This is a genomic window from Qipengyuania sp. BR81-2, from assembly GCF_055693895.1.
In genome coordinates, this window is the sequence record NZ_CM146344.1 from 1,402,185 (window position 1) to 1,622,378 (window position 220,194).

230 protein-coding genes, 2 tRNA genes and 5 pseudogenes (2 of these 237 running past the window's edge) are annotated in these 220,194 nt (G+C 63.0%); 130 read left to right on the forward strand and 107 right to left on the reverse strand.

All coding sequences use genetic code 11. The annotated features are described in order from the left end of the window. Together tldD and ACZ1G8_RS06940 are read right to left on the reverse strand one after the other, a co-directional pair. Positions 1-552, reverse strand: the 5' portion of a protein-coding gene (tldD, locus tag ACZ1G8_RS06935) for a metalloprotease TldD (RefSeq protein WP_472678728.1). The gene continues 876 nt to the left of window position 1, outside the view; the window shows 552 of its 1,428 coding nt (coding positions 1-552); it begins with the start codon at positions 550-552; the stop codon falls past the left edge of the window. Between the two features lie 52 nt (positions 553-604). Beyond that, the gene (locus tag ACZ1G8_RS06940) at positions 605-865 is read right to left on the reverse strand and encodes a zinc-finger domain-containing protein (protein ID WP_221427111.1); all 261 of its coding nucleotides are present in this window, start codon (positions 863-865) and stop codon (positions 605-607) included. Between the two features lie 54 nt (positions 866-919). On the opposite strand from ACZ1G8_RS06940, the gene ACZ1G8_RS06945 reads away from it, so the two are divergent. After that, positions 920-1,858 carry an ABC transporter ATP-binding protein gene (locus ACZ1G8_RS06945; RefSeq protein WP_222405587.1) on the forward strand — a complete coding sequence of 313 codons (939 nt, stop codon included), beginning with the start codon at positions 920-922 and terminating at the stop codon, positions 1,856-1,858. Positions 1,859-1,881: 23 nt separating this feature from the next. On the opposite strand, the gene ACZ1G8_RS06950 is transcribed toward ACZ1G8_RS06945, so the two are convergent. After that, positions 1,882-2,013, reverse strand: coding sequence for a hypothetical protein (locus ACZ1G8_RS06950; RefSeq protein WP_472678731.1), 132 nt, complete (start codon positions 2,011-2,013; stop codon positions 1,882-1,884). Between the two features lie 191 nt (positions 2,014-2,204). Between ACZ1G8_RS06950 and nadB the strand changes: the two genes are divergently transcribed. After that, a complete protein-coding gene (gene nadB / locus ACZ1G8_RS06955) occupies positions 2,205-3,791 on the forward strand; it encodes an L-aspartate oxidase (protein ID WP_472678733.1) in 1,587 nt (528 codons plus the stop codon). Positions 3,792-3,798: 7 nt separating this feature from the next. Here the strand turns inward: nadB and ACZ1G8_RS06960 are convergent, their stop codons facing one another. Together ACZ1G8_RS06960 and ACZ1G8_RS06965 are read right to left on the reverse strand one after the other, a co-directional pair. Next, positions 3,799-4,161, reverse strand: coding sequence for a PilZ domain-containing protein (locus ACZ1G8_RS06960; RefSeq protein ID WP_472678734.1), 363 nt, complete (start codon positions 4,159-4,161; stop codon positions 3,799-3,801). Between the two features lie 191 nt (positions 4,162-4,352). Further along, positions 4,353-4,661: a PilZ domain-containing protein gene (locus tag ACZ1G8_RS06965; RefSeq protein WP_472678736.1), complete on the reverse strand. Its 309-nt coding sequence runs from the start codon at positions 4,659-4,661 to the stop codon at positions 4,353-4,355. A 199-nt stretch (positions 4,662-4,860) separates the two neighbouring features. Between ACZ1G8_RS06965 and ACZ1G8_RS06970 the strand changes: the two genes are divergently transcribed. The 3 genes from ACZ1G8_RS06970 (at position 4,861) to ACZ1G8_RS06980 (ending at position 9,257) form a co-directional block, all read left to right on the forward strand. Continuing rightward, the gene (locus tag ACZ1G8_RS06970; protein WP_472678738.1) at positions 4,861-5,751 is read left to right on the forward strand and encodes an alpha/beta fold hydrolase; all 891 of its coding nucleotides are present in this window, start codon (positions 4,861-4,863) and stop codon (positions 5,749-5,751) included. Positions 5,752-6,120: 369 nt separating this feature from the next. Continuing rightward, complete coding sequence (locus ACZ1G8_RS06975; protein WP_472678740.1) at positions 6,121-6,627, forward strand: TonB family protein; 507 nt, start codon at positions 6,121-6,123, stop codon at positions 6,625-6,627. 593 nt (positions 6,628-7,220) lie between these two features. Then, positions 7,221-9,257 carry a ribonucleoside-diphosphate reductase subunit alpha gene (locus ACZ1G8_RS06980; RefSeq protein ID WP_472681208.1) on the forward strand — a complete coding sequence of 679 codons (2,037 nt, stop codon included), beginning with the start codon at positions 7,221-7,223 and terminating at the stop codon, positions 9,255-9,257. 85 nt (positions 9,258-9,342) lie between these two features. Here the strand turns inward: ACZ1G8_RS06980 and ACZ1G8_RS06985 are convergent, their stop codons facing one another. After that, positions 9,343-9,588, reverse strand: a complete 246-nt coding sequence (locus tag ACZ1G8_RS06985; protein WP_472678741.1) for a DUF2171 domain-containing protein — start codon at positions 9,586-9,588, stop codon at positions 9,343-9,345. Between the two features lie 299 nt (positions 9,589-9,887). Continuing rightward, positions 9,888-10,223, reverse strand: coding sequence for a hypothetical protein (locus tag ACZ1G8_RS06990; protein ID WP_472678743.1), 336 nt, complete (start codon positions 10,221-10,223; stop codon positions 9,888-9,890). 217 nt (positions 10,224-10,440) lie between these two features. Here ACZ1G8_RS06990 and ACZ1G8_RS06995 point away from each other — a divergent pair, with 217 nt between their 5' ends. Beyond that, on the forward strand, positions 10,441-11,499 hold the full coding sequence (locus tag ACZ1G8_RS06995) for a ribonucleotide-diphosphate reductase subunit beta (protein WP_472678744.1): 1,059 nt from the start codon (positions 10,441-10,443) through the stop codon (positions 11,497-11,499). A 717-nt stretch (positions 11,500-12,216) separates the two neighbouring features. Continuing rightward, complete coding sequence (locus ACZ1G8_RS07000; RefSeq protein WP_472678745.1) at positions 12,217-12,975, forward strand: hypothetical protein; 759 nt, start codon at positions 12,217-12,219, stop codon at positions 12,973-12,975. Between the two features lie 30 nt (positions 12,976-13,005). On the opposite strand, the gene ACZ1G8_RS07005 is transcribed toward ACZ1G8_RS07000, so the two are convergent. Genes ACZ1G8_RS07005 through ACZ1G8_RS07015 form a run of 3 tightly spaced genes read right to left on the reverse strand, consistent with a single transcriptional unit; the run spans position 13,006 to position 14,507 of the window. Beyond that, positions 13,006-13,515: a hypothetical protein gene (locus ACZ1G8_RS07005; protein ID WP_472678746.1), complete on the reverse strand. Its 510-nt coding sequence runs from the start codon at positions 13,513-13,515 to the stop codon at positions 13,006-13,008. Positions 13,516-13,534: 19 nt separating this feature from the next. Beyond that, positions 13,535-13,960 (reverse strand): hypothetical protein, encoded by a 426-nt coding sequence (locus tag ACZ1G8_RS07010; RefSeq protein ID WP_472678747.1) that lies wholly within the window; start codon positions 13,958-13,960, stop codon positions 13,535-13,537. A 34-nt stretch (positions 13,961-13,994) separates the two neighbouring features. Next, on the reverse strand, positions 13,995-14,507 hold the full coding sequence (locus ACZ1G8_RS07015) for a thermonuclease family protein (RefSeq protein WP_472678748.1): 513 nt from the start codon (positions 14,505-14,507) through the stop codon (positions 13,995-13,997). Between the two features lie 325 nt (positions 14,508-14,832). Here ACZ1G8_RS07015 and ACZ1G8_RS07020 point away from each other — a divergent pair, with 325 nt between their 5' ends. From ACZ1G8_RS07020 to ACZ1G8_RS07030, 3 genes are all read left to right on the forward strand, one after another. After that, positions 14,833-15,087, forward strand: coding sequence for a YdcH family protein (locus tag ACZ1G8_RS07020; RefSeq protein WP_472678749.1), 255 nt, complete (start codon positions 14,833-14,835; stop codon positions 15,085-15,087). Positions 15,088-15,171: 84 nt separating this feature from the next. Beyond that, a complete protein-coding gene (locus ACZ1G8_RS07025; protein WP_472678750.1) occupies positions 15,172-15,399 on the forward strand; it encodes a hypothetical protein in 228 nt (75 codons plus the stop codon). A gap of 82 nt (positions 15,400-15,481) precedes the next feature. Beyond that, entirely contained in the window at positions 15,482-16,399 is a 918-nt protein-coding gene (locus ACZ1G8_RS07030; RefSeq protein WP_472678751.1) for a sulfotransferase domain-containing protein, read from the forward strand. A 22-nt stretch (positions 16,400-16,421) separates the two neighbouring features. Here ACZ1G8_RS07030 and ACZ1G8_RS07035 read toward each other — a convergent pair whose 3' ends face one another. Next, positions 16,422-16,850, reverse strand: a complete 429-nt coding sequence (locus tag ACZ1G8_RS07035) for a DUF4870 family protein (protein WP_472678752.1) — start codon at positions 16,848-16,850, stop codon at positions 16,422-16,424. Positions 16,851-16,971: 121 nt separating this feature from the next. Between ACZ1G8_RS07035 and ACZ1G8_RS07040 the strand changes: the two genes are divergently transcribed. The 3 genes from ACZ1G8_RS07040 (at position 16,972) to ACZ1G8_RS07050 (ending at position 18,531) form a co-directional block, all read left to right on the forward strand. Next, the gene (locus ACZ1G8_RS07040) at positions 16,972-17,511 is read left to right on the forward strand and encodes a DUF4440 domain-containing protein (RefSeq protein ID WP_472678754.1); all 540 of its coding nucleotides are present in this window, start codon (positions 16,972-16,974) and stop codon (positions 17,509-17,511) included. A 76-nt stretch (positions 17,512-17,587) separates the two neighbouring features. After that, positions 17,588-18,046 (forward strand): hypothetical protein, encoded by a 459-nt coding sequence (locus ACZ1G8_RS07045; RefSeq protein WP_472678756.1) that lies wholly within the window; start codon positions 17,588-17,590, stop codon positions 18,044-18,046. Next, the gene (locus ACZ1G8_RS07050) at positions 18,043-18,531 is read left to right on the forward strand and encodes a DUF2314 domain-containing protein (protein ID WP_472678758.1); all 489 of its coding nucleotides are present in this window, start codon (positions 18,043-18,045) and stop codon (positions 18,529-18,531) included. The genes ACZ1G8_RS07045 and ACZ1G8_RS07050 overlap by 4 nt, the downstream gene beginning before the upstream one ends. A gap of 25 nt (positions 18,532-18,556) precedes the next feature. Here the strand turns inward: ACZ1G8_RS07050 and ACZ1G8_RS07055 are convergent, their stop codons facing one another. After that, complete coding sequence (locus ACZ1G8_RS07055; protein ID WP_472678760.1) at positions 18,557-19,174, reverse strand: hypothetical protein; 618 nt, start codon at positions 19,172-19,174, stop codon at positions 18,557-18,559. A gap of 91 nt (positions 19,175-19,265) precedes the next feature. On the opposite strand from ACZ1G8_RS07055, the gene ACZ1G8_RS07060 reads away from it, so the two are divergent. The 7 genes from ACZ1G8_RS07060 (at position 19,266) to ACZ1G8_RS07090 (ending at position 24,187) form a co-directional block, all read left to right on the forward strand. Beyond that, positions 19,266-19,559 carry a hypothetical protein gene (locus tag ACZ1G8_RS07060; protein ID WP_472678762.1) on the forward strand — a complete coding sequence of 98 codons (294 nt, stop codon included), beginning with the start codon at positions 19,266-19,268 and terminating at the stop codon, positions 19,557-19,559. A gap of 77 nt (positions 19,560-19,636) precedes the next feature. Then, entirely contained in the window at positions 19,637-20,545 is a 909-nt protein-coding gene (argB, locus tag ACZ1G8_RS07065; RefSeq protein WP_472678764.1) for an acetylglutamate kinase, read from the forward strand. Positions 20,546-20,621: 76 nt separating this feature from the next. Then, positions 20,622-20,906, forward strand: coding sequence for a YggT family protein (locus ACZ1G8_RS07070; RefSeq protein WP_315900210.1), 285 nt, complete (start codon positions 20,622-20,624; stop codon positions 20,904-20,906). Continuing rightward, positions 20,903-21,796, forward strand: coding sequence for a bifunctional methylenetetrahydrofolate dehydrogenase/methenyltetrahydrofolate cyclohydrolase FolD (gene folD, locus ACZ1G8_RS07075; protein ID WP_472678766.1), 894 nt, complete (start codon positions 20,903-20,905; stop codon positions 21,794-21,796). Before ACZ1G8_RS07070 ends, folD begins: the two co-directional genes overlap by 4 nt. Continuing rightward, positions 21,793-22,485 carry a hypothetical protein gene (locus ACZ1G8_RS07080; RefSeq protein WP_472678768.1) on the forward strand — a complete coding sequence of 231 codons (693 nt, stop codon included), beginning with the start codon at positions 21,793-21,795 and terminating at the stop codon, positions 22,483-22,485. The genes folD and ACZ1G8_RS07080 overlap by 4 nt, the downstream gene beginning before the upstream one ends. Then, complete coding sequence (locus ACZ1G8_RS07085) at positions 22,482-23,105, forward strand: MarC family protein (protein ID WP_472678770.1); 624 nt, start codon at positions 22,482-22,484, stop codon at positions 23,103-23,105. The genes ACZ1G8_RS07080 and ACZ1G8_RS07085 overlap by 4 nt, the downstream gene beginning before the upstream one ends. Positions 23,106-23,149: 44 nt before the next feature. Continuing rightward, complete coding sequence (locus tag ACZ1G8_RS07090) at positions 23,150-24,187, forward strand: serine hydrolase domain-containing protein (protein WP_472681210.1); 1,038 nt, start codon at positions 23,150-23,152, stop codon at positions 24,185-24,187. On the opposite strand, the gene ACZ1G8_RS07095 is transcribed toward ACZ1G8_RS07090, so the two are convergent. Both ACZ1G8_RS07095 and ACZ1G8_RS07100 read right to left on the reverse strand, forming a co-directional pair. Further along, complete coding sequence (locus ACZ1G8_RS07095) at positions 24,174-24,785, reverse strand: LON peptidase substrate-binding domain-containing protein (protein WP_472678771.1); 612 nt, start codon at positions 24,783-24,785, stop codon at positions 24,174-24,176. The two genes, ACZ1G8_RS07090 and ACZ1G8_RS07095, sit on opposite strands and share 14 nt — an antisense overlap. Before the next feature lie 7 nt (positions 24,786-24,792). Continuing rightward, positions 24,793-25,716: a tetratricopeptide repeat protein gene (locus ACZ1G8_RS07100; RefSeq protein WP_472681212.1), complete on the reverse strand. Its 924-nt coding sequence runs from the start codon at positions 25,714-25,716 to the stop codon at positions 24,793-24,795. 194 nt (positions 25,717-25,910) lie between these two features. Between ACZ1G8_RS07100 and ACZ1G8_RS07105 the strand changes: the two genes are divergently transcribed. Then, positions 25,911-25,985: transfer RNA gene (locus ACZ1G8_RS07105), tRNA-Gly, on the forward strand. Positions 25,986-26,102: 117 nt separating this feature from the next. After that, complete coding sequence (locus ACZ1G8_RS07110) at positions 26,103-28,277, forward strand: TonB-dependent receptor (RefSeq protein ID WP_472678772.1); 2,175 nt, start codon at positions 26,103-26,105, stop codon at positions 28,275-28,277. 58 nt (positions 28,278-28,335) lie between these two features. Here ACZ1G8_RS07110 and ACZ1G8_RS07115 read toward each other — a convergent pair whose 3' ends face one another. From ACZ1G8_RS07115 to ACZ1G8_RS07130, 4 genes are all read right to left on the reverse strand, one after another. Beyond that, positions 28,336-29,511, reverse strand: a complete 1,176-nt coding sequence (locus tag ACZ1G8_RS07115) for a saccharopine dehydrogenase family protein (RefSeq protein ID WP_472678773.1) — start codon at positions 29,509-29,511, stop codon at positions 28,336-28,338. 82 nt (positions 29,512-29,593) lie between these two features. Next, complete coding sequence (gene dcd / locus ACZ1G8_RS07120; RefSeq protein ID WP_221427078.1) at positions 29,594-30,148, reverse strand: dCTP deaminase; 555 nt, start codon at positions 30,146-30,148, stop codon at positions 29,594-29,596. Between the two features lie 72 nt (positions 30,149-30,220). After that, a complete protein-coding gene (locus tag ACZ1G8_RS07125) occupies positions 30,221-32,173 on the reverse strand; it encodes a hypothetical protein (protein WP_472678774.1) in 1,953 nt (650 codons plus the stop codon). Beyond that, positions 32,170-32,601, reverse strand: a complete 432-nt coding sequence (locus tag ACZ1G8_RS07130; protein WP_472678776.1) for a hypothetical protein — start codon at positions 32,599-32,601, stop codon at positions 32,170-32,172. Before ACZ1G8_RS07130 ends, ACZ1G8_RS07125 begins: the two co-directional genes overlap by 4 nt. Before the next feature lie 160 nt (positions 32,602-32,761). Between ACZ1G8_RS07130 and ACZ1G8_RS07135 the strand changes: the two genes are divergently transcribed. Beyond that, positions 32,762-33,952 (forward strand): glycosyltransferase family 4 protein, encoded by a 1,191-nt coding sequence (locus ACZ1G8_RS07135; protein WP_472678778.1) that lies wholly within the window; start codon positions 32,762-32,764, stop codon positions 33,950-33,952. On the opposite strand, the gene ACZ1G8_RS07140 is transcribed toward ACZ1G8_RS07135, so the two are convergent. From ACZ1G8_RS07140 to ACZ1G8_RS07175, 8 genes are all read right to left on the reverse strand, one after another. Next, on the reverse strand, positions 33,949-35,178 hold the full coding sequence (locus tag ACZ1G8_RS07140; protein ID WP_472678780.1) for a WcaI family glycosyltransferase: 1,230 nt from the start codon (positions 35,176-35,178) through the stop codon (positions 33,949-33,951). The two genes, ACZ1G8_RS07135 and ACZ1G8_RS07140, sit on opposite strands and share 4 nt — an antisense overlap. Positions 35,179-35,185: 7 nt before the next feature. Next, a complete protein-coding gene (locus ACZ1G8_RS07145; protein ID WP_472678781.1) occupies positions 35,186-35,812 on the reverse strand; it encodes a hypothetical protein in 627 nt (208 codons plus the stop codon). A gap of 72 nt (positions 35,813-35,884) precedes the next feature. Beyond that, positions 35,885-36,682 carry a DUF1295 domain-containing protein gene (locus ACZ1G8_RS07150; protein WP_472678782.1) on the reverse strand — a complete coding sequence of 266 codons (798 nt, stop codon included), beginning with the start codon at positions 36,680-36,682 and terminating at the stop codon, positions 35,885-35,887. Further along, positions 36,675-37,181, reverse strand: a complete 507-nt coding sequence (locus ACZ1G8_RS07155; protein WP_472678783.1) for a 1-acyl-sn-glycerol-3-phosphate acyltransferase — start codon at positions 37,179-37,181, stop codon at positions 36,675-36,677. Before ACZ1G8_RS07155 ends, ACZ1G8_RS07150 begins: the two co-directional genes overlap by 8 nt. Beyond that, on the reverse strand, positions 37,178-37,303 hold the full coding sequence (locus ACZ1G8_RS07160; protein WP_472678784.1) for a hypothetical protein: 126 nt from the start codon (positions 37,301-37,303) through the stop codon (positions 37,178-37,180). Before ACZ1G8_RS07160 ends, ACZ1G8_RS07155 begins: the two co-directional genes overlap by 4 nt. Positions 37,304-37,374: 71 nt before the next feature. After that, entirely contained in the window at positions 37,375-38,985 is a 1,611-nt protein-coding gene (locus ACZ1G8_RS07165; RefSeq protein WP_472678785.1) for a carboxyl transferase domain-containing protein, read from the reverse strand. Continuing rightward, complete coding sequence (locus ACZ1G8_RS07170) at positions 38,982-39,290, reverse strand: DUF1330 domain-containing protein (RefSeq protein WP_472678786.1); 309 nt, start codon at positions 39,288-39,290, stop codon at positions 38,982-38,984. Before ACZ1G8_RS07170 ends, ACZ1G8_RS07165 begins: the two co-directional genes overlap by 4 nt. After that, positions 39,290-40,459: an isovaleryl-CoA dehydrogenase gene (locus ACZ1G8_RS07175; protein ID WP_472678787.1), complete on the reverse strand. Its 1,170-nt coding sequence runs from the start codon at positions 40,457-40,459 to the stop codon at positions 39,290-39,292. The genes ACZ1G8_RS07170 and ACZ1G8_RS07175 overlap by 1 nt, the downstream gene beginning before the upstream one ends. 167 nt (positions 40,460-40,626) lie before the next feature. Between ACZ1G8_RS07175 and ACZ1G8_RS07180 the strand changes: the two genes are divergently transcribed. The 4 genes from ACZ1G8_RS07180 (at position 40,627) to ACZ1G8_RS07195 (ending at position 45,001) form a co-directional block, all read left to right on the forward strand. Then, positions 40,627-42,159 carry a PAS domain-containing protein gene (locus ACZ1G8_RS07180; RefSeq protein ID WP_472678788.1) on the forward strand — a complete coding sequence of 511 codons (1,533 nt, stop codon included), beginning with the start codon at positions 40,627-40,629 and terminating at the stop codon, positions 42,157-42,159. Positions 42,160-42,231: 72 nt separating this feature from the next. Then, a complete protein-coding gene (locus ACZ1G8_RS07185) occupies positions 42,232-42,702 on the forward strand; it encodes a hypothetical protein (protein WP_472678789.1) in 471 nt (156 codons plus the stop codon). A gap of 5 nt (positions 42,703-42,707) precedes the next feature. Continuing rightward, positions 42,708-43,466, forward strand: coding sequence for an ATP-binding cassette domain-containing protein (locus ACZ1G8_RS07190; RefSeq protein WP_472678790.1), 759 nt, complete (start codon positions 42,708-42,710; stop codon positions 43,464-43,466). Next, positions 43,463-45,001, forward strand: a complete 1,539-nt coding sequence (locus ACZ1G8_RS07195) for an ABC transporter permease/substrate-binding protein (RefSeq protein ID WP_472678791.1) — start codon at positions 43,463-43,465, stop codon at positions 44,999-45,001. The genes ACZ1G8_RS07190 and ACZ1G8_RS07195 overlap by 4 nt, the downstream gene beginning before the upstream one ends. Position 45,002: 1 nt before the next feature. Here the strand turns inward: ACZ1G8_RS07195 and ACZ1G8_RS07200 are convergent, their stop codons facing one another. From ACZ1G8_RS07200 to lgt, 3 genes are all read right to left on the reverse strand, one after another. Beyond that, the gene (locus tag ACZ1G8_RS07200) at positions 45,003-45,416 is read right to left on the reverse strand and encodes a DUF2147 domain-containing protein (protein WP_472678792.1); all 414 of its coding nucleotides are present in this window, start codon (positions 45,414-45,416) and stop codon (positions 45,003-45,005) included. Between the two features lie 63 nt (positions 45,417-45,479). Further along, positions 45,480-46,535 (reverse strand): class I SAM-dependent methyltransferase, encoded by a 1,056-nt coding sequence (locus tag ACZ1G8_RS07205; RefSeq protein ID WP_472678793.1) that lies wholly within the window; start codon positions 46,533-46,535, stop codon positions 45,480-45,482. Then, entirely contained in the window at positions 46,532-47,410 is an 879-nt protein-coding gene (gene lgt, locus ACZ1G8_RS07210) for a prolipoprotein diacylglyceryl transferase (RefSeq protein WP_472678794.1), read from the reverse strand. The genes ACZ1G8_RS07205 and lgt overlap by 4 nt, the downstream gene beginning before the upstream one ends. A gap of 178 nt (positions 47,411-47,588) precedes the next feature. Here lgt and ACZ1G8_RS07215 point away from each other — a divergent pair, with 178 nt between their 5' ends. From ACZ1G8_RS07215 to ACZ1G8_RS07225, 3 genes are all read left to right on the forward strand, one after another. Further along, positions 47,589-49,283, forward strand: coding sequence for a class I adenylate-forming enzyme family protein (locus ACZ1G8_RS07215; RefSeq protein WP_472678795.1), 1,695 nt, complete (start codon positions 47,589-47,591; stop codon positions 49,281-49,283). Next, a complete protein-coding gene (locus ACZ1G8_RS07220) occupies positions 49,280-52,039 on the forward strand; it encodes a [protein-PII] uridylyltransferase (RefSeq protein WP_472678796.1) in 2,760 nt (919 codons plus the stop codon). The genes ACZ1G8_RS07215 and ACZ1G8_RS07220 overlap by 4 nt, the downstream gene beginning before the upstream one ends. Positions 52,040-52,124: 85 nt before the next feature. Beyond that, positions 52,125-54,455, forward strand: a complete 2,331-nt coding sequence (locus ACZ1G8_RS07225; protein ID WP_472678797.1) for a TonB-dependent receptor — start codon at positions 52,125-52,127, stop codon at positions 54,453-54,455. Positions 54,456-54,554: 99 nt separating this feature from the next. On the opposite strand, the gene ACZ1G8_RS07230 is transcribed toward ACZ1G8_RS07225, so the two are convergent. Next, the gene (locus ACZ1G8_RS07230) at positions 54,555-55,220 is read right to left on the reverse strand and encodes a YggS family pyridoxal phosphate-dependent enzyme (protein ID WP_472678798.1); all 666 of its coding nucleotides are present in this window, start codon (positions 55,218-55,220) and stop codon (positions 54,555-54,557) included. Positions 55,221-55,242: 22 nt separating this feature from the next. Between ACZ1G8_RS07230 and ACZ1G8_RS07235 the strand changes: the two genes are divergently transcribed. From ACZ1G8_RS07235 to ACZ1G8_RS07255, 5 genes are all read left to right on the forward strand, one after another. Then, entirely contained in the window at positions 55,243-55,770 is a 528-nt protein-coding gene (locus tag ACZ1G8_RS07235) for a thiamine phosphate synthase (protein ID WP_472678799.1), read from the forward strand. Between the two features lie 57 nt (positions 55,771-55,827). Further along, positions 55,828-58,161 carry a DNA translocase FtsK gene (locus ACZ1G8_RS07240; protein WP_472678800.1) on the forward strand — a complete coding sequence of 778 codons (2,334 nt, stop codon included), beginning with the start codon at positions 55,828-55,830 and terminating at the stop codon, positions 58,159-58,161. Between the two features lie 9 nt (positions 58,162-58,170). Beyond that, positions 58,171-59,718: a DUF389 domain-containing protein gene (locus tag ACZ1G8_RS07245; RefSeq protein WP_472678801.1), complete on the forward strand. Its 1,548-nt coding sequence runs from the start codon at positions 58,171-58,173 to the stop codon at positions 59,716-59,718. 107 nt (positions 59,719-59,825) lie between these two features. After that, on the forward strand, positions 59,826-60,944 hold the full coding sequence (gene ald / locus ACZ1G8_RS07250; protein ID WP_472678802.1) for an alanine dehydrogenase: 1,119 nt from the start codon (positions 59,826-59,828) through the stop codon (positions 60,942-60,944). 51 nt (positions 60,945-60,995) lie between these two features. After that, a complete protein-coding gene (locus tag ACZ1G8_RS07255; RefSeq protein WP_472678803.1) occupies positions 60,996-62,777 on the forward strand; it encodes a sensor domain-containing diguanylate cyclase in 1,782 nt (593 codons plus the stop codon). Here ACZ1G8_RS07255 and ACZ1G8_RS07260 read toward each other — a convergent pair. Next, on the reverse strand, positions 62,774-63,172 hold the full coding sequence (locus ACZ1G8_RS07260; RefSeq protein WP_472678804.1) for an acyl-CoA thioesterase: 399 nt from the start codon (positions 63,170-63,172) through the stop codon (positions 62,774-62,776). The genes ACZ1G8_RS07255 and ACZ1G8_RS07260 overlap by 4 nt on opposite strands. After that, complete coding sequence (locus tag ACZ1G8_RS07265) at positions 63,169-65,229, reverse strand: S9 family peptidase (protein WP_472678805.1); 2,061 nt, start codon at positions 65,227-65,229, stop codon at positions 63,169-63,171. Before ACZ1G8_RS07265 ends, ACZ1G8_RS07260 begins: the two co-directional genes overlap by 4 nt. Before the next feature lie 237 nt (positions 65,230-65,466). Here ACZ1G8_RS07265 and ACZ1G8_RS07270 point away from each other — a divergent pair, with 237 nt between their 5' ends. The 6 genes from ACZ1G8_RS07270 (at position 65,467) to ACZ1G8_RS07295 (ending at position 71,207) form a co-directional block, all read left to right on the forward strand. Continuing rightward, positions 65,467-67,272: an aminopeptidase P family protein gene (locus ACZ1G8_RS07270; protein WP_472681214.1), complete on the forward strand. Its 1,806-nt coding sequence runs from the start codon at positions 65,467-65,469 to the stop codon at positions 67,270-67,272. Between the two features lie 75 nt (positions 67,273-67,347). Next, positions 67,348-67,743, forward strand: coding sequence for a VOC family protein (locus tag ACZ1G8_RS07275; protein ID WP_472678806.1), 396 nt, complete (start codon positions 67,348-67,350; stop codon positions 67,741-67,743). After that, positions 67,743-68,141 carry a cupin domain-containing protein gene (locus ACZ1G8_RS07280; RefSeq protein ID WP_472678807.1) on the forward strand — a complete coding sequence of 133 codons (399 nt, stop codon included), beginning with the start codon at positions 67,743-67,745 and terminating at the stop codon, positions 68,139-68,141. The genes ACZ1G8_RS07275 and ACZ1G8_RS07280 overlap by 1 nt, the downstream gene beginning before the upstream one ends. A gap of 178 nt (positions 68,142-68,319) precedes the next feature. Beyond that, entirely contained in the window at positions 68,320-69,009 is a 690-nt protein-coding gene (locus ACZ1G8_RS07285; protein ID WP_472678808.1) for a hypothetical protein, read from the forward strand. Positions 69,010-69,057: 48 nt separating this feature from the next. Beyond that, on the forward strand, positions 69,058-69,783 hold the full coding sequence (locus tag ACZ1G8_RS07290; protein ID WP_472678809.1) for a response regulator: 726 nt from the start codon (positions 69,058-69,060) through the stop codon (positions 69,781-69,783). Then, the gene (locus ACZ1G8_RS07295) at positions 69,780-71,207 is read left to right on the forward strand and encodes a sensor histidine kinase (protein ID WP_472678810.1); all 1,428 of its coding nucleotides are present in this window, start codon (positions 69,780-69,782) and stop codon (positions 71,205-71,207) included. The genes ACZ1G8_RS07290 and ACZ1G8_RS07295 overlap by 4 nt, the downstream gene beginning before the upstream one ends. On the opposite strand, the gene ACZ1G8_RS07300 is transcribed toward ACZ1G8_RS07295, so the two are convergent. Further along, positions 71,204-72,730, reverse strand: coding sequence for a helicase HerA-like domain-containing protein (locus ACZ1G8_RS07300; RefSeq protein WP_472678811.1), 1,527 nt, complete (start codon positions 72,728-72,730; stop codon positions 71,204-71,206). The two genes, ACZ1G8_RS07295 and ACZ1G8_RS07300, sit on opposite strands and share 4 nt — an antisense overlap. A 110-nt stretch (positions 72,731-72,840) precedes the next feature. Between ACZ1G8_RS07300 and pabB the strand changes: the two genes are divergently transcribed. From pabB to ACZ1G8_RS07340, 8 genes are all read left to right on the forward strand, one after another. Then, positions 72,841-74,652: an aminodeoxychorismate synthase component I gene (gene pabB / locus ACZ1G8_RS07305; RefSeq protein WP_472678812.1), complete on the forward strand. Its 1,812-nt coding sequence runs from the start codon at positions 72,841-72,843 to the stop codon at positions 74,650-74,652. After that, positions 74,649-75,305, forward strand: a complete 657-nt coding sequence (locus ACZ1G8_RS07310; protein ID WP_472678813.1) for an RluA family pseudouridine synthase — start codon at positions 74,649-74,651, stop codon at positions 75,303-75,305. Before pabB ends, ACZ1G8_RS07310 begins: the two co-directional genes overlap by 4 nt. Continuing rightward, entirely contained in the window at positions 75,298-75,702 is a 405-nt protein-coding gene (gene arfB, locus ACZ1G8_RS07315; protein WP_472678814.1) for an alternative ribosome rescue aminoacyl-tRNA hydrolase ArfB, read from the forward strand. The genes ACZ1G8_RS07310 and arfB overlap by 8 nt, the downstream gene beginning before the upstream one ends. 145 nt (positions 75,703-75,847) lie before the next feature. After that, complete coding sequence (gene rpmG / locus ACZ1G8_RS07320; protein WP_221427042.1) at positions 75,848-76,015, forward strand: 50S ribosomal protein L33; 168 nt, start codon at positions 75,848-75,850, stop codon at positions 76,013-76,015. Positions 76,016-76,103: 88 nt separating this feature from the next. Further along, complete coding sequence (locus ACZ1G8_RS07325; RefSeq protein ID WP_472678815.1) at positions 76,104-76,766, forward strand: LolA family protein; 663 nt, start codon at positions 76,104-76,106, stop codon at positions 76,764-76,766. 259 nt (positions 76,767-77,025) lie between these two features. Then, positions 77,026-77,817 carry an exodeoxyribonuclease III gene (gene xth / locus ACZ1G8_RS07330; RefSeq protein ID WP_222405531.1) on the forward strand — a complete coding sequence of 264 codons (792 nt, stop codon included), beginning with the start codon at positions 77,026-77,028 and terminating at the stop codon, positions 77,815-77,817. Between the two features lie 35 nt (positions 77,818-77,852). Continuing rightward, positions 77,853-78,875, forward strand: coding sequence for a GTP cyclohydrolase II (gene ribA / locus ACZ1G8_RS07335; RefSeq protein ID WP_472678816.1), 1,023 nt, complete (start codon positions 77,853-77,855; stop codon positions 78,873-78,875). Continuing rightward, the gene (locus ACZ1G8_RS07340; RefSeq protein WP_472678817.1) at positions 78,872-79,372 is read left to right on the forward strand and encodes a GNAT family N-acetyltransferase; all 501 of its coding nucleotides are present in this window, start codon (positions 78,872-78,874) and stop codon (positions 79,370-79,372) included. Before ribA ends, ACZ1G8_RS07340 begins: the two co-directional genes overlap by 4 nt. Here the strand turns inward: ACZ1G8_RS07340 and asd are convergent. The 6 genes from asd to recQ all read right to left on the reverse strand — a co-directional run bounded on the left by asd (position 79,351) and on the right by recQ (position 84,479). After that, positions 79,351-80,211: an archaetidylserine decarboxylase gene (gene asd, locus ACZ1G8_RS07345; protein WP_472678818.1), complete on the reverse strand. Its 861-nt coding sequence runs from the start codon at positions 80,209-80,211 to the stop codon at positions 79,351-79,353. The genes ACZ1G8_RS07340 and asd overlap by 22 nt on opposite strands. 37 nt (positions 80,212-80,248) lie before the next feature. Further along, entirely contained in the window at positions 80,249-80,509 is a 261-nt protein-coding gene (locus ACZ1G8_RS07350; protein ID WP_472678819.1) for a hypothetical protein, read from the reverse strand. A gap of 9 nt (positions 80,510-80,518) precedes the next feature. Continuing rightward, on the reverse strand, positions 80,519-81,472 hold the full coding sequence (locus ACZ1G8_RS07355; RefSeq protein ID WP_472678820.1) for an alpha/beta hydrolase: 954 nt from the start codon (positions 81,470-81,472) through the stop codon (positions 80,519-80,521). A gap of 4 nt (positions 81,473-81,476) precedes the next feature. Continuing rightward, positions 81,477-81,668: a type II toxin-antitoxin system antitoxin gene (locus ACZ1G8_RS07360; RefSeq protein WP_472678821.1), complete on the reverse strand. Its 192-nt coding sequence runs from the start codon at positions 81,666-81,668 to the stop codon at positions 81,477-81,479. A gap of 39 nt (positions 81,669-81,707) precedes the next feature. Further along, positions 81,708-82,619, reverse strand: coding sequence for an SPFH domain-containing protein (locus ACZ1G8_RS07365; protein ID WP_472678822.1), 912 nt, complete (start codon positions 82,617-82,619; stop codon positions 81,708-81,710). 72 nt (positions 82,620-82,691) lie between these two features. Then, positions 82,692-84,479: a DNA helicase RecQ gene (recQ, locus tag ACZ1G8_RS07370; protein WP_472678823.1), complete on the reverse strand. Its 1,788-nt coding sequence runs from the start codon at positions 84,477-84,479 to the stop codon at positions 82,692-82,694. A gap of 117 nt (positions 84,480-84,596) precedes the next feature. Here recQ and ACZ1G8_RS07375 point away from each other — a divergent pair, with 117 nt between their 5' ends. The 5 genes from ACZ1G8_RS07375 (at position 84,597) to ACZ1G8_RS07395 (ending at position 88,802) form a co-directional block, all read left to right on the forward strand. After that, the gene (locus tag ACZ1G8_RS07375; RefSeq protein WP_472678824.1) at positions 84,597-84,878 is read left to right on the forward strand and encodes a hypothetical protein; all 282 of its coding nucleotides are present in this window, start codon (positions 84,597-84,599) and stop codon (positions 84,876-84,878) included. Between the two features lie 91 nt (positions 84,879-84,969). Next, entirely contained in the window at positions 84,970-85,158 is a 189-nt protein-coding gene (locus ACZ1G8_RS07380) for a hypothetical protein (RefSeq protein WP_472678825.1), read from the forward strand. Between the two features lie 17 nt (positions 85,159-85,175). Beyond that, a complete protein-coding gene (locus ACZ1G8_RS07385; RefSeq protein ID WP_472681216.1) occupies positions 85,176-86,336 on the forward strand; it encodes an acyl-CoA dehydrogenase family protein in 1,161 nt (386 codons plus the stop codon). A gap of 3 nt (positions 86,337-86,339) precedes the next feature. After that, positions 86,340-87,566: a CoA transferase gene (locus ACZ1G8_RS07390; RefSeq protein ID WP_472678826.1), complete on the forward strand. Its 1,227-nt coding sequence runs from the start codon at positions 86,340-86,342 to the stop codon at positions 87,564-87,566. A 3-nt stretch (positions 87,567-87,569) separates the two neighbouring features. Further along, positions 87,570-88,802: an acetyl-CoA C-acetyltransferase gene (locus ACZ1G8_RS07395; RefSeq protein ID WP_472678827.1), complete on the forward strand. Its 1,233-nt coding sequence runs from the start codon at positions 87,570-87,572 to the stop codon at positions 88,800-88,802. On the opposite strand, the gene ppk2 is transcribed toward ACZ1G8_RS07395, so the two are convergent. Then, positions 88,799-89,533 (reverse strand): polyphosphate kinase 2, encoded by a 735-nt coding sequence (ppk2, locus tag ACZ1G8_RS07400; RefSeq protein ID WP_472681218.1) that lies wholly within the window; start codon positions 89,531-89,533, stop codon positions 88,799-88,801. The genes ACZ1G8_RS07395 and ppk2 overlap by 4 nt on opposite strands. A 95-nt stretch (positions 89,534-89,628) precedes the next feature. Here ppk2 and phhA point away from each other — a divergent pair, with 95 nt between their 5' ends. Beyond that, positions 89,629-90,570, forward strand: coding sequence for a phenylalanine 4-monooxygenase (gene phhA / locus ACZ1G8_RS07405; RefSeq protein ID WP_472678828.1), 942 nt, complete (start codon positions 89,629-89,631; stop codon positions 90,568-90,570). A gap of 67 nt (positions 90,571-90,637) precedes the next feature. On the opposite strand, the gene ACZ1G8_RS07410 is transcribed toward phhA, so the two are convergent. The 6 genes from ACZ1G8_RS07410 to ACZ1G8_RS07435 all read right to left on the reverse strand — a co-directional run bounded on the left by ACZ1G8_RS07410 (position 90,638) and on the right by ACZ1G8_RS07435 (position 96,793). Next, positions 90,638-90,883 (reverse strand): hypothetical protein, encoded by a 246-nt coding sequence (locus ACZ1G8_RS07410; protein ID WP_472678829.1) that lies wholly within the window; start codon positions 90,881-90,883, stop codon positions 90,638-90,640. Between the two features lie 162 nt (positions 90,884-91,045). Further along, positions 91,046-91,291 (reverse strand): hypothetical protein, encoded by a 246-nt coding sequence (locus ACZ1G8_RS07415; RefSeq protein ID WP_472678830.1) that lies wholly within the window; start codon positions 91,289-91,291, stop codon positions 91,046-91,048. A gap of 76 nt (positions 91,292-91,367) precedes the next feature. Next, entirely contained in the window at positions 91,368-91,622 is a 255-nt protein-coding gene (locus ACZ1G8_RS07420; RefSeq protein ID WP_472678831.1) for a GlsB/YeaQ/YmgE family stress response membrane protein, read from the reverse strand. Between the two features lie 102 nt (positions 91,623-91,724). Then, positions 91,725-92,519: an undecaprenyl-diphosphate phosphatase gene (locus ACZ1G8_RS07425; RefSeq protein WP_472678832.1), complete on the reverse strand. Its 795-nt coding sequence runs from the start codon at positions 92,517-92,519 to the stop codon at positions 91,725-91,727. A 207-nt stretch (positions 92,520-92,726) separates the two neighbouring features. Further along, positions 92,727-94,853, reverse strand: a complete 2,127-nt coding sequence (locus ACZ1G8_RS07430) for a M13 family metallopeptidase (protein WP_472678833.1) — start codon at positions 94,851-94,853, stop codon at positions 92,727-92,729. A gap of 128 nt (positions 94,854-94,981) precedes the next feature. Beyond that, on the reverse strand, positions 94,982-96,793 hold the full coding sequence (locus ACZ1G8_RS07435) for an ABC transporter transmembrane domain-containing protein (RefSeq protein ID WP_472678834.1): 1,812 nt from the start codon (positions 96,791-96,793) through the stop codon (positions 94,982-94,984). Positions 96,794-96,955: 162 nt separating this feature from the next. Between ACZ1G8_RS07435 and ACZ1G8_RS07440 the strand changes: the two genes are divergently transcribed. Both ACZ1G8_RS07440 and ACZ1G8_RS07445 read left to right on the forward strand, forming a co-directional pair. Further along, entirely contained in the window at positions 96,956-98,176 is a 1,221-nt protein-coding gene (locus ACZ1G8_RS07440; RefSeq protein ID WP_472678835.1) for a polyhydroxyalkanoate depolymerase, read from the forward strand. 124 nt (positions 98,177-98,300) lie between these two features. Next, positions 98,301-98,879, forward strand: coding sequence for a hypothetical protein (locus ACZ1G8_RS07445; protein ID WP_472678836.1), 579 nt, complete (start codon positions 98,301-98,303; stop codon positions 98,877-98,879). A gap of 24 nt (positions 98,880-98,903) precedes the next feature. On the opposite strand, the gene ACZ1G8_RS07450 is transcribed toward ACZ1G8_RS07445, so the two are convergent. Then, a complete protein-coding gene (locus ACZ1G8_RS07450; protein WP_472678837.1) occupies positions 98,904-99,887 on the reverse strand; it encodes a L,D-transpeptidase family protein in 984 nt (327 codons plus the stop codon). A gap of 160 nt (positions 99,888-100,047) precedes the next feature. Here ACZ1G8_RS07450 and ACZ1G8_RS07455 point away from each other — a divergent pair, with 160 nt between their 5' ends. Together ACZ1G8_RS07455 and ACZ1G8_RS07460 are read left to right on the forward strand one after the other, a co-directional pair. Next, complete coding sequence (locus ACZ1G8_RS07455; protein ID WP_472678838.1) at positions 100,048-100,413, forward strand: SpoIIAA family protein; 366 nt, start codon at positions 100,048-100,050, stop codon at positions 100,411-100,413. Positions 100,414-100,701: 288 nt separating this feature from the next. Then, a pseudogene (locus ACZ1G8_RS07460) lies at positions 100,702-100,770 on the forward strand (hypothetical protein); the annotation flags it as partial. A 7-nt stretch (positions 100,771-100,777) separates the two neighbouring features. Here the strand turns inward: ACZ1G8_RS07460 and fghA are convergent. Genes fghA through ACZ1G8_RS07485 form a run of 5 tightly spaced genes read right to left on the reverse strand, consistent with a single transcriptional unit; the run spans position 100,778 to position 104,118 of the window. Further along, positions 100,778-101,737 carry an S-formylglutathione hydrolase gene (fghA, locus tag ACZ1G8_RS07465; protein ID WP_472678839.1) on the reverse strand — a complete coding sequence of 320 codons (960 nt, stop codon included), beginning with the start codon at positions 101,735-101,737 and terminating at the stop codon, positions 100,778-100,780. A gap of 15 nt (positions 101,738-101,752) precedes the next feature. Further along, positions 101,753-102,265: a prolyl-tRNA synthetase associated domain-containing protein gene (locus ACZ1G8_RS07470; protein ID WP_472678840.1), complete on the reverse strand. Its 513-nt coding sequence runs from the start codon at positions 102,263-102,265 to the stop codon at positions 101,753-101,755. Then, positions 102,262-102,642, reverse strand: a complete 381-nt coding sequence (locus tag ACZ1G8_RS07475; protein ID WP_472678841.1) for a VOC family protein — start codon at positions 102,640-102,642, stop codon at positions 102,262-102,264. The genes ACZ1G8_RS07470 and ACZ1G8_RS07475 overlap by 4 nt, the downstream gene beginning before the upstream one ends. Before the next feature lie 13 nt (positions 102,643-102,655). After that, positions 102,656-103,009, reverse strand: a complete 354-nt coding sequence (locus tag ACZ1G8_RS07480) for a cupin domain-containing protein (protein ID WP_472678842.1) — start codon at positions 103,007-103,009, stop codon at positions 102,656-102,658. After that, positions 103,009-104,118 (reverse strand): S-(hydroxymethyl)glutathione dehydrogenase/class III alcohol dehydrogenase, encoded by a 1,110-nt coding sequence (locus tag ACZ1G8_RS07485; protein ID WP_472678843.1) that lies wholly within the window; start codon positions 104,116-104,118, stop codon positions 103,009-103,011. The genes ACZ1G8_RS07480 and ACZ1G8_RS07485 overlap by 1 nt, the downstream gene beginning before the upstream one ends. 95 nt (positions 104,119-104,213) lie before the next feature. On the opposite strand from ACZ1G8_RS07485, the gene ACZ1G8_RS07490 reads away from it, so the two are divergent. The 3 genes from ACZ1G8_RS07490 (at position 104,214) to ACZ1G8_RS07500 (ending at position 105,880) form a co-directional block, all read left to right on the forward strand. After that, positions 104,214-104,603, forward strand: a complete 390-nt coding sequence (locus ACZ1G8_RS07490) for a hypothetical protein (RefSeq protein WP_472678844.1) — start codon at positions 104,214-104,216, stop codon at positions 104,601-104,603. Between the two features lie 76 nt (positions 104,604-104,679). After that, positions 104,680-105,126, forward strand: a complete 447-nt coding sequence (locus tag ACZ1G8_RS07495) for a hypothetical protein (protein ID WP_472678845.1) — start codon at positions 104,680-104,682, stop codon at positions 105,124-105,126. A gap of 82 nt (positions 105,127-105,208) precedes the next feature. Beyond that, positions 105,209-105,880, forward strand: a complete 672-nt coding sequence (locus ACZ1G8_RS07500) for a glutathione S-transferase family protein (RefSeq protein ID WP_472678846.1) — start codon at positions 105,209-105,211, stop codon at positions 105,878-105,880. Between the two features lie 13 nt (positions 105,881-105,893). On the opposite strand, the gene ACZ1G8_RS07505 is transcribed toward ACZ1G8_RS07500, so the two are convergent. Continuing rightward, positions 105,894-106,307: a hypothetical protein gene (locus ACZ1G8_RS07505; RefSeq protein WP_472678847.1), complete on the reverse strand. Its 414-nt coding sequence runs from the start codon at positions 106,305-106,307 to the stop codon at positions 105,894-105,896. 6 nt (positions 106,308-106,313) lie between these two features. Then, positions 106,314-107,129 (reverse strand): bifunctional DNA-formamidopyrimidine glycosylase/DNA-(apurinic or apyrimidinic site) lyase, encoded by an 816-nt coding sequence (gene mutM / locus ACZ1G8_RS07510; RefSeq protein ID WP_472678848.1) that lies wholly within the window; start codon positions 107,127-107,129, stop codon positions 106,314-106,316. Positions 107,130-107,185: 56 nt separating this feature from the next. On the opposite strand from mutM, the gene ACZ1G8_RS07515 reads away from it, so the two are divergent. Together ACZ1G8_RS07515 and ubiB are read left to right on the forward strand one after the other, a co-directional pair. Further along, entirely contained in the window at positions 107,186-107,917 is a 732-nt protein-coding gene (locus ACZ1G8_RS07515; protein ID WP_472678849.1) for a class I SAM-dependent methyltransferase, read from the forward strand. A 3-nt stretch (positions 107,918-107,920) separates the two neighbouring features. Beyond that, positions 107,921-109,483 (forward strand): 2-polyprenylphenol 6-hydroxylase, encoded by a 1,563-nt coding sequence (gene ubiB, locus ACZ1G8_RS07520; protein ID WP_472678850.1) that lies wholly within the window; start codon positions 107,921-107,923, stop codon positions 109,481-109,483. On the opposite strand, the gene ACZ1G8_RS07525 is transcribed toward ubiB, so the two are convergent. Further along, on the reverse strand, positions 109,461-109,862 hold the full coding sequence (locus ACZ1G8_RS07525) for a hypothetical protein (protein WP_472678851.1): 402 nt from the start codon (positions 109,860-109,862) through the stop codon (positions 109,461-109,463). The two genes, ubiB and ACZ1G8_RS07525, sit on opposite strands and share 23 nt — an antisense overlap. A 149-nt stretch (positions 109,863-110,011) precedes the next feature. Between ACZ1G8_RS07525 and ACZ1G8_RS07530 the strand changes: the two genes are divergently transcribed. After that, positions 110,012-111,826, forward strand: coding sequence for a bifunctional phosphopantothenoylcysteine decarboxylase/phosphopantothenate synthase (locus tag ACZ1G8_RS07530; protein WP_472678852.1), 1,815 nt, complete (start codon positions 110,012-110,014; stop codon positions 111,824-111,826). After that, entirely contained in the window at positions 111,819-112,280 is a 462-nt protein-coding gene (gene dut, locus ACZ1G8_RS07535; protein WP_472678853.1) for a dUTP diphosphatase, read from the forward strand. Before ACZ1G8_RS07530 ends, dut begins: the two co-directional genes overlap by 8 nt. Here the strand turns inward: dut and ACZ1G8_RS07540 are convergent. Together ACZ1G8_RS07540 and ACZ1G8_RS07545 are read right to left on the reverse strand one after the other, a co-directional pair. Next, positions 112,277-112,564, reverse strand: coding sequence for a hypothetical protein (locus ACZ1G8_RS07540; protein WP_472678854.1), 288 nt, complete (start codon positions 112,562-112,564; stop codon positions 112,277-112,279). The genes dut and ACZ1G8_RS07540 overlap by 4 nt on opposite strands. 132 nt (positions 112,565-112,696) lie before the next feature. Then, the gene (locus ACZ1G8_RS07545) at positions 112,697-113,428 is read right to left on the reverse strand and encodes a DUF4136 domain-containing protein (RefSeq protein WP_472678855.1); all 732 of its coding nucleotides are present in this window, start codon (positions 113,426-113,428) and stop codon (positions 112,697-112,699) included. A 261-nt stretch (positions 113,429-113,689) separates the two neighbouring features. Between ACZ1G8_RS07545 and ACZ1G8_RS07550 the strand changes: the two genes are divergently transcribed. The 3 genes from ACZ1G8_RS07550 (at position 113,690) to ACZ1G8_RS07560 (ending at position 115,506) form a co-directional block, all read left to right on the forward strand. After that, positions 113,690-114,436, forward strand: a complete 747-nt coding sequence (locus tag ACZ1G8_RS07550) for a YebC/PmpR family DNA-binding transcriptional regulator (RefSeq protein WP_472678856.1) — start codon at positions 113,690-113,692, stop codon at positions 114,434-114,436. 120 nt (positions 114,437-114,556) lie between these two features. After that, positions 114,557-115,039, forward strand: a complete 483-nt coding sequence (gene ruvC / locus ACZ1G8_RS07555; protein ID WP_472678857.1) for a crossover junction endodeoxyribonuclease RuvC — start codon at positions 114,557-114,559, stop codon at positions 115,037-115,039. A 119-nt stretch (positions 115,040-115,158) separates the two neighbouring features. Then, the gene (locus ACZ1G8_RS07560; protein WP_472678858.1) at positions 115,159-115,506 is read left to right on the forward strand and encodes an ArsC family reductase; all 348 of its coding nucleotides are present in this window, start codon (positions 115,159-115,161) and stop codon (positions 115,504-115,506) included. On the opposite strand, the gene ACZ1G8_RS07565 is transcribed toward ACZ1G8_RS07560, so the two are convergent. Continuing rightward, the gene (locus ACZ1G8_RS07565; RefSeq protein ID WP_472678859.1) at positions 115,500-115,667 is read right to left on the reverse strand and encodes a hypothetical protein; all 168 of its coding nucleotides are present in this window, start codon (positions 115,665-115,667) and stop codon (positions 115,500-115,502) included. The genes ACZ1G8_RS07560 and ACZ1G8_RS07565 overlap by 7 nt on opposite strands. Between ACZ1G8_RS07565 and ACZ1G8_RS07570 the strand changes: the two genes are divergently transcribed. Continuing rightward, a complete protein-coding gene (locus ACZ1G8_RS07570) occupies positions 115,666-116,715 on the forward strand; it encodes a glycerophosphodiester phosphodiesterase family protein (protein ID WP_472678860.1) in 1,050 nt (349 codons plus the stop codon). The two genes, ACZ1G8_RS07565 and ACZ1G8_RS07570, sit on opposite strands and share 2 nt — an antisense overlap. Here ACZ1G8_RS07570 and ubiG read toward each other — a convergent pair. Then, on the reverse strand, positions 116,696-117,454 hold the full coding sequence (ubiG, locus tag ACZ1G8_RS07575) for a bifunctional 2-polyprenyl-6-hydroxyphenol methylase/3-demethylubiquinol 3-O-methyltransferase UbiG (protein ID WP_472678861.1): 759 nt from the start codon (positions 117,452-117,454) through the stop codon (positions 116,696-116,698). The genes ACZ1G8_RS07570 and ubiG overlap by 20 nt on opposite strands. 53 nt (positions 117,455-117,507) lie before the next feature. Between ubiG and ACZ1G8_RS07580 the strand changes: the two genes are divergently transcribed. Together ACZ1G8_RS07580 and purT are read left to right on the forward strand one after the other, a co-directional pair. Then, positions 117,508-118,788 carry an aspartate kinase gene (locus ACZ1G8_RS07580; RefSeq protein ID WP_472678862.1) on the forward strand — a complete coding sequence of 427 codons (1,281 nt, stop codon included), beginning with the start codon at positions 117,508-117,510 and terminating at the stop codon, positions 118,786-118,788. Continuing rightward, positions 118,785-119,948, forward strand: a complete 1,164-nt coding sequence (gene purT / locus ACZ1G8_RS07585; protein ID WP_472678863.1) for a formate-dependent phosphoribosylglycinamide formyltransferase — start codon at positions 118,785-118,787, stop codon at positions 119,946-119,948. Before ACZ1G8_RS07580 ends, purT begins: the two co-directional genes overlap by 4 nt. Here purT and ACZ1G8_RS07590 read toward each other — a convergent pair. Next, positions 119,945-120,478, reverse strand: a complete 534-nt coding sequence (locus tag ACZ1G8_RS07590) for a DUF2306 domain-containing protein (RefSeq protein WP_472678864.1) — start codon at positions 120,476-120,478, stop codon at positions 119,945-119,947. The two genes, purT and ACZ1G8_RS07590, sit on opposite strands and share 4 nt — an antisense overlap. Positions 120,479-120,637: 159 nt before the next feature. Here ACZ1G8_RS07590 and ACZ1G8_RS07595 point away from each other — a divergent pair, with 159 nt between their 5' ends. Further along, on the forward strand, positions 120,638-121,432 hold the full coding sequence (locus tag ACZ1G8_RS07595) for a LytTR family DNA-binding domain-containing protein (protein WP_472678865.1): 795 nt from the start codon (positions 120,638-120,640) through the stop codon (positions 121,430-121,432). Here ACZ1G8_RS07595 and ACZ1G8_RS07600 read toward each other — a convergent pair whose 3' ends face one another. Beyond that, on the reverse strand, positions 121,433-121,885 hold the full coding sequence (locus tag ACZ1G8_RS07600) for a glycine zipper 2TM domain-containing protein (protein ID WP_472678866.1): 453 nt from the start codon (positions 121,883-121,885) through the stop codon (positions 121,433-121,435). Positions 121,886-122,080: 195 nt separating this feature from the next. On the opposite strand from ACZ1G8_RS07600, the gene ACZ1G8_RS07605 reads away from it, so the two are divergent. From ACZ1G8_RS07605 to purU, 3 genes are all read left to right on the forward strand, one after another. Continuing rightward, entirely contained in the window at positions 122,081-123,097 is a 1,017-nt protein-coding gene (locus ACZ1G8_RS07605) for an NAD(P)H-dependent flavin oxidoreductase (protein WP_472678867.1), read from the forward strand. A 4-nt stretch (positions 123,098-123,101) separates the two neighbouring features. Next, positions 123,102-123,425: a hypothetical protein gene (locus tag ACZ1G8_RS07610; RefSeq protein ID WP_472678868.1), complete on the forward strand. Its 324-nt coding sequence runs from the start codon at positions 123,102-123,104 to the stop codon at positions 123,423-123,425. Positions 123,426-123,497: 72 nt separating this feature from the next. Continuing rightward, entirely contained in the window at positions 123,498-124,352 is an 855-nt protein-coding gene (purU, locus tag ACZ1G8_RS07615; RefSeq protein ID WP_472678869.1) for a formyltetrahydrofolate deformylase, read from the forward strand. On the opposite strand, the gene ACZ1G8_RS07620 is transcribed toward purU, so the two are convergent. Beyond that, positions 124,353-126,509 carry a PQQ-dependent dehydrogenase, methanol/ethanol family gene (locus ACZ1G8_RS07620; RefSeq protein WP_472678870.1) on the reverse strand — a complete coding sequence of 719 codons (2,157 nt, stop codon included), beginning with the start codon at positions 126,507-126,509 and terminating at the stop codon, positions 124,353-124,355. Between the two features lie 122 nt (positions 126,510-126,631). Here ACZ1G8_RS07620 and ACZ1G8_RS07625 point away from each other — a divergent pair, with 122 nt between their 5' ends. The 3 genes and pseudogenes from ACZ1G8_RS07625 (at position 126,632) to ACZ1G8_RS07635 (ending at position 129,065) form a co-directional block, all read left to right on the forward strand. Continuing rightward, positions 126,632-127,501, forward strand: coding sequence for a dienelactone hydrolase family protein (locus ACZ1G8_RS07625; RefSeq protein ID WP_472678871.1), 870 nt, complete (start codon positions 126,632-126,634; stop codon positions 127,499-127,501). Positions 127,502-127,648: 147 nt separating this feature from the next. After that, positions 127,649-128,622: pseudogene (locus ACZ1G8_RS07630) on the forward strand (SPFH domain-containing protein). Beyond that, positions 128,622-129,065 carry an NfeD family protein gene (locus tag ACZ1G8_RS07635; RefSeq protein ID WP_472678872.1) on the forward strand — a complete coding sequence of 148 codons (444 nt, stop codon included), beginning with the start codon at positions 128,622-128,624 and terminating at the stop codon, positions 129,063-129,065. The pseudogene ACZ1G8_RS07630 and the gene ACZ1G8_RS07635 overlap by 1 nt, the downstream one beginning before the upstream one ends. Positions 129,066-129,078: 13 nt before the next feature. On the opposite strand, the gene ACZ1G8_RS07640 is transcribed toward ACZ1G8_RS07635, so the two are convergent. Then, a complete protein-coding gene (locus ACZ1G8_RS07640) occupies positions 129,079-130,029 on the reverse strand; it encodes a complex I NDUFA9 subunit family protein (protein WP_472678873.1) in 951 nt (316 codons plus the stop codon). 168 nt (positions 130,030-130,197) lie between these two features. On the opposite strand from ACZ1G8_RS07640, the gene ACZ1G8_RS07645 reads away from it, so the two are divergent. Next, positions 130,198-130,284: transfer RNA gene (locus ACZ1G8_RS07645), tRNA-Leu, on the forward strand. Between the two features lie 135 nt (positions 130,285-130,419). On the opposite strand, the gene ACZ1G8_RS07650 is transcribed toward ACZ1G8_RS07645, so the two are convergent. Both ACZ1G8_RS07650 and ACZ1G8_RS07655 read right to left on the reverse strand, forming a co-directional pair. Beyond that, positions 130,420-131,637 carry a tyrosine-type recombinase/integrase gene (locus tag ACZ1G8_RS07650; protein WP_472678874.1) on the reverse strand — a complete coding sequence of 406 codons (1,218 nt, stop codon included), beginning with the start codon at positions 131,635-131,637 and terminating at the stop codon, positions 130,420-130,422. 14 nt (positions 131,638-131,651) lie between these two features. Continuing rightward, positions 131,652-131,822, reverse strand: coding sequence for a helix-turn-helix domain-containing protein (locus ACZ1G8_RS07655; protein WP_472678875.1), 171 nt, complete (start codon positions 131,820-131,822; stop codon positions 131,652-131,654). 130 nt (positions 131,823-131,952) lie between these two features. On the opposite strand from ACZ1G8_RS07655, the gene ACZ1G8_RS07660 reads away from it, so the two are divergent. Then, positions 131,953-132,498 (forward strand): helix-turn-helix domain-containing protein, encoded by a 546-nt coding sequence (locus ACZ1G8_RS07660; RefSeq protein WP_472678876.1) that lies wholly within the window; start codon positions 131,953-131,955, stop codon positions 132,496-132,498. 358 nt (positions 132,499-132,856) lie between these two features. After that, positions 132,857-133,114: a hypothetical protein gene (locus ACZ1G8_RS07665; protein WP_472678877.1), complete on the forward strand. Its 258-nt coding sequence runs from the start codon at positions 132,857-132,859 to the stop codon at positions 133,112-133,114. Positions 133,115-133,591: 477 nt separating this feature from the next. Here the strand turns inward: ACZ1G8_RS07665 and ACZ1G8_RS07670 are convergent, their stop codons facing one another. Next, positions 133,592-134,560: a hypothetical protein gene (locus ACZ1G8_RS07670; RefSeq protein ID WP_472678878.1), complete on the reverse strand. Its 969-nt coding sequence runs from the start codon at positions 134,558-134,560 to the stop codon at positions 133,592-133,594. A 655-nt stretch (positions 134,561-135,215) separates the two neighbouring features. Between ACZ1G8_RS07670 and ACZ1G8_RS07675 the strand changes: the two genes are divergently transcribed. From ACZ1G8_RS07675 to ACZ1G8_RS07695, 5 genes and pseudogenes are all read left to right on the forward strand, one after another. Then, the gene (locus tag ACZ1G8_RS07675) at positions 135,216-135,668 is read left to right on the forward strand and encodes a hypothetical protein (protein WP_472678879.1); all 453 of its coding nucleotides are present in this window, start codon (positions 135,216-135,218) and stop codon (positions 135,666-135,668) included. A gap of 217 nt (positions 135,669-135,885) precedes the next feature. Next, complete coding sequence (locus ACZ1G8_RS07680; RefSeq protein ID WP_472678880.1) at positions 135,886-138,654, forward strand: type I restriction endonuclease subunit R; 2,769 nt, start codon at positions 135,886-135,888, stop codon at positions 138,652-138,654. Continuing rightward, entirely contained in the window at positions 138,654-140,165 is a 1,512-nt protein-coding gene (locus ACZ1G8_RS07685) for a restriction endonuclease subunit S (RefSeq protein ID WP_472678881.1), read from the forward strand. Before ACZ1G8_RS07680 ends, ACZ1G8_RS07685 begins: the two co-directional genes overlap by 1 nt. Beyond that, positions 140,162-140,629, forward strand: a complete 468-nt coding sequence (locus tag ACZ1G8_RS07690; RefSeq protein ID WP_472678882.1) for a hypothetical protein — start codon at positions 140,162-140,164, stop codon at positions 140,627-140,629. The genes ACZ1G8_RS07685 and ACZ1G8_RS07690 overlap by 4 nt, the downstream gene beginning before the upstream one ends. 54 nt (positions 140,630-140,683) lie before the next feature. After that, positions 140,684-142,161: pseudogene (locus ACZ1G8_RS07695) on the forward strand (class I SAM-dependent DNA methyltransferase). 410 nt (positions 142,162-142,571) lie between these two features. Here ACZ1G8_RS07695 and ACZ1G8_RS07700 read toward each other — a convergent pair. The 7 genes from ACZ1G8_RS07700 to moaA form a co-directional block, all read right to left on the reverse strand. After that, complete coding sequence (locus tag ACZ1G8_RS07700) at positions 142,572-142,967, reverse strand: hypothetical protein (protein WP_472678883.1); 396 nt, start codon at positions 142,965-142,967, stop codon at positions 142,572-142,574. Between the two features lie 20 nt (positions 142,968-142,987). Then, positions 142,988-143,899 carry a DUF5655 domain-containing protein gene (locus ACZ1G8_RS07705; protein ID WP_472678884.1) on the reverse strand — a complete coding sequence of 304 codons (912 nt, stop codon included), beginning with the start codon at positions 143,897-143,899 and terminating at the stop codon, positions 142,988-142,990. A 50-nt stretch (positions 143,900-143,949) separates the two neighbouring features. Then, positions 143,950-144,147 (reverse strand): hypothetical protein, encoded by a 198-nt coding sequence (locus ACZ1G8_RS07710; protein ID WP_472678885.1) that lies wholly within the window; start codon positions 144,145-144,147, stop codon positions 143,950-143,952. A 295-nt stretch (positions 144,148-144,442) separates the two neighbouring features. Then, positions 144,443-145,288, reverse strand: coding sequence for a hypothetical protein (locus ACZ1G8_RS07715; protein ID WP_472678886.1), 846 nt, complete (start codon positions 145,286-145,288; stop codon positions 144,443-144,445). 829 nt (positions 145,289-146,117) lie between these two features. Further along, positions 146,118-146,243 (reverse strand): hypothetical protein, encoded by a 126-nt coding sequence (locus ACZ1G8_RS07720; RefSeq protein ID WP_472678887.1) that lies wholly within the window; start codon positions 146,241-146,243, stop codon positions 146,118-146,120. A gap of 157 nt (positions 146,244-146,400) precedes the next feature. Further along, on the reverse strand, positions 146,401-147,585 hold the full coding sequence (locus tag ACZ1G8_RS07725) for a molybdopterin molybdotransferase MoeA (RefSeq protein WP_472678888.1): 1,185 nt from the start codon (positions 147,583-147,585) through the stop codon (positions 146,401-146,403). 13 nt (positions 147,586-147,598) lie between these two features. Beyond that, positions 147,599-148,636 (reverse strand): GTP 3',8-cyclase MoaA, encoded by a 1,038-nt coding sequence (moaA, locus tag ACZ1G8_RS07730; RefSeq protein ID WP_472678889.1) that lies wholly within the window; start codon positions 148,634-148,636, stop codon positions 147,599-147,601. Between the two features lie 97 nt (positions 148,637-148,733). Here moaA and ACZ1G8_RS07735 point away from each other — a divergent pair, with 97 nt between their 5' ends. The 3 genes from ACZ1G8_RS07735 to ACZ1G8_RS07745 are packed head-to-tail and all read left to right on the forward strand — an operon-like array spanning position 148,734 to position 150,549. Further along, a complete protein-coding gene (locus tag ACZ1G8_RS07735; RefSeq protein ID WP_472678890.1) occupies positions 148,734-149,684 on the forward strand; it encodes an MBL fold metallo-hydrolase in 951 nt (316 codons plus the stop codon). Then, positions 149,681-150,115 (forward strand): YeeE/YedE family protein, encoded by a 435-nt coding sequence (locus ACZ1G8_RS07740; protein WP_472678891.1) that lies wholly within the window; start codon positions 149,681-149,683, stop codon positions 150,113-150,115. The genes ACZ1G8_RS07735 and ACZ1G8_RS07740 overlap by 4 nt, the downstream gene beginning before the upstream one ends. Then, complete coding sequence (locus tag ACZ1G8_RS07745; RefSeq protein WP_472678892.1) at positions 150,112-150,549, forward strand: DUF6691 family protein; 438 nt, start codon at positions 150,112-150,114, stop codon at positions 150,547-150,549. Before ACZ1G8_RS07740 ends, ACZ1G8_RS07745 begins: the two co-directional genes overlap by 4 nt. Positions 150,550-150,564: 15 nt before the next feature. Here the strand turns inward: ACZ1G8_RS07745 and ACZ1G8_RS07750 are convergent, their stop codons facing one another. Continuing rightward, positions 150,565-150,867, reverse strand: a complete 303-nt coding sequence (locus ACZ1G8_RS07750; RefSeq protein WP_261388903.1) for an ArsR/SmtB family transcription factor — start codon at positions 150,865-150,867, stop codon at positions 150,565-150,567. A 232-nt stretch (positions 150,868-151,099) separates the two neighbouring features. Here ACZ1G8_RS07750 and ACZ1G8_RS07755 point away from each other — a divergent pair, with 232 nt between their 5' ends. Genes ACZ1G8_RS07755 through ACZ1G8_RS07785 form a run of 7 tightly spaced genes read left to right on the forward strand, consistent with a single transcriptional unit; the run spans position 151,100 to position 158,524 of the window. Next, positions 151,100-152,188 carry a CaiB/BaiF CoA transferase family protein gene (locus ACZ1G8_RS07755; RefSeq protein ID WP_472678893.1) on the forward strand — a complete coding sequence of 363 codons (1,089 nt, stop codon included), beginning with the start codon at positions 151,100-151,102 and terminating at the stop codon, positions 152,186-152,188. Between the two features lie 28 nt (positions 152,189-152,216). After that, a complete protein-coding gene (locus ACZ1G8_RS07760; protein ID WP_472678894.1) occupies positions 152,217-153,635 on the forward strand; it encodes an aldehyde dehydrogenase family protein in 1,419 nt (472 codons plus the stop codon). Continuing rightward, positions 153,635-154,084 carry a MaoC family dehydratase gene (locus ACZ1G8_RS07765; protein WP_222405464.1) on the forward strand — a complete coding sequence of 150 codons (450 nt, stop codon included), beginning with the start codon at positions 153,635-153,637 and terminating at the stop codon, positions 154,082-154,084. Before ACZ1G8_RS07760 ends, ACZ1G8_RS07765 begins: the two co-directional genes overlap by 1 nt. 59 nt (positions 154,085-154,143) lie before the next feature. Continuing rightward, positions 154,144-154,815 (forward strand): exopolysaccharide biosynthesis protein, encoded by a 672-nt coding sequence (locus ACZ1G8_RS07770; RefSeq protein ID WP_472678895.1) that lies wholly within the window; start codon positions 154,144-154,146, stop codon positions 154,813-154,815. A gap of 45 nt (positions 154,816-154,860) precedes the next feature. Continuing rightward, entirely contained in the window at positions 154,861-156,786 is a 1,926-nt protein-coding gene (locus ACZ1G8_RS07775) for a DUF3604 domain-containing protein (RefSeq protein WP_472678896.1), read from the forward strand. Next, positions 156,783-157,559 carry a peptidyl-prolyl cis-trans isomerase gene (locus ACZ1G8_RS07780; protein WP_472678897.1) on the forward strand — a complete coding sequence of 259 codons (777 nt, stop codon included), beginning with the start codon at positions 156,783-156,785 and terminating at the stop codon, positions 157,557-157,559. The genes ACZ1G8_RS07775 and ACZ1G8_RS07780 overlap by 4 nt, the downstream gene beginning before the upstream one ends. Next, positions 157,556-158,524, forward strand: coding sequence for a HupE/UreJ family protein (locus ACZ1G8_RS07785; RefSeq protein WP_472678898.1), 969 nt, complete (start codon positions 157,556-157,558; stop codon positions 158,522-158,524). The genes ACZ1G8_RS07780 and ACZ1G8_RS07785 overlap by 4 nt, the downstream gene beginning before the upstream one ends. Here the strand turns inward: ACZ1G8_RS07785 and ACZ1G8_RS07790 are convergent. From ACZ1G8_RS07790 to ACZ1G8_RS07805, 4 genes are read right to left on the reverse strand one after another with little or no spacing between them, the layout of a single operon-like run. Continuing rightward, entirely contained in the window at positions 158,494-159,918 is a 1,425-nt protein-coding gene (locus tag ACZ1G8_RS07790; protein WP_472678899.1) for an efflux transporter outer membrane subunit, read from the reverse strand. The genes ACZ1G8_RS07785 and ACZ1G8_RS07790 overlap by 31 nt on opposite strands. Continuing rightward, the gene (locus ACZ1G8_RS07795) at positions 159,918-160,910 is read right to left on the reverse strand and encodes an efflux RND transporter periplasmic adaptor subunit (protein ID WP_472678900.1); all 993 of its coding nucleotides are present in this window, start codon (positions 160,908-160,910) and stop codon (positions 159,918-159,920) included. Before ACZ1G8_RS07795 ends, ACZ1G8_RS07790 begins: the two co-directional genes overlap by 1 nt. Further along, positions 160,910-161,653 (reverse strand): ABC transporter ATP-binding protein, encoded by a 744-nt coding sequence (locus ACZ1G8_RS07800; protein WP_472678901.1) that lies wholly within the window; start codon positions 161,651-161,653, stop codon positions 160,910-160,912. Before ACZ1G8_RS07800 ends, ACZ1G8_RS07795 begins: the two co-directional genes overlap by 1 nt. Next, complete coding sequence (locus ACZ1G8_RS07805) at positions 161,653-162,786, reverse strand: ABC transporter permease (protein WP_472678902.1); 1,134 nt, start codon at positions 162,784-162,786, stop codon at positions 161,653-161,655. Before ACZ1G8_RS07805 ends, ACZ1G8_RS07800 begins: the two co-directional genes overlap by 1 nt. Positions 162,787-162,883: 97 nt before the next feature. On the opposite strand from ACZ1G8_RS07805, the gene ACZ1G8_RS07810 reads away from it, so the two are divergent. Continuing rightward, the gene (locus ACZ1G8_RS07810; protein ID WP_472678903.1) at positions 162,884-163,510 is read left to right on the forward strand and encodes a TetR/AcrR family transcriptional regulator; all 627 of its coding nucleotides are present in this window, start codon (positions 162,884-162,886) and stop codon (positions 163,508-163,510) included. 87 nt (positions 163,511-163,597) lie between these two features. Then, the gene (gene ftsH, locus ACZ1G8_RS07815; RefSeq protein WP_472678904.1) at positions 163,598-165,568 is read left to right on the forward strand and encodes an ATP-dependent zinc metalloprotease FtsH; all 1,971 of its coding nucleotides are present in this window, start codon (positions 163,598-163,600) and stop codon (positions 165,566-165,568) included. A gap of 67 nt (positions 165,569-165,635) precedes the next feature. Here the strand turns inward: ftsH and ACZ1G8_RS07820 are convergent, their stop codons facing one another. Then, positions 165,636-166,817 carry a DUF3667 domain-containing protein gene (locus ACZ1G8_RS07820; RefSeq protein ID WP_472678905.1) on the reverse strand — a complete coding sequence of 394 codons (1,182 nt, stop codon included), beginning with the start codon at positions 166,815-166,817 and terminating at the stop codon, positions 165,636-165,638. A gap of 111 nt (positions 166,818-166,928) precedes the next feature. Between ACZ1G8_RS07820 and ACZ1G8_RS07825 the strand changes: the two genes are divergently transcribed. Beyond that, positions 166,929-167,711 (forward strand): sterol desaturase family protein, encoded by a 783-nt coding sequence (locus ACZ1G8_RS07825; RefSeq protein ID WP_472678906.1) that lies wholly within the window; start codon positions 166,929-166,931, stop codon positions 167,709-167,711. A gap of 68 nt (positions 167,712-167,779) precedes the next feature. Here the strand turns inward: ACZ1G8_RS07825 and rpoZ are convergent, their stop codons facing one another. Continuing rightward, positions 167,780-168,124 (reverse strand): DNA-directed RNA polymerase subunit omega, encoded by a 345-nt coding sequence (rpoZ, locus tag ACZ1G8_RS07830; RefSeq protein ID WP_222405454.1) that lies wholly within the window; start codon positions 168,122-168,124, stop codon positions 167,780-167,782. A gap of 114 nt (positions 168,125-168,238) precedes the next feature. On the opposite strand from rpoZ, the gene ACZ1G8_RS07835 reads away from it, so the two are divergent. After that, positions 168,239-169,426: a phospholipase D-like domain-containing protein gene (locus ACZ1G8_RS07835; protein WP_472678907.1), complete on the forward strand. Its 1,188-nt coding sequence runs from the start codon at positions 168,239-168,241 to the stop codon at positions 169,424-169,426. A gap of 59 nt (positions 169,427-169,485) precedes the next feature. Beyond that, complete coding sequence (locus ACZ1G8_RS07840) at positions 169,486-170,025, forward strand: hypothetical protein (RefSeq protein WP_472678908.1); 540 nt, start codon at positions 169,486-169,488, stop codon at positions 170,023-170,025. A gap of 1 nt (position 170,026) precedes the next feature. Here the strand turns inward: ACZ1G8_RS07840 and ACZ1G8_RS07845 are convergent. Beyond that, a pseudogene (locus ACZ1G8_RS07845) lies at positions 170,027-171,551 on the reverse strand (replicative DNA helicase). 135 nt (positions 171,552-171,686) lie between these two features. On the opposite strand from ACZ1G8_RS07845, the gene ACZ1G8_RS07850 reads away from it, so the two are divergent. From ACZ1G8_RS07850 to ACZ1G8_RS07870, 5 genes are all read left to right on the forward strand, one after another. Next, the gene (locus ACZ1G8_RS07850) at positions 171,687-172,190 is read left to right on the forward strand and encodes a UPF0262 family protein (protein ID WP_472678909.1); all 504 of its coding nucleotides are present in this window, start codon (positions 171,687-171,689) and stop codon (positions 172,188-172,190) included. 3 nt (positions 172,191-172,193) lie between these two features. After that, positions 172,194-172,904: a glycoside hydrolase family 25 protein gene (locus tag ACZ1G8_RS07855; RefSeq protein ID WP_472678910.1), complete on the forward strand. Its 711-nt coding sequence runs from the start codon at positions 172,194-172,196 to the stop codon at positions 172,902-172,904. 9 nt (positions 172,905-172,913) lie between these two features. After that, positions 172,914-173,318 (forward strand): cytidine deaminase, encoded by a 405-nt coding sequence (locus tag ACZ1G8_RS07860; protein ID WP_472678911.1) that lies wholly within the window; start codon positions 172,914-172,916, stop codon positions 173,316-173,318. Positions 173,319-173,383: 65 nt separating this feature from the next. Continuing rightward, on the forward strand, positions 173,384-173,557 hold the full coding sequence (locus ACZ1G8_RS07865; protein WP_472678912.1) for a hypothetical protein: 174 nt from the start codon (positions 173,384-173,386) through the stop codon (positions 173,555-173,557). Between the two features lie 41 nt (positions 173,558-173,598). Next, a complete protein-coding gene (locus tag ACZ1G8_RS07870; protein WP_472678913.1) occupies positions 173,599-174,603 on the forward strand; it encodes a S66 peptidase family protein in 1,005 nt (334 codons plus the stop codon). Positions 174,604-174,609: 6 nt separating this feature from the next. On the opposite strand, the gene ACZ1G8_RS07875 is transcribed toward ACZ1G8_RS07870, so the two are convergent. Both ACZ1G8_RS07875 and ACZ1G8_RS07880 read right to left on the reverse strand, forming a co-directional pair. After that, a complete protein-coding gene (locus ACZ1G8_RS07875; RefSeq protein WP_472678914.1) occupies positions 174,610-175,749 on the reverse strand; it encodes a M14 family metallopeptidase in 1,140 nt (379 codons plus the stop codon). Continuing rightward, positions 175,746-176,351: a DUF4136 domain-containing protein gene (locus ACZ1G8_RS07880; protein WP_472678915.1), complete on the reverse strand. Its 606-nt coding sequence runs from the start codon at positions 176,349-176,351 to the stop codon at positions 175,746-175,748. Before ACZ1G8_RS07880 ends, ACZ1G8_RS07875 begins: the two co-directional genes overlap by 4 nt. A gap of 137 nt (positions 176,352-176,488) precedes the next feature. Between ACZ1G8_RS07880 and galE the strand changes: the two genes are divergently transcribed. The 3 genes from galE to ACZ1G8_RS07895 all read left to right on the forward strand — a co-directional run bounded on the left by galE (position 176,489) and on the right by ACZ1G8_RS07895 (position 178,427). Then, the gene (gene galE / locus ACZ1G8_RS07885; RefSeq protein ID WP_472678916.1) at positions 176,489-177,502 is read left to right on the forward strand and encodes a UDP-glucose 4-epimerase GalE; all 1,014 of its coding nucleotides are present in this window, start codon (positions 176,489-176,491) and stop codon (positions 177,500-177,502) included. A 91-nt stretch (positions 177,503-177,593) separates the two neighbouring features. Further along, on the forward strand, positions 177,594-177,719 hold the full coding sequence (gene ykgO / locus ACZ1G8_RS07890; protein WP_006833921.1) for a type B 50S ribosomal protein L36: 126 nt from the start codon (positions 177,594-177,596) through the stop codon (positions 177,717-177,719). A 93-nt stretch (positions 177,720-177,812) separates the two neighbouring features. Further along, on the forward strand, positions 177,813-178,427 hold the full coding sequence (locus ACZ1G8_RS07895; protein WP_472678917.1) for an HAD family hydrolase: 615 nt from the start codon (positions 177,813-177,815) through the stop codon (positions 178,425-178,427). 85 nt (positions 178,428-178,512) lie between these two features. Here the strand turns inward: ACZ1G8_RS07895 and ACZ1G8_RS07900 are convergent, their stop codons facing one another. Beyond that, positions 178,513-178,854, reverse strand: coding sequence for a CC_3452 family protein (locus ACZ1G8_RS07900; protein WP_472678918.1), 342 nt, complete (start codon positions 178,852-178,854; stop codon positions 178,513-178,515). Between the two features lie 188 nt (positions 178,855-179,042). Between ACZ1G8_RS07900 and ACZ1G8_RS07905 the strand changes: the two genes are divergently transcribed. From ACZ1G8_RS07905 to ACZ1G8_RS07915, 3 genes are all read left to right on the forward strand, one after another. Beyond that, positions 179,043-179,597 (forward strand): winged helix-turn-helix transcriptional regulator, encoded by a 555-nt coding sequence (locus ACZ1G8_RS07905; RefSeq protein ID WP_472678919.1) that lies wholly within the window; start codon positions 179,043-179,045, stop codon positions 179,595-179,597. Positions 179,598-179,695: 98 nt separating this feature from the next. Further along, positions 179,696-179,905, forward strand: coding sequence for a hypothetical protein (locus tag ACZ1G8_RS07910; RefSeq protein WP_472678920.1), 210 nt, complete (start codon positions 179,696-179,698; stop codon positions 179,903-179,905). Between the two features lie 233 nt (positions 179,906-180,138). After that, entirely contained in the window at positions 180,139-180,489 is a 351-nt protein-coding gene (locus ACZ1G8_RS07915; protein WP_221429336.1) for a hypothetical protein, read from the forward strand. A gap of 22 nt (positions 180,490-180,511) precedes the next feature. Here the strand turns inward: ACZ1G8_RS07915 and ACZ1G8_RS07920 are convergent, their stop codons facing one another. From ACZ1G8_RS07920 to ACZ1G8_RS07930, 3 genes are all read right to left on the reverse strand, one after another. Then, complete coding sequence (locus tag ACZ1G8_RS07920; RefSeq protein WP_472678921.1) at positions 180,512-181,351, reverse strand: hypothetical protein; 840 nt, start codon at positions 181,349-181,351, stop codon at positions 180,512-180,514. Positions 181,352-181,442: 91 nt separating this feature from the next. Beyond that, on the reverse strand, positions 181,443-182,666 hold the full coding sequence (locus tag ACZ1G8_RS07925; RefSeq protein ID WP_472678922.1) for a serpin family protein: 1,224 nt from the start codon (positions 182,664-182,666) through the stop codon (positions 181,443-181,445). Positions 182,667-182,695: 29 nt separating this feature from the next. Further along, complete coding sequence (locus tag ACZ1G8_RS07930; RefSeq protein ID WP_472678923.1) at positions 182,696-184,204, reverse strand: YifB family Mg chelatase-like AAA ATPase; 1,509 nt, start codon at positions 184,202-184,204, stop codon at positions 182,696-182,698. 212 nt (positions 184,205-184,416) lie between these two features. On the opposite strand from ACZ1G8_RS07930, the gene rpmH reads away from it, so the two are divergent. From rpmH to yihA, 5 genes and pseudogenes are all read left to right on the forward strand, one after another. After that, complete coding sequence (gene rpmH / locus ACZ1G8_RS07935; RefSeq protein ID WP_006833929.1) at positions 184,417-184,551, forward strand: 50S ribosomal protein L34; 135 nt, start codon at positions 184,417-184,419, stop codon at positions 184,549-184,551. Positions 184,552-184,639: 88 nt separating this feature from the next. After that, positions 184,640-185,023 carry a ribonuclease P protein component gene (rnpA, locus tag ACZ1G8_RS07940; RefSeq protein WP_472678924.1) on the forward strand — a complete coding sequence of 128 codons (384 nt, stop codon included), beginning with the start codon at positions 184,640-184,642 and terminating at the stop codon, positions 185,021-185,023. Beyond that, positions 185,020-185,229, forward strand: a complete 210-nt coding sequence (gene yidD / locus ACZ1G8_RS07945; RefSeq protein WP_221429331.1) for a membrane protein insertion efficiency factor YidD — start codon at positions 185,020-185,022, stop codon at positions 185,227-185,229. Before rnpA ends, yidD begins: the two co-directional genes overlap by 4 nt. 70 nt (positions 185,230-185,299) lie before the next feature. Next, a pseudogene (gene yidC, locus ACZ1G8_RS07950) lies at positions 185,300-187,040 on the forward strand (membrane protein insertase YidC). Further along, the gene (yihA, locus tag ACZ1G8_RS07955; RefSeq protein WP_472678925.1) at positions 187,037-187,690 is read left to right on the forward strand and encodes a ribosome biogenesis GTP-binding protein YihA/YsxC; all 654 of its coding nucleotides are present in this window, start codon (positions 187,037-187,039) and stop codon (positions 187,688-187,690) included. Before yidC ends, yihA begins: the two are co-directional and overlap by 4 nt. 4 nt (positions 187,691-187,694) lie before the next feature. Here yihA and ACZ1G8_RS07960 read toward each other — a convergent pair whose 3' ends face one another. After that, positions 187,695-189,479 carry an SLC13 family permease gene (locus ACZ1G8_RS07960; protein WP_472678926.1) on the reverse strand — a complete coding sequence of 595 codons (1,785 nt, stop codon included), beginning with the start codon at positions 189,477-189,479 and terminating at the stop codon, positions 187,695-187,697. A 134-nt stretch (positions 189,480-189,613) separates the two neighbouring features. On the opposite strand from ACZ1G8_RS07960, the gene ACZ1G8_RS07965 reads away from it, so the two are divergent. Further along, positions 189,614-190,546 carry a TraB/GumN family protein gene (locus tag ACZ1G8_RS07965; RefSeq protein ID WP_472678927.1) on the forward strand — a complete coding sequence of 311 codons (933 nt, stop codon included), beginning with the start codon at positions 189,614-189,616 and terminating at the stop codon, positions 190,544-190,546. 18 nt (positions 190,547-190,564) lie between these two features. Here the strand turns inward: ACZ1G8_RS07965 and ACZ1G8_RS07970 are convergent, their stop codons facing one another. Both ACZ1G8_RS07970 and ACZ1G8_RS07975 read right to left on the reverse strand, forming a co-directional pair. Further along, positions 190,565-191,467: a helix-turn-helix domain-containing protein gene (locus ACZ1G8_RS07970; RefSeq protein WP_472678928.1), complete on the reverse strand. Its 903-nt coding sequence runs from the start codon at positions 191,465-191,467 to the stop codon at positions 190,565-190,567. A gap of 156 nt (positions 191,468-191,623) precedes the next feature. Then, a complete protein-coding gene (locus ACZ1G8_RS07975) occupies positions 191,624-193,075 on the reverse strand; it encodes a sulfotransferase family protein (RefSeq protein ID WP_472678929.1) in 1,452 nt (483 codons plus the stop codon). Between the two features lie 330 nt (positions 193,076-193,405). Here ACZ1G8_RS07975 and ACZ1G8_RS07980 point away from each other — a divergent pair, with 330 nt between their 5' ends. Continuing rightward, entirely contained in the window at positions 193,406-195,838 is a 2,433-nt protein-coding gene (locus ACZ1G8_RS07980) for a TonB-dependent receptor (RefSeq protein WP_472678930.1), read from the forward strand. An 80-nt stretch (positions 195,839-195,918) separates the two neighbouring features. Here ACZ1G8_RS07980 and ACZ1G8_RS07985 read toward each other — a convergent pair whose 3' ends face one another. After that, positions 195,919-196,335: a VOC family protein gene (locus ACZ1G8_RS07985; RefSeq protein WP_472678931.1), complete on the reverse strand. Its 417-nt coding sequence runs from the start codon at positions 196,333-196,335 to the stop codon at positions 195,919-195,921. Positions 196,336-196,436: 101 nt separating this feature from the next. On the opposite strand from ACZ1G8_RS07985, the gene ACZ1G8_RS07990 reads away from it, so the two are divergent. Both ACZ1G8_RS07990 and ACZ1G8_RS07995 read left to right on the forward strand, forming a co-directional pair. Then, positions 196,437-197,096 carry a glutathione S-transferase family protein gene (locus ACZ1G8_RS07990; RefSeq protein WP_244921363.1) on the forward strand — a complete coding sequence of 220 codons (660 nt, stop codon included), beginning with the start codon at positions 196,437-196,439 and terminating at the stop codon, positions 197,094-197,096. Further along, on the forward strand, positions 197,063-197,956 hold the full coding sequence (locus ACZ1G8_RS07995) for a S1/P1 nuclease (protein ID WP_472678932.1): 894 nt from the start codon (positions 197,063-197,065) through the stop codon (positions 197,954-197,956). The genes ACZ1G8_RS07990 and ACZ1G8_RS07995 overlap by 34 nt, the downstream gene beginning before the upstream one ends. Here the strand turns inward: ACZ1G8_RS07995 and ACZ1G8_RS08000 are convergent. Beyond that, a complete protein-coding gene (locus tag ACZ1G8_RS08000) occupies positions 197,953-198,420 on the reverse strand; it encodes a cupin domain-containing protein (RefSeq protein WP_472678933.1) in 468 nt (155 codons plus the stop codon). The two genes, ACZ1G8_RS07995 and ACZ1G8_RS08000, sit on opposite strands and share 4 nt — an antisense overlap. Positions 198,421-198,449: 29 nt before the next feature. Between ACZ1G8_RS08000 and dapE the strand changes: the two genes are divergently transcribed. Then, positions 198,450-199,583: a succinyl-diaminopimelate desuccinylase gene (dapE, locus tag ACZ1G8_RS08005; protein ID WP_472678934.1), complete on the forward strand. Its 1,134-nt coding sequence runs from the start codon at positions 198,450-198,452 to the stop codon at positions 199,581-199,583. Positions 199,584-199,607: 24 nt separating this feature from the next. Next, positions 199,608-200,846: a dicarboxylate/amino acid:cation symporter gene (locus tag ACZ1G8_RS08010; RefSeq protein ID WP_472678935.1), complete on the forward strand. Its 1,239-nt coding sequence runs from the start codon at positions 199,608-199,610 to the stop codon at positions 200,844-200,846. 3 nt (positions 200,847-200,849) lie between these two features. Here ACZ1G8_RS08010 and ACZ1G8_RS08015 read toward each other — a convergent pair whose 3' ends face one another. The 4 genes from ACZ1G8_RS08015 to dapB form a co-directional block, all read right to left on the reverse strand. Further along, a complete protein-coding gene (locus ACZ1G8_RS08015; RefSeq protein WP_472678936.1) occupies positions 200,850-201,611 on the reverse strand; it encodes a DUF2189 domain-containing protein in 762 nt (253 codons plus the stop codon). A 65-nt stretch (positions 201,612-201,676) separates the two neighbouring features. Further along, positions 201,677-202,327, reverse strand: coding sequence for an endonuclease III (gene nth / locus ACZ1G8_RS08020; protein WP_472678937.1), 651 nt, complete (start codon positions 202,325-202,327; stop codon positions 201,677-201,679). A gap of 10 nt (positions 202,328-202,337) precedes the next feature. After that, a complete protein-coding gene (locus tag ACZ1G8_RS08025) occupies positions 202,338-203,129 on the reverse strand; it encodes an ion transporter (protein ID WP_472678938.1) in 792 nt (263 codons plus the stop codon). A 4-nt stretch (positions 203,130-203,133) separates the two neighbouring features. Next, positions 203,134-203,862, reverse strand: a complete 729-nt coding sequence (dapB, locus tag ACZ1G8_RS08030) for a 4-hydroxy-tetrahydrodipicolinate reductase (protein WP_472678939.1) — start codon at positions 203,860-203,862, stop codon at positions 203,134-203,136. Between the two features lie 35 nt (positions 203,863-203,897). On the opposite strand from dapB, the gene ACZ1G8_RS08035 reads away from it, so the two are divergent. Next, the gene (locus ACZ1G8_RS08035) at positions 203,898-204,599 is read left to right on the forward strand and encodes an NAD-dependent deacylase (protein WP_472678940.1); all 702 of its coding nucleotides are present in this window, start codon (positions 203,898-203,900) and stop codon (positions 204,597-204,599) included. A gap of 54 nt (positions 204,600-204,653) precedes the next feature. Here the strand turns inward: ACZ1G8_RS08035 and ACZ1G8_RS08040 are convergent, their stop codons facing one another. The 8 genes from ACZ1G8_RS08040 to rpsT all read right to left on the reverse strand — a co-directional run bounded on the left by ACZ1G8_RS08040 (position 204,654) and on the right by rpsT (position 209,988). Next, the gene (locus ACZ1G8_RS08040; protein ID WP_472678941.1) at positions 204,654-204,881 is read right to left on the reverse strand and encodes a hypothetical protein; all 228 of its coding nucleotides are present in this window, start codon (positions 204,879-204,881) and stop codon (positions 204,654-204,656) included. A gap of 127 nt (positions 204,882-205,008) precedes the next feature. Next, positions 205,009-205,197 carry a hypothetical protein gene (locus ACZ1G8_RS08045; RefSeq protein WP_472678942.1) on the reverse strand — a complete coding sequence of 63 codons (189 nt, stop codon included), beginning with the start codon at positions 205,195-205,197 and terminating at the stop codon, positions 205,009-205,011. 328 nt (positions 205,198-205,525) lie between these two features. Further along, positions 205,526-205,735, reverse strand: coding sequence for a cold-shock protein (locus ACZ1G8_RS08050; RefSeq protein ID WP_221429020.1), 210 nt, complete (start codon positions 205,733-205,735; stop codon positions 205,526-205,528). A 477-nt stretch (positions 205,736-206,212) separates the two neighbouring features. Further along, positions 206,213-206,356, reverse strand: a complete 144-nt coding sequence (locus ACZ1G8_RS08055; RefSeq protein ID WP_472678943.1) for a hypothetical protein — start codon at positions 206,354-206,356, stop codon at positions 206,213-206,215. Between the two features lie 53 nt (positions 206,357-206,409). Next, positions 206,410-206,676: a translation initiation factor IF-1 gene (gene infA / locus ACZ1G8_RS08060; RefSeq protein ID WP_221429023.1), complete on the reverse strand. Its 267-nt coding sequence runs from the start codon at positions 206,674-206,676 to the stop codon at positions 206,410-206,412. Between the two features lie 256 nt (positions 206,677-206,932). Then, complete coding sequence (locus ACZ1G8_RS08065; protein WP_472678944.1) at positions 206,933-207,709, reverse strand: HesA/MoeB/ThiF family protein; 777 nt, start codon at positions 207,707-207,709, stop codon at positions 206,933-206,935. Positions 207,710-207,824: 115 nt separating this feature from the next. Then, positions 207,825-209,282, reverse strand: coding sequence for a chromosomal replication initiator protein DnaA (gene dnaA, locus ACZ1G8_RS08070; protein ID WP_472678945.1), 1,458 nt, complete (start codon positions 209,280-209,282; stop codon positions 207,825-207,827). A 445-nt stretch (positions 209,283-209,727) separates the two neighbouring features. After that, positions 209,728-209,988 (reverse strand): 30S ribosomal protein S20, encoded by a 261-nt coding sequence (gene rpsT / locus ACZ1G8_RS08075; protein ID WP_221429310.1) that lies wholly within the window; start codon positions 209,986-209,988, stop codon positions 209,728-209,730. Positions 209,989-210,207: 219 nt separating this feature from the next. Here rpsT and msrB point away from each other — a divergent pair, with 219 nt between their 5' ends. Both msrB and ACZ1G8_RS08085 read left to right on the forward strand, forming a co-directional pair. After that, entirely contained in the window at positions 210,208-210,588 is a 381-nt protein-coding gene (msrB, locus tag ACZ1G8_RS08080) for a peptide-methionine (R)-S-oxide reductase MsrB (protein WP_409996145.1), read from the forward strand. A 116-nt stretch (positions 210,589-210,704) separates the two neighbouring features. Further along, positions 210,705-212,897, forward strand: coding sequence for a transglycosylase domain-containing protein (locus tag ACZ1G8_RS08085; RefSeq protein WP_472678946.1), 2,193 nt, complete (start codon positions 210,705-210,707; stop codon positions 212,895-212,897). Positions 212,898-212,977: 80 nt separating this feature from the next. Here ACZ1G8_RS08085 and ACZ1G8_RS08090 read toward each other — a convergent pair whose 3' ends face one another. The 3 genes from ACZ1G8_RS08090 to hflK form a co-directional block, all read right to left on the reverse strand. Beyond that, entirely contained in the window at positions 212,978-214,561 is a 1,584-nt protein-coding gene (locus tag ACZ1G8_RS08090; protein WP_472678947.1) for a Do family serine endopeptidase, read from the reverse strand. 104 nt (positions 214,562-214,665) lie between these two features. Then, positions 214,666-215,499: a protease modulator HflC gene (gene hflC, locus ACZ1G8_RS08095; protein ID WP_472678948.1), complete on the reverse strand. Its 834-nt coding sequence runs from the start codon at positions 215,497-215,499 to the stop codon at positions 214,666-214,668. 1 nt (position 215,500) lies between these two features. Further along, positions 215,501-216,508: a protease modulator HflK gene (hflK, locus tag ACZ1G8_RS08100; protein WP_472678949.1), complete on the reverse strand. Its 1,008-nt coding sequence runs from the start codon at positions 216,506-216,508 to the stop codon at positions 215,501-215,503. A gap of 425 nt (positions 216,509-216,933) precedes the next feature. Here hflK and ACZ1G8_RS08105 point away from each other — a divergent pair, with 425 nt between their 5' ends. The 3 genes in view from ACZ1G8_RS08105 to hemH are tightly spaced (each overlapping or abutting the next) and all read left to right on the forward strand, a layout consistent with a single transcriptional unit that may run on beyond the window. Then, complete coding sequence (locus ACZ1G8_RS08105; RefSeq protein ID WP_472681220.1) at positions 216,934-217,704, forward strand: P-loop NTPase; 771 nt, start codon at positions 216,934-216,936, stop codon at positions 217,702-217,704. Beyond that, positions 217,683-219,983, forward strand: a complete 2,301-nt coding sequence (locus ACZ1G8_RS08110; RefSeq protein WP_472678950.1) for a xanthine dehydrogenase family protein molybdopterin-binding subunit — start codon at positions 217,683-217,685, stop codon at positions 219,981-219,983. Before ACZ1G8_RS08105 ends, ACZ1G8_RS08110 begins: the two co-directional genes overlap by 22 nt. Then, positions 219,980-220,194, forward strand: the 5' end (the start) of a protein-coding gene (gene hemH, locus ACZ1G8_RS08115) for a ferrochelatase (RefSeq protein ID WP_472678951.1). It continues 814 nt past the right edge of the window; 215 of the gene's 1,029 nt are visible here — the first part of the coding sequence; it begins with the start codon at positions 219,980-219,982; the stop codon falls past the right edge of the window. The genes ACZ1G8_RS08110 and hemH overlap by 4 nt, the downstream gene beginning before the upstream one ends.

The window sequence follows — 220,194 nt, forward strand, 5'->3', positions numbered from 1 at the left end:
ATTGAGGCGCACGAGCGGGCGGATGTCGCGCGCGGTGTAGCCATCGGGCCGCACGATCTCGACCACGCTCCAGTTGGCAAGCAAGCTGGCGGAAACCTGCGCCACGCGGGGGTCCTTCGCGCGGGCGACCGCGTCGATCTTTTCCAGCAGCGCGGCCTTTTCCTCGAAGGGCACGAGATCGAGCGGGCAGGCGTCCGTGTAGAGGTGGCGGTTCGTCCGCTCGGGCGGCGCGGCCAGCGGGCTTTGCGTCGCATCGAGCAGCTTCAGCGTCTCGCCCGCGCGCTGGATGGCGGCGGCGCTGATCTCGTTGGCGTGGGCAAAGCCGGTGGTCTCGCCCGAGACACCGCGCAGGCCGAAACCCGAATCGCGCGAATAGTCGGCGGTCTTCAGCCGGCCATCGTCGAAACCGAATGCTTCGGATGCCGTGAACTGGAGATAGAGCTCGCCGTCATCGCAGGGCGTCAGCAGCTTGCGGGTGAGCGCCTGTGCCTCTTCGGGGCTGAGCTTGTTGCCGTAAACGAGTGCGAGCGGATCGGTGATCGGTGCGGTCATGCGCCCTATGTAGGAAGGCGCGGCCTGCTTGGCGAGGCCCTAAGGACTGCGCTTACCGGTGGCCGGGATCGCCGCCTTCGGAAATATCCATGAGGGTCGACTGGTCGACGCCGTCGGCCGGGCCGCCTTCTAGGACGAAGCGACGATCGCAATAACCGCAATCGACATAGCCGTGCTCGTCGATCTGCAGGTACACCTTGGGATGACCCAGGGCGGCAGCGCGATAATTCTTGCCGGTGCGGATATCGGTCGCACCGTCGCACCACACGCGGCGCGTGGTGACCTTGGACACTTCGGGAGGAGGCAGACTCATGGAGAGCGCCGATAATGGGTTTTGTCGAACCGCTCAAGCGCCTAGGGCACTCGCATGAGCACTCCGCCAGCAATCCGGATCGACAATCTCGTCAAACGCTATGCGCCCAACGGCAAGGGTGACGAGGGCAAGCTTGCATTGAAAGGCGTGAGCTTCGACGTGCCGCAGGGCGGCGTCTTCGGACTGCTCGGTCCCAATGGCGCGGGCAAGTCGACGCTGATCAATATCCTTGCCGGCCTCGTGCGCAAGACCAGTGGCAGCGCGGAAATCTGGGGCTTCGACATCGACGAGCAGCCGCGCAATGCGAAGCGTTCGATCGGAATCGTCCCGCAAGAAATCGTCTTCGATCCCTTCTTCACGCCTTACGAGGTGCTGGAAAATGTCGGCGGCTTCTACGGCATCGGCAAGGCCGACCGCCGCAGCGAGGAACTGCTCGCCGCAGTGCATCTGGCTGACAAGCGCGATGCCTATGCCCGCACGCTGTCGGGCGGCATGAAACGCCGCCTGCTTATTGCCAAAGCCATGGTGCATTCACCGCCGATCCTCGTGCTCGACGAGCCGACAGCCGGGGTCGACGTCGAATTGCGCCGGCAGCTGTGGGAGCTGGTTCAGGAGCTCAACGCCGAGGGTGTAACGGTCGTTCTGACCACGCACTACCTCGAAGAGGCCGAGCAGCTCTGCGACCGGATCGCCATCATCAATCACGGCGAGCTCATCGCCAACAAGCCGACCCGCGAACTCGTCGGCATGGCGCGCGAGAAGATCGTCTCGGTAAGCGTCGACAAGGACCTGGGCGGTCCGATCATGGAGGAGGCCTTCCTCAAGGCCGAGGTTATCGAGCCGCGCCGGCTCGACATCACCTATGACCGCGACAAGGCAAGCGCCGGGCAGGTGCTCGCGCTCGTGCAAAGCCACGGATACGGGATCGAGGACGTCACGACGCGCGAGGCCGACCTCGAAGACGTTTTCGTGCAGTTGACCGGCGCAGGCTGAGCCGCGCCGGAACTGTCAATCGATCAAACGAAAGTGCGCGGGCCGAGCCCTGCGTCCTTTACGCGCAGCACTTCCCAGACATGCGGCTCGACCTCTTCCATCGGTGCCCTGCAGCACTTGCATTTGCCGACATGCATGCCGCCGGCCTTTCGCATATTGGTTGAATCGACCCGGTGATGCCCGAAAGCGCAGGCGAGAAGTCCCATCCTCATTTTATTTGCGACCCTTGTTTAGTCCCTGTCCCTGTCGATTCGGGCGATAGCGCGCGTTAGGGCCGCGTTAACTGCAATTTCGGCAGAATCGTTCTCTGCTTGCCGCGTGATGATTGGATCGGCATGACGCTCGCATGACAGACCACGCACACGACGTCCTCGTCATCGGATCGGGGGCCGCAGGCCTGACCGCGGCGCTCGAGCTTGCGCAGAGCAAGAAGGTGCTGGTGCTCGCCAAGGGCAAGCTGACGAGCGGATCGACCGCCTGGGCGCAGGGTGGGATCGCCGCCGTGCTCGATGCCGGCGACACCTTCGAGAATCACATCCGCGACACGATGGTAGCAGGTGCGGGTCTCAACGATCTCGAGACTGTCGAATTCGTGATCGAGCGAGCGCCCAAGGCGATCGATCGGCTGTGCGAGCTGGGCGTGCCGTTCAATCGCGATCAGGGCGATCTTCATCTCACGCGTGAGGGCGGCCATTCGCATCGCCGGATCGTCCATGTCGACGATGCGACGGGCTGGGCGGTGCAGGCGGCGCTGCTGAAGGCGGCGGAGGAAAACCCGAACATCACGCTTATGCCGCACCAGAGCTGCATCGACCTCATCACCGGACGCAACCAGAAGGAATATTCTGGCTCCGGTCGCGTATGGGGCGCTTATGCACTCGACGAGGAAACGGGCGAGGTGGTCAGCCATGTTGCGCGGGCCACGGTCCTGGCGGCTGGCGGCGCGGGGCGCGTGTACCTCTTCTCGACGGCTCCGCGCGGAGCGACGGGCGACGGCATCGCCATGGCCTGGCGCGCCGGTGCGCGCGTCTCGAACATGGAGATGATGCAATTCCACCCGACCTGCCTCTACAATCTCGAGGTCAAGAACTTCCTCATCACCGAGGCGGTTCGCGGCGAGGGCGGACGGCTGTTCAACCCGGTCACGGGCGAGCGCTACATGGAGCAATACGACAAGGAGCGCATGGAGCTTGCCCCGCGTGACATCGTGGCGCGCGCCAATGACGACCAGATCAAGCGCTACGGGCTCGACTACGTCCATCTCGACATCAGCCACCAGCCGCCAGAATTCGTGAAGCAGCATTTCCCCACGATCCACGAGAAGCTGATGGGCCTCGGGATCGACATGACCAAGGGACCGATTCCCGTCGTCCCGGCGCAGCATTATACCTGCGGCGGTGTGAAGATCGGCCTAGATGCCAAGACCGACCTGCCGGGCCTGTGGGCCGCAGGCGAATGCACCGAGAGCGGCTTGCACGGCGCCAATCGACTTGCCTCGAACTCGCTGCTCGAATGCTTCGTTTTCGGCGAAGCGGCAGCCGAGGACATCCTCGAATGCTGGGACAGGCTCGACGACCCGCCCGAGATCCTGCCCTGGGACGAGAGCCGCGTTACCGATTCCGACGAGGAAGTGGTCATCAAGCAGAACTGGACCGAGATCCGCCGCTTCATGTGGAACTATGTCGGTATCGTCCGCACCACGAAGCGGCTCGAGCGTGCAGGCAACCGAATCGATATGATGAGGCAAGAGGTCGAGGATTATTACGGCAGCTTTCGTGTCACGACCGACCTCATCGAACTACGCAACCTCCTCGATTGCGCAGGGCTGATCGTGCGCAGTGCCCTGAAGCGCGAAGAGAGCCGCGGCCTGCATTTTACGCTCGACTATCCCGATACGGAGAGTGTCGCGCGCGATACCGTCCTCGTACCCTAAGGCAAGATCAAGCCCGCTCAGAAGCTCTGAGCGAAGAAGCCTCGCGCTCGATCGCCTGGCTTAGCGGCGGAAGGCGCCGGCCGAAGCCGTCGGTGGTGGCGATGTCGCCGAGCGTCTTCATATCTGGCAAGGCGAAATAGAGCACTGCGGCGCGGCTTAGCGGCTCGCGAAACTCGACCCCCGCATGCGCGCCCGAAATCCAGCGTACCGTACCTGCAACCTCGATATCGCCCACAAGGGTCAGGCCGAGCGTCGCCCCTTCCTCGATGGCAGGATCGGCGTAGGCAAGCTTGCACCCGTGCGGGGAGAGGTCGCACAGCCGCGTCTCAGACACATTGCCAGCGAGATCGCAGACAATGCTGCCTGCCACCGGCAATCTTTCGCTTTGACGCTTTTGCATGTGCAACCCTCCGAAATGGTTCTGATGCATCTATCGAACAGGATTGAAGATTTATTGCAAAAAGCCGCCATAAGTTACTGCGACATTAACCTTTTACTTGTCTCACGCGGCAAGTTATTGGTCTTTATGGTTTTTAGAGAGGGGCGAAATATTTTTCGTTGCTAGGCGCGCCTGAGGTGCCAGTCGTCCAGCGCGTATCCGCTCACGATTCCCTTCGGTACGGGTTGGTGGAACGAGATGCCCAGCGCCTCGCCCAGTTGCCATGCGACGCGTCCGCTTGCAGGGAAGCCTGGATGCAACTGGAGCTCGCAAATCTGCCCGACGGAAACCTCGATATCACCGCATTCGACCATGCAGCCGGCCGCCGAGAGATTGCGCATCAACGCTTCGGCCTCGACGCCGGCGATGACGATCCGCACGACATCGCGCGTCGGATATCGCTCCGCCTGCCTGCGCTCTTCCAACCCCATTTCTTGCGCCCTTCCTCCCACGAGATAAAGTATATCTGCGCGCGTTCGAATGAATTGGAGATTAGCGACAATAGAAGTCTGAAATTTAATTTTCGTTTACTTAGATTGCCGGCTGCGCGGCGGCTTCGTTCCGGAGTGGACAAGCCCCGCCAACTCGTGCCTATTGAAAGCGCAAAGTGCAAACAAGGAGAGGGGCGAAATGCCGCAGGTGAAGGCCAACGGGATCGACATCCATTATGAAGAGCACGGCGATCCGGGAAATCCGGCCATGCTGCTGATCATGGGTTTCGGTGCGCAGTTGACCCTCTGGCCCGACGAACTGGTCGAGGCGCTTGCCGGCGAAGGCTTTCGCGTCATCCGCTACGACAATCGCGACATCGGGCTGAGCCACAAGTTCCACGGCGTGAAGGCACCCGGTCTCGTCAAGATGACATTGATGTCGAAGATCGGGCTGACGCCGAAGGTCCCCTATAAGCTAGCCGACATGGCGGCCGACGGCATTGGTGTGCTCGACGCTCTCGGGATCGACAAGGCGCATATCGTTGGGGCGAGCATGGGCGGGATGATCGGCCAGCACGTTGCGGCAAACTATCCCGACAGGTGCCTGAGCTACACCCAGATCTTCTCCACCACCGGCAACCCGAAGCTGCCGCCTGCGCGCAAGGAAGCGCTGCAGGCGCTGGTCACCCGTCCGAAGAGTGATGAGGAAGACGTGCTTGTGGACCATGGCGTGATGCTCGCGCGCACGATCGGTTCGCCGGGCTATCCCTCGGACGAAAAACGCTTGCGCGAACGCACGCTGACCAGCGTGCGGCGCAGCTTCTATCCCGAAGGGCCCACGCGTCACCTCTCCGCAATCGTTGCCGATGGCGACCGCCGCGAGATGCTGCGCAAGGTCGAGGTGCCGACGCTCGTGCTGCACGGTGAGGACGATCCGCTCGTTCCCTGCGAAGGCGGGCGCGAAACGGCCGAATGTATTCCGGGCGCCAGGCTGAAAACGATCCCCGGCTGGGGTCACGATCTCCCGCTCGACCTCGTTGATACGCTGGCGTCCGATATCGCGGGGCATGCCCGCATGGCGACGAACTGACGACGCCAATCGACGAGCGTTTGTGGCACTCGACGAAGGGGACGAGCAACGATCGTTGCACGCTTTGAGTCGATTGCCGAATGCGGAAATCTTTCTCTCTGCGCAGGCAATTCGCCCAAAGCCCCTCCGCACTTTTATTACAGGTTGGGGGTCCGCCATTTCAATATTGTAGGCTCACGACACATTTTCCTGCCTTATTTGACAACACCCTGTCGCGGGCGCATCAAAAATGCAGATCCTGGCGGACCCGCAGTCGGTAGGATCCGATCGACCAACGAGGTCATCGCTGAACGATAAAAATGGACTGTCGCGTTTCTAAGCGAACTTTCTGCGGCCGATCATCTCTTTGTTTTGAAAAGGATGATCACAATGTCAAAAATCTTTGCAATTTCACTCGCTACTGCTGTCAGTGCAGCTGTCCTAGCGGTCCCCGCAACATCCCAGATCGTCGTCACCCCGGCGGCTGAGGTCGACAAGATGGTGAAGAAGGTCTCTCGTGACCTCGACCGTCAGCTTGACCGCTCGGCCGACTTCCGCGGCGTTGCCGGCGGCAACGGCATCACCATCGTGCGTTTCCAGACCAATGAAGAGGGCACTCCCGAGAACCTCCGCATCTACCGCGAATCGGGTGACGGACGTCTCGACCGCGTCGCAGTGCATGCCGTCCGCAACCTGCGTACGCTCGACGAGGCACCCGCCAGCATTGCGGATGACCAGGTCTATCAGGCCAACATCATCTTCGCCGACAATGCCTGGTCGATGAAAAAGCTGAACCAACAGCTGGCTGAGGAGGAGACCACACGTATCGCCTCGAGCCCGGCTGAGCGTCTCATCCTTGCGCTTGGCAGCGTGCCCACCGGCAAGCCCGGTTCCTGAACCCGCTGCCCATCCCGACCTCCCCCGGTCGGGACCGCTCCGGCGTCGACCCTGATTCTCTGCGGGCAGGGTTCGGCGCCGGAGTTTTTGCGTCGCCCATCCGCGACCGAAACCGCGCGCGGGCAAGAAAATTGCCGACCTCGATTCGATTGATTCACAAGTCTCGCGAGCACGATTGTGCACGCAAAAATTTTTTCACTGATTCATTTTTGGGCTTGCGATCTCGCAAAGCCAGCTTGGTCCACGCGTCGCTGCGTTGCATCATGATGATACACCCCGCCATTCTGCATCTCAGAGCAGTTAAAATCGCGTTGACCCTCTTGCGCAGATTCGACGTCTGATTCAGTATCTAGTGGTCGGTTGCCTGGGGGTACCTACAAGACCTAGCGATTTCACCTTTCCTCCCCATATTGGGGTGAAGGCGGATTCGGCCCTAAGTCTGTGGAGAAAACTGGATAAGTTTTCGACCTCTCCCAAGGCTTTCGATGCTAGGCGGGGGGAGGTTCTCGCCGACTCGATACAGGCGAATTGGCGGGGGCGCAGACCTGCTCGTTCGGACGAAATTGGCGAACACACAAACGGCGGGGCTAATGATGGATTTCAAGAGCGGAGACGAAGCGGCGATGGGTCTGGATCTGGATACGCAGGACACTGTCGAAGATACCGCTCCCGCGAAGGCGAAAAAGAAGCCGGAAAAGGCAGTGGCCATGGAAAAGACAGACAAGGGCAGTGAAGAGCTCGTCGCCGAAAAGGCCGGCGAAGCGATGGCCGGTGCAATGGCGGAAGTCGCCAAGGCCGCCGCTGCGAAGGATGACAGCAAGAAGGTCCTGGATCGCCGTTTCGACGTGAAGACGGACGACAGCCGCAACGATCTGCTGACCGAGTTCGGCAAGGAAACGCTCGAAGACCGCTACCTGCTGCCCGGCGAAACCTATCAGGACCTGTTCGCGCGCGTCGCCGACTATTTCGCCGATGACGCCGAGCACGCGCAGCGCCTCTACGACTACATCTCGAAGCTGTGGTTCATGCCCGCAACGCCCGTTCTCTCGAACGGCGGCACCACGCGCGGCCTGCCGATTTCTTGCTACCTCAACTCGGTCTCGGACAGCCTCGACGGTATCGTCGGCACTTGGAACGAGAACGTGTGGCTCGCCTCGAAGGGCGGCGGCATCGGCACCTACTGGGGCAATGTCCGCGGCATCGGCGAGCCGGTCGGCCTCAACGGCAAGACCAGCGGCATCATTCCCTTCGTACGCGTGATGGACTCGCTGACGCTTGCCATCTCGCAGGGTTCGCTGCGCCGCGGCTCGGCAGCTTGCTACATCGACATCACCCACCCGGAGATCGAGGAATTCCTCGAAATCCGTAAGCCCTCGGGCGACTTCAACCGCAAGGCGCTGAACCTGCACCACGGCGTGCTGGTCACGGACGCATTCATGGAAGCGGTCCGCAACGGCGAGGAATTCGACCTCGTCAGCCCGAAAGACGGAAGCGTCCGCAAGACGGTCGACGCTCGCGGTCTCTTCCAGAAGCTGGTCGAAACACGCCTCGCCACGGGCGAGCCCTACATCGTGTTCTCGGACACGGTGAACCGCATGATGCCCAAGCATCACCGCGATCTGGGCCTCAAGGTCTCGACCTCGAACCTGTGCGCGGAAATCACCCTGCCCACCGGCATCGACCACCTCGGCAACGACCGCACTGCGGTCTGCTGCCTGTCCTCGCTCAACATCGAGAAGTGGGACGAGTGGAACGAAGACAAGCAGTTCATCGAGGACGTCATGCGCTTCCTCGACAACGTCCTGCAGGACTACATCGACCGCGCACCCGACGAGATGGCTCGCGCCAAGTACTCCGCCTCGCGTGAGCGCAGCGTCGGCCTCGGTGTGATGGGCTTCCACTCCTTCCTCCAGCAGAAGGGCATCGGCTTCGAAAGCCCGATGGCCAAGGTCTGGAACCTGAAGATGTTCAAGCACATCCAGGGCAAGGCTTCGGAAGCATCGATGATGCTCGCCAAGGAACGCGGCGCATGCCCCGACGCGGAAGAAATGGGCGCGATGGAGCGCTTCAGCTGCAAGATGGCGATCGCGCCGACCGCGTCGATCTCGATCATCTGTGGCGGCACCAGCGCCTGCATCGAGCCGATCCCGGCCAACATCTACACCCACAAGACGCTTTCGGGCAGCTTCGTGGTGAAGAACCCGTACCTCGAAAAGCTGCTCGACAAGAAGAGCAAGAACTCGACTGCGATCTGGAACTCGATCCTCGAGAAGGGCGGCAGCGTCCAGCACCTCGACTTCCTGACGCCGGAAGAGAAGGCGACGTTCAAGACCAGCTTCGAAATCGACCAGCGCTGGTTGCTCGAATTCGCAGCCGATCGCGCCCCCTATATCGACCAAGCGCAGTCGCTGAACCTCTTTATCCCGGCCGACGTCGACAAGTGGGACCTCATGATGCTGCACTTCCAGGCGTGGGAGAAGGGCATCAAGTCGCTCTACTACCTCCGCTCGAAGTCGGTGCAGCGCGCCGGTTTCGCCGGCGGCGTCGAAGCCGACAACACCGCCGACGCGGCGAAGTACGAACTCGCCGCCGAGCAGACCGATTACGAGGAATGCCTCGCCTGCCAGTAATCCGGCAGAGACAATGCAAAAGCCCCGCCCTCCGATCTGGAGAGCGGGGCTTTTTCGTGGCCGGAAGAAATCCGGCTAGACCGGCTTAGGCGTCTTCCATGACTGCCTTGTTGCCGAGACCTTCGGGAATGCGTGCGCCTTCCTTCAGGTAAATGCGGTTGTCGTCGATCTTCTCGACGTCATCCAGCGACAGGAAGTGGTGCATGTCGTCCGCGCTGTCCGACTTGGTCAGCTTGATGGCGTCGTCCTGCACTGCATCGACGGTCCCGACGTGGAGACCTTCCGAGTTGGCGACTTCCATATGTTCCTTGATGCGTAGCTTCTCAAACATGTAAAACCCTTTTGTTTTGCGTTGCTTATACCTTACCAACGGGCGGTCGAGGGTATCGGTCCACGCTTCGTCGAAGCTCATGCACGGGTTGAAGAAAGGGGTGCGGAGGACCGGCAAACCGCCTTCGGGAAGCGCTCCTTGCGACTGGGCAAGAGTTCAACCAACCGCAGCGCAGCCCTAGGCCAGACAGATTGACGCCCCGCCTTTTTACGGACGGGGCGCCGGGGTTGCGAGACTTGCCCGCAAAAGGGGAAAACCGAACAAGTCCGCTTAGCCCCGTACTGTGAAACTCGTGTGGGTCAGCTCGAGCCGAGCGGCCTGTTTGCGTCGGCCGCGGCGCGCTCGTCGGGACGCGAGGAAATTTCGCCCGGCTGCGCGGTGCCCGTCGAGGCATCGCCCTGCGCAAGCGGCTGGTCGCCGAGGCTGTCGGTCGCGATGTCCTGTTCCATCTGGCCGTCTTCGTTGCGCGCATTTCCGTAACCGCGCTGGGCCTCGCCCTGCTGCGACTGCTCTTCCTGCTGCTCGTGCTGGCGCTGGCGTTCGCTTTTCTCGATTTCATGCCAGTTGCTCATCGATTGCTCGGGCCCGGCATTCTTGTGGATCGTGCGCTGGTCTTCGGGTGCGTATTCGCCCATTTTTCAAACTCCTTTGCCCGAACAACGGGCCGGAGCGGGATCGCGTTCCACCGTTCGTCGTACGCTTCGGGCGGGTTCGGGAGTATTCCGTGCCGCGGCACCACGGGGACAAAAAAACTTATCCAGTCTTATCCCCGCCGAATCATTACCTCTTGCCTTCGATTCCGGCTTCTGATTCCCTATATGAGTCGCTGAACACAAACGCCGGAGACACAAGATGTCGTTGCTCGAAGCCAGAAAGACCTACAAGCCCTTCGAATACCCGTGGGCCTATGAATTCTGGAAACGCCAGCAACAGATCCACTGGATGCCGGAGGAAGTTCCCCTCGGCGAAGACTGCCGCGACTGGGCGCAGAAGCTTACCGAGCACGAGCGCAACCTGCTCACGCAGATCTTCCGCTTCTTCACCCAGGCCGACGTGGAAGTGCAGGATTGCTACCACGACAAGTACGGTCGCGTGTTCAAGCCGACCGAGATCAAGATGATGCTCACCGCCTTCTCCAACATGGAGACGGTGCACATCGCGGCATACAGCCACCTGCTCGACACGATCGGCATGCCGGAAAGCGAATATTCCGCCTTCCTCGATTATGAGGAAATGGCCGACAAGCACAATTACATGCAGCAGTTCGGCGTCGACAACGACGAGGACATCGCCCGCACGCTGGCCATGTTCGGCGCCTTTACGGAAGGCATGCAGCTCTTCGCCAGCTTCGCCATGCTGATGAACTTCCCGCGCTTCAACAAGATGAAGGGCATGGGCCAGATCGTCAGCTGGTCGGTGCGCGACGAGAGCCTCCACTGCGAAGGCATCATCCGCATGTTCCACGAGTTCGTGCGCGAGCGTGACTGCCTGACCAAGGCGGTCAAGGAAGACATCGTCGACATCTGCCAGAAGACGGTGCGTCTCGAAGACAACTTCATCGACCTCGCCTTCGAAATGGGCCCGGTGTCGGGCATGACGGCGAAGGACATCAAGAAGTACATCCGCTACATCGCCGACTGGCGCCTCGGCCAGCTGGGCATGCAGCCGATCTACATGATCGACGATCACCCGCTGCCCTGGCTCGCCCCGCTGCTGAACGGCGTGGAGCACGCCAACTTCTTCGAAACCCGCGCGACCGAATATTCGAAGGGCGCGACCAAGGGCGACTGGAACACCGTCTGGTCGAGCTTCGACAAGCGCCAGAGCGCCAAGGCGGCGAACGAGGAGGAAGTCGCAGACGACGGTCCGGGCCTGTTCGAAGACGGCGAAGGGGCTGTCGCGGCGGAGTGAGGCCGTACCTCGTTATTGGTGAAGTGAGAGATTTTTGGCTTCGGCTCCCGGAAATTGGACGAAGAAGAGCGAACTGTTCGCGACGATAGTTTTTGCGATCCTTGGGTGGCAGCTTACCAGCATGATTGCCGCTACTCGGGACGGGAGTGTCCTGCTCTATTCGTTGCACACGACCGTCCAATACCCGGGTGACGAGGTGACTGTTCTCTCAGTCGAGAACGCATCCCGCGATAGCGTCATAGGCGTATTTGAGTTTGCCCTGACTTGTCCCGATAGGCGACCATGCTTCCGCAACGAGGGCACCATAACTCCTTCAAAGCCTGTCGCACCTCAGGGTGTCGAACGAGATGTCAGCGGGACTGAAGTGGTCCTATCTGCAAAGCTTCCCCCTGGCAGTTACCTGTCATTTGAAATTGACCGAGTAAGCCAATCCGGTGATCTAACTATGGTCTTCAATTCACCGGATGAGGGCGATGGGGTCCGATTGCTAAAAGCAGGATCTCTTGAAGGACTCGTAGTGGCTCACTGGATGGCGATCTTGGTATTTGGAACCCTGATCGCTGCAATCATTCTGGCTATCATATTGTTTAAATAGCCAGGCCGCAGATTGGGTTTAGGTCGACTCGATCTGTGCCATTGGGCGGGTTTCTTGCTTGTTTTTATCGAAGTAGCGAGAAAATCTGGCACGATTGAGATGATTTCCATGGGAGGCTCATTATGACTGTCCGCATTTCCGTAGGCCTCAGCTTGGTTGCACTTTGGGGTATCGCTTCTCCGAGTTTTGCTCAATTTCGCGTTGATGTAAAAGAAGAGTCATCCGGCGAACCTATTCGTGCCAAGATTATGGTCGTGAACGGTGAAAGTCGACGCGTCATTGGAAGAACAGAGGGGGAGGATGGTTTTCAAAGCGAACAAGGCTGTGATGGACAACAGTTATCAGCAGAACCTGTAGCGAGATTTCTCTATGAAAAACCGCCAGAGGAGGAGAGGACGGCGGACTGCGCATCAAGCGTTGTGTTCACTTTCCGCGAGCTGGGCTTTAGTTCGGCTACCCTGGAAGTTCCCCGACTTGGGGAATTGACTGCCGAATTAGTGGATCAGCAATACGTCGATGAGATCGAACCCTATCTCGCAAATCTAGCAGCTACGGCAGATTCTAGTACAAACTCTTACGAAATCGGTTCAGCAGCAGGCGCGTTGGCGCAGCAATTGGAGCGCATCGGGTACGGAGATCAAGCAGAGCGCTACTGGGCTCTTTCAGCGCAAGCTACGCTATCTCAAATAGCTACATTGAAAGGCTTGGACGAGAATCGTGCATGGGTCGAAGGGAATGCATCTAAATTTCAATTCACGTCTGAAGCAAAAGCATTGGTTATGGATTTCCAAGCCGACGAGGGCTTGCCGATAGTCGGTGTGATCGGACCGCTTACATCGAGAGCATTGAAGGCGAAAGTCGAACAGGCCGAAGAGGACTGACAGACAAATCCTCTGATTTCTGCTCAAAACTCATACCAACCGCCGCGCCGCAGCCTCCAGAAGGTGCCGCGCGTACCAGCGGTGGGCGCCTCTCAGGCGGCTGACGATCGGGCCCTCGAATTCGCGGACGGCGGTGCCGAACCAGATGAAGGTCCGGCCCGTCTCCGGCACCGGCAGCGGGCCGTCGAGCGCTCCGTCTTCCCCGCGCGAGGACACCGCCAGCCAGCAGCAGGTCTTGTCGAGGAAATCGTGCATCAGGAGCTCGTCCTCCTCGCGCGCCTCGACTTCCCATGCGGCGAAGCCCTGTGTCCGGCCCGCGGCGAGCGCAGCGATTTCCGCATGGCCCGCGCCGCGTCCGATCAGGTGCAGCGCCATGCGCTCGGTCAGGAAGGTGCGGCTCGAGAAGAAGGCGGTGATCAGCTCGCCCAGCGAGACCTCGCCCGTCACGCTGGCGCGGAAGGCATCGCGATAACACTCCGGCCCGCGCCGCCTTGCAAGCAGGCTCTCGGGCGGAAGCTGGGGTGCGGTGACCTGCGTCATGCGAGCGGCCATAGCACGATCAATGCCCCCGCGCCTTGCCGCTTTGCGCGCGACGCTGCGCGAAGCCGAGGACCAGCCCCGGCATCAGGCCGAAACCGATCTGGCCGATCGTCCCGTAGAGTTTGGGCGCCCGCCACATCTCTGCCAGCCACTCGCCCGCCGTCTGGCCGAACAAGCCAAGGGCAAGCGCCATTTCGGCTGCGAGCAGCAAGGCGAATGCCAGCCCGCCCATTGCGAGTGCCTGCGCCAGATTCGCTATGCCGAACCGCCCGGTCAGCCACCGCGAGGTCGCGAAGCTGGCGGCGAGCATGACCGGCACTTCGATCAACACGAAGACAGCCTCGCCGAGCGCGGGCGCACCCCACAGGACGCGCAGCGTGCCGAGCGCGAAACCAAGCGCGAAGATCGCCGCCCAATAGATCAGCCCGGCACGGAGGATATTCATAGCCCGACTATGCCCGGCCACCGGTGCTTTGTCTTCAGCCATCGCCGGCGCACCAGTCCACCGCCTGCGCGCCCCAGCCGCTGCCTTCGGCGAGGCCTGCCTCGATCATGTGGTCGGCGAGTAGGTTGTTGCCCCGCCGCGCCTCGCGCAGCTCCCGGCCGTAGCGGTCGTATGGCGGCTCGCTGCCGCCGGTCCATTCGAAGCGGCCCTTCGCGAGCCAAGCGTGCAGCTGAGCGCGGGCCGCATGGGCCTTGGCGCGCTCCGCCGCGCAAGCCCCGTCGAGTTCGGGAGCGTCATATCCGGTAAGACGTACGCGGCGCTTGCCGATGGCCACGGTATCGCCGTCGATCACGCAAGGCCCGCGCCCGCGCTCCCCGCACAGGCCGAAGGTCGTGCCGACCGTGCTGAAGGGCGCCGGTGGATTGATGCGGTCGCGAAAGAGCAGTGAGGTGGCGAGCAGGGCGAGAAGCAGCACCCACCAGGCGCCGCGCCGGAATTTCCTGATCACGCTGCGGCGTGGGGACCTGAACCGTGCGTGCTTGACCATCGGGCCGCACGATAGCGTGATGCGAGCGCTCCGCAATCGCCGCTGCCGGTTTCCTACTCGCTTGAGGACCGCCAAGGTTACGCCCATGATCACGGCCCTCACCAGCACCGCGGAACAATGGGAACGAGCGCTATTGGGGCGGTGCGATTTTTCCTGCCAGGACCGTGTTCCATCTGTTCCATCCTGTAGGCGTTTGCCGCCTGCCCGGTCCAAAGCGCGCATGGGCCGCACATGCGCCAGCTCTCTGGCCGATTTGATCTGGCTCAAGGATCGGTTCCTCCAACCGCGCTAGGCCACGCTGCAACACACGAGAAAGGACACACGCATGTCGCAGCACACACCGAACGAACTGACCAAGATCTTCGAAAGAGATCGCGAGCTGGTCACGCAGCTCAAGACGCAGGATGCGCATTTCGCGCGCCTCGCCGACGAATATCACGAGGTGAACCGCCAGGTGCACCGGATCGAGGCAGAGACCGAAGCGGCGAGCGACGAGCGCTTCGAAGCGCTCAAGAAGCAGCGCCTCAAGCTGCTCGACGAGATCACCGCGATCGTCACACGGGCGCGGGCGGCGGCCTGACCGGCCCCGCTTGCATCGCCTCACTGCAGGTGCAAACCTGCGCGTCCATCGGCGGGAGTCGCCTGCCTCACAGGAGAAGTGGTCATGACCAAACTCGACATAATCGCCCGTTCCATCCTGCCGCTCGGTGCGGCGCTCGCGCTGGCTGCCTGTGGCGGCGAGGCCGAGGAGCCGACCTATGAGGCCGATGCGGAGGACCTGAGCGGCGGCGAGCTGATCGTCACCGAGGAGGATCCCGATGCGGTGCCGGTCGACACGCCCGACACGCCGATGACCCCGGTGCCGGAAGAAGGTGGTGAACCCGCCGAATAGGGCCGCGCTTCCCTCCCGACCTCCGCCTTGCTAACACTGCGCGTGCAGGGTCGACGGGTCGCGCCACGTCCGGGAGGGGCATATGGTGCTGGGAGTCGGCCGCCGCGCGCGGAACCTTGAAGAATTCGGAGCGAACATGGGCGCGCTGGCCGGGCTGACCGAGCCGGCGCCTCGGCATGCGGTCACGCCTCAGGACGGCGATGTCTACATCACCAGCTGGGCCAAGAGCGGCACCACGATGACGCAGCAGATGTTCCACCAGCTGCGCATGGTCGCCGCTACCGGCAAGACAGACATGGACTTCGACGACATCAGCCGGATGACGCCGTGGGAGGACACCGCGACGATCCTCGACATGGATATGAATGCGCCCCAGCGGGCCCATCCGCGCGGTTTCAAGAGCCACCGCGAATACGAGCGGCTGCCTGCGGGATCGCGCTATATCGTGACGCTGCGCGACCCGCACGAGACCTTCGTCTCGATGCACCGCTTTTTCGATGGCTGGCACCTCGAAAGCGGGGCGATCTCGCTCGAGGAATTCATGCCGCTTTGGCTCGGCGGTGGGCCGGGCGGCTGCGACTACTTCACTCACTTGCTGAGCTGGTACGCGCGCCGTGACGAGGACGACACGCTGCTCGTCACCTATCGCTGGGCGGCGAAGAACCAGCCCGCGATGATCCGCATGATGGCCGGTTTCCTGGGATTGGACCTGAGCGAAGAGGATGTCGCCGCCGTCGCAGCGAGCACGTCGCGCGAATTCATGCATGAGTACAAGGACCGGTTCGACGATGCGATGGTCTGCGCCGTGATGGATGAGAAGCTGGGCATTCCGGCCTCGAGCGATTCGACCAAGGTGCAGGCGGCCGGCAGCGACAAGAAGTCCGTGCCCGAAGCGATCGCCGCCGAGATCGACCGCATGTGGGCAGAGCGCGTCGAGCCGGTAACCGGCCACGCTGACTACGCTTCGCTGGCAGCGGAGATCGACGCGCGCGCGGGTTAGCCGGATTGCGCGCCAGGCTGTCCTAGAAGAGCAGGGTCTGGGGGTCCGGCATCGGCTCGCGCCGCTGGGCCTTCATGAGGCTCATCACGCTGCGCACGCCGAACCAGATCGCGATGATCGGGAACATGAGCAGCCCGATGAACACGATGCTGAGCAGCGTCGCGACGATACCTGCGAGGAATGCGTACCAGAATGTCCTGATCAGGTAGCTGTAGTGCGAGGCCATCCACTCCTCATCGTTTTCGCCCTGCCATACGTGGGCCAGAACGATGCCGATGAGACCGGTGATACCGGTCACGAAGCTGGCGAGATAGAGGATCGAGACGATGGTCGGCCGGTTGGCATCGAAGCCTTGCGAGGGCTGCGGTGGGCGGCGGCGTTCTTCGACCGGCGGCGGCTGCGTGCCCAAGCGTACGCGGTCACCTTCGAGATTGTTTCTGTCGTCGGCCATGCTGTCCCTCCCAGAAAATGCGATGACGGCGAGTGTAAGTCATTTGGGAGCAAAGGTAAAACGCAGGGCTTGACCCTTGCGATTACTGTATTATTCAAGCCATACACCAAGGGAGAGAACGATGTCCGCCTTAGCCGCAATACTGCTTGCCCAGGCCGCGCCCGCCGTGGTCGAAGTGCCTGTGCCTATGCCCGTCGGCGAGGAAATGACGGCGCGCATCGAGGCCAACGATGCAAAGCTGTTCTGGGGGTTCTTCGAAGGCTGCGATCCCGACATGGTCGCGCCGATGCTTCATGCCGACTTTCGCATGATCCACGATCTTGTCGGCTTGCCCGCATCGAGCGCGGAGGAGTTCATCGGGCAGGCGCGCAAGAATTGCGACAGCCGCAAACCGGGCCAGCCGAACGAAGGCTACAAGAACCGGCGCCTGCTGGTCCCCGGCAGCCGGACGATCGGCAAGCTCGGCGAATGGGGCGCGCTCGAAGAGGCGTATCACACCTTCCATGAATGGCGCGGCGAAGAGATCGGCTGGGTACAGACCGGTGGCGGGCGTTACCTGCATATCTGGCAATGGATGCCGGAAGAGGGGCGCTTCCGCCTGCTCGAAAGCCTGAGTCTCGATCACGGCCCCGCGCCGCAATATCCACCGGCCACCGACTAGCGTTCCTCCCCTGTATCAAAAGCTCTGGCGGGCAGGCTTCCTACCCGTTAAGCCATTGGCAACAGGGAGGACTGTCATGAAATTTCACCACGCGCTTGTCGCGTCGTTTTCGGCCATGGCGTTGGGCGGATGCGTTACCACCGTCGCGCCTCAGACCGATGCCAATACCGACTTCTATCTCGCCCGCATGCTCGCCGGGGAATCCGCTGTCAGCGGCGGCGAACTCGACAAGGCGCTGGCCGAGGCGGCGCAGCACCCGCTTGGCTCCAGGCAGAACCCCGTGCGCGCTTCGCGTCCGCAGGGTCAGCGCGCCTATCTCTCGCGCCTGCGCTGCGCCGATTTGTCGCGCCCCGAATTCACCCGCGCCGGCAATGTCGGCATGGGACCTTTCGGCAATATCGTCGACGCCTATGTCGTGACCTGTGCCGGCAGCGAACCGGCCGAACGCACGATTTACATGGACATGTACCATGCCGGCTACGTCGAGAACGAGGCTGTCGAAGGCTACGGCATCACCGGCGGGAAGCCCGAATGATGCGCCGACCCGCCTCGGCTGCACTCGCCGGAGCGCTGCTCCTCGCGCCGCTCTCGCTGGCCGCGCAGGATCAGCAGCCCGACGGCGATCCCGTAATGACGGTGCGCGACACTGACGAGCGAATGAATGCGGCGAAAGCAAAAGCGCTCGAGACGAGTGATAAATGGCTTGCGATTCTCGCCGACCCGCCCCTCGGCACGGCGAACATCACCTTCAAGTTCCCGCTCGAAGGATATGAGCATATCTGGGTCGATAATGTCGCCCGCGACGGTGCCTATCTGACCGGGCGGCTCCAGAACAATCCGCATGCGGAAGGCTGGCGTATGGGCGATCCGGTGCGCGTGCCAATCAGCGAGATCAGCGATTGGGGCTATGTGGACCCGGTTGGGAAAGCGCACGGCTTCTACACCGTTCGGGTCATGCTGGACTACATGCCTCCCGAAGAAGCAGCTGCGGTCCGCAAGTCTTACGGTTGGGACGAGTGAGCTGATCGCCCGAGACTGATCGTGCTCACCAGCCCCAGGCTGGAGGCGGCGATTCCACCGGTTCCGTCAGGTCGAATTCGACCCGGAACAGCCTGCTCGGGTCGTTCCTGCGCGTGAGCTGGTAGGCAAAGCGCGCGTTCTCGGTGCCCGCCGGGTCTACTTCCACCCGCCAGACATTGGTCAGAGAGGCATTCAGTCCCTCGCGCTCGAACAACGCGATCGAGTAGGCGTCGACAGGGAAGTCCTGTGCGCCGGCGCTTCCTGCCGTTGCGGTGTCTCCGCCATACTGCGTCACGGCATCCTCCTCGCCGTCATCGTGGCGGTGATCATGCTTGAGCCGCAGTCCTTCACCGGTTCGCGAGATGAGCCAGGTGCGCGACCTGTCCCATCCGCTGCCGTCGGCTTCCTCGACATGGAAGGCGATGGCGATGCGATCCTCATCGCAGCTCGCCCAATGTGCGACCATTGTCCGACCCGCCCAGTCCGCATCGCGCTCGTCTTCGCTGGCGAGCGCGCCTTCGTAGGCCTTGCCGCAATGGCTTTCGAGCGCTTGCCAGAAGCCGGGGGCACCCTCGGTGTCTTGCACGGTCGAGCATGCGGCAAGCAACAGGGCGAAGGAGGGCAGGAAATGTCTGATGTGCATTGGGGGACCATACACAAGCTGGCGCATTACGGAACGCTCTCGTCTCCAACCCATTGGGAATGCAACGATGTAATCAAACTGGAGACTACGCATGAACGACCCTGTACCCGATACCAAGGCCCCCGGAACCCGCTGGATGTGGGTGGGCGTGATCGTGCTGATAGCGGTGGCTTTCGTCTTCGTGCTCTTCAACACGGATGGCGACGCGGGACCGGAGACCATTCCCGATGAGGCCATCACCACCACCGAAGAGCGGTTGAACACCGATCTCGACCTTGCCGGCGATGATGAGTTGCCGCCAGTCAATGGCGCCGAGAACGACACGACCATCACGGCCGAGGGCGGTGAAGTCGAGGTCGTGACCGACCCTGAAACCGCCGAATAGGGCTGAAGCCCCTTCCGCCCGCGCTGCGGGCAAGCTAACGCCTGCGCTGTTCGAAACAGCGCGGGCGTTTCTTTTCGATGACCGAGACCACAGCCACCGACACACAGGGCGCGAGCGCCAAGGCGCAGACGCTGATCGAGGCCCTGCCCTATTTCCAGCGATATGCGGGCAAGAGCTTCGTGGTGAAATACGGTGGCAACGCGATGGGCGACGAAGACGCCGCGCGCGAATTTGCCGAGGACGTCGTGCTGCTGAAGGCGGTCGGGATCAACCCGGTCGTCGTCCATGGCGGAGGTCCGCAGATTGGGGCCATGCTCGAGAAGCTAGGTGTCGAGACCAAGTTCGTCGACGGCCTGCGCGTGACCGACAAGGCGACTGCAGAGGTCGCGGAGATGGTCCTCTCAGGTGCGATCAACAAGTCGATCGTCGGCTCGATCGCGCGGGCCGGCGGGAAGGCGGTCGGCCTTTCGGGCAAGGACGGCGGGCTGGTGACGGCACGCAAAGTCGAACGCACGACCAAGGACCCGGAAAGCAATATCGAGAAGGCGCTCGACCTCGGCTTCGTGGGCGAGCCCAGCGCAGTCGACACGACCATCATCGAGACCGCGACTGCGGCGGGCATGATCCCCGTGATCGCGCCCATCGGCAGCGATGCGGAGGGCCATACCTACAATATCAACGCCGACACCATGGCGGGCGCGCTTGCGGCGGCGCTGGGTGCGGCGCGCCTGTTGCTGCTGACCGATGTCAGCGGCGTGCTCGACAAGCAGGGCAATCTGCTCACCGACCTCACTCCAGCCGATATCGCCAAGCTGCGCGAGGACGGCACGATCAGCGGCGGGATGATACCCAAGCTCGAGACCTGCGTGAATGCAGTCGAGGCAGGCTGCGAGGCGGCGGTCGTTCTCGACGGGCGCGTGCCGCATGCGATGCTGCTCGAATTCTTCACCCAGCGCGGTGCCGGTACACTGATAAGCGCTGCTTAGGGGTGGCGGGAGCGAGCGGCCTCTTGTAGAGGCTGTGCCACCGGGATTGCCAAACAGCCAACGGGGTTCGACCTAAGTGCTCATCACCCTCTACCAGATCATCGAAATGATCACGTCCATCTTCGTGATGCTGATCATCATCCAGTTCATCATCGGCCTGCTGTTCGCGTTCAACGTGGTCGGCCGCAACGAATTCCTGATGAGCGTCTATGATGCCATCAACCGCCTGCTCGATCCGGTCCTCGGGCCCATCCGCAGGCTGATGCCCAATACCGGTGCGATCGATTTCTCGCCGCTGGTCCTGATCATCGTGCTGCAGATCATCCTGATCGTGCTGCGCAACATCATCCTCGCCGTATGACCGCAGAACGGATCGACGGGAAAGCCTTCGCCGCATTGCTGCGCGAACGCGTCGGTGCGCTCGCTTCGCAGTTCGAAGGCAAGTCGGGCCGCAAGGCAGGCCTCGCGGTGGTTCTGGTTGGCGAGGATCCTGCAAGCCAGGTCTATGTGCGGAGCAAGCACAAGGCGACTGTCGCTGCGGGCATGGAAAGCTTCGAACACCGGCTGCCCGCCGATACCTCGGAGGCCGACCTTCTCGGGCTGGTGGACCAGCTCAACAGGGACGATGCCGTGGACGGTATCCTCGTGCAGCTTCCCCTTCCGGACCATCTCGACGAGCAGGCGGTCATCGCCAGCATCAGCCCCGACAAGGATGTCGACGGTTTCCACGTCACGAATGCGGGCCGGCTCGCCGTGGGCCAGAGCGGCTTCGTGCCCTGCACCCCGCTCGGCTGCATGATGTTGCTGACCGACCGGCTGGGCGATCTCTCGGGCCTCGAAGCTGTCGTGATCGGCCGTTCGAATATCGTCGGCAAGCCGATGGCGCAGCTGCTGCTCGACGCCAACGCGACTGTCACGATCGCGCATAGCCGGACGAAGGACCTGCCCGCTGTGGTCAAGCGCGCGGACATCGTCGTTGCCGCGGTGGGCCGGGCCGAGATGGTCAAAGCCGAGTGGCTGAAGGACGGTGCGACAGTGATCGACGTCGGCATCAACCGGCTTCCCCCCGCCGAGGGCGAGGAGAAAGGCCGCCTGGTCGGCGATGTCGACTATTCTGGTGCGCAGGGAGTTGCCGGAGCGATCACGCCCGTGCCCGGAGGCGTGGGCCCGATGACCATCGCCGTGCTGCTGCGCAATACGCTGGTCGCGGCCTATCGCAATGCAGGCCTCGAGGTGCCCTCGAGCCTGTGATCACCCGTGCACTCTCGATCGTGGCTCTGGCGGCAATGCTCGCAGGCTGCGCTCAGCAGAGGTTCTCGCGCGACGCCTATGCGCGCGCGCTTTACTCCGCACCCGGTGCGGCGCAGCCCAGCCGGATCGTCGCCCGCGAAATAGAGAAGCTGCAGCGCGCGCGCGAGGTGGGCCGCAGGTCGGCGCTGTCCGCATTCGCTTCGGCCAACTCCACACTCCTTCACGGAGGCGAGCTGGCCGCAAGCTGGACGCCCAAGCTCGTCTGGATGAGCTGCGACGGGCGTTTCGCGGTCAGCGACGGCCGCTTCGAAACTGCCGATGGCGAGGTGGGTGAGTACGTCACCAGCTGGCGCCGTAATCTCTCGGGCGACTACGACTGGCTGCAGACGATGGCCGCGCTCGACGATCCGCAGCCGCCGAAGCGCCCCGAACAGCCGGCGCCGCAGCCTGGCGAGATCGTGGTCGACGGCCTCGTATCCGCCGATGGCAGGGTGGCCGATTGCAAGACACCGCCCGGCGCGCTTCCGCCTGCTGCCGACGGCATGACGGAAATGCGTTCGCGCGACCGGACGCTCGCCTGGCGCTGGAATGCCGACGGCGCCGGACGCAATTTCGAAGTCATGGCCTGGACCGCAGACGGCTGGGCCACGGTGATGGACCATAGCTGGCCCGCGCAGGAGCAAGAATGACCCAGCTTTTCCTCTCAGCTTTCATTACGCTGTTCGTGGTGATCGACCCGCCGGGGTGCGCGCCGATCTACGCCGGGCTGACCAAGGGCGCGACGCAGGCGCAGCGCCGCAACATGGCGATCCGCGCATCCTTCATCGCGGGCGTGATCCTGCTGATATTCGCCCTCTTCGGAGAGCAGTTGCTCGGCGCGCTCCACATCGACCTCGACAGCTTCCGCATCGCGGGCGGCCTCATGCTGTTCTGGATCGCCTTCGAAATGGTCTTCGAGAAGCGCACCCAACGCCGCGAGGAGCGTGCAGAGAAAGTCGCTGCCACGCCCGAGGTCGAGGACGTCTCCATCTTCCCTATGGCGATCCCGATGCTGGCCGGCCCCGGCGCGATCGCCGCGATAATGCTGCTCATGAACGAGGCGGACGATCTCACCGAGACGCTGACGGTTCTTGGTGCATTGGGGGCAGTGCTCTTGATCACCATGCTCGCGCTGATTGCAGCCGGCCCGCTGTTGCGGCTGCTCGGCGACAAGGTCGAAGCCGCGATTACCCGCGTCCTCGGCGTGCTGCTGGCAGCGCTCGCGGCGCAATATGTCATCGACGGGCTGCGCGGCTCTTTCGGGATCTAGCGCCATTCGCGCCCGGTTCACCTCGGGGCGTTAGAGTGCCGGTGATGCGCTTCTTTCCGGCTCTTGTCGCCCTGGCCTTCGCCGTCCCTTCGGCCGCGCAGCCGCTGCCGAACTACGACATGGAGGAGCTTCGCAGCGCCATTGCGAAGAAGGACCTCGGCAAGATCGCGGTCCTCGCGGCGGAACAAGGCGGGGAGCGGGTATTCCTCGAGCACTTCGACGGCGAGGATGCCGGAACGCCGATCGACATACGCTCGGCGGGCAAGTCAATCACCGCGCTCGCAGTCGGCACGGCAATTGCCGACGGCGCGCTCGCCGATACGCAAGTGAAGGTCTGGCCCTATCTCGGGCGGCCGCGCGGCGACCCCTGGGATTCGATAACGGTGGGTGACCTTCTAGGAATGTCCTCGGCGCTCGACTGCAACGACTGGGATCGCAAGTCGCCCGGGCAGGAAGAGCGCATGTATCGCACGCGAGTCTGGCGGGACTTCGCCCTCGACTTGCCGGCACGCGATTACGAACGCGACACGCGGGGCGAAGGCCCGTTCTCCTATTGCACGGCTGGCGTGTTCCTCTTGGGGCAGGTCGTCGAGAAAGCGACCGGCCAGCGCTTCGACACCTATGTTCAGCAGCGCATCTTTGACCCGCTCGGTATCGAGGGCGTAGTCTGGCGTACCTCGCGCAGCGGTGAGATCCAGTCGGGCGGCCAGCTCACTATCGGCGCCGAGGCACTTCTGAAGATCGGCCGTCTCGTGCTCGACAAGGGCCGCTGGGAGGGCGAACAACTCATTCCCGAAAGCTGGATCAGGGAGATGGTCGCGCCGCGCCACCAGCTAGGCCAGCATGTGCATTATGGAAGTCTGTGGTGGTCGACACCGCTGCGCTCGCCGCGTGGTTACGAGGGCGCTGTGATGATGAAGGGCAATGGCGGGAATATTGTCGCGCTTGTGCCCACCTATGATGCGGTGCTCGTCGTGCAAGCGGAGAACTATAATCGGAAGGATGCCGAACGGTATGCCTTCACTGCGCTCACTGCCATGCTCGGTGCGCTCAAGGCGCCCGAAGGCATCACTGCAGAGTAACGATCTCGTCCCCGTCGTCGCGCAGAGCGAAGAATTGCATCAGCTGGATCATGAGTTCGCAGCGTTCCGATAGGGTTCCGGCCTCGAGCAGCGCCTGCTTGGCCGCCGGATCGAAGGGCGCGATCTGGGCAACGCCATTGATCAGTGTCTCGTCGTCCAGCCGTTCGACCGAATCCCAGTCGACCGAATAACCCTGCATGGCGGCGAAGCGCTTGGCCTCGAACTCGAAGCCGGCGCGCTCGACGCTGGCGAGCACCTCGCCTTCGGGGTCCTCGATCAGCTCTGCCTCGACCTGGCGGAAGGTAGTGGTTACATTGAGTTCGCGCAGCACGCGGAATCGTGCCTCGCCTTCGAGGACGATATTGTAGCGGCCGTCCTCCAGCGCCTCGACATCGCCGATGCGCCCGACGCACCCGATCTCATATAGCTGAGAACCCTCGCCGTTCCGCTGCGGCTGGACCATTCCGATGAGCCGGTCCTTGGCAAGTGCGCTGCCGACGAGCTCGCGGTAGCGCGGCTCGAAGATATGCAGCGGCAGCTGCAGGCCCGGGAAAAGGATTGCACCGGGCAGAGGAAATATGGAGAGGCGCCGTGTCAAACCGTGCTTATCCGAAAAGCAGCTTCGAAAGCCGGCGCCGTGTGGTCACGACCCAGGGATCCTCAAGGCCGATGGCATTGAAGATGTCGAGCAGCTTGGTGCGCGCAGCGCCCTCGTTCCACTCGCGATCGGCTTCGATCATGGCGAGCAATTCGTCTGCGGCCGCATCGCGGTCGCCAGCGGCAAAGGCTGCTTCGGCATAGGCCAGCCGCGCATCCATGTCGGCGGGGTTTGCCTGTGCCTTCTCGCGCAGGGCAGCGAGTTCGCCGTCATCGACTTTGTTGCCCGCCAGCTCGAGTGCAGCCTTGGCGTTCTCGATCTGCGGGTCGCTTGCAAGCGCCGGGTTCGCCTCGGCCGCGGCCAGCACGCCTTTTGCTTCCTCGACCTGGTCGGCCTGCGTCAGCGCGCGGATCAGGCCCGCGTGGGCGGCGGCATTGTCGGGCGCCATTTCGGTCACCTGCGCGAACAAGCCTGCTGCACGCGCGGCATCGCCCTCGCCAAGGATTTGCTCGCCCATCGCGATATACTGTTCGACCTGCTGCGCCATCTGCGCTTCTGCACCGCCCGCATCGCCGCCTTGGATGGGCAGCTGCGAGAGGATCTGGTCGAGCGTCTGCTTCAATTGCGATTCGCTGCGGGCATTGGTCAGGTCTGCAACCGGCTGGCCCTGGAACATGGCGTAGATCGTCGGGATCGACTGCACCTGGAACTGCGCGGCGATGAACTTCTCTTGGTCGACATCGACCTTCACCAGCACCACGCCCTTGTCGGCATATTCGGCGGCGACCTTTTCAAGCAGCGGGGCGATCGCCTTGCAGGGCCCGCACCAGTCGGCATAGAAATCGAGGATGACGAGCTTGCTCATCGAGGGCTCGACGACATCCTGCTTGAATTTCTCGACTGCCTTCTGCTCGTCGATGCTCAGCCCCATGCTTGCCACGTAATATCGCCTTTCATGCGTTGGATTGTTCGCTCCCCATGTGGGCCTTCACGCGCGAATGTGAAGGGGCGGAGGTGCGCCTGCAAGGCTTGCGAAAATTTGCGCATTTTTTTGCTTGCGGGACTCACGAGGCGTTGCTAACTGCGCGCCTCCCCACCGGGCCACGCCCGGTAGAGCGCCAGTGAGCGGGCGTAGCTCAGGGGTAGAGCACAACCTTGCCAAGGTTGGGGTCGGGCGTTCGAATCGCCTCGCCCGCTCCATTTTCTCCATATCGAGAACGATCGACACACGGCCCTGCCGTGCAGTTTGTCGTGCGTATATGCAATTCGTCGCGAAAATCGTTGCGGTTGCAAAATGAAACGTTATTACGCACCGATATGTTGTATCACACCTCATCGCTTCGCCGCAGCTTTGCTGCATCGTTGTCATTGATTGCCGTGGCGGCAGCCACGCCGACACTGGCGCAGGACCAGTCCGCCGAGGAAGAGGTCGAGACGACCACCGCCGAGGATGACCTGCACAATCGCCGGATCGGCCCGGACGGTACGATCATCGTCAGCGCCGAGGGCCTGCGCCAGTTCGACCTGCTGGCAGGTACCAGCGTGATCGATGGCGAAGAGCTCGACCGGAACATGGACGGCCAGCTCGGCGAAGTGCTGACCGACCTGCCCGGCGTGACCGCCACCGGCTTCGCTCCCGGAGCATCGCGCCCGATCCTGCGCGGTTTCTCCGGCGAGCGTGTGAAGGTGCTGGTCGACGGCATCGGTGCCATCGACGTTTCGAACACTTCGGCCGACCACGCCGTCTCGATCGATCCGCTGACCGCCGAGAGCATCGAGGTCCTGCGCGGCCCGGCAGTGCTTCTCTACGGTAGCCAGGCCATCGGCGGCGCCGTCAACGTGATCGACAAGCGCATCCCGCGACGCGTCCCTGCAGAAGATTTCCACCTCGACGCGCTCGTCCGTGCCGACACCGTCTCCGACCTTCGCGAAGGCGGTGCATCGCTCGACGTGCCGCTCGGCGGCGGCTTTGTCTTCCATGTCGACGGCGTTTACCGCGAGACCGACGACCTCGAAGTGCCCGGCTTCGTCCTCTCCGACGATCTTCGTGCAGACCTTCTCGCCGATGCGGAAGAGGAAGAAGCCGAGGGTGAATTCGAGGAAGCCGAAGAGCTTCGCGAGGCAGCGAATGCGGAAGGAACGCTTTTCAATAGCGGCACCGAGACTTGGGCGGCCAATGGTGGCCTGGCCTTCTTCCAGAACGGCTCCAGCCTCGGCGTGTCCTTCGGCGTCTACGACACCTTCTATGGCGTACCCATCCTTCCCGGCGCTCACCACCATGAAGAAGGTGAAGAGGAGATCGAGGAAGAGGAAGAAGGCCCCGAGACCGTCAGCATCGGCCTGCGTCAGTACCGCGCCGATATGCGCGGCGACATCCTGCTGGGAAGCGGTTTCTTCCAGCGCCTGAAAATCCGCGCGGGCTATTCCGACTACACCCACACCGAATTCGAAGGTGACGAAGTCGGCACCGTATTCGATGTCGAGGGCATCGAGGCGCGCGCCGAGCTGGTCCAGAACCCAAACGGCGTGCTGCGCGGTTCGATCGGTACGCAGCTCTATATACGCGATTTCCAGGCCGAAGGCGCCGAAGCCTACGTAGCCCCGAACAGCACTGAACAGCTCGCGTTCTTCGCACTGCAGGAATATGGCGATGGTCCCCTCCAGCTTGAAGGCTCGCTGCGTTTCGAGACCACCGATGTCGAATCGACGCCGCTGGGCATCGAGCGCGATTTCAATGCGTTCTCCGGCGCGGTCGGTCTTGCATATGACCTGACCCCGAACTTCCGCACCGGCATCAATCTCTCGCGCGTGGCGCGCGCACCGAGTGCCGAGGAGCTGTTCTCCGAAGGCCCGCACATTGCCACCCAGCAATTCGAAATCGGCGATCCCGACCTCAGTCTCGAAAAGGCATGGGGCGTGGAGGTCTTCGCTCGCGGCAGCCTCGGCCCGGTCGACCTTTCGGTCGCCGCATACCGCCAATGGTTCGATGACTTCATCTACCTGAGCGGCACCGGCGCCGAGGAAGACGAACTACCGGTCTTCGTCTACCTGCAGGAAGACGCGACCTACACGGGCATCGAAGGCCAGCTGGCCTGGAACTTCATCGACACGGACGGGCTCGATGTGACTGCCGACCTGCGCGCATCCTACATCGATGCAGAGCTAGACAACGGCTTCAACGTGCCGCGTATCCCGCCGCTCAGCCTGCTGGGCGCGCTGGAAGCCGACACCGGCAACCTGACGCTGCGCGGCGAAGTTGAATGGTTCGACGACCAGACCGAGGTTTCGCCCTTCGAGACGGAAACCGACGGCTTCACCTTCGTCAACGCCTCGGCAATTTGGCGGCCGTTGGCCGACGATCCGACGCTGGCGGTGATCCTCAAGGCGGAGAACATCTTCGACGAGACCGGTCGTCGCCACTCGAGCTTTACGAAGGAATTCGTGCCGCTCCCGGGCCGCAACTTCAGCGTCGCAGTACGCCTTAGCCTCTGATCAGGAAGATCGGGCTGAATGATCGAGGGGAGCGCCGGGCGCTCCCCTTCTTCGTTGGTCAGTCCTCTACAGCGAAGGTGAGGTGCGCATGGTCGCGCAGGCGCTCGACCAGCGCTTCGCCGAGGAACGAGCCGGGCGTGCCCACGCCGCCCTCGGCATCGCTTTCGAGCAGCGCCATGCCGGTCTCGCCGATCATGCGGCTGGTTGAACCGTAGCCCGGATCGAACTTGCCCTTCACGCCGTATTTTATGGTCTTTCCGTCGGGCCATTCGCCCGTGAACAGTACGTCGTAGAAACCGTTTTCGCGCTCTTCCTTGGTCGGGCCCTCACCCGGCTTGGGCGGCTTGGCACCGAACGGGTTCTTCATCATCTCGACCATGGCGTTGGCTGCTGCCTTGCCTGCATCGCCGGGGCTGGTGAGGACCATCTCGTCATAGCGGAAGTCCTCGCCATAGGGGTGGCCGCGCAGGAAGTTGGTGCGATGGACGTTCTTAGTGTTGATCGGCGCCATGACGAAAGGCGCGGCCCACTTGCCGAGCGCGTCTTCATAGTGCGGCACCATGCCCGAGGGCTGCTCGGGGCCTTCGAAGCCCGGCGTCAGCGCGAAGGGATCGCGCAGGATGCCAATGATCTTCGGGTTCTTCATTGCCGCCTTCATGGTGGCGCCGAGGCTGGCTGCCGTACCGCCCGAGAACGTCCCCTGCATCGCGCGCACGCGGCCCTTCACGCGCGGCGCGGGCGATCCCTCACGCGCCACGGCTTCCTTCTGGAGCATCAGCACGCCGAGATCGAACGGGATCGAATCGAAGCCCGAAGAGAAGCAGATGCGGGCGCCGCTCGCCTTTGCGGCCTCGTGGTGCTGCTGGATCTTCTCGGCCATCCAGGCAGGTTCGCCGCACAGGTCGGCATAGTCGGTGCCCGTCTTCACGCAGGCCTCGACCAGCGCGTCGCCATAAAGCTGGTAGGGACCGACTGTCGTCAGGACGACCTTTGCGCGCTTGCACATGGCCTCAAGGCTCGCCGGGTCTTCGGCATCTGCCACGATCATTGGAGTGGTGGAGGGTGCGCCGATCTCGTCGCGAACCGCGGTCAGCTTGTCTTCGCTGCGGCCTGCCATCGCCCATTTCGGGCCGTTTGCCGCACTACCGTACTCGCGCACGAAATGCTCTGCGACGAGGCGGCCGGTGTAGCCGGTTGCGCCATAGACGATGATGTCGAATTCACGATCTGCCATTATTGCATCTCCCATTTTCAAGGGACGATGTGCGCCGAGCAGGTACGAGAGTCAAAGACGCAGCGTCAGCGCCGCATGCGGGTCAGAGCCGCGGTAGCGTGACTCCCCGCTGGCCCATGTATTTGCCGGCACGGTCGGCATAGGTCACTTCGGGGCGCTCGTTACCCTGTAGGAACAGGAACTGGCAGGCGCCTTCATTGGCATAGATCTTCGCTGGCAGCGGTGTCGTGTTCGAGAACTCGAGCGTGACGTGGCCTTCCCAGCCCGGTTCGAGCGGGGTGACGTTCACGATGATCCCGCAGCGCGCATAGGTGCTCTTGCCGAGGCAGATCACCAGCACGTCGTCCGGAATGCGGAAATACTCGACCGTGCGTGCCAGAGCGAAGCTGTTGGGTGGGATGATACAGACGTCGGTCTGCTTGTCGACGAAGCTGTTGCTGGCGAAATCCTTCGGATCGACCACTGCGCTGTCGATGTTGGTGAAGATCTTGAACTCGTCCGCCACGCGCGCGTCGTAGCCGAAGCTCGACAGGCCGTAGGAGATGTTTCCCTCGCGGCGCTGGGCCTCGGTGAAGGGTTCGATCATGCCGCGGGTCGTTGCCGCCTCGCGGATCCATTTGTCGGAGAGAATCGCCATGCGTGATTGATTCCGCATGGGCGGCCTCGCGGCAAGCGGGAGGGGCATTTAATCCCCTCCCGTGTGCGGGCCTCAGGCGTCGGAGAAGAAGGCTTCCTCTTCCCAGCGCTGCCAGTCGCGATTGTAGCTGAACTCGATCCAGTCATAGGCATTGTCGAGCACGCGCGTCTCACGCACGCCGAATGAATTCGATGCACCTTTCACGAAGCGGATCGCACCGGTTGCCCCATCCTTCACGAATCGGATGCGCTGACCGTCGACATAACCGTGGTCGGCCCCGCCCAGCGGCGTGCGGGCAAGCGTCATGTCGGCGATGATGCCGCTGGTCATTTCCACCGTCATGAACGGGGCACAGGGTAGCAGTTCGCCCGGACCGGAAAGCTGCGGCAGCTTGTACCAGCCGCGCGGCCAGAAATTGCTGGTCGGCTCGGATGCCGCATAGGTCACCCGGGGCATCGACGCCGGCGTTGCTCCGCCATGAGGCACGCCGCCACCTGCACTCGCACCGGCGACATGCAGCTCGCAGGAACGATCGATATAGCCGGTCCAGAAACAGCCGAGCCACTGGTGGCCCTGCTCCTGCGCATAACGGGTGCGATGATGCGCGATCCTGATCCGCACGTTCGAGGGTGGCAGCTTGTAGATCCCCGCAGGCGCTCCGGACACGGGTTCGGTCAGGCTGTCGACCCCGTAGAATTCAAGTGCGTGTATGCCCGTCTTGCGGTCGAGCCAGGATTCGATCGTGAGGTCGGTATCGCGAAGCGCCAGTGCCTCTCCGCCATTGAGCGAAATGCCGCAGTCGATCGTCCGGATGCTGCCGCGCACCCAGCTTGCGAAACGCAGCGAACGGATATCGCGGAACTCGCAATTCTCGAGCAGCGTGAGCGGCGGAGCGAGGGTTTCGTCACGCGTGGGATAGGCCTGCGCGAAATAGACGCCATTGGCCGAACCGCTGCCGAGCCCCATGGCGTCGCAATCGTACCAGGTGCAATTGCGATAGATCGCGCGATTCTTGGCCACGTCCTCCTGCGCCTGGAAGCAGTCGCCGAAGCTGCAATCGACCGCGAGGATCTCCGCATCGACACCGGGATTGAGCGCGCTGCCATTGCTGGTGGCGAAGCGGCAGCGTGTGAGCTCTATCCGCTCGACTGCGTCGGCCTCGCCCGCGGTGAAGAAGATCTCTCCCTTCCAGCCGATCATGTCGGTGTCGCGGCAGACGATCTCGCCGGCAAAGCAGTCCTGCAGCCACAGCGCCTTGTCGGTAATGTCCCAGCCGTCACCCGTCTGGGCATCGGCGGGCCACTCGTAAGCGCCGGTGTGCTGGCGATTGCCCTTTAAGACCAGCCGGTCGAGTTCGAGCCGGCCGATGGAGCGGTTGCCCGCGCCCGGATCGCTGACGTCGCCCTGTAGCAGGAGGCCGCCGCCGCGCCAGACAGCGAGCGTCGGGTCGCTGCCCGATGTGGCGACCAGCTGGTAATCGCTCTCCGGGTCCCCGCCATCGAGAGCACGGAAATCCAGCACGGTCCGTTCCGCCGCGCAGCCGCGAAGCGCAATCGAGGCGCGCACGACGAGCGGATGGCCGTCCTCTGCGCGCTTGTCCTCGGCGGGCGAGAGGCGCGGCGTGCAGTGGAGACGGTAGAGAGGCGCTTCGAACCGGACTTCGCTTGCGCCGACGGCATGGGCGTAGTCGATCGCGGCCTGGATCGCAGGCTGGTCGTTGATTGCACTGTCACCAGCAGCGCCGCCTTGTTCGACCGCGAACGCACCTGCCTCGGGCAGGAGGCGGAAGATGCGCCCGTTCTCGGTTTGGAAGACAAAGCGTGGGTGGGCGGCCAGCAGGGCAGCGTCACATAGCGCATCGCTGATGTATCGCGCCGCGCCCTTGCCGGGCACCGCATATCCTGTCGATTCCAGGAGCGAGACTTCGGCGGACGGAGAGCGACGGGCGAGGTCGGGGAAGAGCGCGGGAAGTCCCTGCGCGGCGCGGGTGGCGAGTCCCATTGCGGGGAGGGCGAGCGCGCTCATTGCGAAATCCTGTAGCCAAGCGTGCCCGAGGAAATTCGGCAGTCAAGCCAGAGGGATGCGTCGCTTTCGCTTTCCTCCCAAACCGGCTCGCACGCATTGGCGGTGAAACTGCCCCAGGGCGCTCCCGCAAGTGTGAGCGGTTGGAGGGTCGCGCCGCCGTCGGTCGAGCGCTTGAGCGTGACGCTGCCCTCCCAGTCGCCCGTGAGGCTGCAATAGACCGGGGTCATTGCAGCCGGGGCAAAGGGGCCTGCGATCACGTCAGTCGTGCTCTGCCCCTCGAGCGGGGCGGGCACGCTCGGCGGAGATGCGTGGACTGGAAGCGGGCGCGCATCGGCGACGAGGGCGAGATTGCCAGTACCATCGTCGAGGCCGAGCGCGAAGGCGGGCGCGAAGCCGCCGGGGGTCTGCAGGGGAACAGGCTCGCTCATATGTTTGGTTCCTTGATCTGATCGAACGAGCCAAACCGGTTAATCACGTGCCTGCGAGTAGGAAAATGCTTTTTGGACTTCGCCTGCAACGCCGCTAGAGCGTTGTGCGATGCAGGTGGCTGTCTTCCATCCCGGTACCCAGCACAGTCGCCAGACGGCTTTGGCCCTGCAGGAGCTTGGCCGGCTGGCATTCCTCGCGACCGGACTGTTCGATCACCCTGACAATTTCCTGCGACATTTCGCGCAGCGTCTCCCGCAGGGCCTGGCGCGCCAGGTCGAGGGGGAGCTTGCGCGCTTTGCCTTTGCCCGTTTGGACCCTGACAAGGTTCGCGCAATGCCGGCCTATGAACTGCCTGAACGAATTGCCGCGCGACTTGGTGCTCGCCGGCTGGCAGGAATGCTGGACACAGGTCTGAACCGGGCGTTCGGTCGGAAGTCTGCTGCGATGGCAGGGGCGGAGGGTCCGCTGGCGCTATGGGGCTACGACGGCTCATCCGCCTCGGCCTTCACCGACAAACGGACGCGCGGTTGCTACAAGATCCTCGACCGGACGACCGCGGATAGCCGGTCATGGAACCTGGAGCGCGAGCGGATTGCGGAAACCCATGGCGACTGGCTGGGTGAAGGTTCGCCCGCCTGGAGCAAGCGCCGCATCGAACGCGACGATATCGAATTCGAGGCCGCCGACACCATCGTGTGCGGCAGCCCCTTCGTGATGCAGACGATCCGCGAACATTCGCCGTTGCCTGGAGTGGCCGACAAGCTCGAACTGCTGCCCTATTGCTTCGATGCGGAGCTGTTCGCGAGCGCGAAGCCGATTGTGCCCGCAGCGAAGGGGGAACCGGTCCGTTTCCTGTTCGCCGGGCAGGTGTCCGCGCGAAAAGGTGTGCAACACCTGCTCGAGGCAATTGAATGCCTGCCCGCCAGTGATGCGCGCCTGACGCTGCTCGGTCCTGTCGCCGTTCCGGACAAGATCCTCGCGCGGTATCGTGATCGCGTCGATATCGTCGGGCCGGTCTCGCGCAGCGAAGTCCCCGCAATCATGCGGCAACATCACGCGCTGGTGTTCCCGAGCCACAACGAGGGTTCTGCGGTCGTGCTCCTCGAGGCCATGGCTTCCGGGCTAGCCATCATCCAGACCGCGGCTTCGGGGATGGGGGCCAGTATGCAAAGCGGTTTCGTCCTCGACCGCCCCTCAGCCGGTCCCGTGGAACAGGCCATGCGCAGTTTGATCGACGATCGCGAGATGCTGCAGGCGATGCGAGAAGCGGCGAAGGCGGAGGCCGCCGCGCACGACTTCAGCGCCTATCGTGCGAGCATCGATTCCCTGCTTGAGCGCAAGGGCATCTAGCCCAGCAGCCGCTCCAGACCCTCCTCGAAGCAATCGACCACCGACTCTTTCGACCAGGCCGTGCGGGCACGCTCGCGAGCGGCATCGCCCATTGTCTTGCGGTAGTCGGGATGAGCCGTCAGCGCATCAATGGCGGTAACGATCGCTGCAGGCGTTTCGGGCGGCACGACGATGCCGCTGCCGACAAGCTCTCGGGCAATGCCGGTACCCGGCCGCACGGTCGCGACAACAGGCCTGCCCGAGGCGAGCATGTTGCCGAGCTTCGAGGGGAGAACGAGATCGGCAGCGTCATGCAGCTGCGGAAGCAGATGGATGTCGGCCATGGTCAAGAGGTCGCCCATGCGCTTCTCCGGCTGGAGATCGTGGAAGATCACGTTTTGCAGCCCTTGGGCCAGTGCCTCGAGGTTCTCGCGATTGGGGCCTTCACCGCAAATGACGAAAAGCACGTCCTTGCGATCCGCCATCAATCGCGCAGCCTCTATCACCACATCGAGGCCCTGCTTGTTGGCGATATTGCCCGAATAGAGCGCAACAGTCCTGTCACCAACACCCCATGCCTCGCGGTAATGCCGGGGGTCGCCGCGGGAAATCGCATCCGAGTGATTGGCCCAATTGCGCATTTCAAGGATGCGTTCTTCGACAACGCCTTTCTCACGCAGCAGCTCGCACATCGGATGGCTGATGGTCGAAACAAGGTCCGCAGAATGCAGCATGCGGTCCTCGAAGCGCGCAGCCGCATCGGCCGTCCGGCTGCCGCGATCGATGAGCCCTGTGGCGAGCGCTGCACCGACCTCGAAGTCCTGCACATGCAGCCACAGCGGCACGCCCGCGCGGCGCGCCATGCGCAAGGCGACGGGAGCGGCGATCATGGCCGGCGCTACGGCAAATACGAGGTCCGGCTTCATCTCGCGGCGCGCCCTGCGGGCAGTGGGATAAGCGCTGCTGGCAAAACTCGCGTGATGGGCGATGCGCCGCGAACCGGTCGGGTTAGCAGGTATGTAATGGGGGCAGCGGGTAATCTTGACGCCGCCTTCGATCGAGGATTTCCACCTTCGCTTGAAACGCGGGTAGAGTTTCCATTCGGGATAGTAGGGCTGGCCCACGATAGCGCGCACTTCGTGACCCCGCGCGACCAGCGCTTCTGCGAGACCGGTGCTGTACGGCCCGATGCCGATGGGCTCGGGAGCGTAATTCAGTCCGATGAAAAGGATGCGACGGCCAGCCATCGAGCCGTCACGCCGCGTGGAGGCCCTTGGTCGATCTTGCCCCGCCGTCCGCTGCAACAAGACCGTCGAAGATCGCATCGACGATATGCGCGAGCTTGTCCTCGGTTAGCCGGTCGCCGAGCATGGCGATGCTGTAGGGCTGGAGATAGGTCGAAACGATCTGGTTGATCACCGATCGCGCGAAATCGACGTCGAGGCCCTTCAAATGTCCCTCAGCCTGCGCCTCTGCGATGATCTCGCACAGGTAGTGGTCGCCGAGGTCAATGTAGCTTTGCGCGTACTCGAAATAGCGTTCGCCCATCTCGATGTAGAGGCGGAAGGCGGCCGGATCTTCCTGGAAATTCTTCTGCAGGCGGACGAAGCGCCTTGCCACGAATTCGTACATTTTTCGGCGCGGGGGGAGATCGCTCGCCATCACCTCGTCCATGATTGCGATATAGGGCGCGAACCATTCGCCGGTGATGGCATCGAGAAGGTCGCTTTCCTCGGGAAACACGACATCGAGCCGCGAACGCGCGATCTTGAGCTCGGCAGCTAGCCGCAACCGGGTCACTTCCTCGCCGGTGCGCTCCATCAGCGCCATTGCCTCGCGCGCGAAGCGGCTGCGCATCTGATCGATTTCGTCTTCGCTCACTGGCGTTGTTTCCCTCAAGATTGGCGCCAATGTAGCCATTCACGCGGAAGGTTAAACCCCGCTGAGCCTTGATTAAGCGCTTTTCTTGGGCGGCATGGGAATGAAGGCGGAGGTGCGTTTCTTGTATTCCTCGTAGCCGGGGCGCGAATGTTTCATGCCCTTCTCGAGCAATGCCGCGCCCGACCACTTCACCAGCGTGAAGGTAAGGAAAAGCGGTCCGGCCACGGTCCACAGGGCGACTTCCCAGCTGACGCTGGCGACAACAAGCCAGATGCCCCACCAGGCACAAGCATCGCCGAAATAATTCGGGTGACGGGTATAGCGCCACAGGCCCTTGTCCATGACCTCGCCCTTGTTCGAAGGGTCCTTCTTGAACTGCGACAACTGCCAATCGCCGACCCACTCGAAGAAAATGCCCACGAAGTAGAGCGCAAGACCGGCTATGGTGAGAGCGGTCACCTGCTGCGCGGGATCGCTCGAGAGAATGCCGACCTGTGCGGGCGAGGAGACGAGAAACAGCAGAAGCGCCTGCCCGAGCCAGATCTTGGTCAGCGCGGCGAAGGCGAAACGGCCCTTCTCGCGGTCCTTCCTGAGCATGCGTTCGTAGCGCTTGTCTTCGCCTTCCGCGCGCCAGCGGCGCAGGAGATAGATGCCGAGGCGCAGGCCCCACGCGGCCGTCATGGCGAGAAGGAGATGCGCGAGGATCCCGCGCTCTTCCAATTGCACCCAGCTGGTGAAGGCCATCAGCGCCATGCCCGCACCCCAGAAGCTGTCGATGAAGGAGACGTCGTCGATCTTCACCGAGATCGCCCAAAGGACCAGCACGACCGCCACCAGCACAGCGGCATTCACAAGCAGCATCTCAACCATCGGCGCGTTCCTCCTCGATCAGCTTCCGGGCCTGCGCTTCGAGCACGTCGAAGCGGTGGTAACCCGGGAGCTTGGATTGCATGAAACGGGTGATTTCGGCGAGCGTCTCGCCATAGCTTTCTGTCGGAACGATGGGCGGGCCGAAGCCCAGCGTCATCGTGTCGTTGTTCACATAGGCAGGCACGATCGGCACGTTTGCCGCGCGGGCGATATGATAGAAGCCGGATTTCCAGCTGCCGTCGGTCGAACGTGTGCCTTCTGCGGCTATCACCAGCGCTAGGCGCTCGCGTTTGGCGAATTCTTCTGCAACCTGCTCGGTGACGTTGGCGCGCTTCCTCCGGTCGACAGATATGCCGCCCATGTCGAACATGAAGTTGCGCATCATGCCCTGGAACAGCGTGTGCTTGCCCATGAAATTGGGCTGCACGCCTTCCTCGGCGGTGGCGCCGATGAAGAAAACGAAATCCCAGTTGGAAGTATGCGGCGCACCAGCGATCACGAACTTGTCGAGATCGGGTAACCCCCCTCGATCTTCCAGCCCTTCCAGCGGTACAGCACCATGATGATGCGCCGCACGATCCGGCTCAGCAGCGACGGCTTTCGAAAATTGGCTCTGGGCATTCTCTCTCCTGCCTGCGAGGCCTAGCAGCTACGCTACGGAAAGCGAGAGGGATGCAGCGGTTTCCCGCCAATTACATGCGGAACACACCGAACTGCGGCTTCTCCGGAATGGGGGCCTCCAACGTTGCTGAGAAGGCCAAGCCGAGCACGTCGCGGGTCTGCACCGGATCGATCACGCCATCGTCCCACAGGCGCGCGGTGGCGTAATAGGGATTGCCCTCGTCCTCGTATTTCTGGCGGATCGGGGCCTTGAAAGCTTCGGCCTCTTCTTCGCTCCAGCTGTCGGCATCGCGGTGGACGGTGGCGAGGACCGATGCGGCCTGCTCGCCGCCCATCACTGAAATGCGAGCATTGGGCCAGGTGAAGAGGAAGCGCGGCGAATAGGCGCGGCCGCACATGCCGTAATTGCCAGCGCCGAAGCTGCCGCCGATGACCACGGTGACTTTCGGCACGGTCGCGGTGGCGACCGCGGTGACGAGCTTCGCGCCATGCTTGGCGATGCCTTCGGCCTCGTATTTCCCGCCGACCATGAAGCCGGAGATGTTCTGGAGGAACAGCAGCGGGATGCGGCGTTGCTGCGCGAGTTCGATGAAGTGTGCGCCCTTGCGCGCACTTTCGGAGAACAGCACGCCGTTATTGGCGAGGATCGCCACCGGCATGCCCCAGATATGCGCAAAGCCGCAGACCAGCGTGCTGCCGTAATGCTGCTTGAACTCGTGGAATTCGCTGCCATCGACGAGGCGGGCGATGATTTCCTTCACGTCGTAGGGCGCGCGCACGTCTTCGGGCACGATGGCGTAGAGGTCTTCCGCGTCGAACTTGGGCGGGCGCGGTTCCTTGAGGGCAACGTCCTGCGCCGCGCCGGTGTTCGCGCCCAGCTGGCTGACGATGTCGCGCACGATAGTGAGCGCGTGTTCGTCGTTTTCGGCCAAATGATCGACCACGCCCGACTTCTTGGCGTGGAGGTCACCGCCGCCGAGGTCTTCGGCGCTGATTTCCTCGCCCGTCGCGGCTTTCACCAGCGGAGGCCCGGCGAGGAAGATCGTGCCCTGGTTGCGCACGATGATCGTCTCGTCCGACATGGCAGGCACATAGGCGCCGCCCGCGGTGCAGCTGCCCATGACGCAGGCGATCTGCGGGATGCCCAGCGCGGACATGTTCGCCTGGTTGAAGAAGATGCGGCCGAAGTGGTCGCGGTCGGGGAAGACCTCTGCCTGGTGCGGCAGGTTCGCGCCGCCACTGTCGACGAGATAGATGCACGGCAGGCGGTTTTCCTGCGCGATTTCCTGTGCGCGTAGGTGCTTCTTCACCGTCATCGGGTAATAGGTGCCACCCTTCACGGTGGCATCGTTGCACACGATCATCACCTGCCTGCCCGAGACGCGGCCGATCCCGGCGATCATGCCCGCGCCGTTGATCTCGTCCTTGCCGTACATGCCGTTGGCGGCGAGCTGGCCTATCTCGAGGAAGGGGCTGCCTGGATCGAGCAGGCGCTCGACGCGCTCGCGCGGGAGCAGTTTGCCGCGCCCAACATGGCGTTCGCGGCTGCCTTCCGAGCCGCCGAGAGCGGCTACGGCGACGGTGGAGCGCAAGTCGGCTGCGAGCGAGGTGTTGTGCTCGAAGCGCGCCTTGGCGTCAGGTGCCTCGCGGTCGAGCGTGGATGTGAGAACGGGTGCTGTCACGAGGGCATGTCTCCGGGCTCGAGGCCTTTCACGATAATGGCTTCGGCCGTGCTGCCCGCGTCGCGGTGCTTGCCGATTTCCTGGTACTCGGGCGAAGTCAGCCAGGCGAAAAGCTGCGGCTTGGTCGGGAATTCCATCAGCACCGAGCGCGTGGCTTTCCACTCGCCGGCCACGACCTGCGGTTCTTCGTCGACGCTCAGAAGCTTGCCGTCGAACTTGTCGAAGATCTCCATGAAGCGCTCTTCGTACTTGTCGTACTCGACGCGGTCATGGATCGTCATCCGCGAGATCATGTAGACCGGCATCAGCCAGCAGCTCCGATAAGCTCGCGACCGATCAGCATGCGGCGGATCTCGTTCGTGCCCGCGCCGATATCGAGCAACTTCGCATCGCGCATGTAGCGCTCCACCGGCCAGTCGAGCGTGTAGCCTGCGCCGCCCAGCGCCTGGACGCTTTCGGCGGCCACGCGGAAAGCGTTTTCCGATGCCAGCAGGATTACACCGGCCGCGTCGAAACGCGTCGTCTGCCCTGCGTCGCACGCCTTGGCGACCGCATAGGTGTAGGCGCGGGCCGATTGGAGCGCGACATACATGTCGGCGACCTTGGCCTGCATCAGCTGGAAGGACCCGATGGGCTTGCCGAACTGCTTCCTCTCGCGAAGATAGGGGATGACCGTGTCGAGGCAGGCCTGCATCACGCCGAGCTGCAAGCCGGCAAGCACCACGCGCTCGTAATCGAGGCCGCTCATCAGCACGCCGACGCCGCCGTTTTCGGGACCCATCACGTTCTCTTCCGGCACGAAGCAATCGTCGAACACCAGCTCTGCCGTGGGCGAGCCGCGCATGCCGACCTTCTCGATCTTTTGACCGATAGAGAAGCCATCGAAATCCTTCTCGATCAGGAAGGTGGTGATGCCGCGACTGGCGGCCTCAGGTGCGGTCTTGGCATAGACCACCAGCGTGTCCGCAAAGGGCGCGTTGGTGATCCAGAACTTGGTACCGTTGAGGACATAGCCGCCGTCGACCTTCTCGGCTTTGGTGCGCATCGAGACGACGTCCGAACCGGCGCTCGCCTCGCTCATGGCAAGGCTGCCGACATGTTCGCCGCTGATCAGCTTGGGCAGGTATTTCGCCTTCTGCTCGTCATTGCCCCAGCGGGCGATCTGGTTGACGCACAGGTTGGAGTGCGCGCCGTAGGAAAGGCCGACTGAAGCGCTTGCGCGGCTGACTTCCTCAACCGCGATCACGTGTTCGAGGTAGCCGAGGCCGAGGCCGCCATCCTCTTCGGCCACAGTGATGCCGTGAAGCCCAAGCTCGCCCATGGAGGGCCACAGCTCGGCCTTGGGGAACCAGTCTTCACGGTCGACCTTCTCGGCGAGCGGGGCAATCTGTTCGTCGGCGAAGCGCGAGACGCTTTCGCGGATCATGTCGGCGCTTTCGCCGAGCTGGAAATCGAAATCGGGGGTAGCGCGCAATTCTCTCTCCTTGGGCGGGTGCGGCCCGCCAGCAAATTCTTCGCCGCGCGATAGCCGAGGTGAAGGACGCGTGCAAACGTATGAAAGCGCGCAGAGATTTGCGCTTTTGCGCAAAAGTGAAAGCCGTTGAAACTCCGTGGTTTATAGCTAAAGTGCCGGCGCAAACGATGGATATGGTAAAATCCAAGGGGTCCACTTGGCCGATCGGCGAAGGGCCCTCGCAGCAATTCTGCGGCGAGGAAGAGCGCCTCTCCGTGCTCGCGAGCTATGGCGGCGAGGAGTTGGTCGGCGATCCTGAATTGCAGGGCATTGCCGAATTTGCCGCAAAGCTTTGTTCGACACCCATGGCGATGGTCACCTTCGTCGAGAAGGACGACCAGCGCTTCCTTGCTCGCACCGGCCTCGATGCTGAAACGACGCCGCGCCGCACCAGTTTTTGCGCCCATGCCATGCTCGGGAGCGAGCCGATGGTGGTGCTCGATGCGCGCGAGGACGAACGGTTTGCGAACAACCCGCTGGTCACCGGCGAACCGAATATCCGCTTCTATGCCGGTCACCCGCTGATCTCGTCCGAAGGCGCGCCGCTAGGTGCGCTATGCGTCATCGATACCGAGCCGCGCAGCGAGGGCCTGAGCGATCTCCAGCAGGAGGGGCTCGCGATTCTTGCGCAGTCCGTGATGAGGCGGCTCGGCCAGCGGCGGCTCGGCAGGCACATCAATGCGACGCTCCAGCAGCAGGAACGCGAACTGCGCCAGTTGATCGACAGCGTGCCCGGCATCGCCTGGCGGGCGGACGACAAGGGTAACTTCTCGCACGTCAACGCGCGCTGGCAGGAGCTTACCGGCCTCGAGCCTCCGAAGAAGACAGAGGACTGGCGTCGGGCGATCCATCCTGACGACTGGGAGCGGTCGCTGGGCCTTTTTCAGGCGGCGGTAGAGCAGGGCACCCTGTTCGAGGACGAATGGCGCCTGAAGCACTCAGACGGTTCCTACCGCTGGGTCCAGTCGCGCGCGGTGCCGATCGTCGAGGAAGGCCAGCCCGTCAGCTGGTTCGGCACGGTCACCGATATCGACAAGGCGCATCGCCTGTCAGAGTCCCGCGATTTGCTGGCGCGTGAGCTCTCGCACCGCATCAAGAACATCTTCGCGGTCGTCTCCGGCCTGATCGCGATCCGCTCGCGCGGGCGCAAGGAAGTGGAAGGCTTCGCGAAGGAGCTGACCGATACGATCCGCGCGCTGGGCACGGCGCATGATTACGTGCGCCCCATGAGCGAGCGCCGCGGCGAGACGCTGTCCGGCCTGCTCACCGACCTCCTCGCGCCCTACGATCCCAAGGGCGGAGAACGGTTCACGATTACCGGGCCCGGGGTGAAGATCGGCGCACGCGCTGCCACGCCGCTGGCACTCATTTTCCACGAGCTGGCGACCAATTCGGCAAAATACGGCGCATTGTCCTGCGCCGAAGGCCACGTCACGGTGACCGTCACCGACGATTGCGAGGAAGACGGCCGGATCTGCGTGACTTGGGAAGAGCGCGCATCGCCGTGCGGCATCGATGCCAAGCAGGAAACAGAAGGGTTCGGCTCGCGCCTTTTGCGGATGGCGGTCGAAAGTCAGCTCAACGGCAGCTTCGAACGCAGCTATTCGGACGACGGCCTCGATGTCCGTATTGTGTTGCCACACAAGAGCATTGCAGACTGACGGGCCGCCGCATTGCCCCGCGGCAAATGACTGCCTAGGGTCGCTGCGAAACTTGCGGGAGGGCCCATCGCGATGCGACCTACATCCATACTGATCCTCGCCAGCCTCCTTGTGGTCGGCTGTGCTCCGGCTGCGGAGGATGAAGCGCCGCAGGAGACCTTCGAGACGCCCGATGGCAGCGGCACGGAGACTGCATCACCCACGCCTCCCGACAGTCTTTCCGGCACCGCATGGCGGGCCGATGCCGAAGATGGCGCGCGTTTCGTCACCTATCTAGACGAGGACGGAAACTACCGGGATCTGCGCAATGGCGATCCCTACCAGCAGGGCGAGTGGACCTATGCCGAAGGCGCACGCGGCATGATGCTCTGCTTCACGCCCGATGACGAGGCGGGGATCGAGACCTGCTGGGAGCCGGGCAAGCGCGAGGATGACACGATGATCGTCACCGGTCCCGAAGGGCGTCGAGTCGAGCTGACCAGCGTTTCCTATGAGCCGCCTACAGAAGATGCCGAGGCCGAAGAGGAGGCCGGCGAGCAATAAGCGCCATGCCCCAACCGATCCTGTCATTTCGCGGCGTATCGAAAGCCTACGGCACGACCCGCGCCATCGATTCGCTGGACCTAGACATCGAGGCCGGGAGCTTCGTTGCGCTGGTCGGTGCTTCGGGATCGGGCAAGTCGACACTGCTCAAGACGGTCAACCGGCTGGTCGAGCCGACCTCGGGCGAGGTCCTCTTCGAAGGCGAAGACGTCGCCGGCCTTCCGCAACCCGCGCTCCGGCGACGGATCGGCTATGTCTTCCAGTCCATCGGCCTTTTTCCGCACATGGGCGTCGCTGAGAATATCGCGATCGGCCCCCGGCTCGGCGGCGAGCGCCTTCCCGCAACGCGCATTGCCGAACTGCTCGCATGGGTCGAGCTCGATGAGAGCATGGCGGGGCGCTTGCCGGACGAGCTTTCAGGCGGCCAGCGCCAGCGGGTCGGGGTCGCACGCGCGCTCGCTGCGGAGCCGCACCTGTTGTTGATGGACGAGCCTTTCGGCGCGCTCGATCCCGTCACCCGCGACGCGCTGGGCGAACGCGTGCGCAAATTACATGACGAACTCGGCCTGACCACGGTCATGGTCACGCACGACATGGCCGAAGCCCTGTTGCTGGCCGACCGGGTGCTGGTCTTGGATGCCGGGCAGATTGTCGCCGACGAAGGGCCGGCGGCATTGCTGGCAGGCAAGGGCGGCAAGATTGCACAGGCGCTGGTCGCGGTCCCGCGCCACCAGGCCGAGCGGTTGGCGGAGCTTTCGCAATGAACGATCTGTGGGATGCACTCACAGGGCTCGGTGACCAGCTTGCCGCGCATGTGCTGCTCTCGGCTGCCGCGCTGGCGCTCGGCATCGTGGTCGCGCTCCCTCTGGCCGTTTGGGCAAGCCGCTCGGAAAGGGTCGCGCGCGCCTCGCTTGCTTTTGCCAGTCTCGTCCAGACGATCCCCGCGCTTGCGCTGCTGGCCTTGTTCTTCCCGATCCTGCTGAGCCTGCGCGCCGTCTTCGGCGAGGGGCTGCCGACGCTAGGTTTCCTGCCCGCCCTGCTGGCACTTGCGCTCTATGCGCTGCTCCCGATCCTGAGGAACGCTGTGACCGCGCAGGCCAATCTCGATCCCGGCGTGATCGAGGCGGCCGAGGGTGTCGGGATGAATTTCCGCCAGCGGCTGATGCTGGTCGACGCCCCGCTGGCCGCACCCTACATCATGGCGGGCATCCGCACGGCGGCGGTCTGGACGATCGGTGCGGCGACGCTGGCGACCACGATCGGACAGAAGAGTCTCGGCGATCCGATCTTTGCCGGACTCCAGACACAGAACTGGGTGCTGGTGCTTGCCGGTTGCATAGCAAGCGCGGGACTTGCGCTACTGGCAGATACTCTGCTCGGCGTGATCGAGCGGGGTTTCCGCGAGCGGCGCAGGGGGCTCTGGCTGGGCGGCCTTATAGCGGTCGCACTTGGCGTTGGCGCAGCGTTGTTCGCGCAGTTCGGCGGCGGGGACGATGAAGACCGCGTGGTCATCGGTGCCAAGAGTTTCTCCGAGCAATACGTCCTCGCGCGCCTTATCGGCCAGCGGCTCGAGGCGGAAGGTTTCGCTGTCGAGTATCGCGACGGGCTCGGCTCGGCAGTGGCACATAGCGCTGCGGCGAGCGGCGAGGTCGATGTCTATGTCGATTACACCGGTACGATCTGGACCAACCAGATGAAGCGCGAGGACAATCCGCCGCGCGATACGATGTATGACGAGATCGTCAGCTGGGAGACCGAAAATACCGGCATGCGTGTGCTCGGGCGGCTGGGCTTCGAGAATGCCTACGGCTTTGCCGTTCCGGTCGAAGTCTCGCGCATGCGCGGGATCGAGAGCATCGAGGATCTCGCCAATGTCGCGCCAGAACTGACCGTGGGCGGCGATCCCGAATTCTTCGAACGGCCCGAATGGATCGCGGTGCGCGACGCTTATGGTCTGCGCTTTGCCGAGCAGCGCAATTTCTCTCCGACCTTCATGTACAACGCGCTGCAGTCGGGCGAGGCCGACGTGATCGGCGCCTATACTTCCGACGGGCGGATCGAGGCGGACAACCTCTTCATCCTCGCCGACCCGCGCGGCGCGTTCCCGAACTACGATGCAGTCCTTTTGCTGAGCCCGGAAGCTTCGCGAGACGAGGCGCTGGTGGCGGCGCTCCAGCCGCTGATCGATGCGATCGACGTGGAAGCAATGCGCGAGGCGAACTACGCGGTCGATCGTGAGGAAGAGAAGCTGTCCTTCGACGAGGCTGCACGGCTCCTTGCCGAGCGCGCCGGGCTCTAGCTCAGCGGGCGCGTTTCCACGTCTGCGTCTGGCAGAACGGCCCGATGCAGCCCTTCACTTCGAGTGTCGTCGCATTGATCCGGCGTATCACCGAGCGGTAGGTTTTGCCGCTTTTCGGATCGTAGATCCGGCCGCGCCAGAGATCGTCCTCTTCGACGAAGCTGGTCAGCACCGGCATGCCGAGCAGCTTGCGCGAACGCAGTTGCGGGTCGCGGTTGTTGACGTCGCGCTGGTCGGCGCCTTGCGGAGGCAGGACGAGGAAGCGGCTGATCCGTCCGCACACGGACCTGCCGCAATCACCGATGGTGATGACCGCGTCCTTTTCCGCCGTAATCCAGCGCCCCTCGACCGGTGCCGCTGCAGCGAGCGGGGTGGCCACGAAGACGGCAGCAAGGGTGATCAGGCGTTTCATCATCTCTACCCTTCCTTCGTGCCGCAGCCATGTGGGGTTAAAGCTGTACCCCGACTTGCCTGAACCTCAGCCGAAGCCGGCACCGCGCGCGGCATGGCGCGGCGTGATTGCCATGACCTTGAACAATGCGCCCATGGCATCGACGCCGATGAGCCGGTCATGCGCGGACTTCAGTTCTGCAGCGCGTTCGGGGCTACGCTGCGCGAGTGCCTGCATCCTCATGCCGAGACCCATCGCGGTCAGCCAGTCGCCCTGTGTGGCGGTATCTACCGCGAGGCCGGCGCGTGCTGCGATCTGTGCAAGGATGCCGAAATCGACCAGCGCGGTCAGATCCATCTCGCCGGGCGCATCGAACACGCCGACTCTCTCGTGGGCGCGCACCGCCTGCAACGTTTCGCCCGGGCGGCTCTCGAGATAGCCGTAGTCGATGAACAGCGCCGCGCCGCCCTGTACGTCGATGCGGCGGGCGATTTCCTCGACGATGGCGGCTGCACCCGGACAGGTCTCGATGACCGTGCCGACGGCTTGCGCGCTAAGCTCTTCCGGGACCGCGTTTTCCATCGGGTTGGGGCCCGCACCGAAGACGAAATCCTCGCCGTCGAGAGCAACAAGCCGCTCGCGCCACCCGCGCTCGGTCATCACGAGCTGGCGGATCGGCAGCGCGTCGAGGAACTCGTTGGCGATCAGGTAGAGCGGCTGGTCCTCGGGCAGCGTGGCGATGGAATCGTGGAACAGCGCTTCGCCGAGGGCGGAGCCCTGCGCCTCGCGCAACGCCTGCGATCCCTCGACAAGATGGACCGGCGGGCGCAGGCCTTGGCTCGACATCGCCCGCAGCGCATCGCGCGCCAATGTACCGCGCCCCGGTCCGAGCTCGACATAGGCGGCATCCGGCTTGGCCGAGCGCGTCCAGATATCGGCAAACCACAGGCCGATCATTTCGCCGAACATCTGGCTGATTTCGGGCGCAGTGGTGAAGTCGCCCGCCTGCCCCAGCGGGTCGCGGCTGTCGTAATAGAGCGCGTTGCTTTCGCCCATGTAGCGCGACACGGGCATGGGCCCGTGCCGCTGGATCAGGCGCCGGAAACGGCTGGCGAGGTCGCTGGCGGCCTCGTTCCCGCTCATGCCGCTTGCGGCTTGGGTGCGGACTTGCCACCGCCCACGGGCGGACGGAGCAGCGAATAGATCACCACGATTACGCCGACGGCGATCATCGGGACCGACAGCCACTGGCCCTGGCTGAGACCGGTCTCGACCACGCGGTGCGCCAGATGCGCATCGGGCTCACGGAAGAACTCGTTGACGAAGCGGCCAACGCCCATGCCCACAGTGAAGAGCCCGACCAGCAGTCCGGCGCGGTAGCGCGCACGCGTCTGCCAGAAGAGTGCGATCAGTAGAATGCCGAGCAGCAGCCCCTCGAGGCCGGCTTGGTAAAGCTGGCTGGGGTGACGCGCGATGTCGCCGCCGCCGGGGAAGACCATCGCCCAAGCGAGGTCGCCTTCGACCGGGCGGCCATAGAGCTCGCCATTGATGAAGTTGGCGATGCGGCCGAGCATATAGGCCAACGGCACATTGACTGCGATGTAGTCGCACACGCGCAGCCAGTTGAGATTGCCGCGCCAGGCGACCCAGCTGATCGCGATCAGTACGCCGATCACCCCGCCGTGGAAGCTCATCCCGCCTTCCCACAGGCGGAACACCGCCGCGCTCTGGAAGAGTTCGGGCTGGTAGAACGCCGCATAGCCGAGCCGGCCGCCGATGATGACGCCGAGCGTGCAGTAGAAGAACAGGTCGTCCGCATGACGCTGCGCCATTGGTGCGCCGGGTGCCTTGATCATCTTTGACAGATGCCAGTAGGCCAGCAGGATGCCGAGCAGGTAGGCGAGCGAGTAATAACGCAGCTGGAAGCCGCCGATCTCGAACAGATAGGGCCTTAGGCCCAGTTCCGCCCACTGGATCGGGTCCGAAGCAGCCGCGGTCGCAGCCAGTAGTGACAGCAAGGTTTTATCCCCTTAGAGAAAGCGCGAAGGCCGCCATGCGCGACCCGTTTCGGGGCGGCTTTTGGCATAGCAGGCGTTTTGGGGAAAGCCTGTGTCGCAAATCGCTCGCGGCGATCCATTGCCGGTGCGGACTGCGGCATTTGCCCGCGCGAGACTATGGAGAGGACAAGACACGACCATGCCGACCGATCTCGACAAGGACATCCATCGTTTTACCGCCGCAGTGACTTCGCCCGGCCAGATGTTCGAGACTACCCCAATCGAACGCCGCGGCGTGGAAATGCCCGCATTCAAGAATGCGCCGCCGAGTCTCGCGCACTATTTCGCCCACTTCTGCAACGAGAAGAAGGACGAGCTCTTCCTCGTCGACGGCGACCTGCGGCTGACTTTCGGACAGGTCTATGGCGCTGCCGCCTGCGTTGCGCACGGGCTTGCGACCAAGCACGGCGTCAAGAAGGGCGACCGCGTCGGTATCGCGGCGCGCAACTCGGCCAACTGGATGATCGCCTACATGGGCACGCTGATGGCGGGTGGCTGCGCGACGCTGCTCAACGGCTGGTGGACCGGGGAGGAAATGGCCTACGGCATCAACCTGTGCGAATGCTCGCTCGTACTCGCCGACGAACAGCGCGCAGCGCGCATGGAAGGTGAGGACATCAAGGCCGAAGTCGTCGTGTTCGATCACGGGGTGCCTTCCGAAGGCCTCGCGCCGATCTGGGCAGAAGGCGACACCGCCATGAAGATGCTCGGCGAAATCGGCCCGAGCGATCTTGCTACTATCCTCTATACCTCGGGTTCTACCGGCCACCCCAAGGGTGCCTATTCGGACCATCTCGGCGTCGTCTCTGGCGTGATGAACTATGTCGCGCAGACCGCGATGATACTCGCCATGCTGACCGAGAAGGGCGAAGCGCCGACGGTCCAGCCCAGCGCGCTCGTCGCCGTGCCGCTGTTCCACGTGACCGGCGAGGTTCCGCTGTTCCTGCAAAGCTTCGCAATGGGCCGCAAGCTGGTGCTGATGCCCAAGTGGGATGCGGGCGAAGCCCTGCGTCTCCTGGCGGAAGAGAAGGTGACCTATTTCGTGGGTGTGCCGCTGATGAGCTATGAAATGGCGACGCATCCGGACAAGGACAAATACGACCTGTCGGAGTGCAAGAGCTTCGCTGCCGGCGGCTCGGCGCGCCCGCCGGAACACGTGAAAAAGATCAAGGATGCCTTCCCCGAAGGCTTCCCGCTGCTGGGTTACGGCCTCACCGAAACCAACGCAGTGGGCTGCGGCAACTTGAACGAGAACTACATGGCCAAGCCCGGCTCTACCGGCATGCCGTCAAAGCCGTTGGTCGATCTCGCCATCCTCGACGATGACGGCAACAAGCTCGCGCAGGGCGAAGTCGGCGAGGTTTGCATCCGCTCGGTGGCCAACTTCCTCGGCTACTGGAAGAACGATGAGGCGACCGCATCGGCCTATACCGATGATGCCTATTTCCGCACAGGTGACCTCGGCTATCTCGACGAGGACAACTACCTCTTCATTGTCGACCGCAAGAAGGACATCATCATCCGCGGCGGCGAGAACATCTCCTGCATCGAGGTGGAAGAGGCGATCTATGCGCATCCGGCAGTGGCCGAATGCTCGGTCTTCGGCCTGCCCGACGAACGGTTCGGCGAAGTCCCGGCAGCGGTCTACTACACCCATGAGGGCAAGGACCTAACACCGGAAGAGCTGCAGGCATTCCTTCGCGAGCACATCGCGCCCTTCAAGATCCCGGGCGTCTTGTGGAAGGCGGAGACCCAGCTGCCGCGACTTGGCACTCAAAAGGTCGACAAGCGCACCGTCAAGGCAACCTACGCCAAGGAATACGCCGCGAGTTGAGCCACGCACATATCCCTGACCAGCGCGCGATCATCGACAGGCGCAAGCTCGCCTCCGCTATCGAGGCGCTCGTCGGGGAGCATGGCGACAAGTCGCGACCGCATGTTGTTGCGGCGCTGAAGGAAGCGCTGGGTTCGGGCCGGGCCGAGATGGAACGGAGGCTCGAGGCACGGCCTTCTGCCGGCCACGCGGTGGCGGGGGGCTATTCCTTCCTCGTCGACCAACTGGTCCGGGTCATCCACGAATATGTGACACAGCATGTCTATCCCGCTGCCAATCGCAGCAGCGGGGAACGGCTCGCGGTCATGGCCGTGGGCGGATACGGGCGCAGCGAAATGGCGCCGCATTCGGATGTCGACATCGCCTTTCTTGTCGGCGAACGCCGCAATGCCTGGTGCGAACAGGTGGTCGAGGCGATGCTCTACCTGCTGTGGGACTTGGGCCTGAAGGTCGGCCATTCCACCCGCACGCTAGATGAGGCGATCCGCTTGGCGAAGGATGACCTCACGATCCGCACTGCGCTGCTCGAAGGGCGCTATGTCTGGGGCGACCGTGATCTCTACGACGAGGGCGAACGGCGCTATACGCGCGAGGTCGTGCACGGCAACGAGCGCGCATTCCTCACCCAGAAGCTTGGAGAGCGCAACGCGCGGCACAAGCGGATGGGCGACAGCCGCTACGTGGTCGAACCCAATGTGAAAGATGGCAAGGGGGGCTTGCGCGACCTCCAGACGCTATACTGGATCGGCAAGTTCATCCACCGGGTATCGAGCGCCGCCGAGCTGGTCGACACCGGCCTTATGACGCAGGTCGAATACCGCAGTTTCCGCCGCGCAGAACGCTTCCTGCTCGCGGTGCGCTGCCACATGCACATCATTACGGGGCGCGCAGAGGACCGGCTGACCTTCGACCTGCAGCGCCAGATTGCCGAACGGATGAATTTCGCCGATCGCCCGGGCAAGAGCGCGGTCGAGCGGTTCATGCAGTTCTATTTCCTGCAGGCGAAGCGCGTGGGCAGTCTCACCGGCGTTTTCCTCGCCCATATCGAGGACGACCTTGCCAAGAATGCCGCACGCCGCGGCTTCTTTGCCGGTTTCCGCCCGCGGCCGCGCGACGTGAAGGGATATCGCGTGTTCGGCGGCCGTATTGCTGCGCCCTCCGACGAGTGGTTCCAGAAGGACCCGGTCCGGCTGATCGAGATTTTCCAGGTCGCCGAAGCCGAGGAGCTGGAAATCCACCCAGAAACAATGCGCCAGGCCGATCGCGACGCCAAGCTGATCGACCAGGAGGTGCGAGAGGATCCGCGTGCCAATGCGCTCTTCCTCGATTTGCTTTGCGGACGCAACGACCCTGAGATGGTGCTGCGCTGGATGAACGAGGCGGGCGTTTTCGGCCGGTTCGTGCCCGATTTCGGCAAGGTCAACGCGCAGATGCAGTTCGACATGTACCACCACTACACGGTGGACGAGCACACGATCCGCGCGATCGGCTTGCTGAACAAGATCGAGAAGGGCGAGCTGAAGGACGACCATCCGCGCGCGACGCGGCTGATCCACAAGGTCAATTCGCGCCGCGTCGCCTATGTCGCGGCGCTGCTCCACGATATCGCCAAGGGTCGCGGCGGCGACCACTCGGTGCTCGGCGCGGAAGTAGCCGAGGAGCTATGCCCGCGCTTCGGCCTGAGCGAGAGCGAGACCGAGCTGGTATCATGGCTCGTGCTCAACCACCTGCTGATGAGCCATACTGCACAGAAGCGCGATCTCACCGATCCCAAGACGATTGAGGATTACGTTGCGCAGGTGCAGAGCGTCGAGCGCTTGCGCCATCTCGCGATCCTGACCGCAGTCGATATCCGCGCCGTGGGTCCGGGCACATGGAACAGCTGGAAGGGCCAGCTGCTCGGCGAGCTCTACGACAGTTCGTCCGAACGAATGCGCCTCGGGCACATGCGCCACGGCCGCAAGGAGAAGGTGGCGGCCAAGCGTGCCGATGTCGCCGAACTGCTCGGCGAGAAGGCCGATCTTGTCGAACAGCTCGGCAAGACTTTCGGCGATGCCTACTGGATCGCCGAACCTGTCGACATCATCGCGCTCAACCTTGTGCATTATGCCGCTGCGCGCGAGCTCGAACACGAGCTGTCTGTGCACTGCGAATATTACGAGGCGCGCGGTGCGACGTTGGTCACAGTCATCGCCGCCGACCACCCTGGCCTGTTCTACCGCATCGCGGGCGGGATCCATCTCGCCGGCGGCAACATCATCGACGCGCGCATCCACACCTCGCGCACCGGCTGGGCGATGGACAATTTCCTCGTCCAGGACCCCCACGGCGCCCCGTTCCGCGAGGAACAGCAGTTGCGCCGGATCGAGCAGAGCATCGCCGATGCGCTCGCCAATCGGATCGACCTCACGCCGAAACTCGCACAGCGCCCGCTGCCTCACAGTCGCTCGAAAGCCTTCGACGTCTCGCCCCGCGTGGAGTTCGACAACAAGGCGTCGAACCGCTTTACCGTGATCGAAGTCAATGCGCGCGACCGGCCTGCACTCCTGAACCGCCTTGCACGGGTGCTTTTCGAAAATCGGCTCGTGGTCCACTCGGCGCATATCACCAACTATGGCGAGCGTGCGGTCGACACCTTCTATGTCACTGATCTCACAGGCGGAAAGATCGCCGAGGGTGAGCGCCTAAATCTTCTCGGCGCACGTCTTGTCGAGGCGGCGGGTGATGCATTGCAGGCACGCTTGGAAGACGCCTGACTGCAGTTCGTGGTTTGGATGTTGCAGTTAGGTTGCAAATCGGCCACTGATTTTCGCGAGAGATTACCAACAGGAGAGAGTTCCCATGAGGACCACTACGCTTTCGTTGCGCACGCTCGCCCTGCTCGGGGCAGGTTTCACGCTGCTCCCCCAGGCAGCGCTGGCACAGGATGCAGACGAAGACACCACGGTTCAGGCCGAGGAAGAGGCGCCCGAGCAGCGCCGTGGAATCGACGCGCTGAACGTGATCGTCGTCACCGGCACTAAGACGCAGAACCCCGAAGACGTGCAGGACGTGCCGCTGGCCGTCACCGCATTCAACTCGGAAAGCCTCGACGCGCTGAAGGTTCGTGAAATCCAGTCGCTGACCTATTCGGCGCCAAACGTCTCGCTCGACCAGATCGGCACCAGCCGCGGTACGGCGAACTTCTCGATCCGCGGTCTCGGCATCAACTCCTCGATCCCCTCGATCGACCCGACCGTCGGCGTCTTCGTCGATGGTGTGTACCTCGGCTTCAACGGCGGCGTCGTGTTCGACGTTTTCGACCTCGACAGCGTGGAAATCCTGCGCGGTCCGCAGGGCGTGCTGTTCGGTCGTAACGTGACCGGCGGTGCCGTGCTGATCAACACCGGCAACCCGACCGATGAATTCAGCGGCAAGGTCCGCGCATCGGTCGACGGCCCGTGGCTCGACGGCGGTCGCGGTGGTTCGAACTACACCGTCAGCGGTGTCGTCTCCGGCCCGCTCGTTGAAGACACGCTGCTGTTCAAGCTTGGCGGCTACTACAACAAGGACGAGGGTTACTTCACCAACCTCTTCGATGGTGAGAACCACGGCGAGGCGGAAACGAAGATCCTGCGCGGCGCGCTCGAAGGTCGTTTCGGCGACCTGATGATCCGCGGTAAGCTCGACTACTTCACCAGTGAAGGCGACGGTCCCTCGGGCCAGAACCGCGGTATCTTCCGCCGCGACACATTCGATTTCTCGATCGACTTCCCCGGATTCTACGACAACGAGATCTGGACCGGCTCGGTCACTGCAGAACTCGACGTGGGCCCGGGCACGCTGACCAACATCTTTGGCTATCGTTCCTATGATGCCGTGACGGGCGGCGACATCGACTCCGCTCCGTTCTTCGGTTTTCACTCGGACACCCAGACCGAGCAGGAGCAAATCTCGAATGAGCTGCGCTATGCGATCTCGGGCGATCGTTTCGACCTGACTGTCGGCGGATTCTTCTTCGATCAGTCGATCTCCTACACCGAAATCCGTGATCTGCCGCCGCTTTCGCCGCTGACCTTCTACGGTGGCGGTTTCCAGGACCACCAGGTTCTCGGCGCATTTGCCAACGGCCAGTTCTACCTGTCGGACGATTTTTCGATCATCGCAGGTCTCCGCTGGAGCCGCGAGGAAAAGGATGCTGGCGTAACCTACATCCGTCCGCGTCCCGAATGTTCGGTCGTCGACGGCACCTGCCCGACTTCGGGCACCAACCCCTTCATCCCGACCGAGAACAACGGCTTCACGGATGACAACAGCTGGTCCAACTGGTCGCCCAAGCTCGGCGTCCAGTACGAGTTCAGCACCGGCCAGCTCTACGCGCACTGGACGCGTGGCTATCGTTCGGGTGGCTACAACTTCCGTATCACCAATGCGAACGTCTTCGAGAACGTCGTGGTCCCGGCAACGGGCGGCAACTTCTCGTTCGACGAAGAGAAGGTCGACAACTACGAACTCGGCGGGAAATTCCAGTCGGTCGACGGCGACTTCACGCTCAACGCCGCTGTCTACCTGACGGACATTTCGGACATGCAGCGCGAAGTGAACCAGTCGAGCCCGACTGCCGGTGTCTCGCAGTTCATCCTCAACACGGCGGATGCCACTATCCTCGGCTTCGAGGCCGAAGGTCGCATGCGCGTGTCGGACGGCCTGCTGTTCACTGCCAACATCGGTATCATCGATGCCGAGTACGACGAGGTCGCGTTCGACATCTCGGGTGACGGCGTCATCAACGATGCCGACCTCGCCCTGTCGCTCCCGCGCGTTCCCCCGATCACCTGGGGCGTCGGCGTAATCCACGAACTGCTGCTCGGCTCGGGTTCGATCACGAGCCGCGTGAACTACCAGTTCCGCGACGAGTTCGCCTACACCGACAACAACTTCGGTTACATCCAGGACGTGCAGAACCTTGATGCCAACATTACCTGGGAAACCCCGATGGAAGGCCTCAGCTTCTCGCTCTACGGCAAGAACCTGCTCGACCAGGTCCAGGCCGGCGGCGACACGCAGCTGCCCTTCGGTGGCCCGCTAAGCAACGGTGTGAACCGTCCGTTCGACTTCTTCCCTGCAGGCGGCACGCTTTCGCCGCTCGCCAAGGGTCGCCAGGTCGGCGTCGAAGCGATGTTCGAATTCTGATCGGACACGCCTGAAGGAAAAAGAAGGGGCGCCCGAGGGCGCCCTTTTTGTTTCTGCCTAAGCTGCGCTTCCCGAGCGCCGGATGGCGAGCCCTTCTCGTTACGAGGGACGCTCGCCGAAGAGCGCGGTGCCGACGCGGACATGGGTTGCGCCGAGCATGATGGCGGTCTCGTAATCGCCGCTCATGCCCATGCTGCGCCCTTCCAGACCATGGTCGCGGGCGAGCTTGTCGAGCAATGCGAAGAACGGTGCAGGCTCGATATCGGCGGGAGGCAGGCACATGAGGCCGGCGAGCGGGATATCGGCATCGCGCGCCTGCGCGATCAGCGCGGGCACGTCCTTGACCGGGCAACCGCCCTTCTGGGGTTCGTCGCCGACATCGACCTGGATGAAACAGGGCACGCGCCTGCCGGTCTTGTCGTAGCCCTTGGCCAGAGCCTTCACGAGGCTGGGGCGGTCGAGCGAATGGATGAAGTCGAACAGCTGTGCGGCATCTTCCGCTTTGTTCGACTGGAGCTGTCCGACGAGGTGCAACTGCACGCCGGAATGGCGTTCGCGCAAAGCGGGCCATTTCGCTTGCGCTTCCTGCACGCGGTTCTCGCCGAAATGGCGGTGGCCCTGGATCAGCAGCGGCTCGATCGTCTCGGCGCTATGCCGCTTGCTGATTGCAACAAGCGTGACATCGCCCGGATCGCGTCGCGCGCGCTTGCACGCCTGTGCGATATTGTTGCGGACCTGTTCGAGCGGAGTATCTGCCTTTTCCATCGCGGCGCGCTATAGCGTAGCTGTGACAACGCGCCAGACCCTTCCCCTCCTGTGGCTGCTCTCGGACGAGCGTAACGATGCGCAGCTCGAAGCGGCGCTGGCTGGCCTACCGCGCGGGTCGGGCTTCGTGTTCCGGCATTACCACCTCGCACCGGAAGAACGCCGCGCGCGTTTCGACCGGCTGGCAGCCATCGCTCGCGATCACGGGCACGTCGTCATACTCTCCCGCGCAAGCGGATGGGGAGAGGACGGCATCTATGGCCCGCCCCAAAGCTTCGGCGAAGGGCTGAGGCTCGCCACGGCACATGACGGCGACGAAATCCGCCACGCGATGGAGGCAGGTGCCGACGGAATCTTCCTTTCGCCCGTCTTCCCGACCGCCTCGCACCCGGGCGATGCTACGCTCGGCGCTTTCGGTTTCAACGTCCTTGCCCAGCAATCGAGTGTGCCCGTTATCGCGCTGGGCGGCATGGATGCGCAGCGCGCTACCGAGCTCGGCTGGCCGCGCTGGGGCGCGATCGACGGACTCGCTTCGACGAAGGTCGCTTGACGGCGGACTCGTCGAGGATTCATACTGTGCGCTAAGACGGTAGAAGGGAAAATTCCAATGGCCACGCGCGCAGGCGCCAAACCCGACTGGCGGGCGGCTTTTCGCCGTTCTCTTCGCCGCGCGACGCATATGGCGGGTGCGGGCATTCTCTTCGTGCTGTTGCTGTTCCTTGCGCTGGCGCTTGTCAGCTACACGCAGACCGATCCGAGCCCTTCGACAGCGGCCGACGGAACCCGGATTTCCAATTGGATGGGCGCGAGCGGTGCATGGGCATCCGAGCGTGCCTATTTCCTCTTCGGCCTGCCCGCGCTGCTGCTCCTTCCGCTGCTCTGGATTTCCGCCCGCCGCCTGTGGACCGGTGTCGAGGATCCCGACGAAGAGGAAATGCCTGGCAAGTGGTGGAGCCCTTTCGCGCTGCTCATGCTGGCCATGCTGCTCCTCGGCACGGTCATCGCGCTACTGTTCGAAGGCAGCCCCGGCCCATTCCCCGCAGGCGCCGGCGGCCTGGCTGGCCTGCTCGGTGCAGGCGGTGTGGAAGCGGTCGCGACGCGCTTCGGAGGAGGCTTCTCCGGCTGGATTATCGGTGCGCTCGGCCTGGTTGCGCTGGGCGGGGGGCTGGGTCTCGTCACCAAGGTCTTCGCCATCGACTGGGCGCAGTTCTTCACGCTTCCCGACATGCTGCGGCGTAGGACGGAGAAATCCGAGATCGACCTGCCGCTACCGCCCAAGAAGCAGAAGCGCGCGAAGGCCGTGGTCGAGGATGACGACGATGAGTCCGGGGCTGCCCGCGAGCCGCGCCGCGCGCCGGAAATCGCCGACCCGGTTGCAGCGCCTGCTCGCTCGCGCCCGGCCAAGGCCAAGCAGCGCGACATGTTCGCCAGCTACCAGCTGCCGAGCCACGAATTGCTAACCGACCAGCCCGAAAACAACGCGCCCAAGCTCGATAAGATCGCGCTCGAGCGCAATGCGCGCCTGCTCGAGAACGTGCTCGACGATTTCAACGTGAAGGGCGAAATCACTGCAGTGCGCGCTGGCCCCGTCGTGACCATGTACGAGCTGGAGCCCGCACCCGGCATCAAGGCGAGCCGTGTGGTCGGCCTTGCCGAAGACATCGCCCGCAACATGAGCGCGATCAGCGCGCGCGTCTCGCCGATCCCCGGCAAGACCGTGATCGGGATAGAGCTCCCCAATGCCGACCGCCAGATGGTAAGCTACAAGGAGCTAGCGACCTCGGCCGCCTTCGTGGACCACAGGGGCAGCCTGCCGATGATCCTCGGCAAGGATATCGCGGGCGAGCCGATTATTGCCGACCTTGCCGCCATGCCCCACCTGCTGGTGGCAGGTACCACCGGCTCGGGTAAGTCGGTCGGCCTCAACGCGATCCTCCTGTCGCTGCTCTACCGCTTCACGCCCGACGAGTGCCGCCTGATCCTGATCGATCCCAAGGTGCTCGAGCTCAAGACCTACGACGACATCCCGCATCTCCTCAGCCCCGTGGTGACAGAACCGGCCAAGTCTGTCCGTGCGCTCAAATGGGCGGTCGAGGAGATGGAGAAGCGCTACCGCATGATGAGCAGCGTGAATTCGCGCAACATCGCGGGCTTCAACGAGAAGGTTCGCAAGGCCGCGGAGAAGGGCAAGCCGCTCGGCCGACGCGTACAGACCGGTTTCGATCCCGAAACCGGCGAGGAACTCTACGAGGAAGAGCAGCTTGACTACGAACCGCTGCCGCTGATCGTTCTGATCGTCGACGAGCTTGCCGACCTCATGGTCACGGTCGGCAAGGAAATTGAGGTTCTGATCCAGCGCCTTTCGCAGAAATCGCGTGCTGCCGGCATCCACCTGATCATGGCGACGCAGCGCCCCTCGGTCGACGTCATCACCGGCGTCATCAAGGCGAACCTGCCGACCCGCATCAGCTTCAAGGTCACAAGCCGGATCGACAGCCGCACGATCCTGGGCGAGCAGGGCGCGGAACAGCTACTGGGCAAGGGCGACATGCTCTACAAGCCCAACACCGGCGCGATGGTGCGTGTGCACGGGCCGTTCGTGGGCGACGACGAGGTCGAACGCGTGGCCGATCACTGGCGCGCGCAGGGTAAGCCCGATTACGTCGATGCGGTCACCGAAGAGCCGGAAGACGGTGGCTTCAACTTCGAGGACGAGTTTACAGCTTCCGACAATCCGGACGAGCGCAAGTATCGCCAGGCTTGCCAGATCGTGATCGAGAACCAGAAGGCCTCCGGCTCGTGGCTCCAGCGCCAGATGGGTGTGGGCTATAACACCGCCGCCAAGTGGATCGAGCGCATGGAAAGCGAAGGTCTTGTGGGCCCTGCCAACCATGTCGGCCGCCGCGAGATTTTCCGCGACCAGGACGGAAATCCCATCTAGGGGAACCCGATGAACACGACGCCCGCAAGCGCCTCCGCCGACGAACAGCCCGAGCGCGTGGCACGCTGGGTCTATTCTCCTCTCGGGCGCTCGATCGCGCCACTGCGCAGCTACTGGCGCAACAAGGTCGCAAGCGACGTCGACCACAAGGCAGTGGTTGCCAAGGTGGCGCTCGAATGCCCGGCGACCGCGCGCTATTTCCTGATGACCCTGATGTCGGCTGGCATCGCCATCCTCGGACTGCTCCTGTCATCGGGCGCAGTCGTGATTGGGGCAATGTTGCTCTCGCCGCTGATGAGCCCGATTCTCGGTGTTGGTTTCGCGCTGGCTACCGGCAAACAAAAGTGGCTGAAAATCAGCGCCCGCTCGCTTGCACTCGGAAGTATTGCGGCAGTGTTGTTCTCAGCCCTGCTCGTGACTTTCTCGCCGCTGCAAACGGTCACCGAAGAAATCGCCGCGCGCACCCGACCAAACCTCCTAGACCTTATGGTTGCGCTGTTCTCCTCGATTGCCGGTTCCTACGCCATGATCCGCGGGCGCGAGGGCACAATCGTCGGTGTCGCCATCGCGACCGCCTTGATGCCCCCTCTGGCCGTGGTCGGCTTTGGGTTGGCGACCTTCAACTGGACGATCTTCTTCGGCGCGCTCGGTCTGTTCATCACCAACTTCCTGACGATCGCGCTGACCGCCACGCTGATGGCCCGACTCTACGGTTTTCGCACCTCGCTCTCGACCCGGCAGGGCTGGTTCCAGAACGTCGGCATATTCGTGATATTTGTCGCCATGGCGATACCGCTCGGCCTTTCGCTTCGATCGATCGCCTTCGAAGCCGGCGCGCAGCGCATCGTAACGACCGAAATCTCGAATTCCTTCCCCGAAGACGCAGAGATCGGCGAGGCAAGTATCAATTGGGAAAGCGACCCCGTGCAGATCGGGGCGAACGTCTTCACGCCCGAATTTCGGACTGGCGCCGAGGCCGATCTCACACGGCGCCTCACGCAGCGGCTCGGCCGCGACGTGATAGTTTCGCTAGACCAACTTCAAGTCAGCACCGATCCGGGCGCGGCCCAGCAGGCCGAGCTGGCGCAGGCGCGCGTGGCCGAGCAGGCCGCGGCAACCGAACGGCAGGTGACGGCGATGATCGAACGCATGGCAGCTGCCGGCGGTGTCGCGCGCTCCGATGTCATGCTGGACCGCGACATGCGGCGCATTTCGGCGACCGCGAAGCCGCTGCCCGAGCTGACCCTGCAGGGCTACCGCGAACTCGAGCGGCGCGTCGCTGCCGCAACGCCGGGCTGGACCGCAGAACTGCGTCCACCGCTGCTCCAGCTCCCCCGCGTTTCTACCAACGACGAAGGCGAGCCGACTGCCGAAGGGCTGACCAGCATCGACCTCGCCATCTGGGCGGCGAGCCGGACCGGGGTCGAGGTAATGGTGATCGGCAATGCCGAGGAGGCAGCTGCGGTCGCAAGGGCGCTCAACGATGCGGACATCGTGACCAGCATTACGACTGTTCCGGGTGCCGTCGGCGTCGAACTCGCCTGGATCACGCTCTAGGCGAGCAAGCCAAGGCAATACCGGAAAATCGGACCTGCAGGGCTGCGACAAGCCTTGCGGGACAATGGTTGCAGATGTAACGGGTTCGCCAAATCAAGGAGTCCCCCATGCGCATCGGTTGCCCCAAGGAAATCAAGAATCACGAGTACCGCGTCGGCCTTACGCCGGAGAGCGCGAAAGAGCTGATCGTGCAGGGCAACGAGGTCTGGATCGAGACGCAGGCCGGTTGCGGCATCGATGCGACCGACGAGCAGTATATCGAAGCCGGCGCGAAGATCGTCGACACGCCCGACGAGATTTTCGCCGAGTGCGAAATGGTGGTGAAGGTCAAGGAACCGCAGGCGGTCGAACGGGCCAAGCTGCGTGAAGACCAGATTCTCTACACCTACCTCCACCTGGCACCCGATCCCGACCAGACCAAGGACCTGGTCGAGAGCGGCGTGACGGCAATCGCCTATGAGACCGTCACCGGTCCGCGTGGCCAGCTTCCGCTCCTCAAGCCGATGAGCCAGGTTGCCGGACGTATGAGCGTGCAGGCAGGCGCCACCGCGCTTGAAAAGGCGCATGGCGGCCGCGGCGTGCTGCTCGGCGGTGTCCCGGGCGTGATGCCGGGCAAGGTCGTCGTGATCGGCGGCGGTGTTGTCGGTTTCAACGCCGCGCAGATGGCAGCCGGTCTCGGTGCGGACGTCACCATTCTCGATCGCGATCCGGAAGTGCTCGAAAAGGTCGGCACGCATTTCGAAACGCGCGCGAGCACCCGATTCTCGAATGCTGCGAACCTCTACGACGCGGTATGCGGCGCGGACCTCGTGATTGGCGCGGTCCTGATCCCCGGTGCGGCTGCTCCCAAACTCGTCACGCGCGAGATGCTCAAGGACATGCAGAAAGGTGCAGTGCTCGTCGACGTTGCGATCGACCAGGGCGGCTGCTTCGAGACGTCCAAGCCGACAACGCATGCCGACCCGACCTACATCGTCGACGATATCGTGCACTATTGCGTGGCCAATATGCCCGGCGCTGTGGCGCGTACCAGCACCTATGCGCTCAACAATGTGACGCTGCCGCACGCGCTGCGCATTGCCCGCATGGGCTGGAAGAAGGCTCTGGCTGCCGACCCGCATCTTGCCGAAGGTCTTAACGTCCACCAGGGCGAAGTGACCTACAAGGCGGTCGCGGACGAGCTCGGTTACGCCTACCGGCCGGTCGCAGACGTCCTAACCGGATAAGGTTAAGGAAACTCCGGTTTTCGTAACCTGTCCTTAAGTCGGCACCCCTACATGGCACGGATGGAGAGATTCCATCCGCCAGTCTTCCAGCGCATGCTGCGCCTGGTCCTGCTCGCCGCTTTGGCGCTGCAGCTGGTTGTGCCTGCGGGTTTGGCGGCTCAGGAAGCACAATTTTCTTCGGGATCGGTCTGCCACACCTCGGCCAAGCCGGACGAGACCTATGCGGACATTGTCGCCGATGCGGCACGCTGGAATTGTGACGGGACGACGTTTGACTGGGACAAGACGCGCCATGTCGTGCGCCACGATCTTACCAATCGTGCCGAAAATGCACCGGCGGTGCGCTTCGCCGAGTTCGAGCGCAACGAATACGAACAGCTGACCCTGATCGCCCTCGAGGCCGACGGGTCGCAAACCTCGGCCAGCTACAGTTTCGCAGACACCCAGTTGGGCTCCTCGAGCCTCAAGTCGATTACAGAGCTCCCCAAGACCAAAACGCCGCCAATCGCCTTAATCATGGTCCTCGACGGGGGCTGGTGGCCCGAAATGCTGGTGAAGGCGAAACTCGTCACCGAGCCGAGCGTCGAGGCGAATGCGGGCTACATTCACCTGCTCGCAGCATTGCTCTGCGGCCTGTTCCTTGCGCCGATCATCTTCGATCTCGGATTCTATCGCGCGCTGCGCCGACCCTTTCCGCTGTTCCATGCGGTGTTCTGTGTCATGGCCGCGATCCAGACCGCTGCGGTCTCGGGCCTCATCGCGCTGCTGCTTCCGCTGTCGTACCAGACCGAGCTCGCGGTGACCTATTTCAGCCTCGACCTGATGATCGTGGCGACCTTCCTGTTCGCCTACAACTTCATCGAACGGGAATTCATGGAGAGGCGCCACAAGCGGATCCTCGGCACGATTGCCGCGGCGAGTTTCTCGAGCGCTGTCGCGACGACCTTCTTCCCCGACGTGTTCGACGTATGGATCGACCATGCCTATTTCGGCGTGTTGTGCAGCCTGCTGGTGGGCTATTTCTACGTGCTGTTCTCGGTTCGCGCCGCGGGCAGCCGGATGGCGCCTTACCTCATCCTCGGCTTCACACCGCTTGCCTTCATCATCCTGATCCAGGCCACCACGGTTTTCGTGGCCGCGCCGGGAGATGTGACCGCCTTCACGTTCGACGAGACCTGGCCGCAGAATTTCGCCCTGCTGTTCGAGGTAGTTGCGACCGCGCTCGCCGTGGCCGACCGCTTCATCTCGATCCGCCGCGAGCGTGACCGTGCGGTCGACGCCGCGCGTGCGATGGAGGAACTGAGCGAGCATGACGAGCTCACCGGCCTGCTCAACCGCCGCGCGCTCAAGTCGCGCTTCAAGGAGCTCATCGCCGAAGGGTTCACGACGATGGCCATCGTCGACATCGACCGTTTCAAGGCCGTCAACGACATCCATGGCCACCCCGTGGGTGACGAGGTGCTCAGGCAGACAGGTGCCGCGCTCGACTCCGGCACGGACGAAGACCTCGTCGCCTTCCGCATCGGAGGGGAGGAATTCCTGCTCTTGTTGCGCGGTGACGACGCCTCGAAGCGGGCTGAGGAGCGCCGCAGGGCGATCAGCGCGCGCACGCTCACCTATGTCGAGGGGCTGGAAGAACCGATCACGGCCAGCATGGGCCTGCTCGATTTCACGGCCGTCTCGAAAGATATGGAAATGCGTTTCGGCCCGCTCTACTCGCGCGCCGACCAGCTTCTTTACGAAGCGAAAAATGGGGGCCGCAACCGTACGGTCGAAGACACGATGGCGTTCTTCGTCCCCGAGGCGCAGAACGCGCGAAACGCTGCCGCCTAGACTTCCCTGAAGGGGGCTAGAACCTCCGGGCGAACGCGCACGAGCCGCTGGCTTTCGCGGTCGAGCATCGCCCAGGTCGTGGCCGCCGAAACGAGCACCTTGCCAGCTTCATTGCGGAAATCGACCCGCCTGATCGACGTCGCGCCGCGCGGGTCGCCTTCGATCCAGGTCTCGCCCGTCACGCTCTCGCCTTCGGAGACATTGCCGCGGTAATCGATCTCGTGGCGGGTCACGACCCAGAAAAACTGCTCCGCGTCTTCGGGCCGTGCCGTATCGTTCCAGTGAGCCGTCGCCATGTCCTGGATCCAGCTGACCCAGACCGTATTGTTGACGTGCCCGAGCTCGTCGATGTGCTCGGACCTTGCCGTGAACGTCTGCTCGAACCGGTGGCTCACTCGGTCATGCCCATCTGCCACAGGATGAAGGCGTACTCTTCCGCGACCTCGTAGATCGAGGCGAAGCGACCCGACTTGCCACCGTGGCCTGCGCCCATGTTTGTCTTGAGCAGCAGCTCGGTGTCGTTGGTCTTCAGTTCGCGCAGCTTGGCGACCCACTTTGCAGGCTCCCAATAGGTCACGCGCGGGTCGTTGAGCCCGGCGGTGACCAGCAGCGGCGGATAATCCTGCGCCACGACCTGGTCGTAAGGCGAGTAGGACAGGATGTAGGCGAAGGCCTGCTTGCTCTCGATCGGGTTGCCCCACTCCGGCCATTCGCCCGGCGTGAGCGGCAGGTCCTTGTCGAGCATGGTGTTGAGCACGTCGACGAAAGGCACATGCGCCACCACCGCGCCCCAAAGCTCGGGGTTGGTGTTGAGCACGACACCCATCAGCTCGCCGCCGGCCGAACCGCCGCTCGCGCTGATCTTGCCCTTGGCAGTGTAGCCCTTGTCGATCAGGCCCTTCGCGACATCGACGAAGTCGTTGAAAGTGTTGGTGCGCTCGTTGAGCTTGCCCTGCAGATACCAGTTGCGGCCCAGGTCGTCGCCGCCGCGGATGTGCGCGATGGCAAAGGCGAATCCACGATCGACCAGGCTGAGGCGCGTGGTCGAGAAGTTGGGCGGATAGGCAAAGCCGTATGCACCATAGGCATAGAGATGCAGCGGGCCGCCAGCCACACGGTCCTTGCGGCTGACGATCGAGACGGGGACCATCGTGCCATCGCGCGCGGCGATCTCGATGCGCTCGACCTGATAGAGGTTCGCGTCATAGCCGCTCGGAATTTCCTGCTGCTTGAGCAGCTCCAGCTCTCCGCTGTCGACGTGATAGTCATAGACCGAATCCGGCGTGACCATGCTCTCGTAGGTGAGGCGCAGCTTGCGCTGGTCGTATTCCGGATTGTTGGAAAGGCCGGTCGAGAAGCTCGCCTCGGTGAAGGCAATCGGTTTCACGAGGTTCGGATCTGCGTAGGAGCGCAGCTGGATCTGGTCTAGGCCGCGCAGCCGCCCTTCGGTCACGTAGAAGTCCTTGAACAGCTCAAAACCGTCCAAGTAGAACTCGTCCGATCCCTCGATCAGAGTGGTCCATTCACCCGGATTGTCGAGGCTTGCCGTGGCGAGGCGGAAGTTCACGTGATCGTCGTTCGTGTGCACGTAGAGCGTACCGTCACGCACATCGACATCGTACTCGCGCCCAGTCATGCGCGGCGCGACGAGGATCTGTTCGCCGGTCGGATCGTCGGCGCGAACGAGGCGCACTTCGCTCGTCTCGCTGTCGCCGACCGAGATGATCAGCCAGTCTTCCTGTGCCGAAAGGCCCGCGCCGACGCGGAAGCCCTCGTTCTCGGTTTCGCGGTAGAGCTCGACATCCTCGCTCATCGGAGTGCCGAGCACGTGGAGGCTCGCATCCTTCACGCGCCACTGTTCGTTGGCGAGGCCGTAGACGATCGCCTTGTCGCCCATCACCCAGGTCAGGCCCGACAGCGTACCGGGGATCTCGTCGGGCAGCAGTTCGCCGGTCTCGAGGTCCTTGATCCGCGCGGTGAAGCGTTCGGACCCGTTGGTGTCGGTCGAATAGGCGAGATAGCGCCCGTTCTTCGAGACGGAGAAAGCGCCGAGGCGGAAGTATTCGTGACCATCGGCCAGCGCATTCTCGTCGAGGATGAGCTGCGCATCGCCTCCGGCAACCGGGCGGCGGTAGTACTTGCGATACTCCGCGCCCTCTTCGAATTCGGACCAGTAGAGGAATTCGCCGCGGCGCTGCGGGACGGTGGAATCGTCTTCCTTGATGCGCGCCTTCATCTCTTCGTAGAGCTCGTCGACGAGGGCCTTGTGCGGCTCCATGCGCGCTTCGAACCAGGCATTCTCCGCTTTCAGGTGGTCGAGCACATCCTCGTCATCCACCGTCGGATAGCTCTGGTCCTTCATCCAGTGATAGGGATCCGAAATGGTGATCCCGTGGTGGGTGTAGGAATGGTCGCGTTTCTCGGCAGTCGGCGGAGAGGTGGGTGCGGTCACGGATGTCCCTTCGGCAGTTTGGGCAAATGCGGGTGCGGCAAAGGCCAGCGAGGCGGCACATAGGCACGCGGCCAGTCGGTTGAAAGTCACGAGCGAACCCTTTCGTGCGGCACAAAGGTGGAAAGAGCGGCCGCGAACCCCTATTGGAAGGGAGTGATTATGCGCGAGCAAAGCTCGCCGCAAGCGCTGCTTCGCCCGAATGCCGAGCAGCTCCGACGAAAGGATCTCGATACCGTCATGCTTATGCAAACCCACGAAGCCCGTCTCGACGCGCTGCGCACCGAACTGGACAAGCGCGGCCTCGACGGGTTCGTCATCCCGATCTCCGACGAACACATGAGCGAATATGTCGGCTCCTATGCCCAGCGCCTCCACTGGCTGACCGGCTTCGGCGGCAGCGCGGGCAGCGCGGCGGTGCTCAAGAACAAGGCCGCCATGTTCACCGACGGCCGCTACACCGTTCAGGTGCGCGAGCAGGTCGACGGCAAGCTCTACGACTATGAAGACGTGCCAGCGACCTCGCCGGCAAAATGGCTCGCAGAGCATGCAACCCAAGGCGCTAAGATTGGTTACGACGCATGGCTTCACGGCATCGAATGGGCCGAGGAAGCGCAGAAGTTCTTCGCCAAGAAGGGCATCGAACTCGTTCCGGTCGAAAGCAATCCGATCGACACTGTCTGGGCCGACCGCCCGCAGCCCTCGCTCGCTGCGGCAGTCCCGCATGACGACAAGTTTGCCGGGCGTTCGAGCGCCGACAAACGCGCCGAGATCGCCGACTGGCTGCAGCAGGAAGGCTATGACGCAACCGTCATCACCGCGCTCGATTCGGTCGCGTGGGTGCTGAACATGCGCGGCGAAGATGTCGACAACACGCCGGTCGCGCTCTCTTACGTGCTCGCCCATGCCGACGGAACGGCAGAGCTGTTTGTCGCGCCCGAAAAGGTGACGCCCGAACTGACCAAGCATCTCGGCAATGCAGTCAGCATCCGTGATCGCGCGGATTTCCAGCCTGCGCTGGCGGACCTTAAGGGGAAGACCGTGGCGGTCGATCCCAAGCATGCCGTGGCCGGCATCTTCCATGCGCTGGAGCAGGGCGGTGCGACCGTCGTGCGCGATGCCGATCCGGCCGTCCTGCCTAAGGCGATCAAGAACTCCGCCGAGCAGCAGGGCCACCGCGATGCGCAGGCGCGCGACGGTGCTGCCGTGGTGAAATATCTTCGCTGGATCGAAGAGAACGCGCCCTCGGGCGAAGTGGATGAACTGACTGCGGCGGCCAAGCTGCGCGAATTCCGCGGCCTTTCGACCGATCTCAAGGACACCAGCTTCGATACCATCAGCGCAGCCGCCGGCCATGCCGCATTGCCGCATTACAAGGTGGACGAGGACAGCAATATCCCGATCCCGCCCTCGAGCATCTACCTGTGCGATTCGGGCGGCCAGTATCTCGATGGCACGACCGATATCACGCGCACCGTCTGGGTGGGCCCGGGCGAGCCGACCGCCGAGATGATCGATCGCAACACGCGCGTGCTGAAGGGGCATATCGAACTCGACCTCGCGCGCTTCCCCGACCAGACCAGCGGCGGCGCGCTCGATGCGCTGGCGCGCATGCACCTGTGGCAGGCAGGCGTCGACTATGGCCACGGCACCGGCCACGGCGTCGGCAGCTATCTCTCGGTCCACGAAGGCCCGCAGCGTATCTCCAAGCCCGGCGGCGCTTTCCCGGGAACCGAAACCCCGCTGCGCGAAGGCATGATCCTTTCCAACGAGCCTGGCTATTACAAGCCGGGCGAATACGGCATCCGGATCGAGAACCTCGTGCTGGTGGTGGATGCCGAGATCGAGGGCAGCGAGGGCAAGTACCTCACCTTCGAAACGCTCACCCACGTGCCGCTCGACCGCCGCCTTGTCGACAAGGACCTGCTGACCGACCGCGAGATCGCATGGTGGAATGCCTATCACGCGAAAACCCGTGATATCCTCGCTCCGCAGCTGGAGGGTGATGACCTCGCGTGGCTCGAACGGGAATGCGCGCCGCTCTGAACCGGCTTGTAGGATTATGTATGTTCACGTAATGTTCCGCCGGTCGCGAGTCGTTATTTGAGAGGAGACAGGCGGATGATCGGATACGTAACAGTGGGCACGAACGACCTCGAGCGTGCGGCGAAATTCTACGATGCCATCGCCGCCGAACTCGGCGTCGGCCGGATGATGGACTTCGAAACCTTCATTGCATGGGGCAAATGGGACGGCGGCGCAGGTATCGCTGCAACCAGGCCATTTGACGGCGAAAAGGCGACTGTCGGCAACGGCACAATGGTCGCGCTCGAGGCCAAGGACCGCGACCAGGTGAAGCGGCTCTATGAAATCGCGCTTGCCAATGGCGGCACGGACGAGGGCGAGCCGGGACCGCGCGGAGAGCCGGACGAGAACGGCATGTTGTTCTATGCCGCCTATTTCCGCGATCCCGACGGCAACAAGCTCAATGCCTTCCTGATGGACAAGGTCGCCTGATGGCAAAGGTGCGCCGCCTCGCCGAGAACTGGGTCCACCTCGGGCTCGGGGCGACGGCGGTGCCGCAACCGTCGTTCGACGGGATGGAATGGTACGAGGCCTATGGCAATCGCCATGCCGCCGACGGGCGCGAGGGCCGGCTGGTCAGCCAGCACACTTTCACCGACGGCTGGCCGACCTGGGAAATGCACCCGCTGGGTGACGAGGTGGTGGTCTGCACTTCGGGCGAAATGGTGCTGAGGCAGGAATTCCCTGATGGCCGGCAGGAGGAGGTGACGCTGCGCGCGGGCGATTACGCGATCAACCCACCCGGTGTCTGGCATATCGCCGATATCGAGACCGAGGCGACCGCCGTATTCATCACGGCGGGCGAAGGAACCCAGCATCGCCCCCGCTGACTTTTCTGCAGCATGAACAGGCACTTCTTCCTGTGACAAAGCGTTACAAAACACCCGGTTCACGGCATATTGCTGCGACATTGGGTGCCTAGAAAGGGCACACGAGCTGCGGCGCCCGCATCCCCTCCCTCGCAAGTCCCCCGGCGCTGCAGCTCCCCCTATTTCCAGGAGCTTGAAGATGAAGAAGACGACCCTTTCGCTGACCGCCACCGCGCTCGTGCTTACCGGCACCGCGGCGCTCGCCCATGGCCACATGGGCAAGATGAGAATCGATGCCGATGGTGACGGTCTCGTCACGCGCACCGAGATGACTGCGCACGCCGACCAGATGTTCTCCCGGATGGATGCGAACGGCGACGGCGTAATCAATGCCGAAGACCGCGCAGCCCGCCGTCAGGCACGTTTCGTCAAGGCCGATACCAATGCCGATGGCGAACTGTCGCAGGCTGAAATGCAGGCCATGCACGCAGAGCGAATGGAAAAGCGCGAAGAGCGCCGTGCACAGCGAGGCGAACGCCGTGAAGGACGGATGGCCCAGCGCTTCGAGCGTCTCGACACCGACAATTCAGGCGGTCTTTCTCAGGAAGAACTGCGCACGGTTCACGTCCGCGCCGGCGATCGCGAAGGTGGCGAGCGCAAGGCCCGTGGCGGCAAGCGCGGTCATCGCGGCGGCATGCACATGCTGCGCCTCGCCGACACCAATGGCGACAAGACGATCACCCGCGCCGAATTCGATGCGGCTGTCGCCGACCAATTCGCCAAGACCGACACCGATGGCGATGGCCAGGTGACGACTGCCGAAATGCAGGCCCGTCACAAGGCGATGCGCGAGGCCATTCGCGCAGAACGCAAGGCCGGTGGCCAGTAAGCCGCTTGCGCGCAACGCAAACCAGAAGGTAGGCGCTAAAAGGAGCCTATGACCGATACTGCGCCTACCTCACTCCTGCTTGTCGATGACGAGCGCACCTTGCGCGAACCCCTGGCGGAGTATCTTTCCGGCCAGGGGTTTGCCGTGCGCGAGGCGGAAAGCGCAGCACAGGCGCGCAGCCTGCTCGAAGGCGACACGCCCGACCTCGTCCTGCTCGACATCATGATGCCGGGCGAGGACGGGCTTTCGCTCTGCCGCCACCTGGCCGAGAGCCGCCAGCTTCCCGTGATCCTGCTGACCGCCAAGGGCGAGGCAATGGACCGGATCATCGGGCTGGAAATCGGCGCCGACGACTATGTCACCAAGCCGTTCGAACCGCGCGAGCTAGTCGCTCGTATCCGCTCGGTCCTGCGCCGGTCGGAGCGTTCGGGCCCGGCTCCTTCCGAAGACCTCGCCTACAGTTTTGAAGGCTGGACGCTTGATCCCTTGAAACGCCGCTTGACCGACCCCGAGGGCACGCTGGTGCCGATCTCGACGGCCGAATTCCGCATGCTTCGCGCCTTCTGCGAACACCCACGGCAGGTCCTCGACCGCGACCAGCTGCTCGACATGGTACAGGGCCGCGAGGCGCATCTGTTCGACCGCGCCGTCGACAACCAGATCAGCCGCCTGCGCCGCAAGATCGAGACCGATACCCGCAACCCGCAATTCATCCAGACTGTGCGCGGTGGCGGATATCGCCTCGCTGCCGACGTCACCCGCGTGCCCGCGTGAAGCGTTTCCTCCCGAAAAGCCTGCTCGGCCAGGTTACGCTCGCCCTAGGGCTGACGCTCTTCATCGTGCAGGGTGTGAACGGCTTTCTCGCCTATAGTATCGAGAAGGACCGCGTCGAAACCGCACTGGTCAATACGCTCAGCCTGCGTCTCGTCGCGTCAGCGCGTTTCGCCGACGATCCGCTGGTCGTAGAAATCGAGCCTCGCCGCGCCGCGCGCGATGCGGAGGATCGGCGGCCTCAGCGTCGCCCTGGACCGAACCGGCGTCGCTTCGCCAACACCGATTTCCGGCAGGCGGACACCTTCGAGATCCTTCCGGTGGACGTCCGCCGCCCCGAACTGGAAGAGCGGCTGGCCGAGAACCTGCGCGACAACGGCCGCACATTCTCGGACATAAGGGTGATCGAGCGGCCGGTCACTGCCGATCCGGTGTCGCAGCGCTTCCTCCTGAGGTTGGCCTTGCGCCGCGGCCTGACGGAGCGCGAATTGCCCAAGACGGTCGCGCTGGCGGGTATCTCCGATGGCGAGGGCTGGGAGATCGTGCGCGCGCCGGTTCGCGATACACATCGGCATTTCGGCCCCGTTTTCCCCCTGCTGAGGGCAGCGGCGCTCACCCTGCTCCTGTCCTTCATCCTGTGGCTGGTCCTGCGGCGCCTGACAGGGCCGCTCGCCCAGCTGACCCGCCAGACGGAGCGGTTCGCCGCCTCCCCCGGCCAGTACGAGCCCATCGAGCCCCGCGGGCCCGAGGACGTGAAGCGGCTGATCACGGCGCATAACGCCATGGAAGCGCGCATCGGTGCGATGCTCGAGGAGAAAGACGTTATGCTCGGCGCAATCGGGCACGACCTCAAGACGCCGCTCGCCGCGCTTCGTGTGCGGGTCGAAGGTGTCGAGGACGAGACCGCGCGTGCCCGGATGGTCGACAGCATCGAGAACATCACCCTCACGCTCGATGAAATCCTCGCCCTGGCGCGGGTCGGCAAATCGAACGAACTGCCCGAACGCACCGACCTTGCAGCGCTGGCTGCCTCGGTCGTCGAAGAATTCGAGGACATGGGCGAAGAGGTGACGCTCGACGCGGCCCGGGTTGTCGCCCCGGTCCATCTCACCTGGCTCAAGCGCGGCCTCAGAAACCTCGTGTCGAATGCGCTGCGATATGGGGGCGATGCCAATGTGGCGATCGCGCGGGAGGGCGACGAGGCGATCCTGCGTGTCGAGGACAATGGCCCCGGTATTCCCGAAGACCGCATTGCGGAGATGCTCGAACCCTTCACGCGCGGAGAGGCAAGCCGCAACCGCGCTACCGGAGGCGCAGGCCTCGGCCTGACCCTCGCGCGGGCGGTCGCCGAACAGCACGGCGGTACACTTAGACTGTACAATCGCCCGGAAGGCGGCCTGCGGGCGGAATTCCGCCTCCCGCTTTAGCGCATCAGGCCGCCGACGATGTTGCGCACGAAGGCGTTGAGCCCGGTACGGACCGGGTCGGCGCGCGATTTCTTGCCCAGCACCGTCGCAACCGCGATCGAGCTGAGCGATCCTGCGGCAGCCGTCGCCGCGGCCTTGCCCGCCTTGGTCCACATGGAAGGCGTCTTGCGCTCGCGCTTGCGGACTTCTTCCTCTCCCTTTTCCTCGACCTCCTTCGCGGTCGCGGCGGCATCGGCAGCCTTTGCGGCGAGCACCTCCTCGGCGCTCTCGCGGTCGACCGCCTCGTCATACTTGCCGTCGAGATCGGAGACCGAGTTGATGATCTTGCGCTCCTTCTCGGTGACCGGGCCGAGACGCGAATGCGGCGGTTTGATCAGCGTGCGCTGGACCACCGAAGGCGCGCCGTCCTCGTCGAGCGTGGAGACAAGCGCCTCGCCGACCCTGAGTTCGGTAATTGCTTCCTCGACGTCGAGATCGGGATTGATGCGGAAGGTCTCGGCAGCCGCCTTGATCGCGCGCTGGTCGCGCGGGGTGAAAGCGCGCAATGCATGCTGGACGCGGTTACCCAGCTGGCCCGCGATCTTTTCAGGGATGTCGATCGGGTTCTGCGTCACGAAATAGACGCCCACGCCCTTCGAACGGATCAGGCGAACGACCTGTTCGACCTTGTCTTCCAGCGCCTCGGGCGCATCGTCGAAGAGGAGGTGCGCCTCGTCGAAAAAGAACACGAGCTTCGGCTTGTCGGGATCGCCCACCTCGGGAAGCGTCTCGAACAGCTCGGCGAGCAGCCAGAGCAGGAAGGTCGCATAGAGCTTCGGGCTGCGCATCAGCTTGTCGGCGGCGAGCACATTGATGATGCCGCGGCCCTGTTTGTCGGTGGCGAGGAAATCGTCGATCTCAAGTGCAGGCTCGCCGAAGAACTCGTTCGCGCCCTGGCTTTCAAAGCTCAGCAGCTGGCGCTGGATCGCGCCGACGCTGGCCTTGGAGACGTTGCCGTAGACTCCCGAAAGGTCTTTCGAATTCTCATAGGCGAAGGTCAGCATCGCCTGCAGGTCGCCGAGGTCGAGCAGCAGCAGGTTGTTCTCGTCGGCGTAGCGGAAGATGATGTTGAGCACGCCTTCCTGCGTCTCGTTGAGGTCGAGCAGGCGGGCGAGCAGCAGCGGCCCCATTTCCGAGATCGTCGTGCGGATCGGGAAGCCCTTTTCGCCGTATAAATCCCAGAAAACCGCGGCGTTGTCGGCATAGGCATAGTCGTCCATGCCCAGTTCCTTCGCACGGCCTTCCAGCTTGTCGGCATGCTTGAACTGCGGCGATCCAGCCATCGAGATACCTGCAAGGTCGCCCTTCACGTCGGCGACGAAGACCGGCACGCCATTGGCGGAAAAGCTCTCGGCAAGGCCCTGCAGCGTGACGGTCTTGCCGGTCCCGGTGGCGCCCGCGATCAACCCGTGGCGATTTGCCTGTTCAAGGCGCAGGTGCTGGTTCTCGCCATTGCCGCCCAGTCCGAGAAAAATCGTGCTCATTACCGCCCGTCCCTATGATCAAATCGTTGTCCGGCATGTGACGCAGCAGGCGGTGGAAGGTCAAGCAATCCCTCGACTTGCGCCGCCAAGACGCTAAAGGCTTGATGTCTATGGCGGGCCGGACCCCATTCGTATTGCTCGACGATGCGCGCGAAAGCGGCGCTGCAGACGGCCTGCTCTATCGCGATCCGAAGCAGGTATTCGTCGCCCGCCGCGCGGACGAGGTCGAAGCCGTGCTCGAAGCGGCCGAAGCAGCGCGAAGGCAGGGCGGGGAGCTCGCCGGCTACATCGCCTACGAGGCAGGCCTCGCGCTCGAGCCGAAACTGGCTGGACTTGCTGATGCTCGTAGCGGTTCGGCCGGGCCGCTGGTCTGGCTCGGCCTGTTCGATGCGCCCGAGCGAATTGCCGCAAATGAGATGCCCGCCTGGCTCAAAGCCAATGCGCAAGGGCGCGGCGGCGTCGGGCCGCTCGAACCGCAGCTCTCGCCCGGCGGCTATGAAGCGGCATTCGAGCAACTGCAGGAAGCGATCCGTGCCGGCGATATCTACCAGGCCAACCTGACCTTCCAGCTCGCCGGCAATTTCACCGGCGATCCGCTCGGTCTCTATGCCGCACTCAGGCCGGCAGCGCAGGCGGGCTACGGCGGAGTGATCTTCGATGGGTCGCACTGGCTGCTGAGCCTCTCGCCCGAGCTGTTCGTCTCGCTCAAGGGCAGCGAGGCCAAGGCCAAGCCGATGAAGGGCACGCGCCCGCGCAGCGACGACCCGTCGCAGGACAAGGCGCATGCCGATGAGCTTGCCGGCTCGGTCAAGGACAAGGCCGAGAACCTGATGATCGTCGACCTCATGCGCAACGACCTCTCCCGCGTGGCGGTGGCAGGCAGCGTGCGCGTCGACGAGCCTTTCGCGATCGAGAGCTATCCCACGGTCCACCAGATGGTGAGCGTGGTTCGCGCACAGCTGGAGGAAGGCAGGGGCGCGACCGATCTCGTGCATGCGCTCTTCCCCTGCGGTTCGATCACCGGCGCGCCGAAAATCCGCGCAATGGAGCTGATCAATGCGGTCGAGCGCGATCCGCGCGGGCCTTATTGCGGTGCGATCGGGCGTATCGGGGCAGACGGCGATGCTGCTTTCAATGTCGCGATCCGCACGCTGCGGCTTACCGAGATCGAGAACGCTAAGGGCAAGGCCGTCCTCGGTGTGGGCGGCGCGATCGTGGCCGACAGCGAGCCGCGCACCGAATGGCGCGAGGCGCTGATCAAGGGCGCCTTCGCCCGCGCATCCTCGCCCGAACACCAGGCTGCGCAGTTCGACCTCATCGAAACGATGCGCTTCGACATCGAAGGCGGTTTCTCCTTCCTCGAGGAACACCTGCTGCGGATGAAGACAAGCGCGGCGGAGCTCGGCTTCACCTTCGACCGGCACGAGGCGCGCAACCAGCTCCATGCGCTGTGCTTCGTGCTCGAAAAGTCGAGCCGGGTGCGCCTCCTCGCATCGCGCAGCGGCGCAGTCGCGATCGAGATCCAGGACCTTCCGCCCGCATGGGAGGAGCCTGCGCAGTGCATCGGCCTGCCGCTACCCGTCGACCCGGGCGACTGGCGCCTCAGGCACAAGACCACCGATCGCAGTTTTTACGAGGACGCGCAGGCGGTTGCGCGTGACCGGGGCGCTCAGGAAGCGCTGTTCGTGCGCGAGGACGGCCTGCTGACCGAAGGCGCGATCACGAATATTTTTGTTGAGCGTGGCGGCGAATTGCTTACTCCGCCCGCCAGCCTCGGCCTGCTGCCCGGCGTCCACCGGCAATCGCTGCTGGACGAAGGCAAGGCGCGCGAGGCCGAACTCACCATTGCCGATCTCGAGGACGGTTTCTTCCTCGCCAACGCGCTGCGCGGCATGATGCGCGCGCAACTGAAGACTGCATGACCGATATTCCGATCATTTTCGAAGACGGCGAAGCGCTCGTCATTGACAAGCCTGCGGGCCTTCCCGTCGACCGTCCGCGCCGCGGCGGCCCGTGCCTCGAAGACCATTTCGAGCAGCTGAAGCTCGGCTTCCAGCGCCCGCCTACGCCTGTCCATCGGCTCGACACCGACACGAGCGGCTGCCTGCTGCTGGCGCGCAATCCCAAGGCGCTGAAGCGTTTCGGCAAGGCATTCGAGGAGCGGCTGGTCGAGAAGCGCTATCTCGGCATCCTCGCGGGTATCCCGGAGGAGGACGAGGGCACGATCGAACTGTCGCTGTCCAAGATCAGCAGCGCGGACAAGGGCTGGCGCATGATCGCCGCCAAGAAGGGCAAGCCTTCCATCACCCACTGGCGCAAGCTGATGGAGCATGACGGCAAGGCGCTGCTCGAATTCCGGCCCGAGACCGGCCGGACCCACCAGATCCGCATCCATTGCCAAGCGGGTCTCGGCCTGCCGCTGCTCGGCGACCCGGTCTACGGGACCGGAAAGGGTGCGCCGCGCACCATGCTCCACGCCGCGGGCATCATCGTCCCGCGCGAGAACAAGCCCGCCATCGAGGCCGCCGCGCCGTTGCCGCGCGACTTCGCGGGCCTCGGCTTTGCGGATGGGTAGGATTGCCGACCGCGCACTGGAGATAGCCGAGGAGAAGTTCATCGCCTCCTCCGGCCCGGGCGGTCAGAACGTCAACAAGGTCGCCACCGCCGTCCAGCTGCGCGTCGACGTGTTCAAGATCGGCATGTCTCCCGATGCCTTCGAACGGCTCAAGGAGGTTGCCGGCAGCAAGCTCACCAAGGGCGGCGAGATCGTGCTCACTGCCAACGAATACCGCACCCAGGAGCAGAATCGCGAGGCGGCACGCGAACGGCTGGTCGCGCTGTTGAACGAGGCGCTGACCCCGCCCAAGAAGCGCAAGAAAAGTCGGGTAAACCGCATCGGCAAGGTGAAGCGCCTCAAGGCGAAGAAGGCGCGCGGCGAGGTGAAGGCCAGTCGCGGCAAGGTCGATTGGTAGCGCGCAGCACCTTCCGCGCTTGACTTTTTCCCGTGAATCACCCAATGGGCGCGCCGGAACGGCGGTGCTACGCGCGCCGCCCTTATTTTTTCGGCTTGAAACCCCACATGGGGTCGGCCTCATTAGAGATCTTTAGGAACACGCCATGGCGAAGCCCGCAACCGTCAAGATCAAGCTCGTCTCGACCGCCGACACGGGCTTCTACTACGTGACGAAGAAGAATCCGCGTAACCACACCGAGAAGTTCGTCTTCAAGAAGTACGATCCGATCGTCCGCAAGCACGTGGAATTCAAGGAAGCCAAGATCAAGTGATCTGGCCGGCCCGTGCGGCCGACAAGCTGAACCGCGGGAACGCGATTAGTTCAGTGACAGTTCAATGCTCCGAGCCTAAATCAGGAGCATGAACACCTTGACCATCTTCAAGAATCGACCCGTCATCTCGGCCGTGGCATTCGCCATGGCCGTTGGCGTACCTGCGTCCTTCTATGCGACGCCTGCCCCTGTCGTCGCCCAGACAGGCGATCTGGACCGCGCGGTCGAGGCGCTCCGCGGCATTTCGACCATGAAGGCCGATTTCGTCCAGACCGACCGCAACGGCCAGGCCGTGTCGGGCGTGATGACATTGAAGCGTCCGGGCAAGATTCGCTTCGAATACGAAAAGGGCGTCGACCTGCTCGTCGTCTCGAACGGCAAGTCGATGTACATGATCGATTACGCCGTCAGCCAGGTCCAGCGCTGGCCGATCAAGAATTCGCCGCTCGGCGCATTGCTCGATCCGAGCCGCGACGTGAAGAAATACGGCCGTCTCGTGCCCACCAGCCATTCGGATGTCGTCAGCATCGAGGTGCGCGACAAGAATCGCCCTGAGTTCGGCGTGATCACGCTCATCTTCGCGCGAGATGCCTCGGCGCCGGGCGGGTTGCGACTGACGCACTGGGTGGCGCTCGACTCGCAGAACCACCGCACCACGGTCCGGTTGCGCAACCACCGCTACGGTATGGCGGTTGCAGACAGCACGTTCAGGTTCCGCGACCCGCGTCGCTCGACCCGTCGCCCGGGATAAACGCTTCGGCGACGAAACGTTCGGATATTGCGGCTTCTTGCGACCGAATGTTCATTGAGTAGCAAGTCAGGCAAGAGTAAAACGGAATTCACGAAGCGGCGGAAGGCATTTTCCCCCCTGTTGAATGCCTGACCCAACAACCTCTTCGTATCCAAGCGTGACGAACGCTCACAAGGAACCCTCGAGCCAATGCCCCCGGCTCGAGGGTTTTTTGTTTGGGGGTGTGGACCGGCTGGCGAGAGCGCCCTATCTCCGCGCCATGGTTTCTGTAGCTACCTGGAACATCAATTCCGTCCGCCTTCGCATGCCCATCGTCGAGCGTTTCCTGAAGGAGACCTCGCCCGACGTTTTATGCCTGCAGGAAATCAAGTGCCAGGAGCACCAGTTCCCCTACGAGGCTTTCAAGGAACTGGGCTACGAGCACGTCGCCGTGCACGGCCAAAAGGGCTATCACGGGGTCGCCACGGTCAGCCGCGTGCCCTTGCGCGAGTTCTCGCGCCACGACTGGCAGGATAATGGCGAGGCGCGCCACGTCGGTGTCGAACTTCCCGAGCATGACGGCATGATCATCGAGAACGTCTATGTTCCCGCAGGCGGCGACGAGCCCGATCGCGAAAAGAACGTCAAATTCGGCCAGAAGCTCGACTTCCTCGAGCGGATGACCAAGTGGGCGGACAAGGTCGATCGCCCCACGCTGATCGTTGGCGATTTCAACATCGCACCGCTCGAAAGCGACGTGTGGAACCACAAGCAGCTCCTGAAAGTCGTCAGCCACACGCCGATCGAGGTCGAGAGCCTCCAGCGCTTCATGGATGCGCACGGCTGGTCCGACATCGGTCGCGAGCACATCAAGGCTCCCGAACGCTATTACAGCTGGTGGAGCTACCGCGCGAAGGACTGGAAGGCGAACGATCGCGGACGCCGCCTCGACCACATGTGGGCGAGCCCCGAGCTCGCGAAGCAGGCGAGCGCGCACTCGGTCCACGAATATGCGCGCGACTGGGAAAAGCCTTCCGACCACGTGCCGCTGGTAACGGAGTTCGATCTCTGAGCGAGCCGTCACCCTCACGGCGCGCGGCGCTGGCGGTGGACGCACTGCGTCACGGCTGGCCGATCGCGATCGAGGGTGCACCGCTGTTGCAGCCGGTCGAGACCGCATTCTCCGAAGTGTCGGGCGACGCCATGCTGGTTTCAGCCACACGCGCTGCGACACTCAAGCTGGCGAACCAGCGCGAAGCCGCTGCGCCCCGCCAGCCCGTCCTGATGCGGAGTGCAGAGACCTTCGACCTTCCGGCCGCATTGGCTGTCGCCGATCCTGCCCTCGATTTGCAGAGCCCGCTCAAGGGTCCGTTCAAAGCGCTTACCCTCGATTGGGAGGAGCAGGCGAAGGCCGCGCTCGAACTGGCTCGTATCGCTGGCATCCTGCCCGCCTTCCTCGTCGATCCCGAAGGCGCATCGGAAGCGACGCATTTCTCGGCAAGCGATCTCGATGCGTTCACCGACCCGCAGCGCCTGCGCATCGCGACGCGCGCTAAGTTGCCGGTGGCCGCGTCCGAGGACGCCAAGATCGTCGCCTTCCGCAGTCCCGATGACACGCGCGAACATGTCGCGCTGGTGATCGGCAGGGAGCGCAGCGACCGCGCGCCGCTCGTCCGCCTGCATTCCGAATGCCTGACTGGCGACATCCTCGGCAGCCTCAAATGCGATTGCGGCCCGCAGCTCGATGCGGCGCTTCACGCGATGGCGGAGGAAAGCGAGAAAGGTGGCTGGGGCGTGCTGCTCTACATGCGGCAGGAGGGGCGCGGGATCGGCCTGGTGAACAAGCTGCGTGCATACCGTTTGCAGGACCAGGGGTTTGATACGGTCGATGCGAACACGCGGCTCGGCCTACCCGACGAGGCGCGCGACTTTCCGACTGCGGCGCGCATGCTGGAGCTGCTTGGAGTCAGGGAGATCCGGCTGATGACGAACAACCCCGCCAAGGTCGAAGCGCTCAAGGCGCAAGGCGTGAGCGTTGCCGAACGCGTGCCGCATTCGCTGCCCGATAATCCTCACAATGCCCGCTACCTCGCCACCAAGCGCGACCGGGCAGGACACTTGCTGCCATGAGCGCTTTCGCGATCCGCCCTGAGCGTGCAGGCGATGAGCAGGTGATCCACGACCTGACCGAAGCCGCCTTCAGGGACATGCCTTTCAGCGACGGCGACGAGCAGGATCTCGTCGACCGGCTGCGCGCGGATGGCGACCTGACGCTGTCGCTGGTGGCCGAAGACGCCAACCGGGTCGTCGGCCATATCGCATTCTCGCCCGTCACGATCAGCGACGGCTCATCGGATTGGTACGGGCTTGGCCCGGTCTCGGTTCTTCCCGAGCTGCAGCGTGGCGGAATCGGCGGCAAGCTGATCCAGAGAGGCATCGCGGATATGCGCGCCATCGGAGCGCGTGGCATCGTCCTGCTCGGCAGTACCGATTACTATCCGCGCTTCGGGTTCGAGCATGACCCGCAGCTCGCCTATCCGGGGCCGCCCGCAGAGTATTTCCAGCGACTGGTGCTCGAAGGCGATGCGCCAAGCGGAACGGTGAGTTACGCGCCAGCTTTCGGCTGAAGTCGCTTGCCGATCGCCTGTCCCATGCGGACGGCATCGCCTGCCTTGAGGTTCGCGTCCCATTCGACCTTGCCCGGTTCGAACAGCAGCACCACGGTCGAACCGAGGATGAAGCGGCCCATTTCGTCGCCCGCTTCGAAGCTGTGTTCGCTGCCCTGAAAATCCTGTCGCACCAGCCTGGGGTTGTGCGTTTCGACGAGACCGCTCCAGACAGTCTCGATACCGGCCACGATCATCGCGCCGACCATCACGCTGGCGAACTTGCCGTCGGGCCCGCAGAACATGCAGGCGAGCCGCTCGTTGCGCGCGAACAATCCGTCGACATTTTCCGCGGTGACCTGGTTCACCGAGAAGAGATCGCCCGGCACGTAGGTTGCAGAGGTCAGCGCACCGGCAGCTGGCATATGGACGCGGTGATAGTCGCGCGGGCTGAGATAGATCGTCGCGAAGCTGCCGCCCTCGAAACGCTGCGCCGCTTCGTCGTCGCCACCGAGGAGCTGGGTGGCGGTGAAGTGCCGCCCCTTGGCCTGGAAGATGCGGCCTTCCTCGATCCTGCCGATCTGGCTGACGGCACCGTCGGCAGGGCTGAGGATGTGCGTGGAGGCATCGGCGAGCGGTCGCATGCCGGGCTTCAGTTCGCGGGTGAAGAAGTCGTTGAAGCTCTTGAATTGCTCCACGCCTCGTGCCGCCTCGCTCATGTCGACGTCATAGGCATCGATAAAGCGGCGGATGAGGAGGTTTTTGAGCCAGTGAGTTTCGGAAGAGGCGATTTTTCCCGCTCCGCGCGAGACGGCGTGGTGCGGGAGGGCGTGCTGGAGCCAGATGAAGGGTGAGGCCATGACGGGTCTGTTGGACCAGTGGAGGCGCTTGCGCAAGCTAGTCGGGCTTGCGGGGCCTCCACTTCCAGCCGCCGCGCGTTTTCGACTTGGCGATCAACAGGAAAGCGGCAGTGGAGGCGAGGAAGAGGACGATCCCGGTGGGCACGTAGACCTCGTCACCGGTCTCCCAGAGCAGGCCCGCGACAGCCGCTGCCGCGATGTAGAGCAACATCACCGCCCAACCTTGCCACGCTATCGGAAGGCCGCTTCCGTAACCGACTTTCTTGGCGGCGAACCATGCGTCGTCCTTGTCGCTCATCGTCCGGTCCTAATCCTTGTTCGTCACGAAATCCGCGATCGCCTCGACCAGTTCGGGCGTAACGGGTTTCGAGGGATCGGCATAGGCCGCGAGGTTGGCGGCGCGACCTTCCCCGGTGACCGACTTGAGCACGTGGTTCATGTCGGCAATCTCGACATAGACCGCGTCCGGCTGCGCATCGGCCAGCGCCTTACCGTCGGTAGGCGGCGTCTGGATGTCCTTGCCGCCCGAGACGACCAGCATCGGGACCTCGACCGAGCTGGCGAGTTCCGCCGGATCGCGGGCCATCATGTCCTTGAGGAAGCCCTGCACCTGCGGCGCGAAAAGACCCATGAGCGCGGGGTGCATGCCGGTAACATCGACCGTGCCTCCCGCCTCCAGCGTGTCGATCGCCTCCAGCGCCTGATCGAGAATCGGCGCATTGGCCGGGTTCGCCTGCAGCTGCTCTCGCAGGATGGTACCGGTCTTGCGGCCCATCGAGGCGACGAGAAGCAAGCCGCAGATGCCTTCGGGCCGCTGCGCTGCCTCGAGCGCGACCAGCCCACCTTCGCTGTGGCCGAGCACCCAGACGCACTTGGCGCCGGTCGCGGTCTTCGCAGAGGCGATCCAGCTGTGTACGTCATCGGCATAGGCGGCGATGGTGACGTCGTTCGCGTCGGGGATCGCGGCGGCGCTGCCGAACATGCCGCGCTTGTCGATCCGCACGCTGCCGATCCCCCGCTCGCCAAGCGCCTCGGCAAGGAGGCGATAGCTCGCGGCGGTGACACCCATAGGGTTGTTGCCGTCGCGGTCGGTAGGGCCCGAGCCGGGGATGATCAGGACGACCGGCTGTCCGTCCTGCGGCGCGATCAGCGTGCCGGCGAGATCGCCTTCGGGGCCTGCAGCGGTGATCGCTTCCTGGCTTAGCGCGGGGCTTCCCGCGGCTAGGCCGGCTGCAGCGAAGATTGCTAGCGTCGTTCTCATGGCATCACTCCTTGGGCGGCCTTCCGCGCTTGGGCGCTGGGCTCTGTTTCACCTCGATCCCGCGCTCTTTCAGCGCCTCGCGCAAAAGCATCTCGATCTGCGCATTGGCGCTCCTGAGCTCGTCTGCGGCAAGGCGTTCGACCGCAGCGTGAACCGCCGGGTCGAGACGCAATGCAAAGGCTTTCTTTTGCGGCATCTAATGACTCTGGGGAATTTCCCGTTCTGCCCCCGGGGGTTAGTAGATCGATCCGGCGTTGATGACCGGATGCGCTTCCTTCTCGCCGCACAGCACGACCATCAGGTTCGAAACCATCGTCGCTCGGCGTTCGTCGTCCAATTCGACGATGCCGTCCTGCGACAGCTTGGTCAGCGCATCCTCGACCATGCCGACCGCTCCCAGCACGATCTTGGCGCGTGCGGCGATGATGGCATCGGCCTGCTGGCGCTTGAGCATCGCGCTGGCGATTTCGCTGGCATAGGCGAGGTGGGTGAGGCCCGCCTCGTCGACGACGATGCCAGCGACCTTGAGGCGGTCGTTCAGCTCTTCGAGCAGCTCGGCATTGATCACCTCACCACCACTGCGCAGCGTGACTTCCTCGCCTTCGAAATCGTCATAGGGGTGGCGTGAGCCGACGGTGCGGAGACCCGCCTCGATCTGGATGTTCACGAATTCCTTGTAGTCGTCGACGTCGAAGCTCGCCTGCGCGGTATCGCGCACGCGCCACACGACGTTGCAGGCGATCTCAATCGGGTTGCCGCGCAGGTCGTTAATCTTGACCCGTTCGGAATGCATGTTGTGCGCACGCGCAGAGATTTTCTTACGTGCCATCCACGGCCACACCCAGCGCAGGCCCTCGGTCCGCTCCGAACCGCGATATTCGCCGAAGAGGGTGATCACGGCAGCCTGGTTGGGCTGGATCATGAAGAAGCCCGAAGCAACAATCAGCACTGCGATCAGCGAGATCACGAGCGAGCCGACGAACATGATCTTGGCCGCCTTGGTCGCGCCGTCGCCCGGCACCATGCCCGGCAGCAGCAGCGCCAGCACGGCAATAAGCCCGACAAGCACGAGCAGCATGATGTAGCCATTATAGCTGGTCGCCGCCCTCTCGCGGCTGGTCTTCATTCCTGACAATTCGACTGACATGACGAATCACTCCTCCGATATAATTATGATATCATATTTATATCGTCGGGAGGGATTTGCAAGGAAAACCGGTCAGTGGCGCGCGATCTCCATCAGGAAGCGCTCGCCATAGGCCTCCAGCTTCTTTCCGCCGACGCCGCCGATGCGGCCCATTTCCGCCATGCTGGACGGGCGTGCCGCAGTCATTTCGCGCAAGGTGCTGTCGTGGAAGATGACATAGGGCGGGACCTGCGCTTCGGCGGCGAGCTCGCGGCGCAGTTCGCGCAGGGCCTCGAATAGAGGATCGCCGACGGGGTTCGCTTCGTCACCTCCGCGCCGTCCGCGGCGCTGGCGCTTGGGCGGGACGACGATGGCGACGTCCCGCTCGCCTTTCAGGATCTCGCGCGCGCTACCGCCCAGTGCCAGCCCGCCGTGTTCTGTGGGGACGAGGTCTCCCCGCGCCTGTAGCGCCCTGCCCAGCGGCTGGAGCAGGCGCGCCTCATCGCCCTCGACGATACCGTGGACGCTGAGCCGGTCATGCCCTTTCGAGCGCACGCGTTCGTCCTCGGCCCCGGTGAGCACCTTCTGCAGATGGCCCATGCCGAAGCTTTGTCCTGTCCGGTAGACGGCGGAGAGCAGCTTGCGGGCAAGTTCGGTCACCTCGGTCACTGCGGGCGGATCGAGGCAATTGTCGCAATTGCCGCATCGCTCGGGCGGGTCCTCGCCGAAGTGGCGAAGCAGGATCGCGCGTCGGCAATGCGGGGTCTCGACCAGTGCGGCGAGCGCATCGAGGCGCGAACGCTCGGCATTGCGGCGCTCCTCGTCTACCTCGGAAAGGCGCATGCGGGCGGTGGCGAAGTCGCCCGCTCCCCAGAACATGGTGGCGGCGGAGGGATCGCCGTCGCGGCCTGCGCGGCCCGTTTCCTGGTAATAGGCCTCGATCGACTTGGGCACGCCGACATGCGCAACGAAACGCACGTCGGGCTTGTCGATCCCCATGCCGAAGGCGACCGTGGCGACGATCACCATGTCCTCGCTCGCCACGAAGGCGGCTTGGTTGGCGGCGCGCGTTTCGGGGTCGAGACCCGCGTGATAGGGCAGGACCGATCTACCGGTCGTGGCAGCTAGCTTCTCGGCGAGTTCCTCCACCTTCCTGCGGGTCGGCGCGTAGACGATGCCCGGACCCGGCCGCTCGCTCATCAGCGTCGTCAGCTGGCGGACCGGATTGTCTCGGTGGCGGATGGCGTAGCGGATATTCGGTCGATCGAAGCCAGCGAGAACCAGCCCGTCTTCCGGAATGCCGAGCTGGGTGAGGATGTCTACGCGCGTCTGCTTGTCGGCCGTCGCCGTCAGAGCGAGGCGCGGGACCTCGGGAAAGGCGTCCATCAGCGGGCGCAGCATGCGGTAGTCGGGCCGGAAATCGTGTCCCCATTCGGATACGCAATGCGCTTCGTCGATCGCAAACAGGGCGAGGCGTGCCGAGGAAAGCAAATCACGGAATGCCGGCTGGCTCGCGCGCTCGGGTGCGACATAGAGCAGGTCCAGCTCACCTGCGCGGAAGGCGTCCTGCGTCTCGCGCCAGTCGGCATCGGCGCTGGTCAGCGTGGCGGCGCGGATGCCGTTCGCCCGCGCGCTCCTCAGCTGGTCATGCATCAGCGCGATCAGCGGGCTGATCACGACGCAGGTGCCCACCCGCATGACGGCAGGCAGCTGGTAGGTGAGCGACTTGCCCGCACCCGTTGGCATCACCGCCAGCGAGGATCGCCCGGCAAGCGTGCGCTCGACCACCTCGGCCTGTCGTCCGCGGAAATCGTCGAAGCCGAAGGTCGCGCGCAGCGTTTCGCGCGCGTTCGGCATATCGAGGACTGGACTGGAGGCCATGCCTCCTGTTGCCACATGGTCGCGCCCACGCAAGCTGGCGACCATGCTTTTTCCCTTGGCGTGAGGCCAAAGGTGCGATTAACCACGCCCGCACATACCACTCGAGGAGAATATTCGATGAAATTCCGTCTTGCCGCCGCCACTGCCGCATTGCTTGCCCTCGCTGCTTGCGGCAGCGCCGACGATGCTTCGACCGAGGCCGAGGCCAACACCGTCGAAGTCGCTGCAGACGAGGCGATGGAGCCGGTGACCGAAGAGCCGGTCGAAGATCCCGCAGCGGATATCGAGGAAGACACCGCCCCGACGGCAGCCGAAGCAGCTTCGGTCGAGGAAGCTGGCGACGAAGCTGCTGCAACGGCTGCTGCCGCGCTCGACGCGATGGCCGACGACAGCCAGTAATCTGGCTCAGGCAGGGCGCGGGGTCACTTGCCCCGTCGCCCTTGCCGTAACGTCCTTTGCTGCACCTGAAAGGAGGGATAGCCTGATCCCGATGAAGCGACTCGCGCCCCTCCTTCTCCTGGCCTCGCCGATACTGGCCGGCTGCGATACCTCCGCAGGCGAAACGCCGCTGCCGCCGGCGACGCAGCAGGAGGAAGATGCGCTCAAGGACGCGGAGGCGATGCTCGAGGAGCAGCGCAATCCACCCGAGACGGTCGCCACTGAAGGAGAGAGTGAGTGAGCACCCCCAATCCCGGAATGGACCAGGACACCTTCGACCAGTTCCTAGAGCAGCTCGAACGCTATGTCCGCGAACGGCTGATCCCCGCGGAAAAGGATGTCATCGCCAATGACGCCTTGCCCGAGGATATCGTCTCCGAGATGAAGGAAATGGGTCTGTTCGGCCTGACCGTTCCCGAAGAACACGGCGGTGCGGGCCTCAACGTGACGCAATACGCCAAGGTCGTGCAGACCATGGCATATGCCGCGCCCGCCTATCGTTCGATCTTCTCGATCAACGTCGGCATGTTCAATTCCGCAATCAAGAACGGCGGCACGGCCGAGCAGCAGGCCGAATGGTGGCCGCGCATTGCAGCCGGCGAGATCGCCTGCTTCGGCCTCACCGAGCCCGGCAGCGGCTCGGACAGCGCTGCGATGCAGACCATGGCCAAGCCCGATCCCGAGGGTAACGGCTGGATCCTCAACGGCACCAAGCGCTACATCACCAACGCCCCGCACGCCGACGTCGGTCTGATCATGGCGCGCACCGAGAAGGAAGCGCTGCCCAAGAACGCGCATGTCAGCGCCTTCATCGTACCGATGAATACTCCCGGCGTTTCGACCAGCAGCCCCGACAAGAAGATGGGGCAGGCGGGCAGCCATATCTCCGACGTCATGCTCGACGACGTGCATGTTCCCGGTGACGCGCTGCTTGGCGGCGAGACCGGCAAGGGCTTCCGCTTCGCCATGATGAGCCTCGATAACGGCCGCATCTCGGTCGGCGCGGCCAGCACGGGCTACGCGCGGCGCGCGCTCGACAGCGCGATCAAATATGCCAACGAGCGCCAGGCCTTCGGTGAGCCGATAGCCAATTTCCAGCTGATCCAGCAGATGCTCGCCGAGAGCTGGACCGAGATCTACGCCGCCGAGGCGATGATGGCGGACGTGACCGCACGCGTCGACCGGGGCGAGGATACGGTGAAGGAAGCTGCGGCTTTCAAGGTCTTTGCGTCCGAGATGTGCGGCCGCGTGGTCGACCGCGTTGTGCAGGTCTATGGTGGTGCGGGCTATCTAGCCGAATACGATGCAGAACGTTTCTTCCGCGACGCGCGCATCTACCGAATCTACGAGGGCACGACGCAGATCCTCCAGCTGCAGATCGCCAAGCGGATGCTGCGCGAATATGCGGCGGGCCTCTGAGGCGTGTACGGCTTACTCAACGACCTGAGCATCATCGAGGCCTCGAGCTTCGTCGCCTCGCCTACCGCCGGCCTCTACTGCGCGCAGATGGGTGCCGAAGTGATCCGCGTCGATCACAAGGAAGGCGGGCTCGATTACGACCGCTACATGCTCACGAAAGAGGGCCGCTCGCTTAGCTGGGAAAACCTCAACCGGGCGAAGAAGTCGGTCGCGCTTGATCTGAGGAGCGGCGAGGGGCGCGAGCTTCTTGTCGAACTGTCGGCGAAGACCGGCAATCTCATCACCAACTTGCCCGAAAAGAGCTTCCTCTCGCACGAGGCCGTGGCGGCGAACTGCCCCGATCTCGTCAGCGTACGCATCATGGGCTGGCACGACGGGCGGCAGGCGATGGACTTCACCGTCAACGCCGCGAGCGGTTATCCGCTCATGTGCGGGCCGGAGGAATGGGACGAGGCAACAGCCCCGCCGGTGAACCAGGTCCTGCCCGCGTGGGATTTCATCACGGGAGCCTATTGCGCCTTCGCTCTAATCGCAGCGATCCGCCACCGAGACCACACGGGCGAGGGTAGCGAACTGCGCGTGCCACTGGGCGATGTCGCCATCGGCACGGTCGCGAACAGCGGCGCGATGGCCGAAATGCTCTATCGCGGCGCCGATCGCGAGCGACTGGGCAATGCGATCTGGGGCGCCTTCGGACGCGATTTCCGCAGCCTCGACAACACGCGCTTCATGGTGGCGGCGCTGACGGCCAAGCAGTGGTCCGGCCTGGTGAAGGCATTCGGTGTGGAAGACGAGATCGCCGCTCTCGAGCAGAATTGCGGCGTGCGCTTCGCCGATGGGGACGATCCGCGCTTCAAGCATCGCCATGCGCTGTTCGACCTCTTCCAGTCGCGCGCCGGAACGATGGACTGGCCCGAACTCGAACGCCGCATGGCCGCCGAAGGCTGCACCTTCGAACGCTATCGCACGATGCACGAGGCTGCGAACGACCCCGTGCTGGTTGGCGACAACCCGCTCTTTACGCGCACATCCGCAAACCCCTCGGGCTTCGAATATCCCGCCACCCGCAGCTTCGCCAATATTCCGGGCCGCGAGGCCGGCGGGCCAGCGCCTGCACCCTATCTTGGACAACATACCGAGGAAGTCCTCGCGACACGCCTCGGCCTGTCTGCGGGTGCGATCGGCAAGCTCGTCGACCGCGATATCGCCCGCCTTTCCGACAAGGATTGACCCATGACTGAACTCCGCCGCGTCGCCATTTGTAAGCCGCTCCGCACGCCGGTCGGCAAATTCCTCGGCAGCCTTGTCCCGCTCGAAGCGGGCGCGCTGGGCGCGGTGATCATCAAGGCTCTCGTCGAGCGTTCGGGAATCGATCCGATGCGCGTCGACGACGTCGTGTTCAGCCAAGGCTATGGAAGCGGCGAAGCACCCGCCATCGGACGCTGGAGCTGGCTTGCCGCCGGTTACCCGATCGAGGTTCCGGGCATGCAGCTCGACCGGCGGTGCGGCTCGGGTCTGCAAGCGGTCGCCACCGCTGCGATGATGGTCCAGACCGGTGTCGCCGACTGCGTACTCGCCGGCGGCGTCGAGAGCATGTCGAATGTCGAGCACTACACCACCAAGGCCCGCCACGGTGCGCGCATGGGCGACATGGTGCTGTGGGACCGCCTGACGCGCGGCCGACTCCTCAGCCAGCCGATCGAGCGGTTCGGTGTCATCACCGGCATGATCGAAACGGCGGAAAACCTCGCCAAGGACTACGACATCAGCCGCGAGGCGTCGGACGAGTTTGCCGTGCGCAGCCACCAGAATGCCACTCGCGCATGGGCCGAGGGCAAGTTCGACGAACAGCTCGTGCCGGTCGAAATCCCTCAGCGCCGCGGCGATCCGGTTCTTTTCGCAAAGGACGAGGGCTTCCGCGAGGATGCGAGTATGGAGACGCTCGGCAAGCTGCGCGCGATCGACCTCAAGCGCGATCCGGAGGCCATCGTCACCGCGGGCAATGCCAGCCAGCAGAACGATGCGGCCGCTGCCTGTCTCGTGGTGGCAGAAGACAAGGTCGAGGAGCTCGGCCTCGAACCGATCCTGTGGCTCCATTCATGGAGCGCGGCGGGCTGCGATCCCAGCCGCATGGGCATCGGCCCGGTTCCGGCGGTCGAGCGGCTGTTTGCAAGGAACGGGCTCGGCTGGGACGACATCGGCCTGATCGAACTCAACGAAGCCTTCGCTCCGCAGGCGCTCGCCGTGCTGAAGGGCTGGGGCTTTGCCGAGGACGACAGCAGACGCGAAATCGTGAACGTCAACGGCTCGGGCATCTCGCTCGGCCACCCGATCGGTGCGACGGGCATCCGTATCCTTGCCGACTTGGCGCACGAAATGCAGCGCCGCGAAGTGCGCTACGGCCTTGAGACCATGTGCATCGGCGGCGGGCAGGGCATGGCCGCCGTATTCGAGCGCGCGGCCTAGTCCAGCCGGTACTTCGCGATCGGCTCGATCACACCATAGGTTTCTTCGCGCGGCTCGCGGTCGAGGTCGGGAAAGTCGATTGCCGGCGGATCGCATTCGGTATCGGGCATGCGGTCGAGCAGGTCGCGCACCAGCGTCAGCCGACCAAGCTTCTGGTCGTTGAAATCGACCAGCGTCCACGGCGCGTGGCTGGTATGCGTGTGCCTCAGCATTTCCTCGCGCGCCTCGGTATAGGCATCGTATTTGTCGCGTGCGGCAAGGTCGATCGGTGACAGCTTCCAGCGTTTGAGCGGGTCTTCCAGTCGCTCACGCAGCCGCTCTTCCTGCCTCTCCTGGTCGGTACCGAGCCAGTATTTGAACAGCAGAATGCCATCGTCGACGAGCATCTTCTCGAAGGTCGGGACCTGGTCGAGGAACTGCTCGACCTGGGCGTCGCTCGCAAAGCCCATGACCTTCTCGACGCCTGCCCGGTTGTACCAGCTACGGTCGAACAGGACGATCTCGCCCTTGGTCGGCAGGTGGTCGACATAGCGCTGGAAATACCACTGGCCCTGCTCGTCCTCGGTCGGCTTGCCCAGCGCGACGACATGGCACTGGCGCGGATTGAGCTTTTCGGAAACCGCGCGGATCGCTCCGCCTTTGCCGGCTGTATCGCGCCCTTCGAAGAGCACCACGATGCGCTGGCCGGTGACGCGCGCCCAGCGTGCCATGGCCACCAGTTCTTCGCGCATGGGTTCGAGCTCGGCTTCGTATTCTTTGCGTTTGATGGGCAAGGGCATCTCCCGATTTGTATGGCGCCGTCAAAGCTACTATCTAACGCAGTGATATGGCTACGCTAGCAGAACCCGAACACGATTTTTCGAAGCTTCCCGATTTGCCGGACGATGTCTTCACTGCGCCGCTGAAAAAGCCGGAGCATGTAGGCGACGACTGGCTGGAGCCGAAGCAGACCGAATACGACAGCGAAGACGACGCGATCTGGGACGATCTGTTCAAGCGGCAGATGCAAATGCTTCCCGGCCGAGCGGCGACCGCTTTCATGGAAGGCACCGAGAAGCTCGACCTCGGGCGCAGCGGCGTTCCCGAATTCGGCAAGCTGTCCGAAGAACTCGACAAGCTGACCGGCTGGAGCGTGGTCCCGGTGCCCATGTTGATCCCCGATCACGTGTTCTTCTGGCACCTCGCCAACCGACGTTTCCCGGCAGGCAATTTCATCCGCACGCGCGAGACCTTCGACTACATCCAGGAACCCGACGTCTTCCACGATGTCTTCGGCCACGTGCCGATGCTGACCGACCCTGTCTATGCCGATTATATGCAGGAATACGGCAAGGCCGGCTGGAAGGCGATGCGCTACAACCGGCTCAAAGCGCTGGGTTCACTCTACTGGTACACGGTCGAATTCGGCCTGATCGAGGAAAAGCCGGGCGACATCCGCGCCTATGGTGCGGGCATCCTCTCGGGGCCGACCGAGGTGGTCTATTCGGTGGAGGCGGAAAGCCCCAACCGGATCATGCTCAATGTCGATCGGGTGATGCGGACCGACTACGTGATCAGCGATCTGCAGCCGACCTATTTCGTGATTTCCAGCTTCGAGGATCTCTACCGCCAGACGGTGGAGCGCGATTTCGACAAGCTCTACAAAAGTTTGGGTGCCGGGTTCACCTATGCGAACACCGCGGTCATCGACGTCGACTACGTGGTCAATCGCGGGACGCTCGAATACACGCTGCGCGGCGGGCGGGGTAGCGGCGCGAAGCCGGTCTAGGACATAAGAAAACGGCCCCGGATCGCTCCGGGGCCGCCCAAATTTCCAAAGCGGAAATCTCTTGGAATTACATGCCGTCCAATTCGTCGGCAGCTTCTTCCATGTTGTCTTCAGCTTCGTCAGCTGCTTCGTTCATGGCGTCGGCCTCGGCTTCCATGCCGGCTTCTTCCATCGCGTCAGCTTCGTTTTCCATGGCAGTTTCGGTGGCTTCAGCCTGGTCTTCCATGGCTTCTTCCTGCGGGCCGTCGCATGCAGCGAGGCCGAGGCTCATGGCAGCAGCCGAAGCGACGAGAGCAGTTTTGGTGAATTTCATCGGTATTCCCCTTTTCCAGTCGATTGAAGAGCCCGTCGCGACCTCGCGACCATTCCCAATCATGGCAAAAATGTGGTTCGGCCCCATTGGTTCCGGTCAGACCGACAAAAAGGGCCCCGGATCACTCCGGGGCCCTTCGAATTCCGTTAGGAACGACCTAGCTTACATGCTCTCGTCGACCACGTCTTCCGCGTTTTCTTCCATCGCGTCGGTCTGGTCGTCGATGACGTCGGCCTGGTCTTCGGTGATTTCGCCGGCCTCTTCCATGGCGTCGACCTGTGCGTCACGCACGTCTTCGGTCGCTTCGATTTCGTCTTCCATCTGGTTTTCGGCTGCGCTGTCGCATGCTGCGAGGCCGAGGCTCATGGCTGCGGCCGATGCGACGAGTGCGGTCTTGGTGAACTTCATTGTGTTTTCCCCTTTGAAGATGGAGCGCGGAAAGATTTGGCCGGGCTCCTGATTGATTGAAAGCGTCGGCAAGCGCTCAGCGGAATGCCCGTTCGCGCACGACGTTGTACAAACCGATTACCACGATGGCGCCCAACACGGCCCACAGGAGCGTCGATGCCTTGATGGCACCGAGAAAAACGCCTCCTGACGTGACCAGCCCTACACCCAGCGAACCGACGATACCGGCAACGACATTGCGAAGAATGCCGCGTCCTTCCTCGATCTGCAGGGCGATCGTGGCCAGCCAGCCCAACAGGGCGCCGGTAACGATCAGGATAATCAGACCCATCTAGTCTTCCTTGCGGTTTGCACTTGCACAATCAAAGCGGAGTGCGGCGGAAGGTTCCGAGAATGTGACTAAAAGGTGTCAGAACAATGCCGGCAATGTGCCTCAAAGTAGCAGGAGAAGGGCCATTCCGAGCAGCACGCGGTAAACCACGAACACCATCATCGAGGCCTTCTTGAGGAAGTTCATCAGGAACATCATCGTGGCCAGCGCTGTGAAGAAGGTCAGCACGCCCGAAACCAGCGCATCCTGTTGCATCTGCGCAGTCGCCTCGGACAGGTCGAAGGCGGCGAGCAGGCCCGCCCCAGCGACGGCGGGGATTGCGAGCAGGAAGGAGAAGCGGGCCGATTCCACGCGACCGTAGCCCAGCGCGCGCGCCGCAGTCATCGTGGCGCCCGAACGGCTGGTGCCGGGAATGAGCGCCATGGCCTGCGCCAAGCCGACGAGGATCGCGTCCTTGAGGCTCATGTCCTCATAGGCCTTGGTCTGCTTGCCGAACTTGTCGGCGAGGCCGAGCAGGATGCCGAAGACGATGAGGTTTGTCGCTACGAGGTCGGTCGAGCGGAAACCTTCGAGATAGCCGCCCATCTTGATGAACAATCCAGCGAGTACGGCCGGGATCGTCCCGATGACGATGAACCAGAACAGACGGCGCTGTTCGTCGTCCTTGCCGAGCCCGACGCTGGCGAAACCGCCGCGTGCAAGGCCTGCCACATCCTTCCGGAAGTAAAGCATGATCGCGAGCAGCGAGCCGATGTGGACCGCCACGTCGATCAGCGGTCCCTGGTCCGGGAAATCAGTCAGCTTCGGGATCAGGATGAGGTGTCCCGAGGAGGAAATCGGGAGGAACTCGGTGATGCCCTGGACGATCGCGATGATCAATTCTTGAAGGAAGGTCATGGGCCGTGGGAATTGGCAGAACGGCTTGCCAAGTCAATTTCTTTTGTTTTGCGCACCCGCCTCTGCGGGCGCGTCCTCGCTCGACGTGCGCCAAGCCGCACCCGCTGCGGGCGGGCGGTCGCCCTGTCGGTCGGCTGGTCGCCGACCGTAAAAAACCCCGCCGACCATCGGCCGGCGGGGTTCCACTCCTCTCTCTTGGAGCTTGTCTTACCAGATCTTGATGCGCTCTTCGGGCGGCAGGTACAGCTCGTCCTCGGGGCCGACATTGAAGGCGTCGTACCAAGCGTCGATATGGCGTACCGCATTGTTCAGGCGGAATTCGCCCGGCGGGTGGTTGGCGGTCATCACGCGGTTTCGCAGCGATTCCTCGCGCTCCATCCCGCGCCATATCTGCGCGAAACCGAGGAAGAAGCGCTGGTCGCCGGTAAGGCCGTCGATCACGGGTGCTTCCTCGCCGTTCAGCGAGAGCTTGTAGGCCTGGTAGGCCATCTGCAGGCCGACCACGTCGCCGAGCGTCTCACCCATCGACTGGCCGCCGCGCAGGCAGACCGGGCCTTCCGGGCTGTCGACCGGGCAATAGGATTCGATGAACTCGGCCATGCGGGCAGTGTACTGTTCGAAGCCCTCACGGTCTTCATCCTGCCACCAGTTGCGCAGCGTGCCTTCGGCATCGAATTGGCTGCCCTGGTCGTCGTAGCCGTGGCCGATCTCGTGACCGATCACAGCGCCGATGCCGCCGTAGTTTACGGCCTCGTCTGCTTGCGCGTTGAAGAACGGCGGCTGCAGGATCGCGGCGGGGAAGACGATGCGGTTGGTGAGCGGCGAATAATACGCGTTCACCGTCTGCGGGAACATGCCCCACTCGGTCGGATCGACTTCGGTTCCGAGCCGCTTGCGGTTGTCCTCGACGTTCCAGGCACGCGCATTCATCGCATTGCCAAGCGGGTCGGTGGGATCGATTTCCAAGCCCTCATAGGTCTCGAACTCGTCGGGATAGCCGATCATCGGGGTGAAACCGTTGAGCTTGGCGCGCGCCTCTTCGATCGTTGCGGGCGTCATCCACTCGTTGCGGTCGAGAGCGCCCGACATGGCGCGCTGGAGGTTGGCGACCAGCGTGTCCATGCGTGCCTTGCTCTCGGGCGGGAAGTAACGCTCGACATAGAGCGCGCCGAGCTGTTCGCCGAGTGCGCCTTCGACAGCCGAGATACCGCGCTTCCAGCGATCCTGCTGCTCTTCGCGGCCACTGATCGTGCGGCCGTAGAAATCGAACACGGTCTCGTCGAGCTCGCTCGACAGCAGCGCCGCGTTCGAGCCGAGGAAGCTCTTGGCCATATAGGCCTGAAGCGTCGGCAGCGGAGTTTCGGTGAGCAATGCCATCATACCGGGCAGGCCGCCACCGATCATCGCCTTCTGCTCGTCGGTGAGCTTCTCATTGGCGATTTCTTCGTCGGTCGGCGGAAGCTGGCGGGCGAGGAAACGGGTCTCGCCGTCGAACTTCGCGGTCGCAAGCAAGGTTTCGATCGGGAAGTCGCCGGCCATGTCGGCCAGTTCTTCACGGGTGAGAACGTTGTAGGTCAGCTGCGGACGGCGCAGCATCTGGCGCGCCCATTCGAGCTCGGCGACCTTCGTTTCGAAGGCGTAGACCGATTCCGCCGCATCGCGCGCATCGGCATAGCCGGCGGCGCCGAGGACGGTGGTGAGATAGTCGAGATAGGCCTCGCGGATCTTCAGGTTGCTTTCCGAATCGACGAGGTAATAGTCGCGGTCGGGCAGGCCCATGCCGTCGAAGCCGATGCTGACAGCATATTGCGTCGGGTTGCGGGCATCGATGCCGACGCCTGCGCTCACGAGCGAGGGGTAGCCCGGAGTGCCGAACAGCTTGACGAGATCATCGAGGCTCTGCGCGCCGAAGATCTGGTTGAGATAGGGCTGTGCGGGCGCGAGGCCCGATGCGTCGATCGCCTCGACATCCATGTAGGAATTATAGGCATCGACAATGCGGCGGGCAGCCGTGCCGGGCTCCGGGTTGGAGGCGGCAAGGTCGTTCACCAGTCGGCGGACGTCGTAGATTGCCTCTTCACGCAGCATGTCGAAGGCGCCGTAACGCTGGCGGTCGCCGGGGATCTCGTTCGAGGAGATCCAGATGCCATTGACGTAGGCGTTGAAATCGTCGCCCGGATCGACGCTCTGGTCGATCAACGAGGTGCCGACACCCCAGGTGCCGAAGTCCATGGTGGGCGCCGTGCTTTCCGTTTCGGCTTCTTCTGCAACGGCGGGTGCCGCCATCATCAGGGCAAGCGCGGATGCGCCTGCGGCGAATAGTGTCCTAGTCATCTGGTAACTCCCGGTAATGTCCGGTCCGGCGCCTTCCCAGGGCGCGCGAAACCTCGTGCAGTCTGGCTAGCAGATCGGGAGCAAAGGAGTTGCCGCTCGTCGGGCGAAGCGCGGGCTTGGTCGAGGAATCAAGCCGTTTCGGTGCCGAATTGCAGTTTGGCAAGCCGCGCATAGAGCCCGCCATTGGCCGAAAGCTGGTCGTGCGTGCCCTGTTCGACGATGCGCCCTTCTTCCATCACCACGATACGATCAGCCGCGCGTACGGTCGCGAGGCGGTGCGCGATGACCAGCGTGGTGCGGTCTTCCATCAGGTGCTCGAGCGCGTCCTGCACGAGCCGTTCGCTTTCGGCATCGAGCGCGCTGGTCGCTTCGTCGAGGAGCAGGATCGGGGCATCGCGCAGCAACGCGCGGGCGATCGCGATGCGCTGGCGCTGGCCGCCGGAAAGCTGGGTTCCATTCTCGCCGAGATGCGTGTCGAGGCCCTGCGGCAGGTTCTCGAGGAACTCGGCCGCATTGGCAGCGCGGGCTGCTGCCCAGACCTGTTCGTCGCTCGCCTCCCAATTGCCGTAACGCAGGTTGTCGCGCGCATTGGCGGAGAACAGGACGCCCTCCTGAGGGACGAAGGCGATGCGCTTGCGGATTTCTGCCGGATCGGCCTTGGTCAGCGGGATGCCGTCGAGGCGCACCGTGCCGGCCTGCGGGTCGTAGAAACGCTCTGCGAGCTGGAAGATGGTCGACTTGCCTGCGCCCGATGGGCCGACGATGGCGACCGTCTCGCCCGGCTCGACCTCAAGGCTGAAGTCCTCGATCGCGGCGGTTTCGGGCCGCGTCGGATAGCGGAAGTCGACATTGCGGAACGAGAGGCTGCCGCGCGGCGGCACGGGCAGCGGCATGGGCTTTTCGGGCGCGGCGATCTCGGGCGTCTCGTCGAGCAGCTCCGAAAGGCGGCTGGCGGCACCCGCGGCGCGCAACAGGTCGCCATAGACCTCGGTCAGTGCGCCGAATGCACCGGCTACCAGCGCGGATGCGAAGACGAAGCTGACGATCGTGCCATAGGTGATGGCGCCGTCATTGGCTGCTTCCGCTCCGCGCCAGACGAGCACGGTGATGCCGCCGAAGATGAACAGGATGATGCAGGCCGTCAGAGCTGCACGGATGATGATCCGGCGCTTGGCGACGGTAAAAGTGCGCTCGACCGTGTCCTCGAAGCGGGCGTGCTCGCGGCTTTCCTGGTTGAAGCCCTGCACGATCTTCATCGCCGAAAGCACTTCGGTCACATTCGCGCCGATATCGGCAACGCGGTCCTGGCTGGTGCGGCTCACTTTGCGCAGCCTGCGGCCGAACAGCGTGATCGGGATCACGATCAGCGGGATAATGAGCACGAGGCCGATGGTCAGGCCCGGCACGAGGTAGAAGAGGTAGGCCGTCCCGCCGATCGCCACGAGCACGTTGCGCAGGGCGACAGATACGGTGGTGCCGACCATGGTCTCGATCAGCGCCGTGTCGCTGGTCATGCGGCTGGAGATTTCCTTGGGGCTGTTCACCTCGTAGAAGCCCGGCGCGAGGCGCAGGAGGTTCTGCTGCACGCGTTTGCGGACATCGGCGACCACGCGCTCGCCCAGCCAGCTCACGAAGTAGAATCGCAGCGCCGTGCCCAATGCCAGCACGCCGACGATGGCCAACAGGACCTCGAACCAGAAGGTGAGCTGCGAGCCATCACCGCCCATCCCCTGGTCGACCACGTACCGGAGCCCGGCCGGGATCGCCAGCGTGGCGCCCGCGGTGATGATGAGCGCGACCAGAGCCATCGCGACATGGCCCGGGTAGTTGCGCATTTCGGCAAAAACCATGCGCAAGGGCCGCAGCGAACGCGGCTCGCCCTTGCGTCGCCGCGCGAACAGCTTGCGCTTTTTCTTCTGTCCGGCGCCCGTCTCGTCCATTCCGCCCACCTAGTGTGCGCGTTACCCAAAATCCACAGCAGAGCGGCCTTACCGGCACTTTTACCCAGTTTGTGCATTGCACAATGACGATCCACGGGGCAGAACCGCCGTCCGACTTTCTCCCGCAGAGAACATAAAAAGCGCGGGCCGCAGGGGACGAGAATGCTTTACCACGCCTATGAACTGCAGCGCAGCTGGCTTTCGAGCGCCAGCACCTGGGCCTCGATTGGTGCCGAGATGCTGTCCAATCCATCGCTGCCTTTCGGTTACATGGGCATGGGGCCGGTCGCCGCGAGCGCCCTCGACGTGTTCGCCCACGCCACGGCGACCTATGGCAAGCCTGCATGGGGTATCGAAACGGTCGAGGCAGACGGCCGACACCACCCGGTCGAGGAAGCGACCGTGGTCAACAAGCCCTTTGGCGATCTCAAGCGCTTCCGGCGCGAGGACCTGCCCGAAGATGCGCCGCGCCTGCTGATCGTCGCGCCGATGAGCGGCCACTACGCCACACTGCTGCGCGGTACGGTCGAGCGTATGCTGCAGGAATACACGGTCTATGTCACCGACTGGGCCGATGCGCGCAATGTGCCGCTGCACGAAGGCCATTTCGACCTCGACGACTACATGGACTACGTGATCGAGTTCCTCGAGCACATCGGCCCCGGCGCGCACGCGATGGCGGTGTGCCAGCCCTCGGTGCCCGTATTTGCCGCGACCGCGATCATGAATCGCGACAAGCACCCCTGCACACCGAAGACGCTCACGATGATGGGCGGCCCGATCGACACGCGCTGCTCGCCTACCAGCGTCAACGACCTCGCGATGGAACGCCCGATCGAGTGGTTCCGCCAGAACGTGATCGCCACCGTGCCGATGCAATATCGCGGCGCTGGACGACGGGTCTATCCCGGCTTCATGCAGCTCGCCGGCTTCATGAGCATGAACCTCGGCAACCACATGATGAGCCACTACGAGATGTTCAAACACCTCACCGTGGGCGATGAGGCGAGCGCGCAGGCGACCAAGGATTTCTACGACGAATATCGCAGCGTCTGCGACATGACCGCGGAGTTCTACCTCCAGACCGTGCAGGAGGTTTTCCAGGACCATGCGATCCCCAAGGGCACTTTCATGCACCGCGGCAAGCGTATTGACCTCGGCGACATCACCGAGACGGCGCTTCTCGCCATCGAGGGCGAACGCGACGACATTTCGGGCCTCGGCCAGACCAAGGCTGCGCTCGACCTGACTCCCAACCTCAAGGACGCGAAGAAGCGCTACTATATGGCCGAAGGCGCCGGGCACTACGGCATCTTCAACGGCAGCAAATGGCGCGGGAAGATCGCTCCCGTGGTCGAAGAATTCATCGCCGCGCACGGGTAAGGGCGACTCCACAGCTCCTTCGGGGAAACCCCGCTTAAAGAACGGCTTGTCGGTGCTTTTGCGAAAGGCGCCGGCCGGGTCTATGATTCCTACCATTGAGAGGGTCGCTCATTGGGAGGAAACCATGAGAAAATCCGACGCTCTCGCAGCCATTGCGCTGCTCGCTCTCGCCGCCGGCTGCAGCAAGGTCGAAGAGGCTGATAACGGCGCCGCAGACGGTGCCGCCGCCGAGACTACCGCCGGACAGACCCCGCTAGAAAGCGCGCTCTCGGCAGGTCCCGAAGACGTGACCAACAACGCCACGGTGCTCGATGCCGACGGCAATGTCGTCCGCGAAGGGACCAACGGCTGGACCTGCATCGCCGAGACTCCCGGCATGGGCCCGATGTGCAACGACGCGGTATGGATGGAAGCGCTGGGTGCGCTGCAGGCTGGCGAGCCCTTCCCGACCGGGAAGTTCGGCATGTCCTACATGCTGGCCGGCGAGGGCGGCGCACCGGGTGTCAGCAATCTCGATCCGTCGGCGACCGAACCCACGGATGACAACATGTGGATCAAGGATGGTCCCCACCTGATGATCATCCTGCCTGACCCCGCGCTCTACGCGGACATGACCAATGACACGTCCGAGCCGGTCTATGTCATGTGGAAGGACACGCCCTACGCACACCTCATGGTCCGGATCGCGCCAGCAGAAGAGTAATGGGCTCGCGCGGGCCGGGCGGCGCTACTCGTTAGCCGCCATCACCGTGATGGGTACTGCCGTCGTCTCGGCATTGACGCGTGCATGCGTGATCAGGACATGCGTGCCAGGCGCCATTTCGCGCCTCAGCCGCGTCAGCATTCCGTGCGGCATGCGAAGGCGGGAAAGCGCCGTCGCGTCGACACCGTGCGGGTCGTCCTTGTCGTGGCCGGGCAGCGGCACGAGCGACCAGTGCGGCGAGCCTTGCGCATCGACCGTCAGTGTCGCGACCATCGTGGCACTCGGCGCGCCGGGCAGTTCGACCCTCGAGCGGCCGACCTCGATCCCGTTGCGCATGACGACCATCTCCTGGTCGGAGGTCGAAATGACCACCGCCAGCGGGCCTTCGGCACCTTCCACTTCCTCCCACCGGAACGCGGATTGCAGCGGCTCGTAACCCTGCGGCAGGCCTTCGACCGTTGCCGGCGACAGGACCCCTGCCGCGGGAATTTTCACCGGAGCACCCGCGCGGCCTTGGACGATCACGGTTCCGCCCATCGAGGTAGTGCCGAACAGCTCGTGCGCGAAATTGTAGGGCAGGTGCACACAGCCGTGGCTCTCGGGATAGCCGGGCAGGCCGCCCGCGTGCAGCGCAACCCCGTCCCACGTCAGCCGTTGCTGGAAGGGCATCGGCGCGTTGTTATAGGTCGAGGAATGGTGGTTGCGGTCCTTCTGGAGGATCTTGAAAACGCCGGTCGGCGTCTCGTGCCCGGGCTTGCCGGTGGAGACGGTCGAAACTCCGATCCTGATCCCGTTGCGATAGATATCCGCGACCTGCCGCGACAGGTCGACATAGACCACCACCGGGCCATCGGGCGAAATTTCCGGAGCCCAGACCCATTCGCCGGGCTTCAATTCGCTCGCGCGCTGGGCCAGCTCGACGGGCGAGGTGACCTTAGCGCCTTGTGCAAGAGCAGCAACGGGCGCGCAGGCTGCTGCGATCGACAATGCAAGGGCCGTAAAACGCATGAATTCCTCCCGCTCTTTGGATTGCGAAGTCTGTCCAAGCGCGCGGTGCGGGTCAATAGCCCCAAAAGTGGGTCCGGCCCCGCTTGGCGGCAGGAGGCGGAAAGTGGTAAGGTAGCCCCGTCAATCCGAGGGTCGCTCTTCCTGACGAGGGGAAGTGCACATGCTCACCATTACCAAGCTATCGTCCAACCGCGTCGATATCGATCTCGACGGCAAGATCGATGCCGACATTATGCGCAGCGCGCTCGACGACCTGATCGCCAAGTCGGAGGGCGTCGCCCACGGCCGTATGCTCTACCGCATCCGCAATTTCGAGCTGCCGACACTGGGCGCCATCGGCGTCGAGTTCAGCCGCCTGCCCAAGCTCTTCGGCCTGCTCGGCGCGTTCGACAAATGCGCGGTGCTGAGCGATTCCGAATGGCTCAGGAACGCCGCCGAGATCGAAGGCGCGGTCTTCCCCGGCATCAAGATCAAGGGCTTCAACCTCGATCAGCAGGACGTCGCGGAGGAATGGTTGGCGCTTTAGCAAGCCCTTGCAGCCGCGAAGCTTATTCTTATTTGCAGATCGACTGCGGGGTGGCGTGATAGCGTCGTCCAGCGCAAGATATAACTCCCGACAGAGGGGCGGCCTGAATTTCGGCCGTTGCGCATCCGCTTGACCAAAACGTCAAAGCGAGATGCGTTTATAAAACTGAATAAAATCCGTACCCGGAAGGCCGCTGAACAGAGTGGGCGCTGCCATTATTGCTGCCAGCCGACGTGGGCGAAAGACCCAAAGAGGTTTGCAGGAAAATATGGGCTGACACTCAAGCAGGTGCCCTTGTTTAAGCAAACTGCGGAACACCTCATCCCTCAATGCGATGGGGGAACCGATTTGGCTTCCAACATCGTTATGGCCTGTCACTACTGCAATTCACGCCGCCATCGGTGCTGCAAGCCACTAGGCGCGGCGGAATATCGGGAGCACGTGCAGAAGAGGCTACGTCAGGGCAGGTGGCATGGGTTCGTCGCCAACCCAATCGCTCCGCATGCCACATCACGTGTTCGGCCATGAAGGTCGAGATGAAGTAGTAGGAGTGGTCGTAGCCCTCCTGCATGCGGATTTCGGCGGGGATGCCTGCCTTGGCGCAGGCCATCGAGAGGAGACCGGTCTTGAGCTGTTCCTCGAGGAAATTGTCAGCCGTGCCCTGGTCGACCAGCATGTGGTCTACCCGCGCGCCGCTATCGATCAGCGCGACTGCGTCGTATTCGGCCCAGGCCTCGCGGCCCTCGCCCAGATAGCGTGACAGCGCCTTTTCGCCCCACGGCACCTCGCTCGGCGCGACGATGGGGGCGAAGGCACTGACCGAGCGGAAGCGTTCCGGATTGCGAAGCGCGATCGTCAGCGCTCCGTGGCCGCCCATGGAATGTCCGGTGATGCCTTGGCGCGCCATGTCGGCGGGGAAGTTCGCCTCGATCAGTGCGGGCAGCTCGTCCTCGATATAGCTTCGCATGCGGTAATGCTTCGACCACGGCTCGCGGGTCGCATCGACATAGAAGCCCGCGCCCTTGCCGAAGTCATATTCGTCTGCCGTGTCGGGCACGTCCTTGCCGCGAGAGGAGGTGTCGGGCGCGACGAAGATCACGCCATGCTCGGCGCAGGCCCGCCGGTATTCGCCCTTCTCGGTGACGTTTGCATGGGTGCAGGTGAGGCCTGACAGATACCACAGCACCGGCAGCTTCGCGCCTTCCTCATGCGGCGGGACATAGACCGAAAAGGTCATCTCGGTCCCCGTCGCTTCCGAGTGGTGCGAAAGGACGAACTGGTCGCCCCCGAAGGCCTTGTTCTGCGAAAGGTATTCGAGCGTCATTGGGTATCCTGGAAGTCAGTCCTGCGCGGGAATGTCAGCGACGAGCGGCGCATGCCCCCAATGCTCGAGCAGCCGCAAGGTGTCCGCGCCGGACAGGCCGATGGTCGCGGTATTGCGAAGGGGGTGGACATTGATGCGCTCCGCCCGGGCAAGACCGCGGTCTAGCACCACGGTAATGCTGCCGGGCTCCGCGTTGATCGCGCCCAGCGGCGTGACCGAGCCGGGCGTGAGGCCCAAGAGGCGCTCCATCGCCTCGGGCTTGCCGAAGCTCACGCGCTTGCAGCCGATGGCGGCGGGCAGCCCCTTGAGGTTCACGCGCATCTCGGCAGGCACGGCGACCAGCCAGAAGTCGCCGCCCGCATCTTTCAGGAACAGGTTTTTGGTATGCTCGCCGGGGATGCTCGCCTTGATCTCGCGGCTTTCCTCGACGGTGAATACGGCCTCGTGTTCGTGTTGCTCGAAGGGGATTGCGAGCGCCTTCAGGTCGGCCCGCAATCCCGCTTCGCCGCGATGTTCGCGCTCGCTCAATCGGTTACGCGGTGCAGCGCGCAGAGCTTGTTGCCGTCCGGATCGCGCAGGTAGGCGAGATACATCTTCATGCCATTGCCTTCGCGGATGCCCGGCGGGTCTTCGATTGCCGTGCCGCCGGCTTCGACGCCCGCTGCGTGCCAGGCATCGGCCTGCTCGGGGGTCATGGCGAAGCCGATGGTGCAGCCGTTGCCCGCCGTTGCAGGCTTGCCGTCGATCGGCGGCGTTACGAGGAACAGCCCGCCATTGTGCATGTAGATGAGACGGCCCTTGGGATCCATGCTGCCCTCGCGGCCGCCGATGGCCTTGAAGGTCGCGTCATAGAATTTCTTCGAACGCTCCATGTCGTTCGAACCCACCATCATGTGACTGTACATCGGTCTCTCTCCTTCATGCTTCGACCGCCTTGGTCGCAGTAGCTTCGTCTCCGGTATTGGGCGCGTTCTCGGGGTCGAGCAGGAGGACCTGCACTTCGCCCTTGCGCGCCACCGGCTTGTGTTCTTCGCCCGCCGCGATCAGCAGCAGGTCGCCGGGCAAGAGCGTTTCCGTGCGGTCGCGGAACTCGATATCGAGTTCGCCGTCCACGCACAGGAACAGCTCGTCATGGGTGTGGCTGTGCCAGTCGAACTCGCCTTCCAGCTTGGCGATGCGGACCTCGTGACCCTCGTAACGCGCGACGATGCGCGGCGCCCAGTGCTCGCTGAAGCCAGCGAACTTTTCGGCCAGGGTCACCTTGGCAGGCATCAGTCGTAGACGACCACGCTGCGGATGCTTTCGCCTGCGTGCATCAGGTCGAAGCCCTTGTTGATCTCTTCGAGCTTCAGGACGTGCGTGATCATCGGGTCGATCTCGATCTTCCCGTTCATGTACCAGTCCACGATCTTGGGAACGTCGGTGCGGCCCTTGGCCCCGCCGAAGGCCGTGCCGCGCCAATTGCGGCCCGTGACCAGCTGGAAGGGCCGCGTCTCGATGGTCTTGCCTGCCTCGGCCACGCCGATGATCACGCTCGTGCCCCAGCCCTTGTGGCAGCATTCGAGCGCTTGCCGCATGACGTCGGTATTGCCGGTGCAGTCGAAGCTGTAGTCCGCCCCGCCGTCGAGCATTTCGACGAGATGCGCGACCACGTCAGAAGTCTCCTTGGGATTGACGAAGTCGGTCATGCCGAACTTCTCGCCCCACTCCTTCTTGGAATTGTTGATGTCGACGCCCACGATGCGGTCCGCGCCGGCCATCTTCGCGCCCTGGATCACGTTCAGCCCGATGCCGCCGAGGCCGAAGACCACGACATTGTCGCCCGGCTTCACCTGCGCCGTGTTGACCACCGCGCCCACGCCCGTCGTCACGCCGCAGCCGACGTAGCAGGTGGTGTGGAAGGGTGCGTCCTCGCGGATCTTGGCGACCGCGATCTCGGGCAGGACGGTGTAATTCGAGAAGGTCGAACAGCCCATGTAGTGGTAGATCGGCTGGCCCTTGTAGGAGAAGCGCGTCGTGCCGTCGGGCATGAGCCCTTTCCCTTGCGTCTCGCGGATCGCGCTGCACAAATTGGTCTTGCCCGAAAGGCACATCTTACACTGGCGGCATTCGGGCGTGTAGAGCGGGATCACATGGTCGCCCGGCTTGACCGAGGTCACGCCCTTCCCGACTTCGCGCACCACGCCGCAGCCTTCGTGCCCGAGCACGCTGGGGAAGATCCCCTCGCTGTCGAAACCGTCGAGCGTATAGGCATCGGTGTGGCAGATGCCCGTCGCCTTGATCTCGACCAGCACCTCGCCGTCTTTCGGGCCTTCGAGATCGAGTTCGACGATCTCCAGAGGCTGCTTGGCTTCGAAGGCGACGGCTGCACGGGTTTTCATCTGAAACGAATCTCCTCTTGGGCGAGTGGGTAGGGAAGCGCGGGGCGGTGGGCAAGTTGCTTGCCGTTCACCTGCATCTCTCTAGGATGCGGCGCATGACCAGGCCCCTGATCCTTCTCGCCGCTCTCGTCCTTCCGGTCTCGCTGGCCGCACAGGAAGCGGACGCGCCGGTCGATCTTCCCGCGCTCACGCTCGAGCAGCAGACCAATTTGCGCTGCGGTGTCGTCTTCGGGATCGTCGACGGCTACCAGTCCCGTAATGACGAGCGCGCGCTCGCCTATCCCACGATTGCACCGCGCGGCCGCGAGTTCTTCGTGCGCACCACGGCGAGGATCATGGAGGACGAGCGGTTCACGCGGCCCGTGATCGTCAGCCATGTCGGACAGCAGATGGCTTCGCTTGAAACCGATGGCGGGCACGATTTCGAGGCGATCGACGAGATCATGCCCGCTTGCCTGACCCTGCTCGACGCATCGGGCCTCTGAGCGCTCCGTTCAGCCCGCTTTCAGCGCCCTCCGCCTAGGTCTGCGCGAGTCGCAGAAACCCCGGAGGGATCTCCCCATGCGTAAGACGTTGCCTCTCGCCCTTTCGCTGGCCGCATTTGCCGCACCGGCTCCTTTGTTCGCGCAGGACGCCGACCTGCCGTCGCCCGAGTTGGCGGAGGAAGACGAAAAGGCCGAGCTGGCCGGGAAATTCGCCGATCCCGAATACCAGCGCCAGACCGCGCTGATGGTCCGCTCGCTCGCCGAGGTGCTGCTCGACCTTCCGCTCGCCCCGCTGATGGACGCGATGGGACAGGCCGCGGGCGAAGACGCACCGGAGGTCGCGTCCGGCACGACGCTGCGCTCGATGGCGCCAGAGGCTGGCCGCATCCCGGAAGAAATCGAGCGCAACCTGCCGCGCGCTATGGAAAGCATGGCCGCTCTGTCCGAAGCCTTCGAGGCGATGAAGCCCGCGCTCGAGGACATGGCCGAGCGCATGAAAGAGGCCGCGCCCGAAAACCCCTAAGGCGCTGTAGCGAAAAAACTTCGCCTACCCCCATTGGACTGGTGGACGCGCGGGTGCAGCTAATGCAATAGCATTGGCCAGCATGTGGCAGCTCCACCAATTCCCTTTGTGTCCTTTCAGCCGGAAACTCCGCCTCGTCATGGCGGAGAAGTCGGTTGCCTACGAGCTCGTGCGCGAGAACCCGTGGGAAGGGCGCGATGCCTTCTGGCAGCTCAATCCGGCGGGCCGCACACCGGTGCTGCACGATGCCGCACGCGGCGTGACGCTGTGCGACAGCCAGGCGATCTGCGAATTCCTCGAGGAGACGGTCGAGCGTAAGCCGATGATTTCTGGCGGGGCGCGGCAGCGCGCGGAAATCCGCCGCCTCGTCGCGCTGTTCGACGAGAATTTCTACGCCGATGTGACCGAGCCCGCGCTGCACGAGAAGATGAAGAAGCGCATTATCCTGCGCCAGCCGCCCGACGGCCAGGTGCTGCGCCAGATGGGCCGGATGCTGCACGGCCACCTCGACTATATCGACTGGCTGGTCGACACGCGCCAATGGCTCGCGGGGCCGCAGCTGAGCCTTGCCGACCTCACCTGCGCGGCGCATCTCTCGGTGGTCGACTATCTCGGCGGGATCGACTGGCGCGGCCACGAGCAGGCCCAGGGCTGGTACATGGTCATGAAAAGCCGCCCCAGCTTCCGCCCGCTGCTGAGCGAGAAGATGGACGGCCTGCCCCCGCCACGGGAATATGCCTCGCTGGATTTGTGAGGCCCGGGGCTAACTAGCTCGCAGCGCGTCGCTCGCGGAACCACGGTTCGGCGACTTCCTCAACGAACATTCCCAGTTCTTCGACACACCGATCGAAGGTGCTGCCCGTATCCGCATTGAATCTGTGGTGGTAGCAATAGCCCGTCGACCTGCGGATTCTTTCCGTCTCGTGATGGCTCAAGTGAATGGCCGCGCCATCGGGCAATTGGCGGGAAGATAGCGCTACCTGCAGCATGACGCTGGCGCTCGCTGGCGCCCCGTAAGTCGCGCCGCTTCGGGTAATCGAAATCTGCTCTTCGCAACCGTCAACCAGGCGGACCCACTTACGGCCGCTTCCGCGTCGAAAGCCTTTGGGGCCTACGATGCCTGTGAAGGCGCTGGAAGCGCGGTTCATGCCTTCCGAGACTGTCTTCGAAAGATCCGACATCTCAGTCTACTTCTGACAAACCGGACAAAACCACGTGCTGCGCCCGCCCTGCACGATGCGGCGGATCGTGCCGCCGTCCTCGTGGTGGCAGGGCTCGCCCTCGCGGCCGTAGACGTGGAAGCGGGTGGCGAAATAGCCCAAGTTTCCGTCGGGCTGGGCGAAATCGCGCAAGGTGCTGCCGCCGTCTCGGATGGAGCGCTCCAGCACGTCCTTGATCGCGGGGACGAGGCGGCGGAGCTGCGGCATGGTCACCTTGCCGCCGGCCTTTCGCGGGTGGATCCCCGCGTGCCACAGCGCCTCGCAGACATAGATATTGCCGAGGCCCGCCACGATGCTCTGGTCGAGCAGCAGCAGCTTGATCGCCTGCTTGCGCCCGCGCGTCGCCTCGCGCAAGTGTTCGGGGGTGAGATCGTCGCCCAGCGGCTCCGGCCCCAGCGCGGCGAAGGGTTTCCAGGTTACCAGCTCGCCATTGGTCATCAGGTCCACCGAGCCGAAACGGCGCGGATCGTTGAGCGCGAAGCGGTGGCCCGCGGTCTCGATCACGAGATGGTCGTGCTTCTCGTCTGCCTCCGGGTCGATCCGCCAGCGCCCGCTCATGCCGAGGTGGAACACCATCGCATGGTCGCGGCTGGTGTGGATCAGGCCGTATTTCGCCCGCCGCGTCAGATGCGTCACGCTCGCGCCGGTCAGTGCCTGCACCAGGTCGGGCGGGAAGGGGCGGCGCATATCGGGCCGGTTAACGGTCACCCGCGTGATCGTCTCGCCTTCGAGGAACCGCGCAAGGCCGCGCACCGTTGTTTCGACTTCAGGTAATTCGGGCATGAAATACCCTCTAACACCCTTTGCGCTCCGCTCAATTCCCCCTAAGGCCCCACCCTATGAATGACACCGTTTCCTTCGGCTACGAAGATATCGATGCGAGCGAGAAGACCGGCCGCGTAGGCGAGATCTTTTCGAGCGTCGCCGCCAAGTACGACATCATGAACGACGCGATGAGCGGCGGCATGCATCGTCTTTGGAAGGACCGTTTCGTCAAGCGCGTGAAGCCGCAGCCGGGCGAGCAGATCCTCGACATGGCAGGCGGCACGGGCGACATCGCCTTCCGCATGGCCGAAAAGGGCGCGAGCGTTACCGTCAGCGACATCAACCAGGACATGCTCGACGTCGGCATCGAACGCGCGATGGAGCGCGGGATCGACGGCCTCGTCTGGAGCCGCCAGAACGCCGAGGAGCTGGCGTTCTCGAGCCGCACTTTCGATGCCTACACGATCGTGTTCGGCATCCGGAACGTGACCTTCATCGACAAGGCACTGAAGGAAGCGCACCGCGTGCTCAAGTACGGCGGGCGCTTCTATTGCATGGAATTCAGCCAGACCGACTGGCCCGGCTTCAAGGAAGTCTACGACCTCTATTCGCACCAGCTTATGCCCAAGATCGGCAAGGCGATCGCCAATGACGAGGAGAGCTATCGCTACCTCGCCGAATCGATCCGCCGCTTCCCGAGGCCGCCCGAATTCGAGGCGATGATCCGCGATGCGGGCTTTGCGAATACGCGGGTCGAGAAGATCCTCGGCGGCGCGGTCAACATCCATTCGGGGTGGAAGGTCTAGCAGGTGGCCAGACCCGCTACGCATATCTGGCGGCTGCTGAAGTGGGGCCGCACGCTCGCGCGCCATGGTGCGCTGCGCGGGATCGAGCGCGATCCCAATACGCCGCCGCCGGTCAAGCGGCTGGTGCGGATCGCCCGCTTCGGCACGATCCAGCCGAAGGAGCCGGACTATGCCGGTGCCTTTCGCGAGATCGGCCCTGCGGCGATCAAGCTCGGCCAGACGCTGGCGACCCGCCCCGACCTCGTGGGCGAGGATGCCGCGCGCAACTTGCTGAAGCTGCAGGACGATCTGCCGCCGGTAGGCTTCGACAAGATCAAGCAGAGCATCGAGGCGAGCTTCGAGCAGCCCCTCGAAGCCCTCTATTCCGAATTCGATCCCCAGCCGGTCGGCGCGGCCTCGATCGCGCAGGTCCACCGCGCGGTCACGACCGACGGCAAGAAAGTAGCGGTCAAGGTGCTGCGCCCGGGCGTCCGCGAGCAGTTCGCGCGCGATATCGACACCTATGAGTGGGCCGCAGCGCATGTCGAGGCGATGGGCGGCGAAGCTGCGCGACTGCGCCCGCGGCTGGTCATCGCCAATTTCAAGCGCTGGACCAATCGCGAGCTGGACCTGCGCCGCGAGGCAGCCAGCGCCTCCGAACTCGCCGAACACATGGTCGGAACCGAGGGCTACGAGATTCCCGGTATCGACTGGGACCGCACCAATGGCCGCGTGATGACCGTCGACTGGATCGACGGGATCAAGATCAGCAATACCGAGGCGATCCGCGCTGCGGGCCACGATACCGACGAGCTGGCGAGCCGCCTCGTCCTCGCTTTCCTCAAGCAGGCGATCGCCGCCGGTTTCTTCCACGCGGACATGCACCAGGGGAACCTGTTCGTGAAACCGGACGGGACCATTGCCGCGATCGACTTCGGCATCATGGGCCGGATCGACCGGCGCGCGCGCATGTGGCTGGCAGAAATCCTCTACGGGCTCACGACGGGCAACTACAAACGCGTCGCCGAAATCCATTTCGAGGCGCAATACGTGCCGAGCTATCACAATGTCGACGAGTTCGCGACGGCGCTGAGGGCGGTGGGCGAGCCGATGCGCGGCAAGCCGGTGAGCGAGCTTTCGGTCGGCCAGATGCTCGACGGGCTCTTCGCCATCACGCGCGATTTCGACATGCAGACGCAGCCGCATTTGCTGCTCCTGCAAAAGACCATGGTGATGGTCGAAGGCATCGCCACTCAGCTCAATCCCAGCATCAATATGTGGGACACGTCAGCGCCCTATGTGCGCAGCTGGATCCGCGACGAACTGGGGCCTGAAGCAGCGATTGCGGACCGGATCAAGGAAGATACCGCGACGCTGCTGCGCATTCCCGACCTCGTGCGCCGGATCGAGGACCGCTTCCCGCCCAAGGGCGGCGCGCCCGAGCCGCCGCCGCTACCCGAGGTCGAGATCATGTGGGAACGCAAGCAGCGCCGGCAGGACCGGCGCGGCTGGCTCGGCTATATCGCGGTATTCGCAGCCGGCGGCGCGGCCGCCTGGCTCGCTGTTACGCAGGGGCTGCTGGGCTAGTCCCGTTCCAGGGGAAGGCCCTGATTGCGAGGCCGATCACGATGATGTGGAGCGCTTCCACCGTCATCGGCTGCCACCAGCCGTCGTAATCTCCGACCACGATCAGGTTCACCAGGCGCCCGGAAAAGGCGATGGTGAACAGCGCGAGCGCGGGCCAGAGCACGTCAGCGCGGCGCTTCCATGCACCGATGCCCATGCTGATCGCGGCGACCCAGAAAAAGGCCGCGAAATCGCCGCGCATAGCGGATAATCCCATGGGTGTGGGCGATTGCAGCCCGAAATCCACGCCTGCAGCGGCCGGGTCGACGAAGAAGCTCGCGCCAAGGGCAAGGTCCAGCAAGGCGCCCAGCGCCAGCAATGCGGCAAGTATGAAATGCACGGCAAATCCCCTCTCGTTACCGTTTTCTCAACCATAGGCTGCCAAGGCTTACCGTCAATTGCGCTCGAACCGGCTTGCTGAAGCCTGCTCGAACGCGCTGGCAATGACGGACAGGGGGCGCTAGCAAGCGCATCGATGACGCAATGGGAATGCACCAGCCGATCCGCGCAGCAGGCGCTGCGCGACATGAAAACAGCGAGGGTTCGCGCGTGAGCGGTCCGAAGATCCTGCTCGTGATCGGTGGCGGTATCGCCGCCTACAAGTCGTGCGAGCTCGTGCGCCTCATCAAGAAGGCGGGCGGCGATGTCACCTGCGTCCTTACCGAGGGCGGCCAGCAGTTCGTCACGCCCATGGCGCTTGCCGCCCTGTCGGAAAACAAGGTCTATACCTCGCTCTTCGATCTCAAGGACGAGGTCGAGATGGGCCATATCCAGCTTTCGCGGAATGCCGACCTCGTGGTCGTCTGCCCGGCGACTGCGGACCTGCTCGCCAAGATGGCGGCGGGTATTGCCGACGATCTCGCCACAACGCTGATTCTCGCCACCGACAAGCCGGTCGTCACCGTTCCGGCGATGAACGTGCGCATGTGGGAGCATTCGGCGACCCAGCGTAACGCCGAATGGCTGCGCCAGGCGGGCGTTACCGTGATGGACCCGGATGAGGGCGCGATGGCTTGCGGCGAATTCGGCCCCGGCCGCCTGCCCGAACCTGCCGCGATCCTGCACAAGATTGCCGAGCAGCTCGATCTCGACATCGACGCTGCCGAACTCGCTCCGCCTGCGCCTGCGCTCGCACCGCCTGCCCCTGCCGAAGAAGCCGAGGTCGAGGAAGATCTCGAGGCCGACGAGGACGAGGACATCGCACTCGAAGCGCTCGAGCCCGAGGAAGAGGAAGAGCCCAAGAGCGGCCTTGGTAGCCTGCTCTCTGCGATCATCCCGCGCTCGACAGCCAAGCGCACCCACGAGGAGATCGAGGAAGAGTACGAAGAGGTCGACGAGGAAGAGGAAGACCTCGAGAACCTCGAGGACCTCGAGATGCTCGATGCGGAAGCGCTGGTCGAGGATACCGATTTCAAGCCCGACATGGGCGGCCTTCTGGCCAAGAAGGGCGGCGCTGCCGGCGCTCCCCCGACCGACCGCGAGGCGATCAACCACACGGTCGGCAAGAAGGACAAGCGCGCCGTTGCGCAGCCGATCCCGGAAGAGGTCGAGGTTCTCGAGCCCGAAGAGGCGCTCGAAGCCAATCCGCTGCACGGCCAGGCGATTTTCGACGAGGATCCGGAGCACCGCCCGCTTTACGGCAAGCACGTGCTGGTCACGGCCGGCCCGACCCGCGAGCCGATCGACCCGGTACGCTACATCGCCAACCGTTCGAGCGGGAAGCAGGGCTTTGCGATCGCCGCAATGGCCGCTGCCGCAGGCGCGCGCGTCACCCTGATCTCCGGTCCCGTTCACCTGCCGACGCCGATCGGTGTCGACCGGATCGACGTCGAGACGGCAGACGACATGGCCGAGGAAGTGCGCAATGCGCTGCCCGCCGATGCCGCCTTCATGGTGGCCGCCGTCGCCGACTGGAAGAGCCGCCATGTCGCAGGCGAGAAGATGAAGAAACGCGGCAGTGCGCCGCCCGCCCTCATCCTTGCCGAGAACCCCGATATCCTCGCTGCCGTGGCAGCAGGCCGCAAGCGCCCGCACCTCCTCATCGGCTTTGCCGCCGAGACGGAAAACGTGGTCGAGAACGCCAAGTCGAAGCGCAAGCGCAAGGGTGCCGACTGGATCGTGGCCAACAATGTCGCGGGCTCGATCGGCGAAAGCGTGATGGGCGGGGACCTCAACCAGGTCCACATCGTCACCTCGGACGGGGTCGAGAGCCTTGCGGAAATGCCCAAGGAAGAGGTCGCGCGCCAGCTGGTGATGCGCGCCGCAGAAGCTCTCGCAGAGCCGGAGGAAGACCCGCGTGACTAAGCCCGTCGGTGTCCAGATCAAGCGGCTGCCGCACGGCCACGGGCTGGACCTTCCCGCTTATGCCACCGAAGGCTCAGCCGGCATGGACGTGCTCGCGGCGGAAAGCGTCACCATCAAGCCGGGCCAGCGCCACGCCGTGGCCACCGGCCTTTCGGTCGCGATCCCCGAGAATTACGAGATCCAGGTCCGCCCGCGTTCGGGCCTTGCCTTCAAGCACGGTATCACGGTGCCCAACACGCCGGGCACGATCGACAGCGATTATCGCGGCGAGTTGAAGGTCCTGCTGATCAACCACGGGACCGACGATTTCGCTATTCAGCGCGGCGACCGCGTCGCGCAGCTGGTGCTCGCACCGGTTGTGCAGGCGAAGTGGGAAGAGGTCGAAGAATTGTCTGAAACGGTTCGCGGCGAAGGCGGCTTCGGTTCGACCGGCGGACACGCCAAGCTGGCCTAATCGAACAGCCCGACGGCAAGCTCGGCCCAGACCAGCAGGAACAGCGCCAGCATCGCGCCGATGGCGAGCATCCGCGCGCGTGTGCCGAGCGCTGCCTTGAGGGCCATCTCGATGCCGATCCCGACCAGCGCGAGCAGTCCGCCCATGATCGCGAAATCGCCCGGGCCCCAGTTGACCTCGGCGGTGACTTGCATCGCAATCGCAGGCAGCAGGAGCACGAGCGCGGCGACGGTCCAGTAGATCGCGCGTATCCGTTTGGCGGCCGGTGCGGCAAGGGCGGTCATCATCTCATCTCCCTGAATTGGCGGGATTTATAGCACACTCGCGGCATTTGCGGGAAGGGCACGAAAAAGGGCGGCCCGATCCATGGCCGCCCTTCCTCGGTGTTCCCCGTCCATGACGATGGACGATTCTGTTTAGTCGATCCGGCGGACCTTGTTTTCCTCTTCCGGCTTGACCGAGATGCGCACCGTCTCGCCCGAATTGCCCGGGAAATCGGTGAACATGGCCTCGACCAGGTTCGGCACGAGATACTGCAGGCGGTTCGAGGTCGACAGGGCCTGCGCCTTGCCTTCGAACAGGCGTTCGCCGGTCGCCGCGCGGTCGATCTTCATGTCGATGCCACTGGTGTAGACAGTGTAGCTTCGTACTTCGGGGCTGCCGAACCACGGATCGTAGAAACCGTAGCCCCACGCCCTGCCGACGCTGCGGGTACGCAGGAGGCGCCCGTCACGCGTGCGGATGTAGCGCGTCCGAGGATAGTAGCCGAAAGCACCGCGATAGCCGTACCAGGGCGAATAGAACGGGTCGTGGAAGCCGGTCGTGCGCACACGCTCGCGGCCATTGTCGACGCCGTAATCGAAGCGCACGAGCAACGTCGCATCTTCGGGCGTTGCCGCTTCGGCATAGCCCAGGCGTTCCATCTGCGCTTCGACGAGGTCGGCATATTGCGAGAATTCGAGGCCGCCGGCGAGCGCCGGGTCATCGGCTACGACGGCAAAGCTTTCGCCCTGCGGGGCGGGCAGCTGCGTCTGGAAACGCGAGACATCGGCCTTGAACGGCGTGGCACAGGCGGCCAGGCCTGCGAGGATCATCGGTACGGAGGCCAGCTTGAGCTTCTGCCCCCAACCCTTCTTGCGGGTAGTCATGGCATTTGTCCTTATTCATCGCGCAAGCGAACTGCTGCATGCAATTGCGCTTCATACACGAAATTTCCTAACAGTCGCCGCGTGCCGTTTCCCCGGGGCATTCTTCCAGCGAATGATCAGGGGTTTAGCGCCTTGGCCATGAACCGGCTTTGAATGCGCGGATTCACATTTGTTGCAGGCCTTACGAGGGTTGTCGTGAGGGGGTGGGGCGGGCTAAGGGACCGCCCGATATCCATTCATTTGCGCACGGTAAGAAAACCCATGGCAGGCCATTCCAAGTTCAAGAACATCATGCACCGCAAGGGCGCGCAGGACAAAAAGCGCTCGAACCTGTTTTCCAAGCTCAGCCGCGAAATCACCGTGGCCGCGAAAATGGGCATGCCCGATCCGGACATGAACCCGCGCCTGCGCCTTGCGGTCAACGCTGCCAAGAGCCAGTCGATGCCGAAGGACAATATCCAGCGCGCAATCGACAAGGCTTCGGCCGCGGACGCCGAGAACTACGAAGAAGTTCGCTACGAAGGCTATGGCCCGGGCGGCAGCGCGATCATCGTCGAAGCGCTGACCGACAACCGCAACCGCACTGCCACCGCCGTACGCACCGCGTTTTCGAAGAACGGCGGCAACCTCGGCACCGAGGGCAGCGTCCAGCACGGATTCGAACGCCTCGGCTTCATCTTCTACCCGGCGGACGCCGGCGACGAGGAGAAGGTCCTCGAAGCGGCAATGGAAGCTGGCGCGGAAGACATCTCCTCCTCCGAAGACGGCCACGAGATCTGGACTGCGGCTGACGACCTCCACCAGGTCGCCGGCGACCTCGAAAAGGCGCTCGGCGAGGCGGAAACCGTCAAGCTCGCGTGGAAGCCCAACCTCACCGTCGAGATGGACGAGAAGGGTGCAGGCACGCTGCTCAAGCTGATCGACGCGCTCGAAGAGGATGACGACGTACAGACCGTCTGGGGCAATTACGACATCTCGGACGAGGTGATGGAGAAGGTGGGCGCCTGAGGCGGTCCACGATGAGCCTGCGCGAATGGGTGCTGGCTATCATTCTCGGCGGGGCCTTCCTGCTCGCTATCGCATGGCGGCTCGGCTGGATGATCGGGCTCGAATAGGAATGGACGCTTCGTGATCATCCTCGGCCTCGATCCCTCGCTCAGCTGCACCGGCTGGGGCGTGATCCGGGCCGAGGGTTCGCGCATCACGCATATCGCCAACGGGCAGGTGCCGACCGATGCCAAGGCCCCTATGGCGCGGCGGCTGTCGCATCTTCAGACAGCGCTCGAGGCGGTGATAGCCGAGCATAAGCCCGACCGTGCGGCGGCGGAAGAAGTCTTCGTCAACAAGAACCCGCAATCGACGCTGAAGCTTGCGCAGGCGAGGGGCGCCGTGCTGGCCGCATGCGGTTCGGCGGGACTCGATGTTGCCGAGCACGCGGCGCGGCTGGTCAAGAAAGCCGTCGTCGGTACGGGCGGTGCGGACAAGGCGCAGGTGCAGGCCATGCTCAAGGTGCTGCTGCCGGGTGTGAAGATTGCCGGCGCAGATGCTGCTGATGCGCTTGCCGTGGCGATTGCCTCGGCGCACCTGTCCTACACGCCGCAAGGGCGCTAGGCAGCTGTCATGAAGCCTCAGGAACCCGTCTCTAACCCCGATCTTGCGCGATTTATCCGGCCACGCGCTTTTTCGCGCAGGACCGTGTTCCATCCGTTCCAAGCTGTAGGAGGCAGCGCTTGACCATCCAGTTTTATGGCATTCCCAATTGCGACACCGTGAAGAAGGCGAGGAAGTGGCTCGACGCGCAGGGCATCGCGTACGACTTCCACGACTACAAGAAGGAAGGCGCGGACGCGGCCAAGCTTGAGAATTGGTCCGATGCGGCGGGCTGGGAGGCGTTGCTCAACAAGCGCGGCACCACTTTTCCTAAGCTGCCCGATGAGGAGAAGGCCGATATCGACCGCGCCAAGGCGGTGCGGCTGATGGTGGAGAACCCGAGCATGATCAAACGCCCGGTGGTCGAACATCAGAACGGTGTGTTGGTCGGTTTTTCGGAAGATGCGTGGAAGGCGGCGCTTCAATAGCCGCTGGTGTCGCCCCAGCCGCTGTGATCGCCATTGGTGACACTGCGCGCGTTCTCGTTCGCCGCACTCAGGATGTGGCGTTTGATCGTGCCGAAATCATTGCCGGACCCGTAGATAAGGCCCACGACAATGGCCGCACCTAAGAGGAGCTTCTTGAACATGAGTGGGGAAATTACCCGATTCGTCCTCAAGATTTCGTTAATCCTCGCGGTTTTCGGCGCCTCTGCGCCTGCCTTGGCCGAGGACATGCTGGTCATCGCACATCGCGGCGCGAGCGGCGAGCGGCCCGAGCATACGCTTGCGGCCTATGAGCTTGCGATCGACCATGGTGCGGATTACGTCGAACCCGATCTCGTAGTGACCAAGGACCTCGTCCTCGTCGCGCGGCACGAGAACGAACTTTCGGACACGACCGACGTGGGAAGCCGCGAGGAATTTGCCGATCGGCGCCGCAGCAAGACGATCGACGGGCGGCTGGTCAGCGGTTGGTTCGCGGAGGATTTGACGCTTGCCGAATTGCGTACGCTTCGCGCGAAGGAGCGCCTGCCCGGTATGCGCCCTGCCAACACGCGGTATGACGGGCTCTACCAGATCCCGACCTTTGCCGAGATCGTCCAGCTCGTCCGTGCCAAGGAAGCCGAGACTGGCCGCACGATCGGCCTCTATCCCGAACTCAAGCATCCGACCTTCCTGCTGCAGGATGCCGGGATCGACAGCGTCGACCTGCTGGCAACCGCGCTGCGCGAGGCGGGGCTCGACGGCGCCGATGCCGCGGTCTTCGTCCAGTGCTTCGAAGTGGGCCCCCTGCGCCGGCTGGACCGGTTGATCGATGTGAAGCTGGTGCAACTCGTCAATACGAACGACGGTCCGGCGGACGAGCCTGCCATGCGCTATGGCGACATGGTCTCGCCCTCGGGGCTCGCAGAAATCGCCGATTATGCCGATGCGGTGGGGGTGAATATGAACCTGCTTTTCGGTCCGGAAGGCATTCCGAGCGGCCTTGCTTCCGATGCCCAGGATGCGGGCCTCGCGGTCCATGCCTGGACCCTGCGCAAGGAGAACGCCTATCTCCCGCCCGTCCTGCGCCGTGGCACAGCGGAGAACGGCACGGGCGATGTGCTCGGCATGGTCACGATCCTGAAGGCACAGGGAATCGACGGTGTCTTCACCGACGATCCGGGGCTCGTGGTCAGCGCGCTCGCGCAGTGACGATGTAATTGAGCGAGAGGTCGTCGGAGAGGTGGAGGCCTCTCATCGGCGAAAAGGCGATGCCGCGCGGCTCGCCCATTTCGAGGCCGGCTCCCGCGAGGATTTCGGACAGCTCTTCGGGCGTGACGAAGTCCTCCCAGTGATGCGTACCCCGCGGGATGAGGCCGATGCCTTCGGCAGCGCCGATCATCAGCGCGCGGCTGCGAACTGTGCGGTTGGGCGTCGAGACGACCATCAGTCCGCCGTCTGCAAGCCGCGCCGCCAGTTGCGAGGCGAAGGCCTGTTTGTCGGCAACGTGCTCGATCACCTCCATCGCGGTGACGAGATCGAAAGTGCCGATGTCGTGCGAAGCAAGCTCGCCGGCCATGTAACGGATGTCGAGGCCAGACCGTTCGGCGTGGATCGCGGCGGCCGCGGTGTTCTCGGGCGCTGCATCGACACCGGTCACGTCGGCTCCCAGCCGCGCCAGTGGCTCGCACAACAGTCCCGCGCCGCAACCGACGTCGAGAGCGCTCTTGCCAGCGAGCGGTTTGGCGCTGCGGATGTCGCCCGCCCAGTGCAAATCGATCGCCTCGCGCAGGAATTCGAGCCGGACGGGATTGAGCTTGTGCAGCATCGCGGAGGAGCCTTTCGGGTCCCACCAGTCTTTCGCCAGCTTGCCGAAATGCGCGGCCTCGTCGGGCCGGATCGTTTGGCCGGCTGAAGTATTGCTTTGACGGCTCGTGGTTGCATCGCTCATTCCGCGTGGCTAGCAGCCATATCCCACGCATTCCAGCACGGAGAATTCCTCGCTTGGCACGTATCGTGATGAAATTCGGCGGCACCTCGATGGCGGGGACGGAACGCATTCGGCGCGTCGCCAATATCGTGCGCAAGCAGGCCGCAGGCGGCAACGAGGTCGCGGCGGTGGTCAGCGCCATGGCGGGCGAGACCGACCGGCTCGTCAATTTCTGCCGCGAGGCGAACGCGCTTTACGACCCCGCCGAATACGACGTCGTGGTCGCCAGCGGCGAACAAGTGACCAGCGGGCTTCTCGCGCTCACGCTGCAGTCGCTAGGCTGCAAGGCGCGCAGCTGGCTCGGCTGGCAGCTTCCCGTCCGCACGGTCGAGGCGCACGCCAAGGCACGCGTCGACAGCATCGACGGAGAGGCGCTGGCCAAGTCGATGGCCGAGGGCGAGATCGCGGTCATTCCCGGCTTCCAGGGCGTATCGGACGAGGGCCGCATCACCACGATGGGTCGCGGCGGCTCGGACACTTCGGCAGTCGCGGTAGCTGCGGCAGTGAAAGCCGACCGCTGCGACATCTATACCGATGTCGACGGCGTCTACACGACCGACCCTCGGATCGTGGCCAAGGCTCGCAAGCTGAAGGCGGTGACCTACGAAGAAATGCTCGAACTGGCGAGCGTGGGCGCAAAGGTGCTCCAGACCCGCAGCGTGGGCCTGGCAATGAAGGAGGGCGTGCGCGTGCAGGTCCTCTCCAGTTTCGTGGGCGACGATGCCGTCCCTGCGGACGAGCTTCCGGGCACGATGATCGTGTCGGAAGAGGAAATGGACGAATTGGTGGAGAAGGGCGAAGTGGAACGCCAGCACGTAACCGGCATCGCGCATGACAAGAACGAAGCCAAGATCATCCTCACCCGCGTGCCCGACAAGCCCGGCGCGGTGGCGCATATCTTCGAGCCGCTTGCCGCCGCGAGCATCAATGTCGACATGATCATCCAGAACGTCGGCCGCGACAAGGGCGAGACCGACGTGACCTTCACCGTCCCGCAGGCCGACCTCGCCCGCGCTCAGGCGCTGCTGGAGGACAAGCGCGACGACATCGGTTTCAACCGCATCATCACCGACAGCCAGATCGCCAAGATCAGCGTGGTGGGTGTCGGCATGAAAAGCCACGCCGGTGTCGCAGCGACGATGTTTCAGGCGCTCGCCGATCGCGGGATCAACATCCAGGCGATCACCACCTCGGAAATCAAGGTCAGCGTGATGATCGACGAGGACGAAACCGAACTGGCGGTGCGCGTGCTGCACACCGCCTACGGTCTCGACGCGGCGGACGAGGCTGCGTGAGCCACACCGCGAAGATCCTCCTTCTCGGCTCGGGTGAACTCGGCCGCGAGTTCGTGATCTCTGCCAAGCGCCTCGGCGCATATGTCATTGCCTGCGATGCCTATGACGATGCGCCCGCCATGCAGGTGGCCGACGTGCGTGAGGTCTTCTCGATGCTCGACGGCGACAAGCTGCGCGAGGCGGCCGAAAAGCACCGTCCCGACTATATCGTGCCCGAGATCGAGGCGATCCGCACCGCCGTGCTCGCCGAGCTCGAGGAGGAAGGCTTCACCGTCGTTCCCTCCGCGCGCGCCGCGCAGCTGACCATGAACCGCGATGCGATCCGCGACCTCGCGGCGCACGAGCTAGGCCTCGTCACTTCGAAGTATCGCTACGCCAAGAACCTCGAGGAAGTACGCGCTGCGGCCGAGCACACCGGCTTCCCCTGCGTGATCAAGCCGGTCATGTCTTCCTCGGGCAAGGGCCAGAGCACGGTGCGCGAGGAAGCGAAACTCGAGGAAGCGTGGGACTATGCCTGCGCCAATATGCGCGGTGACCGCCAGCGGGTGATCGTCGAGCAATTCGTCGATTTCGACTACGAGATCACTCTCCTCACCGTGCGGCACAAGGGCGGGGTGACCTTCTGCCCGCCGATTGGCCACCGGCAGGAACGCGGCGACTACCAGGAAAGCTGGCAGCCCACGCCGATGTCCGATGAGGCCATCGCCAAGGCGCAGGATATGGCGCGCAAGGTCGTCGACGACCTCGGCGGCTTCGGCCTGTTCGGGGTCGAGTTTTTCGTGAAGGGCGAGGAGGTCATCTTCTCCGAGCTTTCACCGCGTCCGCACGATACCGGCATGGTCACTCTGGTGAGCCAGAACCTCACCGAATTCGACTTGCATGCGCGCGCCGTCCTCGGTCTTCCTGTTCCTGCCGAATTGCGGGCACGGCCCTCGGCCAGTGCGGTGATCCTTGCCGATCGCGACAGCGAGGACCTAGCCTACGAAGGCCTCGACGATGCCTTGTCCGAACTCGGCACCGACCTGCGCATCTTCGCCAAGCCGACCAGTCGCCCCTACCGCCGCATGGGTGTGACGCTTGCGACCGCAGGCGACACCGACGATGCCCGGAGAAAGGCCCGCGATGCCGCCCGCAAGGTGAAGATCGCTTACGGCGACTAGCCGAACAGCATCACGTTCATGAGGCGCCCCGGCAGTGCGATGGCTGCGATGCCAGGGATCATGAGCGCGCCGAAGAAGAGGCCGATGATTTCCTTGCGGTGCGTCACCATGTCGCCCTTGCGGGCACTCGAGACAATGAGCCACGATGCGCGGTAGGTGATCGGCACGAAGATGTGAATCCACGAAAGGCGCATGCCGTCGTGGATGAAGAGCGTCGAAGTCGCCGTGATGACCATCAGCACGATCCATAGCTTGCCGAGCTGCTTATGCCGGGGTGTCCCCTTGCGGGCGAGCAGGAGGTAGACCCCGAGCGGTACGCAGGGCAGCACCGTCGCGACATGGAATGCGATGGCCACGTTCGAGAGGTGCGGCAGGTCGGCGGTGAAGCCGAGCAGCGCACGGGCGATGGCGAAGAAGCAAATGGCGGTCATGGCTCCGCCGACCCCGATGACGAGGGCTCTTGTGATGGGGGTGATGTCCATCGGTCCGGAACGGCGGAACAGGTGGTTAGAAAGGCTGAGTGCGGTCATCGAATGTCTCCGTTTGCGGTGTGTTGGAGACCATGATGACGCCGGCCCGTTCGCACGCAACGCTAGCTTCGCGGACAGGTCATCGGGTTCGCGAAAAGCGCGCAAATCCTGCGCTTTGCCACTTTACGAAGCGTAAACGGGCGCTAGTTCTGGACGGCGATGGAACAGGGCGCACGAACCAAGAAGCAACAAAAGCTGCGCAAGCTGCTGATTGACCTTGCCTGCATGGGAATGATCGGCGTGGTGCTTGCGCTGATCGGCCCCTTCGGAAGCTTCCAGGACCCGCTCGCGCTCAGACTGATCGTCTGGGTCGGCTTCGCCTATCTCGGTTACTTCCTCTATGCGCCAATCGACGGTGTGGCCCAGCGGCTTGCCCCCGCCCTTGACCTGCCCGCCTGGGCAGTACGGTTCGTTGGCGTGATGGCCGCATCGATACCGATGTCAGCTGCGGTCTGGATTCTGCCACGACTGCCGGACAGACTGCGCTGGCCCGATGCGGAAACCGCGCTCACCCAGTATCTCTATGTCGCCGTGGTCGGGGGAATGATCACGCTACTTTTCACACTAGGCCAGCGTGGTTCTGCCAGCGAGCCGGAGCAAGAGCAGGCGCAGCCTAAGGACACCGCACGTGAACCGGAGCCGGCTACGCGTTTCATGGATCGACTGCCGCCCGAGCTCGGCGCGGACCTGCTCGCGCTGGAGATGGAGGATCATTATGTTCGCGCGCACACGCGGCTCGGCAGCGACCTTGTCCTGATGCGCCTGGGCGATGCGATTGCCGAATTGGAGGGCATCGACGGCTTGCAGGTCCATCGCAGCTGGTGGGTTGCTCGCGACGCGGTCGAGGAGGTGCGCCGCGAGGGGCGCAACCTCCGTCTATCGCTTGCAAACGGGCTGGAAGCGCCCGTTTCGCGCAACCGGGCCGGCGAACTCAAGGATGCCGGCTGGCTCTGACTATCGGCAACGACCCCGGTCGAGTTCGCGGCCGACGATAGCTCCGCCGGCAGCGCCAAGGATCGTGCCGAGAGTGCGATCGCCACGCGTATCGATCTCGCGCCCCAGAATAGCGCCGAGAGCACCGCCGACGATCAGGCCGGTCGTCCCGTCGTTCTTGCGGCAATAGACCCGTCCGTCGCGGCCGCGCCAAACGCGGGTATGACGGTAGACGGGCTCGCCGTAATAGCGGCCACGGTCGCGGCCATAGTAGCGGTCGCGATAACGGCGCTTCTTCCAGCGATCGTCATCATCGTCGTCATCGTCCTCCCAGTCGTCATTGTCCCAATCATCGTCCCAATCGTCGGGATCGGCATGGTTCCGGACCTGTTCGAGGCCGGGAAACGACTGCTTGGCCATCATGGGCCCGGGCTCCGCTGCGTGCGCGGGCATGGAGATGACGGCACCGCCCATGGCGAGGGCGAGCAGTGATGATTTGGTTTTTTCGAGCATAGTCCCACCTCCAGATTCGATGGTCATGCCCATGCGCCCGCGAAAATGAACGGCGTGAAACCGCCGTTGAAAGCTTTGCGAAAGTTGGGATGAACTGCGCCCTGCAAGCGCTGGATCGCTTGCCGTGGAGCCCAGCGCGGCTTAAGCGCCACTCGTATGACTACCTATCCCAAGACCGACCGCCTGATGCAGCGCGGCGCAGAATTCCTCGGCTCGCGCTATGCCATCCTGTGCGGTGCGATGAGCTGGGTCTCCGAGCGCAACCTCGTCTCCGCCATCTCCAATGCGGGCGGTTTCGGCGTGATCGCCTGCGGTGCCATGACGCCCGAACTGCTCGAGACCGAGATCGCCGAGACGCAAAAGCTCACCGACAAGCCCTTCGGCGTGAACCTCATCACCATGCACCCGCAGCTCTTCGACCTGATCGAGGTGTGCGACAAGGCGGGAGTGAGCCACGTGGTGCTGGCCGGCGGCATTCCGCCCAAGGGCAGTGTCGAGGCGATCAAGGGCGGCGAGAATCCCGCCAAGGTCATCTGCTTTGCGCCGACGCTGGCGCTGGCCAAGAAGCTGCTGCGCTCGGGCGCAGATGCGCTGGTGATCGAAGGCATGGAAGCGGGCGGCCATATCGGCCCCGTTTCGACCAGCGTTCTCGCACAAGAAATGCTTCCCGAGCTTTCGGAAGATCACATCATCTTCGTTGCGGGCGGCATCGGCCGCGGCAATGCCATGGCCGGCTATCTCGAAATGGGCGCAGCGGGCGTCCAACTCGGCACGCGCTTTGCCTGTGCGACCGAGAGCATCGCGCACGAGAATTTCAAGAAGGCCTTCTTCCGCGCCAATGCCCGCGACGCTGTGGCCAGCGTGCAGGTCGATCCGCGCCTGCCGGTCATCCCTGTGCGCGCGCTCAAAAACAAGGGCACCGAAGAGTTCACCCGCAAGCAGATCGAAGTGGCAGGCACGCTCGACCGCGAGGAAATCGCGATGGAAGAAGCCCAGCTGCAGATCGAGCACTACTGGGCCGGCGCACTGCGCCGCGCCGTGATCGACGGCGATGTCGAAAACGGCAGCCTTATGGCCGGCCAGTCGGTCGGCATGCTCAAGGCGGAAGAGCCGGTGGCCGTCATCATCGAGAAGCTCATGGCCCAGAGCGAGGAAGCGCTGACGCGGCGCTAGGCATGTGATCCGCCGCCTCGACCTCGATGTCGCGATCTACCGCGACCGCGTGCAGGTGACGCACGAGGCGAGCGAGACCTTTGTCGATCAGCGCGCCGAGTTTCCCTATTCTTCGGACGATGCGCTGATCGCCAATGCGCGTTACTTCGAGCACACGCTGGTGCGCGCCATCGGCCAGGTCCTGAGGCAGGGTGGCTTCTCGCTCAAGGAGCCGATCGCGCATGTGGTCCGCTTCGATGGCGATCTGGACGATCGGCAGCGTGCCATCGTCGAGACCGCGCTGCGCGAAACGGGTATGACCGAGATCATCTTCGCGCTCGAGGACTGACAAAACCCGCTTGGCCGCTGCCTAGCGAAACGCGCTTGCAAGGCCGCCGCCACGAACGCCAAGAGTAGGTCTATGTCCGATCCGCTCGTCCTTACCCTTTCATGCACCGATCGCCCGGGGATCACCGCGCAGGTGACTTCTTTCCTGTTTGAGAGCGGGGGCAATATCCTCGAGGCGCAGCAGTTCGGGGATCGTGCTGCCAACTCCTTTTTCATGCGGGTCGAGTTCGATCCTGGGGAGACCGGCCGCGAGGATATCCGCGAGGGCTTCGCGCCGCTGGCTGCCGAGTTCGGCATGGATTGGAAGCTCGCACTGCGCGATCGCCCGCGCAGGGTCATGATCATGGTCAGCAAGTTCGACCATTGCCTCGCCGACTTGCTTTATCGCTGGCGCATCGGCGAAATGCCGATGGAGCCGGTGGCGATCGTATCGAACCACCCGCGCGAGGCGATCGAGCACACGCCGTTGGGAGACATTCCGTTCCATCACCTGCCGATCACGAAGGACACCAAGGGCGAACAGGAAGCGCAGGTGCGCGAGCTCGCCGAACACTACGACGCCGAACTGGTGGTTCTCGCGCGCTACATGCAGATCCTTTCGGACGAGCAAGCGGCGCATTTCGCCGGGAGGTGCATCAACATCCACCACTCCTTCCTGCCGGGCTTCAAAGGCGCCAAGCCTTACCACCAGGCCTACGAGCGCGGGGTCAAGATGATCGGGGCGAGCGCGCATTACGTCACCGCCGATCTCGACGAGGGTCCGATCATCCATCAGGCCGCCGAGCCCATCAGCCATGCCGACAGCCCCGAAGAGCTCGTGCGCAAGGGCCGCGAGATCGAGAGCCGCGTGCTGGCCGAGGCCGTGCGCCTTCACCTCGAGGAGCGGGTGCTCCTCAACGGCAAGCGCACGGTGGTCTTCAGGAGCTGATCAACGCGCTGCGACGCGCATCTTGGCGCGTTCGAGCTCCATCTCCTTGTCCTCGTTGGCGCGCTTGATGACGTACTGGCGGATCGCTTCCACCTCGTCCTCGCTCAGCGATTGGGAGAAGCTCGCCATACCATTGTCCTGCAGCGCGCCGCCATGGACGATCTGCAGCCATGTCGAACGGTTCTCGAGTGCGCCCGACCGCCTGAGGTCGGGCAGCTCGGTCGAGCCGACTGCCGCCGGTGCGTGGCACACCGCGCAGTAGCGGGCGTATTTCTCGCGGCCGAGCTCGATCGTCTGCGCGCTGGCCTTCGACAGCGGCGGATCGAGCGGTGCGAGCGCGAAATCGGGCTCTTCGGGAAGTTGTGCCTCGCCGCCCAGCTTGAACACCAGCAGGCGGCTGATGTTGCGTACCGGTTTCATCCGGTCGATCAACTCGCCGTCGGCCGTGATCGCGAAGGCGCCCCCCCAACCGGCAAGCACGGCGACATATTGCTCGCCGTTCACCGTGTAGGTCATAGGCGGTGCGACGATCCCGGTCTGCGCGGGGAAGCTCCACAGCTTGCTGCCGTCCTTCGCGTCATAAGCGGAGAATTCGCTGCCCGAATTGCCCTGGAATACGAGACCGCCGCCCGTGGCGAGCAGGCCGCCGTTCCACGGGCCCGGATGTTCGACCTCCCAGCGCGGTTCCTGCGCGACCGGGTCCCAAGCCACGAGCTTGCCCTTGATTGTGCCGAGAATTTCGCGACGGATACCGAGATCGGGCGGCAGGTCGCCCGCTCCGAGGTCGAAGCCGACGTTGAAGCCCCGTGCACGATCGGGCTTCCAGTTCGCTTCCGGCTTGTAGAGCATCGCGGCCTCGAAGGCAGGGATGTAAACGAGGTTCTCGCCCGGATGGTATGCCATCGGGTGCCAGTTATGGCCGCCCAGCGGTCCCGGCATCACGATCGCGGGCTCACCGGTGACGTCGATCCGGGTTTCGGGGTTCATGATCGGGCGACCGTCGTCAGTCATACCGGTCGACCAGTTCAGCGGGATGTAGGGTTCTGCCGAAATGAACTCGCCCGTCGCGCGGTCGAGAACGTAGAAATAGCCGTTCTTGGGTGCCTGCATCAGCACCTGACGCTCGCGCCCGTCGATTTCCATGTCCGCCAGCACGATGTGTTGCGTGGCGGTATAGTCCCAGGTTTCGCCCGGCGTGGTCTGGTAGTGCCAGACGTATTCGCCCGTATCGGGCCGGATTGCGACGATGCTGGAAAGGTAGAGGTTGTCTCCTTCACCCGTACCGTCGGGGCCGGGGCTGCGATAGGCGCGGTTCCACGGGCTTCCGTTGCCGACGCCGATATAGAGCAGGTCGAGATCGGGATCGTAGGCCATCGAGTCCCAGACGGTGCCGCCACCGCCGATGCCGTTCTCGCCGCTTAGCGCATCGCCGCTCCACGTCTCGGCTGCTGCTTTAAGGTATTCGGGCGCATCATCCCCGTCGTCTCCGGGTACGGTGTAAAAGCGCCAGAGTTCTTCGCCGTCCTGGGCATCATAGGCGGCGATATAGCCGCGCACGCCGAACTCGGCCCCGCCGTTACCGATCAAAACCTTGCCATCGATCACGCGCGGCGCGCCGGTGACCGTGTAGCTCTTAGACTGGTCGACGGTGACCTTCTCCCATGCGACCTCGCCCGTATCGCGATCGAGCGCGACAAGGCGCCCGTCGAGCGTGCCGAGGAAGAGGTGCTCGCCCCAAGCGGCGAGGCCGCGGTTGACGACGTCGCAGCAAGCTTTCACGCCCGTCTCGCCGGGCACTTGCGGATCGTAGCTCCACAGCGGTTCGCCGGTCGCGGCATCGAAGGCAAAGACCTTGCTCCATGCGCTGGTCACATAAAGCTTGCCGTCCAAGACGAGCGGCGTCGCTTCCTGCCCGCGGGCCGTGTCCATGTCGGCAAACCATGCGAGGCCGAGATCGCCAACGCTATCGCGATTCACCTGGTCGAGCGGCGAAAAGCGCTGTTCGGAATAGGTTCGGCCGTGGCTGATCCAGTTCGCGCTGTCCTGGTCCGCATTGACCAGCCGCACCCCATCGATGCCGCCCTCCGCCACATCGCCGCTATCGCTGCATGCTGCCAGAAGCAGTGCAGCCGCCATCGCAAAGCCCCGAAGCTTCATCCCTCTCTCCCTTGTCAGGCGACCTTTTGGTCGCTCAATTGAAACCCATCCTGCCCGTCAACCGTATCCTTGTCCATGACCGGCACTTGCGTGCGCGCGGGGACAAGCAAGGGAGATGCGGCATGTGCAATGAAAGCCACCTCGAGCGCTGGGGCAAAATGGAGCTGAACCGCCGGACTTTCGGCGCCGGAGCCATCGCCGGCATGGCAGCCGCCTGCGCGCCCCTGGAGGGCGACGCGATGGCAGCCGCCGATCCTAAAGCGGTTTCGATGCGCGAGGTCTCCTTCCTGACCGGCGAAGGTGCGCTCGACGGCGAATTCTACATCGTCGGCGACACGGCGCGGCCGGGCGTGATCTTCTGGCCCGATATCGCCGGCATCCGCCCGGCCAAGCGCGAGATGGCGACGCGGCTGGCGAAGGCAGGATATGCCGTGCTCCTTGCCAATCCCTATTACCGAGACGTCACCGGCCAGCAGTTCGAGGATTTCGCGAGTTTTGCTGCCGCCGGCGGTTTCCAGAAGGTCCGTCCCTGGCGCAGCAAGTTCACGGCCGAAACGATCTCGCTGGACAATGCGGCTGCCGCTTCATGGCTGCTCGAGCAGGCGGCGGTCGACAGTGACCGCGGGATCGGCGTGCAGGGTTACTGCATGACCGGCAGCTTTGCCGCCCTTGGCCCGTGGTCGGACGAACCCATCCAGGCTGGCGCGAGCTTTCACGGCGGCGGCCTAGTGCAGGATGGAGAGAACAGTCCGCATCGCAGGCTCATTCCCGATGCCCACTACCTGATCGCCATCTCTCAGGATGATGATGCGGAAGAGCCCGGCGCGAGGCCGGCCTTGCGGCAGGCAGCCGAAAAAGTCGGAACCGATGCGGAAATCGAAGTCTACGCAGCAGACCATGGCTTCTGCGTACTAGATAGCCCAAGTTACGACCGCGAACAGGCGGAGCGCGCGTGGTCGCGCCTTCTCGCGCTCTATTCCAAAGCGCTCTGACGCGAAAATCAGGGATTTCTTCGCGCTTCTTCTTTCCCTGTTAATTCCTGCGCGCTAGCATCGCTCCCGGACAATTATTCGGGGGTCACAATGGATTTACTTGGCGTTCTGGTCGCGATTATCGGCCTCGTCGTTATTTTTCTCGCGATGGGCGTGCGCGTGGTCAAGCAGGGCTACGTCTACACCATTGAGCGGCTGGGCAAGTTCACGCTCGCCGCAGAGCCTGGCCTGCATCTCATCATCCCTTTTATCGACCGCGTCGGTCAGAAGGTGAACATGATGGAGCAGGTGCTCGACATTCCGGGCCAGGAAATCATCACCAAGGACAACGCCATGGTCGGCGTCGATGCCGTGGTCTTCTTCCAGGTGCTCGATGCGGGCAAGGCCGCTTACGAGGTTTCGAACCTCTACAACGCGATCATGGCGCTCACGACGACCAACCTTCGTACGGTGATGGGCTCGATGGACCTGGACGAGACGCTGTCGAAGCGTGATGAGATCAACGCCCGCCTGCTCGCCGTGGTCGACCATGCGACTTCGCCCTGGGGGTCAAGATCACCCGCGTCGAGATCAAGGACATCCGCCCGCCGATCGACATCTCGGAAGCGATGGCTCGCCAGATGAAGGCGGAACGTCTCAAGCGCGCCGAGATCCTCGAGGCAGAGGGTGACCGTGCTTCGGAAATCCTTCGCGCAGAAGGTTCGAAGCAGTCGGCCATCCTCGAAGCCGAAGGCCGCAAGGAAGCCGCTTTCCGCGACGCAGAGGCACGCGAGCGTGAAGCGGAGGCCGAAGCCAAGGCAACGCAGGTCGTGAACGATGCGATCGCCGGTTCGGGCGGACAGGCTCTGAACTACTTCGTCGCGCAGGAATACACCAAGGCGGTCGGCAAGTTCGCCACCAGCCCCAATGCCAAGACTATCCTCTTCCCGGTCGAGGCGACCCAGCTCATCGGCTCGCTTGGCGGGATCGGCGAACTGGTCAAGGACTTCGCCAGTGACGGTCCGGCCGGCGGCACGCCGCCGACCCCGCCGACGCGTCCGACGCCTTCGCCGGCACCTCGTCCGCAACCGCGCAGCTCCACGCCGAGCGTTCCGCGTAGCGGCACTCCGGGAGCACGCTGATGGACTGGTTCGAAACGCTTGAACCGCACTGGGTCTGGCTGGGACTGGGGTTCTTCCTCGCCGCAGCAGAAATCCTGGTGCCGGGATACTTCCTGATGTGGCTTGCCGGTGCCGCGCTGATCACCGGGGTGATCGCGTTCGCCCTGCCCTTCGGCATCCCGCTCCAGGTCGTGATCTTCGCCGTGCTGTCGATCGCCGCCGTTTTCATCGGGCGCAACTACCTGCGCGCCAATCCGGTCGAAGATGCCGACCCCAAGATGAATCGCCGCGGCATGCGCCTCGCGGGCGAGACAGCCGTGGTCGTCACTGCTCTCGATGGCGGTACGGGCCGGGTGAAGCATGGCGACAGCGAATGGCTCGCCAAGGGCTGCGATGCGGCCGTCGGCGAGAAGGTGCGGATCAGCGGCAGCGATGGCGCCGTGCTGATCGTCGAAAAGATCTAGGGGCCGGTCCCGCTCAGGCCGACAGGCGCGGCTCGAAGCGGCCGTGCTTGCGGTAGCGGGTCATCCACTTGTCGAGGAACAGGCCGAGCGGCTTGGGCTCGATGCCGAACTTCTCGAAACCCGGGTAGTCGCCGCTTGCGACATTGCCCTGCTTGAGCAGGCCCCACTGGTCGCTGCCCATCGGCGTGCCCGGAAGGGCCGCAAAGGTGGCCGACAGGCCGTCGGGCATCGGCAGGAAGGTGCGCTTGCGGCGCTGCGCCTCGGCGATGCGCTGGTTGATTTCCATCATGGTCAGCTTTTCGGGTCCGCCCAGCTCGTAAGTCTTGCCGCCATGCTTGTCCGGGTTTTCCAGGCTGCGCGCGATCACTTCTGCGACATCGTCGACATAGACGAGCTGCAGCTGCGAATCCGGTGCGAACACGGGCAGGACCGGCAGGGTCGAGATCAGCCCGCCGAACATGTTGAGGAAATTGTCGTCCTTCCCGAAGACGATGCTCGGACGCACGATGGTCGCGTTCTTGAACGCTTCGGTCACCTTGCGCTCCCCGCGATGCTTAGCCGCTGCGTAGTCGTTGGTCGTGTCTTCGTCGGGCTCGGCCGCAATCGCGCTGACATGCACGAAGGCATCGGCGCCCTGCTTGGCGGCAGCCTCGGCCATCCAGCCCGGCGCATCGCCCATCAGCTTGTAGAGATCGCCTTCGAAGCTTCCGACCAGGTTGACCACGGCATCGGCGCCTTCGATGCAGCGCTCGACGCTCTGGCGGTCGGTCGCATCGCAGCGCGCAAACTGCATCTGGCCAAGGTTAGCGAGCGGCTTGAGGCTGAACGCCTTCTCCGGATTACGCGCCGCGATCCGCAGGCGCGCACCTCGCTCGAGCAGGGCCTGCGCCACGTAATTGCCGAGAAAGCCGCTTCCGCCCATCAGGACGACGAGTTTGCCGCTAAGCGCGCTGCTGTTTGCCATTATCTGCCTTGCAAGTTGAAATTTCGGGGCCGCCTGTAAACGCAACCCGCATCCACTCGCAAGCGTTCCTGCGCGCAAGGTGCGAATAGCGTTGACAAGACTCGCACCCCTTCGCTAGTGGCGCGCCCCTACCCGCAAGCAGTGCTGTGATGACCTGCTCGCATGTGTGCCCAGATGGCGGAATTGGTAGACGCACCGTCTTCAGGTGGCGGCGCTCGCAAGGGCGTGGAGGTTCGAGTCCTCTTCTGGGCACCAGTAGCTTCTTCGTGCAATAGCGCGATCAAGCGGAAATCACTGAAAATCATTGAGAAATTTTGTGGCGTGCTTCGCGCTTGATCGCCGGGGATTGCGTAAATACGCATGTTGCGGGGGTCAGTTTGGGGGTCTTTTTCAATCGACCCCCAAACCTTTAGGCGCATTCGTCTGCTTCAGAGAATCGATCTTGTCCGACCACCACTGCATCATCCTGACGCGCTCGTCCCAATATTGCGTGCGATTGTAGACCGCGCGGATGGCATTGCTGTCTTGGTGCGCCAAAGCACGTTCGATCGCGTCGGGATGAAACTCGTTGCTCTCGTTCAACAGCGAGCAGGCGGTCGTTCGGAAGCCATGCGCTGTCATCACTCCGGCGTAGCCAAGCCGCTTCAGCGCGCCAGTGACAGCGTTCTCGGACAGCGGCGTCTTCGGGTTGAAACTGGGGAACACGTATTCGCTGTAGGCTGCGACGTCTTCCATTGAGCGTATGATCGCAATCGACTGCCGTGACAGGGGCACGCGGTGCTCCCGGCGCATTTTCGTCCCACCGGCTGGTATCGTCCAGAGTGCAGCGTCGAAATCGAGATCCGCCCATTCCATCTGGCGGATTTCGCCTGGGCGTTGAAACAAATGCGCAGAAAGCTTCAATGCAGCATTAGTGGAGGCATAGCCTTCGTAGCCATCTATATCTCGAAGGAGCTTTCCGAGCGCTCTTGGTTCGATCACGGCTGGATGATGGCGCACCGACGGAGTGGCGAGCGCTCCTCGCAGCGCTGGCGCCGGATTATTTTCTGCACGGCCTGTTGCAATGGCATAGTTTAGCACGCGGCTGACGAAAGAACGGAGCCGGCGTGCCGTTTCTCTCCGACCCGACTCCTCAATTTCACGAAGAGTGGCAAGGAGCACGGGTGCATTGATTTCCCTGACGGGCAAGCGACCAAGCTTGGGTTCGATCAAGGACAGGAGCCATTCGGCTTTTTGCCGCGTTGTTTCGCTTATCGCTTTGTCGCCATCATTGGCTCGCTTCACGATATACTCGCGCGCGACCCCAGCAAAGGTGTGTTCCGATGCGAGTTTCGCTTCTAGCTTTCGCGTTTTGCGCTGCTGAAGCGGATCGACGCCATCAGCGACCAACTTACGCGCTTCATCTCGTTTCACACGGGCTGACTTAAGGCTGACGTCCGGGAATGGGCCAAAGCTGATCTTCTTTTTCATACCTTGGAATGAGTAGCGAAGATGCCAGCGCTTAGAGCCGTTGGGCGAGATCAGGAGATAAAGCCCCCTCTCGTCGGCGAGTTTCCAAGGCTTCGCTTGGGGCTGGGCAGATTCGACTTCCTTTACGGTGAGGGGCATGGGGTTGCTCCCCTTCAAACGGCGTGGCGCTGAAGAAGTGCGTCGACCGAATCTGCAGAGATCAGTGTTGAGCGGCCGAGCTTGATTTTCTGAAGCTCACCATGGCGGATGAGCTTATGGATAGTGGTTCGACCCAATCCAAGCGCTTGGGCGACCTCGTCAATTTTGTATGTTTTGCGTTGCATTTCTCATTCCTCATTATGGAGCCTGCGTGCGTGAACAAACACACACGAACATCGATATGAGTGTTATACAACACACGTCGCGGAAGTGCAAGCAGATTGACACACACCATTGTCTGCCTAGACCGGCGGAATGACCCGCGAGATTGATCCGGAACTTGCTGATAGCTTGGCTGCGCGCATGCTCAGCGAAGGCTTGGAGCGCGCGTCGCGCCTTCAGGGACTGAGCCAGAGGAAAATCGCCGCGATGCTCGGTTACAAACAATCCGTGGTTTTAAGCCATATGACGAGCGGACGAGTGCCGATCCCGATTGATCGGGCGGAGGACATCGCCGCGGTGCTTGAACTCGATCCGGCCACCTTTTTGCGTGCCGTGGTGCGGCAGCGCCATCCGTCTGTGTCTTGGTCACTGCTCGACAATCAAGTCGAGAGCGACGACACGATTGCCAATGAGCTCCTTGTTAGCCTAGGCAAGCCACTTCGAGACCTCTCTCAAGAGCAGCGGGGAGTTATGCGAGAGGTCGCTGCTGAGCCGCGGCCTCGCCGACGATGGCTCACGGTCCATGAATTGACTGCGGTAGCGATGTTGCGTGAGCTGCGTCCTACCTTAGGCTCTAATGGATTGGGCGCTCACGAACTCGAGGCGATACGCGAAGCGCTGGGGACGAAAAGGCAGTGATGACTAAGTGAGTGGTCCGACCCTGGCGCGCCAGCATTTGGTAATTAAGACTAGGGCCGACGAGGCATAAATCGCTAGCTGACCTACTCAATGCACACTGAGCTCGTCAGACTCATGACGGGAAGAGTCATCACTAGAGCCGTCAGTTTCAGACGCCCCATGCCCTGCCGGTTATTATAATTCGGAGTGTTTGCCATTCCCGATGGTAATCAGTTCTCCGTGTATTCCACGACGTAGTGGCAATTCAGCACGGAGGGGTGCTTCTAATTTGATAACCGACCGAAATGGTCATTGCCCACCCGACACCCTTCTCAGTCGCTGACATGGTGCTCAAACCGACAACAACAAAGGTGTCACCATGAACGTCTACCAAGTCAGCGATATTGAGTTCGAACCAATCATCATGCTCACCGATCATCACGAGCGAGCCATTTCCAAGTTTCAATGGGCTCTCGCCGGAGGGCTTGGGTTCCTCCCTCCGGTGAACTTCACGCTATCGTGGATCGATCCCACGACCCTGCCGTCATATGCGAGCCTCGAGCAGCTGATCGCGGAAGACCTCGAAGGCTTCGTTAACTGCCCCCTCGGGACGTGGGGACGCTTCGACTTCAAGTAGTGCCCTACCCAGTCGATGCGCTGCCTGAGCTTGACGAAAGACTTCTCGCGCTCCGAAACCTTGCAACGCATCGACAGTCCCTCTCGGGGACCAAAACCCGCAGAAATGGACAAGTCCTAGGGGATTTGCACTTCCTCCACCCGGAACGTGCCAATCGCCGGGGTCTATTGACGCGTTGTCCTTGCAACAGGCTACGCCACACTCCGATGCGTTCACTTTCTCAGAAATGAGAAGCCATCTCCCAGCTGCGAAGCAGCTGCGGAGTGGCTCGTGTCGGCGCCAGCTTGCTGGCGACGGCACAACTAATCTTTCTCATCTATAAGGTGTGTAGGGGGAGTCATGCCCCCATCTTTCATAGATTCAGTAGGAATCTATTACACGTCGGCGATGTAACACCTCATTTCGCCCGAAACCCACGGATTCCTGCAGCGTTGGGCTGACAGCTCAAAAAATAGTCGGATCGTCCAATGTAACAGCTCACGGCTGGGCCGACCTACCATGGGATGTAACAGCTAGCGTTACCGCTGGATGATTGAATTTTGGCCATATCGGAGCGCCGCCATTGTATCCGGCGCTGGATTCTAGTTTCTTAATCAGCAACAGATCTCGCTTCACCATTTGTCTGAGGCTTGTGTGTGCATACTCATCGATGCGCCCCTCCTTGATCGCGATCGTTGCGATGCGACTAGGGTTTAGATTCTGTCCGGTATAGCGCACAAACTCGCGAGACCACCAAACACGACATACCCGCGCGATGGAATTCGAGGGAAATCTAGCGAGGTAATTCGGCGGCTCCTCTCTCTTGATCGACTGGTAGAACGCAATCGCGCGAAGCTTCGCCCCTTCATCGAGACCGGCCCGCAGTCGATCAAGGTTTTCTCCCGCCTTCCATGCCTGTCTGAGCCGGTGCCGCTCTTTGCCCGCATTGACCTTAGCGGCCTTTCGTTCTTTTTCGATCCAGTAGCGGCGGACGTAAGCAGCGTTCGCGTCGGCGAAATCGGCGATCTCGAGAGGATATGTCAATGCCGACCAACCGCGTTGTTTGAGCTTGCCATATGCGGTGTCGAAACCGGCCTTGCGTAGCCCACCGGCCCTAATCCATGCCTTGAAGGCTTCGGCAAAATCGCTGTCGTGTCCTGCGACCACCTTAATGCGCTCGAGAACGACTGACTTGCAGGCTCTGGCCGCGAGGCATCTATCGCATCGAGCATTGTGCTCCTTCTCCTTTGTGCGCTTCACATAGACGGGATTAAGGTGTGCATGTCTCAGCCAAGCGGTCGGAATTCCGAAACAGGGCTTTTCGGCGAATGCTGGAACTGAAAGGATGTTGCCGAGCTGGTCTGTTTCGATGTCCTTCGGCTCAAGCATCGGTTTGATAGGCAGACCATAGCCGTGCCCCACAGGGTCTTCCCGCTTCCATCTTTCACATTTCTCCTGGTAGTTCATTAGATCTAGGCGTTGAACACGCCGGTCCCTTCGGGAAAGCACCATGACGGCCCTCCATAGTTTGAAATCCGCCCACGCTTGTTTTTCGTTGAGCGAAATAATTCCAGTGCGAGAGAATGGGGCGGCGACGCAGAGAGGACGAGATGTCGCCGCAGCCCCATCAAGGCTAGGCTTGTTTAAAGCCAGCAATGCTTCAGTCGCCGGCTTCCACAGCACTACTCGTGAAGTAGCACCAAGCGAATGTGACGCTATGAGTTTGGCCGCAGTCAAGACGATCAGAATCGATGGCAGCTCTACACCAGGCAGCCAATTTCCTGCGCTGCTCGCGCAACGAATGGGTGTCGCACGAAAGCGCGCGCGACTCTCTCCTCCAGTCGCTGAATTTAAGGTGCGGGAAGCAACAGAAGAAAGCCGTTCGCGCTGCAAGCATAGGATCGGGTGGAGGCATAGGGACGTCGCTGACCACACCGGCCTTCTCCAAAGCCGCTGCCAATTCTCTTGCGCTATCTTTCTGAATTTTCATGGATTACTCCTTCGTTCGAATTGAACTCACCGACCAATTTCGGCGAGGAGCTCCCCTATCTGCACATATTTTCGCGAAAGTCTCTTGGCTTATTTTGTTCCACTTTGTGTCCGCGCCGAGTAAGCGATGCCCATGCCTATCAATATAGAGAAGCAACGCGCTCGCTGGCGACGAAACAAAGAGGCTGAACGGAAAAGGAAAAGAACTGAGCCACGCCCGCTGAAAAGTGACTTAATCAAAGCGGTGCTGTCCGAACGGGATCAGCGAGCAAAGCTCAGTCAAGAAGCTTCCTATGCGATCCGTTATGAGCATTTTTACAAGACCGGGAGTTGGGAACGCGCCGTGGGTTTTGCCGCAGATGTGTGGGCTGCAGCCACGCTCGTCGAGGCGGAATACGGTGAAGAGAACGCGACACCGACGCGGATCAAAGCGAAGCTTCAGGAGTTGGGCCGAACCCATGACTACAGCGACCAATCGCTTAGGAAGATGATCTATCGGGCCCGTGGTCGCATTCATATACTAGAGTCGACTGGCCACCCTTGGTCCCCCGAAAAGCCGTTCTGGAAGCCTTTCAAACTAAGTTGATTTCCAACGTCATTCAGAGAGTTCGTCAGGCACGGCACTCAGTATCGTGGTCTAAGACGACGACCGCGGCTGGTCGCTGATTTGGCAGGAAAAGATTGCCTCGAATTGGTGTTCCAGTTCGAGGCAAGCTTTTCCAAACCTGCCAAATGAAAAGTCATCTCTGGCATATGCAGCATAATCCAATTAGCGTTGCGGCTGAACCAGTTAGGGGGAGCCGGTGCCAACAACTAACCAGAACCCAGAGCAAATTGCCCGCGATGGCATCGACAGGCAATTGGTGGCGGCTGGCTGGGTGATTCAGGATAAGAAGTCGATTGATCTCAACGCCAATCGGGGTGTCGCGGTTCGGGAGTATCAAACAGATGTCGGCCCAGCAGATTACGTACTTTTCGTGGATGGGAAGGCTGTAGGCGTTATTGAGGCCAAGGCCGAACACGAAGCGCAGAATATCACCACGCACGAAGAGCAGTCTGGTGGATATGCGGCGGCAAAGCTCAAATGGGTAAACAACCAGGAGCCATTGCCCTTTGTCTATGAGAGCACTGGTGTGGTTACCCGATTTACCAATGGAAGAGATCCCAAACCCCGGTCGCGCGAGGTTTTCACATTTCATAGGCCGGAGACGCTGAAGGAATGGGCGGAAGCACCATTGTCATTGCGCACCCTATTGACCCAATTGCCAGTTCTCGATGACGCCGGACTGCGTGGATGCCAAACGCGCGCCATTCTCAAGCTAGAACAGTCATTGGCTAAGGATAGACCGCGAGCGCTGATCCAGATGGCTACGGGATCTGGAAAGACCTTCACTGCGATCACCGAAGTCTATCGGCTCCTCAAGCATGCCGACGCAAAACGTGTGCTGTTTCTCGTCGATACAAAGAACCTTGGCGAGCAGGCAGAGCAGGAGTTCATGACCTATCTTCCGAATGACGATAATCGGAAGTTCACCGAACTCTATAATGTCCAGCGGCTCAAATCCTCGTTTGTCGCCGCTGACAGCCAGGTTTGCATCAGCACTATCCAGCGGATGTATGCGATCCTCAAAGGTGAAGAGTTGGATGAGGCGGCTGAGGAGTCACCACCGCCAGAGGGATCGTGGCGCAACAAGAAACCTCTTCCGGTGGTTTACAATCCGAAGATTCCGCCGGAGTTCTTCGACTTCGTCATCATCGATGAAGCACACCGCTCGATCTACAACCTGTGGCGGCAGGTCCTCGAATACTTCGATGCATATCTCACCGGTCTCACCGCCACACCAGATGATCGGACATTTGGGTTTTTCCAGAAGAACGTCGTAAGCGAGTATCCCCATGAGGAAGCTGTCGCTGATGGCGTGAACGTGGGCAATGAGATCTATCTGATCGACACCGCCATCACCCAAGGCGGAGCGACCGTCAAAGCTGAGCAACTCGTCGAAAAGAGGGAAAAGCTCACCCGCAAGAAGCGCTGGGAAAAGCAAGACGAAGACGAGGCATACACCGCCAAGAAGCTCGACAAGTCGGTCGTCAATCCTGATCAGATCAGAACGGTTATCCGCACTTTCCGTGACAAATTGCCGGAGATCTTCCCAGGGCGAGAGAAAGACGGAAAATTTGAAGCCCCAAAGACGCTGATTTTCGCGAAGACCGATAGCCACGCGGATGACATCATCCAGACCGTGCGAACCGAGTTCGGCGAAGGCAACGAGTTTTGCAAGAAGGTAACCTACGGCTCGGAAGAGGATCCAAAATCGGTCCTCGCCCAGTTTCGTAATGACTACTATCCGCGCATCGCGGTCACGGTGGACATGATCGCCACCGGGACGGACGTGAAGCCACTCGAATGCCTACTGTTCATGCGGGACGTAAAGTCGAAGAACTACTTCGAGCAAATGAAGGGGCGCGGCACCCGCGTCATCGACAAAGATGACCTGAAGAAGGTCACGCCCTCGGCCAAAGCAAAGACCCATTACGTGATCGTGGATGCCGTTGGAGTTACGAGGTCGCTGAAGACAGCCAGCCAGCCGCTGGACACAAAACCCTCTGTGCCACTTAAAGATCTCGCCATGGGGCTTATGATGGGCGCGGACCGTGATGAAGAGACGGTCAGCTCTTTCGCTGGGCGCTTGTCGCGTATCGATCGGCAGATTGACGACAAGCGGAGAGCGAAGATCGAGGAGGTCGCAGGGGTTCCTCTCGGCAGCCTGGTCAAGACGTTCCTGGAGTCCATCGATCCAGATTTGGTGCAAGCCGACGCGAAGGAAACAACAGGAGACGACGAGCCGAGTGAGGAAGCTCTGGCTGCCGCTCAGAGCAAGCGTATCGCTGAGGCCGCAAAGCTTCTGACCGGCGATGTGGTCAATACGCTCGACACCATTCGAAGAGATCTCGAACAGACGGTCGATCATGACAATCTCGACCAGGTGACGCGTGCCGAGTGGGCTGGCGATGCGGATGAGAACGCGCAGAAGATGGCGCAAGAATTCAGCGATTATCTAGTCGAGAACCGGGACAAGCTTGAAGCGCTCACAATCTATTTCTCCCAGCCTGCGCGGCGTTCCGAAATCACATATCAGATGATCCAGGAGGTGCTGGATGCGATAAGGAAAGGTCGCCCGGCACTATCGCCGCTGCGGGTTTGGCGGGCCTACGCACATCTCGACGAGGTGAAGGCAGGCGACCCGGTGAGTGAATTGACTGCTCTAGTGGCACTCATACGGCGCGTTTGCGAATTGGATGATAAACTCACGCGGCACTCGGATCGGGTTAGGAAGAACTTCCAAGACTGGGTGATGAACAAACAAAAAGGGGATGGTCCAAAGTTCTCTGAAGAGCAGATGGAATGGCTTCGCATGATCCGCGATCATCTAATGAGTTCATTCCATATCGAACGCGGCGATTTGGAGTTCTCACCCTTTGACGGGAAGGGCGGTATGGGCCAGATGCACGCGCTCTTTGGGGCTCAAATGGATGAGGTCATTTCTGAGATGAACGAAGCCGTCGCCTAATGAGTGATCTTCCGACAGGTTGGGCCTGCGCCCCTTTATCAGAAATTATCCGTCCGCGCGGCGAAAAGGCCCTTCCCGCAGATCATCCCACTTTGCCTTTCGTTGGTATGGATCATGTTGAGGCGCATACGACACGTATCTTGGGCTCGGTCCCAGCCTCAACCATGAAGAGTGCGGCGGCAAGATTCTACGCAGGTGATGTCCTTTACGGTCGGCTTCGACCCTATTTGAATAAGGTTGCTAAGCCTAGCTTTGACGGGCTGGCATCGGCGGAGTTCATGGTCTTTCCCCCGAATGGCGCTCTTGATCAGAGCTTTCTCCAGCTCAGACTCAATGCGACTGATTTCGTAAATTTCGCTTCTCACCTCGATGAAGGTGACCGACCACGTGTCGACTTCGACCAGATAGGGGTCTTCGAGTTCTGGTTACCACCAGTCAAAGAGCAGCGGCGTATTGTAGAAAAGACAGAGCTACTCTTCTCTGAGCTCAAGGCTGGCGTCGAAAGCCTTGAGAAAGCCAAAGCTCGGTTGTCGCTGTATCGGCAATCAGTCCTGAAGGCTGCATTTGAAGGCCGCCTGACAGCTGATTGGCGCGCCGAGAATCCTGACAAGCTCGAAGATCCCGAAGCGCTGCTCAAGCGAATACAGGAGCAGCGTGCTGCCCGCCATAAGCAAGAGCTAGACGAGTGGCAGCTCAAACTCGGCGAGTGGCGAGCAGGAGGTGAACAAGGCAAGAAACCTGCGAAGCCACGGAAACTGAAAGTGGTCGAGTCGCTAACAGGCGCTGAAATGGAAGATCTAGGCGAGATACCTACTGGTTGGTGCTATGCGAAGGTCGCACAGGTTGCCGTGGTGGGAACAGGAGTTACGCCGCTCAAGTCCAACCGATCATTCTATGAACCAGCCGAAGTCCCTTGGGTTACGAGCGGGGCTGTCAACGACGCTTTCATAAGAGAGCCTTCGAGCATGGTCTCTCAAACGGCGCTCGATGAGACGAACCTACGTCTTTATCCGCCGCACACTCTGCTCGTCGCCATGTATGGCGAAGGCAAGACGCGCGGCAAATGTTCGGAGTTGTTGATTGAAGCGACGACAAATCAAGCCCTAGCAGCTTTGCAAGTCAGTGAGGCCGGGTCCCACCTCCGCGATTATGTGAAATTCTTCTTTCTCAAGAACTACCAAGACCTCAGGCGTTTGGCATCCGGCGGTGTTCAGCCAAATCTGAATATGGGCATTATCGAGAACCAGCCGTTTCCACTCTGCGGACCTGACGAGCAGAAAGAGATCGTAAACCGTCTTGAGGCAACTCTCACGAACATCGATGCGCTTGACGAGCAGATCGACACCGATCTGGCGCGAGTAAATGCTATGCGGCAATCAATCCTGAAGCGTGCGTTCTCAGGAAATCTCGTTGAACAGGACCCAAGCGACGAGCCAGCAGCTGTTCTGCTCAAACGCATAAAAGCTGAGAAAGACGAAGCCAGAAAGAGTAGGCGGAAGCGCAAAGCATGAGCAATTTCCAGCGAGAGGGCTCAATCAGCAATGCGCATGTAGGTCGAGATTTCGAGGAGCGCGCAAAGGGGATCCTGTCTGCGCATGGCATAAACCTTGACCTCAATCACAAGGTCCCCTGCGGCCTTGGGAATGACAAGAAGCTGCATTGCTTCGACCTAGGTTCAGAGGATCCGCCGGTGATCGTGGAATGCAAATCGCAGACGTGGACATCAGGCGACAAGGTGCCGAGCGCCAAGATGAAGAATTGGGCCGAGGCGATGTTCTACTTCCACATGGCTCCGGCACACTATCGCAAGATCTTCTTCGTCGAGCAGAGCTTGAGAGTGCGCACCGGTGAGAGCTTGCTCACGTATTTCCGACGCACACAAAGCCACATGATCCCGCCGGAAGTCGAGTTTTGGGAGCTGCCGCGAGACAGTGATGAAGTGATTATCGAAGGGGGAGCAATAAATGGACGCTGATGATCATCCAGTAGAGGTCGTGGTCATCCGCTGGCGCGGACTGGAGAACAACGCATGAATACGGCCTCGATTGTCACGAAGGTTTGGAGCTTCTGTAATCTACTTAAAGATGACGGCGTCAGCTATGGCGACTATCTGGAGCAGCTTACCTACCTAATCTTCTTGAAGATGGCGGATGAGTATTCAAAGCCGCCCTACTCGCGCGAAACTGGGGTTCCTAAGGAATACAATTGGGCCAGTTTGCGAGGAAAGCGGGGCGCTGAGCTTGAGGCACACTATGTGAAGCTCTTGCGCGAACTTGGGGCATCAAAGGGAATCCTCGGCCAAATTTTCACGAAGGCTCAAAACAAGATCCAGGACCCCGCGAAGCTCTACCGGCTGGTCTCGATGATCGATGAACAAAACTGGGTCATGATGGGCGTGGACGTCAAAGGCGACATCTACGAAGGGCTCCTCGCGAAGAACGCTGAGGACACCAAATCAGGCGCGGGACAATACTTCACCCCACGCGCCTTGATCCGCGCCATGGTCGAATGTGTTGCCCCTGAACCGAAGAAGACAATCTCCGATCCAAGCGCCGGGACTGGGGGTTTTTCCTCGCAGCATATGACTTTTTGAGTTCTCGGTCAGACCCGCCGCTCGACAAATCGGACAAGGAATTCCTGAAGAACGAAACCTTCTTCGGGCATGAGATCGTCGCGAACACGCGACGGATGTGTCTGATGAATATGTTCCTTCACAACATCGGCGAAATGGGTGGCGAAAGTTTCGTTTCGCCGACCGACGCCTTGGTCTCTCCACCGAGTGAAACATTCGACTACGTCTTCGCCAATCCACCATTCGGCAAGAAGAGTTCAATGAACTTCACGAACGAGGAGGGCGAGCAGGAAACTGACGATCTAACCTACAACCGTGCGGACTTCTGGACCACGACCTCCAACAAGCAGCTCAATTTCGTCCAGCACATTCGGACAATGCTGAAGTCTACTGGTCAAGCTGCGGTCGTGGTGCCTGACAACGTTCTGTTTGAAGGTGGAGCGGGAGAAACCGTCAGGCGTAAGCTGTTGCACGCGACAAACCTGCACACGATCCTAAGGCTTCCGACTGGGATCTTCTACAAGCCAGGCGTTAAAGCGAACGTCATATTCTTTGATAACAAACCTGCTTCTCCGACCGCTCACACCAAAGAAGTGTGGTATTATGACTACCGGACAAACATTCATCACACGCTCAAAAAGAAGCCGATGACCTTTGAGCATCTGAAGGAGTTCGTCGAGCTTTACAAATCCGGCGACACTCACGAACGCGAGCAGACTTGGAATGAGGACAGCAATCCCGAAGGTAGATGGCGGCGCTTCTCTGTCGATGAACTGCTGGAGCGCGACAAGGCAAGCCTCGACGTATTTTGGATCAAGGACAAATCGCTAACCGATTTGGACAACCTTCCTGAGCCAGATGAGCTTGCAGAGGAGATCATCGAGGACCTTGAAGCGGGGCTCGCCAGCTTCAAGGACGTCTTGGCCGCCCTGTAGGGCTAGGGGGATTTGAAGATGTTCGAGGCATGGCGAAAATGGCGATACAAAAAGTATGAGATGCGCGAAGCCAGTGCAGACGACTTTGCTGAATTCGAGCAGTGGGCATCCGGTCCTTGGAGCCCCAAAATTGCATCACGAATGCCTTGGGATAAGTTGATTAGAGGTCCGCAGTTGGGAGCAATTGATGAAGAAACCAGGCGGATCATAGATTTGGAGATCGATAAGAGGCATCGATCAATGCAGCCGGTCTACGCCAACCTCATCTCCGCCCTCGCGTTGATCGTCGCTATCGTTGCATTGCTAAGGTCGCAAGACCTGGTAGCGGAGGAGGGACCCGAACCCCCGACGCGCGGATTATGATTCCAACGGAACTGGAGCGTAGACGCGTCTACATAGCGCATGCGGTTTTAGATCATCGTGACCTTGCCAAAGTCATTTCGAAAATCGCGCAGCTTTTCGGCCAGATCGTCGTTTCCATCTTCGAGAAAATGAATTGCCGCCGCTAGCGCAGACATCACGACCTCGTGGACGAACCTGTAGTCTAACCGGAAAATATCGAATGGCTCACGATGCTCAACGTTTTCAAGAGCGTCAGTTTGCGCCCTCCCATAAGCTAATCCACTCTTCGATCTCACCTCTACGAAGAGGCGGACGACATCGGCGGTGCCCGTTTCAATAGCGTGTTGGATAGATACATTATCATTAATGAGATCAGAAAATCCGGCTTCTTCTTGGGTGCAGACGATGTCGAAGTCATCGGTCAAATGCTCCCAAACTTTTCGAGGCGCTGGTGCTGCTGCCATTTCATTACTCCGCGGCCTAACTAGGATTCCTCATACGAACGTAGGATGAGCGCTTTCGCCCGATCCAAGTCCTGGTGGGAGCCTATCGTCAGTTCGAGGTCGCCGGTTCCGAAGTGGCCGATATTGCGCACATCGCGTGAGAAGCCTTCTTTCAAATCGACCGTGTCGGGATCGAGCTTCAGGAACATCTTCAGCTGATTGAGGGTAGGCCGCACCTCGACGCAGGCGAAGTTCTTGATTCGCCGGTAGGCGAGGTAGAACTGCGTGACTTTCTTCGTCACGTCATCGCCGCGAGCCAGCAGGTAGGTTTCAGCATCCGCGAACAGCTCAGCCAGTTCAGGCCCCATGTCCTGCATATACTCGGACACGGTTTTGTCCTTGCGGGGCTTGGAGCCGTTACCGGCCGAAATTGCTGTGCTGGTTGAGCTTGTCGCAGACACGGCCGTCAGCAACTCGAGCAGCAAGAGATCATCGCCGAACTTGCGGTAGCGCACCAATTCGATGTTCCTGCCCATCTGCTTGACGGCGTGTTCGTCATACTTCGTGAAGTCCGCCGCGATACAGATCAGGCGTGGTGCGCTCCATTCGATAGCTTCGGCGTCTTGCTTTCCATAGCGATCGCGCACGAGGATCTCGAAATCACCGCGGTGGTCCATCAGCCAGTCGAGATAGAAGAGCCCTTGGTTGATGACGTTTTCGGAGCGGTCGCGCTTGTATTCGATGATGACGGGATAGCCATTCTCGTCGATGCCTAGCGTGTCCATTCGTCCCCCGTGGGTGGTTGCATATTCACTTGCGAGGAAACGCACACCAAGCAGCGTATCGAGGTTTGTCTCGAACTGCGTCTGTAAACTCTTCTCCAGAGGAGCAGAGCTACTTTCAAGCTCGCACATAACGCCCGAACTTGTCTGGAATAACTTCAGATCACTCATCGGGTCCCTATAAGGTTTTGAGCATTAACATCCTAAAAATCGCGGCCCGATCAGTAAGGAGCGGAATCGACCTGAGCGTTTAACATGAAAAAGAAAATGATTGCGGAAAGTATCGCAATCCCGCCGCCTATCGTGGCGGCCGCGTCCCATTTGTCAGCGCCATCACCACGAGCCTTAGCGGCACTAAACAACTCGAAAGCTTTGACGAACATGTAGGCGCAACCAAGCCACCCGATAATCTGAAGCATTTTACCCCCTCTTTGACTTACGATGGCCAATTGCACTCTATGCCTTAGCCCATCGCCGATGATCGCTGTCCCATTCAATAAGGCAAGCCCAGTAGGTGGGGTATTCAACACACGTTGGCTCACAAGCCCCTATTTTTGCAGCTAAAAGGCCCCGCTCTATCTCATCTACGATGTCCATAGTCCTCTTGAGGAACCTTGAAGTCGGTAACGACCGAGTAGCGGCGCCGCAGACCATGATTTCAACGGAAATGGCTGATAGACGCATCTACGTGGACTACCTTCACCTTCGTGCGAGCTATTCGTAGTTCTCCAAATCGCGTCCGTCAGCCCAGATAAGCGCTTGAAGATCGGCGGGGTCCCATTGTCTCACAAGGAAATCTTGTTCGGTAAGATTCCATCCGTCGAAAGCCGCAACCGTAAATCGATCTTGATCTGTCACATAGAATTCAACCCCTCGGTTCCGAAGAGCGTCATAATGATCATCAAGGTCGTCGGCGGTCCCGAGCTTTACGAAGGCGGGGTCTCCGTCCCATGCCCGACGTTCTATCTCGTATAGGGGCAGCCACGCGGGTGAGCGCAAATCTGTGTTGAGATAGCGAGACCGTAAGATCGCCCGTTCTAAGGTGAACAATCCCTCGTGGCGGCCGTGAACGAGGGCAAGATCCACCAATTCATTTCCGATGGCTACGCATTGAGCGCAGAGCGCCGCACCAATTCGCGTGCGTAGGAACAACGCAGCGTAGAGAAACCACAGCAAATTTCCTACGTCATTGCGACGAGCACACACATCGATGCCCCATTTGATCAGCCTATTGGTATCCGCGTCGACGCCGTCCCGTCGGTATATCCCTAGAAGGAGCGGCAGAACGAACCTAGCCTGATGCGGAGCTGCATAGAGCAATCGTTGCAAGTATTCCTGCACTAGCGTCTGCTGGTGACTTGCAGCTAATATGCGAGCGAACCTTTTTAGAGCATATCCTATTACATTTACGTTTGGGTGACTATCTACCAGACCATAAAGAATCTCGAAGAAGTGCTCCACGAAATGATCGTCGTGGGTTTTCAATACGTCGAAATGCCTCTGAAAATTGGAGGGAGCAAATTTAAGGCCATGTTGAACCGATGTCTTAAAATCGTTCAATCTTAGCCCATACCTGCTTATGACCCTAACGAATTTGCTTTCAGCATCTTCCGCTTCATGCTCTGACATCACACCGAATTGGTAGTCATCGATCGCATGATAGATTTGGGTGGAATGGAGACCGGAGCCAATCGCGGTTAGCTCTGCATCGATGCGTGACAGGATGATCTCGGATACTATCCGGGACGTGTCAGGGCCGATCGGCAACCCTATTGTCTGAGCTTGATTACAGCCCCTCACTAGAATGTCGAGTGTGTCGCTCCAATGCCCCCGTAGCGTCCGGGCCCTATATCGTCTTTTCCCCTCCTCCTTTCCTAGAACTGCCCAGGGTATCGAGTGAGTATAGATAGAGCCGTAGAAGCGATTCAGGTCGAGATTGAGAATAACTGGGTAAACACTTGCAAGGTGCTGTTGCCTCTCTCGCTTCGCTGCAAGTGTTGCTGTTCCAACCGCTCGCCCATGGACAGCCATTGCTGGGAATTTTGGCCGCGCTCCAGAGCATGAACTCAGTCGATATACGCCGGCTACCTGGCCCCAATTCTCGGCGATGAAGTCGCTAAGAAGGTAATAGCTAACGGGGTTGATCACACCGAAAGTGCGTAAGGGACCGCGAAAGGTGGCGCCATCAAATGTCGTGGTGCTTCCCACGTAATTCGCAGGAGGATTTAGGCTCCCGATGGCCGAAGCGAAGTTCTTAGTCCGAAATGTGGGAGGAAGCTCCATTGGATAGAAGCCTCGCTCTAGCAATCGAGTTAGTCTGGTGCGCTTCGACATACGCCTACATAACGGCTATCGTTCAAATGAGAACTAGTTCGGTCGCATAGAGAATTTACGCAGCCACTAGCCGCAGCTCCATCTCGCCCATGAGGTCCATGTCCTTCGCGGGATCATGAAACAGGTGCCCGTAGAGATCGAAAGTAGTCGTGGTCGTCGAATGCCCCAGAATGGTCTCCATCTACTTCTGACGTATCTCCTGCCAGCGGAGCCATCTACTGACGCCAGGGGATCAGTTTGGGGTTGAGTGTCGGGAGTGCGGCAAAAAGAATAGCGCAAATTCAGAAGTTTGTATTGAGCGTGAGATTCCTCTTCTGGGCACCATTTCACTGAAAATTCTAGAGATAGATGGCGCTCACGAGCTCGCCTAGCCTCGCAGCATTCGTGCCTGCCGGGCGGCGAATGAGGTGGTCCGCGCCCGCAAGCGGGTGCTGCGCGCCGCTTTGCTGATTGCTGACAGGCACGAGGCCTTCTTCGGTCATTTCGGCGCGCAGGAAGGTTTCGCGCTGCCCGGTCGCCTCGACGGGCGCGGCAAGGGGCAGCGGTGCGAAGCGCAGCTCACCCTTGACCGAGCCACCCTGCAGCGCGGCGAGAAGCGGGCGCAGGAAAAGCCTTGCGGTCACCATCGCCGAGGTCGGGTTGCCCGGCAGGCCCAGTACGGGCTTCTCGCCGACCTTGCCCAGCCACACCGGCTTTCCCGGCTTGATAGCGATGCGGGAGAAGACGAGCTCCATTTCATGTGCGGCAAACATCGGGCGCGCGAGGTCGTGATCGCCCACCGAGGCTCCGCCGATCACCACGACACAGTCCGCCGCTGCGAGCGCCTCTGCAGCGAGCTCTTCCAGTTCGCCCAGTGTATCGCGGCCATGGGCCCTGGCGACGACTTCCGCATTCATGGCGCGGCACAGGGCCGCGACGCCGTGGCTTGCCGTTTCGGGCATAGTGTCCGCGCTTTCGTGAGCCTTGCCGGGGGCGACAAGCTCATCCCCGGTCGCGATGATGGCCACTTTCGGTCGCTTGCCGACATCGAGTGTGGCCCGATCCGCCGCAGCGGCCGAAACCATCGCGGGCGGGGTCAGCCGCGCTCCCTTGGCCAGTAGCCGGTCGCCTTCGCGAAAATCGCTTCCCGCAAAGCGGATGTGGCGCGCTGGCCCGTGTCCTTCGGCAAAGCGGACCAGCTCTCCCTCGCGCGTGGCGTACTCCTGCATGATAACGCAGTCGGCTCCTTCGGGAAGCGCGGCGCCGGTGAAGATGCGGACTGCCTCGCCGTCGCCAATCCAACCGTCGAAGGGCATGCCGGCGCGCGATTCTCCCGCGACGCGCAATGGCGCGCCGTTCTCGACCGTACCGATCGCGACCGCATAGCCGTCCATCGCGGAGACATCGCGGCGTGGAGCATCAATGCGCGCATGGAGGTCTTGGGCGAGATAGCGCCCTGCGGCTTCGGTGAGGGGCAGGGCCTCGCTGCCGAGAGGTGCGATGGCGCCGGAAAGGAGCGCGTGGGCCTCGTCGAAGGAAATCATACCGCCGGCTTTCCTAGCCGCCGATCGAGGCGAGGTGCGGTGTCGAGCCGCTGTTGCCATCAAGCAGCCGGTGCGCACGCATCTTGCCGGGCATCGCCTCAAGGATGCGTGCGACCAGCTCGTCCTGCTGGTCGTCGCTCTGGAGGAGGTCGCGCAGGTCGAGGCCGTCATCGCCGAACAGGCACAGGTGCAGCTTGCCGCGGCTCGACAGGCGCAAGCGGTTACAGCTGTCGCAGAAACCCGAAGCATAAGGCGCGATCAGTCCGATCCGCCCCCGATAATCGGGATGGGCGAAGTCGCGCGAGGGGCCCGCACCCTCTTCACTGGGCAATTCCCGCCAGCCCGCTTCTTGCAGCCGCGAAAGGACTGCGTGACCCGGCGTGGACTGTTCGCGATGAAAGGACGCATTGTCGTTGGTGCGCATGAGCTCGATGAATCGCCAAGAGATATCGCGCTCCGCCACGAAGGCGAAGATGTCGTCGAGGCCCGATTCCGGCAGCTCTCGCAGCAGCACGCTGTTGACCTTGACCGAGGAAAACCCAGCATCGAGCGCCGCATCCACTCCGCTCACGACCTCGTCCAACCGGTCGTGACCGGTGACGCGGGCGAAGTCTTCGCGGTCGAGCGTATCGATACTGGCATTCACCGCGTCGATGCCCGCCGCCCGCCATTCGCGGGCATTCTCTGCAAGGCGATAGCCGTTGGTCGTCATAGCGAGGCGGCGGATGCCCTCGGTGGACGCTATCCTTTGGGCGATCTCTGCAAAATCACTCCGAACGGTCGGCTCGCCGCCGGTCAGCCTCACCTTCCAGAGGCCAAGCTTCGAAAAAGCGCTCACGGCGCGGGCGATTTCGTCTGCCGACAGTTCCGCACGCAGGCCCTTCTGTTTCACGTAGCCGTTCGGCAGGCAGTAGGCGCAACGAAAATTGCACCGCTCGGTCAGCGAAACGCGGAGATAGGAAAAGCGCCGCCCAAAGCTGTCAGCCAGCAAGCCTTCCATCGGCATCGCGGCCAAGCCTTCGCCGCGAGAGGGTGGATCGAAGAGCGCCATCGGAGCATTCCTATACGGTGCAGGGCACGAAGACCACCGCATCCTCCGTACTGCGCATCCATTGACAGTGACCACTCTAATATTAGATAATACTCATATGACCCAGGCCAACTCATCCAGCCAGCCCGATGCAGCGCTCGCAAAAGCGCGAGAACAGGTGCTTGCCGCCAGCGCGGACAAGCCGCTGCGTCCTTCGATTGCAGGGTTCTTCGACGAAGCGACCAATACCGTCAGCTACGTCATCCATGATCCCGCAACCAGCAAGGCCGCGATCATCGATTCGGTACTCGATTATGATGCTGCGGCCGGCCGCACGTCGCATGGCTCGGCTGACCTGATGATCGAATATGTCGAGAAGCATGGTCTCAAGGTCCAATGGCTGATCGAAACGCATGCGCATGCCGACCACCTTTCGGCCGCTCCCTACATCCAGGAAAAGCTCGGCGGGAAGCTGGCCATCGGCCGCGAGATCATTCGCGTGCAGGAAGTCTTCGGCAAGCTCTTCAATGCGGGCAGCGACTTCGAGCGTGACGGGTCGCAGTTCGATCACCTCTTCGAGGATGGCGATACGTTGAAGCTTGGCGAGATCGAGATGATCGCGCTGCATGTGCCCGGCCACACTCCGGCTGACTATGCCTTCATCTTCGGCGATGCCGCCTTTGTCGGCGACACCATCTTCATGCCTGACTTCGGTACCGCGCGGGCGGACTTTCCGGGCGGGGATGCGCGCCAGCTCTATCGTTCGATACAACGCCTGCTCGCGCTTCCCGAAGAGACGCGCCTGTTCCTGTGCCACGATTACAAGGCGCCGGGACGCGACGAATATGCGTGGGAGACCACCGTCGGACAGCAGAAGCGCGAAAACGTCCATGTGAAGGACGGCACCAGCGAGGATGAATTCGTCGAGATGCGAACTGCGCGTGACAGCACGCTGGCGATGCCCCAGCTCATCATGCCCAGCGTTCAGGTGAACATTCGTGGCGGGCGACTGCCGGAGCCAGAGGAGAATGGCGTGAGTTACATCAAGATCCCGGTGAACGCGGTATGACGCTGCCAGGTTTCCCCGACGCCGCTCCTCTTGCCGGGCTGGCCGGCGGCGTGTTGATCGGTCTCTCGGCGGCCCTGATGCTGCTCGGGGCAGGACGCGTGACCGGCATTTCGGGCATCGTTGCCCGTGCCTTCGGCATCAGCGACAGCGGCATGTCCTATTCGAGTGCCTGGACCTTCGTGATCGGACTGCCGCTCGGCGCAGCGCTCGTCACCTGGCTGACCGCTGCACCCACGCCGGAATTCATGCCGCTGCCTTTGCTGGCCGTGGCCGGGGTCCTAGTGGGTTTCGGTGCAAGGCTGGGTAGCGGTTGCACCAGCGGCCACGGTGTGTGCGGTGTCAGCCGCCTGTCGCAGCGTTCGCTCGTGGCGACCGCGACGTTCATTACGGCGGGCATCGCGACCGTCGCGGCAATGGGGGCGTTCTCGTGATCCGAAGCCACCTTCCTCCGCTCGCATCGGGCACGCTCTTCGGTGCCGGGCTCGCGCTTGGCGGGATGACCAATCCGGAACGTGTTCGCGGCTTCCTCGACGTGTTCGGCAACTGGGATCCGACGCTGGCCTTCGTGATGGGCGGCGCGGTCTTGGTCATGGCCGTCGCGTGGCGCTTCGTCCCGCGCATGAAGCATCCGCTATTCGCGCCCAAGTTTGCGCTGCCCGACCGCAGCGACCTGACGCCGCAGCTCCTCGGCGGAGCCGCGCTCTTCGGTGTGGGCTGGGGGCTTGCCGGGCTCTGCCCCGGGCCGGGCGTGGCGATCCTGTTCGTCCACCCGCTCGAAGCCGCGGTCTTTGTCGTCAGTCTGCTTGCAGGGATGGTGCTCCAGCGACTGATGTTCGAGCGCGCGTCACCCGCCGCTTCCAACTGACTCAGTCGGTCGCGCTCAGGCGCAGAACTGTTCGTAAAGCGTGCCGATGACCGCCTGAACGTCTTCGCTGTCGAGCGAATAATAGACGAATTGCGAGCTGCGCCGCGTCTTCACCAGACCTTCGCGCCTCAGCAGCGAAAGGTGCTGGGACAAGGCGGATTGCGACAGGGGGACAACCTCCGCGAGTTCACCGACCGACATTTCGGCCTGCGATAGCTGGCAGAGGATCAGCAGGCGGGATTCATTCGCCATCGACTTCAGGAGCGCTGTCGCGCGCGCGGCATTCTCCTGCAGAAGTTCCATGGGTAAGTCTGGCATGGTGTCGCCCCGAGTGTACCTCTGATCCCTTTTCAAAGATTAGCTGCCCGTTTCATTTGGTGCAACACGCGCAGGCACCTTGGCGGCGAATCCGATTTATCCTTTCTGATCAGCCAGTTCAATCCGCAAAGGATGATGGCAAATCGGTCGCTTTCTCGGTTTCCCATCAATCCTGTTGCTTTTGCGCTTCCTTTCGCATTGTGTGCGTCCGCGTAAACAAGAGGAGAGAGAGATGGGTGAGAGCGGCTCGAACGGACCGCTGACAGGCCTCAGGGTCGTCGAGTTCCAGGGAATCGGACCAGGCCCGCACGTGGCCATGCTGCTGGCCGACCTCGGTGCGGAAGTGGTCAGGATCGAGCGGCCGGGACACCAGCCCATGAACACCGTCGTCGAGCGCGCCAGGCATCGCGCCGCCGTCGATCTCAAGAGCGAGGACGGGCAGGCTTTCGTGAAGAAGGCGCTCGCCAATGCCGACGTGCTTATCGAGGGCTTCCGGCCCGGCGTGATGGAACGCCTCGGACTTGGCCCCGATGTCGTGCTCGAAGCCAACCCGCGTCTCGTCTACGCGCGCATGACCGGCTGGGGGCAGGACGGCCCGCTTGCGCAGGCCGCCGGGCATGACCTCAACTACATCGCCATCACCGGCGCGCTCGACAGCATCGGCGCGAGGGGCGAGCTGCCCATCCCGCCGCAGAACCTCGTCGGCGATTTCGGTGGCGGTTCGATGTACTGCGCCTTCGGCATCCTCGCAGCGCTCTATGAAAGGCAGAGCAGCGGCAAGGGGCAGGTGGTCGATGCAGCGATCGTCGACGGCGTCACCAGCCTGATGAGCTTCTTCTACGGCCAACCGCACAGTGCGCTTCGCACCACGGAGCGCGGCGCGGGCCTCCTTGGCGGGGCGGCCCATTTCTACCGTTGCTACACCTGTGCAGACGGCAAGGAAGTCAGCGTCGGCGCGATCGAGCCGCAATTCTATGCCGAACTGCTCCAGCGTGCAGATGCGCCCGAAGAGCTTCGCGAAGGCCAGATGGATCCCTCCAACTGGGACGATTACACCGAAAGGCTCGCCGCACTCTTCAAGACCAAGCCACAGGCCGAATGGGTCGAGCTGCTCGAAGGCACCGATGCCTGCTTCGCGCCGGTCGTCCCCTTGGACGAAGCAAAGGACCATCCGCACATGAAGGCGCGCGGTGCATTCGTCGATCATGGCGGCCGTTCGCACACTGCGCCTGCACCGCGCTTCGACCGCACGCCGGGCGTGATCCGCGACAGTGCGACTGACGGCGAAGAGGTGGTGGCGCGCTGGTCGCAAGGGAGCTAGAGAGCCGCGCATAAGGAGAGAATTTCCAATGCGCGATTGCACCAAGTTCTACATCGACGGCCAGTGGGTCGACCCGGTCACCGAGAATACCCAGCCGGTCGAAAATCCCGCCACCGAAGAGACCATCGGCCACATCAGCTTCGGCACCAAGGCCGATGTGGACAAGGCGGTCGCCGCCGCACGCCGCGCGTTCGAGAGCTTCAGCCAGACCACCAAGGAAGAGCGCCTCACCCTGCTGCGCGCGATCCAGGCCGAGATCGCCAATCGCAAGGACGACCTCGCACTGGCGGTCAGCGACGAGATGGGCGCGCCGATGAGCCTTGCCAACGGTCCGCACACGGGCCTTCTCGCCGGGCACTGCCAGACCGCGATCGAGGTGCTCGAGAAGTTCGAATTCGAACGCCAGGATGGACCGACGCTCCACATCTGGGAGCCGATCGGCGTGGTTGGCATGATTACCCCGTGGAACTGGCCGCTGAACCAGATCGCCTGCAAGGTCTTCCCTGCGCTGGCGGCCGGCAACACGATGATCCTGAAGCCCAGCGAGATTGCGCCCTTCGACGCCTATATCTTCGCCGAGATCATGGATGCGGCGGGCGTGCCTGCGGGCGTGTTCAACCTCGTCAACGGGGACGGGCCGGGCGTCGGCGAAGCGATCTCGGGCCACCCCGACATCGACATGGTCAGCTTTACCGGCTCGACTCGTGCCGGCATCCTGATCGCCAAGAACGCTGCCGACACGGTCAAGCGCGTGGCGCAGGAACTGGGCGGCAAGAGCCCGAACATCATCCTTGACGACAGCGCCTTCACCCAGTCGGTGATGCGCGGCACCACCGCCATGATGGGCAATTCGGGCCAGACCTGCACGGCGCCCAGCCGTATGCTCGTTCCGCACAAGCGCATGGAAGAGGCCAAGGCCGCGGCCAAGGAAGCCGCCGAAGGCGTGATCCCGGGCGATCCCAAGGGCAATGCCACCATCGGCCCAGTGGTCTCGAAGGCGCAGTGGGACAAGATCCAGGGCCTGATCGAGAAGGGTATCGAGGAAGGCGCAACGCTCGTTGCTGGCGGCCCCGGCAAGCCCGAGGGGCTGGAGACCGGCCACTATGTGAAGCCCACCGTCTTCGCCGATGTCACCAACGACATGACCATCGCGCGCGAAGAGATTTTCGGGCCGGTTCTCGCGATCCTCGGCTATGACGATTACGAGGATGCGATCCACATCTCGAACGACACCGAATACGGCCTCGCCAGCCACATCATGGGCGAGGATGTCGAGACCGCGAAGAAGCTCGCCAAGCGCATCCGCGCGGGCCGCGTCGCGATCAACGGGGGGTATGACATGAACGCGGCCTTCGGCGGCTACAAGAAGTCGGGCAACGGCCGCGAATGGGGTGAGTGGGGCTTCCACGACTTCCTCGAAGTCAAGGCAGTGATGGGGCACAGCTGATGGCGGGCAAATTCTTCGACGAATGGAAGGTCGGCGACAAGCTGACCCACGAGATCCGCCGCACGGTGACCGAGGCGGACAATCTCTTCTTCACCGTGATGACCCACAATCCGCAGCCGCTCCACCTCGATGTCGAAGCGGCGAAGGAAAGCGAGTTCGGGCAGATCCTCGTCAACGGGACCTATACCTTCTCGCTCATGGTCGGGCTGTCGGTCGGCGACACCACGCTCGGCACGCTGGTGGCGAACCTCGGCTACGACAAGCTGGTCATGCCCAAGCCGGTCTTCATCGGTGATACGTTGCATGCCACCAGCGAGGTGATTGGCCTTCGCGAGAGCAAGTCGCGCCCCGATACGGGGATCGTGACTTTCCTTCACGAGGCGGTGAACCAGCGCGGCGAGGTGGTCTGCCGCTGCGAGCGGTCTGCACTGCTCAAGAAAAGCGCCTGAAACCGGCTTCTTGCACCCCAAATGCCCTTTCGCGCATTGAGGTGTGAAGGGGAGAGTGCATGAGCGACAAGCAATCAGGTCACGAGCCCGAAAGCGTCGAGGACGTTATCGGCGAACTGGACGAGCTCGCCTCCCACAATGAGAAGGTCCGGATCGGCGACGTGCTCGACGATTTCGGCGGACGCAGTTTCGGCCCCTTCATCCTGATCTTCGCGCTGATCGAGATCACTCCGATCGGCGCCATTCCCGGCGCGCCGACAGTCCTCGCTTCGATTATCGCGCTGGTCGCCGTGCAGATGCTTTTCGGCAAGGACCACATCTGGATGCCGCAGTTTATCCAAGACCGCGCGGTCGGCTCCAAGAAGCTGCACAAGGCGGTTACCAAGCTGCGCGGAACTGCGCACTGGCTCGACGATCACAGCCGCGACCGGCTCGGTTTCTTTACGGAGGGCAAGTGGTTGAGACTTGCCGCAATCGCGATCCTGATGCTCTGCGCCACCGTACCGCCGCTCGAAGTCGTGCCCTTCGCAAGCTCCGCCCCGATGCTCGCGATCGCGGCCATTGCGCTCGCGTTGATCGTGCGTGACGGACTGGTGATGCTCGCCGCGCTGCTTCTCGCGGCAGCGGCTCTCGTCGCCGGAACCTATTTCTACAACAGTTCCGATGAAGAGGGTGAGGCGGGAGGCATGGCCCTTAGGCAGCCACACGCCATCGAGCTTCGCTTGACCTGACCGCTTTCCTTCGCGCACATTCCCTGATGGAGAGGGGAAGAGGCGATGAAGAAATTCGTGGCGGTATCGATGGCCGCCTTGCTTGTCGCAGGATGTTCCGAAGCTGCAGTCGAGGAAGCCCAGCGCGGCGACGGGACCGACACGATCGAGCTCGCGGAGTTTCCCGACCGTCCCTATTGGGGGGACACACATCTCCACACCGACGTCTCGGTCGATGCCTTCGGCTTCGGCGTCAGGTTGGGGCCCGAAGAAGCGCTCAAGTTCGCCCGCGGCGAGGAAGTGACCGCTACCACCGGCATGACAGCAAGGCTGGACCGGCCGCTCGATTTCCTGGTCATCTCGGACCATTCCGACGCGATGGGCGCAACGCGCCGGCTTTACGATGCGCCGCGCATGATGGTCCGCGACCCCACGCTCAGGCGCTGGCGTGACATGATGCACGAGAGCCCCGAGCAATCGACGCTTGCAGTCGCCGAGCTTATTACCGCAGCGGCCAATGACGAGATCCCCGAGGCGATGCGCGATCCCGAGCGGCAGGCCAAGGCGACCCGCGAACTGTGGGATCGCCATCTCGACGTGCTCGATCGCTATAACGAGCCGGGCAAGTTCACCGCATTCGCCGGCTTCGAATGGACGCTGATGCCGGGCGGCAACAATCTGCACCGCGTCGTCATGTTCAGGGACGGCAGCGCCCGCACCAGGCAGGTTCTGCCCTTCCCGGGTATCGACACCACGGTCGAGCAGCTGTGGGACTATATGGACGCCTACCAGGACACCACCGGCGGGCAGGTGCTGGCGATCCCGCACAACTCCAACCTGTCGAACGGCATCATGTTCGAGCTGACCGGACCGGACGGCGGCGCTATGAGCGCGCAATATGCCCGAAGACGAGCTGCGCGCGAGCCGGTGGTCGAGGCGACCCAGATCAAGGGCGACAGCGAGACCCACCCCTTCCTCTCGCCGAATGATGAATTTGCAGGTTTCGGTGTTGCGGGCTGGGATCTGGGCAATCTGCCGCTGACGGCTCGGACCACGCCCGATATGTATGCGGGAAGCTATGTGCGCTCGGCATTGCTTCGCGGGCTGACGCTCGAGGAACAGCTCGGCGTCAATCCCTATGCTTTCGGGATGATTGGCTCGACCGACAGCCACACTGCGCTCGCGACAGGTGACGAGGACAATTTTTTCGGCAAGCACACGGGCGTCGAACCGCGCGAAGGGCGCGCGATGGAAGGCCAGAACCTCGGTACGCGACAGGGCCGTTTCGGATGGCACTACCTTGCCGGCGGCTATGCGGCGGCCTGGGCACGCGGCAATACGCGCGCGGAAATCTTCGATGCCTTCATGCGCCGCGAGGTCTATGCGACCACCGGTCCGCGCATGGTCGTTCGCCTGTTCGCCGGCTTCGATTTCGCCGAAAGCGACTGGGAGGGTGACTGGGTTCGCGCGGGCTACACGCGCGGCGTTCCCATGGGCGGCGAACTGGAAGACCGGGGAACCGCGCCCACCTTTCTCATCTCCGCGCTCAAGGACCCGGACGGCGCCAATCTCGACCGCGTGCAGGTTGTGAAGGGCTGGGTCGATGCCAACGGCGAGGCGCGCGAGAAGGTCTACGATGTCGCTTGGAGCGAGCGCGAGATGGACGGTGCATCCGACAGTCCGGTTCCGCCGGTCGGAGACACGGTGAACCGGCGCGAGGCTACCTACGAGAACTCGATCGGCGCTGCCGAACTGCGTACCACATGGACCGATCCAGACTATGCGGAGGGACAGCGCGCGTTCTATTACGTGCGCGTGATCGAGATCCCGACGCCCAGCTGGGTGTTGTTCGATGCCAAGCAGTTCGGCATCGATCTGCCGGAGAATGTGGTCGAGGCCAATGTGATCCAGGAGCGCGCCTACAGCTCGCCTGTCTGGTTGCGGCCGCGCTCTACGCCCGGTGATGCGCCAGCGATCATGGATAGCGAATGAGCGGAAACTGGCTGCGCGATCCCCTCGCGCATTTCCTGATTGCAGGGGCCGCGATCTGGGGTCTGCTGGCCTTTTTGGGCGATCCGGTCGACCCGGCCGCGCGCAGCATCACGCTCACGCGCGAGCAGCAGGCGGGCCTTGCTCTCGGCTTCGAGCGGACGATGGGCCGCCCGCCGACCGACGCCGAACTCTACGCGCAGATCGAGCGCTGGCTACGCGAGGAAGTGCTCTATCGAGAGGCGCTTCGGCTCGGGCTCGATCAGGGCGATCCCGTCGTGCGGCGAAGGCTGGCCGCCAAGATGGACGAACTGGCCAGCGCGGAAGCCGAGACTGCTGCGGTCTCTGATGCCGTGCTCGCGCGCTGGCTCCAGGACCATCCGGGGCGTTTTGCCGAAGGCGAGCGTTTCACCTTCTCACAGAGATACTTCCCCGACGAGGATGCCATGACGCGCTTCCTGAAGGGCGACGAGCGGGAATACTCGATCTCGCTGCCAGCACGGATGGAGCGCGCGACCTATGACGAGGTGAAGGCGGTGTTCGGAAGCGAGTTCGCCGAGCAGATCGCCGCGATGCGCGAGGGCCGGAATGCGCAGCTGCCGTCCGGTTTCGGCTGGCACATCGTCGATCTCGAGGAGCGCGAGGAGGGCCGGCCGAGACCCCTTGAGGAAATCCGCGACCGGGTGGAGGACGACTTGCGCAGTTCGACAGCCGCTGCGCGCCGGGAGCAGGCATTCGACGTTCTGCGCGAAGCCTATCGGATCGAGGTCGAATGATCCGCTGGTTTCTGGCCTTGCTGGTGGTGTTCCTCCCGCAACCGGTCCTCGCCGACGAGCTGCGCCCGGTCTCAATCACTTTCGAACAGGTCGGCGAGGGCGAATGGTCGCTCGGCTGGAGGCAGCCGATGGCGGGCAGGCAGAGCGGCGAGCCGGTGCAGCCGATCCTACCCGCAAATTGCCGGATGGACGGTGATCCGCGGCTCGATGTCGCAGTGCTCGGGGTTAGCGGCCGAGTTCCAGTGCTGTGCGACGGGCCGGTGGACGGACAGGAGATGGGTTGGCCATTCACCACCCCGGGGGAAGCGATTCTGCGGGTGGCTCCGCAAGACAGGCCGCTCCAGGTCCACCGCCTCACGCCCGAAAGGCCGAATGCGACGATCATGGCGAAGCCATCGAGTGCGCAGGTCTGGCGCAGCTATTTCGTGATCGGTGTCGAGCACATCCTCATGGGCTGGGACCATTTGCTCTTCGTCATCGCGTTGGTGCTACTGGTTCGCGGCACATGGCCGGTCGTAAAGGCAGCGACCGCCTTCACCGTTGCACACTCGATTACGCTGGCTGCGACGACGCTGGGTTTTGCAGGACTGCCGCAGCGCCCGGTCGAGGTAATGATCGCGCTGTCGATCGTGTTTCTCGCCGTGGAAGTCGCACGCGGCGACAGGCAGACGCTGACGCACCGCCTACCATGGCTCGTCGCCTTTGCTTTCGGCCTGTTGCACGGCTTTGGTTTTGCTGGCGCCTTGCGCGAAATCGGCCTGCCCGAAGGCGAGGTCCCGGCGGCGCTGGTGAGCTTCAATCTTGGCGTCGAAGCCGGACAGCTGCTGGTGATCGCAATCGTGCTCGCGCTACTGGCGGTTGTCAGGAAGGCGCGCCCTGGGGCGGAGGCGGGCGCGGTGAAATTCGCGTCCTATGCAATCGGGATCACGGGAGCCTACTGGCTGGTGGACCGCGTGATCGGCTGAGGATCGCCGCCGAGCGCCTGCCACAGGAGGACTCGCGCGCGCTTTGCCCTGCCGAGCGCTGCTGCGGCACGTTCGCCGCTCGCATCAGCTGCGCGGCGTGCCTCAAGCACGGTCAGGAAATCGGCGAGGCCTGCTTCCTGCCGGGTCTCGGCAAGGCGGGCAGCGCGCTGCAGGCTGTCGGCTTCGGCCTGCGCAGCGGCCAGTTCGCGATCGGCGGCGGCCACTAGGCCATATGCGGTCTCGGCATCGCCCAGCGCGGTGTAGACTGCGCCGCGATAGGCCTGGAAGGCGGCGCGTTTCTCGGCTGCCGCAACGTCGATTTCGGCCTCGATGCGCCCGAAGTCGAACAGCGGTCCGGCGATGGCCGCTGCGAGCGAGCCGACGACGCTGTCCTCATCGAAAAGGTCGCCGGGATCGAAGGCGAGGAGGCCGATTGCCGCGGACAGGTCGAATACCGGGAAACGGCGGCGTGCGGTGGCGGCAAGCTCCGCATCCTCGGCTGCGAGAGTCGCAGCTGCTGCAAGGACATCCGGCCGGTTGACAAGCAAGGTCGAAGGCAGGGCAAGAGGCGCTGCAGGCAGTTCGCCCGCCACAGGGGCGAGCGCGAGGGCGGAACGGACCTGTGGCGCACTTTGCGCGGTCAGTGCCATGAGCCTCCCCGTCAGCCGGGCGCGCTCGCTCTCGAGGGCTGCAAGTCGGCTGCGAGATGCATTTGCGGCGCTCTCGGCGCGGACACGGTCGAATCCCGGTGCGATCCCGGCACGCTCACGCACTCCGGAGAGCCGCGCCAGTTCCTCGGCGGCCTCAATGTCGTCCTCGATCTCGGCCTGCCGCGCCTCGAGCGTGCGCCAGTCGATCACGCTGCCCGCGATTTCGGCAAGAAGCGCGTTTCTTACGGCGAGCGTGGAGGCGTCGGCGGCATCGACGCGGGCGAGTGCGGCCCGCTCCTGTGCGCGCAGGCGGCCAAAGATGTCCAGGTCCCAGCGTGCAGTGAGGTTTGCTGCATACGCGACCTGTTCGGCGTCGAAATCGATGCCCGGGGGCAAGGCGCCGCCAAATTGCGCCGGGTTGGTCCGCGTGCCTGTTACCGACGCGTTTGCGCCGATGCTCGGAAGCCTTTCGGCTCCGGCGCGTCCGGCACCTGCGCGTGCCTGGTCGATGCGGGCGATGGCCTCGCCCAGCGTCGGCGAGCCTGCAAGCGCCTGCGCGGAGAGCGTGTCGTAGGCCGGGTCCTCTTCTGGCAGCAGCGCGGCGAGGCCGGTGTCGGTTTGCCCGTCGGGCGCAAAGTAGTATTCGGTGGGCAGGACGGGTGTCGGCGTGGCGATCTCGGGCGGCGGTCCTCCCGCGCAGGCCGAGAGCGCCAGCGCGCTTGCAACGATGGCGAGGCGGCGCATCACTCGGCTCCCTTGGCCGGCATATAGGCATCGACCTGCTGGCCGACGCGGAAGAGGCCGTTGTCACCGACTGCCTCGGCGGGCAGCTCGTAGATCAACTGAAGCACGCGCACGTCGACGCGCTCTGCGGCCGAATTGGTAAGCGAGCGCTTGGGCACAACAAGCGGTTCGGCACGGACGAAGCGCGCCTGCACCTGCTGGTCCGATGCTCCACGCGGAGAGACGGTCGCCGGCTCGCCCATCGCAAGGCGCGGAGCCTGCTCCTCGTCGATATCGATGCGCACGTGCATGGGCTGCGTCTGGCCCATTTCGATGAAGGGCTGCGAACCGCCGCCGCCCATGGTCGAGACGTACTCCCCCTTGCGGATGTTCACGGCGAGGATTTCGCCTGCAATCGGCGCGCGGACGGTGAGGCGGCCAAGCTCGGTCCGTGCCGAGGATGCACGCGCTTGGGCTGCTTCGAGGCGCGCACGTGCGAGACGCAGGCGCTCGGCGGCAGCGTTCGCCTCACCCTCGGCGCGGATGACTTCGCTGCGGCTGACGGCGGCAGGATCGTCGACATTGCGGTAGAGGGCGAGCTGGCTGGCGGCCGTGGACTGCGCGCTCTGTGCTTCGGCGATCGCCGCGCGGGCTTCGCCGATAGCGGCATTGGCTTCGCGCAGTTGCGAACGCACCGCGCGGTCATCGACGGTAAAGAGCGTCTGGCCTTCGGTCACACGATCGCCGGGCTGCACGAAGAGGCCGGTGACGAGGCCCGAGAGCGCGGAGCCGATCTGGACGACTTCACTCGATGGCTCGACGATGCCCGAGCCTGCCACGCGGGCCTCGTCGGCAAGTGCTTCGGGCGCGCGCGGAGGTTCGCGCTCAGGGTCCGACAGTTCGCGATCGGGCTGGCCCGACAGGATGTAGATCGCGGCGAAGACCAGACCGATCACTGCGATCACCGGCAGGATCTGCCGCGAGAAGCTGAGGTTGCGAATGTCGAGTGCCATTAGTGATCCTCCGGCATGTCCGTGCCGTCATGGGTGACCTTCCCGTCCTCGAGCACGAGGATACGGTCGGCCATGTCGAAAATGCGATTGTCGTGGGTGACGATGATGCAGGCGCGGTCTTCCGCGACCGCGACTTCCTTGAGCAGGTCCATCACGCGGCGCCCCGAAGCGGCGTCGAGCGCGGCGGTCGGCTCGTCGCAGACAACGAGGCGCGGTTCGTGGACCAGTGCGCGAGCGATGGCGACGCGCTGCTGCTGGCCGCCCGAAAGCTGGTTGGGCAGCTTGTCGGCTTGATCGCCGATGTTGAGCTTTTCCAGCATGGCGACCGCCCTTTCGCGCGCCTCGAGCCGGTCAATACCCTGTGCGATGAGCGGCACGGCGGCATTGCTCGCCGCATCGATTGAGGGGATGAGATTGTACTGCTGGAAGATGAAGCCGATGTTCTGGAGACGGAAATCGACGAGCTCGTCGTCGGACAGGTCGTAGATGTCGGTTCCGAAAACCTTCACTTCGCCCTCGGTCGGCCAGAGGATGCCGCACATGATCGAGATGAGCGTCGTCTTGCCCGATCCGCTTTCGCCCACGAGGAAAGTCAGCTCTCCCGCCTTCACATCGAGGTCGATGCCATGGAGCACGGTGATTGTCTGCTGGCCCGCCTGGAAGTCGCGCGTCACGCCGCGCGTGCAGATGGCCGCTTCGGGATTGCAGCCGCCGATGGCCGAGGTGTCCATTTTCGTCGCCATTACCTGAACACCGCCGCAGGTTCGGTCTTGAGGACACTGCGCAGCGCGAGCCAGCCGGTCAGCGCGAGGATGATCGTGACTGCCGCGGCACTGATCAACGGGATTTGCCAGGGGATGTAGAAGCCCTTGAAGGTCGGGTCGGAGGAGAAGGCCTGGATGAAGCCGACCGTGCCCAGCACGCCGAGGCCGTAGCCGATCAGCCCTACGAGGCCGGCCTGCGCCGCGACCATCTTCCGGATCTTGCCATTGGTGACGCCGATAGCCTTGAGCGCGCCGAACTGCTTGATGTTGTCGCGGATGAAGAGGCTGAAAGTGAGACCAACGATCGCCACGCCGACGATGAAGCCGAGCGCAACGGTGATCCCGAAGTTAAGCGGAATACCGGTGTTCTCGATGATGAATTGCACCCCGTCGCGGGCGAATTCCTCGCGCGTCTGGGCCTTGAGGCCGGTTTCTTTCTCGATTGTCTCCGAAAGCGCCTTGGCCTCGGCCGGGTTTTCCGCGCCCACGAGCACGAAGGAGAGACGGTTGCGCGTGCCTGGCACGTAATTCAGCGCTTGGCTGTACTTGGTATAGAGCACCACCGTGCTGGTGAAGCTGGGAATTGCATCGGCAATCCCGCGGATGACTGCACGCTGGTCGTTCAGCTCCAGCCGCTCCCCGATAGGCGATTGGCCGGGAAACATGCGTGTCGTGCCGACATCGTCGATGATGACGCTGTCGGGCTGTGAGAGCACATCGACCGAGCCCTCGAACATGTTCTTGGGCAGGCCGATCAGCGTTGCATCGTCCACCCCGATCACCGCCACGCCTTCGAGGTCGCCGTCCTTGGTGCGAACCGATGCCTGCGCACGGATATGCGGAACCGCCCATTCGACGCCGGGCACGCCGCGCACCTTGTCGAGCGCGGTCGAGGGCATGGCATAGGCGACATCGGTGGTACGGCTGACCGGGTCCATCACCCAGACATCGGCGCTCGAGACGTTATAGACGCCGCTGGCCCCGCGCTCGAGCAGGTTGATGAAGATCGTCAGCTGTTGGGTGATGAGCAGGGTCGAGAAGGCGATACCGAACACCAGCCCGAAGAACTTCTGCGCATCGCCGGTAAGCATGCGGATAGCGATCCAGATCATGGGTTTGCGACCTCTGCTTGCGTTACGCGGGCGACTCGTTCATTAGTGAACGGTGGCGTTCAACTGAACGGAGGCGTTCACTTTGTCAAGTGGCGAATTGAAACGGACTGGCAGGCCTGCTGACGAGGCCAAGCGCGCGGCGATTGTCGCGGCAGCCAGCCGTGCCTTCTTCGAACATGGATATGCGGCTACCTCGATCGAGCAGGTTGCCGCCGATGCCGGCGTCTCGAAGGTCACTATCTACAACCGGTTCGGCGATAAACGTTCCCTTTTCACTGCTGCGGTCGAACACGAATGCGAGCGGATGCGTGGCAGTTTCGAGGTCCCGGCCATCCCGAAAGGCAGTCTGCGCGACCGCCTGACTGCGATCGGCGAGGCGATGAGCGCCTTCCTCTCGCGGCCCGAAATGGTCCAGTTCGAGCGCAGGATTGCTGCCGAGACCGAGCACGACCCGGAAGTCGGCGCAACTTTCCTTGCGGCAGGCCCGCACCGGATGAAGGCCGCCTTTACCGCCTTCCTCGTAGCGATGCAGCAGGCAGGCGAAATCGATGTCCCCGACCCCGAGCTCGCGGCCGAACAATTCGTGAGCATGTGCAAGGGCATGGGCGATCTGGAGCGCCGGTTCGGCGCGCCGCTGGATCGAAAACGCGATCGCGAGCGCATCGAAGGTGCGGTGGAGACTTTCTGCCGCGCCTATGCAGTCGATGAGTGTGATCGCAATTAGCTGCTCGTCGCGGGGCGTGCTAAACTTGTCATTCACCCCCGCGCTCCTACATCTGGGGCTCAACCTTTGTAAGGATTGTCCACCGCAATGCGCGACGAAAATCAGAACCAGCCTCCCGAGCCAGAAGGCAATGGCCCGAATCCGTGGATCAAGAGCCTCATGGTCTGGGGCGGGGTCTTCCTCGGCCTGCTCCTGGTCGTTTCCATGTTCGGAGGCGGAAACCAGGCGGGCGGTACGCCGCTCCTCTACTCCGATTTCAAGGACAAGGTTGCCGAAGGCAAGGTCGAGACGGTCGTCATTTCGGACGAGAGCATTGCGGGCAAGACCACCGATGGCGAGAATTTCAGCACTATTCCGGTGAAGAACGATCCGGGCCTAACCCAGTTGCTAGAGGACAATGGCGTCCAGTATTCGGGCAAGGAAGAGGATAACGGCAACATGCTGATCTGGGCGCTGGTCCAGATCCTGCCCTTCCTGCTCATTCTCGGCATCGCCTTCTTCGCCCTGCGCCAGGTCCAGAAGGGCGGCGGCGCGGGCGGCGCGATGGGCTTCGGTAAGTCGAAGGCCAAGATGCTCACCGAAAAGCAGGGCCGCGTCACCTTCGAGGACGTGGCCGGCATCGACGAGGCGCGCGAGGAACTGGAAGAGATCGTCGAATTCCTGAAGGACCCGCAGCGCTTTTCCAAGCTCGGCGGCACGATCCCCAAGGGCGCACTGCTGGTCGGTTCGCCCGGTACCGGTAAGACGCTGCTCGCACGCGCTATCGCGGGCGAAGCGGGCGTGCCCTTCTTCACCATTTCAGGTTCGGACTTCGTCGAAATGTTCGTCGGCGTGGGCGCAAGCCGCGTGCGCGACATGTTTGAGCAGGCGAAGAAGAACGCACCCTGTATCCTCTTCATCGACGAAATCGACGCGGTCGGTCGTAGCCGCGGCCACGGTCTCGGCAATTCGAATGACGAACGCGAGCAGACGCTGAACCAGCTGCTGGTCGAGATGGACGGCTTCGAAGCCAATGAAGGCATCATCATCATCGCGGCGACCAACCGGCCCGATGTGCTCGACCCCGCGCTGCTGCGTCCGGGCCGTTTCGACCGCCAGGTCGTGGTGCCGATCCCCGATATCGACGGACGTGAGAAGATTCTCGCCGTGCACATGAAGAAGGTGCCGCTGGCACCCGACGTGAACCCGCGCACCATCGCGCGCGGTACGCCCGGCTTCTCGGGTGCGGACCTCGCCAACCTCGTCAACGAAGCAGCCCTGCTTGCGGCCCGCCGCAACAAGCGCCTCGTCGCGATGCAGGAATTCGAGGACGCCAAGGACAAGGTCATGATGGGCGCCGAGCGCAAATCGATGGTCATGGACGAGGATGAGAAAAAGATGACCGCCTATCACGAGGCAGGCCACGCGCTGGTCAGCCTCAACGAGCCGGCATCCGACCCCATCCACAAGGCGACGATCATCCCGCGCGGCCGTGCGCTGGGTATGGTGATGCGCCTGCCCGAACGCGACAACTACTCGTACCACCGCGACAAGATGCACGCGAACCTTGCCGTCGCCATGGGCGGCCGTGTGGCGGAAGAGATCATCTTCGGTCACGACAAGGTCTCGAGCGGCGCGAGCGGAGACATCCAATACGCCACAGACCTTGCGCGCAACATGGTCACCAAATGGGGCATGAGCGACAAGCTCGGACCGCTCCAGTACGAGGCCAGCCAGGAAGGTTATCTCGGCATGGGTTCGACCCAACGCACCATGGCGGGCGCGGAAACCAACAAGCTGATCGACGCCGAAATCAAGGCTCTGGTCGAAGGCGGTCTCAAGCGTGCAAACGACGTATTGACCGAGCAGGAAGACAAGCTCCACCTCCTCGCTCAGGCGCTGCTCGAATACGAGACGCTGACCGGCGAGGAAATCGACCAGCTCATGAAGGATGGCAAGATCGACCGTCCCGACGAGCCCAAGGGCCCGGTCGCGGTCCGTCCGGCTGGCAGCTCTACCGTACCCAAGGCCGGCAAGAAGTTCGGCGGATCGGGCGACAGCGCTCCTGCCGGAGCCTGATCAGCGCCGATCGGAAGAATACGGGGCGCCGGGGGAAACTCCGGCGCCCTTTTCTTTTAGTCTCGCGTCAAAGCGCGCCGATCAGCAGCAGAAGCTGGAGGAATATCGTCAGCACCACGAGGATGAAACCGGTGAGGACCAAGAGTCGCCAGAAAGCCGAAAAGCGCGACAATCCATAGGCACCGCGAAGGTGCTTGTAGATATGGATCGGCGGTATCAGGACCGAGGAGAAGAAGAGGATCGCCTCGTGTGCGCCGGCCAGTCCCATCATCGTTATGGTCAGGATCAGCAGTGACATGAAGCTGAGCGAATAGGTTACGAAGATCGCGTGGTCATAGGCGCGGAAGCGCCGCTTCCAGAAGAACAGCAGCCACACGAACGGGATCGACAGCGGGATCAGCAGCCAACTGAATTTATAGAAGTTGGTCTGCAGCTTGTAGAGCATGAGCGTCGGGTTCGTGCGCCACTTCTCAAGCGCCGCATCGATCCATTCGACACCCGAAGTCCCCACATTCATCTTAGTGTTGCCGTCGACGCTAAGCGGTATGGTAGTGTTGCCTTCCTCGTCGGTCTGGACGGGAATACCGCCCACGACCTCTTCGCCGGAAGCCTCCTGATCCTTTATCAGGTCGCGAAGCACGGGGACTTCCTCGGCAGCGGCGATAGCCTCGATCTGCTCGTCTAGCTCCGTTAGCCTGCGCTGCGCCGATGCGAGTTCAGGCTCCGAAAGCGTGCCGGACTCAATGCTCGCGGCGAGTTCGTCGCGGCGATCCTGCATCGTGCCGATCTGCTCGCGGGCCTGGGCGACGACCTCGTCGGTCTGTTCGTTGCCAAGATTTGTCGGCGTGCTGATGCCCGCGAACTGGAAGATCGCGAACATGAGGAAGATCGAGAATAGGAACAGCGCCATCGGAGAGACGAAGCGCGCGCGCTCGCCGTCGATGTAGCGGCGCGTCAATTCGCCCGGCTTGAAAAAGAGCTTGGGCAGAGTGCGCCAGGTCCGGCCTTCGAAATGCAGCGCGCCGTGGAGCAGATCGTGCATGAAAGCGCCCAGGGTACGGTGCAGATGCGCCTTCTGGCCGCATTCGTGGCAGTGCGCGCCGAGAAGCTCGGTGCCGCAATTGAGGCACTGTCCCTCGGCGAAATGTCCCTTCTCGAGAGGTGTATCGCTCTTGGCGCTACCGCCGACTGCCTTGGCGAAAAGCCCGCCTTCGACTGCCGTCCCGATTGCTTCGCCGAAATCACTCACGCCGTTCCCCCTCGTGTGTTCGCGAGGCGCAACTATACGGCTACGCGCCGGGAAGGCCAACTGCGGCGATCCGTCTTGCACAATGGCCGCGCTGCGCCGACATAAAGGCCGATGGAACCGATCGGCATGCAGGAACAGCTTGGCGCCTTCGCCGCGATGGCTCTCGTCTTCGCACTCTTCGCGGCTATCGAGTTCGTCCGGCCCGCCCGTTCGGCGCCGCGCGGCAGGCGATGGTTCACCAATCTCGCTCTATTCGCGATCGATACGCTGGCTGTGCGACTGCTCGTGCCTTTGCTGATGGTGGGTGCGGCTGTGCTTGCTGCCGAGCGTGGCTGGGGGCTCTTCAACCTCGTCGAGCTGCCGACATGGCTCGGCATCGTGCTCGCCGTCGTCGCGCTGGACCTCGCGCTCTACTTCCAGCACTGGGCGACCCACCGCGTCCCGCTGCTCTGGCGATTGCACAAGGTCCACCATTCCGATCCGGCATTCGACGTGACCACGGCCGCGCGGTTCCATCCCTTCGAGATCCTACTGAGCATGCTCTACAAGATGGCGGTCGTCGTGGCGCTGGGCCTGCCGGTCTGGGGCGTTTTCCTGTTCGAGGTCATCTTCAATCTCGCAACGCTGTTCACCCATGCAAACTTCGCGCTGCCGGTGCGGGCGGAGAAATCGGTTCGCGCTCTATTCGTCACGCCGGACATGCACCGAATCCATCACTCGGCGATCGAGCGCGAAACCAACAGCAACTACGGCACGCTGCTGTCGGGCTGGGACCGCCTTTTCGGTACCTACACGAGGGAAGCTGGAGGCCGCCTCACCATCGGGCTCGAGGATTATCAGGACACGAGGCCGCATGCGCTCGGCTGGAGCCTGCTGCTACCGTTCCGCAAATAGCTTTGCCGCAAATGAAAACCCGCCCGGTGAGGGGCGGGTTTTCAATTTTTCAGTTCGCCTGAAAGCGATCAGCCTTCGTAGTCGGCCCCGATCGAGGTCGAGCGGGTCGGCGCCGATGCGGTGATACGCAGCGCTTCGGCCGACTGGCTGAGCGAGCCGACTTCATCCATCTCGTCATCGTCGTCCGGCAGGATCTTCTGCAGGTTGGTGACGGCCGCTTCCTTGAGGTCCTTCGGCTTGACGGTCTGCTCGGCGATTTCGCGCAGTGCGACGACCGGGTTCTTGTCCCGGTCACGTTCGAGAGTGATCTCCGCGCCGCCAGAAATCTCGCGTGCACGCTGGGCAGCCAGCAGGACGAGATCGAAACGGTTGGGAACCTTGTCTACGCAGTCTTCGACGGTAACGCGCGCCATTGGGCACTCCGATGCAAATTCGAGAGAATCTTGGAAAGGGCGCCAAATAGGGAGGAGGTGGCCGATAGTCAAGGATTTGCGCCTTTGGCCGGGCGCGCTAAAGGTGGCAGCCACATGGGAGATCAGGCTCAGCAGGGGAAGGCCTTGGCCTATCGCGACCCACCGCCTTTCGAGGCCGAGGCGCAGGGCCAGTCGCTCGTCTTCTATCCGGCAGGCAAGGACCGCCGCGATGCGCTGATGGATCTGGTGCGTTCGGCCCGCGAAACCCTGGATATCTGCTTCTACATCTTTGCCGAGGACGAGGTTTCGACCGAGCTGCGCGACGGCTTGATCGAGGCGGCCCGGCGCGGGGTGGAGGTAACGCTCATTATCGACCGCTTCGGCGCTTCGGCGAGGGACGAGTTCCTAAAGCCCCTGCGCGAAGCAGGCGGTCGCTATCTCTTCTTCAGCCCGCGCTGGTCGATGCGCTACCTCATCCGCAACCACCAGAAGATGGTTATCGCCGACAATAGCCGCGCGATGTTCGGGGGCTTCAATATCGAAGACGACTATTTCGCCCCGCCGGAGAGCAACGGCTGGAACGATATCGGCATCCACATCGAAGGCGATGCGGTCCAAGGTCTCACCGACTGGTTCGCGAGGTTGCGAGACTGGACCGATGATGACCAAGCGCATTTCAGGGCGATCAAGAAGACCGTGCGCGACTGGGCATGGACTTCCGGCGACGGGAAAGCGCGCTGGCTCGTGGGCGGGCCGACCCGCGGTCTCTCGACTTGGGCGCGCTGCGTCACGCAGGACCTGAAGCAGGGCGAGAAGCTGGATATCTTCATGGCCTATTTCTCGCCGCCGTTCACGCTGCTGAAGCGGATCGCACGCGTCGCAAGGAAGGGGCAGACGCGGCTGCTCATGGCAGCCAAAAGCGACAATGGTGCCACGATCGGTGCGACCCGCTCGCTCTACAATTACCTCCTCAAACGTGGGGCCAGGATCTGGGAGTTCAGCCCTTGCAAGCTGCACACGAAGCTGCTCGTGCTCGACGATGCTGTCTATGTCGGCAGCGCGAATTTCGACATGCGCAGCCTCTATCTCAATCTCGAGATCATGCTGCGGATCGAGGACAGGGACTTGGCCGACAGGATGCGCGATTTCGTCTCCACGCATATCGAGGCGTCAGAGGAGATCACGCCGGAAAAGCATCGCAAGCGCGCGACCTTGTGGAACAGGATCCGCTGGTCGCTCGGCTGGGTGCTAGTCTCGGTGCTCGACTACACAGTGACGCGCAGGCTGAACCTCGGCTTCTGAGGGATACTTCCGGAACCCTTCGTATCCTTGAGCCGTAGGCCAACGTGAAGGAGACCATCATGCGACAAATCATCGCCGCCGCCGCGCTCGTTTCTTTAGCAGCTTGTGCGGAGCCCATCGAAGAGGGCGAGCGCGACGAGTACATCGGGCAGGCTCCGGCCATTACGGAGACGCCCGATGCCGAGGCGACGCAGGCGCTGCTGGTGCCCGGCATCATCGATGCGAACCTGCGCCGCGAAAGAGAGCTGGCTGGCGACCTCGGCTGCCTCTTCCTGCGCGAGAACGATGTTCTTTTCGCCGCAGCGGCGAATTCGGTATCGATCGAAGGTGCTAAGGGCCTGATCGTGCTCGATGGCGAACCGCGCGAAGTCGAAATGGATGGCTCCGGCGGCTACAATTCGCTGCAGGCAGGTGCAGGCTTCACCGGTTCCGAAGGTCTGACGGTGGAGATCGCCGTTGGCGAACCGGCAGAGATCACCGAGACCCCCGCACCGCTGACCGGACCGGCCCCACTGGAGGCTACAATGACCGTAACCCGTGGCGAACAGGAGCTGAGCCTCGAAGGTCGCTATGAATGCGGGCCGCAGCCCGAAGCCTGACCTATTCGTAATCCTCGTAGCCGCCGCGCATTTCCGGCGAGGAGAACTTGGTGAACTCGCTCTGGAACAGCAGCGGGACATTGCCGGTCGAACCGTGACGCTGCTTGGCGACGATCAGCGTGGCGCGGTTGACCAGTTCGAGATGGCGCGCTTCCCAATCGGCATACTTCTGGCGCACGTCCTCGCTGCTGGTCTCGTCCGGTGTGTCGGGCTTCAATGCATTGTGGTAATATTCGCCGCGGAAGATGAACCAGACCATGTCGGCGTCCTGCTCGATCGAGCCGGATTCACGAAGGTCGGACAGCTGCGGGCGCTTGTCTTCGCGCTGCTCCACAGCACGGCTGAGCTGCGAGAGCGCGATCACGGGGACGTGCAGCTCCTTGGCGAGCGTCTTCAGGCCTCGGCTGATCTCCGAAATTTCGTTCACGCGGTTGTCGTTCGCGCGGCCCGAACCCTGCAGCAGCTGGAGGTAGTCGACGATCACGAGGCCGATGTCGTGGCGACGCTTCAACCGGCGCGCGCGCGTGCGCAGCGAACCGATCGTGAGGCCGGGGGTGTCGTCGATATAGAGCGGGAGCTCGTTCAGTTCCTGGCTGGCGAAGGACAGGCGCTGGAACTCCTCCTTGCTCAGCTTGCCCGAACGCAGCTTCTCCGAGGAGATTTCCGCCGTCTCGGCGAGGATACGGGTGGCGAGCTGGTCGGCGCTCATTTCGAGGCTGAAGAAGGCGGTGGCGGCTCCGGGCGAGATCTTCGCCCTCGATTCCGATCTTCTTGTCATCCATCAGGCGGCGTGCCGCGTTGAATGCGATGTTGGTCGCAAGCGAGGTCTTGCCCATGCCCGGACGCCCGGCGAGGATGATAAGGTCGGAATTGTGCAGGCCGGAAGTCTTGTCGTTGACCGTTTCAAGGCCGGTCGTCTTGCCTGAAAACTTGCCGCCCGAATTGATCGCGGCCTCGACCATCTTGAGCGCGCCCAATGCGGCGGTGCGGAAGTCCTGCGCCTCGCTGCCCGTCGTTGCGCCTTCGGCCACCTTGTAGAGATCGGCCTCTGCCTGGCTGATCTTATCCATCGGCGCGACTTCTTCCGAAGTGTCCAGCGCGCCCTCGACGAGGTTGCGACCCACGCTCACCAGTTCGCGCAGCAGGGCAAGATCGTAGATCTGCTCGGCCAGCTTGCCGGTCGCCAGCAAACCCTGCCCGTCGGCGGTCAGCTGCGCGAGATAGGTCACGCCGCCGAGCTGCTTCAAAGCCTCGTCGCTTTCGAAATAGGGCTTCAGCGTTACCGGCGTGGCGACCGAATTGCGGTCGATCAGCTTATGGATGCGCTCGTAGATGCGCTGGTGCACCGGCTCGAAGAAATGATGCGGCTGGAGCGGGGTGTTGAGCTCCTGCACGACCTGGTTGTCGATCAGCACCGCGCCAAGGAAGGCGGCCTCGGCCTCGACATTGCTCGGCAGGGTCTGGCCCTGCACCTGCTTGGCGGGAGTCGACTCAGTGTCGGGGAAGAGGAGGTCGGTATCAGCCATGCGCGGCACCATGTTGCATTATGCACTTTGCATAAACCGCCAATATGAATCGGTCGCGGACAGCTCTGTGGATGGAAAGGGAAAACATGCCCCCTTGCCCCGCACCCTCGCAGTTGCGAAAGCAGCCTTCGAACAATGTCCGAATCCGCAGCACCTTCCGGCGACCAGCGCATAGCCAAGATCGACCTCGACGAGGAAACGATCATCTGGCGCAATGCCGATATCGAACAGGAGCGGCGGATCGCGATCTTCGACCTGATCGAGGAAAACACCTTCAAACCTTTACGCGCCACCGAGCGCGGGGCGCTGGGCCCCTACCACCTGCGCCTTGCCGTGCGTGACGGGCGCCTGCTGATGACCATTGCCGACACCGAGGATGCGGTGCTCGAGGAATTGCTGCTCGGCCTTGCGCGTTTCCGCCGCCCGATCCGCGAGTATTTCGCGATCTGCGACAGCTATTACCAGGCCATCCGCAAGGCGACGCCCGGCGAGATCGAAACGATCGACATGGCCCGGCGCGGGGTCCACAACCGTGCAGCCGAACTCCTGCTCGAGCGGCTGGAAGGCAAGGTCGAGACCGATTTTGCCACCGCGCGCCGGCTGTTCACGCTGATCTGCGTGCTCCACATCAAAGGCTGAGGCATGGCGCGCACAAGGCGAAAGAAGAAGCGCGGCGGCCTGTTCGTCAAACTGCTGCTCCTCCTGTTGCTGGCAGGTGCGGGCTTCTATGCCTGGACCTGGTACGAGCAGCGCGGCTGGCGGCCCGACGAGGACGTCTATCCTGACCAAGGCGCGCTGATCGGCGAGGCCGACGGAGCGGTGAATTTCACCGTGCTCAAGGGGTTGGGTGCAAACTTCGTCTATATCGAGGCGAGCCGGGGCGCGCGCGGCAAGGACGCGAATTTCTCGCGCAATCTGGAGGCGGCGCGCGAGGCGGGCCTGCAGGTCGGCGCCGTGCATCTCTTCGACCCATGCGAGACGGCTGACGGCCAATCGGCGAATTACGTCACCATCGTTCCGCGCGATGCGGACCTGCTCCCGCCTGCCATCCGGCTTTCGCGCACGACCGAGGAATGTTTCGAGCGCGTCTCCGATGCGGCGGTGCAGAGCGAGCTCCTTACGCTGGTGAACCAGATCGAGGCTCATACCGAGGCACCCGTGGTGCTCTCGCCGAGCGAGGCATTCGAGGACCGCTATCGTCCTGCTCGCCGCCTCGAACGCGCGCTCTGGCTCGATGGCGACATGGCGGAACCCGACTATGCGGGCAGACCCTGGACCGTGTGGACCGCGAACTCCGCCTATGCGAGCGATGCAGCCGAGACCCCCTTGCGCTGGCTGGTCGTGCGACCCTAGGACTGCTTCATGACCGACGAAGACCTCATCGCCGCTGCCCGCGAGGCTGCCGGAAATTCCTATTCGCCCTATTCGAACTTTGCCGTGGGCAGTGCACTGCGCTTTGCCGACGGAAGCGTAGTAACCGGCACCAATATCGAGAATGCGAGCTATGGCCTCGCGCTCTGCGCCGAAACGGTCGCGGTCTCGAAGGCTATGGCAAACGGTGTGCGCGGCGGGCTGGAGGCGGTTGCGGTGACCGGGCCCGGCGACACGCCGATCACGCCGTGCGGACGCTGCCGGCAGGTGCTCAACGAACTCGCACAGCTTGGCGGGACGGACCCGCTGATCCTTTGCGTGGGTCCTGAGGAAGTGCGTCGCGTGCGCCTGAGCGAGTTGCTGCCCGACGCATTCGGTCCTGCAAGCCTCGACTAAGCCTTTCTTCACGAATTCGGGCTAGCTGGGTTTCGTGGCGCGATGTGCGTCCGGAGTGAGCCCCAATGAAGTTTGTGACTCTCGAATCGCGCGGCGGCAATTACATGGTCGTCGCGAGCAATGTCGCCTGGCTCAGGGTCGGCGAGAATGGCCAGACACTGGTCGGCATCATCGGCAGCCAGCCGCTGCTCGTGACGGGAACGCCCGAGAGCGTGGCGCAGAAACTCGCCGCGACCTGAGGCGCTGGCCTAGCTGCCTGCCTCCCGCTAGGACCGGTGACATGATCGACCGGCGCGGCGCATTTGGCTCGGTGGCAGCCCTCTCCTTGGTTCTGGGTTCGCCCGCCATTGCGCTGGCGAGAAGCCGTGGGATAGCGCGCCGCATTTCGCTCGGTGACACGGTCGGACTGGTCGCCCCGGCCAGCGCAGTTTCCGAAGGTGAGATCGCCTTTGCGCAGCACAATGTCAGCGGCATGGGTCTCGTTCCGAAGCTGGGCGCCAATGTCGCGCGAACCGACGGCTACCTTGCAGGAACCGATGCCGAGCGCGCGGCCGACCTCAACGCCATGTTTGCCGACGATGACATCGCCGCGATCTTCGCGATCCGCGGCGGCTGGGGCGGAGCGCGGCTGCTCGAGCTGCTCGACTGGGACATGATCGCGCGCAATCCCAAGCTGCTGATCGGCTACAGCGACACGACCTCGCTGCACCTCGCGATCGCCGCGCGGGCAGGATTTGCCACGCTGCACGCGCCCAATGCGAGCAGCCCCTGGCCGAAAGCCAGCTGGGAAAGTCTCTGGCGGCTCGGCTTCACTGGCGAGACCCCGGTGCTGGCCGACGATGGCGAGGTCTCGACGGGGCGCACGATTACTTCGGGGCGCGCCCCCGGAAGGCTACTAGGTGGCAACCTCACCGTCCTTTCGACCCTTATGGGCACGCCGTGGACGCCCGATTTCGACGGCGCGATCCTCTTCCTCGAGGACGTCAACGAGGAGGAATACCGTATCGATCGCATGCTCCAGCAACTCTCGCTGGCAGGCGTGCTCGACAGGCTGTCAGGCGTGGTTTTCGGCCGCTGCCGCAGCTGCGCCTCGGACGACCCTGACTATGCCGGGCTAACGCTGGACGAGGTTCTTGACCGGCATCTCGCGCGGCTTGGCATTCCCGCCTTCGTCGGCGCGAACATCGGCCACCATCGCGGGCAGTTGAGCCTCCCGCATGGGGGCGATGTGGAGATCGATGCGGACGCGCGCACGATCGAACTCAAGATTCCGATCGTGCGCTGAGGCGCGTCAGACGCCCTGTTGGTCCATGAATTCGACCAGCGCCGCGAGACAGTCGCGCGCAAGGAACTTGCAGCGCTCGGGCGACCACCCCTGCTCGGGCTCGGGATCTACCTTGTTGTCCTTGTAGGGCATCTCGAGCGTCATCGCGGTCGCGCCGAAACGCTCTGCGACCTGATTGGTGCTCATCGAGAGATTGGCCTTGCCCGGGGCGGCCTTGGTGTAGCCCTGTTCGGTCTGGAAATCGGGTGTGCGGCGATCCAGGATGCTCTCGTAGCTGTAATAGCGCTTGCCGTGCTCCTCGGTCCACGAAGGGATACCCTCGTAGCCGGCGAGGAAGCTGACAGGGATCGCCTCGTCACCGTGGACATCCATGGCGAAATCGACGCCGGTCTTGTCCATGTGGTTGCGGATCGCGAGGACTTCCGGGCTGCGCTCGGCAGTCGGGTTTTCCCACTCGCGGTTGAGGTTCGCACCGGCTGCGTTGACGCGCAAATTGCCGCGGCGCGAGCCGTCGGGGTTGCAGTTCGGCACGATGTGCAGGCGGCAGCGCTTGCGCAGCGCGCGGCCCACGCTGTCGGCGGGATCGGTCAGCACTTCGAGCGCGCCTTCCATCCACCATTCGGCCTGCGTTTCGCCCGGATGCTGGCGGGCATAGAGCCACACGTTGTAGCTGCCTTCGCCCATCTCGAGGCAGTCGATAGGCTGGCCGTCGAGCGTATTGCCGAGCGCGATATGGTCGACGCCTTCCGAAGCGGCTGCTTCGGCGACGAGGTCGTGGTGACGCTCCATCGAGTATGGAGCGAAATAGGCGAACCATGCGATATCGCTGGCGGGCGTGTAGCGGATCGTCAACGTGCCGCCTTGCTCATCCTTGTCGTAGCTCGACGAAGCGCGGCCCCAATAGTCGCGGTCTTCGGAAACGCAGGCGTCATAGTCGGGCCAGCCATCGGGATAGGCACTGTCCGAAAGCTGCGTGATCTTGAGCACCAGTTCGCGGCCCTTCGCGCCAGCGACGCGGAAGTGGAACCACTGCTTGAACTCGCTCTCGGTATCCAGCGGGATGGCCAGCGTCGCATTCGCGCCGTCCACCGACAGGACCTCGATGTTGCCGCTGTCGAATGCTGAATCAATGCGGATATCGCTCACTCGGAGACCTCTACTTCTATGGTTTCGCCATTGTTGCCGGGGAAATCGCTGAACAGCGCGGCGGCCACCGTCTGCGCGTTGGCGTTTGATCGCGCAAGGGGAGAATTGTCTTTCACACGGAAGTCTGCGCGGCCTTCCCAAAGGCTTTGCGAGGTGTCCGCATCACGGATGGTCACGGCGAGCATCGTGCCGACCTTGTCGCGCTCTCCGCCGCCCAGGTTGATACCGATGCCGACGCCCACGCCGGACCCGTAAGTCCCCGTGCTGCCGCCAACGCCGACGCTGACCGGCGAGCGCCTGCCGCCTGCCTCGAGGACGTAGCGCTCGACCGAGACCGTCGCGATCTGCGAGGCCGATGCACGGTCGCTCTCGGTATAGCCCAGGCTGCGCAGTTCCTCGGCAATGGCCGACTTGTACGGCGCCATCATCAGGCTGTCGTTGTCTTCACCTTCCGCGCTTTCGATGAAGATCGTGCCTTCGCCCAACCTTTCGACGCTCTCGGGCGCGACGAAGCGCGTTACCTCGACCGGGCCGGGAGGCGTTGCGCAGGCGCCAAGGGCAAGTGTTGCCAGCGCGGCGGAAAAGAGGGTTGGATACTTCATCGTGCGACCTTTCATGCAATGCGAAAAACCGAAGCTCAGCTTCTACCAACGGGTAGTGGCAAGCAAGGCTCCGCAATGCATGCGGCGAGCCTCTTAGGTAATTGCCCTTACCAAATCGTATGCTAGGCCCGCCGTCGATGGAAAACGACAGCAAGGTCCCCGTCCTCGTCACCGGCGGCGCCGGATATATCGGCAGTCATGCGGTGCTCGCGCTCAAGGATGCGGGATGGCCTGTGGCGGTGATCGACAACCTCTCGACTGGCTTTGCCTTCGCCGTTCCGGAGGGCGTGCCTCTTTATGAAGGCGACATTGCCGACGCCGAACTATTGGCGCGGATTTTCTCCGAACAAGGCACGAGGGCGATAATGCACTTCGCAGGCTCGATCGTCGTCCCTGAATCGGTCGAGCAGCCGCTCAAATATTACGAGAACAACACGGTGAAGAGCCGCGCGCTGATCGAGGCCGCGGTAAAGGGCGGGGTGGAGCATTTCATCTTCTCTTCCACCGCGGCGACCTATGGCGTGCCGGAAGGCTCTCCGATTTCCGAGGATTCGCCGAGGAACCCGATCAACCCGTATGGCTGGTCGAAGCTGATGACGGAGCAGATGCTTGCCGATGCGAGTGAGGCCCACGGGTTCAATTTCTGTGCGCTCAGGTATTTCAACGTGGCAGGCGCCGATCCGCAGGCACGCAGCGGCCAGTCCACGGCGGGCGCAACGCATCTCATCAAGGTCGCCTGCGAGGCGGCGACCGGAAAGCGCGACGGCGTCTCGGTATTCGGGAACGACTACGATACGCCCGACGGGACCGGCGTGCGCGACTATATCCATGTCAGCGACCTAGCCTCGGCCCATGTGCTCGCACTCGAAGCGCTGATCGGACATCCCGATCGTTCGCTCACCATGAACTGCGGCTATGGCAAGGGCTTCTCGGTGCTCGAAGTGCTCGATGCGGTCGACAGGGTGACGAACTCGAAGATCGAGAGGCGAATGGAACCGCGCCGGGCGGGCGATCCGGCCGAGCTGGTGTCCGATCCCTCGCGCATCCGCGCCACATTGCCGTGGAAGCCCGAGCATGACGATCTCGGCGAGATCATCACACATGCGCTGCAATGGGAGCGCAGGCTGACCGAATTGCGGGGAAAGCCTTGACCAGAATCACCGCGCTCGCTAACGGGCGCGCTTGAAATTGGCGCGTCGGGGCTCCATCTCCGGCGCGTATTTATTTGATTAGAGAGATACGATGAAGATCCGCAACAGCCTCAAGTCGCTCAAGAGCCGTCACCGCGATTGCCGCGTGATCCGTCGTCGCGGCCGCACTTACGTCATCAACAAGACCAACCGTCGCTTCAAGGCCCGCCAGGGCTAAGCTTCGGCTGCGCGGGGCATGCCTCGCGATTGTCTGTCTATCGGCCCGGCTCCCCTAGGGAGTGCGGGCCGTTGATGTTTGGAGTGACGTGAAATGGCTAAGCAAGCTGTCGAGGCTGTAGTCTTCGACGTGGGGCGTGTCCTCTACCAGTGGCAGCTGTCTGCCCTGTTCGAGAAGATCGTCGACGATCCGGTGCGGTTAGAGAAGGTCCTCGGTGAAGTCGTGACCGAGGAATGGCACTTCGAGCATGATCGCGGGCGCCCGCTCGCCGACATGGTGCCCGAACGGATCGCGCTATATCCCGAATTCGAGACCGAAATCCGCGCCTATGCGGGTCGCTTCAACGAAACCATTCCCGGGCCCGTCGCTGGCAGCCACGCGCTGGTCGAGCGGCTCGACGAGCGCGGCATGCCGCTTTTCGCGATCACCAATTTCGGAGCCGAGTTCTGGGCGGGCTTCGTGCCGACCGCGCCGATCTTCACGCGTTTCCGCGACATCGTCGTCTCGGGCGAGGAATGCCTCGCCAAACCCGACCCGGCGATCTTCGCGCTGTCTGCAGAGCGTTTCGGCCATGAACCGGCAGGAATGCTCTTCATCGACGACAATGCCGCCAATATCGAATCGGCGCGCGAATGCGGGTGGCAGGTCCATCATTTCATCGACGCGGGCGGTCTCGAGCGCGATCTTGCTGACCGCGGCCTCGTCTAGGCAAGAAAAAGCCCCGGCGGATGTCGCCGGGGCTCATAGGTCCACCCTGATGGAGAGGGGGTGGGGGACTAGGAGGCATTCGCTATCAGCGGTTGCACTTCTCGAGACGCGATTCCTCGAGCTGTTCACCCTTGGTGGTGAAAGCGACGACTTCGCCGAGATCGCGCTGGAGTTCGCGGCACATGCGCATCGGACGCGAGGTGCCCTTGCCGGCGACACAGGTCGTGTCCTGGCACTTCCATGCAACGCCGCCGGCGATGACGGTGGTTTCGCTGGCAGGCTGTGCGAGCTCGGCGGTGTAGAACGGGCCGGTGTCGCGCGCTTCGGCGACGGTCGGCAGGGCCAGCGTGCCGAAGCCGGCAGCGGTGTAAGCGAGAGCAGCGCCGAGGACGCCGAGCTTGGTCGAACGGGGGAGGGAGAGGGTCATCGATCGGTACCTTTCGGTTGGTGCATTTTTCACAACACCCATTGCGGAAAGAGCAATCTAAGTTTCTCTTTGCAACTGGTTGCGAATCGCTACCTATCCAGATAGGTTGCTTTGCGCAACCCTTTTTCCGAAAAATTTGGCAGATCGAATTTTTGCGCTAGATAGGTTGCTGGGAAAGGACTGATTTTATGGGCGACATCCGCGAACCGTTGCGCGAACTGACCGAATGCGGCCTGCCGCAGGCGCTGGAGGTCATGGGCGAACGCTGGAGTTTCATGATCCTGCGCGCCAGCTTTAACGGGCTGCACCACTTCGAGGAATTCCTGAGTGAGCTCGGTATTGCACGCAACATCCTCTCGAACCGGCTCGCCAAGCTGGTCGAACACGGGATCCTGCGCCGCGATCCCTGCCCCGATGATCGCCGCAAGATCGAATATCGCCTGACCGAGAAGGGCTTCGACCTGCTCCCCGCCATGGTTGCGCTGCGCCAGTGGGGCCAGAAGTACGGTGCTGAAGTCATCGAGAACCCGGTTCTCGTCGACGAGCGCGATCGCCTGCCGATCGGCCCGACTTCGATCCTCAGCCACGATGGCCGCATTCTCGGCCCGCAGGACCTTCACCTGGTCGAGCGCGCCAACCTCGGTATCCGTGCCGACGGCAGCAAGGCTACCGAGGGCGCAGTGCTGGGAATGGGCTCGGTGGTCGACCTCGAGGCGCTGCGCAAGGCGCGCGACGCCGCCTGAAAGAATCTCCCGATAAGACGCCCGACGGCCGCTACATCATCATTCGCGGCCGCTTGTGGCGTGCGAGCAATCCCGGCCTTCCCGAAGCCGAGCGCGCAATGTTAGTCGATCGGCTCATGGACGCGCGCCGCGCTGTAGGAGCGGCGCTCAAGGCGGGAGACCGGACTGCAGAGAAGGCGGCGCGCGCCGATGTTCATGCGGCCAAGGTTGCGCTCGGCGAGCGCGGACCGGTGTGGTGGAGTGACGGCGCGCCCGACTACAATCGACACCTCGTCAAGAATACGCCCTACGCCGCCGATTCACGGTGATATGGTTAAAGAGGGAAGGATTTTTCGCATCTTCAGGCGGAAAGTGACGTCACTTTCCAAGGCGCAACTCTCGCTTTCGTCTAGTATAAGTATTTGAAAAGCAATGCACGAGTTGGAAAAGGCTTCGTTCACCCGACTTCGTGACGTCATCGTTAAATTGATCGCAAGACCTCGCTGGCATAACGCCATGTGAATCGGGGGCTTGCCCCACGTAAGAGCCGGAAAAACCGAACGTGATCGAAATCGAAGTTCAGAACGAGTCGCACCAGACGCAATTCCGCATCAAGGCGGTGAGCGTGCCGCGCATTGGTGAAGGCATTCGCCTGAAGGAGCCCGATGGCAGCTGGGCGAGTTACGACGTGCTCGACGTCTGGTACCAGCAGGCCGACTATGGCGAAGTCTGGGTACCCTATCTCCACGTGAAGACGACACCGGCTGCAGGCAATGCCGAGGCCGTGCCTGCGCCGGCCATGGGCGCCATGCCCGACCAGTCGATGCCGATCGCCGATTTCCTCGCCAAGTTCGAAGGCGACGACGAACACGAAACGGTCAAGCTCAACCTCGACATCAGCGAGGAAGACTGAGCCTTAGTAGACCTGTGAACGCTTAGACGGCCGCTCCTTCTGCAGGGGCGGCCGTTTTGCTTCCCCGCACCTTGCCCGCCTGCCAGCCAGCCCAAGTCAGCGCAGCGCCGATTGCCAGGCCCAGCAGTAGCCAGATCGTGGAATCCGTCCGGCCCATCGCCATGAACACCTCGCGCCAGCTATCCGATAGCCGAGCGACCGCGAAGATTGCCGCCTGGCCCACGACCAATAGCGAGACCCATTTCATTGGCTGTTTCCCGGCGATGGGCGCGCCGCGCCAGAGCCAGAATGCGATGGCGAAGGCGATCGCATGGGCTAGGACCAGCGCGCCGTAGAATATGTCGGTCGGAGCCTGACTCGCTCCGAGGGTGACGAAGAGCGGGATGGCCATCAGTCTTGCGAGCATCGGCCCGATCAGCGCGAACAGCGTGCCGATCATCCATCGTGCGTGCACGTGAACGCTGCGCCTTTCCTTGAGGGCCAGATAATAGAAAGCGCCTATCCCGACGACCGATAGGAGGTCGTATGCGCCCAGACCTTCGCCATGGGCTTCGTAGATGATGCTGTCGCCGAATGCGGTCGTATTGGCCATCGACCAGACGACCAGCATCGCACTGGCGAAGAAGAGCGGGAAGAAGAAAAGGCTCGCCCTGCCTAGGGTCCGGTGGAGCCAGAGCTTGTCGCGCCGATGCGCCGCCCAGGCCTGCGCTGCGAGCAGGATCATCCAACCTGTCGCCGTCGCAGCGTGGAAATGCAGTTCCCAGCCAACTTCGGACATGCGCCCGAAATATCCGCGCCAGAATGCCGGAATGGTCAGCAAGGCTGCCAGCACGACCCAAAGATACGCTTTCTTGTACGGCATGATTCCCTCCCCGGAGCCCTGCAGCAGGAGGAGAATCTGCCGTCATTCCGGCTCCTGGTCAATTCTGGCCGGTCGCACGGTGATCGGCTTCCTAGGGTTCGATCACCTCGGGATCGAAGGGCTGCGGGTCGGCGATCCGGCCAATGAAAAGGACGGCGTCGCGCTCGAGGTCGCGCAGTATGACGATGAACGGCCGGTCCGCACGGAACAGGATCGGTTCCTTGGGCTGCACGCGGGCGCCTGTCGTGATTATGCTGATTGTCGTCACCGCCGCAGCCTTCGTGCCCTCATCGTAGACCTGCAGCTTGGTGACATGCTTCACCTCGCTGACACTGATCGGTCGCTGTCCCGGTTCGGCAATCCCGCTCAGATCGGCCTCTATCTCGTTGAACGGGAGCGTGAGGCCCAATGTCTTGAGCGAATTCACTAGCGACTGCGAATAGTCTGTTTCGAATTGGGGTATCTGGACGCGCACCAGCTCGGGGTCTTCTTCGTCGAGGCGTAGTTTCACGCGCTCGATGAATTCGAGCGACGGCGCAGCCGACATGATTTCCCGGTCCTCGGGGATCATGATGTCCATGGCGTAGCGCGGATTGCGATAGGGCAGGCGGATCGCCTCCCAACCCTTGCTCTTCGTGTACAGGGTATCGAAGGTCTCACCGACGAAGGTAAAAGGCTTCTCCTCCCCGTTGCCGAAGAGGAACGGCAATTCCTGCTGTGACATGAGCTTAGTGCGCCAAAGCCCTTCGAAGTAGAGCGCGTTGGCGAGCAGCGCGATCATGGTGTCTTCGATCCCCGAGGGCGCGATGACCTTCGGGATCAGCCCTTCGGTCGCCTCGTTCGCCCAGGCATTGATCGTATCCGCGCTGGCCTGCTTGTCAGTAAAATCGACAGTCTCGGTCTCGGCCTCGTAGTTCCTCCTCGTGTCACGCAGATAGCTGTCACGGAAACGGAAATCGCGATCGAGGAAGAGCGCGTTTGATATGTTGACCCTGACATCGCGCTCGTCGCTTTCGAAGCCAAGCGGATCATCCGGCGGGGGAAGGATGTCTTCAAGTTGCTGGCGCGTGTCGCCCCTTGCGCCTGCATGGAGGAGGCCGAAGGCGAGATCGATGCTCGCCGGGGAGATGACGACATTGTCCCCGGGCTTCGCTTCAGCGTCGAGCACCGGGAAAAGTGCAAGCGCGCCGCTGCGCTGCTGTTCGCTCGACGATACCGACGCGCCTTCCGGCCTGTCGACCGGTGCGCATCCGGCTGCCGCGAGGATCGCGAGGACTGCCGCAAGGCCGCTCCACGTGTTGGCGAATGGCTTCATTTTGCTCCCCTTTCAGCAGTTGCAACGGTCTAGGCGCGCGGTGGTTGCCTCCGGTAGCTGAGCGCTTCGGCAATATGGATGCGCCCGACCTGCTCCGAACCTGCGAGATCGGCGATCGTGCGGGCAACTCTCAGCATGCGCGTGTAGGCGCGTGCCGACAGGCGCATGGCGGTCGCCGCCTGCATAAGGAACTCGCGCCCCTTCTCGTCGGGCCCGGCGAATGTCTCGAGGGCATCGCCCTGCAATTCGGCATTGGTCCGCGCCCCGCTTACCTCGGCCCTGGCGCTCTGCACCGCCCGCGCATTTGCGACCCGTGCCGCGACCTCGGCGGTGCCCTCGGCCGCCGGAGGCAGTGCCAAGTCGGCGGCGCTGACGGGATCGACTTCGACATGAAGGTCGATCCGGTCGAGCATCGGGCCCGATACTTTGCTCTGGTAGTCAGCGGCGCATTTGGGCGCACGGCTGCACGCGAGCGCGGGATCGCCGAGGTGCCCGCAGCGGCACGGGTTCATCGCCGCGACCAGCTGCACATTGGCGGGGAAGGTCACATGCGCATTGGCGCGCGCGACATCGATCGTGTTCGTCTCGAGCGGCTGGCGTAGCGAATCGAGCACGGCACGCTGGAACTCGGGCAGCTCGTCGAGAAACAGCACCCCGAGATGCGCGAGGCTGACTTCGCCCGGCTTCACCTTGAGGCCGCCGCCGGTGAGCGCGGCCATGCTTGCCGAGTGGTGCGGGGCGCGGAAGGGCCGGACGCGGCTGATGCGCCCTTCCTCGAGCAGGCCCGCGACCGATTGCACCATGCTCACCTCGAGCGCCTCGGAGGGCGAGAGCGGCGGGAGGATGCCAGGCAGGCAACTGGCGAGCAGCGACTTTCCTGCACCGGGCGGACCGATCATGAGCAAATTGTGGCCGCCCGCGGCAGCGATCTCCAGCGCGCGCTTGGCGGTTTCCTGTCCCTTGACCTGGCGGAGGTCGGGGGCGCTACCTGCCTCTTCCACCTCGCCCTGTTCGGGCTGGGGCAGCTGGCTGGTGCCCTTGAGGTGGTTCAGCAGGCTGGCGATATCCGGTGCGGCGATCACCGGCACTTCGCTGGCCCACTTGGCTTCCGAGCCTTGCGCGGCAGGACAGATCAGGCCCTTCTCCTGCTCGCTCGCATGGATCGCGGCGAGCAGGACACCGGGCGAGGGCGCGATCCGCGCATCGAGTGCCAGTTCGCCCACGAGGACCCAGTCTTCGAGCTGCTCGGCATCGGTTATGCCCATGGCAGCGAGCACGGCGAGCGCTATCGGCAGATCGTAATGCGAACCTTCCTTGGGCAGGTCGGCGGGCGAGAGATTGATGGTGATCCGCTTGGGCGGAAGCGCGAGACCCATGCTGGAAAGCGCGGCGCGGACCCGCTCCTTGCTTTCGCCCACCGCCTTGTCGGCAAGGCCCACGATATTGAAATTGGGCAATCCCGGTGCGAGCGAGCATTGCACCTCGACAGCGCGTGCTTCCAGCCCGAGATAGGCCACCGTCCGGACCAGTGCGACCACTTCCATTCCCCCCTGCGATATTGGTGGTCTGGCAAGAAGTTGTTATATTGTCGAGACTTGGTCGATCCGTAGTCGATCAAGCCCGCTTCAGGCTTGACCTTCTCGCCCGATTTCCTTAAGCGCGCCCACCTGTAGGCGGTCGCCCGTTTCGGCGGCCCTTTTTTGTCGGAGCGATTCGCCCGGCTGACAACGAATAAACGAAGGATCATCCGATGAAGCGGACTTTCCAGCCCTCGAACCTCGTGCGCGCCCGTCGCCACGGTTTCTTTGCGCGCAAGGCTACCCCGGGTGGTCGCAAGGTTCTGCGTGCACGCCGCGCTCGCGGTCGCAAGAACCTCTGCGCGTAATCGCCTGATCGGTCGCGCTCCGGCGCGGCTTCGATCGCGATAGTCAAACGGGCTCCCATCGGGGGCCCGTTTTGCGTATCTGGCTTCCATGGACCCGAGCCTCTCCGTCATCCGCAAGCGCAGCGATTTCCTCGCTGCCAATCGCGGTTTGCGCAATGCGAAGCCGGGATTCGTGCTGCTCACCCGTCCGAACGACGGGCGGGGCAAGCGCTACGGCATCACCGTCACCAAGAAGATCGGCAACGCCGTGGTGCGCAACCGGATGAAGCGCCGGTTCCGCGAACTGCTGTGGGCGGCGCTCCCCGAAGCAGGTCTGGCGGACCACGACCACATCCTGATCGGACGCGAGGGCGGGGTGGAACGGGATTTCGCGAAGATGCGTGAAGAGCTCGCCGCCGCGCTGGCCCGTGCATCGAAGGGCGAGGGAGACCGCGCAAGGCGTCCCCGCCACAAACGGTCACCGCGCAAGTGAAGTACATTTTCATCTGGATCGCGCGCGCTTGGCAGCTCGGTCCGAGCCGTATCTTGCCGCCCACTTGCCGCTACACGCCCTCGTGCAGCCAGTACGCCATCGAGGCCCTGCAGAAATACGGGGCAATCAAGGGTGGATGGCTGGCCACGAAGCGGCTATTGCGCTGCCAACCTTGGGGGGGCTGCGGCCATGACCCGGTGCCCTGAGCGGGTACTGTCTTGACGTAGCAATACACTCTTCCCATCTGATCGAAGACATTCACCAACGGGATCGACCTTGGAAAACTCACGCAATTTCGTGCTCGTGCTCACGCTCTCGCTCGCCGTCCTAATCGGCTGGCAATGGGCGATGGACTACTTCTATCCTCAGCCCGAGGAAGTGCCGGTCACGGCCGAGAAAGTCGATACGCCGGCCGAGCAGGTCGCTGCTGCCAGTGGCGAGATCGGTGAAGGCGCTGCGAGCGTCGTCGATCTCGAAACTTCGCTCGGCGCGGCAGACCGCGTTGCCATCGATTCTGCCCAAGATCGCAGGTTCGATCAACCTGACCGGCGCGATGGTCGACGACATCGTGCTCAAAGACTACGCCGAGAACACCGACGAGGACAGCGGTCCGGTCCGCATCTTCGCGCCACGCGGTACCTCGACCCAGCAATATGCGCAGTACGGATTCCTCGTGAACGGCGCGAAGGTCTCGGACGACATCGTCTGGCAGGCCGACGGCGACACGCTGACGCAGGATACGCCGGTCACGCTCCGCCATCAGGCGGAGAACGGCATCCTCCTCGAGATGACCTATTCGATCGACGAGAACTATATGCTCACGGTCGAGCAGGCGATTTCGAACACGAGCGAAGTTCCCGTCGTCGCGCAGCCCTACGGCCTCGTCGGCCGCACGAGCGAAACCGCGAGCGTCGACTTCTTCATCGCGCACTCGGGCCCGATCGGGTCGTTCGGCCAGAGCGTCAGCTACGACTACGATTACGACGATGTCGACGATGAGAATAAGGTAACTCCGCAGGGGGCGACCGACTGGATCGGCTTTACCGACATCTACTGGCTCGCCGCGCTGGTCCCGCAGAGCGGCGCCACGCCCGATGCGACCTTCCGCGCACTCGGTGGCGACGTTTATCGCGCCGACATGATCTACGATCCGGTGACCATTCCCGCAGGTCGCAAGATCACCACCACTTCGCAGCTCTATGCAGGTGCGAAAGAAAGCGAAATTCTCGACGCCTACCAGGATGCGGGCATCGCCCAGTTCGGCCTTGCGATCGACTGGGGCTGGTTCCGCTGGTTCGAAAAGCCGCTGCTCTGGCTGCTCAACAACATCTTCGATCTCGTGGGCAACTTCGGTGTCGCGATCATCATCCTGACGGTGATCGTGCGCGGCATCATGTTCCCGATCGCGCAGAAGCAGTTCGCCTCGATGGCGGGCATGAAGGCGATCCAGCCGAAAATGAAAGCGCTCCAGGAGAAGTACAAGGACGATCGCGTCAAGCAGCAGCAGGAGATGCAGAAGCTGTTCAAGGAAGAGCAGGTCAACCCGCTTGCCGGCTGCCTTCCGCTGCTCCTGCAGATCCCGATCTTCTTCGCGCTCTACAAGGTGCTCTACCTCGCGATCGAAATGCGCCACCAGGAGTTCCTCTGGATCAGCGACCTTTCGGCGCCCGATCCGGCGACGATCCTCAACCTCTTCGGCCTGCTGCCGTTCACGCCGCCCAGCTTCCTTGCGATCGGCATCCTCGCAGTGCTGTTGGGTGTGACGATGTGGCTGACCTTCAAGCTGAACCCGTCTGCGATGGACCCAATCCAGCAGCAGGTCTTCGCGATCATGCCCTGGGTTCTCATGTTCATCATGGCGCCGTTCGCGGCCGGCCTGTTGCTCTACTGGGTAACCTCGAACATCCTCACGCTGGCCCAGCAGAAGTATCTCTATTCGAAGCACCCCCAGCTCAAGGCGGCGGCTGAGAAGGAGAAGGCCGAAAAGGCTGCAGCGGCAGAAAAGGCCCAGAAGTGACCGAAGAAGAAGCCGCCGAACTGGCCCAATTTGAGCGGCGCGCGAACAAGCTGTTTTCGGGCCGGGTGGAGTTCCTCCTCTCGGCTCCGCAGCTGAAATTCCTGCCCGAACCGACCGTGCCCGAGATCGCATTCGCGGGCCGCTCGAACGTGGGCAAGAGCTCGCTTCTGAACGCGCTGACGAACCGCAAGGCCATCGCGCGCACCTCGGTGACGCCGGGCCGCACGCAGGAACTCAACTTCTTCGAGGTCGGCGATCCGACGCTGTTCCGCCTCGTCGACATGCCCGGCTACGGCTTTGCCAAGGCGCCGGTAAAGGTCGTCGAGAAGTGGAAGAACCTTGTGCGCACTTATCTGCGCGGGCGTCAGGTGCTGGTGCGCAACCTCGTGCTGGTCGATAGCCGCCATGGGCTGAAAGACGTCGACCGCGAGATGATGAAGATGCTCGACGAGGCTGCAGTGGGCTATCGCATCGTCCTGACCAAGGCAGACAAGATCAAGGCAAGCGAACTCGCCAAGACCGTTGCCGCAGTCGAAGCCGAGGCGAAGAAGCACGTCGCTGCCTATCCCAAGATCCACGTCACTTCGAGCGAGAAGGGCATGGGCATCGGCGAGCTTCGGGCCGCATTGCTGAGCGACGCCGGAGTCTGAGGCCTCAGGTCCAGATTAGGCGTTCGATCGCGACGCAGGTCGCGATGCCCACCACCACGTTCATGGGCGCGCCGATCTTCAGGAAATCCGAAAAGCGGTAGTTGCCGGCCGCGTAGACGATGGTGTTCGTCTGGTATCCGACCGGCGTTGCGAAGCTGGCCGATGCCGCGAACATCACGGCGAAGAGTAGTGGCCTCGGCTCGACACCGAGGTCGTTCGCCAGCGTCAGGACGATCGGCGTCATGATGACCGCCACGGCATTGTTGGTCACCGCTTCGGTCAGCACCGAAGTCAGCATGTAGATGGCGAGCAGCAGGAAAAGCGGTGACAGTGTCGCGAGATAGGGCACTGCTGCACTCACGATCAGGTCCACGGTCCCTGCCCCTTCCAGCCCGACTCCGACGGCGAGCATCCCGAAAATCAGCACGATCACGTTCCCGTCGATGCTGCGCCAGGCTTCCTCGGGGTCGATACAGCGTGCCAGCAGCACGATCGCGACGCCCGTGATGGCGAGGAGCTCGATCGTCCAGACACCTAGGGAAGCCAGTGCAATGATGCCGATCATCGTTGCAATCGCGACCGGCGCGCGGAAACGGCGATAGGGCCGGGTCTCGGGCTGTGAGATATTGATCAAATTCACGTTGGCTTCCAGCGCCGCGACGCATGCGGGCGAGCCTTCGACAACCAGGTGGTCCGCAGCGCGAAGCCGGGTCTGCGAAAGGTTCGGTCCCGGCAAGTGGCGGGCACGCGAGAGGCCAAGGATCCGCGCGTTCGTCTTCGCAAGGAAGGGTATCTCCGACAGCTTGCGGCCCAGGGTCGGATGGCTGGGCGAAATGGCCGCTTCGACGATACGGGTCTCGCCCTGCTGCGGTGTGCCCTTGAGCGACAGGCCCAGTGAACTGCCCTTTCGCTGCGAGAGCGAGAGCAGTTCCGCCTGATTGGCAGCCAATAGAAGCTTGTCGCCGGCCTGCAGGATGATCTGCGAGAAATCGCCGCGCATGATCTCGCCCGATCGCTCTATACCAACGAGCCGGATACCCGAGCGTTTGGCCAGAGCGATCTCGCTGGCCGGCTTGCCGATCTCCGCATCCTCCTCGGCAATCCTGAGTTCGGTGAGATAGCGCTCTTCTACCGGCGTGCCGCCCACCGCTTCGTCTTCCTCGCGATCGGGAAGCAGGAAACGGCCGGTGAGCAGGAGAAACGCGGTGCCGGTGGCAGCGGCGATAAGGCCGACCCCGGTAAGCTCGAATATCCCGAAGGCCGGCTCGCCCGCACGCTGGGCGACCCCGTCGACCAGCAGATTCGTCGATGTGCCGATCAGCGTGAGGGTTCCGCCGAGGATCGAGAGATAGGAGAGCGGAATAAGAAGGCGCCCCGCCGTTGTCCCGGCGACCTTGGCGATCTTCTTGAGGACCGGGACAAGGATGATCACCACGGGCGTGTTGTTGACCAGAGACGAGGCGACGAAGGTGCCGCCCAGAAGCTCGGCGATGGATCGCCGCGGCCTGCCCTTGGTTCGCCGGACCGCGATACTTGCGAGCGCTTCGACCACGCCGGTGCGGATCAGCGCGCCCGACAGAATGAACATGGCAGCGATAGTGATCGGCGCGGGATTGGCGAAGACCAGCTCCATTTCGCTGCGCGGAAGGTAGCCGAGGATGAGCATGATCGCCGCCCCGGCGATCGCGACGATGACCGGCGCGAACCTCTCTGTCGCGAAAAGCACGAACAGCCCGATGAGAATGACAAGGCCGATCCATGCGGATTGGTCCTCGATGATGGAAAGCATGAAAGTGCTGCCTCCAAGGCGTCCGGCTGCCGCGGACCGGCCACCTCCTTTCCTAACAACGCTCTTCCACGCGAGCGTTTCCCGCGCCGGTGCATTCAGAAACCGTCTATCCCACGCTCGCTAGTCCCGCGGGCATGATCTCGAAACCTCTTGCCGCAGCAACCCTCGCCGCCGCCTCGCTCTGGGCGCTCCCCGCTTCGTCGCAAGCCCCGTCTTCGCAGAACGAGATCGTCGTTACCGCGCAGCGTTCGGGCGCGCCGATGTGGACCATCGATACTCCTACGGGCACGATCATCCTCGTGGGCGAGATCACCGCGGTCCCGAAAGCGACCCCATGGCAGCCCGAGCGGCTGGAAGAAGCGAGCGCCGAAGCGAGCCGTGTCATCCTGCGCGCACCGCCCAAGTTCTCGCCGGGCGATGTCTTCCGGATGATCTTCAGCGGTGGCAAGTTCACCAAGCTGCCCGATCGCAGCACGGCCGCCGATTACCTTTCGCCCGAACAGCGCGCGCGGCTGGCAGCGCTCGAGGCCGAATACGATATCGACTACGACCGCCGCAGCTTCCTGATGACATCCTTCGACCTGCTCGCGAGGCGGCTCGATTTCGATGACGACACGACCAAGGATGCGACCGACATCGTGCGCAAGGCAGCCAAGCGCGCGGACGTGCCGATCACGCGGCCCGAGCGGTTTCGCGGCGAGGACCTGCTAGACGACCTCGCGGAAGCGCCACCGGAAGACCATATCCCCTGCCTCCTCGCGGCTATGACGGCGGTCGAAGCCGGACAGGAGGTGATCGCAGCGCGCGGCGATGCCTGGCGCACTTTCGATGTCGCCGGGGTCATGGATAATCCGCTCGAGATCGCGCTCGGTACCTGCTGGCCATGGGCGGACGACAATCTCGGCGAGGAAATTCGCGACCAGTGGACCGGCATGATCGCCGAGGCCTCTACTGACACCGGAGTGACGCTCGCAGTCGTGCCGCTGCGCGTCCTTGCAGAAGACGGTGGTGTGCTCGACCAGCTCGAAGCGCGCGGTTTCGAGATTTTCGGGCCCGACTGGCGCTGACCAGCACCATGCGGGGGCCTACCCCTCGGGCGCCGGATGGAAGGCGCGCCGCATCCATGGACGCACCGCTCCGGGTTCGATCTTCTCCAGCATTTCCAGCCTGCGCGCCTGCCTTATCTCGAGGCTGAGGGTCAGCAAGCCCGAGCGGTTGCGCTTGAAGACCCCGGGCGTCATGCCGAAGAAGGCTCTGAACTCCCTGATCAGGTGCGCATCGTCAAAGAAGCGCAGCAGGATGTCTTCCTCCTTCTCGTCGGCGACTCCGCACAATTGCGCCGCAAGATCGAGTATGCGCGCGCGGCGCATGACCTGCTTGGGCTTGAGGCCGAAATCCCGCTTCGTCATACGTTCGAGCGTCCTGACCGAGATGTCGTGAGCCTCGGCAAATTCATGGATGCTCTTGTTCGGGTCGGCAAAAGCCTGAAGCTCGAATGTCTGTGACAAGGGGTCCGGTGGCGGCGGATCGATCACCGCGATGCGGGTTGCGAACCAGTCCTCAAGCCTTTCGAGCCACTGCTGCGGAGCAATATCCGGCGAGTAGAGGCCGGTGACCTCTTCATCGGGAATTCCGGCAGCGGTAATTCCCCGGATCCGGTCGACCATGCCCACTTCCTCCAGCCCGAAGAGCGTATGCAATGCGCCCGGGCGGAGCATCAGGCCGGCAACTTTGATGCCGCCACAATAGCCGAGCGGCATCGCCTTCGAGTGCTGGCCGCACAGGAAAGTCTCGTCGCGGATGGCGAGCATGCCGTCGGCGGTCTCGACGCTCCAGTCCACGTCGACCGCGCTTCGCAAGTAGGAAGCATCGTTGCACAGGAGGCCGTGCAGGGTGATGTCGCCGGGTGCATTTGCAACTGCGACGATCGACCTGCCGACCCACGGCTCGAGGCGCTCGACCGGTGGCCGGTTGAAGGCCAGCGGCACGCCCTCCTCGGTGGCGCCGGTTTCGGATTCGAGATTTAGCTGTTCGTCGCTAATCGCAGGTTGCCCCCAACGGACGCGACCACAGGATGGTACCTAGGCCCTCGTCAGGGGAAGGGCAATCGAACTTGTGGTGTGCTCTTTTCCGCCGGGAACGTGTCAGCCTTCGCCGGGATCGACGCCGAACTTCGCCAGGCTGTCTTCGACCTGCGCGCTCGCGGCATTATAGCGACGCCATTGGCCGATCGAGCTCGAATAGATCGGCGAGCGAACCTGCACCGAACTTGCGGTCGCAACGGGCTCGGCATTGCGCTGGAACTGCATGCAGGCCTCTTCCCAATCGAGCCCGCAGAAATCGAGCAGCGCCTCCGTCTTGCCGCGCTGGTCTGCCACGACATCCTCGTAGCGGATGGCCATGAACCGGTCCGGTGGGAGCGAGGCCTCGTAAGCAGTTGCCATCCGTTCGAAGCCGGCGATGAAGTGGGCGGTGTCCTGGAGATCGTATGAATAGCTGTAATAGCTGAAGCCCGTCGCGAAGAGCTGGCGGTAGTTCGCCATCAGCAGATCGTGTGGCGAACGCCTGAGGCAGATCACTCTTGCGCCGGGGATCGCGCGCAGGATCGCAGGCACGAAAAAGGAATTGAAGGGCATCTTGTCGATGTAGCGGGCCTCGTCTCCTGCCAGCGCTTCCGCTCGCGTGCGATAGGCATCGCCCACCGGGGTCAGGTCGTCTCGCGCTCCTGCGGCCTTGAGCACCTCGGCATCGAGCACCATCGGACCTGGCGTATCGAGGAACTTCTTCAACACGATGGCGAAATCCGACAGTTCGCCGACCGAGGTGACTTCCGAGTGCGAAGTGAGGATACGCTCGACGAGGGTGGTCCCGCTGCGTGGCATGCCGACGATGAAGATCGGGCGCTCGTCTCCCGAAGGCGTGGAGGCAATCGGTTGCGCGTCGATCGAGGCAATCGCCGCATCGACTACTCTCCCAGCGAACTCGCGGTCATGGCCGACCTCGGACTGTTTTGCTTCCTTGGCCTTCTGCAGCCAGTCGAATGAGGAATCCCAATCCTTGCGGGATTCCTCGATCCGCGCGAGCGCGTGGCCGATCAGCAGGCGCTGCTCGGTGTCGCTGCTGACATCGAATTGCTGCGAGAGCACTTCAAGCCACTCTTCCTCCGGAGATTTCGCCAGCTGCGCCAGCGCGAGCCAGCCGCGTGCATGCGAGGGATCTTGCCGGACCAGTTCGCGAAACTGCTCTTCAGCTTCGGCCAGTTCCCCGGCGAACTGCAGCGCGACCGCGAAATTGTAGCGGTGGTCGGTGTTGTCGCCGGCCTTCTCCACTGCGATCCTCAGCGGGGCTACAGCTTCCTCGTGATGGCCTGTGCGCGAGAGGACGACGCCGAGCTGATTGGCGATATCTGCATCGTCGGTTCCGAGAGCGGCAGCGCTCATGGCATGTCGCCGCGCCCCTTCTTGGTCTTGGCGCAGCAGCGCGATCCTCGCCTTGAGTACCTCGAACCAGCAGTCCTTCAGGCCGGCCTTTTCGAGCAGTTCAACCAGCCGCAGCGCGGCGGGCTGGTTGCCGTGCTCGATGGCGATCGCGGCCATGATTAGCACCGCTTGGGGGCTACCCGGCTCGGCGCGCAAAAGCTCCTGCGCCGCGGCATATGCTTCCTTAAATGCGCCGGAGAACAATTTTTGTTTGGCGACGCTCATCGAGGCGTATTTATCGGTTATCGGTTTGGGCTCCCACGTAATTTGACAACGAAGTGTCCCCGTTGCAGGGTTGCCGATTGCTGCGATGCAGCAAAGGGATTGCACATGTCTAGAACAGCTATGAGGGAAACAAACGACATGAAAGCTCAATTTTCACGGGGGGTCGCACGCGCGGCATTACTGGGTTCGACTGTCATAGGTTCCACCTATGCTGCGCCCCTGATGGCTCAGGACAGCCAGCCCGAAGCGGTCCAGACGAACGAAATCGTGGTGACGGCAACACGCCGCGCTGAATCGGTCCAGGACATCCCCCTCAACATCGCAGCGGTGGGCGGCGAACAGATCGAAGAGCAGGGTCTCACCGAACTGTCCGATCTCCTGCCCTTCGTTCCCGGCATCAACATCGTCGATCGCGGCGGCCGACAGGGCAACCCGATCATCGTGCGCGGCCTCAACGTCGACGCGATCGGTTCGGGCGATGGCAACAATGACGGCGGTGGTACGGTTGCGACCTATATCGGCGAAATCCCCGTCTTCGTTGACCTCAAGCTCAACGACCTCGAGCGCGTCGAAGTCCTGCTCGGACCGCAAGGCACGCTCTATGGCGCAGGCACGCTGGGCGGCGCGATCCGCTACATTCCCGTGAAGCCGCAATTCGGCGAGATCAGCGGCGAAGTCCGTGCCGAGGCTTCCAAATATTCCAAGGCTTCCAGCCTCAGCCACGAAACCGGAATGACCCTCAACGTGGGCCTGACCGACACGTTTGCCCTGCGCGGCTCGATCGACTGGTCGCATGATTCCGGCTTCATCGACTACGTCAACGTGGTCGACCAGGTGGGCGTCACCAACCCTGACACGGGTGCCGGTCTCAACCGGGTGAAGGACGCCGATGGCGAAGACGTGGTTTCCGGACGCATCGCCGCCCGGTGGGAGCCTACGAACTGGCTCGATACGACGCTGACTTACTATTTCCAGGAAGCCGATATCGAAGGCCGCCGCGTCTCGCACTGGCGCAGCGACGTGCCGGGCCTGCTCGATGGTACCGACAGCGTGGGTCGTTATGAAAACGCCTTCCGCGTTCAGGAACCCAACACCATCAAGAACGACCTGCTGGCGCTCGAAGTGGTGGCGGACCTCGGCTTTGCAGAGCTGACTTCGGCGACCGGCTGGAGCACTTTCGACGACGACGGCCAGCGCGACCAGACGACGCTGCTGATCACGCTCGAGTACAGCTACGAGCTCTTCCCGGCCTTCACCGCCTTCACCCGCGAACGCGGCGAGGAAGAACGGTTCAACCAGGAAATCCGGCTTGTCTCGACCGGCGACGGCCCGCTCAACTGGATCGTCGGCGGCTATTACAACCGTCTCAACAACGCGGCCTTCTCGGCAGAGTTCGTGCCCGGTTACGTGCCTTACGTGAACCAGCCCGCGCTCGGTTTCGGGCTGACCGATCGCCCCGATGCGCTCGAGTACTTCTCGACCAACCGCAACCGGCTGACCGAAAAGGCAGTGTTCGGCGAAGTCGGGTACGAGTTCTTCGATGCGGTGACGGTAACTGTCGGCGGCCGGTACTACGATTACGATCTCAAGTCGGCCGCAACGGTCGATTTCCCGCTCTTCGAACCCCTCAGCTACACCCCGCTGACACTCGACGAGGTGGCCGAACTCGCCTTCGATCCCGACCTTGCACAGTCGGACGACGGCTTCCTGTTCAAGGGCAATATCTCGTGGGAGGTCAATCCCGACCTGCTCGTCTACGCAACCGTCAGCGAAGGCTATCGCATCGGCGGCGTGAACGGCGTGGGCCAGTGCGAACCCTACGATCCCACCGGCGCCAACACGCAGGGCGCCTGCGCGCTGGCACCGGGTCAGGAATTTGATGCCGGAAACGGACAGGTCGGCGTGTCGACCCGCGACGAACGCCAGTTCTCGCCCGACAAGACCCGAAACTACGAACTCGGGTTCAAGTCGACGCTGCTCAATGGCGACATGACGCTGAACGGTGCGATCTACTACATCGACTGGATCGATCCGCAGCTCGGCTCGGCGACGATTAACGCCAACATCCCGATCACCGTCAATGGTGGCGGTGCGGAATCGAAGGGCGTCGAGCTGTCGGCAAGCTGGCGGGCAACCGACAACCTGCAGTTCCGCGGGAACTTCAGCTACATCGATTCCACGCTGACCACGCTGACGCCGGACCTTATCCGGACGATCAACCCGCCCGGCTTCGGTTCGGCGTTCGAGGATGGCCAGGATGGCGACCGCCTGCCCGGTTTCCCCGAAACGCAGTTCTCGCTCTTCGGCCTCTACGACATGCCGCTCGCCAATGGCGACAGCCTGAAGTTCAATGCCAGCTATTCCTGGCAGGGCGATGTGCTGACGCGTGCAGGGGGCAGGGGCTCGAGCCTGACGCTCGACAGCTTCGGTGTCGCCAATGCGGCGATCACCTACGAAGCCGACACGTTCTCGGCGACGCTATTCGCGGACAATCTGTTCGACGAATTTGCCGAGACTGGCGCGATCGGAACCCGCCTCAGCAACCAGGACATCTTCGATTTCGAAGGCGGTCCGGTCTATGTGCGCGGCTTCTCCACCCACATCCTGCCTCCGCGCCAGATCGGCGTGAGGGTCAAGGTGAAATTCGGCAACTGATCAGTCGTCGATAGTGAAAGTCGGAGCCATCGATGTCCTCTGCGGCATCGGTGGCTCCGCTACATTGACAGTACCGAAAACTAGGTCGCGAACAGCATCGCGTCGTCGGTGAAAGCCTTCATCTCCAGCGCATTGCCGCTCGGGTCGCGGAAGAACATCGTCGCCTGCTCACCCGGCTTGCCCCTGAAGCGAACGGTCGGTTCGATGATGAACGCGACGCCCGCCTCGACCAGGCGATCCCTCAGCGCTTCCCAGTCCGCCATCTTCAGGACTGCGCCGAAGTGCGGGATCGGGACGTCGTGCCCGTCTACCGGGTTGCTAGCCCGGTCGCCTGCATCGCCGCTCAGGTGCGGGACGATCTGGTGGCCGTAAAAATCGAAGTCGATCCATTCGTCTGACGAACGGCCCTCGGCACAGCCGAGCAGGCCGCCGTAGAAGGCACGGGCCTCGTCGAGATCGTGGACGGGGAAGGCGAGGTGGAAGGGGCGCAGGCTCATGGCGCTTGTCTAGCTCCATAGGTCGCCCACGGAAAGCCGTCTCGTTCAGCCTCGACAGCGTAATCCTGAACCTCTAACCCGCCCATTCGAAAGGTGGGTTCATGAAGATCATCATCGGCAACAAGAACTATTCGAGCTGGTCGCTGCGCGGCTGGCTAGCCGCCAAGCAATCGGGCCTCTCGTTCGAGGAAATCGTGGTCCCGCTGTTCGGAGAGAACTGGGAAGCGACCAAGCAGGGCGGCGAGATCCAGCCCAGCCACGGCAAGGTCCCGCTGCTGTGGGACGACGAGATCGTGGTGTGGGACAGCCTCGCCATGCTCGAATATCTTGCCGACAAGGTCGGTCGTGACCGCTTCTGGCCCAAGGACGACACCGCGCGGGGCATGGCGCGCTCGATGGTCGCCGAAATGCATTCCTCCTACCAGGCTCTGCGCAGCGAATGCCCGATGAACGTGCGCAAGCGCTTCGACGGGTTCGAGCCGAGCGAGGCGTGTAAGGCGGACATCCTGCGCATCCTCGGCCTGTGGGCGGAGGCGCGCAGCCGCTTCGGCAATGGCGGGCCCTACCTGTTCGGCACTTTCGGCGCGGCGGACATCTTTTTTGCCCCCGTAGTGTCACGGTTCATCAGCTACCAGATCCCCGTCCCGGGCTTTGCCGCCGCATATATGCAGGCGATCTGGGAGCATGACTGGATGAAGGCGTGGATCGAAGCATCGGAAAACGAAGAATGGGTGATCGAACAATACGAAACCGTGTCCTGACGCTCGCCGCGGCGCTTCTCGCGCTGCTGCCCGTTCCCGCCCACGCCTGGGGCTTCTTCGCGCATCGCACCACCGGCGAGATCGCGCTGCAGAACGTCACGCCGGAAACGCGTGCGAAGATCGAGCGCCTGCTTCGTGCAGCGCCGCTGCTTGCGACGCCCGAATGCGATCTGGTCAGTCTCGAAGATGCGACTGTCTGGCCCGATTGTGTTCGCCGGACGCGCTGGCGCTGGGGCTATACGGCTGCCTGGCACTACCGGACCGCGCCCGTTTGCGAGGCCTATAATCCGAGAGCCAATTGCTCGGGCGGCAATTGTGTAACCGCGCAGATCGAACGCAGCCATCGTCTGCTCGCAGACGAGAGCCTGCCTGCGCATATCCGGCTCGAGGCGCTCGCCTTCATGGTCCACTTCATCGGCGATGTGCACATGCCGCTGCACTCGGGCGACCATGAGGACCGCGGTGGCAACGATATCGAGACCGACTACGGGATCGCGCCGGGGCTCAACCTTCACTGGATCTGGGACGGCCCGCTGGCCGAGCGTGCAATCACCTCTGCACCGGTGTCCCTTGCGCGCCGCTACTCGGCAGAGGAAATTGCCGAGCTTGGCGGAGGCGATCCGGCCGAATGGGGCCGCGAAAGCTGGCAGACGAGCCGCGATTTCGTCTATCCGAACGCCTTCGACCGACCGGCTTGCGAAGGTGAGGATCTACCCAACCAGACCGCACTGACGCAGGAGGATATCGAGAGGGCAATCCCTATCTCGCGCCGCCGCGTGACGCAGGCTGGCATCCGCATGGCGCAATATCTCGAAAGCGCCTTTGCGCCGGGGCCACTGCCCGAGCCGGAACGCCGTTAGGGCAGGCGCTCGGTAGGGTAGCGCGTGCCGTCCTTCTTAAAATAGCCATCGGGCCTGAAGACCATGTCGATGTCGGGATACTCGCCGCGGTCCTTGTCACCGTCGCCGGCGCTGATGGCGATGTAGACGCAAGGGTGATCGCTGCGGTTGTGCAAGCGGTGCCCGTTCTGCACGCCGGCCTTCCACGCAAGGATATCGCCGGGGCCGATCGGAATTTCGCCTTCGTCCTCGATCAGCACAGCTTCGCCCTGAAGCATGATGACCATCTCGTCCTCTTCTTCGTGCCAGTGTCTTTGCGAGGAGTATGCCCCCGGGTCGAGCACCACGTGGCTTGCCCCCAGCTTGGTGAGGCCTGCGGCCGGCGCGAGGCGGCGATAGTTGCGGCCCTGTACATCCTCGTCGAAAGGTGGCGGATAGCCGGTTGCGTTGGTCTGGGGGATGGCATCGAGATCGAGCTTGGGCATTGGCGTACACTCCTGCTAGCGGAGGCAGCATGACCGAAGTCCTCGATCTCGCCAAGCGGCTCATCGCCGCCGAAAGCGTCACCCCCGCCACCGGATCCGTATTCGACGAGATGCAGGCGATGCTGGAGCCGCTAGGCTTCGACGTCACCCGCTTCACGCGCGGCGACGGGGAAGCGGGCAGCCCCGAAGCACCGGTAGAGAATCTCTTCGCCATCCGCCGCGGCCCGGAAGGATCGAAGCACTTCTCCTTCGCCGGACACCTCGACGTGGTGCCGCCGGGCGGTGGCTGGGCCTCGGGCGCATTCGAGCCCGAAGTGCGCGGCGAGCTGCTCTATGGTCGCGGCGCGGTCGACATGAAAGGCGCGATTGCCTGCATGGTCGAGGCGGTTAAAGATGTCCCCGCCGAAGCGGGCACGATCAGCTTCATCATCACCGGTGACGAGGAGGGCCCCGCGCTTCACGGTACGCGTGCGCTGATCGATTTCATGCGGGCCGAGGGCCACCAGCCCGACCTGTGCCTCGTGGGCGAACCCACCAGCGTCAATCGCTTGGGCGACATGATGAAGATCGGGCGGCGCGGTTCGGTCAACATCTGGCTCGAGATTGAGGGCACGCAGGGCCATGTCGCCTATCCGCACCTTGCCGAAAACCCGATCCCCAAACTCGTCGCCATGCTGGCCGAACTCGACGCGCTGGTCCTCGACGAGGGGACCGACTGGTTCCAGCCCTCCAATCTCGAAATCACCGATCTCGAAGTCGGCAACATGGCGCACAATGTCATCCCCGCAAAGGCCGAGGCGCGCATCTCGATCCGCTTCAACGATCTGCACTCGGGTGCGTCGCTTTCGGAGAAGGTCGGCGCGATCGCCGAGAAACACGGCGGCATCGCCAAGCCGATCATTTCGGGCGAACCCTTCCTCACCCCGCCGGGTGAGTTCAGCGACATTATTGCGCGCGCAGTGAAGGAGGCGACGGGCGTCGAGCCCGAGCCTTCGACCACCGGCGGCACCTCGGATGCGCGCTTCCTGCGCAGCGTCTGCCCGGTGATCGAATTCGGCCTCGTCAACGCGACCATGCACAAGCGCGACGAAGCTGTGGCCATCGAGGACCTTTCCACGCTAAGCCGCATCTACACGGCGATCGCGAAAGACGCGCTGGCATAATTTACGGGACGTGAGGGGACACACATGCTGAAGGTCTGGTTCGAAATTCCGCTGTGGCAGCGCGTGCTGACGGCACTGCTGCTCGGCGTGCTGACCGGCTATGCCTGGGGCCCCGAGGCGGAAAGCATCAAGTGGATCGGCGACTTCTTCATCAAGTCGATCAAGATGCTGGTCGTCCCGCTGATCTTCTTCAGCCTCGTCGCGGGCGTCGCGGCTATTGGCGATCTCAGGAAGCTGGGCGCAGTTGGCGGGCGCGCCATGATCTTGTTCATCGTTACCGGCCAGATCGCGGTCTGGCTCGGCCTTGCGCTGGGCACTTTCGTCGCTCCAGGCGCAGGGGTCGACACCAGCGCGATCCAGAAGGGCGCGACGCCCGAACCCAATCCGACCACCGCGGTCGACATGATCCTCTCGATCGTGCCGGAAAGCCCGGTGCAGGTGATGGCGGACGTGGCGGTGCTGCCGCTGATCGTCTTCTCGCTGCTGATCGGCATCGGCATCCTGATGGCGGGCAAGGACGGCGAGCCGGTACAGAAGGTCTTCGATAGCGGCGCGGTCGTGATGCAGAAGGTCACCATGGTGGTGATGGAACTGACGCCCTTCGGCGTCTTCGCGCTGATGGCCTGGGTGGCGGGCACGCTGGGCCTCGATGCGCTCATCAGCCTCGCGAAGCTGGTTGGCCTCAACTACCTCGGCTGCCTGCTGATCATCGTCCTGATCTACGGCAGCATGATCAAGTTCCTTGCTAAGCTCCCGGTGCGCGATTTCTTCCGCGGCATCATCGACGCGATGGCGGTGAGCTATTCGACCGCTTCGTCCAATGCGACGCTTCCGGTGACGCTGCGCTGCGCGGAGCGCAACCTCGGCGTCTCGAACTCGGTCGCCAGCTTCGTGATCAGCCTCGGTGCGACGATCAACATGAACGGTACGGCCATGTACCTGGGCCTCGCCACGCTGTTCGGCGCGCAGATCTTCGGTGTCGACCTGACGATGGGCGACTATTTCCTCATCTCGATCCTCGCGACGCTGGGAGCGGTCGGTGCGGCAGGCATCCCGGGCGCGGGCCTCATCATGATGGCGCTGGTCTTCGGCGCGGTCGGTGTGCCGCTCGAAACGATCGCCTTCGTCGCAGGCGTCGACCGCATCATGGATATGATGCGCACCACGACCAATGTCAGCGGCGACGCGGCGGTGGCGACCACCGTGGCCGTAATGACGGGCGAGATCGATAAGGCCGAGATGATCTCGGCCGACGACGTCTGATCGCTAGCTAACGGTCCTGCGATAAAGGTGCCATGTCGCATGCCCAAGGACGGGCAGGACGACGAACAGGCCCAGGAAGAAGGGAAGGATCGCTGCGCCGAGCGCTGCCGCGATGATCACTGCCCATAGAATGAGCACGCCGAAATTCGCGCTCAGCGCCCTGAAGCTGGTGATGATGGCGGTGATGAAGTCGACGTCGCGGTCGACCAGCATGGGCAAGCTCATCAGCGTGATCGCATAGAAGACGAAGGCGATCACTGCGCCCACGGTGCTGCCGACCGCGAGCATGGTCATCCCTGTCGGCGAGCGTAGGAATTCCATCCCTTCGCCGAGCCCGGCTGCCGAGGCGAAGATCGCGAATATCATGTGCGCGATGATCACCCAGAAGCTGAAGCCGACGAAAATGATGCCGCCCATCAGCAGCAATTGTTCGTCACCGCGGCCGCGCAGCGCACCGAGGATGGCGCCCCATGTGGTGGGCGTCCCGTTCTCGAGCCTTCGGCTGACCTCGTAGAGACCGACGGCGGCAAAGGGCGCAAATAGCGGGAAGCCCGCGACAAGCGCGATCATCCAGCGTGCCTCTCCGCGGACCATGAGGAGGTAGTAGAGGAGGATGCCGATCGCGACGTAGAAGGAGGCAAAGAAAAGCCCGTAGTGCGGCTTCGATAGGAAGTCGCGCCAGCCAAGGCGCAATGCTTCGGTCAGGTCCCCTGTCGAAAGGTCGCCGGCTATCGAAACCGGACGGTTGTCGACTTGCGTGTCCATACCCTCTCTCCTTCGAGGGCAAGGCTGCCTCAGCTTGTCGTTTCCTTCAAGCCCGCCGCGCGCGATCAGCGGCCCTTGGGCTTCTCCAGGACCTTCTTCCGGTAGCTGCACAAGTCGGCGACCTTGCACCGCCAGCACTCCGGCGTGCGTGCCTTGCAGACATAACGGCCATGCAGGATGAGCCAGTGGTGTGCGCCGAGCCGGAATGGCTGCGGAACGCGCTTTTCAAGCTTTGCCTCGACCTGTTCGGGCGTCTTGCCCTTGGCGAGACCGGTGCGGTTTCCGACGCGCAGGATGTGCGTGTCGACCGCGAAGGTCTCCTGCCCGAACCAGCAGTTGAGCACGACGTTTGCGGTCTTGCGGCCGACGCCGGGAAGGCGCACGAGATCCTCGCGCGTGTCGGGAACCTCGCCGCCATATTCGTCGACCAGTAGCTGGCTCAGCAGGATCACGTTCTTGGCCTTGGAATTGAACAGGCCGATCGTCTTGATGTGCTCCTTGAGACCGTCTTCGCCCAGTTCGAGCATCTGCTCGGGCGTCTCGACTTCCCGGAACAGCGCGCGCGTCGCCTTGTTCACGCCGATATCGGTCGCCTGCGCGGAAAGCGCCACCGCCACCACCAGCTGGTAGCAATTGCCATATTCCAGCTCGGTCTCGGGCGAGGGATTGTCTTCGGCGAGCCGCCGGAAGAACTCGAAAATCTGGTCCTTGGTCATGCGTGTGCGATCAGCTGATCTCTTCGATTTCGGCAAGTGCCCTTGCCAGTGCCTCGCGCCGGCGCTGCATGGCATCGGAGAATGCTGCGGCAAAAATGCCGGTCGGCAGCGCGACCAGGAGCACGCCCCCGACAGCGACGAGCGAGCCGATGAGCTTGCCGGCGGTGGTGATCGGATAGGCATCGCCATAACCGACGGTGGTCAGCGTGATCACCGCCCACCAGAGCGCGCGCGGAATGCTGCCGAAATTGTCGGGCTGGAGATGGCCCTCTAGCCAGTAGAGTCCGCTCGCACCAACGAGCAGCAGGCTGAAGGCCAGTGCGGCGCAGACCAGCAGGTCGTAGCTGCGTTCCTTGAGGGCGCCCAATATCTCGCGCATCGCCGCGGAGAAGTGACCGAGCTTGGCGAGCGCGAATACGCGCAGCAGGCGCAGGATCCGCAGGGCTGCCGCATTGGCGATGAAGAAGGGAGCAAGGCTCACGATGACGACGGCGAGGTCCACGAGGCCGATCGGCGAACGGATGAAGCGCCAGCGCTTGGACCAGTCGGAACCCTCGCCGGGCATTTCGGGCGCGGCGTAGATGCGGGCAAGATATTCGACGAGGAAGAACACGCCGAATGCAATTTCCGCCCAGAGGATTTCCTTGCGATACCGGTTCAGGATTTCCGGTTCTGTCGAGATTACGCCAACCACGACAGCTGCGAGGATCACCCAGATCAGGAGGACATTCATCCCCGTCAGCTTGCCGTCGGGCCACGAGCCGATGGTGATCTGGTGATGGAGATACTCGCGCAGCTTCATGGCGTCAGATCCCGAGAACCTCTTCCATCGTATAGCGTCCTGGCTCGCGACCTTTCAGCCATTCCGCCGCCCGGACCGCGCCGCGCGCGAATATCTCGCGGTTCTCGGCGCTGTGCGAGAGCGTGAGGCGCTCCTGTTCGCCCGCGAGGATCACGCTGTGCTCGCCGGCCACTGTTCCGCCGCGCAGGGCCGCGAAGCCGATGGCGCCGCGATCGCGCGGTCCGGTCTGGCCGTCGCGCCCGCTTTCCGAATTTTCGTCGAGGTCGATTCCGCGGGCGCCGGCCGCAGCTTCTCCGAGGAGGAGCGCCGTTCCCGAAGGCGCATCGACCTTGCGGCGGTGGTGCATCTCGACGATTTCGATGTCCCAGTCCTCTCCGAGACGCGATGCCGCCTCGCGCACGAGATGGGTCAGCAGCGTGACGCCGAGCGAGGTATTGCCGGTCTGCAGCACGGGTACTGCGCGCGCGGCCTGGTCGATCGCTTCGTGATGCTTCTGTTCGAGCCCCGTCGTGCCGATAACGATAGGGACCCCGGCACCGATTGCGGCGTGCAGATTCGCCTGCAGGGCTGCGGGCGCAGAAAAGTCGACCAGCATGTCGCTGGCATCGGCAAGGCCGCTCACGTCGTCGCCCTTGTCCGCGCCGCCAGCGTAGTCGTGGCCCGAGGCCTCGATTACACGCCGCAAGGCTTCGCCCATTGCGCCCTTGCTGCCGATGACGCCGATATTTGCCATTGCCCCTCCTAAGCTTCCCGTGGTTCATGGCTGGTATGAGTGAGCCGCGCAACATTGTCGTCCTGACCGGGGCCGGAATTTCCGCAGAGAGCGGCATCGATACCTTCCGCGATGCGGGCGGATTGTGGGAGCAGCACCGGGTCGAGGATGTCGCCACGCCCGAAGGCTTCGCGCGCGATCCGGAACTGGTGCAGCGCTTCTACGATGCGCGGCGCGAGGCGGTGCAGAAAGTCTCGCCCAATCCCGCGCATGAGGCATTGGCTAAGCTCGATGCCGAGTGGGAGGGCGAACTGCTAATCGTCACGCAGAACGTCGACGACTTGCACGAACGCGCGGGCGCAAGGCGCGTGCTTCACATGCATGGCGAATTGCTGAGCGCATTATGCTCCCGCTGCGAAGCACGGCACAGCTGGAGCGAAACGCTCCTGGACCAGCCCGCCTGCCCGGGCTGCGGCGCGCAGGCGCTGAGGCCGGACGTCGTCTGGTTCGGCGAGATGCCCTACCAGATGGAGCGTATCTATGCCCATCTTCGCAGGGCAGACCTCTTCGTGAGCATCGGTACTTCTGGCGCAGTCTATCCCGCGGCTGGTTTCGTGCGCGATGCACGCGAGCTGGGCGCAACGACGCTCGAGCTCAACCTCGAACGCAGCGAAGGCTCCTACTGGTTCAATGAATCGCGCCAAGGCCGCGCAAGCGAGCTGGTGCCGGAGTGGGTGCGCGAGCTGTTGGGAAGATGATGTCCGCGTATGGGTGGAATGCGGTCGGCCTAAAGCGTGCTTGTTGCAACTCCATCATTTCAAGAACCGCTGATGTAAACGGGCAGCGAAAACGCAGAGGAATAGATTCACTACGGTGATAGCAACCAACTGCTCTCCTCTGACACCACCGATGGACCAGTCAAAGAAGCGCCCGATCACAGCAGCGAGAAAGAAGCAAATACTGATCACGCCGTAAATGCGCAGGAGCGTCCAGCTTAGTCGATTGCTACCTTCAGACGGATATTGTGGGCTGATGCTCATTGCAGCTTGTTAGAATGAAATCTCGAATGTCGGCAATCGGGTCGTTAGCGGAAGGTCCGCTCCTAGCACTTCGCCAACTGGGTGATAGCGTCGTCAGATGCGTGAAAGCGGACACAGCCGTTACCATTCAAGCTTCTGAAGATAGCAAGGCCATCACTTCATCGAAGTCTTCATGCACATTGACCTGCGTGCCCCCGGCAAAATTTAGAACAACACCACGTTCGTTCTTTCCGACGAAAAGGATTGCCGAAACCCGGCAAACAGCTGCAGTTCCGTCGGTTCGGCGGAACATGGCAAATCCCTTGGGTAGAGACATGGCGGTGTCGTTCTAGCTCGACTGCAGGAGTTGCCGACCAAGCTCGGCATCTCGCTTTTCCGCCTTGGCTTGCTCCGCCTTTGCTCGATCTGTCGCTACCTTTCGCGCCAGGTCAGCCAGCATTGTCCAAGACTTCTCGGCACGCAGATTACGTTGCTTGACGTTATCGAGCGTCGCCGCGTCTGCCTCGAGAGCTGCTTCTTGCGCACGCGCTTCGTAAAATTCGAACGATTGGTACAATGTGCATCTCTCTAGTCTGGATCATATATGGGTGTCCCCCTCGCGTGCCGGGTCGCAAAAGCACGCGAGAGGAACTCGGGTAGGCTGATTAATCTGCAGCCGAGAGATTGACCGCGCTTTCCTTGCCGTTGCGGCCGGTTTCGACTTCGTAGTTGAGGCGCTGGTCCTTATCGAGCGTCGTCATCCCTGCCGCCTGAACGGCGGAAATGTGAACGAAGCTGTCGGCAGAGCCGTCATCCGGCTGGATGAAGCCATAACCTTTGTCGGTGTTGAAGAATTTTACGGTACCAGTTGTCATCTCGCTTCCTTTCAAGAGACGTTTGTATGCGGCTGGCGAGATTGCGAGCCGGGGTGGTGCGTCAAGTCGTCAATTGAAAGGAGGTCGTCGTATTGAAGGCGCGACAACCGGAGATTTCCGATTGCCTCGCCAGGCGTCGATATCCGTCGAAATTCAACGTGAGCATTTTCCTGGGGCGACAGTAGACCCACGTACTATTGAGTGGCTTCGAAACCTGTCGCCAGGATTGCCGGATTGGCAAATTGAGCTTTGCTCCAGGCACAGGCTGCGGCAGCGCCCAGTCCGTGCTGGAATTCGCTTATGCGTCCAGCAATGCGTGAAGCCTTCACCAGTTTGGCGAGGCGGTCGTCATCGTTTGCAGCACACTCGGCACCCATAAGGGCCCGTTGGTGCTGGGCGTATTGATGATTGAGGTCAATGACAGTTCTCCTGCTGAGGCGGAGATGCTGACGCATGGCCGCGAAAGGTGTTTGTGACTCAGTCGACCATCGTTGCGACGACACGTCGCAGCTCGGCGGTCGCCATGAGGCCAGGATTGGCGTTTTCCCGCGCCCCGCGCTGCGCACGGATGGCGGCGAAACGGAGGGAAAGCTTGGGGCGCGAGGCATCGCGCGCGTTCATTGGATTCATTATGTTTATTTCCGGCAGGGTCTTCCCGCCGCCTTCTTCAAGTCTCAGCGCCTGTACCCGCGCTTGCGAGCACCGGCGGGCATGGGCCCGGGAGTTCGCTCGCGAAAGACGATCCGGCCTTTGCTCAGATCGTATGGCGTCATTTCGACGTGTACGCGGTCGCCAACGACCGATCGGATGCGATAGCGACGCATCTTGCCTGCGGTGTAGCAGATGATGCGATGCTCATTGTCGAGGGTGACGCCGAAGCGACCATCGGGCAGGATCTCGTCGATCGCGCCCTCCATCGTTATGAGCTCTTCTTTCGCCAATAGATCATCCTTGCGTACGAAAAATCATCCGCGCGGACGAGTTCCGCTGCGGAGCCAGGAAGGATGAAATGGACGAGGTGCCGGTAGCGCGCTTATGCGCTGCAAGTGGCAATCAATATCCGTCACAAACGACGTTAGGCAATTTCTATATAGCAGAGTGCAAAAAAATTACAATGACCGTAGCGAAGTAAATCGGAAATTACTTTCAATGCATGGGGGCAGTGCGCTTTATCCAGAAAAGTCTGCAATCGGGTCGTTAGCGGACGTCGCTACCACATCCCGTGCACGCCGGATCCTTGGCAATCGTGAATTGCCGTAGGCCGGGCTTCATCCCGTCGAGCAGGTTGACGCGGCTCCATTGGGCATCGCCATAGGCGCTCACGCCGTCGAGCAGCACGCGCACCGCGTGGAGCGCGGCGAAGCTGCCGACCCAACCTGCCATCGCGCCAAGCATGCCGTCCTCGGCGCAGGTATCGCAGTCCTCGGCATCGAAGGCATCGCCGACGAAGCAGCGGTAGCAGGCCTCGTCCGGCAAGTGTCCGGCGAAGGCGCCGACCTGTCCTTGGAAGCGCCCGACCGCGGCCGAGAGCAGCGGCACGCCCGCTTTCACGCAGGCGTCGGACACGGCAAGGCGGGTGGCGAAATTGTCGGTCCCGTCGAGCACGAGGTCGGCGCCGTCGACAAGTGTCGCTGCGCGCTCGGCATCGATCCGCCGGTCGCTGATTTCGACGTCCAGTTCGGGGTCGAACAGCTTAACCCAGCGCTTGGCCGAGATCGCCTTTCCGTGGCCGATATCGCGCTCGTTATAGAGCGTCTGGCGCTGGAGATTGCTCGCATCGACCTTGTCGTCATCGACCAGCGTTAGCTTCCCGATTCCCGAGGCGGCGAGGTATTGGAGCGCAGGGCTGCCGATGCCACCCAGCCCGACCAGCACGAGATGTTTGCCGGCCAGCGCGACCTGTCCCGCACCGCCAACTTCGGGCAGGACGATATGGCGCGCGAAACGGTCTAGGCGTTCTGGAGACAGGCTCATGGAAAACCTGTTGGCAGCTTGTGCGGAAACTGTCGACAGGCCTCTGCGATGGACCTGTCGGACAGCACTCTCCCCTCTGAATAAGCGAACCGAAGGGCTGTGAGAATTCCCGGTATTAGCTTTCGAGCTGGCGCAGCAGGCTGCGAACGTCGCCGTCCATGTCGGCATCGCGTTGGCGCAGGTCCTCGATCAGGCGCACGGCGTGGATCACCGTCGAGTGGTCGCGGCCACCGAACTTGCGGCCGATTTCGGGATAGCTGCGCGGGGTGAGCACCTTCGAGAGATACATTGCCACCTGGCGCGGGCGGACGACGGCGCGTGCGCGGCGCTTGCTCGACATTTCGCTGCGGTCGATGCGGTAGAACTGACAGACCGTGCGCTGGATCTCGTCGATCGTGATGCGGCGACGGTTGGCCGACAGGATGTCGGTCAGCTGTTCTTCGGCGAGCTGGAGCGAGACCTCCTGTCCCGTCAGCTGCGCATAGGCGATCAGCTTGTTGAGGCCGCCGACCAGTTCACGCACGTTGCGCGTGATGGTGCGGGCGAGGAAGTCGAGTACGTCTTCCGGCACGGCCAGCGGCGCGAACTTGGTGAGCTTGGAATGCAGGATCTTCTTGCGCAGCTCGATATCGGCCGGCTGGATATCGGCAACGAGGCCCATCGAAAGGCGCGACAGAAGGCGTGGTTCGACACCGTCCAGCGCCTGCGGGGCGCGGTCGGCGGCGAAGACGAGGCGCTTGCCCTCGGCGAGCAGCGCATCGATCGTGTAGAGCAGTTCTTCCTGCGCGGAAGCCTTGCCGATGATGAACTGGATGTCGTCGACCAGCAGTAGGTCGAAGCTGCGCAGGCGGGCCTTGAATTCAATCATCCGGTTGGCCTTCAGGGCCTGGACGAATTCGACCATGAAACGTTCGGCGCTGCAGTAGAAGATGCGGCTGCGGCTGTGCGTCTGCAGGAAGGTGTGACCGATGGCGTGCAGCAGGTGCGTCTTGCCCTGGCCGGTAGCGGCCTTGAGGTAGAGCGGGCTGAACTGCGGCTTCTCGGTCGCGGCCATTCGCTGCGCCGCATTGAAGGCAAGGATGTTGGCTTCGCCGGTGATGAAGGCTGCGAAGGTCAGCGAGGCGTCGAGGCCGACGGAGGAGGTGAAGCCGGAATCGCCGAGCGTATCGGCGCCGATCGCCATCATCGAAGTGTCGGCATCATTGGCAGGGCGGCGGCCGTCATTGTGCAGCTGGAGGTCTGCGACCTGGCGGCGCCCCGGGTGGACCGAGATGGCGACTTTGCGCACTTCGCTGCGGGCGATCTTCCAGGCGAGGCTCAGCCGGTCGGCGAAGCGATCCTTCACCCAGTTCGCGCTGAATTCGGTCGGAAGGTAGAGATCGAGCGTGCCGGTCTCGGTATCGATCTTGCCGAGCTGGATCGGCTTGATCCACTGGCTGTGCAACTGGTGACCCAGATCTTTTCGGAGACCCTGGCTGATGTCGGCCCAATCCGCTGCCAGGTTTACCGCCTCCAGGTCTTCCATGTCGTCTGTCGCCTTCCGCTTGCCAGCGAACTCACCCGCTTTTGCCATTACTTTGTTATCCCCCGAGCAGCCCGTCCAAGAGCTATCTGTTCTAGTCTTCCATCCAGGGGTTTCGGCACGGCTCCGCCGCTCCGCGGAATCGTTGCTCCGCGGGTACCCCCCATGATGGCCATCGATTTAAAAAACTCGGGCTGTCCCCCCCGAGCGTTCCCATTGTGTAAGTCGCCCTGCGGATGAGTCGCAAGGGGGATAACTGTAAAAAACCTGAAATAAACTTGTTGACTCCCCGCAATGCCGCAGGGCTGCGTTCATCTTATTGTTTTTAAATGAAAAGGTCCCTTAGCATCATGCGAATCGCGGGAATTGCGTCACTTAACTGAGAGAGCAACCGGCGTTGCATCGCGATGTGCGCTTGCAGCATGACAAAGGGGCCGTCGCTTGGCGCGACGACCCCTTCAAATCTCGTCCCGATCCGGCCGGAGCCGGCGGCGAATCAGAGCGCTGCGACGCGCTTCGTGAGGCGGCTCAGTTTGCGAGCGGCCGTGTTCTTGTGCATCACGCCGCGGGCAACGCCGCGAGCCATTTCGGGCTGGGCTGCCTTGAGTGCGGTCTGGGCGGCGTCCTTGTCGCCGGCTTCACAGGCCGTCTCGACCTTCTTCACGAAACCGCGGATGCGGCTCATGCGCGCGCCGTTGATCTCTGCGCGGCGGTTGTTGCGACGAATGCGCTTCTTGGCTTGCGGCGTGTTGGCCATGTGTGTCCTCGGTGCAGGCCGCACGAAAGAGCGGCGAAAATCTGTGTCTGGTCGTGTCGAAAAAGGCGGATGTACCGCCGGAAAGCGGCGCACTTAGCCCCGGACTTGCGAATCGTCAAGCCAAAGCCGGAACCGTGCGTCCCGCATCCTGTTTGCCTATATGGGTAGGTGTAGGGCACCCGACAAGCGAAAGGATGCGTTTTGACCGAGAAGCTCGCCATGACCGACGCCGAATGGCGCGAGAAGCTCACTCCCGAGCAGTACCATATCCTGCGGGAGAAAGGGACCGAGAGAGCCTTCACCGGCAAGTACGACAAGAACAAGGCCGAGGGCGAGTATCATTGCGCGGCCTGCGGGCAACTCCTGTTCGAAAGCAGCGAGAAATACGACAGCGGTTGCGGCTGGCCGAGCTTCACTGCGCCTGCAGACGGGGAATCTGTCGACGAGCATCGCGACACCAGCCACGGCATGATCCGCACGGAAGTCGTCTGCTCCAAATGCGACGGTCACCTGGGTCACGTCTTTCCCGACGGTCCGGGCGAAACGGGCCTGCGCTATTGCATCAACTCTGCGGCGCTCGACTTCGAGCCCGAGGACTGAGGCTGCGCGCGCCGGTATCTCTTGTGCGTTCACCTGCTGTTACGTCTCGCCATGCAAGAAAGTGGCGGATATGACGCGGCATCGATCGCCAAGCGAATTGAGGATTTCAGCCTAGCATGACCAAACGAGGCAGCCGCCGCAAAAGCTCGAAACGCGCGGAACGCGCCGCTCGCGCCGAAGCGGAAGGCAAGCGTGATTACAGTGCCCTCAAGCTGTGGAGCAAGCGCATTGCCCTTTGGGGCGGAGCGCTCGTCCTGCTTGGCGCTCTCTTCCTTGCGATCGCGGTAGGTTTTGCCGCGCGCTCGCTGCCGAGCTTCTACCAGCTAAAGGCCACGCAGAATGCGCAGACTATCGTCGTGCGCGCGCGCGACGGTACCGAGATCGTGGAGCTGGGACCGAGCTACGGCAAATGGCTCTCGTCCGAAGAGATCCCGCAGGTCATGAAGGACGCGATGATCTCGGTCGAGGACCGGCGCTTCTATTCGCACCCCGGTGTCGACGTGGTCCGCCTGACCGGTGCGATTATGGAAGGCATCACTGGCGAGCGTTCGCGTGTCGGCGGCACCTCGACCATCAGCCAGCAGCTGGCGCGCAACGTGTTCCTCAATTCGAACCGGACGCTGGACCGCAAGGCGCGCGAGGCGGTTCTCGCGATGGCGCTCGAGTGGAAGTTCTCCAAGGAGCAGATCCTCGAACTCTATCTCAACAAGGTCTATTTCGGCGGCGGTGCCTACGGCATCGATTCGGCGAGCCGGAAGTTCTTCAGCCATCCCGCGACCGAGCTCTCCACTGCCGAGGCGGCGATCATTGCCGGCCTCGTGAAGGCGCCGAGCCGCTACTCGCCCACGGCAGATGTCGATGCGGCGGTCGGCCGCGCGAGCGTCGTGCTCCGCCTGATGAAGGAGCAGGGTCGCATCCCGCAGAACGAGACCGTCGATGTCTCGGCGGTCAGGCTTAAGGAAGAGGTCGGCCAGAATTCGGTCCGCTACTTTACCGACTGGGCGCTGCCCCAGCTCGACCTGCTGCTGCCCGAAACTTTCGAGCCGATCGAAGTCTGGACCACTCTGGACCCGGGCATGCAGGCTGCTGCCACGGCGGCAGTGCAGGCCAACGCGCCGGAGGGCGCCCAGGGTGCGCTCGTCAGCCTTGATCGTGACGGGGCGATTCTCGCGCTGGTCGGCGGGACGGATTATGTCGAGACCAACTACAATCGCGCGACCAATGCGATGCGCCAGCCCGGTTCCAGCTGGAAGCTCTTCGTCTATCTCGCCGCGCTTGAAGCCGGCTACACGCCGGAAGACCGCGTGGTCGATACGCCGGTCTCGATCGGCGGATGGAGTCCGAGGAATTCGAACGGCCGGAATATCGGCGAGACGAACCTGCGCACTGCCTTCGCCTATTCGATCAACACGGTCGCCGCCCAGCTGGGTAACGAGGTCGGCTTCAGCCAGGTCGCGTCGATGGCGCGCCGCTTCGGCGTGACCACGCCGATCAACACCTATCCGGCGATGGTGCTTGGCGCGAACGAGGTCCGCCTCCTCGACATGACGCGCGCATTTGCCGCCGTGTCCGCCGAAGGCGCTTCGGTGGATCCCTACGGGATTGTCAAAGTGACGACGGCGGAGGGCGAGCTCCTCTACCAGCACGAGAAGAGCCGCAGCACGCAACTCATTCCCGACCATGTCGCGCGCGGCATCACCGACCTGCTGCAGGCCGCCGTGCAGACGGGCACGGGGCGCGCAGCACAGATCGGCAGGCCGGTGGCCGGCAAGACCGGCACCACCAGTTCGAACAAGGATGGCTATTTCGTGGGCTTCTCTTCCGGCATCACCACCGGCGTGTGGATGGGCCGGGACGACAATCGCCGCGTCGGCGGGCTGCAAGGCGGTCGTGCTCCCGCGCAGGCCTTTGCCGCCTACATGCGCCATGCGGTCAAGGATCGCCCGGTCGAGGAATTCGATACCGCGCTGCAGCTGCCCGAATGGCAGCTCGACGAGGAGGACGACTACTTCTTCGGCGACCCGGACGATTATTACTACATCGACGAGCAGGGCAATCTGATCGAGCCCGGTCGCAGCGATCGCCCCGGCGGCGCGATTCCCTTCCCCGAGGAAGGCGACCCCTTCGGTAGCGAAGACGGCATGCGTCCGCGTGTGCCCGCACCGCCACCGGTAGAGCGCGTTCCGGGACCACGTCCGACGGGCGTGGGCGAAGATGGAGCGCCGCAGGCTATCGGCGACGACTTCCTCGACGGTGCTATCGGGCGCGACCGGCCTCCGCCGCGACCTGAAAGGCCGCCGCGCAACTGATCCGGCTGGCGGCGGCGCAGAAAAAGGCCCTTCCGGCGCGAACCGGAAGGGCCTGTTTCTGTTTGGCCGAGGTGTGCGGCCTAGCGGAGGCGCACCGCAATGTACTGGGGCGCACCGCCACGGCGCTGTACCCGCAGGAGCACGGCGTCGCGGTCGTCGGACTCGGCGCGGCGAACCGCGTCTTCGAGATCTTCGACCGATTCCAGCCTGCGGTAGTTGGCCGTGAGAAGGATGTCACCGCGCTGCAGGCCCTTGCGGGCGGCGTCCGAGTTGCGGTCGACCATCGCCACGACGAGGCCCTGCGTATCCGCATCGGCACCGATCTGACGGGCAATCTGCGGCGTGAGCATGAGGACCTGGAGACCAAGGCGTTCCTCGATCACTTCATTGTCGCTCGGCGACATGTCCTCTTCGGGCTCGGCGTCCGGATCGAACATCTGGCGCTGGCGAAGTTCTTCTTCGCTCGGGCGCTTGCCGACGGTCACATTGATACGGCGACGCTCGCCGTCGCGGATCAGGTCGACCGGAATGGTCGTGCCCGGTGCGACATTGGCGACGAGGAACGACAGGGTCTGGTCGGGCGTGACCTCACGGCCATTTACCGAAAGGACGATATCGCCCGGCTCGATCCCGGCGCGCTCGGCAGCTTCGCCTGCCTGCACCATCTGGACGATCTCGCCGCGATTGCGCTGGAGGCCCAGCGAGGCAGCGACGTCTTCGGTCACCGGCTGGATCTGGATGCCAAGATAGCCGCGTTCGATCTCGACGCCGCGTACGAGCTTGTCGACGATCGGGGCTGCGGTTTCAGCAGGGATCGCAAAGCCTATGCCGACGCTGCCCCCGGTCGGCGAGATGATCGCGTTGTTCACGCCGATCACATTGCCCTGCATGTCGAACAGAGGACCGCCCGAGTTGCCCCGGTTGATGCTGGCATCGGTCTGGATGTAGCGATCATAGGCGCCGCCGCCGGTCGAGCGAAGCACGCTCGAAACGATGCCGCTGGTCACGGTGCCGCCGAGGCCGAAGGGGTTGCCGATCGCGATGACCCAGTCACCGACACGCGCCTGCGCGCTGTCGCCGAACTGGACAAAGGGGAAGGGCGTGCTGCGGTTCACCTTGAGCACGGCGAGGTCCGACTGCGCATCGGTGCCGACGAGCTCTGCTTCGTATTCGGTACCATCGGGCAGGGTGACAGTGATTTCCTGGATCGACGCACGACCCGAAGGGCTCACCACGTGGTTGTTGGTGACCACGTAACCGTCGGCAGAGATGAGAAAGCCCGAGCCGAGCGACTGGCCTTCACGATACTGCGGTTCTTCGTCCTGCTGTCCGCGGCGCTGGTTGAACAGGCCTTCGAACGGCGTGCCCTCGAAGGGGTTGGTGCCGCGCGAGACCTCGACGCGCTGGCGGGTTGAAATGTTGACCACTGCGGGCTGCAACTGCTCGGTCAGGTCGGCAAAGCTTGCCGGTGCACCGGCGCGCGGGACCACGCTTGCCATGGTCGAATCGTCGTTCTGGGCGACCTGCGCCCCGGCAGGGAAACCTGCCAGCGAAAGGGCTGCACCACCGGCCAACAGGGCGGCGGTTACGGAGTAGGCATAACGCACGGGCTTCACGTCCTTTTCTCGATCCTCTTCAAAGTGGCGAGTGCGGGTCTCACGCATATCCTATGCCGGACCGGCCTCGCGGTTCCGGCATGAGGACTGCAATCCGGCGCTGAATGCGCCTTGAACGGGGCGATGATGGACCGCCACCGGTCGATAAACGGTCAACGCCGTCCGCGGAACTGCTGCAGATACTCATTATCCGACGAGAGGATGATGCTGCTGGCAGCATCGCCGTTCTCCGCAGCGAAGGTGGCATCGTAGCTCTGCATCGCGCGGTAGAAGTCATAAAACTCCGCGTCCTTGCCGAAGCTTGCGGCATAGATGCGCGCTGCTTCCGCATCGGCGTCTGCACGAATGATCCGGGCATCACGCGAACCACCTGCACGGATCGCACGGGCTTCGCGCTGGCGATCCGATTCCATCCGCGTGAAGGCCGACTGGAGCGGCGCTTCGGGAAGGTCGGTGCGGGTGATCTGCACGTCCACCACCTCGGCGCCGTACTGGCGGGCCTGGCGGTCGAGATTGTTGCGCACGTTCTGCAGCGCCGAGCCGCGTTCCGCGGTCAGCATGGCCTGGAAGGTCCGGCGTCCCAGCTCCTGGCGCAGGACCGAGTTGAGGATCGGCTCGAGCGCGTTGCGTACACCTTCGGTGGTGCCTGCGCGTTCGACCATGCGGACCGGATCGGTGATCCGGAAGCGCGCATAAGCGTTCACGAGCAGGCGCTGCTGGTCGTTCGAAAGCACTTCCTCGTCGCTCATTTCGAGGTCGAGGAGGCGCTTTTCGATCCGCACGACGCGGTCGACGAAGGGCATGCGGAGATAGATTCCCGCATCGGTTTCGCCGCCCGGCGTGTTGACGGTCCCGATCGGGTTACCCGTCCGCACGATGACGGCCTGTTCTTCCTCGGGCACGACGTAGACGCTCATCAGGAGGCCTACGATCGCTACGCCGAGCGCGATAATGGCGAGGCGATAATCTTCCCAGATACGCTGCATCTCAGTTTCCTCCCGGCGCGGTTACGGTGGTGGTAGGCTGGGTCTCCTGGGCCCGGCGCCGGATTTCGGGAAGCGGGAGGTAGGGCGTCACGCCCTGCGCTTCCACGATGGTCTTGTCGGTCTTGCTCAGGACCCGCTCCATGGTCTCGTAATAGAGACGCTGGCGGGTCACCTGCGGTGCGAGGCGATACTGCTCGTAGACCTTGTCGAAGGCTTCGGCCTCACCCTGTGCCTGTGCGAGCACCTGCTGGGCGTAACCCTGCGCCTGGTTGCGTGCGGCATCGGCGTTCTGTTCCGCCACCTGCACGTCGCGGAAGGCATCGACCACCTGGCTCGGCGGGTCGGCCTTCTCGATTTCGACACCGAGTACGCGGATGCCTGCGCGGTAGCTGTCGAGGGTTTCCTGCATTCGCTCGCGGACATCCTGTTCGATCGAGGCACGCCCCTGACCCGAGAAGGTCTCGTCGAGCTGTTTCTCGGCAACGGCGGCGCGCATCGCGGCTTCTGCCGCTTCGTTCACGGTCTCGATCGGATCGACGACGCGGAACTTGTAATCGGCGAGGTCCTTGATGTTCCAGCGCACGATATAGCTGAGGTCGACGAGGTTCTGGTCGCCCGTCAGGATCAGCTTCACCTGGCTGTTGTTGCCGGGGATGCGCACGGCGCGCACGCCCTGAACGTCTTCGACATCGACCGTCTCGAAGGGGAACGGCGCAGAAAACTTGAGGCCCGAATCCATCGTGCGGGTGTAGTTACCGAGCGTTTTCACGACAGCCTGCTGCTGCGGGCCGATCAGGTGGACGCTTGTGGCGAGCAGGCCCAGCGCGATGATGCCGACGACCACCACAGGGAACCAGCTCTTGCCGCCGGGGCGTTGCGGGAAACGGAAATTCGGCCCGCCGGGACCACCGCCCTTGCGACGCGGACCTTCGGGACCGCGGTTCTTGAAGATATCTTCTATATTGGGGCCGCGGCGACCATCGCCGCCACCCGAACCCGGGGGAGCCAAGGATTGCGTGGGCCCTTGGGCTTGCCGCTTCCCTTGTCGCCCTTGGGCGCTTCACCGTCATTACCGGAGCCGGAGGAATCGTCACCCCCGCCCCATGGATTGTTTCCTGCCATTGCGAGGCGGATCCTCTGTCCTAGCCCGTCCAAAAGTCTCATATTTGTCTTATAGGTACGCTTTGCAGGAAAAACAGGGGTTGCGGCGCGCTTTTCGATGCTACAGCAGCGCGCTCCATGAGCGACACGCTTTTCAAAGACCAATTGCCCCCCGAAATCAGCGCCCGTATAACCGGTAGCGTCCTCAATGAAGGACGCGCGACGCTGGTCCTCGATGTGGCGGGCCTTTCCGAGGCGCAGCGCGGCGCGCTGGAAGCCGAGATCACATCCGCCGTGGCTGCGCGCGAGGACGTGAACGACGTGCGCGTCGTGATGACGGCAGAACGCAAGGGGCCGATGATCATTGCAGTCGGATCGGGCAAGGGCGGCGTCGGCAAGTCGACGCTCACCGCCAACCTCGCGATCGCGCTGGCGAAGCGCGGGGTGAAGGTCGGACTGGTCGATGCCGACATATACGGACCCTCGCAGCCGGTCATTTTCGGCACGCAGGGCGCAAAGCCCGATGCGCGCGACAACAAGCCGGTCCCGCTCGGCAGCGACTATGGCGTGGACCACCTTTCGATGGGTCACCTCGTCGCGCCGGGCAAGGCGCTCGCCTGGCGCGGTCCGATGGCGGCTGGCGCGCTCGGCCAGCTGATCGAGGCGCATTGGTCGCCCGACACCGAAGTGCTCCTGATCGACCTGCCGCCGGGCACGGGCGATGTGCAGCTCACCATGCTGCAGAAGTTCAAGCCGGCGGGCGCCGTGCTCGTCTCCACGCCGCAGGACCTTGCGCTGATTGACGCGGCGCGGGCCGGCCAGCTCTTCGATACGGCCGGTGTACCGGTGATCGGGCTGGTCGAGAACATGTCGGGCTATGCCTGCCCCAAGTGCGGCGAGGTTTCCGATCCCTTCGGTGCCGGCGGCGTCGAGGCGGCTGCGGGCCGACTGGAGTTGCCCTTCCTCGGCCGTATCCCGCTGGCGATGGCAATCCGGCAGGGAAGCGATGCGGGTAAGCCGCCCGCAGCCGGTGACGGCCCCAACGCTGCGCCTTTCCACGCGATTGCAGAAAAGCTCGCCGAATGGATATCCGCGAGAAACTGAGCGGCATCGAGGTCTCGCGCCGCAAGCTCATGATCGGCGCGGCGGCGGGCGGCGGACTGCTGGTCGCCTGGACGCTATGGCCGCGCAGCTATGGCAGCCCGATGGTCGCCGGCGAAGGCGAGGCTTTGTTCGAGGGATGGCTGACGATCGGTCGCGACGGCGTCGTCACCGTCGCAGTCCCTCAGCTCGAGATGGGGCAGGGCGTCGGCACTGTCCTTGCGCAGGTTGCGGCCACCGAACTCGGTGCCGACTGGCGCCAGATCGGCATCGAGCCGACGCCGCCTTCGGGCCATTTCGCCAACCTCCCGCTCGCCGCGCATTGGTCGCCGCTATGGTCGAGCTTCCCTGCGCAGGCCGATAGCGAGGATGCATGGCTGGTAGAACGCTTCGCGCGCCGCGGCGATTTCAACGCGACAGCGCTCGGCACCAGCCTTGCCGCCTACGAGCGCCCCTTGCGCGAGGCCGCGGCAAGCGCGCGCGACATGCTTACCCGTGCTGCCGCCGAACGCTGGGACGTCGCGCCCGAGCAATGCGAGGTGGTCGAGGGCTTCGTCATCCACGAAGGCACGCGCCTGGCCTTCGGCGAGCTTGCGATGGAAGCGACGCGTCTCGACCCGCCCGACCCCGCTCCCTTGCGCCCGCTTCCCGCTTCCGAAGAACCGATCCCGGGCGAGGCCGATGCCTCCACGATCTTCCCGCGGCTCGACCTGCCTTCGAAGGTCGACGGAAGCCACATATTTGCAGGCGACGTTCGCCTGCCGGGGATGCTCTTTGCATCGATCCGGCACGGTCCTGCTGGCCTCCCCGAACTGCTCCGCTTCGACGAGGATGCGGTGAAAGGCATGCGCGGTCTGCGCACGGTCGTGACCTCCAAGCGCTGGATCGCCGCCGTTGCAGACAGCTGGTGGATCGCGGACCAGGCTCTCGGCCGGATGAGGGCCCATTTCACCGGACCCGGAGCGCTCGAACAGATCGTCCTCGAAAGCGACATGGAGCGCGCTATCGAAATGGGCGACGACAACGCCGAGCGGCTGGCGTCGATCGGTGATCCCGACGGCATGCTCGGCGAATCGGCTACGGTGCGCCGCTACGATTTCGCGCCCGCAGCCCATGCGCCGCTCGAGACGGCCAGCGCGACCGCGCGGTTCGAAGACGGACGACTCGAATTGTGGATCGCTTCGCAAGCGCCTGCCGCTGCACGCGATGCAGCCGCCAAGGCCATCTGCATCTCGCCTGACGACGTCGTTCTCTATCCCGTGTCCGCGGGTGGCAGTTTCGATGCCCGCCTTGAGAAACAGCATGCGATCGAGGTCGCCCAGATTGCCGAGCAGGTCGGGCGTCCGGTGCAGCTCGTCTGGAGCCGGGCGCAGGACCTGCAGGCAGTCCCTCCGCGTCCGCCGGTTTCGGTGCAGATTTCAGCGAGCCTCGGGGCGCAGGGGCAGCCGGTCGCATGGCGCTCGCGGGTCATAGCGCCTTCCGCCATCCGTGAAATGGGCGGACGGCTGTTCGACAATCTCGTGCCGGAAGCCGCACAGGAGCTGGGCCGCGAGGAAGCCGATCCCTTCATGACCGAGGGCGCCGTGCCAAGCTACGGTATTTCGCATGTCGCGGTCGAACATGTGCCTGCCAGTATCCGCTTGCCCGCCGGACGTATGCGCGGTGGGGCGCATGTCTGGACGACCTTTGCCACCGAATGCTTCGTCGACGAACTGGCGGCAGCTGCGGGCCGCGATCCCTTCCTCTACCGGATGGCGATGCTGGGCGGCGCGCCGCGCATGGCCGAATGCCTGCGCCGCGCCTCGCGCCTCGGCGAATGGGACGGCGCGCAGGAAGGGTCGGGGCAGGGCATCGCGATGCTTCGCATGGGAAGCGATCCCGCGCGCGCTGGGCACATAGCCTGCGTGGCGCAGGTCGGCAGGGGCGAGGGCCGCATGCGCGTTTCGCGGCTGGTTGCGACCGTGGACATCGGGCGGATCGTCAATCTCGATATCGCGCGCCAGCAGATCGAGGGCGGGCTCGTTTTCGGCCTTGGGCTGGCTTCGGGAGGATCGCTGCGCTTCCGCGATGGCCATCCGGTGCCGAAGCGGCTCGACGGGCTGGGCCTTCCGCGACTTGCCGATTGCCCCGAAATCGTGGTCGACTTCATCGCCAGCGAGGCAGAGCCGTTCGACCCCGGCGAACTCGGCGTGGCAGTCGCCCCGCCGGCGATCGCAAACGCCCTCTTCACAACGACGGGAACGCGAATGCAGCAACTCCCGTTCTTCAGCGAACGATCATGACCTGGCAAGAACAGAAACTCCCCGCAGACCATCCGCCGGCAAAGTCCGGCAGGATCGGCGTACTTGTCGTGAACCTCGGCACGCCCGATGCGCCCGAGAAGGGCCCCGTGAAGCGCTACCTCGCCGAATTCCTGTCAGACCGCCGCGTGGTCGAGATACCGGCAATCGCATGGCAGCCGATCCTGCGCGGCATTATCCTCAACACGCGTCC

Coding starts and splice junctions, on each gene's coding strand:
- ACZ1G8_RS07355 (WP_472678820.1), bottom strand. CDS start 81,472: ATGAGAACGACGCTAGCAATCTTCGCTGCAGCCGGCCTAGCCGCGGGA.
- ppk2 (WP_472681218.1), bottom strand. CDS start 89,533: ATGCGCGAAGAACTGGTGGCCATGGCACGCTGGGCGCGCGTCACCGGC.
- ACZ1G8_RS07515 (WP_472678849.1), top strand. CDS start 107,186: ATGAATGACACCGTTTCCTTCGGCTACGAAGATATCGATGCGAGCGAG.
- ACZ1G8_RS07010 (WP_472678747.1), bottom strand. CDS start 13,960: ATGAATATCCTCCGTGCCGGGCTGATCTATTGGGCGGCGATCTTCGCG.
- ACZ1G8_RS07025 (WP_472678750.1), top strand. CDS start 15,172: ATGACCAAACTCGACATAATCGCCCGTTCCATCCTGCCGCTCGGTGCG.
- ACZ1G8_RS07430 (WP_472678833.1), bottom strand. CDS start 94,853: ATGACTAGGACACTATTCGCCGCAGGCGCATCCGCGCTTGCCCTGATG.
- ACZ1G8_RS07410 (WP_472678829.1), bottom strand. CDS start 90,883: ATGAAATTCACCAAAACTGCTCTCGTCGCTTCGGCTGCTGCCATGAGC.
- ACZ1G8_RS06990 (WP_472678743.1), bottom strand. CDS start 10,223: ATGGGCGAATACGCACCCGAAGACCAGCGCACGATCCACAAGAATGCC.
- ACZ1G8_RS07215 (WP_472678795.1), top strand. CDS start 47,589: ATGCCGACCGATCTCGACAAGGACATCCATCGTTTTACCGCCGCAGTG.
- ACZ1G8_RS07655 (WP_472678875.1), bottom strand. CDS start 131,822: ATGCAACGCAAAACATACAAAATTGACGAGGTCGCCCAAGCGCTTGGA.
- ACZ1G8_RS07685 (WP_472678881.1), top strand. CDS start 138,654: ATGAGTGATCTTCCGACAGGTTGGGCCTGCGCCCCTTTATCAGAAATT.
- ACZ1G8_RS07700 (WP_472678883.1), bottom strand. CDS start 142,967: ATGGCAGCAGCACCAGCGCCTCGAAAAGTTTGGGAGCATTTGACCGAT.
- ACZ1G8_RS07625 (WP_472678871.1), top strand. CDS start 126,632: ATGTGCAATGAAAGCCACCTCGAGCGCTGGGGCAAAATGGAGCTGAAC.
- ACZ1G8_RS06995 (WP_472678744.1), top strand. CDS start 10,441: ATGTCGTTGCTCGAAGCCAGAAAGACCTACAAGCCCTTCGAATACCCG.
- ACZ1G8_RS07895 (WP_472678917.1), top strand. CDS start 177,813: ATGGCTAAGCAAGCTGTCGAGGCTGTAGTCTTCGACGTGGGGCGTGTC.
- ACZ1G8_RS07185 (WP_472678789.1), top strand. CDS start 42,232: ATGCGACCTACATCCATACTGATCCTCGCCAGCCTCCTTGTGGTCGGC.
- ACZ1G8_RS07640 (WP_472678873.1), bottom strand. CDS start 130,029: ATGGCAAACAGCAGCGCGCTTAGCGGCAAACTCGTCGTCCTGATGGGC.
- ACZ1G8_RS07500 (WP_472678846.1), top strand. CDS start 105,209: ATGTGGCAGCTCCACCAATTCCCTTTGTGTCCTTTCAGCCGGAAACTC.
- ACZ1G8_RS07385 (WP_472681216.1), top strand. CDS start 85,176: ATGGACCAGGACACCTTCGACCAGTTCCTAGAGCAGCTCGAACGCTAT.
- ACZ1G8_RS07395 (WP_472678827.1), top strand. CDS start 87,570: ATGACTGAACTCCGCCGCGTCGCCATTTGTAAGCCGCTCCGCACGCCG.
- ACZ1G8_RS07710 (WP_472678885.1), bottom strand. CDS start 144,147: ATGCTTCAGATTATCGGGTGGCTTGGTTGCGCCTACATGTTCGTCAAA.
- ACZ1G8_RS08055 (WP_472678943.1), bottom strand. CDS start 206,356: ATGAACGCGCGCGATGCCTCGCGCCCCAAGCTTTCCCTCCGTTTCGCC.
- ACZ1G8_RS08015 (WP_472678936.1), bottom strand. CDS start 201,611: ATGGACACGCAAGTCGACAACCGTCCGGTTTCGATAGCCGGCGACCTT.
- ACZ1G8_RS07445 (WP_472678836.1), top strand. CDS start 98,301: ATGAGAAAATCCGACGCTCTCGCAGCCATTGCGCTGCTCGCTCTCGCC.
- ACZ1G8_RS06945 (WP_222405587.1), top strand. CDS start 920: ATGAGCACTCCGCCAGCAATCCGGATCGACAATCTCGTCAAACGCTAT.
- ACZ1G8_RS07485 (WP_472678843.1), bottom strand. CDS start 104,118: ATGAAAACCCGTGCAGCCGTCGCCTTCGAAGCCAAGCAGCCTCTGGAG.
- ACZ1G8_RS07850 (WP_472678909.1), top strand. CDS start 171,687: ATGTCCGAATCCGCAGCACCTTCCGGCGACCAGCGCATAGCCAAGATC.
- ACZ1G8_RS07790 (WP_472678899.1), bottom strand. CDS start 159,918: ATGCGCCGCCTCGCCATCGTTGCAAGCGCGCTGGCGCTCTCGGCCTGC.
- ACZ1G8_RS08035 (WP_472678940.1), top strand. CDS start 203,898: ATGAGTGAGCCGCGCAACATTGTCGTCCTGACCGGGGCCGGAATTTCC.
- moaA (WP_472678889.1), bottom strand. CDS start 148,636: ATGGCGCTCTTCGATCCACCCTCTCGCGGCGAAGGCTTGGCCGCGATG.
- ACZ1G8_RS07200 (WP_472678792.1), bottom strand. CDS start 45,416: ATGATGAAACGCCTGATCACCCTTGCTGCCGTCTTCGTGGCCACCCCG.
- ACZ1G8_RS07995 (WP_472678932.1), top strand. CDS start 197,063: ATGGGTGATCGAACAATACGAAACCGTGTCCTGACGCTCGCCGCGGCG.
- ACZ1G8_RS07705 (WP_472678884.1), bottom strand. CDS start 143,899: ATGAGTGATCTGAAGTTATTCCAGACAAGTTCGGGCGTTATGTGCGAG.
- ACZ1G8_RS07740 (WP_472678891.1), top strand. CDS start 149,681: ATGACGCTGCCAGGTTTCCCCGACGCCGCTCCTCTTGCCGGGCTGGCC.
- ACZ1G8_RS07475 (WP_472678841.1), bottom strand. CDS start 102,642: ATGTACAGTCACATGATGGTGGGTTCGAACGACATGGAGCGTTCGAAG.
- ACZ1G8_RS07045 (WP_472678756.1), top strand. CDS start 17,588: ATGAAATTTCACCACGCGCTTGTCGCGTCGTTTTCGGCCATGGCGTTG.
- phhA (WP_472678828.1), top strand. CDS start 89,629: ATGGCTACGCTAGCAGAACCCGAACACGATTTTTCGAAGCTTCCCGAT.
- ACZ1G8_RS07440 (WP_472678835.1), top strand. CDS start 96,956: ATGCTTTACCACGCCTATGAACTGCAGCGCAGCTGGCTTTCGAGCGCC.
- ACZ1G8_RS06985 (WP_472678741.1), bottom strand. CDS start 9,588: ATGTTTGAGAAGCTACGCATCAAGGAACATATGGAAGTCGCCAACTCG.
- ACZ1G8_RS07050 (WP_472678758.1), top strand. CDS start 18,043: ATGATGCGCCGACCCGCCTCGGCTGCACTCGCCGGAGCGCTGCTCCTC.
- ACZ1G8_RS07285 (WP_472678808.1), top strand. CDS start 68,320: ATGAAGAAGACGACCCTTTCGCTGACCGCCACCGCGCTCGTGCTTACC.
- ACZ1G8_RS07855 (WP_472678910.1), top strand. CDS start 172,194: ATGGCGCGCACAAGGCGAAAGAAGAAGCGCGGCGGCCTGTTCGTCAAA.
- ACZ1G8_RS07365 (WP_472678822.1), bottom strand. CDS start 82,619: ATGTCAGTCGAATTGTCAGGAATGAAGACCAGCCGCGAGAGGGCGGCG.
- ACZ1G8_RS07530 (WP_472678852.1), top strand. CDS start 110,012: ATGCACCAGCCGATCCGCGCAGCAGGCGCTGCGCGACATGAAAACAGC.
- rpmG (WP_221427042.1), top strand. CDS start 75,848: ATGGCGAAGCCCGCAACCGTCAAGATCAAGCTCGTCTCGACCGCCGAC.
- ald (WP_472678802.1), top strand. CDS start 59,826: ATGCGCATCGGTTGCCCCAAGGAAATCAAGAATCACGAGTACCGCGTC.
- ACZ1G8_RS07650 (WP_472678874.1), bottom strand. CDS start 131,637: ATGCCCCTCACCGTAAAGGAAGTCGAATCTGCCCAGCCCCAAGCGAAG.
- ACZ1G8_RS07665 (WP_472678877.1), top strand. CDS start 132,857: ATGAACGTCTACCAAGTCAGCGATATTGAGTTCGAACCAATCATCATG.
- nadB (WP_472678733.1), top strand. CDS start 2,205: ATGACAGACCACGCACACGACGTCCTCGTCATCGGATCGGGGGCCGCA.
- ACZ1G8_RS07600 (WP_472678866.1), bottom strand. CDS start 121,885: ATGGGCGGTGCCGTCATCTCCATGCCCGCGCACGCAGCGGAGCCCGGG.
- ACZ1G8_RS07770 (WP_472678895.1), top strand. CDS start 154,144: ATGAGCGACAAGCAATCAGGTCACGAGCCCGAAAGCGTCGAGGACGTT.
- nth (WP_472678937.1), bottom strand. CDS start 202,327: ATGACCAAGGACCAGATTTTCGAGTTCTTCCGGCGGCTCGCCGAAGAC.
- ACZ1G8_RS07690 (WP_472678882.1), top strand. CDS start 140,162: ATGAGCAATTTCCAGCGAGAGGGCTCAATCAGCAATGCGCATGTAGGT.
- ACZ1G8_RS07765 (WP_222405464.1), top strand. CDS start 153,635: ATGGCGGGCAAATTCTTCGACGAATGGAAGGTCGGCGACAAGCTGACC.
- ACZ1G8_RS07540 (WP_472678854.1), bottom strand. CDS start 112,564: ATGACCGCCCTTGCCGCACCGGCCGCCAAACGGATACGCGCGATCTAC.
- asd (WP_472678818.1), bottom strand. CDS start 80,211: ATGGCCTCACCCTTCATCTGGCTCCAGCACGCCCTCCCGCACCACGCC.
- ACZ1G8_RS07085 (WP_472678770.1), top strand. CDS start 22,482: ATGACCCAGCTTTTCCTCTCAGCTTTCATTACGCTGTTCGTGGTGATC.
- ACZ1G8_RS07905 (WP_472678919.1), top strand. CDS start 179,043: ATGGGCGACATCCGCGAACCGTTGCGCGAACTGACCGAATGCGGCCTG.
- ACZ1G8_RS07755 (WP_472678893.1), top strand. CDS start 151,100: ATGGGTGAGAGCGGCTCGAACGGACCGCTGACAGGCCTCAGGGTCGTC.
- ACZ1G8_RS07865 (WP_472678912.1), top strand. CDS start 173,384: ATGAAGTTTGTGACTCTCGAATCGCGCGGCGGCAATTACATGGTCGTC.
- dapB (WP_472678939.1), bottom strand. CDS start 203,862: ATGGCAAATATCGGCGTCATCGGCAGCAAGGGCGCAATGGGCGAAGCC.
- ACZ1G8_RS08000 (WP_472678933.1), bottom strand. CDS start 198,420: ATGCCCAAGCTCGATCTCGATGCCATCCCCCAGACCAACGCAACCGGC.
- ACZ1G8_RS07230 (WP_472678798.1), bottom strand. CDS start 55,220: ATGGAAAAGGCAGATACTCCGCTCGAACAGGTCCGCAACAATATCGCA.
- ACZ1G8_RS07275 (WP_472678806.1), top strand. CDS start 67,348: ATGATCGGATACGTAACAGTGGGCACGAACGACCTCGAGCGTGCGGCG.
- rpmH (WP_006833929.1), top strand. CDS start 184,417: ATGAAGCGGACTTTCCAGCCCTCGAACCTCGTGCGCGCCCGTCGCCAC.
- ACZ1G8_RS07545 (WP_472678855.1), bottom strand. CDS start 113,428: ATGACTACCCGCAAGAAGGGTTGGGGGCAGAAGCTCAAGCTGGCCTCC.
- ACZ1G8_RS06950 (WP_472678731.1), bottom strand. CDS start 2,013: ATGCGAAAGGCCGGCGGCATGCATGTCGGCAAATGCAAGTGCTGCAGG.
- ACZ1G8_RS08105 (WP_472681220.1), top strand. CDS start 216,934: ATGACGGCAGAACGCAAGGGGCCGATGATCATTGCAGTCGGATCGGGC.
- ACZ1G8_RS07455 (WP_472678838.1), top strand. CDS start 100,048: ATGCTCACCATTACCAAGCTATCGTCCAACCGCGTCGATATCGATCTC.
- ACZ1G8_RS07450 (WP_472678837.1), bottom strand. CDS start 99,887: ATGCGTTTTACGGCCCTTGCATTGTCGATCGCAGCAGCCTGCGCGCCC.
- fghA (WP_472678839.1), bottom strand. CDS start 101,737: ATGACGCTCGAATACCTTTCGCAGAACAAGGCCTTCGGGGGCGACCAG.
- ACZ1G8_RS07795 (WP_472678900.1), bottom strand. CDS start 160,910: ATGGCACTCGACATTCGCAACCTCAGCTTCTCGCGGCAGATCCTGCCG.
- pabB (WP_472678812.1), top strand. CDS start 72,841: ATGGCGGGCCGGACCCCATTCGTATTGCTCGACGATGCGCGCGAAAGC.
- ACZ1G8_RS08025 (WP_472678938.1), bottom strand. CDS start 203,129: ATGAAGCTGCGCGAGTATCTCCATCACCAGATCACCATCGGCTCGTGG.
- ACZ1G8_RS07980 (WP_472678930.1), top strand. CDS start 193,406: ATGGCTCAGGACAGCCAGCCCGAAGCGGTCCAGACGAACGAAATCGTG.
- ACZ1G8_RS07505 (WP_472678847.1), bottom strand. CDS start 106,307: ATGTCGGATCTTTCGAAGACAGTCTCGGAAGGCATGAACCGCGCTTCC.
- ACZ1G8_RS07350 (WP_472678819.1), bottom strand. CDS start 80,509: ATGAGCGACAAGGACGACGCATGGTTCGCCGCCAAGAAAGTCGGTTAC.
- ACZ1G8_RS06970 (WP_472678738.1), top strand. CDS start 4,861: ATGCCGCAGGTGAAGGCCAACGGGATCGACATCCATTATGAAGAGCAC.
- ACZ1G8_RS07360 (WP_472678821.1), bottom strand. CDS start 81,668: ATGCCGCAAAAGAAAGCCTTTGCATTGCGTCTCGACCCGGCGGTTCAC.
- ACZ1G8_RS07225 (WP_472678797.1), top strand. CDS start 52,125: ATGAGGACCACTACGCTTTCGTTGCGCACGCTCGCCCTGCTCGGGGCA.
- ACZ1G8_RS07245 (WP_472678801.1), top strand. CDS start 58,171: ATGAACACGACGCCCGCAAGCGCCTCCGCCGACGAACAGCCCGAGCGC.
- ACZ1G8_RS07195 (WP_472678791.1), top strand. CDS start 43,463: ATGAACGATCTGTGGGATGCACTCACAGGGCTCGGTGACCAGCTTGCC.
- ACZ1G8_RS07380 (WP_472678825.1), top strand. CDS start 84,970: ATGAAGCGACTCGCGCCCCTCCTTCTCCTGGCCTCGCCGATACTGGCC.
- ACZ1G8_RS07020 (WP_472678749.1), top strand. CDS start 14,833: ATGTCGCAGCACACACCGAACGAACTGACCAAGATCTTCGAAAGAGAT.
- ACZ1G8_RS08090 (WP_472678947.1), bottom strand. CDS start 214,561: ATGCGTGAGACCCGCACTCGCCACTTTGAAGAGGATCGAGAAAAGGAC.
- ACZ1G8_RS07605 (WP_472678867.1), top strand. CDS start 122,081: ATGACTACCTATCCCAAGACCGACCGCCTGATGCAGCGCGGCGCAGAA.
- ACZ1G8_RS07325 (WP_472678815.1), top strand. CDS start 76,104: ATGAACACCTTGACCATCTTCAAGAATCGACCCGTCATCTCGGCCGTG.
- ACZ1G8_RS07300 (WP_472678811.1), bottom strand. CDS start 72,730: ATGAGCACGATTTTTCTCGGACTGGGCGGCAATGGCGAGAACCAGCAC.
- ACZ1G8_RS08045 (WP_472678942.1), bottom strand. CDS start 205,197: ATGTCTCTACCCAAGGGATTTGCCATGTTCCGCCGAACCGACGGAACT.
- ACZ1G8_RS07255 (WP_472678803.1), top strand. CDS start 60,996: ATGGCACGGATGGAGAGATTCCATCCGCCAGTCTTCCAGCGCATGCTG.
- msrB (WP_409996145.1), top strand. CDS start 210,208: ATGACCGACGCCGAATGGCGCGAGAAGCTCACTCCCGAGCAGTACCAT.
- ACZ1G8_RS07760 (WP_472678894.1), top strand. CDS start 152,217: ATGCGCGATTGCACCAAGTTCTACATCGACGGCCAGTGGGTCGACCCG.
- ACZ1G8_RS07900 (WP_472678918.1), bottom strand. CDS start 178,854: ATGACCCTCTCCCTCCCCCGTTCGACCAAGCTCGGCGTCCTCGGCGCT.
- ACZ1G8_RS07965 (WP_472678927.1), top strand. CDS start 189,614: ATGATCTCGAAACCTCTTGCCGCAGCAACCCTCGCCGCCGCCTCGCTC.
- ACZ1G8_RS07785 (WP_472678898.1), top strand. CDS start 157,556: ATGATCCGCTGGTTTCTGGCCTTGCTGGTGGTGTTCCTCCCGCAACCG.
- ACZ1G8_RS07675 (WP_472678879.1), top strand. CDS start 135,216: ATGCCTATCAATATAGAGAAGCAACGCGCTCGCTGGCGACGAAACAAA.
- ACZ1G8_RS07595 (WP_472678865.1), top strand. CDS start 120,638: ATGGAACAGGGCGCACGAACCAAGAAGCAACAAAAGCTGCGCAAGCTG.
- ACZ1G8_RS07040 (WP_472678754.1), top strand. CDS start 16,972: ATGTCCGCCTTAGCCGCAATACTGCTTGCCCAGGCCGCGCCCGCCGTG.
- ACZ1G8_RS07590 (WP_472678864.1), bottom strand. CDS start 120,478: ATGACCGCACTCAGCCTTTCTAACCACCTGTTCCGCCGTTCCGGACCG.
- recQ (WP_472678823.1), bottom strand. CDS start 84,479: ATGGCCTCCAGTCCAGTCCTCGATATGCCGAACGCGCGCGAAACGCTG.
- purU (WP_472678869.1), top strand. CDS start 123,498: ATGTCCGATCCGCTCGTCCTTACCCTTTCATGCACCGATCGCCCGGGG.
- ACZ1G8_RS07735 (WP_472678890.1), top strand. CDS start 148,734: ATGACCCAGGCCAACTCATCCAGCCAGCCCGATGCAGCGCTCGCAAAA.
- ACZ1G8_RS07550 (WP_472678856.1), top strand. CDS start 113,690: ATGGCAGGCCATTCCAAGTTCAAGAACATCATGCACCGCAAGGGCGCG.
- ACZ1G8_RS07290 (WP_472678809.1), top strand. CDS start 69,058: ATGACCGATACTGCGCCTACCTCACTCCTGCTTGTCGATGACGAGCGC.
- ACZ1G8_RS07160 (WP_472678784.1), bottom strand. CDS start 37,303: ATGCCCAGAGCCAATTTTCGAAAGCCGTCGCTGCTGAGCCGGATCGTG.
- ACZ1G8_RS07925 (WP_472678922.1), bottom strand. CDS start 182,666: ATGAAGCCATTCGCCAACACGTGGAGCGGCCTTGCGGCAGTCCTCGCG.
- ACZ1G8_RS07280 (WP_472678807.1), top strand. CDS start 67,743: ATGGCAAAGGTGCGCCGCCTCGCCGAGAACTGGGTCCACCTCGGGCTC.
- ACZ1G8_RS08050 (WP_221429020.1), bottom strand. CDS start 205,735: ATGACAACTGGTACCGTAAAATTCTTCAACACCGACAAAGGTTATGGC.
- mutM (WP_472678848.1), bottom strand. CDS start 107,129: ATGCCCGAATTACCTGAAGTCGAAACAACGGTGCGCGGCCTTGCGCGG.
- ACZ1G8_RS07570 (WP_472678860.1), top strand. CDS start 115,666: ATGAGTGGGGAAATTACCCGATTCGTCCTCAAGATTTCGTTAATCCTC.
- ACZ1G8_RS07800 (WP_472678901.1), bottom strand. CDS start 161,653: ATGGCGACGAAAATGGACACCTCGGCCATCGGCGGCTGCAATCCCGAA.
- folD (WP_472678766.1), top strand. CDS start 20,903: ATGACCGCAGAACGGATCGACGGGAAAGCCTTCGCCGCATTGCTGCGC.
- ACZ1G8_RS07100 (WP_472681212.1), bottom strand. CDS start 25,716: ATGGGGCTGAGCATCGACGAGCAGAAGGCAGTCGAGAAATTCAAGCAG.
- ACZ1G8_RS07480 (WP_472678842.1), bottom strand. CDS start 103,009: ATGCCTGCCAAGGTGACCCTGGCCGAAAAGTTCGCTGGCTTCAGCGAG.
- rnpA (WP_472678924.1), top strand. CDS start 184,640: ATGGACCCGAGCCTCTCCGTCATCCGCAAGCGCAGCGATTTCCTCGCT.
- ACZ1G8_RS07725 (WP_472678888.1), bottom strand. CDS start 147,585: ATGATTTCCTTCGACGAGGCCCACGCGCTCCTTTCCGGCGCCATCGCA.
- ACZ1G8_RS07310 (WP_472678813.1), top strand. CDS start 74,649: ATGACCGATATTCCGATCATTTTCGAAGACGGCGAAGCGCTCGTCATT.
- ACZ1G8_RS07015 (WP_472678748.1), bottom strand. CDS start 14,507: ATGGTCAAGCACGCACGGTTCAGGTCCCCACGCCGCAGCGTGATCAGG.
- ACZ1G8_RS07860 (WP_472678911.1), top strand. CDS start 172,914: ATGACCGACGAAGACCTCATCGCCGCTGCCCGCGAGGCTGCCGGAAAT.
- ACZ1G8_RS06940 (WP_221427111.1), bottom strand. CDS start 865: ATGAGTCTGCCTCCTCCCGAAGTGTCCAAGGTCACCACGCGCCGCGTG.
- ACZ1G8_RS07190 (WP_472678790.1), top strand. CDS start 42,708: ATGCCCCAACCGATCCTGTCATTTCGCGGCGTATCGAAAGCCTACGGC.
- ACZ1G8_RS07340 (WP_472678817.1), top strand. CDS start 78,872: ATGAGCGCTTTCGCGATCCGCCCTGAGCGTGCAGGCGATGAGCAGGTG.
- ACZ1G8_RS06975 (WP_472678740.1), top strand. CDS start 6,121: ATGTCAAAAATCTTTGCAATTTCACTCGCTACTGCTGTCAGTGCAGCT.
- ACZ1G8_RS07910 (WP_472678920.1), top strand. CDS start 179,696: ATGTTAGTCGATCGGCTCATGGACGCGCGCCGCGCTGTAGGAGCGGCG.
- ACZ1G8_RS07565 (WP_472678859.1), bottom strand. CDS start 115,667: ATGTTCAAGAAGCTCCTCTTAGGTGCGGCCATTGTCGTGGGCCTTATC.
- ACZ1G8_RS07985 (WP_472678931.1), bottom strand. CDS start 196,335: ATGAGCCTGCGCCCCTTCCACCTCGCCTTCCCCGTCCACGATCTCGAC.
- arfB (WP_472678814.1), top strand. CDS start 75,298: ATGGGTAGGATTGCCGACCGCGCACTGGAGATAGCCGAGGAGAAGTTC.
- ftsH (WP_472678904.1), top strand. CDS start 163,598: ATGCGCGACGAAAATCAGAACCAGCCTCCCGAGCCAGAAGGCAATGGC.
- ACZ1G8_RS07000 (WP_472678745.1), top strand. CDS start 12,217: ATGACTGTCCGCATTTCCGTAGGCCTCAGCTTGGTTGCACTTTGGGGT.
- ACZ1G8_RS07115 (WP_472678773.1), bottom strand. CDS start 29,511: ATGGCAGATCGTGAATTCGACATCATCGTCTATGGCGCAACCGGCTAC.
- ACZ1G8_RS07125 (WP_472678774.1), bottom strand. CDS start 32,173: ATGAGCGCGCTCGCCCTCCCCGCAATGGGACTCGCCACCCGCGCCGCG.
- ACZ1G8_RS07270 (WP_472681214.1), top strand. CDS start 65,467: ATGCTTATGCAAACCCACGAAGCCCGTCTCGACGCGCTGCGCACCGAA.
- ACZ1G8_RS07775 (WP_472678896.1), top strand. CDS start 154,861: ATGAAGAAATTCGTGGCGGTATCGATGGCCGCCTTGCTTGTCGCAGGA.
- ACZ1G8_RS07495 (WP_472678845.1), top strand. CDS start 104,680: ATGCGTAAGACGTTGCCTCTCGCCCTTTCGCTGGCCGCATTTGCCGCA.
- ACZ1G8_RS07835 (WP_472678907.1), top strand. CDS start 168,239: ATGGGAGATCAGGCTCAGCAGGGGAAGGCCTTGGCCTATCGCGACCCA.
- ACZ1G8_RS08065 (WP_472678944.1), bottom strand. CDS start 207,709: ATGAGCCTGTCTCCAGAACGCCTAGACCGTTTCGCGCGCCATATCGTC.
- ubiG (WP_472678861.1), bottom strand. CDS start 117,454: ATGAGCGATGCAACCACGAGCCGTCAAAGCAATACTTCAGCCGGCCAA.
- ACZ1G8_RS06965 (WP_472678736.1), bottom strand. CDS start 4,661: ATGGGGTTGGAAGAGCGCAGGCAGGCGGAGCGATATCCGACGCGCGAT.
- ACZ1G8_RS07660 (WP_472678876.1), top strand. CDS start 131,953: ATGACCCGCGAGATTGATCCGGAACTTGCTGATAGCTTGGCTGCGCGC.
- xth (WP_222405531.1), top strand. CDS start 77,026: ATGGTTTCTGTAGCTACCTGGAACATCAATTCCGTCCGCCTTCGCATG.
- dcd (WP_221427078.1), bottom strand. CDS start 30,148: ATGGCGATTCTCTCCGACAAATGGATCCGCGAGGCGGCAACGACCCGC.
- ACZ1G8_RS07840 (WP_472678908.1), top strand. CDS start 169,486: ATGCGACAAATCATCGCCGCCGCCGCGCTCGTTTCTTTAGCAGCTTGT.
- ACZ1G8_RS07420 (WP_472678831.1), bottom strand. CDS start 91,622: ATGGGTCTGATTATCCTGATCGTTACCGGCGCCCTGTTGGGCTGGCTG.
- ACZ1G8_RS07880 (WP_472678915.1), bottom strand. CDS start 176,351: ATGAAGTATCCAACCCTCTTTTCCGCCGCGCTGGCAACACTTGCCCTT.
- ACZ1G8_RS07415 (WP_472678830.1), bottom strand. CDS start 91,291: ATGAAGTTCACCAAGACCGCACTCGTCGCATCGGCCGCAGCCATGAGC.
- ACZ1G8_RS07750 (WP_261388903.1), bottom strand. CDS start 150,867: ATGCCAGACTTACCCATGGAACTTCTGCAGGAGAATGCCGCGCGCGCG.
- ACZ1G8_RS07780 (WP_472678897.1), top strand. CDS start 156,783: ATGAGCGGAAACTGGCTGCGCGATCCCCTCGCGCATTTCCTGATTGCA.
- ACZ1G8_RS07960 (WP_472678926.1), bottom strand. CDS start 189,479: ATGCTTTCCATCATCGAGGACCAATCCGCATGGATCGGCCTTGTCATT.
- ACZ1G8_RS07620 (WP_472678870.1), bottom strand. CDS start 126,509: ATGAAGCTTCGGGGCTTTGCGATGGCGGCTGCACTGCTTCTGGCAGCA.
- rpoZ (WP_222405454.1), bottom strand. CDS start 168,124: ATGGCGCGCGTTACCGTCGAAGACTGCGTAGACAAGGTTCCCAACCGT.
- ACZ1G8_RS07150 (WP_472678782.1), bottom strand. CDS start 36,682: ATGGTTGAGATGCTGCTTGTGAATGCCGCTGTGCTGGTGGCGGTCGTG.
- ykgO (WP_006833921.1), top strand. CDS start 177,594: ATGAAGATCCGCAACAGCCTCAAGTCGCTCAAGAGCCGTCACCGCGAT.
- ACZ1G8_RS08110 (WP_472678950.1), top strand. CDS start 217,683: ATGGATATCCGCGAGAAACTGAGCGGCATCGAGGTCTCGCGCCGCAAG.
- argB (WP_472678764.1), top strand. CDS start 19,637: ATGACCGAGACCACAGCCACCGACACACAGGGCGCGAGCGCCAAGGCG.
- ACZ1G8_RS07920 (WP_472678921.1), bottom strand. CDS start 181,351: ATGCCGTACAAGAAAGCGTATCTTTGGGTCGTGCTGGCAGCCTTGCTG.
- ACZ1G8_RS07060 (WP_472678762.1), top strand. CDS start 19,266: ATGAACGACCCTGTACCCGATACCAAGGCCCCCGGAACCCGCTGGATG.
- ACZ1G8_RS07635 (WP_472678872.1), top strand. CDS start 128,622: ATGGACTGGTTCGAAACGCTTGAACCGCACTGGGTCTGGCTGGGACTG.
- dnaA (WP_472678945.1), bottom strand. CDS start 209,282: ATGGCAAAAGCGGGTGAGTTCGCTGGCAAGCGGAAGGCGACAGACGAC.
- ACZ1G8_RS07030 (WP_472678751.1), top strand. CDS start 15,482: ATGGTGCTGGGAGTCGGCCGCCGCGCGCGGAACCTTGAAGAATTCGGA.
- ACZ1G8_RS07435 (WP_472678834.1), bottom strand. CDS start 96,793: ATGGACGAGACGGGCGCCGGACAGAAGAAAAAGCGCAAGCTGTTCGCG.
- ACZ1G8_RS07140 (WP_472678780.1), bottom strand. CDS start 35,178: ATGGCTGGCCGTCGCATCCTTTTCATCGGACTGAATTACGCTCCCGAG.
- ACZ1G8_RS07170 (WP_472678786.1), bottom strand. CDS start 39,290: ATGCCGGTCTACATGATCTCGCGGATGACGATCCATGACCGCGTCGAG.
- ACZ1G8_RS07825 (WP_472678906.1), top strand. CDS start 166,929: ATGGAACCGATCGGCATGCAGGAACAGCTTGGCGCCTTCGCCGCGATG.
- ACZ1G8_RS08010 (WP_472678935.1), top strand. CDS start 199,608: ATGCTGAAGGTCTGGTTCGAAATTCCGCTGTGGCAGCGCGTGCTGACG.
- ACZ1G8_RS07005 (WP_472678746.1), bottom strand. CDS start 13,515: ATGACGCAGGTCACCGCACCCCAGCTTCCGCCCGAGAGCCTGCTTGCA.
- ACZ1G8_RS07090 (WP_472681210.1), top strand. CDS start 23,150: ATGCGCTTCTTTCCGGCTCTTGTCGCCCTGGCCTTCGCCGTCCCTTCG.
- ACZ1G8_RS07670 (WP_472678878.1), bottom strand. CDS start 134,560: ATGAACTACCAGGAGAAATGTGAAAGATGGAAGCGGGAAGACCCTGTG.
- ACZ1G8_RS07805 (WP_472678902.1), bottom strand. CDS start 162,786: ATGATCTGGATCGCTATCCGCATGCTTACCGGCGATGCGCAGAAGTTC.
- ACZ1G8_RS07180 (WP_472678788.1), top strand. CDS start 40,627: ATGGATATGGTAAAATCCAAGGGGTCCACTTGGCCGATCGGCGAAGGG.
- galE (WP_472678916.1), top strand. CDS start 176,489: ATGGAAAACGACAGCAAGGTCCCCGTCCTCGTCACCGGCGGCGCCGGA.
- ACZ1G8_RS07990 (WP_244921363.1), top strand. CDS start 196,437: ATGAAGATCATCATCGGCAACAAGAACTATTCGAGCTGGTCGCTGCGC.
- ACZ1G8_RS07375 (WP_472678824.1), top strand. CDS start 84,597: ATGAAATTCCGTCTTGCCGCCGCCACTGCCGCATTGCTTGCCCTCGCT.
- dapE (WP_472678934.1), top strand. CDS start 198,450: ATGACCGAAGTCCTCGATCTCGCCAAGCGGCTCATCGCCGCCGAAAGC.
- ACZ1G8_RS07720 (WP_472678887.1), bottom strand. CDS start 146,243: ATGGAGACCATTCTGGGGCATTCGACGACCACGACTACTTTCGATCTC.
- ACZ1G8_RS07490 (WP_472678844.1), top strand. CDS start 104,214: ATGACCAGGCCCCTGATCCTTCTCGCCGCTCTCGTCCTTCCGGTCTCG.
- ACZ1G8_RS07055 (WP_472678760.1), bottom strand. CDS start 19,174: ATGCACATCAGACATTTCCTGCCCTCCTTCGCCCTGTTGCTTGCCGCA.
- ACZ1G8_RS07870 (WP_472678913.1), top strand. CDS start 173,599: ATGATCGACCGGCGCGGCGCATTTGGCTCGGTGGCAGCCCTCTCCTTG.
- ACZ1G8_RS07425 (WP_472678832.1), bottom strand. CDS start 92,519: ATGACCTTCCTTCAAGAATTGATCATCGCGATCGTCCAGGGCATCACC.
- ACZ1G8_RS07205 (WP_472678793.1), bottom strand. CDS start 46,535: ATGAGCGGGAACGAGGCCGCCAGCGACCTCGCCAGCCGTTTCCGGCGC.
- ACZ1G8_RS06980 (WP_472681208.1), top strand. CDS start 7,221: ATGGATTTCAAGAGCGGAGACGAAGCGGCGATGGGTCTGGATCTGGAT.
- ACZ1G8_RS07975 (WP_472678929.1), bottom strand. CDS start 193,075: ATGGCCGCGATCGCCATCGAGCACGGCAACCAGCCCGCCGCGCTGCGG.
- ACZ1G8_RS07035 (WP_472678752.1), bottom strand. CDS start 16,850: ATGGCCGACGACAGAAACAATCTCGAAGGTGACCGCGTACGCTTGGGC.
- ACZ1G8_RS07110 (WP_472678772.1), top strand. CDS start 26,103: ATGTTGTATCACACCTCATCGCTTCGCCGCAGCTTTGCTGCATCGTTG.
- ACZ1G8_RS08040 (WP_472678941.1), bottom strand. CDS start 204,881: ATGAGCATCAGCCCACAATATCCGTCTGAAGGTAGCAATCGACTAAGC.
- ACZ1G8_RS07130 (WP_472678776.1), bottom strand. CDS start 32,601: ATGAGCGAGCCTGTTCCCCTGCAGACCCCCGGCGGCTTCGCGCCCGCC.
- hflC (WP_472678948.1), bottom strand. CDS start 215,499: ATGCAGCGTATCTGGGAAGATTATCGCCTCGCCATTATCGCGCTCGGC.
- rpsT (WP_221429310.1), bottom strand. CDS start 209,988: ATGGCCAACACGCCGCAAGCCAAGAAGCGCATTCGTCGCAACAACCGC.
- ACZ1G8_RS07240 (WP_472678800.1), top strand. CDS start 55,828: ATGGCCACGCGCGCAGGCGCCAAACCCGACTGGCGGGCGGCTTTTCGC.
- ACZ1G8_RS08085 (WP_472678946.1), top strand. CDS start 210,705: ATGACCAAACGAGGCAGCCGCCGCAAAAGCTCGAAACGCGCGGAACGC.